The following is a 230,034-nucleotide window of genomic DNA, read 5'->3' on the forward strand; positions in this document are numbered from 1 at the left end:
GAAAACGGAAATGACAACCTTGTTGTTGCCTCAGCGATCGATTTTACTGGGGTGACACTTGTCGATGCATTGGGAGGCCAGGACACCTTATCCGTCGATGAGGCAAATCTAGAAAATGGAAAAATCAACGGGATCCAATTCGTTAATCTCAGTGACATTATCTCCAGTAGCATTGTTATTGGGGCGTCCCAAGAAGGAGATTTTTATGTATTAGGGGATGGGTTGGTTTCATCTGATACTGATTCGCAAAATCCTGGATATGAATTTAATTTCACTGGTGTAACAAGTGTTAAAACAAATGGCTATGCAAGAACTGTAACTGGTTTACTTGGCCACAACTGGATAATTAATAACGCTAACACTGCGACGAATAATGGCATTACATTTTTTGATGTCTCTTACTTAATTGCAAAGAATGCAGGTTTAGAAGGGTACTCAAATTTAGGCTGGGCTTTGACTGCTAATGATAATGAAGTAAGTCATGCAGGAATTATTATAAAAAATGCGAATTTAATTAGTGGAGGCGGTAGCACGCTGACGGGCAAAGAAGGCTTTGCTGACACCTACACCTTCCTAGACGGCGGCAGCCAAGGGCAGTTAGTGAAGGTGGACAATATGCAGTTCGCCGGTCTCAGCACAGTCGCCGCCGGTGATGGAGGTGACACCGTGATTGGCCAGGCGGGCCAAGGTTGGGCCCTGACCGACAATGAGAATGAAGTAGAGCACGGCGCGATCACCATCCAGAACGCCGAGTTTATCAGCGGCGGCATCAGCACCCTGATGGGGGGAGACTTCGCTGACACCTACACCTTCCTCGACGGCGGCAGCCAGGGTCAGTTGGTGAAGGTGGACAATATGCAGTTCGCCGGCCTCAGCACGGTCGCCGCCGCCGGTGGTGATGACACCGTGATTGGCCAGGCGGGCCAAGGTTGGGCCCTGACCGACAATGAGAATGAAGTAGAGCACGGCGCGATCACCATCCAGAACGCCGAGTTTATCAGCGGCGGCATCAGCACCCTGATGGGGGGAGACTTCGCTGACACCTACACCTTCCTCGACGGCGGCAGCCAGGGTCAGTTGGTGAAGGTGGACAATATGCAGTTCGCCGGCCTCAGCACGGTCGCCGCCGCCGGTGGTGATGACACCGTGATTGGCCAGGCGGGCCAAGGTTGGGCCCTGACCGACAATGAGAATGAAGTAGAGCACGGCACGATCACCATCCAGAACGCCGAGTTTATCAGCGGCGGCATCAGCACCCTGATGGGGGGAGACTTCGCTGACACCTACACCTTCCTCGACGGCGGCAGCCAGGGTCAGTTGGTGAAGGTGGACAATATGCAGTTCGCCGGCCTCAGCACGGTCGCCGCCGCCGGTGGTGATGACACCGTGATTGGCCAGGCGGGCCAAGGTTGGGCCCTGACCGACAATGCGAATGAAGTAGAGCACGGCGCGATCACCATCCAGAACGCCGAGTTTATCAGCGGCGGCACCAGCACGCTGGCGGGTGGAGACTTCGCAGACACCTACACCTTCCTCGACGGCGGCAGCCAGGGTCAGTTGGTGAAGGTGGACAATATGCAGTTCGCCGGCCTCAGCACGGTCGCCGCCGCCGGTGGTGATGACACCGTGATTGGCCAGGCGGGCCAAGGTTGGGCCCTGACCGACAATGCGAATGAAGTAGAGCACGGCGCGATCACCATCCAGAACGCCGAGTTTATCAGCGGCGGCATCAGCACCCTGATGGGGGGAGACTTCGCTGACACCTACACCTTCCTCGACGGCGGCAGCCAGGGTCAGTTGGTGAAGGTGGACAATATGCAGTTCGCCGGCCTCAGCACGGTCGCCGCCGCCGGTGGTGATGACACCGTGATCGGTCAGGCGGGCCAAGGTTGGGCCCTGACCGACAATGCGAATGAAGTAGAGCACGGCACGATCACCATCCAAAACGCCGAGTTTATCAGCGGCGGCATCAGCACCCTGATGGGGGGAGACTTCGCTGACACCTACACCTTCCTCGACGGCGGCAGCCAGGGTCAGTTGGTGAAGGTGGACAATATGCAGTTCGCCGGCCTCAGCACGGTCGCCGCCGCCGGTGGTGATGACACCGTGATCGGTCAGGCGGGCCAAGGTTGGGCCCTGACCGACAATGAGAATGAAGTAGAGCACGGCACGATCACCATCCAGAACGCCGAGTTTATCAGCGGCGGCATCAGCACCCTGATGGGGGGAGACTTCGTTGACACCTACACCTTCCTCGACGGCGGCAGCCAGGGTCAGTTGGTGAAGGTGGACAATATGCAGTTCGCCGGCCTCAGCACGGTCGCCGCCGCCGGTGGTGATGACACCGTGATCGGTCAGGCGGGCCAAGGTTGGGCCCTGACCGACAATGAGAATGAAGTAGAGCACGGCACGATCACCATCCAGAACGCCGAGTTTATCAGCGGCGGCATCAGCACCCTGATGGGGGGAGACTTCGCTGACACCTACACCTTCCTCGACGGCGGCAGCCAGGGTCAGTTGGTGAAGGTGGACAATATGCAGTTCGCCGGCCTCAGCACGGTCGCCGCCGCCGGTGGTGATGACACCGTGATTGGCCAGGCGGGCCAAGGTTGGGCCCTGACCGACAATGAGAATGAAGTAGAGCACGGCGCGATCACCATCCAGAACGCCGAGTTTATCAGCGGCGGCATCAGCACCCTGATGGGGGGAGACTTCGCTGACACCTACACCTTCCTCGACGGCGGCAGCCAGGGTCAGTTGGTGAAGGTGGACAATATGCAGTTCGCCGGCCTCAGCACGGTCGCCGCCGCCGGTGGTGATGACACCGTGATTGGCCAGGCGGGCCAAGGTTGGGCCCTGACCGACAATGAGAATGAAGTAGAGCACGGCACGATCACCATCCAGAACGCCGAGTTTATCAGCGGCGGCATCAGCACCCTGATGGGGGGAGACTTCGCTGACACCTACACCTTCCTCGACGGCGGCAGCCAGGGTCAGTTGGTGAAGGTGGACAATATGCAGTTCGCCGGCCTCAGCACGGTCGCCGCCGCCGGTGGTGATGACACCGTGATTGGCCAGGCGGGCCAAGGTTGGGCCCTGACCGACAATGCGAATGAAGTAGAGCACGGCGCGATCACCATCCAGAACGCCGAGTTTATCAGCGGCGGCACCAGCACGCTGGCGGGTGGAGACTTCGCAGACACCTACACCTTCCTCGACGGCGGCAGCCAGGGTCAGTTGGTGAAGGTGGACAATATGCAGTTCGCCGGCCTCAGCACGGTCGCCGCCGCCGGTGGTGATGACACCGTGATTGGCCAGGCGGGCCAAGGTTGGGCCCTGACCGACAATGCGAATGAAGTAGAGCACGGCGCGATCACCATCCAGAACGCCGAGTTTATCAGCGGCGGCATCAGCACCCTGATGGGGGGAGACTTCGCTGACACCTACACCTTCCTCGACGGCGGCAGCCAGGGTCAGTTGGTGAAGGTGGACAATATGCAGTTCGCCGGCCTCAGCACGGTCGCCGCCGCCGGTGGTGATGACACCGTGATCGGTCAGGCGGGCCAAGGTTGGGCCCTGACCGACAATGCGAATGAAGTAGAGCACGGCACGATCACCATCCAAAACGCCGAGTTTATCAGCGGCGGCATCAGCACCCTGATGGGGGGAGACTTCGCTGACACCTACACCTTCCTCGACGGCGGCAGCCAGGGTCAGTTGGTGAAGGTGGACAATATGCAGTTCGCCGGCCTCAGCACGGTCGCCGCCGCCGGTGGTGATGACACCGTGATCGGTCAGGCGGGCCAAGGTTGGGCCCTGACCGACAATGCGAATGAAGTAGAGCACGGCGCGATCACCATCCAGAATGCCGAGTTTATCAGCGGCGGCATCAGCACGCTGGCGGGTGGAGACTTCGCAGACACCTACACCTTCCTCGACGGCGGCAGCCAAGGGCAGTTGGTGAAGGTGGACGATATGCAGTTTGCCGGCCTCAGCACAGTCGCCGCCGCCGGTGGTGATGACACCGTGATTGGCCAGGCGGGCCAAGGTTGGGCCCTGACCGGCAATGCGAATGAAGTAGAGCACGGCACGATCACCATCCAGAACGCCGAGTTTATCAGCGGCGGCATCAGCACCCTGATGGGGGGAGACTTCGCTGACACCTACACCTTCCTCGACGGCGGCAGCCAGGGTCAGTTGGTGAAGGTGGACAATATGCAGTTCGCCGGCCTCAGCACGGTCGCCGCCGCCGGTGGTGATGACACCGTGATTGGCCAGGCGGGCCAAGGTTGGGCCCTGACCGACAATGAGAATGAAGTAGAGCACGGCGCGATCACCATCCAGAACGCCGAGTTTATCAGCGGCGGCATCAGCACCCTGATGGGGGGAGACTTCGCTGACACCTACACCTTCCTCGACGGCGGCAGCCAGGGTCAGTTGGTGAAGGTGGACAATATGCAGTTCGCCGGCCTCAGCACGGTCGCCGCCGCCGGTGGTGATGACACCGTGATTGGCCAGGCGGGCCAAGGTTGGGCCCTGACCGACAATGAGAATGAAGTAGAGCACGGCGCGATCACCATCCAGAACGCCGAGTTTATCAGCGGCGGCATCAGCACCCTGATGGGGGGAGACTTCGCTGACACCTACACCTTCCTCGACGGCGGCAGCCAGGGTCAGTTGGTGAAGGTGGACAATATGCAGTTCGCCGGCCTCAGCACGGTCGCCGCCGCCGGTGGTGATGACACCGTGATCGGTCAGGCGGGCCAAGGTTGGGCCCTGACCGACAATGCGAATGAAGTAGAGCACGGCGCGATCACCATCCAGAACGCCGAGTTTATCAGCGGCGGCATCAGCACCCTGATGGGGGGAGACTTCGCTGACACCTACACCTTCCTCGACGGCGGCAGCCAGGGTCAGTTGGTGAAGGTGGACAATATGCAGTTCGCCGGCCTCAGCACGGTCGCCGCCGCCGGTGGTGATGACACCGTGATCGGTCAGGCGGGCCAAGGTTGGGCCCTGACCGACAATGAGAATGAAGTAGAGCACGGCGCGATCACCATCCAGAACGCCGAGTTTATCAGCGGCGGCATCAGCACCCTGATGGGGGGAGACTTCGCTGACACCTACACCTTCCTCGACGGCGGCAGCCAGGGTCAGTTGGTGAAGGTGGACAATATGCAGTTCGCCGGCCTCAGCACGGTCGCCGCCGCCGGTGGTGATGACACCGTGATTGGCCAGGCGGGCCAAGGTTGGGCCCTGACCGACAATGAGAATGAAGTAGAGCACGGCGCGATCACCATCCAGAACGCCGAGTTTATCAGCGGCGGCATCAGCACCCTGATGGGGGGAGACTTCGCTGACACCTACACCTTCCTCGACGGCGGCAGCCAGGGTCAGTTGGTGAAGGTGGACAATATGCAGTTCGCCGGCCTCAGCACGGTCGCCGCCGCCGGTGGTGATGACACCGTGATCGGTCAGGCGGGCCAAGGTTGGGCCCTGACCGACAATGCGAATGAAGTAGAGCACGGCGCGATCACCATCCAGAACGCCGAGTTTATCAGCGGCGGCATCAGCACCCTGATGGGGGGAGACTTCGCTGACACCTACACCTTCCTCGACGGCGGCAGCCAGGGTCAGTTGGTGAAGGTGGACAATATGCAGTTCGCCGGCCTCAGCACGGTCGCCGCCGCCGGTGGTGATGACACCGTGATCGGTCAGGCGGGCCAAGGTTGGGCCCTGACCGACAATGAGAATGAAGTAGAGCACGGCGCGATCACCATCCAGAACGCCGAGTTTATCAGCGGCGGCATCAGCACCCTGATGGGGGGAGACTTCGCTGACACCTACACCTTCCTCGACGGCGGCAGCCAGGGTCAGTTGGTGAAGGTGGACAATATGCAGTTCGCCGGCCTCAGCACGGTCGCCGCCGACGGTGGTGATGACACCGTGATTGGCCAGGCGGGCCAAGGTTGGGCCCTGACCGACAATGCGAATGAAGTAGAGCACGGCGCGATCACCATCCAGAACGCCGAGTTCATCAGCGGCGGCACCAGCACGCTGGCGGGTGGAGAACATACGGACACTTTCACCTTAAGTAAGTCCGGAGCGGATGCCATAGTGCGAGTCGACAACATGACATTTATGGAACTTGATTCTGTGGATGCAGGCGAAGGCTCAGACACTATTGTGGCTACAAGTGATATAGCTGGAGAAACCTGGGTATTGGGATTAGGCCGCGGTGCTCTTGCTGTTGCAGGTGTGAGCTTTGAGGGCATTGAGCAGGTTGATGCAGACAACGTGTCGCTGGACGCATCAACAAATAATCAGGCAGACACTTTCGAACTGGCCAAAACTGGGAAATCGCTCAAAGCGCGGGGTATTGAGTTCTCGTCTGTTGCTAGCGTTTCTGCGGGAAGTGGTAACGAAGATAGCGATACGATTCAGAGCGATGCGGGAAGTTGGCAGTTAGCTGGTACTGCAAATGCCCTTGAGGTGAATGGTGTTCAATTTAGCGGTATTGATCATGTAGAAACTAATAATGCACAGTTATACGGTACTGATGCTGATGATGTCTTAGCCCTAACTGAGTCTGGAATCGCCACTGCGGGAATAGCATTTACAGGCATTACTAAAGTCAGCAGTGAGGGAGGTACTGACCATCTTGTAGGTACCTCTGGCAAGGATACATTTGTTCTGGCTTCCAATGGTGATATTACTGCTGCGGGTATTCTCTTTACCGGGCTTGAAAGTGTGGATACTGGTGAGGGTGAGGACACTGTTAATGCAGCCGGTAGTGGCGCTAGCTGGACATCTTCCAGTAATGGCAGCTCCCTAGAAAACGGAGCGGCTCAAGCCAGGGTGAATGGCCTTACTGTTCTGTTTGATAATCTTGAGATGGTCCAGGGAGTGGGTACATATATTGGCCAGGACATCGGCAGTAACTATGTCTTCGATAGCCTCAACAGCATGACAGTTGCCGGGGTCACTTTTGCGGATCTGGAGAGCCTGAGTGCGGGCAGTGGAAACGATACTATCGAGGGGGCCAATATCGATGCGGTTTGGGATATCAACGATGCGCAGAGTACCGTAAGCGGCAATAACAAAAAGCTTGTGTTTAGCGGTATTGAAACGATAAATGCGGGTAGTGGCCAGGATACTTTTAATTTAAATGGCGGTGAGCTTGCTTCAATAGATACCGGTGCAGGTAATGACACGGTCATACTCTCTGCAACCACCATCGATAGTATTTCCCTGGGAGAGGGGGATGACTACGTGGAAGTGAATGAGAATAGCTCTGACACAGTAGCACTCTCTGGTGGCAGCGGAAGTGATTCCTTCCAGTACAACCTTGCTGGTGATACTTGGCAGGTGAAATCCTCTGGTAACAAAGTAGGCAACTTTAGCTTCTCTGATTTTGAGTTCCTTGATAACACTTCCAGTAATCTCATGTTAGAAACAGACTTTGCTTTTGATTTTGAAAATGGCGGTGTTAATTCCGGCAGCTTCAACAAAAGCGGCGTAGGTTTGCGATTTGCTGGCAGTGGTATGCGTCTCGGTTACGATGGATCAGGGGATATTAATGTACTTAGCAGTGCCACGGGTACTATTGGCGGTAGCCTCAAAGCTAAGCGTGCAGATTTGGTGGTCAGCGGCGATGTCAATATTGAGTCCGATGTCGATGTCCTTGCTATCTCTACTTCCGGGCCGGATGTCGATATTACGGTGCTGGCGAAAGACAACCTACTGATTGATGAAATCAATGCGGGTCGCGGTAACGTTCAGCTGGCGAGTGAGGGCTTTGGCATGCTCACCGCTGAAACCTACGGCGATACCCATATCACAGCGGGCAATATCACTCTGGGTACCGATACTCAGCTCTGGAGTATTATCGGTAGCGAGTTGGTGCCGCTGCGTATGGATGCGCTTACCAATGTGGCAATTGTTTCTGTCTCCTACTACGAGCCTGAATTTATTGGGCAGGTACCGAACTTCACTAGTAAGGGTGACGAGCTGCAGTCTATCGCTGGTGCCCAGGCATCCCAGGGATTGCGCTCCGCAATCCAAAATGGTGTTGAGGACTTCACCCAGGTTGACCCGGCGATTTTCAGTGCGGTGAAACCTTACAGTAGTGGAGTGGATGCGGTGAATTCCCCGGAAATGCGTTTGAGATCCGGTGAGTTGTTACCTGCAGCGGGACTTTCCGGAACCGATGAGGAAGATCCGGAATTCGATGCCAGGCTGGAAGAGAGCCAGGATGTTACTGTCGACTACCGCGAGAAGGAGACCTTGGCCTCCATTAATTCAGGGGGCTGATGGTCCCTAGAAGACTTTAAAATACCGAACCGGCCCCAGTGGCCGGTTTTTTTATGGGCGTTTGTATTGGAAATATCTGGGGACTTTTCGTGGGTAAGATTTACATAAGCCGCAACGAAAAAAGGCCGACTCTTTCGAGTCAGCCTTTTTGGAATTGGTGCCCAGGAGAGGACTTAGGGCCACTTTTCCTCATAGGGGCTATGAGCGCCAGTCAGCTCCAAATTATTGATTTTATTGAATATTTACGATTTATTTTCCCTTTGTGGTTGTCAGCGGTTTGCAGCTAGTAGCAAAATACTGCACCAGATTTGCACCAGGGAGTAAGGGAGCATGGCGACGTTAGCTAAACGCGGTAAAGCATGGCGCGCTCAAATAAGGCTAAGAGGTCATTCTGTTAGTGGCACCTTTGACACTAAAAGACAGGCTCAGGAATGGGCACAGGATACAGAATTTCAGATACGACAGGGAACCTACGGGAAGCCACAGGCCGGAACTTTTGGTGACCTAATGCAGCGTTTTGCTGAAACAGTATCACCAGGCAGGGCAGGGGCTAGATGGGAGACGATCAGGCTCAATAAGCTTCTAGCCGATCCAATATCGCAAGTGCCGCTATCAGATCTTAAGACACAGCACTTTGCTGAATTTAGAGATAGACGCCTTGCCTCCGTATCTGCGGGGTCAGTAAACCGCGAAATCAATCTACTGGGCTCTGTGTGTCGCTATGCTTTGCGCGAGTGGCATCTTTTAGATCACCACCCAATCCAAGGGCTTGAACGACCGAAAGACCCACGCCCACGGGACCGCCGTATTAGTGATAATGAAAGAGATCGAATCCTAAGAGCCCTGGATTGGCGAGAGGCTGCACCTCAAACCCGAAGCCAGGAAGTGGCATGGGCGTTTCTGGTAGCGTTAGAGACAGCGCTAAGGCTGGGAGAGATACTGGCATTAACGCGCGCTGATCTGGATTTACCGGGGCGATTTGTCACTGTGCAGACCTCAAAAAACGGGGACAAAAGGCACGTTCCGCTATCCCGGCGAGCGCTGGAGCTGTTTAGTATGGTGGCGGATAGCTCGGGAAGTTTCTTGGAAGTCGGGCGGGATGTGGCTAGTGTTCTTTTTCGCCGTGCTCGAATAGATGCTGAGATTGAGGATTTGCGCTTTCACGATTCCAGGCATGAAGCTTTAACCCGGTTAGCCAGAAAACTCGATGTATTGGATTTGGCGCGTATGGTGGGGCATCGAGACCCGCGCTCTTTAATGGTTTATTACAATGCGACTGCCACAGAAATTGCATCGCGCCTAGATTGAACCTTGCTCTAGGCGCAATGAATATCCACGGTAGCTACGCTACTGCTCTTGGTCTACCGGGCCCAGATCTTCTAGAGGGCCTTTGTTTCTTGGCCCATTCTCGGACTTCCTCAGAAACCCACCTACGCCCACTCACGCCAGGTATTTTGACCGGCTCGGGGAACTGAGGTTTAGCAGACAGCCTAAATACTGTTGTCTCGCTACAGCTCAAATAGCTTGCGATATCCTCACTGGTCCAAAGCCGTGCATTGGCTCCGCGTAGTGCTTCGGTGATTGTCTCGACAATTTTTTCTAGTTCGCTCATCTTGGATGGTCTCCTTTCCTTTTAGCCTTGCACCAGGGCAAAACCCTGGCCGTTGCGTGTGAGTGCGCCTGTCTGTTGCAGGGCGTCGAAAACGGGTTTAACGGTTCTGTATCCGCCGGTGATGCTGTTGCTGATGTTGCGCAACACTGGGCGGTTGCCGAATTCACCGGCGCAGATGCGCTGCGCCAGTTGTTGCTGTTCTTTGCTCAGGTGGCTGGTGTGTTCTGGCCGTTGTTCAGCTGTTTCGGGCTGTTGAAACGGTTGTGAAACGCGTTTACCAACCGTTGCAGCGGCGTTAAACGCTAGTAACGCGACCAGTCCCACTATGTCGGTGATGATCGCCAGGGCGAGGAAGCCGATATGCTGAAGCCGCGCGGGGTCTGCGTTTAGGATGTTGGCGAGGCTGTTGAAGGCGCTGTGTGTATTGGCGGTTTGGCCGATGGTGGATAACTTCTCGATCAGCTGGGTGCGCTCAGTTTCCAGTGTGGATAACTGCGCTGCGGTATTAAGGGCGCGCTGGCGGTAGCCGTTGTTGGCATCGGTGTTGATCAGGCCGTTTAGGGTGTTGATCTGCTGTTGCAGGCTGTTGAGCTGCTGTTGCAACGCTCGGTATTCCTGGCTGTTACGGGTGCTGCGCTGTTGCTGTTCCTCGCTGTGGGTGGCGAGGAATCCGACCGTTGCAACAATGCTGATTACTACCAGCAGGGGCCAAAGGCAGAGTAGGGCATAGCCACTGGCCTGGCCCTGGCTGCGCAACCAAAGGCCCAGCGGGGCGAAGCTGAACTTGCACAGCTCCAGGGCCACCGCAGTGGCACCGGCCACCAGCTGCCCGCCCAGACCTGCGGGCATGGATATCCACAGCTGTACGGTAAACGCGAGGCTGGTGCCGCAGAAGATTAGGGCGGCGATGCCGGTGAGGGATTGCCAGAGTTTCACGCGGCGGCCTCCGCCTGCTGCTCTACTCGGCGGAACTCAATTACCCATACCCAGTGGTTTTGATCCCAGCTGCCAGCGCCGTTGATGGATTCCCACAGGTTTTTAAATGCTTCGATGGGGTTGTCATACCAGCGCCACTGCGGCAGGTTCGGCCGAGAATCGGGGTGTAATTCGACACCGCCCCACTCCCGGTAGAGGCTATGCCAGCGCAAACCTTCGGCTTTTGCATCTGCCTCGCTGATGTCCTGAATACGCTCAACGCAAACGGTAGTTATTTCTAAGGTGATACGGCTGGCCCAGCGGGGCATGTGGACTGATGGCTTCCATTTTATGGGTTGTTCCATACCATTGCAGTCATAACAGCGTACGGCATCTGGTTTAGAGGCTCGATAGACGATCTGTTCATGTGGCGTGCCTCCCAATGAGCGAACCTCATAACCAAATGTCTCACGCCCCCATAGGCGGTCACCGGGTTCACCATATGGACAAGTTATCGGGGTGGTTGGGAGTCCCGCGCAGGTGAATGGCTTCCCGTGACGGAAAGTAACTGGTTGCGGTGTTATCAGCCTGCGCATCTGGGTTTTACGGCCATCCAGAATTGCGCGCACCATGGGCCCATTAAATAGAATAGGTTTCTCTTTCATTAGGCAGCGCTCCTTTCCTGCTTGCGGTTAGGCAGTATCTCCGCCTGCCATCCGTGGTCTTTGTAGTGGTTGGGGTTGGCTTGGTTTTGGATATTGTCCAGTTCAGGGCGCACCAGTTCAGCCAAATCGTTTAGGCGGACTCCACGCGCTTCGAACTCGGTGGAGTCGGTATAGAATTCGCCCTCTGGGGTTTTGCACTCGACAAAAACCGTTACCAGCCAGTGGTGTTGCCAGTTGAGGATTTCGTGCTGCAGCTTGGCGCGGGCTATATCGCCAACGGCTCCGCCTTGGCGTCGATGGCTGATGGACAAAACCGGATCGCCATCGGTATCCAGGCCGGTACTGCTGCGGGCGGTGAGGACTAAGCCGGGCAGCCAGCGGTTTACCAGGCGGGCGTGTTGGGCCTGCTTGCTCATGGGTTTGCGGGGTTTACGCTTGGCCACTGCTTTCTTCCTCTGGTGGGTGTCCTGCGCAGCGTCCAGAGGAGTCCATGTTGTCGCAGCCGCTATAGTAGCTAAGTCCTTTATCCTGCTGTTTATGAAGAAAATGCCGTACCTCATTTGGAGACATTTCTCTCCCGGTTTTAGCATCCTGCAAAATCCCATCTAGCCACTTATCGGATTTCCTCAATGCACCTTGGATATCAATGCATATATGGCGAGTTACTCCTGATACAAAATTTGTCATGGTATCCCCCGAGTTTATTTATTAATTGCTTCTACCCACTTAGCCCGCACTGGGCGGGCTGGTGAAGCTTGGAATTGGTTGATTTAATCATCCCCGCAGAAGTGTTCTGCTCCTACGTAGCCGCTGCGCACAGCTGCATCCGCATACGAATAACCTTCTTCGATAAGGGCGCGCATTTCTCGATATTCATCTTCAATGCCTGGGTAGTGGCATTGGTCACACCATGCAGGGACGGGTCGTTCTTGAATTACATTTCCGCAGCGTTTGCATGAAATAGTGGTGTCCACCTCAAATATCCCCTTTATTCATTTATCAGGTTCTCTACCCACTTAGCCCGCACTGGGCGGGCTTGGGTCAGTATTTAATTTTCAACAGGCTTTTGGCTGGGCGGTTTCGAATAACCCTGCAGGGCAAGTCTTATCTTTCCGTTCCTTTAGCTTTCTATCCACAACGCTGTAAATCTTTACGGTGTCTTTTTTCTTGTCGAATATCTGTACCCATCTGGTGAAAATATCGTTTTTGGCAATTTGTGTTGCCGCTTCAAAGGCTTCTTTTTCTGAGTGGTATGACTGCTTAAAATCTATTACGCCACCCATCTCAAGGTTGTAGGTGCCATAAAATAGGGCGTATGGTTTCATTGGATCTTGGTCCTGTATTAGGGCCCAGTACCTGCGGCCCGGTTGGCTATTGTGGACAGTCCTAAACTACGCGGCGAAATCACCGATATAAGTTTTCATTTGGGACTGAACCAGCACTGAGCTGAGGTGTGTCTGTAGCTCTCGGCCCATGGCTTCCTGTATGGCTTCTAGTCGTTTAATGCGGGCCGTAAGGCGTGGAGCGTCTCCGCCGGTAAGGATGGATAGGCGCAGATCAAAGCTACGGGATTCCAAGCCGTTGTAGGGGGTGCACTCGAATTTGAACCCTGCCGGTAAACCCTCATCACTGCGGGCTTCGATATTTTCCAAGGCGCTTCGGCTAGATTTAAAGTCGTCAACGGCGTGATCCTCTTTGCGAGAGGATTCGATAGTGAGGCGGCGTACGGCGGCAATGGCTTTGCTGGTATTGATCGCTTCTCCCTCGGCGGTATAGCAAAGGATGTTTTCGGCGTAATCCTCCATAAATTCCGCCATGGCTTTTTGTGAGCACCTGTCGCCATTGAGTTGTAACAATGCCTTGAATTCAGCGGTTTTAATTAGGCGCAATTTTGCAGAGAAGTCGGCGTGGCCGGGTTCTTGGGTGGTTCCCAAGTTGAAAATTGTTTGCGCGGTCATGCTTTCGGGGTCAACAAAACACTTGGCACTCATATTGCCGAAGTCCATGCAATACTGTTCGAAATCTTCAAGCGATGTAGTTTCCATTTTCCCGCGATAGCGTGTGCGGCCCTGTTGATATTTTTCCAGGTTGAGAATCTGGAAGTCTTTGGGAGCTGCCATTGCTGGAGTGGAAAGCTTGGCCTGATCAATTACCTTCGCCAATTCGGCGGCTGTCTGTGATTCCTTGATTTCCTTTACTGCACTTTGGTCCATGGTCATCGATAAATCCTTATTTTCTTTTTGGGTTGCTGGGTTAGGTTGCTATGGCTTCTTGTTAGCCGTTGGTTTGAAGCTTGGCCACGTTGCCGTTGCTCTCTTTATCGAACAGCGGTGGCTGTTTTTCGGGGTAGAAGCTGAGGGCGCCTTTTGTACCAACGTACATTGGGGTTGAGGTGGCGTCGTCTTGGATAATGGAGCCGCGCATGGTCGGCTTTTTGAATTTCAAGGTGTGCTCAATCTGAACCTGATCACTGTTTTGGATTTTGGATAATTTCAGATTGATACTGACCTCACCCTTTTTCTCGTGATCAGTAACGGCGCCGGCAACATCGCTGAGGATGTGGGCTAGTTTTTCTATAAATACTCCGCCGTCCAAATCGGCAAATACCTGGGTGACGTTTGTGCTCATGGGATGCTCCAAGTTTTAATTTAAAATTGGGCTCCGTACCGGCAGCCCTAACGGTTACAGCTGACTGATGCGCCTGGGGCGCGGTTAAGTTTTAGTACTTGCTTTCTAAGGGCTTTTCGCTTGGCCCCTTTCGGCCTTCGGCAATGGGCCCATATTCAAAATTAGGGCGTTCCATAACTGATTTTTTGCTGGTTATTTCAAGGCGTGAAATATCAAACCAGATGGTTTCTTGTGGTTTACCATCCGCGCTCAAACCTGGGTGTACAATTGCTTGAACACACCCATAAAGATCAAAGCCTATATTTACTATTACGCCCTTTAACCCTGTTACCTTGTCCTGGCATTTCATGCCTAGAAGACTTAAATGCTTTTCAACTTGTGTTGTATTCATGCTCTGTAAGGACTCCTTTCTTAACTAGCTTGCGGCTTGGTTTGTTCTTCGATTAGGTCACGAATCCAGACCATGCCTTTAGGTGTAACTAATGCGGTGATGTGCTCAACTCTTACCGGTCCCCTGAAAAACTCGGTGGATTTTGGTTGGAGCAGTCTTTGCTCTACGGCCCATTTTGTTGGTGAGTTGCGCATGGATACACTGCTGTACATAAAGCCGTTATTTCGCAGAAGTTTGAGCAGGTTGTTTCTCCCCATGCAAAGCATTCGCGCAGCTTGGGTTACAGTGAACAGTTTTTCCTTTTTCACGCTGCCTCCTGATTCTGTTGTTGTTGGGCTTGGCCCTGGATGGCTTCGGAGAGTGCGGCGATTTGTTTGCGCAGTCTCTCAATTTGAATTTCTTGCAGCTTCACCTTGTTCAGCAGTTCTTCGTACAGCTCTAAGATTCGGCTGAATTCACTCATTATGCGGCTCTGGCTTTTGCGGCGGCTTCGCCGGCTAGGCCGAAATAGGCTGCGCCGTCTTCATAATCGTCTGCTACAAATAGGCCGCTGCTTGCGCGAGCCTGTTTGAGCAGCACCATAAACATCCAGCCTTCTTCCTCGGTGAGGTGGTGTCCGTAAAGCGCGTTAAAAGCATTTACGGTTTTGGCCATAGATCGCTCGCCGGTTTCGCTATCGCGCTGCTCGGCGCGGTCGCGCATGTGATGGACGCCTTTTTCCAGAAAGGCGTGGGCTCTGTAATCCGGTGGGGAAAATTCTTTGTCGTTCACGCTGCTTCCTTCCTCTGTATTTCCAGGTGATTCCATTCTCGGTAGAGGGCATTCAGTTTTTTATCGCCGTCTGCAATTACGCTTTGCGGTGCTCTGCCGTGGTAGCGCAGATTCATCACGTTGATTGCGTGTTCGTAGTTGTCGCCATCTAGCAGGGAGAGGCTGGCAACGGGGACTGCAAAATCACTGCTATTCCAGGCTGAAAGCAAAACCTGTGCGGCTATTTCACTCGCGCCGGAGTATCCGTTGGCAACACGGAGCAGGGTTTCCACGCTCTGGGTTGGGCTGAAAGTATTCATGCGGCATCACCTCCAAATGGTGGCCAGTCGTTGTGGTGCGTTGGCCGTGCAAAAGTGGGTTTTGGCTGCACTAAACGGATGTGCGCCTTGTGATGGGCGTTGGCGATATCGATGCGGTGCTTGAGGCGATCAACATCGTTTTTGCTCATGGCCGTTGGATGTACAAACACGGTGGCGGTCATGCGATACCCTCCCGGTTGTTGCGGATGCGTATGGTTCGAACTGTGGGGCGGCGCTGGAAGCGGGTGCGTAATTGGTCTTGCGCATCGGCACCGATGCCGCTGAGTACGCAGGCGAGCAGCACGAATTGAATCAATCCGTGCTTTACCGCTTTGGCCACTGCGTCTGTGCTGTTGCGGGCGTGGAGCTTGTAAAAGCACTCGGCCAGCAGGTTGCTTACGTTCGTGACTGAGCACTGCATGGCCTGGGCCGTCTCGCGATTGGAGAGCCCGCGAGCGCGATGGGTCAGCGCTTCGGCCTGGCGTGGGGCCAGTGGTCTGAGGTGCTTGGCGGTGTCCATTTGAGTGCCCTGTCCTTGGTTGATGGGCAAAATATAAGAAACGTTATAATTGCAGTCAATAAAAAAGTTTATAAAATGGCGCTTAATAAATCTTATTGATTTGAGGGGAGTAAAATTGGGGCGGAGAGGGTGTGGTGCGAGCTGGGTGTGGATCAATAGATCCTAGCGAATTTAGCGCTAGGATAACTTATTGTTTTAACTGTGGTTTTTGGGTTATTTCTTTCTAGTCATTACTTCGATGTTTTGTTTTAAAAGTTGGGCAACGTCATGATCCAGTGAACCGTCCTGGATTTTTTCTTTGATGAGTTTTACCAGTTCAATGAAATCTTTGCTTAAAGGCTTTTCAGGAGGTTCGTCACTCTCTTCAAAAAGGTCTCCAAAATGATCATCATCAAAACCTATGGCATCGGCGATTGCATCATGGGGGCAGTCAAGCCAGCCCTGGGGTTGTTGAAGTGGAGGCTCGATTCGCCGAGCCAAACGGTTAGAAATTGAAATATTGCCATCAAGCACTTGCTGGAGCCCGCCAGGAATAACGCTCTCCAGCTTTTGGCTGATCGCTTCTTCTCCGTGGATATCGATCTCCAATTGAAGGTTTCTCAAGCGAATGTCCTCGATACTCTCTCCAAGCATTTTCCCTCGCCCACTAGTGAGCCAATGGGCGTCAACTCCTAGGGCCCGTGCGATAGGGATGAGAGAGGTGCCCTTGCGGGTTCTGCCACTCTCAAGTTGGCTATAGGCAGGTTGAGTAATACCCGCGGCTTGAGCCACTTCGGCCTGACTGAGCTTTGCTGCCTTTCTAGCAATTTTTAGTCGATTTTGGATCGAATCGGTCACGGATTCCCTCAATGAATCTAGTTTTCGCCACCTCTGATTGAGCGGCTTATCAATCATATTATAAATTTTCTTATAGTCTCAGCTAATTCAATTTGTTATTGACTGAAATATAACGTTTCTTATATTCTCGCCTTAGAACCTACGGATAACTGTAAATTGTGAGCACCCATGGACAACATTAAAGAGGTATGCGGGGCAGTAAAAGACTTGGTGACTTTCTTCAAATCCCAAGCGAAGGCGGCCAAGGCTTTGGGCGTTGAGCAGCCCACTGTCAGTAATTGGCTGAGAGGAAAAACTCGGGTTCCAGCTGTGGCTGCGTTGCGTGCTGAGCAGCTGACAGGTGGGGCGATTCGCGCTGTTGCCCTCTGCCCGGAGCTTGCCGAGCTTTCACTTGCTGCTGATCAGCAAGGAACTCCAGAAGTCCAGCGGGCAAGTTAAGCCCATACGGGTTTGTGGGTGAAACCAGAATAACGATCATTTTCAAATCCCCATTTTATTGTCCTGCCATTCTACGGTGAGAGAAGGTTGGGATTAATTCATTGCGGTATATGGGGTTTTGTACAGGGCTCTATCGAATACCCACAGGATGGGCCGGTGCGAGACCTGAGCCGGCCCGCTTAGAAGACGGCGGGAAAGACCGCTGACAGCCGGGAAAGACCGGCTTTCATGTCATTGCGCCTTGAGCGCTTCTGTTTTAGGGGGAATTCTCAATGTACGAACAGTGCACTATGGATGATGTGCGCCGTGCGCTCACGTTTGTTCTCGATTATGCCGTGCGTGATACCTGGGTTGAAATGGGTATGGCGATTAAGGCGGAGTTTGGCGATTCGGCCTTTGATACCTGGGATGAATGGAGCCAGCAGGCCGATAACTATTGCCCTCGCTCGGCGAAAAGTACCTGGAAAAGTTTTAAAAGGTCTGCCGGTGGTGTTGGTATCGGCTCTCTATTCGCTAGGGCGAAAGAGGGTGGTTACAAGTTTGAAAGCCGGGAATTAACACCAGAGGAAAAGGCGGCCTGGGCTAAGGAGAAAGCAGCGAGGGAAAAGCAGCGGGCTGAGGATGTCCGCAGGGAAGAAGCCGAGATTGCAGCCTGGCATGAAGCTGTAAGACAGCAGGCACAGGCAATTTGGTCGGAACTTAAACCGACAGGACGCAGTAAATACTTGGGGAGTAAAAAAATCGGTTCTCACGGCGTTCGGTTTTTCCGCTCCGCATTATTGCTAATTGAGCGGGAAGATCATTTAGAGCGGATTGAGGGGCAGGAAAAAATATCTAAGTTCTTTGCTCAGCCAAAAGAGGGACGCCCGAAGTTCCATTATTTCAAAAGTGGCTATTTTGCGATTCCAATGACTGATATTGATGGAGTGATTTGGAATCTACAAATCATCACGCCAACCGGTAAGAAATTATTTCTACGCAACGGGAGGAAATCGGGGCTGTATGCTTTGCTGGGGCAGATGGATTCTCGCAAGCCGTTGATATTGGTTGAAGGCTTTTCTACTGGTGCCAGCGCTCATGAAGCCACAAACTGCCCGGTTTTGATCTGCTTCGATTGTGGCAATTTGATGCCGGTGGCTCTGCTAGTCCGCGAACGCTTTCCTGATCAGCACTTGGTTTTTGCTGCAGATAATGATTTGCACCTGGAGGTGAATGACGGTGTAGAAAAGGCTAATGCCGCTGCGAGAGCTGTCGGTGGTTCCTCTGTGTGGATTCCCTCTCTGCGGGAAGAAATGGAGGAAGTCGCCGCGTGAGTAAGTGTAAAACAGAGGGATTTGATTTTAATGATATTCATTGTCGTTATGGATTAGGGGAGGTGCGGCGGCAGTGGGAAGCTTTTATGGAGAATGTGGTTGTCTTCCCCCGCTCCCCATCGATTGAGGCGCCCGCTTCGGTTGTTAATGATTCCTCGGGGCCTGTTGATGTTCCACCTATTGACGATGTTCCTCCTGAATATTCTGAACCAAATGAGCTTATTGATTCTCCCGTACCCTCTTTAACGGCAGAGGCGCGCGAAATTACTCTGGAAGATGCGAAAAAGCGCTTCGCTTTGATTTCTGGCACGACCAAAGTGTGGGATGAGCATCAACACAGGGAATTTAAATCTTCAGCTTTTAAGGCTGAGGTGGGGCCAGAAGTGTTTAAGGCGTTTATGGCTGCCACGGATAAACGCAAGGTGCTTGAGAGCGATGTGCATAAGTTCCTTTCTGCGCGCCAGGCCGCCAGCAAGGGGGCCGGGGGAGTGGGCGATCTGTTGAAGCGCTTCACCTTGTTGGAGGGTACAGAAGAGGCATGGGATAGTTTGCATTGGGAAAGGATGCCATTAAAGGTGATTAAGCATATTTCGCCTGATGCTTATGATATTTGGTATCGGCACCCAGATCGGAAGATGGTGCCGCATAGGAATGTGGTATTTGATCCTACTCGCAGGGCAGACCCGAAGACGCACATCAATACATTCCAGAAACTGCCTCTGAACCCTGAAAAGAATTGGGAGAAGTGTGCAAACATACGCGCATTATTGAATCATCTTTGCAATGAAGATGAAGCTGTTTGGCGTTGGATGGTTAGCTGGCTTGCATATCCGTTGCAATACGTTGGATCTAAGATGGATACGGCTTTGCTGGTGCATTCTGATGTTCATGGTTCTGGTAAGTCACTGTTCTTTGACGGCGTGATGCGGAAAATCTATGGGGATTACAGCGCTACGTTAGGTCAGCATCAGATAGAAAGTGCCTACACAGACTGGAAGTCTTCGCTTCTGTGGGGCGTGTTCGAGGAGATCTTTTCGCGAGATAAGAAGTATTCCCAAACCGGCAATATCAAGCAGATGATCACCGGTGCCACTACCCGAATTGAGAAAAAATTTGTCTCTGGTTGGGAAGAGGCAAATTACATGAATAGCGTTTTCCTCTCGAATGAGGTCTTACCGTTTCCTGTAGAGCCTATGGATCGCCGTTTCTTGGTGGTGTGGCCTTTAAAGACCTTGCCTTTGGATCTGCAGAAAGGTGTAGGCAAAGAGTTAGAAAACGGTGGTGCCGCCGCCTTCTATCAGTTCTTACTGGAGTGGAACCTGAGCGGTTTTGATACTCGCACCAAGCCGCCTATGACTAATGCCAAGGAAAGGTTGATTAGCTTTGGTTTGCCTAGCTGGGAAGTATTTTTTAGGGCTTGGAAGGCGGGAGAGACAGCGGCCCCTTTTCATACTTGCCTGACTGCGGATCTATATTCCGTGTATAGGAAATGGTGCCGTGCGGGTGGGTTTCATCAAATGGATATGAATCGTTTTTCTGAGGCTATGGCTGCAAGAGTGCAGAAGAGAAACAGGGTAGAGTATGATAATCCTGGCGGATTCAATACCAAGCCTAAGAAAGGAGTACAAGGAACCTTTTTCCTGTTACATTCCGTGCCTGCAGGTAAAACTCAAAAGGAGTGGTTGTCTGATTGTGTTAAAGCTTTCCGTGATGAAGTTGGTGCACTTCACGAGGAGGCCGCATGATTCCCGTATACCCCCGTTGGGCTCCCGTACATGATAAATATACAGTATACGGCTCTGCAGCCCGCGTCACTTCTAGCATTCTAGCCCTTCCCGTATACCTGTATCCCTCTTACGTGCGCGCACGCACGCGCGCAATTACTGCGGCAGTATTTATTTTTAATTCGGTATTTATTTTTTCTCTGCGCGTGAGGGGTTTCTGTATTACGGGTATACGGGAAGTGTGAAAACCTTAGTAACCATGCGGTCTGTAGAGCCGTATACCTGTTTTTTTTATTGTACGGGAGATATACGGATATATACGGGAAGTTAATTTCAGGTATTTTTCCAGAGGAGGGGTGTGATGATTGATCGAGTTGAGAAACGTTTGCTTGATTGGGCGCTTCAGGTGATTGGGAGTATGGCGCGGCAATATAAGTCGCCAATGGCTGCGATTATGGAGAACGGTGTGAACTCTTCATCTTCTGGCCAGTGGACCAATGAGATACGGGTGAGCCCGATAACCTACAGGGCTCGAAGAATTACCGCCAATATGCGCGCAGGCCGCGGCCAGGGGCAGCGAGGCAAGGGGCCAGTGGTGTTAATTGATGAGGAGCCTATGGAGGTTGAGGATGCTGTGCGCAAATTGCCAGAGATTCTTAGGCAGGTAGTAAAAGTGCAGTATTTACGGGAGGGCCTATCTGCTAAGGGTAAAGCGAAGGCGGCTGGTGTTTCAGTTCCTACCTATTATCGCCACCTTGATGCTGCCCATGTTTTATTAGATGTGGAGCTATTTGGTTCGCAAGGTCCAAGAGTGGCGTAAATATTTTTAAGTTAGGGGTTTACATTCGTGATAATAAAATATTAAATGTAGGCAACCTGCCATAGGTGGATAAGAAGAAACCCGGCTCCCCCAGCCGGGTTTTTTCGTTTCTGACTTTCTATTTTTCATTGCTCCATCACCTGTACTTGGCGGCGTTCTTGTGGGCGCCGTTTTTTTATTCCTTAGCTCTGCGAGCGGAAATTCATGAACTGCAATCTGCAACGATTCGCCTATGGGCCAGATGCCACATTGGGGCGACTGAGAGTGCGCGACTGTGTGTTTTATACGGTAGAGCGCCCGTGGTTGGGGAATCGTCCGTTCGAGAGCTGTATTCCTGAAGGGGTTTATTCCTGTTATCCCTATAACTCACTCAGGTTTCCCAATGTGTGGGAGCTTCAGGAAGTCCCTGGCCGCACAAAAATATTGATCCACACCGCTAATTATTCGGCGGATGTACAGGGCTGTATTGGTATTGGTTCTGGCCTGGCTCCCGGTGGCTGGTGGGTGATGCAATCCCGCAGGGCAATGCAGCAGCTGCGAGAGCTGCTGCCGCCTGAGTTTGATCTAACAATTACGCACTATGTGCCGGAGTATCCGTGATGGGTATTTGGTCTGGAGTGAAATCGCTGTTTAGCAGTAACGCTAAACCTGTAGACGATATTCTCGATAGGGATAACGGGTTGCTGGTGCGGGCAGGTGGGTGGATTAATGGCTTGTCTTATACCGATCAAGAAAGCGCTGAAGATGCAAAGGAATTAATTCGCCATGCTTCAGAGGCCCGTAAGCAAATGATCGATACGGTGGTGGCGCATGTTGCGAGCACAGCGAGTGAGAATACTCAGCGCAGCTTAACCAGACGCTTTGCGGCCTTGGCCATTATTCGTATCGAGATGTTTTTAGTGATGGCCTCTGTGGTGGTTTGGCCGTGGGATTCTGGGTACGCGAAGTTTATCTGGTCTGTTGCTGGGTCGATGTTGATGTTCGGTGCTTTCTCGGCAGTGATCATTTTCTTCTTCGGTTCCTATGGAATCAGCCAGCACATCATGAAGCCATTGGCTGCGGTAAAAGGCGCAGTAAAGAGGGCGGTTCAATGAGTCCAACTGATGCAGCACATACAGCAATGGAGCGGCTAATGATATGGATTGCGGGAGTGGGTAGTGTGACGGCTCAGGTGGCATCAGCGTTTGAGCAATATGTAATTACCTACGGTGCATTCACCACCGGCCTGCTTTCCATTGCTGTATTTGCTTATTACCGTCATCAGGATATTAAGTTGAAGCGTGAGCAGATGAAGCGGGGTGAGGATAGCGATGCCGGTTAAGGCCAAACGTCCATGCCGCAAGTGCAAGCGGGCTCACAGTAATTCAAATGGCTATTGTGATTCCCATCAGGATCTAGTGACCAACTGGGGAGAGTATCAACGGCGCTTGGGTAAGCAGGCCAATCGTAGGTACAAGAGCAAAGAGTATTTGCGCAACCGTGAGCTGTGCAAAGTGGAGGCTAACGGCTTGTGTGAAAGCTGCACTGCCATGGGCTTAATCACTGAGGGTAATTGCTGTGACCATATTATCCCGAAGTCTCAAGGTGGAACAGATGAATTACCTAATCTGCAGTGGTTGTGCACCCGTTGCCATGCTCGAAAGACAGCGCAGGAAGGTGGCGGCGCTAGGGGGAGGGGTGGGTCGAATCTCTAAAGGGAAAAATCCCGACACCGCCGCCCTAGACACGCGTTTATTACCGGTAAATTTTTAGGGGGGGGGGTATTAAATCCCTGGGGAGTAGCTAAGTGCAAAATGACAATGTGGTTCCATTAAGGCCGCCGGAAGAAAAGCAGGATCAAAAGCCTCCAGAGGGTGGAACCCTTTTTCAGGGGATTGCCTGCGAAGCACCACCTTGTCCGGCTTGGTTGAGCAAAGAAGCTAAAAAGCATTACCGCTTCCTTTGTGCGGAACTAAAGAAGGCCGGACTGATTGCAAAGATCGACCAAGGTGCCTTGGCGATTCTCTGCACCTCTTATGCGCGAATGAAAGAGGCCGAAGAAAAGCTGCAAGAGCGCGGCACCGAATATCAGAAAACCCCTAGCGGTTACATGCAGTTGGCCCCGGAAGCTGTGCAGTGGGAAAGGCATTCAAGCAAATATGAAAAGTTGGCCAAGCAGTTTGGGGTCACAGTTCGTGCGCGACAGAATTTCAAAGTTGATAACCCGGATCAGGGAGAATTGGAGATATAACCTATGCCAGTTTCAAAGCTGGCTGACCCCTCACGAGAATGGCTAGATAGGGCGTACCGATATGCCGAGCAGGTGCGCTCTGGAGATATACCAGCGTGCAGATATGTGCGATTAGCGGTCGATCGCTGGTATCGCGACCTAGAAACGGCTGGCGAGCGCGGGCTGATCTTCGATGAGAATGCAGCCGCAAAAGTTTTTCGATTCACCTATCAGTATTGCAAGCACTATCAAGGCGAGTGGGCTGGAACTCCGATTGTCCTGAGTGATTGGCAATGCTTTATCAATGCCAATGTTTTCGGCTGGCTTAGGAAAGCAGATGGCAGGCGTCGCTTCCGCATGGTTTATGAAGAGATTGCCCGTAAGAATGGCAAGACGACCAAGTTAGCCAGTGTCGGCGGCTATATGGCTGCGGGCGATTCTGAGCCCGGCGCTAAGGTGTACTGCGCTGCAACTAAACGCGATCAAGCAAAAGAGGTATTCGACTCTATTGGCATGATGGCTGCGCAGGATCGCGTGTTGCGTAAAGCAATGACCACCTTGAGAAATGTCATTCGCTGCCATACGAGGAACTCACCTAACTCACAGGTGGAACTGCTGGCAGCTGATTACAACAGTATGGATGGCTTCAACGTTCATGCCGGCATTATTGATGAGGTCCACGCTCACCGTGATTCAGGCGTGTGGGATGTGCTCGAGTCCGGCAGGGGCGCGCGTCGGCAGCCTGTGATGTGGGGTATTACCACGGCGGGGAAAAATAAAAATAGCTTCTGCTATGAACTGCGTGGCTATGCCATCAAGGTGTTGGAAGGCACTGTTGAGGATGATGCTTTCTTTGGAATCATCTACACGCTGGATGATGATGACGACTGGAAAGATCCCTCGGTTTGGATCAAAGCAAATCCAAATCTAGGAATCTCAGTATCCCTGGAGGATATGCAGGACCAGTGCCGAAAAGCACAGGAAATGCCCACGGCAAAAATTGAGTTTCAAACCAAGCGCTTAAATATCTGGGTTTATGGTGAATCGACCTGGATGAATATGGAGCGCTGGAACAAGTGCCGGGATGAATCGCTAAATGATTTAGCTTGCTGGACTGAAGGTGAAGAATCTGAGTTTGACGGCATGGCCTGCCATGGCGGGTTAGATCTAGCCTCGGTGGAAGACTTAACAGCGCTAACTCTTGATTTCAAAGATTCAAAGGGGAAGCACACATTTATATCGAGGGCATATTTGCCCGAAGCAGCTTTCCAAAATCGAATAGATAAAGGGGGGCAGCTTCAGCAGGTCTATCAGCGTTTAAAAGACCATGGCTGCTTGGTTATTACACCTGGTGATGCTTGCGATTACAGCTATATCAAGCAGGATATATTGGCCGCGTGTGAGCGCTTTGATGTAAAAGAAATTGCCTTTGACCGCTTTAATAGTTCTCAGTTGGTAAGCGATCTTATTGAGGAAGGTGTTCCCATGGTTCAGGTTGGCCAGGGTACGGGCTCAATTTCTGCTCCGATGAAAGAACTTCTGCGCCTGGTGCTGACTGATTCAGTTCGACATAACAATCCAGCGCTTTCTTTTGCAATGTCCAATGTTGTGGCTGTAACTAACGCAGCCGGGGACATCAAATTCGATAAGTCCAAAGTATCCGAAAAAATAGATCCAGCAGTCGCTGCAATTATGGCGCTGAGTCGGCAAATGGTGCAGGAGCCTGAAACCGATCTGGATGACTTCCTTAACGATCCAATTAATGTAGGCCACTAATGAGTATATGGAGACGGTTCAGTTTCTGGGGCCGTTCGGCCACAACTCAACAGGAAGGGCAGCAATCATCATCACCAGATACGCGAAATGTTGAAAGTGTAAAGACGGTTACTGAAGACACAGCGCTTCAAATATCTGCGGTCTGGGCGTGCGTCAGGCTCCTTACTGAAACCCTCGCAAGCATACCGCTGCATATTTATAGGGTTGATGGTGATGAGCGTGAGGAAGATAGCCGGCACAACTTGGCCAGGCTATTGAAGCGCAAGCCCAATGCCAGGATGACTAAGGTTGTTTGGTTCGAAACCATGCAGCTCAATTTAGTTTTGCATGGTAACTGCTACGCGGTCATAGATCGCGATTCTAAAGGTCAGGCTATCAGCCTTTGGCCACTGCCAGCTCAGCAGGTAGATGTGGAAACACTGCCTGATGGTTCCGTGGTTTATCACTATTACGAGGGTAATGATGTCGCTGTCTTCGCAGAAGAAAATATTTTGCATGTTCGGTTGTTTGGCAATGGCACTATTGGCCTTTCACCACTCGAATATGCTCGAAACTCAATTGGTCTTGCCACAGGATCTGAAGAATTCAGCAGCAAGTTTTTCTGCAACGGCGGCAAGCCGGGCGGTGTACTGACTATTGATCAAGTGCTCAAAGATGAGCAGCGAAAAAAAGTGAGAGAAAATTTTAGTGCTCTCACTCAGGGCTCAGAAAACGCACACAGATTGATGGTGCTTGAGGCTGGCATGAAGTATCAGCAGGTCCAGCTCAAACCTGAAGATATGCAAATGTTGGAAACTCGGCGTTTTCAAATGCGTGATATCGCCCGCTTCTTTGGTGTCCCCTCAATTTTGATTAATGACCAAGAAGGTACAACTACCTGGGGCACGGGAGTTGAACAAATAATGCTGGGTTTTTATCAGCTCAATCTTCGCCCGTATCTCTCTCGCTGGGAGGAAGCGCTAATGGAGAAGCTGCTTCCCATCTCGGATCGACGTAAATACCAGATCGAATTTGCCTTTGAGGGGCTCCTCAGGGCTGACAGCAAAGGCCGTTCGGAATACTCCTCACAAATGGTTAATAACGGCTTAATGACACGGAATGAAGCCAGGAAAAAAGAAAACCTACCAGCTTTGCCGGGTGGTGACATGCTCACAGTACAAAGCGCCTTATCCCCCTTAGAACAACTTGGCCAGCAAACAGATAACTCTGGAGACTCAGATGGAACATAAAGCACTTAGTTTTGAAGAGTGTGAAATTAAGTTTGCTAACGGCAAGCCCAGCCAGTTCACTGGATACGCTAGCAAGTTTGGGAATGTTGATAGTGACGGGGATGTCGTTGTCGCGGGTGCCTTTGATCAGGTTATTGAAACCGGCGTAAAGCCAAAAATGTTTTTTAACCATAATCACTATGCAGTTCCGATAGGTAAATATTCACACCTCGAAACCGATGAAGTGGGTTTGATTGCTCATGGTGAATTCACCAGTGGAATCAGCATGGCAAAGGATGTTCAGGCCGCTATGCAGGACGGCACCGTAGATGGACTCAGCTGGGGTGGTCTCGTATCTCATGATGACACCGAGTGGCAAGGTGACGGTACGCGTCTGATCAAAGTGGTTAACACATTGCGGGAAATTTCAGTAGTGACCTATCCCGCGAATGATGAAGCACGTGTAGACCTGGGAACATTTAAAAGCGCACTTCACCAGTGCGAAACAATCAGAGATTTTGAGCGTTTCCTGCGGGAGGCAGGAAGCTTTTCAAAAAGCTTGGCAGAAGCAACTACCAAGAGAGCCAAGGTTTTGTTTGCGGGGGAGCCGCGTGGCGAAGCCGGGGTTGATGAAATCAATCAGATGTTAAACCGCATATCAGCAAAACTGGAAGGTTAATCACTATGCCTGAATCAATCGAAAAGTCTCTGCAAAATTTTGACAAGAAACTGGATGACTTTATTAAGTCCTCAAATGAGGAGGCGACAACTAATGCCAAGCTTGGCCGTGAGAATAAATCCAAGCTGGAAAGCCTGAATAGTGAGGCAGAAGAGCTTCGCGAGAAGGTATCAGAGATCGAACAGAAAATGGCTTCCCGTTCTACTGATACTCCAGAATATCAGACTATGGGGCAGGAGCTAACCAAGTCGGCAGACTATGAAGGCTTTGTTGGTGGCAAGGCCAGCAAAATGACCTATGAAGCAAAAAATACCTTGCTGGGATCTGGTGATACGGTCGCGCCAGATCGTCAAACTACCATCATTTCTGGTGCAAGTCGGAGTATGCGCGTAACTAGCACTATGCCAAATCTGCCGACCTCTAGTAATGCCGTAGAGTACACGAGAGAGAAAGTTGTAACTCTGAATGCCGCAGAGGTTGCCGAAGGTGGTGCCTTGCCGGAAACCTCTATCACCTATGAGTTGGTGAGTACACCGGTGCGCTCAGTGGGGCACTGGATCAAGCTGTCTAAAGAAGTTATTGAGGATGCTCCTGCGCTGGCGGCACATGTGGACACTCGCTTAATTTATGGGGCTCAATTGCGTTTGGATTCTCAGGTTCTGAATGGAGATGGCACAGGCAATAACTTAAGTGGGTTAGCGCTATCTGGTCACCATGTGGTTTTCACCCCAACCGCTAATGAAAAGGCTGTTGCAAGCATTCGCCGAGCTATGGGAGTAGTTGAAGCCTCTGAATATATGCCCTCAGCGGTTTATATGAATAGTTCAGATGTGGTTGCGCTCGACCTGGAAACTGGTGGTGATGAGCACTTTTTGGCTGGTAACCCGCGCTTGGTGGTATCGGCTTCTGTCTGGGGTCTTCCGGTAGTTAAAACCAATGCGGTAGCAGCGGGTAAGTTCTTTGTGGGGGCTTTTGATTTAGCAACGGCAATCAATATGCGTAAAGGTGTAGCAGTTGAAATGTCAGAGTCTGATGATGATAACTTCACCAAAAATCTGGTAACGGTAAGGGCGACTCTACGCGCAGCTCTATCTAATTACCGACCGGCAGCAGTTGCCTATGGGTCTTTGACCTCATAAGCCAAAAACTGGATTGAGTTAAAGCAATCGAAAGCGGGGCAGTTGGTCCCGCTTTTTTATTTAAGGTAGGAGAAAAGGCCATGGAAAAAATTCGTGTAAAAGTAACTAAGAGCTTCATCTCTCCTGTATATGGTGAGGTAAAAGAAGGTGAGCGGGAGTTCAGCCGAGCTTTTGCCCAGCAGCTGATTGATTTAAATGTTGCGGAAGAAATTGTCCCTGATGATGTCGAAATTGATTTTGATATGGGAGATTCAGCCCCGGAGAGCTCTCAGTGATCTTCGATCTCGCCTTGGTCAAAAAACACTTGATCGTTGAAGACACTGATGACGATGAATATATCGAATCATTGTGCCTGGCTGCAGAGACTGTATTTAATCACTATTGCAATCGCACCTTGTATGAATTCGAAGCCGATTTATCCGAAGCGCCCGAAAACGCAGTTCAGCTAGATAAATCGATTCAGCTTGGGGGCATGGTGTTAGTCAGTTCTTGGTATGAAACTCGCGACGGTGGGAAAAAACTGCCAATGCCTACCCGTCTACTTTGGGATCCGTACCGATGGATAAACGTATAAAAGTTCGTTTACGGGACCGGGTGAGGTTTGAAACGTCTGCTGAAACTGAAAACGAATATGGGGAGAAGGAAACAACCTGGAGCGAATATCTCACCTGTTCTGCTGAAGTCATGCCCTTGTCTGCCTCTGAGCGTGTTGTTTCAGGCCAGGAGTTGAGCGAGGCCCATTACACCATCCGCATTCGATCTAATTCTATGACCAGATCCATTCATGGCCAGATGCGAGTGATATTCGACGGTCATGTACTGGATATCTCGCCACCTCAAAAACTGCAGGGCCTGAATCAATATCTTGAGTTCAGGGCCGTGCAAAGGAGCAGCGAACAGTGACAGAAAGCAAATTTCAGGTTGATGGATTCGCCGATCTAAACAAAGCCCTCTTGGATCTCGGCCCGAGAACAGGAAGCAAGGTTTTGCGCAGAGCAGGGCGTCGAGCAATGGCACCGGTTGAGGATGCTATGCGCAGGGGAGCTAAGAAAGACTCTGGAGATTTGCAGGACAGTATCGGAATGGCTTCCTCCTCTTCTAAGGGTAAGAGTGCCGATCGTATTGCCCGCATCACTGTAGGACCCATCAAGAAGACCAGCGGAAAAGGTGAAGACAAGCGGTCACTGAATAACTTAAATCAAAAAGCGATTGCGCAAGAGTATGGCAATGCCAAGCAGAGCGCACAGCCATTTATTCGCCCAGCGTTGGAAAACAATCAGCAGAAAGTGATTAACAGCCTGATCGACGAATTTGCCAAAGAGTTGCTCAAAAGTGATTGAGACACACGTTGTGAAATGGCTCCGGTCGCTAAACGCCGAGACTGTGCGGCCCCTGTTGCTACCTCAAGATTCCAGCTTGCCTAGTCTTGTATATACAACCGTGGCAGACCGCAGTGATCTTGGGATAGATGGCACGATCGAATCAGATTATTTCCAAGTTCAAATCGATATCTGGGCAGAAACTTACAAGCAGGCCAAGACCCTGGAACAGGAAGCTCGAGCGCTGCACGGGTTTGCTGGTGACCTATTCGGTCTGCAGGTCGGTTTAGCCGAAATCTCTAAAAACCTCGAAGAGTATGACAACGATACAAAACGTTATCGCGTCAGTCTCGATCTAAATCTTTATTTCTAATTAGGAGAGAGTGTTATGGCTCAAGGCTATAAAACAAAGTTTTACCGCAGTAATGATGGCAGCGCTTATACACAAGTTGCAGGTTTGCTGGATATTGATCCGGGTGAAGAGTCCCGAGGATCTTCGGATGTAACGCCAATTGATGGCACCAGCGGGTATATGGAATTTGATCCGGTAGGCCTGCGCGATGCCGGTGAGGTGTCTTTAACGCTGAAGTGGGCTCCCTCTGATGCTGGCCAGACTGCGCTTCGAGCCGACTTCGATGCCGATGTTAATTTCAATTACAAAATTGAATACCCGGAAGGCACTACCGTCGAGTTTGTTGGCCACATTACCGGGTGGGGGCAGGCAGTACCGAAAGACAATCAAATTACCCGGACAGTGAAGTTTAAGATTTCAGGCAAACCCACAGTTACAGAGGCTTAATTTTGAAAGTATCTATTCCCCTCCAACTAAAAAAAGAACCCGTTACCTTTGCCGGTCAAGAATTTCAACTGTATGAGTTGAGTGCTTATCACCGCTGTGAGTATTTAGAAAAAACATCATTAGATATTCCCCTTTCTAAAGGTGATGAGCCAGAAAGCATCGAGTTTAAGACCTGCGGCGATGTGTGGGCATTTCGCCGGGGAGATGTAAAAACTCGGCTGTTATTGGTTGCTTATTCTCTTTGGATGAATCCTGACTGTAAGGATTTATTGGAGGATATTTATGGCCGCTTAATCCGTAGTGTTTCGACAGAAGAGGTCGATTCTTTATACGTGCCTGCTGCGAAATTGTCGGGGCTTTATACGGAGCCAAAAGACCCTGAAGCAGGGGAGGAAGCAGAGGAGGAATCAGGAAAAAAAGATTAGTGCCGGGCTTTACCTTTGCTCGGCAACTTGCCTTTGAATTTAATCGCCCTGATTACTTTCAAATGCTCCACTCCATGAGCTCAACCGAGCTCGACCACTGGTACGAACATTACCGCAGCCGCCCCCTTCACAAAGATGTTTTGGAGTGGCAACAGGCCCACATAGCGGCTGGAACCCATGGCGGCAAACCCAGTAACTACCTACATCAAAACAGCAAACAGAAAACTGTAGAGCAGCAGATTTCTATCTGGAAATCTATGGCCTGATTGGAGATCCCATGGCTAAAAGAGCCACCATAGCCACGCTAACGGCAAACCTGGAGATGAACTCGGCCAGTTTCCGTAAGGAAATGGACCAAGCCAGAGCCCGCACCAAAAAGTTCAAGGGCGAAATGAAGCAAGGGACTGCGGCCAATGATGCTTTCGGCCGATCGATGCGTGGTGCCGCTCAAGGGGTCGCCACTATCGATGGCCCTTTGGGGGGTGTTTCTGGTCGAGTCGGTGCGCTGAATAGCCTACTGACCAGTGGTGCCAGCAAATGGGCATTGTTTGGTGCAGGAGTCGCCGGTGTGACTGCGGTGATGTATCAGAGCATTCGCGCCGGTGAGGAAATGGAACGCCAGCAGCTTAAGATTGAGGCCCTGCTTAAAGCCACGGGAAGTGCTAGCGGCCGCACTGCACAGCAGTTAGATGATCAGGCTCGATCGGTTGCCCGCGCTACCCTGGCGAGCGTCAGTGGGATTCGTGAAGCTCAGGGCGTATTGGTCACCTTTAAGACCGTCCAAGGGCCTGTATTCGATGATGCTATCCGGCTGAGTCAGGATCTTGCCGCCGTGATGGGTGGGGATGCCAAGAGTGCAGCCCTGCAACTTGGTAAGGCTTTGGAAGATCCCACAACCGGGTTAACCGCGCTCAAACGCACGGGTGTTTCGTTTACCGAGCAAGAAAAAGAACAGATCAGGACCATGCAGGAATCGGGGCGCGTGGCAGAAGCCCAGCGCATGATTCTATTGAAGCTGCAGCAACAAGTTGGTGGTGCTGGGGCGGCTGAAGCTGGCGGCCTGACGGGTGCCACTGATTCTCTTGGGCAGGCCTGGGAAGAGTTTCTGGAAAGCCTCAGTGAAACCACCGGTTCAACCAGTATTGCTACAGCAGGCATTCAAAAGCTTACCGGGGTGGTTGAAACCCTGCGCCGAGGAATTGCCCCCACTGAGGAAGAAGAGCAGCGCAACCAGTTTGCCAAGCTCCATAGTCAGTTAGTGTCGCATCAGCACTTGATGGCCAAGGCAGAAGCCGAAGGTGTCCAAGTTCAATTCGAAATTCACAAATATAAAGCCGAGAAGATACTCGCCCAGCTTGATGAGCTACAGAATGCGCAGATAGCCGGACAGAAAAAGCGACAGGAGGAAGAGCGCAGGGCCGAGGAGATGGCCACGGCTGCCAGGGAGCAGGCGGAACAAGATCGTTTAGCCCAGCAGCGTGCCATGGCGGAAGAGGCCGGGGGAGCCCAGTTAATCCAGCTGGATCAATTCCTGGCTAACCAACAGGGAAAGATAAGACTCGACCACGAACAAAAGCTACAGCAGATAGCCGCCCTTCAGGTTGCCGAGGAGGAGCTCAGGAGACGAGGTTTTGAATCCATTGAGGCATTACGTACTGAGTATTCAGAACGCGAGACAGCCCGCTATCAAGCCGCCCTGGCTGAAGAGCAAGCACGGGCAGCCAATGACGGCGGGGAAGGCCGTGAAGTCGGTGAGGATGGTCTGACCGAAGCAGAGCGGAATCGAATCACCGCACGCTTAGAAACCCTGCAGCTTTCCTGGTTGACCGAAATGGAACAACTGCAGGTTCAGCAAGATGATGAAATGGCCCTGCTGGATCAGGCCTACGCCAAGAAGATAATCAATCATGACACCTATGAGCGCAAACTTACCCTTTTAGAAAATAAACATCGAAAGCAGCGCGAAAAGCTTGAAAAGGCATCCAACAAAACCAAATTGCAAATGTTTACTGCCGGTGCTGGGCAAATTTTGTCTGCCGCTGCTGCCTACAACCAAAAAGCGGCAAAAGCAGAAATGGCCATGGCTGTTTTCTCTACAGGGGTTTCGCTCGTAAAGAATATCGCCAAAGCATCAGAGATTGGGTATCCACAAAACATTCCAATGATTGCCGGGGCTATCACTCAAGGGGTACAGATTGCTGGCATGTTGTCATCGCTGAAAGCACCCGGCGGGGCTTCTGGTGATGCCGGCGTGAGTACTGGCGGTGCGGTAGCAAGTTCCCCATCAGAGAGCTTTGCCGCTTCTAACGATGACGGTTTTGTTGAGGGTGAACAGCAGCAACCTGGCACGCAGGTAAACGTGACGATCCAAGGCGATTTGATCGGAGATAACGCGCAAACCATCGCCGATAAATTAACAACCATGTTTGCAGAGCAGGATTTAGTGGCAATCCCCGAGGATAGTCGCCAAGCACAAATACTCAGGGGATAGAAAATGCTAATTCAATACACACCCACACGGTTACTGGTGGGTGATGGCAGTGATTATCAGATTGAATCCAAACTAAAACGTTATGACTGCAAAGACCGACCGGAGGGTAAAGAACACAAGTCACTAAGCGGTAACACGGAATACACGATCTACCGCCTCGAAGAGGAATACTCTTGTCAGACTGTACCGCTAAGACTCACTCATACAGAGTTAGCGCGTTGGAGAGAGTTCAAAAGAAGCTGTGCTTTCGGTGAGTTTTTCACTTTCGATGCTTACGGAACTGCTGACACTCCAGATTTCCCCCAACAAGTTCAACTTAAATATAAATCCTTCAAAGAGAAGCGCGAAAAAGATGGCCGTTTCATCTTTTCATTTACCACCGTCCAAGTCATCGTTTAATCATGCGCAATAACTCAGAAACTTTTGACCTGTACAACCAGGGGGCACAGCGGGAGCTGCGCCTGGTCATCGAGATCGGTTTTGATCTGCCGCTGTATATCACCAGCCATAACGATATTCCCAGTTTGCCAGCGAATGCCGTGCTTGGGGCACTTAAAAAATGCAGTGCCACCAGCCAGAGAATTATTCCTGAACAAGGGCGTGCAGAGATTGGGGCTATTTCCTTTGAAGTCGTGGATATCAATGGCCAGCTTTCTTATGTGCTCCGTGATGAGCTGGAACAAGGGAACGGCATCAAGGGTCGCACAGTACGTTTGTATCAAGGCTTTGCTGGGCTCGACTGGGATGATTTCCGTTTGGAGCAAACCCAGATTGCCGAGGAATCTATTGCCTACGCCGAGGGCGTTTACCGGGTGCGCTGCCGGGATATTCAGCGGGAGATGCGCCGCGATATTTTTGTACCCAATAGCACGCGCCTGGCTGCCAATTTCCCTAAATCGAGTAGCACCCTGTGGGTATTCGATACTAGTCCTTTTGAGCCGAACCCACATACCGCGGCCTATGGTGATGCCCCTAACCAGTCTGTCTACTACCTGAAAATTAAATATCAGGACGGCTTCGAGATTGTGAGAGCCACCGGGAAAACAGGGAATAGTTTCACCGGCTGTACGCGTGGATTGTTCGGCACCTTTGCCCGCGACCATGCGTTGCCAGAAGACAGCGGCGATGAGAGTGGCGTTGAGATAGAGGAGTTTGTTTATTTGGAGGGACCGGGCCCCCAGCTTGCCTATGCACTGCTGACCGGGAAGATTCTCGGCACCAATAACCTACTGCCCTCTAATTGGCACTTGGGAATAGATCCCGCCTTTGTGGTACAGGACGAGTTCGAAAATATCGGGGCAGATTGGTACAAGCCCAGCGACCACAGAAAAGGCAAGATCCTACGCTTCGACGGCCTGGAAAAGACCGATGGCAAAAAGTTTATCGAGACTGAGATCAATTTATTGCTCGGTGCCTTTATGCCGGTCAATGCCGCCGGCCAGCTGGGATTTCGCCGTATGGCTGGAGTGCTGGCTGAATCCGGTACCGTGACAACCATCACTCCCGATGATGTCAGAACTCTGGGCGAGCTCAAATACAATTTAGCCGGGGTAAAGAATGCCTTTTCGGTGCAGTGGAGCTGGTTCGAGCAGCCGGGCTTCGATGGCAAGTTCCTGCGCTCAAATAATTTAATTGATGCAGATTCTATTTCCATCCATGGTGAATCAAAGTCTCTCGCTCTGAAGTTTCGGGGGCTGCACAATTCCCGGCATACCTATACCACCCTTAAAAATACCTTTGATGCCCTGCGCGATCGGTTCGCCGGGCCTCCCCTTACTCTGCGCCTGGGGTTGCTACCCAGCAAGAACGATTTGGAAGTTGGGGATATAGTACGGGTTAGCCTGCCGCAAATCCGCGATCACAGTATTCGTGGAGATCGGCCGCTGCAGTGGAATTTCAGCAGTGGAAAAGAAGGATGGGCGGGAGCTGGGGGGGAATCAAGAACCAAAACCAGCGCTGGCGGCGGTGTGCTCTCCGTTACTTGCGTAGACTCTGGCCCATACATATATTTCTTTATTCCTGCTGATCAACAGTTTACCGGCGCAGATGTTCCCTATGTAAAAATTCGCCTACGCCGAACCAGTACGGAGCCAATACCTTTAGATTCCTATTTTGTTTGGAAAGATGAAGGCGGCACCTTTCACAGAGTAAATATCAACAGTAAAGCCGAAAAACTAAATGAATTGCCTCTGAACAGCTGGCATGAGGTAGTGCTTGATCTATCTAGTGAAGCTGCATGGACGGACAATAACATTAGCTTGTTGCGTCTCGATATTGGCAGCAACTGGGTCGCTGACTGGTCCTATGACGTGGACTATATCCGCCTGCTGCCAGCCCTGGGTCTGGATGAATACAGCCTGGATCGCGCCATGGAAGTACAACGCTTCAGTGTCGATCAGGTCAGCGGAGCCGTTTCTGTAGATTTATTTGGCAGCTATCAGCCTGCTTCAGCGGTGCCCGACCAGCCCAGCGGCAGCACTTCTACAGGAGAGCTTCCCGACAGCTGGTATGACTCCGAAGGCACCTCGATGGCCGACGCCGGCCTCGCTATCGATGCCAGTGGCTTCCTCACCGCTAACGGCACCCTTTACGGTGCGGATAACAGCCGGACGATCTTTTATTACCTGGGAGATCTAACAATCCCCGCAGGCCGCACACTTTTTGTCAGCGACAACGTTGAATTGCATGTGCGTGGTGTTTTGCAAATAGACGGCACTTTGCGCGGTGTCCCCAGTAATAATGGGCGTGGCTTTTTGGGCTCTTGTCGCGGTGGTGGTGGGCGCGTATCTGGAATTGGCGCCACTAACCGAGCTATGTACAACCGTATTCGCGGCAAAGTTGTAGCTGGTCGCAATGCCGTTATGCCACCACTCAATATTGAGAATAATGGCGGAGAGTTAGAGGGTATCCCCGCGGATATGCGCGGCACCGGCGGCGCCCACGGCGGAAATAGTTATTACTACCTGCGCGGCGATCAGAGCTATGACAATAGCGGTTACGGTGGTTCTGGCGGCCAGGGTGGGGCGAGTGTGGTTATCGTCGCACGGGGTATCGCCTTGGGTGTGAGTGGAACCATTAATACCTCTGGGGGCAATGGCAGTGGTGGCAGTCTGGGAACTGGTATCCAGAAGATTCCCGGCGGTAGTGGTGGCGGTGGTGCGCCTGGCGGTATTGTTTTATTAGTGGACGGTACCCAAAACCCCATGCCGGTACTGACCAATAGCCGCATAGTGGCCTGCTATGGCAGTAGCCCGAATAGTCCCGGCACTGCCGGCCAGGGGGGCACCTGCTTGGGCACAACGGCCGCGCGCGTATTATTTGTGCCCAGGTCTCGCACACCCTATCCGGATCCAGAAGATCCCGCGCTAGACCCGAATTTACAGGCTGCGCTAGAGGCTGCAGAGGAAGCCAAGGCCGATGCACAAAAGGCCCTTGAAGATCTCGGCAATATCTCTGCAGACGGTGTGCTGCATACCAATGAAAAACTGCAGTTGATCCGCGAATACAGCCAGCTAATAAACGATCAAGTGAAGCTGGATGCGCTGGCCAGTAATTTCGGCACTGCGCTCGATGCCAAACGGGCGGCGTTTACGAATGCTTTGACCGCGCTGACAAGCTATCTGCAAGGGTTAACCCCAGCCTGGGATAACCGCCAGGAAAATACCCCGGTAAGCCGCACCCTATTTGATAGCAATTGGACCTACGCCTACGACCAAAAAACAGCACTGCATAATGCCGTAGTGGAGGCGACCCGCACCAAAGCCTTTGACGCTACCCGCAATATCATTGGCTATGACGAGGCCAGCGGTACATTTACCGATGACGGTATCTTGATCGGCAATATGCAAAGCGTACGCAAGGCACAATTGCGCGCGCAGCAGGCTTCGGGTTCTGTATTTTTCGAGGCGTTTACTGATACCACGGCTGCCGATGATTGGGTGGTCTATGCCGGCTCTGCATCGGGATACCTTTACGAAGTGAGACCGGACTCAGACAAGGATGTAGCGGGCGGAAATGTCCTGCGTGTCGGCCAGGATGACAAGGCCTCCAATGCTTGGCTTGAGTACAAGGAACGATTTCCTTTCGACCCGAACAAGCTTTACCGGATTAAGTTTCGGGTGTGGGTGGGTTCCGGGGGCGACGCAGACCGGTCGCTGTATCTGGGTATTAATTGCTTTGATAAAGATGGCAAGCGGGTCAATGCCAGCGGCAGTGAGACGCATTCGGGCTCCCATTATATCGCTGCGCCTGGTGTAAAGGCGTCTGGTGCGGGTTGGAAAGAATACACCGCATACTTTCAGGGCCGAACAAGCGGCAATGCCAGCTACCAATCTACCGTGGGGCACAACACCATAGCCCAGCCGGCTCAGCTGCAGACGACCGTCAGGCAGTTTACGCCGGTGATTATTGCTAACTACGACGCTGCCAAGAAAGGGGCGACCTTTATCGATTATGTGCGGATCGATACGGTTGAGCCCACTGGCAACGGCCTTTATTTAAAGATCAATAGCAATTCGAGCCTGGCCGACAATTCCAGTCCGGGGGAAGCACGGTTGTGTGGCTTTGATGCAAATGGCAATCCCGTTGGCACTCTGCCTGGCTGGTTTTACTGGGGTGGCAAGCGGATAAAAATTCCACCGGTGGAATTAAATCCGAGTCTTGGAGGCCTGTTTTATATCGTCACCGATACGGATGGGGTTTGGATTTCAGCGGGTTCGGCCTTGTCGGTATCCATTGAGCGCGGAGCCTATAGATACCACTATTACGATAGCGCCAGCTCAGCAACCAAGCGCGGCTATTTTTCGTCAATAGAGAACAAGCTGATTATCGGAGAGATTTTGCTCTCCGGATCGGAAGTGGTTAAAAGTGGTGGTATTTACCAAAACCCACGCCCGCTCGCTGGGTTCGCTACGTTCCTCAGCGGACTCAATGAAAAAGGCGCTATCAATGAACAGCGCAGTCTGCCGCATATCCAGTCCAGCATGTCATCTATTACGAGCGGTGGGGCACCGCTTACCGCGAGAGATGACGGCTCTACTGCAAAAATCACGGTTGCCTCGCATACAGTGCAGTACGGATTTGGCGCTGTCTCCTATAACAGCGGCAGCGTTACTGGCCTGTCATTTTCCAGAAAATACTATGTGTATTGCGATGATGAAGGCTATGAAGGCGGCGCAGTAACTTATAAGGCCACCACAAGTTTCACCGTCCTGGCTGCAAATACCCATCGCCGCTATGTAGGCACAATCACGACCCCGGCGAATGGTGGCGGCGGGACCATACCGACAGACCCTTGGTGCGTAGACTATGACACCTTGCTGCCTGATGGCCGCTATGTGCGAGATCTACACCCGGGTGATTTGGTGGAATGCATCGATGTCGGCACCGGTGAACGTGGAATGTTCCCGCTACATGCAATGGGTTCCGGTAAGGAGATGTGTTACAGCCTGCGCACCCCTGAAGGTGCGGAAATCTGGCAATCAGAATCCACGCCAATGGATCTACCGGATGGTTCAATTGTTCGGACTCCCGACATGTTAGGGAAACCGGTCTACGTATTGATCCAAGGATCTTCTCAATTATCGACCGTTTCAGAAGTCCGCAAACTTGGCCAGAGGCGCGTACTCAAGCCTGATTTTGGCGATCGTATGTTTTTCGCCGGGCGCCACTCAGAACTAACTATTGCAACCCATAACGCAAAACAAAAACCTTAGGAGGCATCATGCCCAGCTTTTCCCCGAAAACTGTTCCCAACCTGGAAGCGTGGCAATTCGCCTACACCATCGACGACGGCCACAGTGCCGGCACTATTGTGCGCGCAACGGTAACCCAGACCACCGAACCGGCATCCACTGAGGCCAAAGCCGCCGCCGTTTTAAAATGCACCATCGCAGTTATTGATGACCAAAATAAAGTGCAGATTGACGGCGCTGGGGACGAAATGAGTAGCGTGTATGTAACGACCAAAACACTGCAGACCGATGCCGGGCAGGCCATCAATGTTGCCGACCATGCCGCCGATCTTGTAGCCGACTGTATTGTTGAAGTGGCAAACCGCCTGGCTGTGCATAGCTCGATTGCGGCTATGGCTATTCCGAGTGGGTAAAGAGGGGTAATGGTTGGCTATCTGCCAGCCATCCGGCCACACATCCCGCAATAACCTGGGATACCAGTAGAAACCAGGCTGAAGTGGTGGGGCAGATGTTGGGGGGGGGTGGATGGGGTGTTTTGGGATAATCAGGTGGGTTAGATTGTTTTTTATCTGGGGTAAGGCTCGGGAGGCATTGAAAATACAGCATTGGCCTCAACTCTGTCAGAGGGTACAGTTAAATTACAGAGGGAGGCATTGTGATAATTCAACAGGTGGCTAAAGATAAGATTAATGTTATTAAACACAACGGCGAAGAGTTTGGTGGCTTGAAAGCAGTTGTTGGAAGTTCAGGGATCATTCTCGAATACAGCGGGTTTCTAGTTGAGCCTAATGATTTAATTCAGAGAGAGATGTCAAACGGTGGGATTGAGAACTTTCAAGTTATTGACCCTGGGTATAATGAAGGGCATCCACCAATTAAGCCCTTCTATAATATGAAAGTTAAAAAGCTAGGGCTTCCAGAGGCGGAGAAAGTGAGGCAATCCATTACATATAATTTTAGTGGCCCCAACGCTCGAGTTAACAATGATTCAGTAGATAACTCTACCAATGTTGTGAATGTTAACTCCGATGTAGCAGAGCATATCTCAGCACTTCGGTCTGAAGTAAATCGTTTAGTTACAGATGAGCAAGAAAAGAGAGAGGCTTTAGAGCTAGTTGACGCAATTGAAGGTCAATTTTCTACTGATAGTCCTAGTAAATCAGTGGTAAAAACTCTGATTTCAGCCTTACCTTCTCTCGGAAACATCGCTTCAATAGGCTCCTTGCTACTCTCCGCAGTGTCAACATTGCCTGTTTAACTTGCTTTTGGCTCCCGCGCTTCCGGCTTATAAGTGGCCTTGGTATCCGCAGCAATACTGCCGCTATAAATACACAGCAGCCGCCACATCGCATAGGAAATATTCTTTTCCCCGCTGGTGAGCTTGCGCACCTGGCGGCTGGACGTGTAGCCGAGCAGGGCCGCCGCTTGGGCACCGGTTAATCCGGCCTGGGCAATTTCCGCTTTAATCTCGGCACCAGTGGGCGGTTCAAAACCCGCGTCGTAGCGTTTGTAAATCGCGGGGCGCGCTGGTCCCTGGTTATAGACTGGGCTCTGTACACTCATTGCTTTATCCAAGGGCGGGCACTGCCCGCCGGTTGTGTTTGGGGGAGGGCTTATAAAAGCCCCTTCTCCGCAAAACTCATATTTTCTTCGCCGCCGATAATGATGTGATCCAGCACCGTCACGTCCACCAATGCCAGCGCCTGGGTTAAGCGCTCGGTGATCCAGATATCCGCCTGGCTCGGCTCAGCGTTGCCGCTGGGGTGATTGTGGGCAAAGATCACCGCCGCTGCGTTTAGCTCCAAGGTGCGCTTGACGATTTCTCGCGGGTAAATGCTGGCCGCGTTTAGAGTGCCCTGGAACTCCTCACGGTAGGCAATCACGCGGTGCTGGGTGTTGAGGTAGATCACAGAGAAGACTTCGCGCTCCAGTGCGGCCAGGTTCAGCAGCAGGTAATCCACTACCGCACGCGGGCTGGTAAGGGCGCTGCCGGGCTTGCGCAGCTTGGAGAAAAGAATCGCCTTAGCGGCGTTGATGACGAGAGATTCGAATCGTTGAAACATGCTTTTTCCTTTCGGATATTGGGGCCGCGTTGTGCTTCCCACTGGCGACTATACTAGGCCCCATGGGGCCTATCGTCAAGCATTTTTTTAGGCCCTTTAGGGCCTATTGAGACGTTACATATTCATGTCGAAGTCCGAAAAGTCTCGCTCTTGTTCTTGTCTCTGCTGCTCTTGCTCTTGCTCTTGTCTCTGTTGCTGTTTCTTGAGCGAAAGGCTTTCAAACTTCGCAAGTGCAATATCTCTGTCCCCACTAGTGAAGATAACGCCTGCCAGTGTTTTTATTTCATAAGTGGTGGTCACAATACCTGCGCCATCGACTTCTGTGATTTCAGTAAGAGTGAAGTCATCATTGCTTAGCAGTTCATTTTCTACGTGCATTTCAATTTATCCTTTTGTTTCTATAGGTATCAGCGCCTACATATTGACCCTCTAGTGGTCCCTTAATTCAACAAGTTGTTTTCGAGGATAAATTCTTCCCCGTGTAATGGGTCTGCTCGAAAAAAAGGATCGGGAGGCATACAATCAGTGATCAACAATTGCGCGGCACCGTGCATGTATTGAGGAGGCGGGACAATGCCAGATAACAGTCAGATCTGGATCGAGTGCAAGCCCGATGTGATGGTGGGCAAGCCCTGCGTTAAAGGAACGCGGATAACGGTTGAGAGCATTTTGCAGATGCTAAGCGCCGGGATGACTTACAGCGAGATTATTGAAGACTTCCCGAGCCTGGATGAAACCAAAATACGCGCGGCAATCGGATATGCTGCCGCTCACCTGAGCAAGGGAAATGCGGCTTAATGATACTCATTGATGAGAATCTCTCTTACCGGCTAGCCGCTCGGCTCGCTGGGGATTTTGCTGGCACTGTTGCTGTGCCTAAAGTGCCAGCCTTGGGGGAAGGCACAAAAGATTCCAGGGTGTGGGAGTACGCACAAGAGCAAGGCTTGGCGCTACTCACCAAGGATAAGGATTTCGTCGACTTCTGGCGTCGCTTCGGGCCTCCCCCCAAAGTCATCCGATTGGATATTGGTAACAATATTCGGGTGCGCTCCATCGAAACCCTGATGAAAAGCAATAAGCGCCGTGTACTGGAATTTTTGGCTGAACCCAAAACCGGACTGCTGGTGCTCAATGGTGGCTAATCTTCCTCGGTGGGATCGTGCGCTTTCTTCTGCGCTTGGTAGGTGCTTTCGATAGACCTTTGAATGTGTAGCTGCCACTCCTTGGGCAGTTGCGTATAGAGGCGTGCTGTTCGTGGCGGAAAGGGTATCTGTGCAAAGTGGTGCAGGTTCTCGGCCCCGTACACTTCCGGCAGGGTGATTGAGACCGCCTCACACCAGGCCGGCAGCAGCTCCGCCGGCACCTTCTGGCGGCCTGTTTCCATTTTAGAAATCTGTGAAGGTGCTAGCCCCAGCCTCTTACCTAGCTGCGCCCCCGTCATCCTCTCTCTTATCCTTGCTTCGCGCAGGCGCTTGCCTAGTGTGCCTGGCTCTAACATCCAGCCGTTGCCGTACCCTCATGTAATAACAAGATTTCGATTATCGAAATTCAACCGCATTTTGCATTGCTAAATTGGAAATAATCCAGAATATTCATTTATAAACTGTGATTTTGTTAGTAGTGTTTCGGTGTTTGTCGCCAAAAGCCCGAATAAATCACTGAAGGGATTCACGGCGACAGGCCGCCGTCGCTCGAAGGCTCTTGCGGCGGTGAGGGTTTAGAAGTTCCTACAGGAGGTAGACCATGCCAATGACTGCTCATATTCAACAGCTTCATCATATCGATAGCCTTTGTTCCGGCCTGGAGTGGGTCACGGACTGCCCGGATCAAGGTGCGCGGGATGTGTTGATACGGTTAATCGGCGAGGAGATGGGCGCAATCGTTCGCGGTGTAATTCATACGGCGGAGGCGTTGAATGTTGGTAGATGTTGCTTGAAGGAGGAGGCAGATTAGAACCCTACGCGGACAGTTAGCTTTTCGGGCCTGCTTGCCAAGTGGGGGGCTCCAAAATAAACTGTATAAATATACAGTTTATTGGGCATTCCCTTATGGCACTTACTCCCCTGTACAGCCACGGCATCAGCTGTGGCTTCCCTTCACCTGCAGATGATTTCAAGGAAGCCGCACTCAGTCTCGATGATCATCTGATCACTAGGCCGTCAGCCACCTATTTTGTCCGAGCCGATGGGGATTCTATGGTGAATGCTGGTATCCACGATGGTGACCTGTTGATTGTCGATCGCTCCCTGACGCCTGTACATGGGGATGTAGTCGTGGTGGCCCTGGATGGGCAGCTAACCTGCAAGATTCTGGATCGGCGCCGGGGTAGGCTACTGCCGGCAAATTCAAATTATCCGGCAATCCCAATTTGGGAAGGACAGGAGTTGATTGTGGAAGGGGTGGTTAAGGCGTCAGTTAGATGCCATCGAGCTTGCTAATAAGAGGAGCGGGGCGGGCATTATATCGCGTTGAATAGCGCGATTAGTCGCACTAAGAACCTGCCAGGGTTAAGGCATGAAGTGCAGAACTCACTAGGGTTTAAAGAGAGGGGTTCGGATGTCTTTTAAGATTTTGGGGATCAACACTCTAGGAAGGGGATGCGGTGAGTGTTTTTTGAGTGCACCATCTTTACACCAAATTGACCATAACTCGTTGATTTATAAGAGAGTTATGGTGCCCAGGAGAGGACTTGAACCTCCACGACCGTTAGGTCACTAGCACCTGAAGCTAGCGCGTCTACCAATTCCGCCACCTGGGCAAATCAACGTGTGCTCCGTTGAGGACGCGAACTATAGAGATCTGCAGGGGGAGTGTCAACGGTTTCTTAGCGCTTATTTCAACATTTTACCCAAAGGTCTGGAAATGTGCTGAAATCGCTTATAATGCGTTCAACAGCGGCGAAACATTGAACAAAAACTCTCTACCTCCGCCGCCTGCCTTTGACCGGATAACCTCCGGAAGCCGCCTCAATGGGCGGTTATCTCAACAACGGATGCTGTTTTGACACACAAAAATACTTCAGGCCCCCTCAACGCTGACCCTCATGCCCAGCGAGAGGCGGAAAAATATGAAAAGCCTATCCCCAGCCGAGAATATTTGCTGCAACTTTTGGAGCAGCAGGCGGAACCGGTGCCCTGGGAATTTGTTGCCAACCTTCTTGAATTAGAGGATGAAGACCGGCGTGAAGGGGTGCGCCGACGCCTAATCGCCATGTCCCGAGATGGCCAGATTGCCAGCAATCGCTCCGGTGATTTTGGTGTGCTGGACAAAATGAGCCTGGTTCGTGGCCGCGTTATTGGCCACCGCGACGGTTTTGGTTTCGTTGTGCCCACGGATGGTGACGGCGATTTATTTTTGTCCCATCGACAAATGCGCAAAGTCTTTGACGGCGATGAGGTGCTGGTGCGGGAGACTCCCGGCGGCTTTCGCGGCAAGCGTGAAGGTGCCGTGGTTCGGGTAATCAAGCACAATACCGAACAGCTGGCTGGGCGCCTTTACCGGGAAAATGGTATCTGTTTTGTGCGGCCCGATAACCCCCGCGTGAACCTCGATGTGATGGTAGCGGCAGAAGATGCCGCCGGTGCCGAACACGGCCAATATGTCGTGGTAAAAATTGTCACACAACCTGGGCGTGACCGCGTACCCCAGGGGGAAGTGCTGGAAGTGCTCGGCGACCATTTGGCACCGGGCATGGAGATCGATGTCGCGATCCGCAACTATGGCATCCCCCATATCTGGCCCGCGGCCTTACAGGCGGAAGTGGATGCCATTGCCAATGAAGTGCTGGAAGAGGATAAAAAAGCGCGGGTTGATTTGCGCCAATTACCCCTGGTCACTATTGATGGTGAGGATGCCCGCGATTTTGATGATGCAGTTTACTGTGAGCTTTTGCCTGACAACAGTTGGAAGCTGCTGGTTGCCATTGCCGATGTGTCTCACTATGTGCGCCCCGGCTCGGTGCTCGATGAGGAGGCCCATAGCCGTGGCAACTCGGTTTATTTTCCCGACTTTGTCGTGCCTATGCTGCCGGAGAAATTGTCTAATGGGCTCTGCTCATTAAATCCGGAGGTAGACCGCTTGTGTATGGTGTGCGAGATGCACATTGATCGCAGCGGTGAAATTACCGATTACCGTTTCTTTGAAGGTTTGATGCGCAGTCATGCGCGTCTGACTTATACCCAGGTAGGGCAGGTATTAGAAGAACGGGACAATCGCGATAGTGGTCTGCGTAAGCAGTTTGCCGCACTGGTTCCACATCTGGATAATTTGCACGATTTGTACCTGGCGTTGCGCAGTGCCCGCGATCGGCGTGGGGCGATAGATTTTGAAACCACCGAAACCCGTATTCTGTTTGACAGCGAACGCAAGATTGAGCGCATAGTGCCGGTTACGCGCAACGATGCGCATAAACTGATCGAAGAGTGCATGTTGGCGGCCAATGTCTGTGCGGCGGATTTAATGGAGCTGTCGGAATTACCGGCTCTCTATCGTGTGCACGATGCCCCGAAAGAAGAAAAACTCAGCAACTTGCGCGAGTACCTCGGTGAGCTGGGATTGCGACTGCCCGGTGGCTCGGAGCCACAGCCTGCGGATTTTCAGGCGTTACTGGAGCAGGTCGAGGGCCGTGCGGATGCCCATATAATTCAAGTGATGTTACTGCGTTCCATGAATCAGGCGGTCTATCAACCGGAAAATCGCGGCCACTTTGGCTTGGATTATCGCGCCTATGCCCATTTCACCTCACCCATTCGCCGCTATCCCGATTTGCTGTTGCACCGTGCCCTGCGCTGGCTAATTCGCAATGGTAGTGCCAATGAAGCCGCAGTGGTGCAGAAGGTATACAGCGTGCCGGGTGCCAGGCCCATCGATCGACAGCAGATACTGCCCTACGATATGTCGGCGATGTTACAGCTCGGCGAACAGTGTTCCATGACTGAACGCCGTGCAGACGATGCTACCCGCGATGTGGTTAGCTGGCTCAAGTGCGAATATTTGCAGGATCATGTGGGTGAAGTTTATTCCGGCGTAATTAGTGCGGTAACGGGGTTCGGCTTATTTGTCGAGCTTAATGATCTTTTTGTTGAGGGGTTGATCCACGTGACCGCGCTGCCAAAAGATTATTACCGCTTTGAGCAGGCGCACCAGCGTTTAATCGGCGAACGCAGTGGCAAACGCTACCATCTAGGTGACTCAGTTAGCGTTCAGGTGGCGCGGGTCGATCTTGAAGAGCGCAAAGTAGACTTTATTCTCGAGGAATTGGTGCCGCGTCAAAAGGCCTCCCGTGCTAAGAAAGAAACGACTAAGGTCAGTGCCCGCGCGATGGAAATGGCTGTAGAGCATCAATTGGAGCGGGAGCGGCGCAGCAAGCAGAAAAAAGACAGCAGCCGTAAATTACATGCCAGCCCCTGGGGAAAGCGCGCAGAAACCTCAGCGGAAGTAGCGCCTATTCGCAAACGTAAGGTCGGCTCCAAAGAAGCGGTCCCTGTGGCAGAGCTGACGGAGGATAAGCCCAGTACGAGCAAGAAAAAATCAAGCGAGGATGCCGACAAGCAAAAAACTGAGGCGCCGGCAAAGCGTCGCGGAAGCAAGCGCACTCCCACACGCAAAGGCGGTAAACGCCCAGCGGTAGCTGCGCGCAAGGCTGCACAGAAAGCAGAAAAGGCCAAAACGCGTAGCGGCAAAGTTAAAAAGAAGAAGAAAGCTTCTTCTACCAGTAAAAAGAAAAAGTGATTGAGGCATAAGTTGAGCCAAGAATTGGTATATGGCCTGCACGCGGTGCAGGCTTTGTTAAAGGGTTCCCCACAAAATGTGCAGGAGCTGATGCTATTGCGTGGGCGCAAAGACCAGCGCCTGCAAAAAATTATTCAGCAGGCGGAAAAAAATGATATCGCACTGCGTTTTGTCGACCGTCGCACTCTGGATGATAAGGTGGAAGAGGGCGCTAATCACCAGGGGGTAATCGCTCTTTGTGCGAGTAAAACCCAGGTTCTGGATGAGAAATTTCTGTTTGGCATGCTCGAAAAGCTGGACCAGAAAGGTGAGGCGCCATTTCTCTTGGTCCTGGATGGCGTGACCGACCCCCATAATTTGGGTGCCTGCTTGCGCTCAGCGGAGGCTGCCGGGGTACATGCGGTGATTGCGCCCAAGGATAAATCCGCAGGTTTGACCCCGACAGCCCGCAAGGTGGCCTGTGGTGCGGCTGAGGTTTTACCCTTTGTTACGGTGACCAACCTCGCGCGTACCCTACAGCAGTTGCAGCAGGCTGGAGTGTGGATTTTTGGTGCGGCAGGAGAGGCTACTCAGGATGTCTACCAGTCTCAGTTGACGGGCCCTATGGCATTAGTGATGGGTGCCGAAGGCAGTGGCCTGCGCCGATTAACCCGGGAGCACTGTGATCATTTAATTAAAATTCCGATGGCCGGTGAAGTCAGCAGCCTGAATGTGTCTGTTGCCACCGGTGTTTGTCTATTTGAAGCGGTGCGCCAGCGCAGCGCCTGATTTATTCCTTTTTTTTGATCTGTAAGTCCTGGTGATTACTGATACCGGGACTTTCAGCATCTCGGCGTAGCGCTTCACACGCAAACCTCTTTTTCCCCTCTATTTTTACTATTCACTGCTAGATTTTTTCCACTGTCACACAGCAATTTTACTGTGCAGCTTTCTAATTCACGCCGCAGGTGAAAAATTTGCGGGTAACTTTCCTTTGATATCCGGGAGTAGCGGTTTGTACGCCTGGCCCCAAAAATTACTGCGACGACGATCGCGTAATGCTCGTTTTGCTGAGTTGATACATCCACATATTCGCCAACTTTATCGTATGGCCTTTCGCTGGACAGGGAATCGCGAGGAGGCTGAGGACCTGGTACAGGATGTTTTGGCAAGCCTGCTGACGCGATCTGTAGCACTGGAAAAAATTCAGCGCTTAGGTCCCTGGTTAATCAAGGTGCTCTATCACCGCTATGTGGATCTCTACCGCCGACGCCGAAGCTCCCCCATTGATGAAGAGGTTGATTGGGAGACGGTGGCAAGCGGCACGCCAGAGAAGGGACTTTCTTCTCAGGTGGAAATGCAGCGCATTTTACTGCAGGCGCTATCGAAACTAGAGGTCGAATGGCGCGATACGGTATTGCTGCACGATGTAGAGGGGTACTCCCTACTAGAGGTGGCAGATATTTTGGGCATAAGTGTGGGCACGGTGAAATCACGCCTAAATCGCGCTCATAAAAAATTAAAAAAATTGCTCAGTGAGGGAACTATTAGCGAGGGTCATCCGTGTTAGTAATTAGAGGAAAAGCCAATGCTGAAATATGACGCTGAAGATTTTTCCAGTGAGATGTTGTTACGTCACCAGCTCCGCGCCCTGCCGGTTGAGAACCCTGGCGATGACTTGGAAGAGCGTATCTTAAAGTCTGTCTTCACTGGGCAGGAAAGCAGTCAATCGTCTTCTTTATCAAAATTATTTTTTGACGAATATCGGCGAGTGGGACAGTTGGCTGTAGCTGCGGGTTTCTTCGTGGTCGTGACATTGGGAGTGATACTGACATTCTTAAAAGATACCCCGATGGATGTTGGGGCTGGTTATACGCAGCAAGATGTCGAAGGCACTATCAGGCGGCCAGTGCACCTTTTACTGCACAGCAGTCGCCGGATGCCGGGGGCACTAATCAGGGTCGTCTTACCGGAAAATATGCAACTTGATGGTTATGCGAGCAGTCAGGTGTTGCAATGGCAAACGGATATTGCTGCAGGAAGTAATCGCTTGTCGTTGCCGGTGAAAATCCTCGGTGAAAATAGCACGGGGGAGATATTGATCGAAGTGGAATACGGTGGGGTGAGCAAGCGACTGCGTCAACGATTAACGCACTTGTGAAGCCGGCCGCAATGTAGGGTTCGATAGCAATTTTTGTCACAACCTAGAGGTAACCAAGCGATGTGGAAACAGGGATTATTGGCGGCGGGTGTCGCTGCAGCAGTTATGTATAGCGGCCCTTTATTGGCGCAGGAGGCACCAGAAGACCTGGATGTCACTCTCACTGTGGTTGAGGAGGGGCAGGATGCGCAAGATGTGGTGAACAACATAGAGCTTCCGCCGGATATGCAGGAGGTGGCTGAGGAAACCATCGCGGCGGTAATGGAAGCAGTAGCGGCTACTGGGCAGGGCGCTGAACATAATGAGGAAATTGAAGCAAGGATGCGTGAGGCCCTCACACGCCACCAGGAGTTGATTGCCAATGCGCGTCTCTCAGCAGAAGCGGCCAGGGAGGAAGCTCTGCGCACCGCTGAAGTAGCCAGGGAAAGTATCGAAGAGGCCGTTAAGAGTGCGATGAACGGTGCAGATATACAAGGCGTTATCGAGCAAGTGATGCAGGATATTCTTTCTAGTCTACCTGCGGATATTCGCGACCAGATTTCTATGGAGCTTGATGGAATGTTTGAGCAGGCTCAGGACAATTTACCCGACGGGCCAGATGCCTAATTAATTGGCATTGCAAAATTTATGACAGGGAATGTTTAGAGGTAATCCACAGTGCGAAATGGGCGAATCGGAATAGTGCTAATTACGCTGTTGGTGTTGATATCACCAGTATCAATAGCTGCAGAGTTCTTCAGTGAGGCTACGGAGGCTTTCAAGCAGGGAAAATACCGTAGGGCGCTTAAGTACTTTGAAATTGAGCGTGAATCTGGCAATAACTCTGCAAAGCTCAGGTATAACATTGGCGTTACCTTGATGAAACTAGAGCGTTATTCGGAGGCCACGATATATTTTCTCGGCCTCCTGAATAATGCCCGCTGGAAGGATTTGGCCCGTTATAACTTGGCCATTGCCGCAGAGCGAAGTGATCGAGAATTGGTCGCACTTAAACATTACCGTATTGTGCGAGAGGGGGCGGCTACAGAAAAGCTGCGAGGCATGGCTGCGCGCCGTCTGCGCTTATTGGCAGAGGATCACCGCGGCGAACGTGAGAAACCCTGGCTGGCCACTGTCAGCCTGACGGTGGGCAATGATGACAACGCCTATGCGTTGCAAAATGAACTACTGGAAGAGGCCTCGATTGGGGATGACAATTACGCCGAGCTATTTGCCTGGGGTCAATACCGCCTCAAGGGAACTGCTGGGAGTGGCTGGCGGGTGCAAGGTTACGGATTTGGGCGCAAATACAAGGAATATGACAATCTCGATCTAGCCAGCGCCAGGGCGGGATTATTCCATGATCGCCGCCTGTTTGGTTGGACTGCAGAGATGGGATTTGCCGTCGAAATGGTGACCTTGGGGGGGGAGCCTGTCACACAGCAAGCACGGCTGTTGGGTAAAGTTTCAGGGAATTGGGGGCGCTCCAGAATTGTTTTTTCCTATAGCCCAGGTTACTACTTTGGTGGCGAGGATTATGCTTATTTGGATGGCTGGCGTCAGTACTTTGACTTGAGTTGGCAGCGTTCATTATTTTCGACCGAGGCGAAGTTGTTTTATCGATTCGATTACAACGATCGTGAAGGGCAGGAGAAAGCAGAGGGGGATTACTATAGCTACTCACCTGCTCGTCATACTCTTGGAGGCACCCTGGTTTGGATACCTTCACCAAGGTGGAATATATCCACAGGGGTGGAGTATCGCAGTAGCCTCTATAACGAAAGCAATCGTATTACCGATAGCCAAGGCGATGTGGATCTCTATTTTAGGGAGTCCGATCGAATGAGATCCTGGTTGGGAGCAAAGCTTCGTATTACCCCGAATCTCCATATCAATGGGAAGTACCAATATATCGAAAATGAGGAGAATCGGGAATTCTATACTTACGACAAAAGTGAATATAGTTTAGGGGTTGGTTACAGTTTTTGATAGCTGAACTATTAAATCGCTTGGGGGCAAGGATGGCTCCCCCAAGCGCATCTGTAAATTTATAATGAGTAATGAGAATTTTAAGTTATTCCTTTTCGAGATTATTGATCTTTTTTATTGGATATTGGCGCCCAGGTTATTTAGATAGTTATAGTCCAGACTGTGTTCAAAGATTTGTTTTGGATGTTTTCCTTGGAATAACTTATTGGCCATGTTGCTATAAAGCGCATAACTCGATTGAAATAAAGCAGGTCCCCAGCTTAGCCTACGAATTCCGGCTCTCCAGAAATGGGCGGGCTCTTCCATACCGGCTAGCAGCATTAAATTGAGTGGCATATTGATTTCTTGTGTTAGCTTTTGTGCGTCCGCCAGGGAGGTTAAACCAGGAATAAATCCTCCGCTGGAACCGGCATCCTGATAATCGGACAACCTTTGCATCACCTGTTTCAGTGAATCCTGGCTGTTCTCCGTACTGTTTAGGTAAATATCGGTTCGCGCATTAATAAAAAAGGGTCGCGCCTTTAACGTGGAGCGAATAGCCAGGATTTTTTCACGCAGCAGTTGTGGGCTTTCCTTTCCATCTTCGATATTGATACCGACTATGCCAAGATCACATAAAGTTTTTACTAGCCCGGCGACTTGCCTGGGATCAGAGCTGTAGCCATCCTCAATATCAATGGATATCGGGACACGGGAAACCCGCAAAATGCGCTTAACGGCGCTCAGGTGTTCCGATATTGGCATGCTGCTGCCGTCGGCATAACCCAGTGACCAGGCCACAGCGGCGCTACTGGTAGCTAAGGCGGGAGCGCCGGCTGCTTGGCAGAGCTGTGCGCTAGCGGCATCCCAGATATTTGGAAGGACTAAGAGTTGGCTGCCTTCATGCAAAGCGTTGAATTGTTCGAAGTAATTAATGGCCATTAAATTTCCCCATGCGACGATTTATTGATCGAGTAATTGGGGTAGAAAATTACTTCGAGCCTTTTCTAACTTCTGGCCAAAAACGGAAGTGAATAGAGTAGGCGTTACTGTGTATGGGGGTATTACTGCGGCAGAAATTAAAAGGATTAGTAGAAAACTAGGGGGTGAGCACTTGAAGATTTTTGTTGCCTTGGCGCCATACTTTGGAAGGCGCCAAGACCTGTATTTCTTTAGTAAGAGCCTGCTTGGTGTTGAGTCAACCAGCTGTCCACCTCGGCGATAATCGGGCGTGGATTTTTGATCCAGCTTAGGTGGGGGTTGCCTTTCGGATAGGTGGCGGCCATCTCACGGGTCTCGCCATCTACGATAGCAGCGAGCTTGCGCGCGGCCTGTACTGGTGCAAAGGGATCGCCGGCCAGGGCGATATGAAGAGTGGGCTGGTTGCTGGGTTTGTGTTTCCCAAGGCGTTTTTCTGGAGCGAAGCGTCCACTGAAAATAGAGCGGGCCCAGTCTTTCATCAGTTTGCGCGCTTCACGCCAGCCAAAGCCCATACGTGCGCCGGGGAAATAGCCGAGCAGACTCGAGGTGACACTCACTATTGAGGCAAAAAGTAAAATGGCGTATCTGTGCAGCCCGCTCCAGCTGCGGTGGTCTACATGGCCGGAGGCGATGGTGACAACCCTGGCATTGCCGGTCAGGCCGGCACGGGCCGCGAGGGTGCTGGTTTGGCCGCCGATACTGTGGCCGAGAATCAGGGCCGGGCCTGCGGGGAAGGACTCTTCCAGCAGTGCCAGTAGTTGCGGGATAAAGGCAAATACCAGGTCATCGTAGCCGTAGTCGGCATTGCGGTTGGGTCTCGGCAGGCTTTCGCCGGTTCCCGGCAGCTCGGTGATGGCGGTGCTGTAGCCGAGTCGCTGTAATTCCTGCAACAAAAGATGGTAGCGATTGGCGGGAACGCCCATGGCGGGAATCACCAGGACTAGTGGGCCTTCGCCGTTGCGAACGGTGGTGACGGGCACCTGGAAGGCGCCAAAACTAAGGTTGTGGGTTTCTTGGGGCATGGTACTTCTCCCTACAGAGGGAGGCACTATATGTCAGCTCGCCGCCACAAACCCATGACCAGAACGCGCAGTTCAGTGGCTGAATCTACACAAAGACAGGGTTTCGCTGGGCTAAGGCCCACGGTTGAACAGGTGGCCTCTGAGGGAGCAGTTGGAATAATTAGTTAACTTGTCCCTGGGCTGGAGAGGACACTGCCCTCAAATAATTGATCAACTTGCAAGCAATCCCGCAACTGCCTAGAATACGCCGCCCGCAATGGGCTCGGTCTGTCCGCGCCCGTTGTACTCCTTGCCTTACCGGACTGTCCGGAAGGCTGATTAACCCGTAAGGAGCTAAAATGCGTCATTACGAAATTGTATTCCTGGTTCACCCGGACCAGAGCGAGCAGGTACCCGGCATGGTGGAGCGTTATACCGCTGCCATCAAGGACACTGGCGGTGAAGTACACCGTCTGGAAGACTGGGGCCGTCGCCGTCTGGCTTACCCGATCAACAAGATCCACAAAGCCCACTACATTCTGATGAATGTTGAGTGTACCGAAGAAGCTCTGGAAGAGCTGACCACCAACTTCCGTTACAACGATGCGGTTATCCGTAATCTGGTAATCCGTGAAGACGAGGCGATCACCGACGAGAGCCCGATCATGAAAGCGGAAAAAGAAAGCCGTGAGCGCAAAGCTGCCCGTGCAGAGCGCACCGAGCGTCGCGAGCGCGCTGAAGAAGAGCAGTCCTCTTCTGACGCCGCAGAAGCTTCTTCCGATAACGCTGAAAGCGAAGAGTAAGGGGATTATCAGATGGCACGTTTTTTCCGTCGTCGCAAGTTCTGCCGTTTCACCGCCGAAGGTGTTAAGCGTATCGACTACAAAGATCTCGATACCCTGAAAGCCTACATCTCTGAGACTGGCAAGATTGTTCCAAGCCGTATCACCGGTACCAAAGCCAAGTATCAGCGTCAGCTGGCCTCTGCGGTCAAGCGCGCGCGTTACCTGGCCCTGCTGCCGTACACGGACAGCCACGAAGCCTAAGCCGCAGTTTGCTTAGACTCATTAATAGAGAAGCTATCTAACTATGCGCGCCGTAGCTGAGTTTATTATGCGCGGGCGCGTGCGGGCGGTGATCCTCACTATGGTGGGGATACCGCTGATAAGCCCGGCAATCCTCGCTCTAGTGAGTTTGCGCCGCGGTAGCAGTGAAGGCCTGATGGTTTTGGCCTGGGCGCTGCTGCCGATCGTTGTTATGGGCATGAGCGGTCATGTACCACCCCTGGTGACCGGTATTTCCGCCGGCCACTTTGCCGCAGTATTCTGCGGCGCCGTGGCACTGCGCAGTAGCCGTTCATGGGTCGCCGCATTGTTCACTGTAACAGCGGCCTCGGCGGTGGGTATTTTGCTCACCTCTGCCTTCAGCGGCGGTTTGCTCCAGGGCTTTATGCAAGCGCTCGAAAGAGCGGCAGAGCAGCCCAATACGGTTCCGATGGAAGAACTGAAGCAGGTGTTCTCAGGCGAGTTGCAGATTACTGGATATCTGAGCCTGATATCGGCGATGAGCGCCACACTGGCTTTGGTTCTGGGGCGCTACTGGCAGGCGCTGCTGTACAACCCCGGCGGTTTCCGCCAGGAGTTTCACCAGTTGCGTATGCCGGTATGGCTGGCGGCACTGAGTATGCTGCTGTGGGTGGTGAGCCTGGTGACCCCAGGTTACGCCTTCTGGGGCGCAGTGATCGCCTTCCCCATGGTGGTTGCAGGTATCGCCCTTATTCACTGGCTGGTCGCCAGTCGCGGTTGGGGGATTGGTCCCCTGGTGGCGATGTACGTGATGCTGGTGATTGGTGGCTTGCCCCTGGCTGGATTCCTGTGTGGTTTGGCTCTGGTAGATAGCTGGATAGATATTCGCGGGCGCTCCGCAAAGTAGGCGCGCTCTGCACAATACAGAAATTGAGGAAACCGAGATGGAAGTTATTCTGCTCGATAAAGTAGGCAAACTGGGCAACGTGGGTGATCGCGTTGAAGTTAAAGCCGGTTTCGGCCGCAACTTCCTGCTGCCGACTGGTAAGGCAATTCCGGCTACCGCAGCCAATGTTGCTGAGTTCGAAGCCAAGCGCGCTGAACTGGAAGCCGCTGCAGCTGCCAAAATGGCAGAAGCTGAGAGCCGCGCTACCAAGCTGGCCGACCTGGCTGTAACCATCGCTGCCAACGCTGGCGACGAAGGCAAACTGTTCGGCTCTATCGGCACTCGCGATATCGCAGACGCAATCACTGCTGGCGGTGTTGAAGTAGCCAAGGCTGAAGTGAAGCTGCCGGAAGGCGCTCTGCGCGAAGTGGGCGAGTACGAAGTAGACGTACAGCTGCACTCCGACGTGACTGCTGTAGTTAAAGTCGTTATCGAAGCCGAGTAAGGTTTTGCCGACAAGCAGTTGGTGCCACAGGCGCCAGCCGCGCTACAATCGGGCGCTGCACCCTACCGGGTCAGCGCCTGTTTTGTTTCTGGTATCCAGTAAAGTCCCATGATCGACGAATACGCTACCCCCGAAGAAGAAATCCACAGTGAAGAGAGTTCACCGCTGCCGCATTCGGTAGAGGCGGAACAATCGGTGCTGGGGGGCCTGATGTTGGATCCGGGCCGCATCGATGCGGTTGCCGAGCAGCTGAGTGAAGAGGACTTCTTTACCGCCAGCCACCGCAAGATCTTCGCGGTAATGGGCCAGCTGAGCAATGGTGAGCAGCCGCTGGATATCGTTACTCTCGCCGAAGGCCTCGCCAGTCGCGACCTCCTCGGCGAGGTGGGCGGTCCGGCCTATCTGGCGGAACTGGCCGAGAACACTCCCTCCGCGGCGAATATTGTTGCCTATGCCAAGATAGTGCGCGAGCGCTCCATGTTGCGCCAGCTGATTGCCGCCGCCGGTGAAATCAGCCGTACCAGTTTCAATCCCGGTGGCCTGGCCTCCGCCGATCTGCTGCAGATGGCTGAGCGCCGTGTGGCGGAAATTGCCGAGGGACGCGCCAAAGAGGGCGGTTTCGTCGGTGTGGATAGCCTGCTGAAGAAAACCGTCGAGCGTATCGATGAGCTGTTTAAAACTGAAGGCGATATCACCGGCCTCAGTACCGGCCTGACCGAATTGGATCAGCGCACCTCCGGCTGGCAGCCGGGCGAGCTGGTAATCCTCGCCGCGCGTCCTTCCATGGGCAAAACCGCTTTGGCACTGAATTTTATTGAGAGCGCCATGCTCAGCCAGGAGCGCCCGACCCTGGTCTTCAGTATGGAAATGCCGTCTGACAGCCTGGTAATGCGGATGTTGTCTTCAATCGGTCGTATCGACCAGGGTCGTATCCGCAACGGCAAGCTGCAGGAAGAGGATTGGCCCAAACTCTCCAGCGCCGTACAAAAAATGAAGGGCAAAGCCCTGTATATCGACGATACGCCTGCGCTCAGCCCCAGTGAGGTGCGCGCGCGCACCAAGCGCACCGTGCGCGATCACACCAATAAGTTGATGCGCGAAAATCCTCGTATGAGTCGTGAGGATGCCGAGGCCAAGAGCCTGCCGGCAATGATTATGGTGGACTACCTGCAGCTGATGCAGGTGAAGGGCTCTACTGAGGGCCGCACCCAGGAAATTTCCGAAATCTCGCGCTCTCTCAAGGCATTGGCGAAAGAGTACGACTGCCCGGTAGTCGCCCTGTCGCAGCTCAACCGCGGTGTGGAGCAGCGCCCCAATAAGCGGCCGATGAACTCGGACCTGCGGGAATCTGGGGCGATTGAGCAGGATGCCGACGTGATTTTGTTTATCTATCGCGATGAGTACTACAACGAGGACAGCCCGGACAAGGGGCTGGCAGAGCTGATTATCGGCAAACAGCGTAACGGTGAGATAGGCACCTGTCGCGCGGCATTTATCGGTAAATATACGCGCTTCGATAACCTGGCACCGGAATATTATCAGGGCGAGTAGATCGCTAGGTGCCAGTCTCTGAAACCTGACTGGTAACTGCTGCTCAGCAAATACAAGGAGGGTGACACCATGTTGTCAGAGCAACAGGTCCGCGCACTGGTGCTGGAGCGTCAGTTTATCCACAGCCCCTGGAAGAAGGGGCTCCCCGCCTTAATAGCGCATCTCGGCGCGCTGCAACTGGATGCCATCCAGCGCATTACCCGTGCGCACCACCACCAGCTGTACAACCGTCTGCCCCGTTACCGTGAGCCAGACTTAGCCGAAGCGGAACAGCGCCGCGAAATTTTTGAATACTGGTCCCACGCTGCCGCCTATATGTCGATGGAACACTACCCCTATGCTCGGGTGCGTATGGATCGTATCCGCTCTGGGCAGCGCCACTGGTATGAGAAGAATGCCAAACTGTGCCGCTATGTGCTGGATCGGGTAGGCGCTGAGGGACCATTGCGGGCCAGTGATTTCGTACGCACCAAAAGCGGTTGGTGGGAGTGGTCCGATGAAAAGAAAGCGCTGGAGCAGCTATTTCACGAGGGTGAGCTGATGGTCAGCCACCGAGTGGGTTTTCAAAAGGTCTTTGATCTCCCCGAGCGGGTATTGCCGGCAAATACGTCGATCAGCGCCGCTACCGAACTGGAATACGGCAGTCACCTGGTACGCACTTTTCTCGGCTGCCAGGGCATTGGCCGCCCTGAGGAAGTCGCCTATCTACGTCGTGAAGACAAGCCCCTGATTCAACGGGCCATCGAAAATATGCTCACCACTGGTGAGCTGACTTCTCATGGCAAAGAGTTGATGCTGACAGAGCAGCTGGAGCAGAGTCCGGCGCGGCCAGCGCGCAAGGTGCGGCTGTTATCGCCTTTCGATCCACTGATACTACAGCGCAAGCGCCTGAGCCGGCTATTTGAATTTGATTACCAGTTGGAGTGCTATGTCCCTGCAGCCAAGCGCCGCTATGGCTACTTCTGTTTGCCGATTTTATACGGAGACCGTTTTGCGGGGTTGGTGGACTTGAAGGCCGATCGGGATGCGGGAGCACTGCGTATCGAGACTCTGCATTGGTTGGAAAAGCCCGGTGTCTCGCTGGAGGCGAGCTTTCACCGGGCCTTGGGTCAGTTCGCCCGCTTTCACGGGCTGGAAAGAGCGGCGGCGCTTACAGCTTGACCACCACATAGACTTCCTGGCCATCGCGTTGAGTCGGCATAAAGTAGTTGCCGCCATAGCGATAGTACTGGATGCCATTGATCACTTCAGCCGCGTAGCCTTTGGGCAGCGTCTCTAAGACCTGACCGGGCTGGAAACCTTCTGGGCCAGGATCCGGGGTTGCGGGGACTGTCGCCGGTGCCGCGGTTGGAGCTTGAGTAGGCGCCGGAGTTGCAGCGACTGGTGCTGGAACCGTAACCACTGGTGCCGGAGCTGGAACGACCGCCACCGGTGCTGGAGGCGCTACTACCACATAAGTGCGGGTAGCCGGTACCCACTGGTAATAGGCATCGGCATACTGGTAGTAAGTGACGCCGCCCACTTGTACCGGCACGGCTCGGCTTGGCAGTGTTACCACTGAAGCGCCCAGCGGCGCATTAACGACGACGTAACCCCTTGGGCCATGACGGTAGAAGTGTCCGCCGTGGTAGTAATAGGGACGCCCGCCAACGGCAACCCGTACATGATTGGTGGGTAGTATCGGGGCGATAAAGCCAATGGAAATGCGGCTGCCGCCATGGTAGTGACCGTGGCGATGATGATGGCGGTGCTCCCCCCAGCGATCGTAGCCACGGGCATCTGCAGATGGACTAAAGGCAAAAGCCGCCAGTGCAATGAAGGCACTGGCGCCAAGAACGATATTCAGCTTATTCACGGTCTCTCCAGCGAAGTGATTACTCACATCGACATACTAACCCTTAATCTGACAGCAATGACAGGTTAATTGGTTAAGAATTGTCAAAGTGCTGGAAAGCGAGGCTGCCTCAGCGGTTGCGCTGAATAATCCCCATCAGCTTGTACATCAGCTGGGCAGCGGCAAAATCATAGGCGTGGAAGCCGTCAATCGGTGCGAATTCCAGTACGTCAAAACCGATAATCTGGCGTTGGCGCGCCACGGATTCGAACAGGTTGAGGGTCTGGTACCAGCCCAGACCGCCGGGTACTGGAGTGCCGGTAGAGGGAAACACCGAGGGGTCCATGCCATCTACATCCAGAGTAAAGAAGACTTTCTTGGGGAAGTTTTCCGGCAGCTGGAATTCCTGCACGTTGTTGGGTACCAGCTGGTGGGCGTCCAGATAGCCGACGTTGTAATCCTTGCGCGCCTGCATCTCTTCTTCGCAGTAGGCGCGAATCCCCAACTGGAACAAGGGCACACCGGCCTCAACCACCAGGCGCATCACACTGGCGTGACTGTGCTTGTGGCCTTCATAGCGGTCGCGCAGGTCGGCATGAGCGTCGATCTGAACTACACCGAAGTCGGTTTCACCGGCATCCAGCAGGCCTTTGATAATACCCCAGGTTACCGAGTGTTCGCCGCCGATGCCCACGGGCATCTTACCCAGTGCCAACACCTCTTGGGTCGCTGCGGCGATATTGTCCATTACCTGCTCTGCAGCGTCGGAAACCGGGACCGGCGGGCGGGTGTAGATACCCAGCTCGCAGGGTGAGGAGAAGTTGTCGAAAGTTTCCAGCTGCCAGGAGGCCTCGAGGATGGAGGCCGGGCCCTTGCCAGTGCCGCCACCGTAGGAAACAGTCTCCTCATAGGGGATGGGGATGATATGAAAGAAGGCGTCCTCGGGCTTGGGTTGCTCAATTTCGGAGCCCAGGAAGATCGGGTAATCGTTTTCTGGCTGCATCTACGTATCCTCTGGCGGCGGGGATTATACTGCCCGCCGCATCACTATCTTGTTGGGGCTATCAGGAGAGGCGCTCTTTGAAGTCCTCGTAACCGAAGCTTTTGATCATCTTCAGGTCGTCGGTCTCCGAATTCCACAGGGCGATGGAGGGCAGGGGAATACCGTTGAAGGTATTGGTTTTCACCATGGTGTAATAGGCCATTTCCTCGAACACTAGGCGTTCTCCCACCCTAAGCGGGTTGTGGAAGCTGTACTCGCCGATGCTGTCCCCGGCCAGGCAGCTCTGCCCGCCCAGGCGGTAGGTGTGGGGCAGCTCTCCGGGGCGCGCGGCGCCAGTGATTTCCGGACGGTAGGGCATCTCCAGAACATCCGGCATATGGCAGGTGGCGGAGGCGTCGAGAATGGCCTGGTTTTGGCCGTTCCAGGCGGTATCCACCACTTCTGTCACCAGGATACCAGCGAACAGGGAAATAGCCTCACCGGGTTCCAGGTAGACCTGCACATCGTATTTTTCGGAGAAGTCGCGCACAGCGGCAATCAGCTCATCCACCTGGTAATCGCGCCGGGTAATGTGGTGGCCGCCGCCGAAATTGATCCACTCCATTTGTGGGATCAGGTCGCCAAATTTCTCTTCCACGGCAGCGATGGTGCGCTCCAGCGGTTTAAAGTCCTGTTCGCACAAGGTGTGGAAGTGCAGGCCGCTAATGCCCTCCAGCGACTCATCGTCAAACAGTGAACGCACGATACCGAGCCGTGAGCAGGGCGCGCAGGGGTCGTAGAGGTCGGTGTGGCCTTCGGAGTGCTCTGGGTTAATACGCAGGCCAAAGCGCAGTTCCGGGCGCTGCTTCTGCATATCCAGGCACAGTTCCCGGTAGCGTTTCCACTGGGAAAAGGAGTTGAAGATCACGTGGTGGGCGAACTGCAGAATTTCGCGTAGTTCATCTTCTTTATAGCCGGCACTGAAAACATGGACTTCCTTGCCCTGGTCGCGCCCGCCGTACTCTTCAAAGCCGAGTTTCGCCTCAAACAGGCCACTGGCACAGGTGCCCGACAGATATTCAGCAACAATTGGACCGGTGCTGAACATGGAGAACGCTTTCAATGCGGCCAATACTTTGGCGCCACTGCGCTTCTGTACATCGGCCAGTAGTGCCAGGTTGTCGCGCAAGGCGATTTCATCGACCACGAAACAGGGAGAGGGTACGCGGTAGGGGTCAAAGTGTCCGAAGTAGTCTAGGCGGGGAGTGAGATCCATAGGGAGCTTCTTTATCCTGCTGCGCGGGATGGGCGCCAGGGCCCATCCCGAGGGGTATGGAAAAGTGCGGAATTACTGGAAGGGCTTATCCAGCCAGGTTTCCTGCCAGGGCAGGCCGTACTTGTTCAGGTCGTCCATAAAGGGGTCCGGGTCCATCTGCTCCATGTTCCACACGCCGGGCTTCATCCACTTACCTTCCAGCATCATCTTGGCGCCGATCATTGCCGGTACTCCAGTGGTGTAGGAGATGGCCTGGGACTGTACCTCTTTGTAGCAATCCTGGTGATCGCAGGTGTTGTAGACGTAGTAGATCTTCTCTTCGCCGTCTTTGCTGCCGCGGATAATGTTGCCGATGCAGGTCTTGCCTTTGGTCAGCGGGCCCAGGCTGGCGGGGTCCGGCAGCATCGCCTTGAGGAACTGAATGGGCACAATTTCCTGGCCTTGGAACTGTACCGGTTCGATGCCGGTCATACCGACGTTTTGCAGTACTTCGAGATGCTTCAGGTAGCTTTCACCAAAAGTCATCCAGAAGCGCGCGCGCTCGATTTCCGGGAAGTGCTTGGACAGGGATTCCAGCTCTTCGTGGTACAGCAGGTAGATGTCTTTGTCGCCGATGCCTTCGGGGAAATTGAAGACACGCTTCTCTTCCATCGGCTTGGTGGTTATCCACTGGCCATTTTCCCAATAGCGGCCGTTGGCGGTAATCTCGCGGATATTGATTTCCGGGTTGAAGTTGGTGGCGAAAGGCAGGCCGTGGTCGCCGGCGTTGCAGTCGAGAATATCCAAGGTGTGGATACGATCGAAGTGATGCTTCTTGGCGTAGGCGGTAAATACGCTGGTCACACCGGGGTCAAAACCGCTGCCGAGCAGGGCCATCAGGCCGGCTTTCTCGAACTTCTCCTGGTAGGCCCACTGCCACTTGTACTCGAACTTGGCCTCTTCTGGCGGCTCGTAGTTGGCGGTGTCCAGGTAGTGCACGCCGGTTTCCAGGCAGGCATCCATGATGTGTAGGTCCTGGTAGGGCAGGGCCACATTGATGATCATGTCCGGCTTCACTTTTTCGATCAGCTTGACCAGTTCGGGTACGTTATCCGCATCGACTTCGGCGGTATCAATTTTCCGCGGCAACATCTCCGCGATCTTGTCGCACTTGCTCTTGGTGCGGCTGGCGAGAGTGATGTTTTCAAATACTTCAGGAACTTGTGCGCACTTATGCGCAACTACCTGGCCGACGCCGCCGGCGCCGATGATCAGTACGTTGGCCATAAAGATCTCCTTAGTCTGCGACGTTGGCCGCCGCTATCTTCTTAAAGGCTTACCGCCTTATTTTTTAAACTTACTTTTCGAAGTAGGTGTAACCGCTCATGCTGGCGGTATAGGTATGCAGAATCTGCTTGCGCTGGGCAGCGGTGATCAACCCCTGTTTCACAGCGCGCTCCGCCAGGCGGCGGAAACGCTCGAACAGTTCTTTGGGTTGATATTCTACGTAACTCAGCACGTCGGAAATACTGTCGCCGTGAATCTCATGGCTGAAGTCGATACTGCCGTCCTCCTGGATACGTACACTCACCACGTTGGTATCGCCAAACAGGTTGTGCAAATCGCCCAGCGTTTCCTGGTAGGCCCCCACCAGGAAGGTGCCGAGGATATAGTCCTCGCCGTCTTTCAGTTCGTGCAGGGGCAGGGTTTTCTGCTCCTTCTCGCGACCGATAAAGCGGTCGATCTTACCGTCGCAGTCGCAAGTGATGTCGGCGATGATACCCGAGCGGGTCGGCGCCTCATCCAGGCGATGGATCGGCAGTAGCGGGAATACCTGGTCGATGGCCCACATATCCGGGATCGACTGGAAGACGCTCACATTGGCGTAGTAGATATCCGACAGCACCTCTGGCAGGGCCTGCAGGTCAGCGGGTATTACTTCGGCTTCGTCGAGGAGTGCGCGAATCTCCTGGGCACCCTGCAGGAACAGGTTCTCCGCATTGGCGCGCTCGCGTAGGCTCACCTGGCCGTGCAGGTACAAAGAGCGCACTTCGTCGCGATAATAAAGGGCGTCGTTGTAGCTCTCCTGCAGGTTTTTGGGGGTGATGCTACTCACCGCATCCTGCAGATTGAGCAACATCTGGTGATCGCCGTCGCTGATCTTGGTGTGCTCCAGCTCCACCGGTTCGAAGCGGGTGGTGTCGAGCACATCGAACAAAAGCACTGAGGAGTAGGCCACAGTGGCGCGGCCGGACTCGGTGATAATCACCGGGTGGGCAACCCCTTCACTGTCGAGAGTCCCCATAATGGCTTCCACGACATCCACGCAGTACTCGTCGAGGGAATAGTTCTTGGAGTGGGTGTAGTTGGTCTTGGTGCCGTCATAGTCCACCGCCAGGCCACCGCCCAAGTCCAGATAGCCCATGGGAGCGCCTTCTTCCACCAGATCGGCGTAGTAGCGGCAAGCTTCCAACACTCCGGTGCGAATATCGCGAATATTCGGTACCTGCGAGCCCAGGTGGTAGTGCAGCAGCTTGAGGCAGTCGAGCATATTGTGGCTGCGCAGCTGGTCGACCATGGCAATCAGGTCGTTACTGCCCAGGCCGAAAATGCTGCGGTCGCCACTGGTGGCGTTCCAGTAGCCGCCCACCTTGGAGGCGAGTTTCACCCGCGCGCCGATATTGGGGCGCACCTGCTCGCGCTCTGCGCAGCGGATGATGGTTTCCACTTCCGAGGGCGTTTCTACCACGAAGAAAATCTGTACACCCAGGCGCTGCGCCTGCAGGCCGAGGTTGATAAATTCCTCGTCCTTGTAGCCGTTACAGATGATCAGAGATTCGGTGTTGTCCAGAATGGACAGTGCAGCGATCAGCTCCGCCTTGCTGCCAGCCTCCAGGCCGTGGTTAAAACGGCGGCCTGCGCTGGCGATCTCTTCGATCACCTGGCATTGCTGGTTGACTTTGATCGGGAAGACCCCGCGAAAAACATTGCCGTAGCCGCAATCCTCAATGGCGCGGGCAAAGGATTCATTAATGCGGGCGATCTGTGCATCGAGCAGATTTTCAATGCGCAGTAGTAGGGGCATGCCCAAGCCGCGCTCGGTGGCGCCGCGGGCGATTTCCATCAGAGAGACACTTTGGGATTCCCCGTTGGGACCCTCGACCAGGACCGAAACTTCACCGTCTTCATTTAAATCGAAATAGCCGGCGCCCCAGTTGCGGATGCCGTAAAGTTCGGCAGAATCGTCGCAGGTCCAGTTTTTTACTTGTTGCTGTTTCATGGCGCCTTTCCGTTGATCTGTGGCGGGCGCGAATCTTGGGCCCAGCAGTGCTGGAAAGCAATAACTATAGATAAAAAAACGTTGATTTTTTTCCCTGTAAAAAACTAAATATTTATTCGGTTTTTTTCTGGCTTCAGCGCGCTTTACGATGAGGAATTGTTGTGGAAATTTAGCCGCGAAATAAAAAAGCGGTCCGAAGACCGCTGAAGCTTGGGGGGATGGAATAGGGCGGTTAAAATAGTCCGGGATTGGGCACAACGCGGTAGCCGCGTCGTCGGTCATCCCAGCGGTAATAGGTGTCGTAGGCTACGTAGTAGTTGTAACCACCGACAACCACTGTCAGGGCCGAGGCCGGTAGGCTATGCACGATGGCGCCGTGGGGCGGACGGGTTACCACATAGCCGTGAGAAGCCGGGCGGTAGAAAATACCTTCGCTATAGTAGAAGCCGGTGGCGCCGATGCTGATACTGACAAAATTTTGCGGTAGGTGGCGCCAGCTGTAGCCGTAGCCGTAATGTGCTGGGCGCCAGCGAGGACGATGCCCATGGTGGCCACGGCGATAATGGGGTCTGTGCACCGCGCGGTGCTCGTGCCGGTGGCCTGTGCGGTGGCCGCGGCTATAGCCATCGGAGTAACCATCTTTGTAAGCGTGGCGGACTTCTCGGCGATGTCTGCGCTCCTCCCTACGCTCTCTGCGTGCTTCCTTGCGCTGTCTGCGCTCTTCTCTACGATGTTCTCTCTCGTGCTTGCGATTATGATGTCTGTCGCGTTCCATGTGACGCTGCTCGCGATGGGCTCTTCCCTGTCCGTGGTGATCCTGGTCCATTGCCCGCTGGTGTCCCCTATGTACTTCGGATATGGCAGGGGTTGCCAGGAGCAATAGGCCCGCGGCGGCGATGGCAGTAGTGAGGTGTCTCATGGCAGCGCTCCCGAGCACGGATGGCTCTTTGATGTCGTTTAAAGTCGTTTGTGGATCTTGGCGGGCAGTTTGCCCTGGCGGGTATGAACACTTCCTGAACTCTGCTCGATAATCTGAGGCGGGGGAGGTGTGGTGGGATAATTTGTAAGTGACTTGGAATCCGGCTGATATGACCTAGACAGTGGTCTGTGAGCTATCAGAGATGTCGTGGGAAAAACCTGGGGATAGCGGCACTTTTGCTAAGTTGAGACGCCTCGTCTCAGCGAGTATGATGCCGCGCTGATACATAGTGAGCGGTAGAGAGATGCAAGTCTTCCACCACGTAGCCAGCCTGCGCGAGGCGCTGGCCAAAGCCCGAGCAGACGGCAAGACCGTGGGCTTCGTGCCCACCATGGGCAATCTGCATGACGCCCATATCGAGCTGGTCAAGTTGGCCCAGCAGCACTGCGACCTAGTAGTGGTATCGATCTTCGTCAACCGCCTGCAGTTTGGCCTGAATGAGGATTGGGACAAATATCCGCGCACTATGGAGCGGGATATGGCCCGGTTGCGCGAAGCCGAGTGCGATTTCCTGTTCCACCCGGATGAGAACGAGATTTATCCCAACGGTATGGACCAGCAGACCCGCGTGGTTTGCCCGGCCATGACCGATGTGCTTTGTGGCGCGAGTCGCCCCGGTCACTTTGAAGGGGTGACGACGGTAGTCTCCAAGCTGTTTAATATTGTGCAGCCGGACAAGGCCGTATTTGGCATCAAGGACTTCCAGCAATTGGCGGTGATTCGCCGTATGGCCGAGGACCTGTGTATTCCGGTGGAAATCATTGCTGCGCCGGTACACCGCGAGAGCGACGGTCTGGCTCTGAGCTCGCGCAATGGCTATATCACTGCCGATGAGCGCCCCAAGGTGGCGGTGCTCAACCAGTCACTGAATTGGGTTAAAGATGAAATCGTGGGTGGGCGCCGGGATTTTGCCGACCTGGAAAAAGAGGCGCGCCAGCGTATCGAAGTCACTGGCTTCCGCGTCGACTATTTCTCCATCTGCTACAGCAAGGACTTACAGCCGGCGGCTGATGACGATAAACAAATTACGATTCTGGGGGCGATGTACACCAGTGCCGCGCGCCTGATCGACAACGTATCCCTGGAACTCTGAGGGGCATCCAACCATGCAAATTGAAATGTTGAAGTGCAAACTGCATATGGCCGCGGTGACCCAGGCCGAACTCTGGTATGACGGCTCCTGCGCAATTGATGAAGATCTGGTAGAGCTGGCCGGTCTGCGCGAATTCGAAAAAATCGATATTTACAACGTGAGCAACGGTGAGCGCTTTCACACCTATGTGATTCTGGCCGAGCGCGGCTCCGGTATTATCTCCATGAATGGTGCCGCTGCCCGCCGTGTACAAGTTGGCGATCGTATTATTATCGCTTCCTATGCCCAGATGACAGAGGCAGAGGCCGATAGCCACAAGCCCAAGCTGGTCTACCTGGATGAAAGCAACAAGGTAGAGCGCAGCACTAATACCATTCCGGTTCAGCTCGCTGAAGCCTGATTCTCTCCGTTACAGGGCTTTGTGCCCTGTAGCATCCCTGCCATTTAGTGATCAGACATCAATAACACTTCCTGATTGAACCTCTTTTCCAGGTAGGACTCATCCAGGGTGTAATGCCAGAGATTTTTCTTTTGCCCTTTAGTAAGGGCGATTTCGCCGATTCTGCCAGGATTGTATTTAATCGGTTGGTCGAGTTGGTATTTGGCGATGGGATCTTGATAGGCCTCCTGCAAAGAAATTATTTCCCAGCCTTCCCGCTGCAGGCGACGAGCTAAATCGCCAATAAACAACGCCGTAATGTCCATTTCGTGTAACAGTAGGACGTGTTTGGGTGAACGCCCAAGATATTTGCTCGCCATATCGTCATAGTAATTAATACTCGCCATAAGAACGTCGACATAAAACTTTGAGAGTCTCTCCATATCAACCGGTTTTCCGACTTTCACCGCCGCTTGGAAAAGCTCTTCGATATACCAGTCGTAATTATTTAAGGTGATATAGGCATTTTGGTAATTATTTTTCTGTAATAGATTTCGCATGCCATCCCGTTTTTCGATAGTTTCTCCCTCGCGCAGGTAGGGAAAGCGGAAATAGGGTTTAAAATTGTCAAATTGTTGCAGTAGATGATGGGCTTGTAAAAAATCCGACTGATAGACGGATAGCTCTGTCTCAAGAAAGTTGGGATGGCTATGGGTGTGATTGCCAATAGTATGCCCGGCCTTGTTGTATGTACCTATTCTCTCTAGGCCTTCCTGATTCAGTGATTGTGTGGTGGCAAAGAAGGCTACTTGTCCAATTTTGTGCTTTTCCAGGTTCTCAATTAGTGTTTTTGCTCGAGTTGGTCCGTCAAAGTAGCCATCGGCTTTGCGGGGGGCATCGTCAAGCGTAATCGCCAATTGTTTGGCATTAGCTACAGGAGTTGTGAACAGGCAGATAATCAAAATCAGTATAGAGCGCAGCATGATTTATTTCTCTAATGGATTTGTTTAGGGGGCGTTCGCTTAACCTGGATTTATTTGTCTTACTTTTCCGACTTTCTATCTTAATTTACTTGCTGGGCAACCTTTATGCTCGTGTAATCTAAGTGACCTTTAAGCATTATTTTCTATTGTGTCCATTTTGACCGCAGGTGTATATGACCAAAATACTAGTGAGTTCTTGTCTCCTGGGGTGTGCCGTGCGTTATAACGGTAGTGATGTTGGGGTCCATAACAGCGATTTTGATTGGCTTATAGAAACCCAGGATGTCGTTCCTCTGTGTCCGGAAGTTGCAGCCGGATTGCCTATACCCAGGGCTCCGGCAGAGATTTTCGGCGGTAGTGGATCTGAGGTTTTAGCGGGCACGGCCAGAGTTATAGGAATTGATCATAAGGATCTGACAGATCAATTTATATGGGGAGCGGACGTAGCCCTGAGCTTGTGTCGAAATCAGGATATCAAGTTTGCGGTGCTTACAGAAAACAGCCCATCCTGTGGTTCGAATTTTATTTACGATGGCAGTTTTTCAGGAGTGAAGAAAAAAGGGATTGGAATAGTGGCTGCCCGTCTAAGTGAATCGGGGGTGTTGGTTTTTAGTCAGCATACTGTTGGAAGCCTCAGAGACTTAGTTGAGATCTCACGTTTGATATAGTTTTAATTAATAAGTGCTTTCTTGCTTAGGAGGAAAGGATTAGAAATGCGCTATAAAGTCATTAATTTTAGAGAAAAGCTAGCAAAGTTCTCGGACCATTGGTCTCCTAAGGTCATCGCGGAGATGAATGATTACCAGTTCAAGCTGGTAAAGATACAAGGAGAGTTTACCTGGCATGATCATCCCGATACGGATGAGGTTTTTATCGTTGTCTCAGGACAAATGGAAATTGAGTTTCGCGATAATACTATCTGTTTGGGTCCTGGGGAGATGGCTGTGGTGCCCAAAGGCGTGGAGCACAAGCCAAGGGCTGAGCAGGAGTGCGAGATTTTACTGGTTGAGCCCAGAGGCGTTGTGAATACTGGTGATGCCGGAGGTGAACTGACCGCGGATAATAATATCTGGATTTAATATCCGGTAAATTGCCCAGGGCTTAATCGATAATTTTCTGTTGTTAGTCAACCTTCTGGCCCCTTGTTGTTTTAGCCGTCCCCAGTGGGTGAGGAATGGACGAATTATCTTGTACCGTGTGAATGTTTCCTACTTTTCAACTCTGCCAGCGGTGGGGGGATTGTTTCACCCAGGCAATGCTATAAAGTGAGTCGAATAAGACCCCATAAATTCAGAATTCTCTAGGCCAAGGTGCCACGCTAATAATAAGGGAGAAGATGATGTCAGATGTGCATACCCGCCCCATACCTGCCAAGTTTGCCGCCAATGCTCTGATTGGCGCTGAAGACTACGAAAAAATGTATCGACAATCGGTGCAAGATCCAGAGGCATTCTGGGCTCAGCAGGCCAAGGATTTTCTGCAGTGGGAAAAATCTTTTACCCAGGTGCTGGAGGAGGATATGCACCGAGGGCATACGGCTTGGTTTGCCGATGGTCAACTCAATGTCACGGTGAATTGCATCGACAGACACTTAGCTAGCCGCAGTGAGCAAACCGCCATTTTGTGGGAGGGAGACGACCCTGCGGATAGTGTAGCGATTACCTATCGCACTCTGTATGACAATGTGTGCCGCCTGGCGAACTTGTTGAAATCTCGTGGAGTGAAGAAAGGGGATCGGGTTTGCATTTATATGCCCATGATTCCCGAGGCGGCCTATGCCATGCTCGCCTGTGCCCGTATTGGTGCGGTGCATTCGGTGGTGTTTGGCGGTTTCTCGCCGGTTTCGCTAAGGGATCGCATACTCGACTCTGATTGTCGCTTGGTGATTACCGCCGATGAAGCGATTCGAGGGGGTAAGCATATTCCCCTCAAAGCTAATGTAGATCAGGCCCTGTCTGAGTGCCCCAGCGTTCATACGGCCATTGTGGTAAAGCATATCGGCGCCCCAGTGGACTGGGATAGTAAACGGGATATCTGGTATGCGGATGCCATCGCAGAAATGGATGGCGACTGTGCACCAGAAGTCGTCAGCGCTGAAGATCCGCTGTTCATCCTCTATACCTCCGGTTCCACCGGCAAACCAAAAGGGGTGCTACATACCACCGCTGGTTATTTGCTGATGGCCACCATGACTTTCAAATATGTATTTGATTACCGGGAGGGTGAGGTTTTCTGGTGCACCGCGGATGTCGGTTGGATTACCGGCCATAGCTATATCGTCTACGGTCCCCTGGCTGCCGGAGCCACCACGTTAATGTTTGAAGGCGTGCCCACCTATCCGGATGCCTCACGTTTTTGGCAGGTTGTGGATAAACATCAGGTCAACAGCTTTTACACTGCGCCTACAGCGATCCGTGCACTAATGGGAGCGGGGGATGCGTTTGTCACCAGTACAGAACGCAGCTCCTTGCGACTATTGGGGACAGTGGGTGAGCCAATTAATCCAGAGGCCTGGGAGTGGTATTACAAGGTAGTCGGTGATGAGCGCTGCCCTATTGTGGATACCTGGTGGCAGACGGAAACCGGCGCTCATATGATCACACCGCTACCCGGTGCTATGGCGCTTAAACCGGGTTCTGCCACAAAGCCTTTCTTTGGTGTGCAGCCGGTGTTGTTGGATGGGGACGGCAAAGAAATCGAAGGAGCAGGAGAGGGTGCTCTGGCGATTAAAAAAAGCTGGCCCTCGATGATTCGCGGAGTATATGGCGATCGCCAACGTATGATCGATACCTACTTTTCCACTTATCCCGGTTATTACTTTACTGGCGATGGTGCGCGCAGGGATGCGGATGGTTACTACTGGATCACTGGGCGTATCGACGATGTGTTGAATGTTTCCGGCCACCGCCTAGGCACCGCTGAGATCGAGAGTGCTCTGGTATTGCACCCGGACACCGCAGAGGCCGCGGTGGTGGGTTATCCACATGATATTAAGGGGCAGGGTATCTATGCGTTTGTTACCCTGAAATCAGGGCGGGAACCCAGTGAAGCCTTGCGGCAGGCGTTAATTGAACTCTGCTCCAAAGAGATAGGGCCTATTGCCAAGCCGGATGTCATTCAATGGGCGCCGGGCCTGCCTAAAACCCGCTCGGGAAAAATTATGCGGCGTATTCTGCGCAAGATAGCCTGTAATGAGTTGGATAACCTTGGAGATACCTCCACCCTGGCGGACCCTGCAGTAGTTGACGATCTACTGGCACATCGCGAAAATCGCTGACCTGAATTTAGCGCAAGTACTATTCCCTGGCGGCGCGGCTGTTGGGGACTGTAGAAAAGCCGGGCACCGCCCGGCTTTTTTGCTCTTATCAGTGCCATCGCGCGGTGGTTCAAGGCCAGTAAATTGACTCAAGGAGAAAGAGTTTGGAGCAGGTAAAGTACCTTTGTGAGCACTATCGCTTTGCAGCTGACCAGCGCCTCAAGGTTTTTAATTTTTTTGTTGTACTGACCATGTTTGTGGAGGGTGGGATTTTTACTGCGGTGGAGAAAAATTTTCACCCGCTTATATTGGCCCTGCTCGGTGGTTTTGTGATGATCCTGGTAACGGTATTTTGGTTGATGGATGTACGCAGCCGCGAGCTACTTAGGTTAGCGGTACCCGCCCTGCAAAATCTCGAGCAGCAGTATCCCGAAGAGGCCAGAATTTTTTCCAATGACGCTATCCGCCGTGGAGAAATTGCGCGTTACACCTTTGCCTATCGGGTACTTTTGGTCGGCCAGCTTATCTTTGGATTTGGTGTGGCAGCATATGGGTTGTATCACTGGTATATCACTCCTTAACCCGACCCCTCAAATTTTGGCATGGCAACTTGGCGACAGAATTTGCTGGGTTGCCGTCAGCCTCGACACTGTAATGGTTCTTTTCACGCAGTAAAGCCCGTCACGATTCCATTCCGAGCAAGGTCTAACTCCCTTCCCTGGACTATCTTGCAGATTGGCGGTGAAGCCAGCCTAAGAAAGGGAAAGTAAATCCATGTTGGATCACATCAGAATACCGGTCGAAGATTTTACTCGCTCCCGTGAATTTTATCGCCAGGCCCTGGCGTGTTTGGGGTATGAACTGGTGATGGAGTTTGATAATTCAGCTGGTTTTGGTTGGGCGGATAAGCCGGAATTTTGGATTCGCGGCGAGGAAGTCAGCAGCTCTCTGCTACATATTGCCTTTCGTGCAGAGGAACGTGAGGTAGTGCGTGATTTCTATCGAGCCGCATTGGCAGCGGGTGGTACCGATAATGGTGTGCCGGATATCTATGAAGAGTATCACCCGGATTACTTCGCAGCCTATGTATTAGACCCGGATGGCAACAATCTCGAGGTGGTTTGTCATTTGCCCGGCGATTTGCAGGAATAATTCAGGTAGTTGCTTATCTAATAAATTTAGAGACTCTGTTATGGATGATGCAGTCCGCGCCAAGTACCTACCTATTGCACTGGTAGTTGTAGGCCTAATCTTTATATTTGCTATTTATCCGATGATGATGTGGGTTTGGCCATCTGGGTGGGGGTGGACCCCACGGCAGCCGGAATATGAGCAGATGATTATGGGGATCTATGCAACTTTGGGTGTTTTTCTTATTCGCGCGGCAAAAGATCCCGCAGCCAATGCCAGCCTAATTTGGTTTACCGTTTGGTCCAGCCTGGTGCATGCTACGATTATGCTGTTTCAGGCACTGTACGATCGCACTGAGCGAGCGAATTTGTTGGGAGATATTCCTGCGCTTTTTTTGGTGGCAATTGTGCTTTGGTATCTGATGCCAAAGCGTCACTTTAAAAAAAGTGATAAAACTTGAGGGGGAATTTTATAGTCAGTGCAGCTTATTAATTCCAACTATAAGAACGATAATAAGGTCTAATTTCCCACTAAATATGCTCGCTTATAAGCTCTGTCCCTGTAATAGAAACAATTTTAGGGACGGACTTCCGATGAAATATCTTCCTTTATTTGCATTAACTATCGGCCTGATAGGCGGTGCCAATGCTGAGACATTAACTCGCGATAATGGCGCACCGATAGGTGACAATCAGAACTCACAAACTGCGGGAGAAAATGGTGGGAATTTGCTGCAGGATGTGCACCTGATCCAGAAATTACAGCGCTTTGCCCGCGAGCGTATTCCAGAGCGGGTTGTACATGCGCGCGGCACAGGAGTACACGGTGAATTTGTCGCTACAAAGGATATTGGTGACCTGACCCGAGCGGTGGTATTTGAGCCCGGTAGCAAGACACCAGTTTTCGTGCGCTTCTCAACCGTAATTCATTCCAAAGGCTCGCCGGAAACTCTGCGCGATCCCCGTGGCTTCGCCACCAAGTTTTATACCGATGAGGGCAACTGGGATCTCGTAGGCAATAATCTGCCGGTATTTTTTATTCGCGATGCGATTAAATTTCCGGATATGGTGCATTCCCTGAAACCTTCTCCGGTAACTAATCAGCAGGATCCGAATCGCTTTTTCGATTTCTTTAGCCATGTACCAGAAGCCACCCATATGCTCAGCTGGGTTTATTCTGACTACGGCACCCCAGCAAACTTGCGTCAAATGGATGGTTGGGGTGTGCACGCCTATAAACTTATCAATGATAAGGGCGAAGTACATTATGTGAAATTCCACTGGAAAACCCGCCAGGGTATTAAAAACCTAAGTGCGGAGGAAGCGGCGGAAATCCAGTCGAAAGATTTCAGTCATGCGACGCGAGATATGTACGCGGCCATTGAGAAAGGCGACTACCCCCAGTGGGATTTGTATATCAAGGTACTGAAACCTTCTCAGCTTGATGGCTTTAATTTCAACCCACTCGACGCGACTAAAATGTGGCTGGATGTGGAGGAAACCAAAGTCGGCACCATGACGCTCAACCGTGTGCCCACTAATTTCTTCCAGGAAACTGAGCAAGCCGCATTTGCGCCAGCCAATATTGTGCCCGGCATTGAACCGTCTGAAGACCGTCTGCTGCAGGGCCGTGTTTTCTCCTACTCCGATACTCAAATGTATCGCTTGGGAGCGAATCACCAGCAGCTGCCGATCAATCGTCCCCGCGCAGTAGTGAATAACTGGAACCAAGATGGAGCCGCAAATTACGGGCAGCAGACTTCCGATGTGAACTATCAGCCGAGCCGTATTGATGCCCGCAGCGAAGATCCCAAAGGCCTGTACAGCAATAAGCTGCTCACTGGCAGTACCCAGCAAAAGGCGATTGAGAAGAAACTGCCATTTGCCCAGGCCGGTGTTTTCTATCGCAGCTTGAGTTTGAAAGAGCGTCAGAACCTGATCGAAAACCTAGCTGGTGATCTGGGTAAGGTGCGCGATGACAACACCAAACACATTATGCTGAGCTATTTCTACCACGCCGATAAAGACTATGGCCAGCGCCTGACCAAAGCGGTTGGTGGCAACCTGAGCCGAGTGAAAAAACTGGCCCAGTAATATTGACCCATTGGTGGGCGGCAGTTGCCGCCCACTAAAATGTTTAGGTGAACTCATGAGATCAATTCTATTTGCAATCGTCTTTCTCGCCCAGGGGCTAACTCTAATGGCTCAGGCAGTGGAGCCGGAAAAAAATGACTCTGACTTTACCGAACTCTCCCAGTATTTTTTTGCCGCTGCCAGGATTGGTGATACCGAGGTGCTGCGTGAATTCTCGCAAGCCGGATTTCCTCTAAATACCCGTAATTCAAAAGGCTATACGGCACTGATGATTGCCACCTATAACGGCCGCAGGGAAGCTGTGGATTATTTGTTGCAGAGGGGGGCGGACGCCTGTGCACAGGATCGCCGCGGCAATACTGCGTTGATGGCGGCAATTTTTCGTGGTGAGTTTGCCTTGGCAAGAACCCTGTTAAAGCAGGACTGTGATTCGCAACAGGTCAATAGGGCCGGCCATTCGGCAGAGGATTTCGCCGAGGTCTTTGGTCGTGACCAAATGGTTCAGCTATTGCAGCAACAGCGGTCAAGTGGCGGCTAGTCACTGTAATTCAGGGAGTGGTTCTGGTTAGCGCTATTGCACGCCATTTCCCTTCTGCAGTCTCTTTGGGTGTCGCTAAAGCTGCGGGGTTATTCTGTGTTTGTCCCCGCCCCCGCGAGCGCGTTAGCATAGCCAACCGATATTCAGTTGGTACCCGCTATGACCCAGAGCCACCATCCCTATGAAGCCCTTACGCCGGACGTGGTGATTGACTGTGTCGAGAGCACCGGGCTGATTTCCGATGCGCGTATTTTCCCCTTAAACAGTTATGAAAACCGGGTCTACCAAGTGGGCATTGAGGGTGCGGAGCCATTGATCGCCAAATTTTACCGCCCCGGCCGCTGGAGTGATGAGCAGATTCAGGAAGAGCATCGTTTCACCCTGGAATTGGCCGAAGCGGAGATTCCGGTGGTGGCGCCGATGCAGTTTGATGGGCATACCCTGCTGGAGTCGGCAGGCTTTCGCTTTGCCTTGTTTCCCCGCCGCGGGGGGCGCCAGCTGGAGCTGGATAACTTCGATCATCTGGAGCAGGTGGGCACTATGCTCGGGCGTATCCACGCAGTGGGTGGCGCCAAGCCCTTTATTCATCGCCCGACTCTGACTCTAAAGCACTTTGCCATTGATAGCCGAGAATTTATCCTGGATGGTGATTTTTTACCGCGGGAAAACCGTGAGGCCTACGCCTCGGTAACCGGGCATATTATTGAACAGGTCGCCCCGTTGTTTGAGCGCGATTGGGACTTACTGCGTCTGCACGGTGACTGTCACAGTGGTAACTTCCTGTGGCGCGATGAGACCCCCTGGTTTGTGGATCTGGATGACTGCCTGATGGGACCGGCCATCCAGGATATCTGGATGCTGATCTCCGGCAATCGCGCCGAGCAAACCGCCTACCTTGATGCGGTACTCGAAGGTTATGAAACCTTCTATAGTTTTGATCCTCAGCAGTTGCAGCTGGTGGAACCATTGCGCTGTTTGCGCCAGATGCACCACGCTGCCTGGCTGGCGCGCCGCTGGCAGGACCCGGCTTTTCCCCAGGCATTTCCCTGGTTTAACACGCCTCGTTATTGGGCGGAACATATACTGGCACTGCGCGAGCAGCAATCGGCACTACTGGAGCCACCTCTGACACTGGGAGCGGTTTGATATGGAAGAGTCCACTGTGAATGCCTCATGCACCGAGACAAACTCGGATTTACTATGGGAGCGAATTCGCATCGAAGTGGCACAGCAGGTCGAACGCGAACCGATCCTTGCCAGTTTTCTGCACGCCACTATTCTCAATCACAGCTCCTTGGAGGCGGCCCTCAGCTTTCACCTGGCTAACAAGTTGGACAATGTCGTGGCGCCGGCACTACTGATCCGCGAGGTGATCGATGAAGCCCTGGCGGCCGACCCGGAAATAGGTCGTGCGGCGCGCGCGGATCTGAATGCCACTTACCTACGGGACTCCGCATGCAATTCCATGCACGAGCCCTTCCTCTACTTCAAAGGGTTTCACGCCCTGCAGGTGCACCGGGTGGCGCATTGGTTGTGGCGGCAGCAGCGCCGTTCGTTGGCCATGTTTTTACAGCACCGGGTCTCGGTGGTGTTCAGTGTGGATATTCACCCCGCGGCAAAAGTGGGGGAGGGTATCCTGCTGGACCACGCTACCGGTATTGTGATTGGTGAGACTGCGGTAGTGGAGGACAATGTTTCCATCATGCAGTCGGTAACCCTGGGGGGGACCGGTAAGGAGAGTGGCGACCGCCACCCCAAGATTCGCTGTGGGGTTTTGATTGGCGCCGGCAGCAAGGTACTGGGCAATATTGAAGTGGGCGAATGCGCCCAGGTGGCCTCTGGCAGTGTGGTCTTAAAGCCGGTACCGGCAAAAACCCTGGTGGCCGGTGTGCCGGCCAAGGTGGTGGGGCCGGCGACTTGTGCCCAGCCGGCAATGTCTATGGATCAGTGCGCGCTTTCACAAGTGGAAAAGTAGTGATCGCAACCCCGCCTTGTGCGGGGTTTTTCGTTCTTTAGGGAGTTGGATAAACGGAACTATCCTTGTACCCATGAAATATAGTCTCAGCGCCAAAAACCTTGTCTGCCGCAATCTAGAGGCTCACGCCAGTTATTGTGCGGCTCTGCTCAATCCCAATCACACCAAAGAGATCACCGGTATTGTGCGCAGTGATACTGGTCTTTTATCGGGCCGTCTCAACCAGGCGGTTTCCAATACAGTGATGCAGCCACGTATACTGCAGCGCTTTGCGCTGGACTATTTTGCCGAGCGCCACAGCGCATTTACCTTGTGGCACAGCGCCTCCAAGCCGCTCGATGACGAGGCTCTGGCGCAGCTGGGATTACAGCGCAAGCAATCGCAGGTGGCGATGGCCGCAGAAATTGAACGCCTGGCAGTGCAGGGGGCCGCACAGAAAGTGGATGGGTTGGTGCTGTCCCCGGTAAAAAAAGAGGCTCTGCCCGAATATGCAGAAGTACAGGCGGCGGAGTGCGGCAGTGCCCTGGAAGCCGCGGAGCTAAAAAAATTTTACACGGCACTGGCGGAGATTCCCGAACAGCGCCGAGCGCGGCTCAGGTTCTTTTTGGCACGGTTGCAGGGTACTCCGGTGGCGGCGGGCTGCCTGTTTGCCTCCGCCGATGCGCTGGGACTCTACGATCTGGTGACTCTGCAAGACTACCGAGGGCAGGGGATTGGTCGGGCTCTGTTTCACTATCTGCTGGAGCAGGCTCAGAGCAGTCATCACCGCAGTCTAGTGGCGCTGGTACCTGCGGAACGTCAGCAGTTGCCATTGGATTGCGGCTTTTTTGCTGTGGGCGAGGTGGCGCGCTATGTTTACACGCCTTGAGGGGGCTGATCAGCTTGCTGTTCTATAGAGTCTGACGAGGGTCAAGCGCGTTCAATAGGAAAGGCGATCACCTCTTCGATGGTTTTGTAACCACCGGCCAACATCAATAAACGATCCACACCAAGTGCCACACCGGCACACTCCGGCATCCCCGCCCGCAATGCCTCCACTAATCGCTCCTCATAGGGATAGAGATTGAGGCCGCGCTTTTGGCGATAGGCATGGTCCGCTTGGAAACGGCGCAGCTGTTCCGCACTATCGGTCAATTCCCAATAACCGTTGGCTAGCTCCAATCCGCCCACATAGGCTTCGAAGCGCCTTGCCACTGGGGTGCCACTTTCGTCGGGAAGCACCTTGGCAAGCGCCGCTTGGTCTGCGGGGAAGTCGTACAGCAGCGTAATACCCTCACCCATGGTGGGCTCCAGGCGATGGCTCATCAGCAAGTCCAGACATTCGCTGCGATCAGCGGGGCTGAAGGCCAGGTCCATCTCCTTCTCGACACAGCGGTGTAAGTCACTATCGCTGGCGTTATGGGGGTCCAGCTGTAATTCGCGCTGGAACAACTCCCGATAGCTGAGTAACTGCACTTGTTGGATTTCTAGTACTTCGCTTAGTAGATCGGCCACTTCGTCCATCAGGCGTCGATCATCCCAGCCGCAGCGATACCATTCCAACATGGTGAATTCCGGGTTGTGGCGGCTGCCTGCTTCACCTTGGCGAAACGCCTTGCCCAGGTAGTAGCAGTCGCCGAAACCGGCGGCCAGCAAGCGCTTCAGCCCAAACTCTGGGCTGGTGGCCAGGTAGGCGTTGTCACCACCGCATTGGGTGGGAATGGAATCGATATGTGGGTCGCTGGTAGCGCGGCGTGAAAGCACTGGCACTTCGGTTTCCAGCACCTTGCGGACAGTAAAAAATTGGCGAATTTCAGCCAGTAACGCGGCGCGATGGCGCAGGGCTTCAATGGTGGCGCTAGGACGCCAGAGGTTAGAGGTCATGGGATTGGCTCAGGCGACGGACGGCCGGTGGCCGCCCGCGAGAGGTGGGAGATTAATCTTCTTTGGCGCGGCCCAGGTATTCACCGGTGCGGGTATCTACTTTGATGGTCTCGCCGATTTCCAGGAACAACGGCACTTTAACCACAGCGCCGGTAACCAGGGTAGCCGGCTTGGTGCCGCCCTGGGCGGTATCGCCGCGCAGGCCGGGATCGGTGTCAGTGATTTCCAGAATGACGTGGTTGGGCGGAGTGACTGCCAGCGGAGAACCGTTGTACAGGGTTACAGTGCAGATATCCTGCTCTTTCAGCCATTTGGATGCGTCGCCCACTGCGTCGGTGCTGGCCTGGTGCTGTTCGAAGGTTTCGGGCTCCATAAAGTGGAAGAACTCTCCATCGTTGTAGAGGTATTCCATCTCGCGGTCCATAACATCTGCGCCTTCCAAGCTTTCGCCGGAGCGGAAGGTGCGCTCCCAAACTCGGCCGGTTTTCAGGTTGCGCAGTTTAACGCGGTTGAATGCCTGGCCCTTGCCAGGTTTGACGAACTCGTTTTCTACAATCGAGCAGGGATCGCCGTCGAGCATTACCTTGAGGCCGCCCTTGAATTCGTTGGTAGAGTAATTAGCCATAGCAATTAGAGCCCTTATAAGTCATGTATCTCTATGATTTTTAACGAGTTTTCCCCTCACAAAAGCCCGGCCGCGGCCCGCTCCAGCCCTGGGAATCCCGTGCGCTCCCGCCAAAAATGGTAGCTGCAGGCGACTCGTTAGGCCGCGGCGCAGAGACTTTACCTGCGGCCCTGAAATGTTGGGGCGAGATTATACAGGAGGGCGGCGGCTTGAACGACTCCGTGCGGCGATTTGAAGAGTTGTTATGGCCGCTTGTACAGATCTTGGCTGGAGCTGCTTGCGAGCCCGCAGGTGTTGGGCCCGCGGACTGAAAAAAGTAGCGGTGGCTGTGTATTAGCCAAGCGGATTATCGCTGCTTTTGTCGATATCTCGCAGCAGGCGTCTGGCATAGTAAGCGAAGGTAGCCTGACTGCGTTTTTCCTGCAGGATCCAGTCGTGGGCTTCGCGGCCGAGTTCCGGTTTTATATCCTGAATGGTGCCAGAGGACTCCGCCAGCATTTGCAACTGGGCGGCGCGCTCGCACTGGAGGGCCATGGAGCAGGCTTCCTCGACGGAGCGACAGGCAATGATCAGGCCGTGATGGGCGAGCAGAATAGCGCGCTTGTCACCGATCGCTTCAGCAATCAACTCGCCCTCGCTGTTGCCCACCGGCACGCCTGGCCACTCCTTGAGGAAGGCGATGTCGTCGTACAGCATGCAGGCGTCCATGTGGGAAATTTTCAGTGGGCGCTCCAGCATGGACAGTGCAGAGATATGAATTGGATGGCTGTGCACTATGCACTTAACATCCGGACGTGCACGGTAAATCCAAGTATGGAAGCGGTTGGCAGGGTTGGCCATGCCGTCGCCGGAAAGGACTTCGAGATCTTCGTTCACTTCCAGCAAATTGGACGCGGTAATTTCATCAAAGCCCAGGCCCAGGCGCTGGGTGTAATAATTTCCTGGTGTTTCTGCTCGGGCAGTGATCTGTCCGGCCAGACCGGAGTCGTGTCCGTGGGCAAAAAGAATACGGCAGGTGAGCGCAAGTTTTTCACGCAGAGTCCAATCGGGCACGCCTAGATGCTGCTTCATGGATTCGCTGGCGCGCTCAATCAGCTCGCTTTTATTCATTGATAGTGTTTCAGCCATTTTTAACTCCAATATTTACGGCACAGAATGTTCACCGGTCGCCGTGCGCGGTGGAACTCTGGGAAAGTGCCGTTCAATCTTTTTAATTTTTTATAGCAAGCACAGTGGTTTCACTGTGGTAAATACATCCCTGTATTGTGCCCAGCCACAATAAATGGCCGGGCAAACACGGTTTAGGCGGGGATCGCTTGGGGCTGACTCTGGTTCGAGGTGCGGTAGGCAGTTTCGATAGAATCGAAGAACTGTTGGCGGGCCTGCACCAGACGGCGTCCCGCATCGAGCATGACATCAAGCTGGGAGGCATCTTTACTGCCGATATCGACCATAATATCGCGGATGGTTTCAGCATGGCCGTCGTCGCATTCGATATGCAGCAGAAAGAAAGTTAACTGTTCGTCTGCCACGCCGCGGGCGCGGAAGCCGGCTACGATATCGCTATAAAGGTCCGGTACCAGTGCCTCTGCGCCCAGGCATAGTGCGCCCAGTCCCGAGCTGGCACGCAGGTCGCGGCAGTGTTGGAACATAGTGTCGATCAGGTGCTGGGTGCCCGGCAGAATTTCTGCATTTTCCAAGCTCAGACCAAAATGCTCGAGAGTCTCGCGGTAAATCTCAGCGTGGGGCTTGGGGCTGTCGGGTTCCAAACCCAGTTCTTCCATCAGGTTTTCAGCCAGCTCATGTACTTCTTGATTACTGGGGAGGTTGGCCATCATCGCACACAGGTAACGCACGAAGTAGCTGCTGTAAATTCCCTGTTGGACCAGGAAAATTTTCAGCTCTTCCATGGTTATAGAGCCATCGCGGCAGCGCTTGAGGAATGGGTGAGCACGAGTTTGCTCAATCAGTAAATCTTTATTTGCCTCAAGTAACTCAAGCTGCATTTCCATCGAATTATTCCTTTATGTAATTCCATTTTTATTGGACGAGGAAGATGTCCGGTTTATTTTTTTATTGAAATTCGAGTGCACTGAATTCAAGAAAGACAAGGTTGTTATCGCTTTGTCTTTGGTTAAATTAACACCGTATTAACCCTGTTGTGAATGGGGGAATTGTGAAGATTTTCCTAAGGAAATTTGTATGAGTAGTAATATTTTTATGCTGGTAGTTATTTTTTTGTTAGTAACAACTTTTATTGATTCGGAGTGATTTTTTACCTTGGTGGTAGTGAAGTCGTTACTTCGCTTGCAGCGCAGGCTGTGCGCCTATGTTGAAAGGGCGATATTGAGATTTTCTAATCTAAAGATCAGTGTGGCGTTTATTTTTTTGTCGATTTTTTTTCGTTGTTTATGTGACAAAGTTGAATAATTGTGAGAAAAAAAATATTTGGCACAGGCTTGGTTTACACTCCTTGTTACTGAAATTCAGAGTGTGGGCCTGACTGAACCCGATATTAATTGGCTTTAAAGCCATTGTGACTGTGTGGTTTTATTGGTTTTGGCTCGGTAACTTTGATCGGCAGTTTTCCGCCTTTTGGGTACCGCTATCAGGCTTGGTAGGCCGAATACCTGGAGCGTCTGTGCTGGGGGCAGCTTCTGGTACAATGGCTTCTTTTAGTGTTGCTCCCTTCCGTGCGTATTCCTATGGCGAAATCCCCAGCCGTCGACAGCGAAATGATCGACATCTCCGAAGCCCGCCGCTGGCAGGATGAACTTTCAGACTTGATCACTGATCCTGAAGAGTTGATCCGGTTGCTGCAGCTCGACCCGGCGCAGATGCCTTGGGCGCAACGGGCCAATGACAAGTTTGCTTTGCGGGTACCGCGCCCGTTTCTCCGCCGTATACGCCCTGCCGACCCAAATGATCCGCTGTTGTTGCAGGTTTTGCCCGGCGCTGCAGAGTTGGAAGTAGTAGCGGGTTATAGTGCAGACCCGCTAAAAGAAGCTGAGGCGAATCCACTGCCGGGGGTGGTACATAAATATCACGGTCGCCTGCTGTTTATTGCGGCGGGACAGTGCGCGGTAAATTGTCGTTACTGCTTTCGCCGGGAATTTCCCTATGGCGATAATCATTTGAATCGCAAACAGTGGTCTGCAGCGCTTGATTATGTGCGCACACACACAGAGTTGCGCGAGGTGATTTTGAGCGGTGGTGATCCACTGGTATTGAATGATCGCCAACTCGGTTGGCTCGCCGGTGAGCTGGCACAGATCCCCCATCTAAATAAATTGCGCGTGCACAGTCGTGTACCCATTGTGGCGCCTAGCCGCATTACTGATGAGATGCTGTCCTGGTTCAGCCAGTCGCGCCTGAAGCCAGTGCTGGTTTTGCACTGCAATCACGCTAACGAAATTGATGCTGAGGTGCGTGGGGCCCTGCTCAGGTTACGCGAAGCGGGAGTGACTCTGCTAAATCAAGCGGTGTTGCTGCGCGGCGTCAATGATAGCTGCGAAGCCCTGGAAGCCCTCAGCGAAACCCTGTTTGATGCGAGTGTGTTGCCCTATTACCTGCATCAGTTGGACAGGGTCAACGGTGCGGCCCACTTCGAAGTGAGTGATAGTGTGGCAGTGGAAATCGTTGAGCAATTGCGCCGGCGCTTGCCAGGTTATTTGGTGCCGAAGCTGGTGCGAGAAGTGCCGGGTGTCGCTTCCAAGTCGCCAATAGAGGCTTGCGTCAAACCTTCTAACGTCGATTAATAAAAATCCTGAGGCGCAGAGGATAGAAAAATGGCGTCAAATTGATCTGTGCTAAATACACGGCAGAGCCTATCTATATAGTGGCTGCCGATTAATTGCGCCGCACAGCCCGCGGGCCAGAAAAGCAGCTGCCGGCCTGCTCAGTGATTACTTATTCGCAAAAAGATACTCTCGGGCGTGTTTTTGGCAGGAAGAATAGTGTGACTTGAATCACGCGTACCACCCAGATGTGCTCTTGTATGCCACCACAGGGGCCCCCTAAACTACCGCATGGGGTTGCGGTGCGCTGCCCTGAATAAATAGAGCAAATAATGAATAGCAACGACACTATCCGACTCCTTCTGATTCACGATATGCCTTCAGAGGCACAGCGCCTGGTGAGCATGTTGCACAATGCAGGCAGGCCCAATCGTGCCCAGCATGTCGCTAATGAAGCGGTTTTTACCCGCTTGCTGCAAGATAAAACCTGGGACCTAGTGATCGCCTCAGAAGGTAGTACTCAGGTTCCTCCTGCAGTAACTCTACGCACTATCAGTAAACTGCAAAAAGATATTCCGGTGATTCTGCTGAGTGAGCGCAGTGGCTCTCAGCCGGTGGTTGAAGGGCTGAAACTGGGCGCCAGGGACGTGGTGACGGTGGATGAAGATCAACACCTATTGTTGGTGATCCAGCGCGAGATGTCGGCTCTCGAAAACCGCCGCCAGGCGCGGCTACACGACCGTCGCTATCACGCCACACTCAAGCGGGCTAAAGAATTACTCGACAGCTCCAAAGATGCCATAGCCTATGTCTCCGACGGCCTACTGGTATATGCCAACGATTCCTTTGCCGAGCGTTTCGGCTATGAAACTGGTGAGGATATCGAATACCAACCGCTGATCGATATGTTGGCGGAAAATGAGCAGGAGGGCGCACGGGAATTTCTCAAGCGCTGCGCTATCGACAACAATGAAGTTGAAGCCAAGGAGTGGCAGTTTACTGCCAGAACTGTGAGCGGCGATCCACTACCCACCCGTGCAGAGGTACTCAGTACGACTTACGAGGATGAGCGCTGTTTGCAAGTGCGCATTGCCAGTCGTCGCGGCGATACCGAACAGCTGGAAGCTCAACTCAGCGATATTAAAAATCGCGACCCTCTCACTGGCCTATATAACCGCCAGCATTTTTTGCAGCTACTGGACTCCACCATCAAGGCTTCGGCGGATTCACATCGCACCGGTGGCTTAATGTTTATTCAGGTGGATCGCTTTGCTGAGGAGGTGCAAAAAGTTGTGGGTGTGGCTGGTGCCGACGCACTGCAGAAAGCCATGGCAGAATTATTACAGGGCTGCCAGCGCAGCGGTGACACCCTGGCACGTTACAGTGATGACAGTTTTTGCCTGCTGAGCTCCGATACCACGCCGGATAGTATCGAGCTGCGCGCTAAAGATATACTCAAGCGAATTGCTGACACCATTTTCGATGCCGCCGGCAAGACCCAGCAGGTGACCGCCTCGATTGGGATTTCATTACTGAGCGAGGCTTCCAGTGGCTCCCAGCAGGTGCTGGAGCAGGCACAAACGGCTCATAAACAGGCCCTCGGCGAAGACGCTCAGGGCGGTGCTTTTGCCCTTTATGAGCCGGATACCGAAAACAGCGCCGATGCCGGTACCTATCACCGCGCCCGTGTGGTGCAGGCGCTGGAAGCGGGCAACCTCAAGCTACTATACCAGCCGATCCTGAGTCTGCAGGGCACCGGCGAGCAGATGTACGAGGTTTTAGTACGTATGCTTGATGAAAAAGAGGAACTGGCGCCGCTGGCTTTTCTGCAGGAGCTGGGTGATGCGGGGCTGTCGGCAAAGATGGATCGCTGGGTGATCCTTACCGCGATCAAGGCCGCAGCCGCCGCTAGGGCCGAGGGCAAGGAGGTGTCGCTGTTGTTGCACCTCACTACCGCTTCACTACTCGATAACAGCCTGCCGGCCTGGCTGGGGGTGGCCTTCAAGGCCGCCAAGTTGATACCCGCTTCGGTGGTTTTTCAGTTGCGCCAGGAGGATATCACCAGCAATTTACACGCTGCGCGGGACTTCACTACCCAGGTACAGCAGATCGGCTGTCGTGTTTCAGTCTGTCACTTCGGTACCGGCCTGAACCCGTTTAAGGCGCTGGAGCATGTGAAGGTGGATATCGCCAAGATCGACCCGTCATTTGTGCGCGAAGTGCAGGACGAGGGCGAGAGTAGCGACACCCTTGCAGGGTTGGTACAGCGCCTGGGTGAGGCGAATACCAAGGTGATCGTGCCCCATATCGAGCAGGCCAGCATGTTGCCCACTCTTTGGCAAACCGGCACTGACTATATCCAGGGCTACTATGTGCAGGCTCCGGCAGATGAGATGAATTTCGACTTTAGCCTGGATTGATCCGGCTCTTAATTGACGAGAGAAAACCGCGCGACTCGATGGGCCGCGCGGTTTTTTATGCCGCTTAAACCTGATAGCGGCTGCGCAGGGCAGCAATGGCGTTGCGCGCCAGAGTGGCATAGCCTGGAGCCGGTGCAGGCACTTCAGCGGGAGCACTACTCTCACTCCAGGCTCTTTGTATGTGGTTGGCGCCGGCCTTTTGCTTATAGATTCGCGCCAGGTTGGTGTTGTAACTCTTACTGGTGACAGTATCCACATGGTACCAGTGGGCTTTGGTGCGAGAGTGGGATACATCCATCAGCAGGTAGCCGCGCTGGGTTACGTCAACCCACTTCAGATGAGGAATCAGTCCATCCATGGCGATGGCGGCTACATCAGTTAAATGGGACTTGTCCAGGAAGCTGGAGGTCACTCCCGGGGTGACAAACTCGCCGCCCAGGGCACCGCGGCCGGTTAGGCGGCCGTACTCGAGAATATTGAATGGATTACTGGCCAGGTCCCAGGCCCAGGAGCTGTGGATATCTCCGGTGAGCACGACAAAATTCTCGATATTGTGGTTGCTGATGTGATTGAACAGGCGCTCGCGGGAGGCGGTGTAACCATCCCATTGGTCCATATTGATCGACAGATCTTTGGCCAGAGTCAGTTGCGCCATCATCACTTGCTGCCCCAGTACCCGCCAGCGCACACCGTCCGCTTGGGATTGCGTCAGGCCGCTGTGCAACCATTGCTCCTGTTGTGCGCCGAGGATACTGCGATCGGGATTATCGGCGGTCTTCTGGTCGAACCAATTGGCCTGCTCGTCACGCGCGGCAATTCGCGTATCCAGCATCATCAAATCCATCAGGTTGCCAAAGCGGAAGCTGCGGTAAATGGCCTTGTCACCAAATAAATCGAGGATGCCGTTATCGCGGATTGGCATCCATTCAAAGTAGGCCTGGTTTGCCACAGAGCGGCGCACCGCCCAGTCGCCTTCGCCGTCTTGGGGGTTGTGGTTCTCCGCACCACCGGCCCAGGCATTGTTGGTGGTTTCGTGGTCGTCCCATACGCAAATAAACGGGTGCTGGCGGTGGACTTCCTGTAGATCGGGGTCTGAGCGATATTGTGCGTAGCGCTGGCGATAGTCCTGAATATCCACCATTTCCTTGGCGGGAATTGGCTCGCGTCCGAGGCCGCTACCGGTGCCAAAACCACCGGGACCATATTCATAGATGTAGTCTCCCAGGTGCAGTACCACATCCAGATCTGCGCGCAGGGCGATCTCGCGATACACATTGAAATAGCCCATCGGGTAATTGGAGCAGCTGGTAACGGCGAAGCGCAGGCGCTCCACATGACCGGTGGGCAGGGTGCGGGTGCGGCCGATCGGTGAATCGATACCGTTGGAGTAGAAACGGTAGTAGTAACTAGTGCCTGCCTGTAGTCCTGAGGCGTCCACCTTGATGGTGTAATCCACTGCTGGGCCGGTGAGACCACTGCCGCTGTTAACCACCATGGCCATTTCCGGGTCCAGTGCGATCTGCCAGCTATAGGGCACCATGGACTGGAAGGCGGGATCATCGGAGGGGGTGATCCTGGTCCAGAGAATAACGCGATCTGCTAGGGGATCTCCGCTGGCTACGCCGTGTTGGAATGGCTGCAGGCCAGCACCATAGGCTTTCAGCAGTGGCAGCGATGCCAGGCCGGCGCCGGAAAATTGTAGAAACCGCCTCCGGGATAGTGACATGGGACTCTCCTTTATGTGCTTGTTTTAGAGGGCCCGCAGTCTGAATAGGGAAAGTGAAGGCTTTGTTAATTGATGGGGGGATTTTTGTGTTGTAGGTGCGGATTAGTCGGCAAATTCGTCCGCCAACCGATAAGTTGAGACATATGTCTATTTTTATTGCCCCTGAGAGCACGATCGCCGCTGGCGAGACTCTGTACACCTTCATTGTGACCGGTATCCAGCAGCGGTCTTTCCCGCTGTCGTTCCGCAAGCGCTTACTCTCGGGTATCCTGTGGCGCAAATTGAAAAGCTGAACCCAGGGAGTAGACCCATGTTGCCCCGTTTACTATGCACCAGCCTGATCGTCGGCGGCCTCGCCGTAGCCTCAGGTTGTTCCAAGAATGAACCGACCAAGGTCGAAGCTGACAGCGCCGATACGTCGGTAAAAGCGGCTGCGGTGATCGAGAAGAAAAGCGTTGCAGAAAAGGCGCCGCAATCCGGTGTGGATTATCACTCCTTCGCCAATAGCAATGACTACCAGGTGCAGCACCTGGATCTGGACCTGACTGTCGACTTCTCCCGCAAGGTACTCGAGGGCGAAGCCAAGTTGGACTTCAAACGCCTCAACGATAAGAACCTGCCGATGGTGCTCGATACCCGCGAGCTGGAAGTGGTTTCTGTATCGGCTAATGGCGCGCCGGTGAAGTTCTCCATGGGTGAGAAAGACAGCCACCTGGGCACTCCGCTGAATATCGAGCTGCCGGAAGATGCCGACAGCATTACTATCCGCTACCGCACAGTGCCGGGCGCCTCTGGCGTGCAGTGGCTGGAACCGCAGCAGACCGCGGGCAAGAAGCATCCGTTCCTGTTTACCCAGGCCCAGGCGATTCACGCGCGCAGCTTTATCCCGCTGCAGGATTCCCCGAAAGTTCGTATCACCTACAACGCTACCGTTCGCACCCCGAAAGAACTGCGTGCAGTAATGAGTGCGAACAACGATCCGCAGGCGGCCAAAGATGGCGTTTACGAATTTGAAATGCCCCAGCGCATTCCCTCTTACCTGATTGCCCTGGCAGTAGGCGACCTGCAGTTTAAGCCCATGGGTGAGCGCACCGGTGTCTACGCCGAGCCTTCCATGCTGGAATCTGCAGCGGCGGAGTTTGCCGATACCGAATCCATGCTGGAAGTGACCGAAAAGGCGTATGGCCCCTACCACTGGGACCGCTACGATCTGCTGATTCTGCCGCCCAGCTTCCCCTTCGGCGGTATGGAAAACCCGCGCCTGAGCTTTATCACTCCGACGGTGATCGCCGGCGATAAGAGCCTGGTAGCCCTGATTGCCCACGAATTGGCCCACTCCTGGTCCGGCAACCTGGTGACCAATGCCAGCTGGCGCGACCTTTGGCTGAATGAAGGCTTCACCACCTACCTGACCAACCGCATCATGCAGTTCGTCTACGGCGATGAGCGCTATCAGATGGAAATGGCCCTGGGTTATGACGACCTGCAGGCGGACCTGGCCGATAAAGAGCCCCGCGATGAAATTATGGCGATCGACCTGCGCGGCCGTGATCCCGATGAAGTCTTCTCCAATATTCCTTACGAGAAAGGTTCCCTGTTCCTGTATGAGCTGGAGCAGAAAGTGGGCCGCGAAGCTTTCGACCGCTTCCTGATGGAGTACTTCAACCACTTCTCCTTCCAGAGCATTACCACCGAGGATTTCGTTAAGTACCTCGACAAGACCTTGTTGGTTGAGCACGCTGACAAGCTGGATCGCGAGCGCATTCACCAGTGGATTTTCGAGCCGGGTATTCCTGAAGGTGCGCCGCACCCGCAGTCCGATGCCTTCAGCAAGTTGGACCCAGTGCGTCAACAGTGGTTGGGCGGCAAATTGGCAGCGAAGCATATCGACACCAAGGGCTGGACCTTCCACCAGTGGAAATATTTCCTCGACGGTATGCCGGAAAAGTTGACTGAAACGCAATTGAAGGAACTGGACAGTGCCTTTGGCCTGACCCAATCCCGCAATAACGAAGTGGCCTTTAGCTGGCTGATGATTGCTGTGCGCAATGACTACGAGCCGGCATTCAATCGCCTGGAAAACTTCCTTACCAGCATCGGCCGCAACAAGTTCCTGCGCCCGCTATACCGCAATATGGTTGAAACCGGCAAACAGGATGTGGCAGCGCGTATTTTTGAACGTGCCAAGGTGGGGTATCACCCGCTGACGGTAAAAGTGAACAGCCTGGTAATCTACGGTAAAAAAGAAGGCTAGCTCGGCCTTCAACACTTGTGCGATTTTGGTGCTGTGCACCAGAATCGCCACTCTCCATACTGGTTGTTGCCAGCGCAACACTGGCCACCTACGAGCTTTCCCTCGCTTTATCTGCCCGTTTTTCCTCTTGCCAAGATTAACTTAATGAATCTGCTAAAGCTGGTTTCGGATTGGGTTTGGCTGGCGCGCAATGCTAAAAAAGGCCTGTGTAATCGGTTGTGTAGCAAAGCTGAACAAACTGGTACAAAAGAAAGAATTTTACGTCAATTTTCTGGCATAAAAATCATTAAACTGCTGTTCAAAACGGAACCCATTGCGTACCCTGCTGCTCGAATAAAAATCCATTTAGGCAAAGGGAGGTACCTATGTACAGGCGGATTTTAATATTGGCTTTTCTCAGCCTTTTGGCAGCAGGCTGCGAGTATGAACCCAGTGCCTGCTCGGATAACACTAAGCCGCGCTCATTTCCCTTCCCACACGCGGTGATATAAACCTTTTTTGGGACACCTTTAAGAAGGCTGTCCCAATTCGGCAATTTGCTGGTCGTTGAGACCGAACAGGTAAAGCGCCGCATCTAGTCCAAATAGAGTGATAGCTTGCGGCGCCTCCCTGCGGACTTTGGGTTTCGGGTGTATGGCGATACCCAGGGCACCCAGGTTCAACATGGGGATATCGTTTGCCCCATCCCCAACGGCAACCACTTTTTCCAGCGGCACGCCCATCTCCTTTGCAGTTTCCCCCAGCAATAACCGCTTGCGCATTCCGTCCACGATAGGCTCTATCACTTCACCGGTGAGCGCGCCCTCGGCGAACTCCAGTTCATTGGCGTATATCAGGTCAACAGCCAGGCGTTCCCTTTGTAGGAAATTGGCGAAGTAGGTAAAACCGCCGGACAAAATGACAGTTTTGCAGCCGAGTTTGCGTAGGCAGTGCAACAGGTTTTGCGCCCCATCTTTTAGTGGCAGTTGCGTGGCAATTTCTGCCAGGCGCTGTTCGGAAAAACCTTTTAGCAACGCCATACGTTTTTTGAAACTATCGCGAAAATCCAATTCGCCGCGCATGGCGGCCGCAGTGATGGCCGCCACCTGGTCGCCGATTCCGGTAATCTTGGCTAGCTCGTCGATCACCTCTGCATCGATCAGAGTGGAATCCATATCGAAGCCAGCCAGTGCCGGTACTCTCTGACTGGTGCCCTCCTGCAAGACCAGATCGGCTCCGATTGCTTCGGCCAGTTGTAGGCAGGCAAAACGTGCCGGGGAAAACTCCAGTTCAGCGCTGAACTGAAAGCGGATGACCGTGCACTCGTGCCGGTGGGCTAGGGTGTCGATGACATCGATATGCCAGTGTTGTTCAGCACAAAAATCCAGCAGGCGCTGCAGTTGTGACAGGGTGGCTGCTGGGCTTAGGAAGGTCAGGCACCAGGGCGATTGCACGTCTGATGGTATCGCGCTGGGTAAATTCAATTGGCAACTGGCGGCGTCCGAAAAGGGGGCTGCATTGTCGTATTCCAACCCCAGCAGTGCATGGCCGCCGCTATAGGTGAGGTAGCGCACAGAACAGTCGAAGTGTGACTGGGTAATTTGCGCCAGGGGCAGATGAAATTCTTGTGCTTTAGTCTCGACGCCCATAGCGAAGGTCCCCAATTTATTCAATAAGCGACGCATTATAGCTCTAGCGGGAATCTTCGTTAAAATCAGCGCCACAGGTTGGGCCCGCTTATTTATTACAAATTAAAAAATCCCGTGTGGAACTATTTTGTTGCGGGATCGACCAACGGCACAGGAAATTACACTGCGTATTATTTGCGCTTTGTGAGGATAAAATTGCGCCAGGGCCTTGGCCGTGGAGAGTTCCAAAAACGCAAGGTAATAAAAAACAAGGCAAGGTATTAAAGCCGTATTTATGTCTGTATCGATGATTTCCCTTCTGCGCAGGTTGCCAGAGCAGTTTGCGCGTTTATCTAAACGTACCCGCCAGCGTCTGCTGGCTGCGATGATCTGGCTGATACTGGCGCTGTTCTGCAGCGTGGCTCTCGGTCATTACTATGCGCAGCGCCATGCCGATGCGGTGGAGAGAGACCGGGCCTCTGCGCAGGTTGCGGCCAGTTTTCTCGCCGGGCAGAGCCTGGAGCGTATTGTTGCCGATGATCGTATCAGTATGCAGCTGTTGGCCAGGCAGCTGCTGGAATTGCCCGCTATCAGCGGTGTTGCTGTTGAGGATGTGGAATCCAATAGCCTGGCGGAAGTTGGTGATCTGAAGAGTGGCGAGACCATCAGTGTGCCAGTAGTGCTGCATGACAGTATCGCCGGCAATGTTACCGTAGCCCTGATTCCTGGTGCGGACGTCAGCTTTCCCTGGGCCAGCTTATTGCTGACGCTGGTATTTGCCCTGCCATTTAGTGCAGTGGCGGCACTGATGACAGGGGGTTTTTCCGCGCAGCGCAGTTTGCCAGCGGAAGAGCCTCTTTCCTCTGCGGATCTTCCCGAGCAAAAGCAAGATTCTATAGGCCTGTACCTGCGGCCATTGAATTGGGCTCAATTGACCAACCAATTGAGTCGCAGTGCGCTCGAAGGAATTCAGCGGGAATTGGATGGACGTATGCAGTTGCTACGTCGGATCTACGGTGCCCATCCTTTGAGTTGTGCAGGGCCGCAAGTTGGTTTGGGGTTTTCCGGCGCCGATTCGGCGTTTCGTGCGGTCTGCTGTGGCCTGTTGCTGCGGGAGATGCAGAGTGTCAGCCGCGCTACCGGTTTGAAGTTAGCCCTGGCGGTGGCGCCTTGTGAGCCAAGCACGCCCGATTTTTCTGCTGAACAGCTACTAAACCAATCGCGTGGTTTGTTTTTACATCCTGAGTTGCTGGAGGATAGCTCTCTGGCTGGGCGTATTGAGCACCACGGTGCTGGCTGGGCTCTGGAAATCACAGGCCTTACACCCTCCTATCAAAAGTTGCTCGACAATCAGTTGCAACAGCTGTTGGGCGTCTGATCTCTCCCTTCCGATTACTGCGATGGGTTAATGACTGAATAGCCCCTCGCAGTTATTTTTGGCGTTTGCTTTACGTTTACGTCAACGTAAACTCTTGTTAGGCTCTGTTGCGTCTCGAGGAAGTACTTATGAAAGCCAAAGCCAGCATCGTAGAGCCCCAGAGTTACAGTATTTCGGAGCTGGCGCGGGAGTTTGAGATAACCACCCGCGCCATCCGTTTCTATGAGGACAAGGGCCTGCTCAAACCGGAGCGGCATGGTCAGACCCGTGTCTATAGCCCTGAAGAACGTGTACGGCTGAAGCTGATTTTGCGCGGCAAGCGCCTGGGTTTTTCCCTCGATGAGAGCCGCGAGATTATCGATATGTACGACCCCGCTCATGGCAATGTAGAGCAGTTACAGCGCCTGCTGGAGCGTATAGCGCAGAAGCGGGCACAGTTGCAGCAGCAGCTGCGGGATATTGAGAGCCTGATGGGGGAACTCGGTGAAGCCGAAGTCCGTGCACAAGCGGCTTTGGTAAAGAGCCGCAACGAGGAAAGCCCCTAGTTCACCGGTTAAAAATTTCGACAGGCGCCTGCGAAAGCCTGTGACCCGCAGAGGTTTAGCGTGTCACCCGATGTATCGAGTGGTTGCAGGTGCCGCCAGTTTAAAAGACTTATTTAATAATTATTGGAGTCACTATGAACACCTCCTACCCAACCCTGAATTTCGGCCTCGGTGAAGACATCGATATGCTCCGTGACATGGTTTACAAGTTCTGCCAGGCGGAGCTGGCCCCGCGCGCGGCGCAGATTGATGAAGACAATCTGTTTCCTGCGGATATGTGGAAAAAGTTTGGCGAGCTGGGTCTGCTGGGTATGACCGTGGAAGAGGAGTTCGGCGGTTCCAATATGGGTTACCTGGCACACGCTGTGGCCATGGAAGAGATTTCCCGCGCCTCTGCTTCTGTAGGCTTGTCCTACGGTGCCCACTCCAACCTGTGCGTAAACCAGATCCGTAAAAATGGTACCCGCGAGCAGAAGCTCAAGTACCTGCCCAAGCTGTGTTCCGGTGAACATGTAGGCGCCTTGGCCATGAGTGAACCCAACTCCGGTTCCGACGTGGTAAGTCTGCAACTGCGCGCCGAGAAGCGCGGTGATCGCTATGTTTTGAACGGCAATAAAATGTGGATCACCAACGGTCCCGATGCTGATACCTATGTGATCTACGCGCGCACTGAGCCGGGCATCAGCTCCGGTGGTATCACTGCATTTATCGTTGAGCGCGGTTTCGCCGGCTTCTCACAGGCGCAAAAGCTCGACAAGCTGGGCATGCGCGGTTCCAACACCTGTGAGCTGGTGTTCGAAGACTGTGAAGTGCCGGAAGAAAATATCCTCGGTGAACTGAACGGCGGTGTACGCGTATTGATGAGCGGTCTCGACTACGAGCGCACGATTCTCTCTGGAGGCCCTGTCGGTATTATGCAGGCTTGCCTGGATGTGGTGGTTCCCTATATTCACGAGCGCAAGCAGTTCGGCAAGGCCATCGGTGAATTCCAGCTGATGCAGGGCAAGATCGCCGATATGTACGCTGACCTGAATGCCAGCCGCTCTTACCTGTACGCCGTGGCGCGTGCCTGTGATCGCGGTGAGGACTCGCGCAAGGACGCCGCCGCTGTAATCCTGTTTACTGCGGAGCGCGCAACACAGATGGCCCTGCAGGCTATCCAGACACTGGGCGGCAATGGCTACATCAACGAGTACGCCACTGGTCGTCTGCTGCGCGATGCCAAGCTCTACGAAATCGGCGCGGGCACTTCTGAAGTGCGCCGTATGCTGATTGGTCGCGAGCTGTTTAAAGAGACCCGCTAAGGCTGGGCATTTCTTCTCGCCGCCGGCGCCTACCGGCGGCAGCTGTCTCCAGCCGGGCACTGCGGCAATAAGCCGCGCCCTGTGGAGGTCTTTTCTCCGGGAAAGTGAATCGGACTTTATGAATCAGTTGCAGAGCAAAATAAACACGCGCGACGCCGCCTTTGGCGAAAACCGCGAGCAGATGCAGGCGCTGGTGGCAGACCTGCGCGAAAAAGTGGAAGCCATCGCCCAGGGCGGCGGCGAGCGCGCACGGGAAAAACACCTGGCGCGAGGAAAATTATTGCCACGGGACCGTATCGATGCGCTGCTCGATCCGGGTAGCCCCTTCCTGGAATTTTCCCAGTTGGCCGCTCATGAGGTTTACGGTGAAGATGTCCCAGCCGCGGGTATTATTACCGGCATCGGCACCGTCTCTGGCCAGCCTTGTGTCATCGTCGCCAACGATGCCACGGTAAAAGGTGGAACTTATTATCCCCTCACAGTAAAAAAACACCTGCGCGCGCAGACCATCGCCGAGCAGAACAATCTGCCGTGCATTTACCTGGTGGATTCCGGTGGTGCTAATTTGCCGCGCCAGGACGACGTTTTCCCAGACCGTGAGCACTTCGGTCGCATCTTCTTTAACCAAGCCAATCTCTCTGCACAGAATATTCCGCAGATCGCGGTGGTGATGGGTAGCTGCACCGCCGGTGGAGCCTATGTGCCGGCCATGGCAGACGAATCCATTATGGTGAAAGAGCAGGCCACCATCTTCCTGGCGGGCCCGCCCCTGGTGAAAGCGGCCACCGGTGAAGAAGTTTCCGCGGAGGAACTCGGCGGTGCCGAGGTGCACTGTCGCACTTCCGGAGTTTCCGATCACTACGCCAATAACGACGTACATGCGTTGCAGTTGGCGCGCCGCTCTGTAGCGCGCCTAAACCGCATCAAAAATCCCGGCCTGGATATCCAAAAGCCAGTGGAGCCGATTTATCCACCGGAAGACATTTACGGCGTGGTGCCCAAAGATTCGCGCCAGCCGTTTGACGTGCGCGAGATTATCGCGCGGGTTGTGGACGGATCCGAGTTCGATGAATTTAAAGCGTTGTACGGCACCACTCTGGTAACTGGTTTTGCCCGTATCCAGGGTTATCCGGTGGGAATTGTTGCCAACAACGGCATCCTGTTTGCGGAGAGTGCACAGAAGGGCGCGCACTTTATTGAGCTGTGTGCGCAGCGCAAGATTCCATTGGTTTTCCTGCAAAATATCACTGGTTTCATGGTGGGCAAACAGTACGAGGCGGGCGGCATCGCCAAACACGGCGCCAAGATGGTGACCGCTGTCGCTACCGCCAAGGTGCCCAAAATTACCATCCTCATCGGCGGCTCTTTCGGCGCCGGTAACTACGGTATGTGTGGCCGCGCCTACGACCCCAACTTCCTGTTTATGTGGCCCAATGCGCGCATCTCGGTTATGGGGGGTGAACAGGCTGCTGGCGTATTGGCCCAGGTGAAGCGCGACCAGATGGCCGCCCGGGGTGAATCCTGGAGCGAAGAGGAAGAGCGCCAGTTTAAGCAGCCGATTGTGGATAACTACGAACATCAGGGGCACCCCTACTACGCTTCTGCACGTTTGTGGGATGACGGCGTTATCGACCCGGCGGATACCCGCCGCGTGCTAGGCCTGTGCCTGGCGGCGGCCAGCCACAAGGAACCGCAAGAGACCAAGTTCGGCGTGTTCCGCATGTAAGGAACCGTGGTTGCGGCGCCAACGAAATGTTCCGGTGCCGCTTTTGAGAGACGCCCCAATCGAGGAATTACAATGAGCGATAAATTGCTGTGCGAAGTGGATAGCGAGGGCGTGGCCACGGTCACCCTGAATCGGCCGGAAATCCACAACGCTTTTGATGATGAACTGATCCACGAGCTGGCCACCACCTTTGACACCCTGGCGCAAAACCCCGCTGTACGTGTGTTGGTACTGGCCTCCAATGGCAAGAGCTTTTCTGCCGGAGCCGACCTCAACTGGATGAAGCGCATGGCGACTTATTCAGAAGAGGAAAACCGCCGCGACGCAGCTGCGCTTGCTGCCATGCTGTACAAGCTCGACACTTTTCCTGCGCCCACTATTGCGCGAGTACAGGGCGCCGCTTTTGGCGGGGCCGTGGGCCTGGTGAGCTGCTGCGATATGGCCGTGGCCTCTGAGCGCGCCAGCTTCTGTTTATCCGAAGTCAAAATCGGCTTGCTGCCCGCCACCATCAGTCCCTATGTCATCAATGCTATCGGCACCCGCCGCGCGCGCCGTTACTTTGTCACTGCGGAGCGCTTCTCCGCCGAGCGCGCGGAACAGATGGGCTTGGTATCCGAAGTCTGCGCCGAGGGCGATCTGGACCTGCATGTGCAGAAATTAGTGAATGCCATTGCCGATAATGGCCCCAAGGCGGTCGCCATGGCCAAGCAACTGGCCATGTCCATGTCCAACCGGGTTATCAACGATGAATTGCAGGGCCAGACCAGCGCGTTGATCGCTGCCGTGCGTGTATCGCCGGAAGGGCAGGAAGGGCTAAGTGCGTTTTTAGAGAAGCGCGCACCCAAATGGATGAATGGCGGCGAAGGATAATTTTATGATTCGCAAACTGTTAATAGCTAATCGCGGCGAAATTGCCTGCCGTATTATCAAGACCGCCCGCCGCCTGGGGGTGGCCACTGTCGCCGTCTATTCCGATGCGGATGCCGACGCCCTGCATGTGCAGATGGCGGACGAAGCGGTACACCTGGGCCCGGCCCCGGCCAGGGATTCCTACCTGGATATCGACAAGGTATTGGGTGCTGCCAAGCAGACTGGTGCCGATGCGATTCATCCGGGTTACGGCTTCCTGTCAGAAAATGCGGAGTTTTGCCGCGCTTGCGATAGCGCCGGCATTATTTTTGTCGGCCCACCCACCGGTGCGATTGAGGCGATGGGCTCCAAGTCCGCCGCCAAACGTATTATGGAAGAGGCCAATGTGCCCCTGGTGCCCGGTTACCACGGCACCAACCAAAATGAAGAGCTGTTGGAAGGCCATGCCAATCGCATCGGTTACCCGGTATTGCTGAAAGCCGCTGCCGGCGGTGGTGGTAAGGGCATGCGCCGTGTCGACAGCGCTGATGAATTCCACGAAGCATTAGCTGCAGCCAAGCGTGAGGCCATGAATGCCTTTAGCGACGACATTATGTTGCTAGAGCGCTATGTGGTGAGTCCCCGCCATGTGGAAATCCAGGTGTTCTGCGATCAGCAGGGCAACGGTGTCTACCTGTTTGAGCGGGATTGCTCGGTGCAGCGCCGCCACCAAAAAGTAGTGGAAGAAGCCCCTGCACCGGGCATGACTCCGGAGCTGCGCGCCCGCATGGGTGAAGCGGCCCTGCGCGCGGCCCACGCGATTGGTTACGTGGGTGCCGGCACGGTGGAATTCCTGCTGGATGCCAGCGGTGCCTTCTACTTTATGGAAATGAATACCCGCCTGCAGGTGGAGCACCCGGTCACGGAAATGATTACTGACCAGGACCTGGTGGCCTGGCAGTTGTCAGTTGCCGCTGGCGATACCCTGCCCATGAGCCAGGATGAGCTGCAGATCAACGGCCACGCCATGGAAGTGCGCATCTACGCCGAAGACCCGGACAATGATTTCCTGCCGGCAACAGGCGTGTTGGTACGCCACCAGCCCCCGGCGGAGGGCGAGGGTGTGCGGGTGGATACCGGTGTGCAGACTGGCGATGAAATCAGTGTGCATTACGACCCGATGATCGCCAAATTGATCTGCCACGGCCGCACCCGCAAAGAAGCCCTGGCCAAACTGGATCGCGCACTGCGTGATTATCAGATTGCCGGTGTGCGCCACAATATCGAATTCCTGCGCCGTGTGATTAATCACCAGGCGTTTGCCAGCGGTTGTATTTCGACGCACTTTATCGAGGACTACGAGGCGGAAGTGCTGCATCAGGAGCAGACACTGACGCCGCTGAAGTGCGCCGCTATTGCCGGTTATTTGCAGCAGCGTGAAGAGCGCGATCTGCGCAACAGCGCACCGCAGCGAGATCCTTTCTCCCCTTGGCATAATGGTGATAACTGGCGCAATGCTCTGACTGGCAGTCGCACCCAGACGGTGGACTACCGCGGCCAGCACGCTCAAATCCGCTTTGTTGCGGAGGGCGATAGCCTGCGCTGGACTTGCGATGCCTTGCCTGAGGAACAAAACAGCGGTGAGATTCGCCTGCTGCCGGGACGCGACTTGATGTTGGTGGACGGCCGTCGCATGAGTTTCTCCGCCGTGGATACCCGCGATGGCGGTGCGCTATTTATCGATGGTACCCAGGTGGAATTCAAGTTGCTGCCACCGGATATCGGCGAGAGCAATGACCAGGCCCACGGCCTCGATGCCCCCATGAACGGCACCATTATTTCGCTACTGGTACAGCCCGGCTCCACGGTGGAAAAAGACCAGCCACTACTGGTAATGGAAGCCATGAAAATGGAACACACCCTGCGGGCTCCAGCATCCGGCACAGTGCAGCAGTTCTTCTGTGCCGAAGGTGAGCTGGTGGATGGCGGTAGCCTACTGGTGGATTTTGCAGTGGAGGAGCAATAATGCCTTTGCCCAAGCAAGTCAAAATCGTCGAAGTGGGCCCCCGCGATGGGCTGCAAAATGAAAAGCAGCCTATCTCTGTGGAGACCCGTATTGCTCTGGTGGACAAGCTCAGTGCCAGCGGGCTGTCGGTAATTGAAGCCGGCAGTTTTGTCAGCCCCAAGTGGGTACCGCAAATGGCCGCCAGCGAGGAAGTGCTGGCGGGTATCCAGCGCAAAGATAGTGTTATCTACAGCGCGCTCACGCCAAACTTAAAAGGTTATGAGCGCGCAGTGGAAGCCAAAGCAGATGAGGTCGCCGTATTTGGCGCGGCCTCAGAAGCCTTCACCCAGAAAAATATTAATTGCAGTATTGCTGAGAGTCTTGAGCGCTTCCGTCCACTGGTAGAAAAAGCCAAGCAAGACGGCATACCCGTGCGCGGATACGTATCCTGCGTACTTGGTTGCCCCTATGAAGGCGATATTGATCCGGCTAAAGTGGCAGAAGTCAGTGCCGCTCTATTGGAAATGGGTTGCTACGAAATTTCCCTCGGCGACACCATCGGTGTCGGCACCCCGGAGGCCGCCAAGCGTATGCTGGAGCAGGTGATGGCCCGTGTACCTGTGGAAAAACTTGCGGTGCATTTCCACGATACCTACGGCCAGGCCTTGGCCAACATCTACGCGGCCTTACAAATGGGTGTCGCAGTAATAGATTCCGCCGTAGCCGGCCTGGGCGGCTGCCCCTATGCCAGTGGCGCTTCCGGTAATGTTGCCAGTGAGGATGTACTCTATATGCTCAATGGCATGGGTATTGAAACCGGCGTGGATTTACAGTTGCTGGCAGAGGCAGGGAACTTTATTTCTGAACAGCTGGGGCGGGAAACCAACTCCCGTGTGGCTAAGGCTTTGGTGCCTTGCTGAGTGAGTAGTGGGTTCTCTCCAGATAGTGTTTTTTCTGGAGAGGACCTTTTAGAGAATTTTAGAATCATTTTTGTCAGTGCTAAAATAAACAGGGTTGCCTGTTCTAAAACTTTCTGCCTCACCCCTTCTCTATTGTCTTTTACTGATACAAGATACTTACGCCTTTCTCAGTTAATTCCATAAATTTAAACCTTTAAGGGGCTGCTCAGCTTTCCGCTTAGAGAAATAATATCCCCTCTTGTTTGTTGATTTTTATTGCCAGAAATTAACGATATGCAGAGTGGTAGATTTCAAAATAAAGAGTGATAGATTGAGAGACATGTATAGAACTCTATAATTTAACATTTCATTAGATTCCTATTTCCAGTATTCAATAATCCTAGAAATCTGATCGCCCTCAAATTCAAATACTGTTAAGTGGTTAGAGGTAACGCCTTGATAGGTTTGTTGCCGCTCAAGTGAGACTGCTTTGTAACCAGCGATGATTGATATAATTTTATATCTAGCGTCAGTCATTTGATATTCTCCATCCTTTAAATATTTTACAGAGTTGTTGTATAGGTGCTCTCTGGTATAGGTGCCGCCATAAACTTCATGGATATAGATAAAGTCGTCGGTGTAGTGAGAAAATAGTTTGTCGATATCTTCGACTGTCGATCCCTTCATCAGCATTTTGTTTTGTAGCTCATTGATAAGGACAGCTTTTTTCTTCAAGTTTTCCTTTGTTAATTCCGGTATTTCAGTGGCAATTGCCCCTGCTGCCAGTGTAAAAAATAATAATATTATTAGTGTTTTCATCGTAATTACTTATTTTGTAAAGCTCAATTCAGAGTTGTTTTTGATTTTCTTGGGTGACTGTAAACATTGATGATGTTGTTTGGTTCTATTCTTATTCTTGCTATCTTATTTATTGTTCGGCTTATCGATTAGTTTCTAGGTGTTTACTTTTTATCTGAGATTAGAGGTTAATAGATTACTGGTTGTTTGTTGGCTTTGGCGCCAACACCCTAAACGGCCGCATCATATCGTAATCCTCATGGGAGAGCAGATGACAGTGCCATACATAGAGGCCTTCTCGATCAAAGCGCGCAATTACCCGTGTTACTTGGCCGGGAAGAGCGATGACCGTATCTTTGGGGCCGCTTTCTTCTGGTTGTGGTGGAAGGGGTTTCCCCTGTAGAGATTCTATTTCCAGCCGTGCACCCTGAAATATCTTATCGGTATGCATAAATTTCTGCGGCTTAGGGATAAGTTTGCCTTTAAAAGGCTGGCGATCCAGTACCTGGAATTCCACTAGATGAATATGGATTGGATGAGCCGATACTGTAGGGTTGTATATCTCCCAGATCTCTACGGCGTTGTGCTGGATAATTTCTGTGGTAGGGTCTTCAAAAAATAGGGAGCCCTCCTTTACTGGACCTAACATGAGCAGATTGCGGCCATAGGGATCATCCAACCGATAGGTGGCAAGTTGTCGTGTACGACTGGCTTGGTTAAGCCTATTAAGTGGTGCGCGCAATGGAGTATTTAGAGTGAGTTTTAAATCTCCAGTGGTATTTTTAATCTCTGATTTCTGTTTATTAGAAGGGGTGTTTATCGATGTTGAAGCAATATGGAATTGTAGGATCTGGCCTGTAGTATTTGGATCGGTAGCTGGTGTGATGCCGCCGCGCCCATCGCTTAATACGCGTTTACCATCCGGGTTATAGACAAGTGGAATTGAACTCTTTGGATCATTGGCCTCTACAAATCCTTTAAAAGGGACATCCGGTCCAAAGTTCCGCAATGTCAGCTTACGCCCTTCATAACCACTGAAATCTACTAAAACATCTGCTCGCTCTGCGGGTGCCAATATCAACTCGTTCAATTTTACAGGGTAATCGAGAAATCCGCCGTCACCGCCGACTTGTACAAAGGGGGTATTTTCGTTGATCTTGAGTATCAGTGTGCGGGTATCGGATGCGTTGAGTAATCGTAATCGATAGACGTGTGGAGTGACACTGACTTTGGGCCAGGTCATGCCGTTTACCAGAATAAAATTGCCAAAAAATTCGTCGAGATGGGATGGGTTGGGCCAATTATTCTTAACTACCTCATGGGAAACTGGTGATGGAGGCTGGTCCCTCCAGCCAGGAAAATACAGTTGCCCATCGGAGCTAAACAAGCTATCTGTAATTGCGGCTACAAAAGTGCGCTCTTGTGCGGGGAGCAGCTTCTCCTGTATCAGACGGTCTTCATTGTCATCGCCAACCAGGTAAAAACCGAATAGACCTGCGTAAACATTAAGGCGCGTCATGCCCAGGGTGTGGTCGTGATACCAGATAGTGGCGGCATCCTGGGAGTTGTCGTATTCGTAAATCTTTTTCTCAAATAATGGTCCCGTCTCACGATAATTGCGGGTGTACCAAGCGAGGGGGTTGCCGTCACTTTTCCACTCTGTATGCCCGCCGTGAAGGTGGATAACCATAGGTACAGCTTTTGGATCTTTTACGTCGGCGAGGTGAATGGATCGATCCACAGGAAATAGATGCGGACCCGGTAGCTCATTGGCCCAGTGTACAAATACCGGTTGGCCTTCTCGGGCGCGAATAGTAGGGCCAGGAGAGTGGATGCGACCTGCATATTCAAAACCCCAGGCTTTTGTCATTAAACGTTTGCCTCCCTTATCCCGTAGCCCCATCCAAACTTCAGTGGGGCGGGCGGGTAGTTTAATCGAGGCTGAGCCCTGAGGGCGGATTTCTACGGGTATTGGCAGTTCATTGACGAACTTATCCACAGTTGCTGGATCCAGCAGCCGCAGGGGAGTTGCTTTAGCTACATCTTCAGCAGCAGTCAGGGCAAGGGGAATTAACAACAGCAGGGAAAAGATTACCCGAAACATTGGCTGTTTTTAGCAGTAAGTATTTAACAGTCAAGTATAGGTAAACAAGCGGTTTCGGTGGCGTTAACTTGGGGGCAGGGAAGAGTATACAGGGCCCTTCCCTGATGCGACCCTTCATTAGATAAAGCGATTGATCGCCGTTTTGGCATTGTCTTGATAGGTAGGATTGTCCAGGTCCGGGAAAAGCTCCCGCTGTTCACCAAGAGGTCCAGTCAATCCGCGTTCGCTGCCGTAAAAAATACCTGTGCGGAAGGATCTTGTATCCAGTAGGGCATCGATATAGCGCTTGGCGCCTATTTCTACTTTGTGGACTTTGCCAAGTAGCAGCATAATCTGCATCATGCCCTTCATCATATATTGCTTGAATAACGACAGTGTATTGAAGCCCTCTGTGCCTACTGTAGCCCCGGGACTCATGGTTACGAAGCGGATATGGGGGAATTCCCGCGCCATGGAAGACATCCATAGGGCGCCCATATACTTTATCGGACCATAGGGCACCGTAGCGTCTTTGGTACTGGCATAGAGCTTTCCTTCACAGATCTGCATAAATTCCTCCACAGAGGCGCTTTTCAGGTCTGGTCGCTTCATACCCATTTCTTTTACGCCGCGAGCGGCCTCGGAGCCGGCATAGATAGCAGTCTGGGTTAATTTATTGGCTTTCAGCAACTCGTTAGTCAGTAGTGCATGCCCGAGCAGGTTGACGGCGAAAATTTGTGTGACTCCTTCAGGGGTCTTGTTGTAAAACTCTTTCCCCCCGGTACCGCCAGCATTCATAACCAGCGCATCAACTGGGGAGTCCAGGTTCTTAACTGCCTCTTTCACGGATTGTTGATCCGCGACATCGATCAGCAATACTTCGAAGATATTCCTGCCTGTTTCCGACACCAGCTCGGTCTGGGTTTCTTTGGCTTTGTGCAGATTGCGGCAGCCGAGATAGATCTTGTTGATCTGCTGGTATTCCGCCAGTTGCTTGGCGCACTCCCTGCCTAAGCCTGCATTCGCTCCGGTAATCAAAACACTCTTAATCATCTTTCTGTCTCTGTGGATATTGGGAACTGGTGCCCGGATATGGATATACCCGGCTGTTGGAGGGAAAGATAAGCGGTTAAGCGCCTCGTCTTTTGACATTTCTTGCTGTCTTAGTGGGATACCAAGACCGCAAGAAATATCAAAAATAGGGCCTTACTGGCCAATATGATTAGGTCATTCAAATACGGCAAACTAAGGTGACACTATGAATCAGGCGAGTTCTATAGAAAGAAAAATTTTCCAATTGTTAGTGATAATTCTGGCGGTGATCTGTTTTGTACCCGGGGGTATCAGTGCATTTGGAGGGCTGAATGGCAGTGCTGCCCTGAGTGGTGGTGCTATGATTTTCGGCCCGGATAGCCCCCTGAGAGGATTTGGGGATAATCAATATCGATTTGCCTTTGGTGTTTTCTTTGCCCAGGGATTGGTTCTACTGTATTTCCTGAGCAATATCGAAAAACATAAAGCATTGTTTTACTTCGTGGCTTTATCCCTCTTCATTGGCGGTCTGGGCCGCTTAAGCAATATTCTGGAATTTGGATTGGTGGATGATCAGGTCTTACCGCCTACGATTATTGAGCTTGCGATAGTTCCACTTCTGGTTTTTTGGCATAGGCGAGTAGCCTCTCAAAGTTAGTCATTAGAAGCTCTTAGTTAAGCAACTAAAATTTATTTACACTTAAGAGGTTATTACTTTGTTACCAGTATTTTTACATATAGAGTCTTCACCAAACTTACAGGAATTGCAGGCTCTTCAGCAGTATATAGGTCTGGCACCGCAATTAATGCAACAGTATGGGGGGGTGCCTATTGCTTCTTATGATGTGGAAGAGGCCCTGGACGGGGGTCGGTCACCAAGGGCATTTGTTGTGGTATCTTTTCCGGATCGGGAGGCGATCTATGCATTCTTTAATGATCCAGCCTACCAGGCGATTATTCCTTTGAGGGACAAAGCATTTGCCCATTTACGCTTTTTTATCACTAGTGAGCGAATTTAATTTAAAGGCATACTAAACCGGGAAGGTATTGTTCGAAAATTTCACCGTCCCAACGTAGACTGGCAGTAAAGGAGCCTCATATGCAGCGATTTTTTAAAAGTATCAACTTCGTAGAGCAGCATCTATATGACAAAATTTCTGTTCACGAAATTGCTGCTGCCTCTCATTACTCCACCTACCACTTCAGCCGTATTTTTAAGGCATTAGTGGGAGACTCACCGAAAGAGTATTTGCGTAAGCGCCGATTGACCGTCGCCGCAAAGAGGTTGTTGAGTGAAGATATTGGTATTCTTGAGCTTGCCATGGAGTGCCAATTTGATTCCCAAGAAGCGTTTACTCGCGCGTTTAAAGCTTTATTTAAAGTAACCCCGGCACAGTATCGAAAGCAGCAGGATCCTTTTCGGTTGTTGTATAAGGATCAATTTAGCCCTCATATGCTGCACTTCTTGCAAAATGAGTTGTCCATGGAGCCACAAATTATTTCGCGGCCAGCGATGCAATTGGTGGGGGTAGCGCAGGAATACGACCATGAAAATCTCAGCTTGCCAAAGCTCTGGTCTGCATTTCGGCCCTATAGAGATAAAATCCCCAATCGAATCAGCGATGAATCTTTTGGTATCTATGAATGTTATGAGGAAGCGGGCGATGAAATTCAGTTTAAGTATGTCTGCTGTGCGCCGGTTGCCGACCTGACTCAGGTACCCGAGGGAATGGTGGCGCGGGAACTACCGGAGCAGCTATATGCAAAATTTGTTCACCGCGGATCTATTACCACCCTGGAACAGACATTGAAGTATATTTGGGGAAGCTGGTTGCCAAAGTCCAATTACGACTATATTGAGAGGCCAGACTTTGAGCTGTACCCACCCAGATATCAGGTTACCAGCCCGACAGCGGAAATGTTTCTCCATATCCCGGTCAAAGAAAGGCCGTAATCGCTTGGCAATAGCGTAGTTTTTTCGCTACTCAATCTTTTCGGTTGCCTGACCTGCGTTGTATCGGTAATGCCCGGTAATTTTAAAGGAAAACAGCATGTCTTCCAGCACGGGTCCAGCCCCGATATTGTGTGCGACCAAGTACCGGTTGGTCTTTAGAGAGCGTTTCGCAGTCACAATACCGATATGTGGTAAATTACCGGGCAGCATCCAGGTAACGATGTCCCCTGGTAGATAATCCTCTGCCTTGTCACTTATTGAGAGCGATTGCCCTTTGCGAGTAAAAAAAGCCTGTAGATTGGGTACTCGCCGGTGATCAATATTTTTATCTGGCCTGGAAAGTCCCCAAATGCGTTTAGACGGGTAGGCTTGAAAATGACCCGATATATCCTCGTGAACTTCTTTTTGCAAATCGATCCCCAGCTTCCTATATGATCGAATCACTACATCGGTACAAACACCGGTATCAGCCGGCACATCTCCATTTGGGTAGGGGATAGACACATAAGCAGGATCGTAGCGCACCTTATGATAGGTTCGCTCCAGAGCAGCTTCGGCCAAAGTCATATTTTGTGCATAGCTACTGGATGAAATAATACCAATAAAGAAGATCAACCTTTTCACCTTACTATCCTTCTATTTTTTGCTTGTTCTGTGGATTCACTTTGCTAAAAAGAATATAGATAAAAATCTCTTCCATACTATCTATTGTGCATTGGTCAGAGGATGTGCATTCAATGATGTATAGATTGAGTTCTTTATTGGTCTAAATCGACCAGTTCGTTTAGTTGCTCCCAGATATACCAATAAGTTGGTACTTTACTTCCATCGGGAGCATGCCAAATACTTTCCTGTACTTGTCTCCCGCCCAGTTTTTGGTAGAAGGATTGCGCTTTAATATTATCCTGATTGACTAAAAGACACATGCCTCTATGTGGAGCCTGTTGATAAGCCCTGCGCGCGCCCTCTATAAAGAGCGCTTTGCCAACTCCCATTGAGTGGTAGCCTTTGCGTACATGTAAGTTGTCCAGGTGTGTACCCCAGTCAGGGTGATTATCCATGTATAGACAGATAAAGCCGGCGATATTGCCCTCTATTTCAGCTAAAAACACCTGCTGATTGGATTTAGGGTGCTCAAAGCGATCCTTCCAGAGTCGCATCCTTTCCATTGGAACCTTATCTTCAAGGTACTGTTTGCTAAGCACGCTACGATAATTTTCCTGCCAGCTGACACTATGTATGTTAGCGATGGTGGGTACATCATGCTTTGAGGCTTTACGTATTTTCATAGTGTTTATCTACTTCCTGATAAATAAGGATAGTAATGGCGATTAATTGATGAAATTTTTCAGTTATTTTGGAACGGTTTTCTCATGGGTTTTTATGTAATAAATTCCACGTTTGTATCAAATTCTTTCTGCAGATGTGCACGAAAAGAGGTGATTTTGCTGGAGGGAAAGGTAAATTCTGGAATTTCTCCCGGAGATATCTGATTGTAAGGGAGAGAAAAGTAGCCGCGATCCTTAACCGAGTCGACAGCAACTTTCCTTATCTCTGATCTCTTAATTGAATGATCACCAATCAAGATAAACTCTCCATCAAACCTTACATAGGAAACTGGATCTTCTATTATTGGTTGCTGAAACTTTTCACGATTTGTGGCTAGATAGATCAGAGCTGTGGTGATAAGAATTGTTTTCCAGAAAGGTTCTGATTCAGGAAGGTATAAAGTGACCACGTAGGTTAAAAGTAGGATGCTCCAGAAAACCAACGTCTTTAAATAAGGTTGCCTAGTACTCATTCCCTGTGCTCTATATTTTTCTTTATTTACTCATTTCTTGGCTATGATGCCAAAATAACTTATCTCAAGCTAACGCTGTATTTATCCCGGTACCATTTAAAGAACGGTAATTCAATTAGTAAAAAGCTGATTAGAGAAAATCCAAACCAGTTAGCAGTAAATAGCAGCATTTTAAAATTGTATCCAGACTCCCAAAAGAGAGCGCCGGCGATCAGTAGTGCGATACCGGTTGCTAAGAGGTCATTAATTATGATCTTGTTAAGGTCAGCGCCTGCATGCCTTGGGTAGATATAGAGATAGGCGGCGCAGATGATTATAGCGTTAACGGTTAGTAACGTTACCTCGGGTTTCAAAATTAGATCTCTCTGATTGGTACAACTTTGAATACCATTATACGGCAGGACTGCGCCAAAGTACTCTAGATATTGGGGTTATAGAGGGTTAGTTAGCTATTGGAATCTGTGGGAGTTATTGCACTTATAAAAGGGGAAAATATTTTTAGCTTTTAATTTTTTATAGCGAACACTCGTGCCGTATTATCATTAACTCACAGGCTCAGGGGTTATTTTATATCAAGCCTGGCAATTCGTTATGTCTGGTTGTTTAACGTGGCCCCTGCTAAAGGGAATCGCCCATTGGGGCTATGGAATAGGCAAAGAGGTTCAGCCCTGTTACTGCTGTCGCACTAATAACTCCATAATCTGCTACCATCAGCGCAAATCCTGCTGTTAGATCGACTCTTATGAAACTCTTGCGTTGGCTTCTGTTAATCCTACTGGCTCTACTGGTAATTTCAGCCCTGGCGGCGCCAGGTTTCATTGGTCCCAAGGTGGAGGAGGTCTGGAAGCAGCAGCTGAGCAGGATGCAGGGGGGAAGCACTACCGGTTATCAACGCGGTTGGTTTGGAGCTGAAACCAATACTGAGGTGGCGCTACAGAATGGCACCACTGAGCTGCATACTGAAATTCATCATGGCCCATTGCTGTTAACTTCTGGTGGGCCCCGTCTGGGGGTTATCTATAGCGAGACACGCCTAGATCTAGAGCAATTAAACCCGCAGCTACGCGCTCAGCTTGAGGGAATCTATGGCCGCTTGCAGAACAGCCCCCTGGTTTTGGAAACCCTGGTTTTAGCGGATAACCGGGTACTCAATACCCTGCGCCTGGAACCCTTTAAAAGTTCAGGTGATTTTGGCCAGCTGGCATTTACAGGTGGTGAGATTGCAGTGTCGACAGATTACAGCGGCGCGGTGTTGGATGGGGTAATCGATCTGGGTAGCCTGACCCAGATGCGCGATGGCGTGGAAGTATTATTTACCGAACCGCTTAAAGGAGAGTTTCAGTTAGAGCCCCGCCGTGGCGGTAAGGCACAGCTATATCTGTCACTGTTGCGCGCCGAGCGTGATTCGGGGCCGGCGGAACTGCGGGATATTAGCCTGGAACTGGATATAGAAATGCTCGCTGCGCAGACCCTCAAAGTGGTGAGTGATCTGCAGCTACCCAGTGTGCAGTCTGCCACCCCTATTACTTCTGTGCGCCAACAGATGACCCTGCCTAAGATCAAGGCTGCCGATCTGGGCCACTATTTACGTGTACTACTGCCGGTGGCGGAGCGCAATTGGGCGAGTGATATGCGTCCACCCCTGCGCCTGCAACAACAGCTGGTAGTGGAATCTCGCAATGGTCCGGTTCTGGTGGATGCGGATATTGACTGGAAAGGAATGAAGCGCCCTCCGCGCCATCGCAACGGCAGCGCTTTAAATCAATGGCTGAATCCTCTGGTGGGCAGCATGACCCTGAGCGCGGCTGAATCGGCGTTGCTGCAGTCGCCGCTGGTAGGCCAGGCAATGATGTTGCGACAATACGGTTTGCTGATTGAGCAAAACGATGAACTGCAGATGCACCTGGAGGTGAATCGCGGGCGCCTGGAAGTGAATGGCCAGCAGTTGCCACCAGATTTGTTCCTAATGGCACTGACCGGACAATTTTAAAATCTGATTGGCTTAACGGTTAGATTGGAGAAAGGAGTGATGTGATCGTTCCTTTCTCTTTCCGGTAAATCCATTTTTTAACAAGTCGGTATCTTGGGGACTCATTGCGTCCTAATTTATATCGAACGGACAATGCAAAAATCCTCTTGCTGTTAGATTAAAGGGGCACTGAGCCAGCTAATATCATAGTGAGGTGGCAGTACATCGTCCGGCAGGTTTTTTCTTTCCTGTGGGGGCAACCTTAGAAACTCTCCTTGTATTCCTAAAGCTTCACACCCCACCTCCCAGTTAGCGCACCAGATGCCAGTAGCCACTGCGGCATAGTATCTAGAAGATGTTGTCGCATAAAAATCAAGGCGCACTTGAGAGCCTTTCTTGTGGGCAATACAGCGTGTGGTTTGACCGTTATAGGAAGACGGTGCCCACCGGCAACTTTCAAAACATCGATTAAACGCCTCCCAGGGCGATTTATCTATTTTTAATGCTTCTTTCATGGCGTTATCTACGAAAAACAGGTCGGACAGCGGCAGACGCTTATGAAACTGATTGTTAAAAAAACGGATAAACAATGGTGCGTACCAGCTTTCGTAACCCACAGCGCAGAGACAAATAATAGAATCCTTTTTCTTATCAAAGCGCTCGCGGAGGTGGGTTTTGACACTGCGGTGATCTGCTCCGGGACCAATCCAGCAAGTCCCTAAACCCATTCGCGTAGCGTCTAAAACAATCTTTTGCAGGGTTCTGCCGATATCAAGAATGGCCGTTCGATTGTATTCCGCTGGGGCTATTGCAACGAGGAAATATCTGGCATTGACCACCGGCCAAACAGTGATGGGTGCTTTGACCCACTCCAGACGTATCGGTGCATTGCCGAGACGTGGTTGCTGTAGGTGAATTGCAATACGAGCTTTTAGTGCTTGCTCATGGATGGGGATTAAGGGACGGGTTTGATAGGCGCGGCACGATCTACGGTCACGTATCAGCGCGAAAATATCTTCTCGGCTGCGGGCTTTGGGTAGCGGTTCCGGCAAACGGATACAAAAACGGCAAGTCACAATATCAAAAAGAATAATGGCCGTTAGTATCAAGGGTAGCCAGATCAACACATTGGCCAGTCCAGTTAAACCTACTAGATATATGAGTCCCACCAACAGGAAGAGGCCCAGAGTGATTGGGACAGGCATTAGGTACTGCAGCCAACCAGTAAATTGAAGTTGCAACTTTATACCCAAAAGACGAATAAACAGGCGGCGAAGCCAAAGGGGATGCACTTTGTCGACCATGGCCCGCTCGTTGGGTCCAAAGCTGGCGTAAATGACTTTTGACTTGCGGGTTCTAGCCGTGGTTTCAGGGTCGCTCATCGGCATCTCCTGTAATGCAAATGACCACTTGCATTATGCGCCTGTTTATATCGAAAAGGAGATTCTATGCAGTGCACCATCGATGAAGCCAAGCTGTTTAAAGTAGTTATCAGCGAATGGATGGCTCATGGTTATGGGTGCTGTACAACTAGGGACATGGCCAGTATCGCAGGTGTTAATAAGGCGATGCTGTTCCGGCGGCTTTGGCGGTAAAACTGGTTTATTCACACGGACGATAGATCATCAGCTGGCTGATACCCCGTTGGAGTTATTCTGTATTTCGGGAGATCTGAATAACGATCTACGGGTTCTAGCAGAAGAGTATATGGACACTTATCGATTGTATGGGGGCGTGGTGTATCGTGCAGTGTAGGAGTTGCCCTGGTATCCGTTGATTTGATTGGCCATATATCAGGCGTTTTATAGGGACGAGGGTGTAGGCGAGCAGAGTGGGGGACTCTGCCCGCCAACGGTTATCCGGTATTGCGCATGCCTGCGGCGATACCGGCGATCGTTACCATTAGGGCACTCTCCAACACAGCGTCATTCTCCCGCTCGCGCAGACGCGCCATTAATTCGGCCTGAAGCAAATGCAGTGGATCGGTATAGGGATCGCGCACGCGGATGGACCAACGCATCACTGGGTTATTGTCCAACAGACTTTCGCGACCGGTGAGTTGCTGCAAAGCACTCACTGTATGAGCCAGGCGTTCGCGCAGGCTTTCCCCCAGCTCTATCAGCTCCTTGTTGTCTGTGAGGCGTTCCTCATACCAGGAGGCGACACGGGTATCGGATTTCGCCAAAACCATCTCCAGCATATCCACCACGCCCTGGAAGAAGGGCCACTCACGACTCATTTCTCCCAGGGTGTCGGCTTCGTCTGCCTGTTTTAGGGCTTGTTCGAGTGCGGTGCCGGTGCCGAGCCAGGCGGGTAGCATCAGGCGCATCTGGGTCCAGGCGAACACCCAGGGAATGGCGCGTAGTGTCTCTACGCCGCCACCGGGCTTGCGCTTCGCCGGTCGACTACCGAGAGCCAGACGGCGGAGTTCCGTCTCCGGGGTGACGGTGCGCAGGTAGGCCACCAGAGCCGGGTCGTCACGCACCACTTCGCGGTAACTCTGCACCGAGACTTCCGTGAGGCGTTCCATCTGATTGCGCCACTCGGGGCGAGGCTGGGCCGGTGGCATCAGGGTAGCCTCCAGTGTGGCGGCCACATACTGCTCCAAATTGTAGGCAGCAACGGAGGGGCGGCCGTATTTGAAGCGGATCATCTCTCCCTGCTCGGTAACGCGGATACGCCCAGCCACCGAGCCTGGTGGCTGCGACAACAGTGCCATGCGCGTTGGAGAGCCGCCGCGGGAAATAGAGCCGCCACGGCCGTGGAACAGGGTTAGGGGAATGCCGTGATTGCGGAAAATTTGGGTGAGCGCCTCCTGAGTACTGAACTGTGCCCAGGCCGCCCCGAGGAAGCCGGCATCCTTGGCCGAGTCTGAGTAACCGATCATTACTTCCTGGCCCTCCAGCACGCGCTGTTTGTACTGGGGAATATTGAGCAGGGTACTCATGGTGTCGGCAGCATTATTGAGGTCGTCCAAGGTTTCAAACAATGGCACCACGCGCATAGGTTGGTTTACCCCGGCAATTTTCTGCAGCAACATGACCGCCAACACATCGGAGGGCTTTTTCGCCATGGAAATCACATAGGCACCAAACCCCTCGTGGCCCTGCTCAGCAACCACCTTGCAGGTTTCTAATACCTCGCGCACATCCCCATCGCAGAAATCCGTATGGTAGAAATCCTCATCGATTAATGGCCGGCGGTTATCCAGCTCCGCCAGGAGGAAGTCCAGTTTGCTCTGCTCATCCCAGGTGGCGTAATTCCCCAGCCCCAGATAGCGTGTGATAGCGTCGATGGCATCCATATGGCGGGTGGATTCCTGACGAATATCCAGGCGCAACAGGGTGATACCGAAGCAATTGAGCCGGCGCAGGGTGTCTTTGAGCTGGCCATCGGCGATAGCCGAGAGCCCCACCGCGCGTAGAGAGCGGTCGATCAGGTTCAGCTCAGTGAGCAGTTGTTGACCGCTGTGAAATACTGCACCTGCTGGTTCCTGCTGTTCGTTAATGCGGGCCTCCAGTTGCGCGCGAGTATTGCGCAAGCGGTAGCGCACCCGGCGGAGTATGAGCCGGTAGGGCTCATGGCTTGGGCCTGTTTGTGCCAGTAATTCCTCGCTGGCCTTGTGCATGGATAGATCGGCCAGGAGATTTTCCACATCGCGCAAGAGAAGGTCGGCAGCCATCCAGCGCGCCAGCAGTAATACCTTGCGGGTTACCGCTGCGGTGACATTGGGGTTGCCGTCGCGGTCGCCACCCATCCAGGAGGCGAAGCGTATGGGTACCCAGTTATCCGGCAGTGGCGGTAATCCCGCTAGGGTTAGTTCCTCCTCGATGGCGCGCATAGTCTGGGGTACTGCCTGCCATAGGGACTGTTCAATGGTGGCGAAGCCCCACTTGGCTTCGTCTACCGGCGTGGGCCTCTCACGGCGAATTTCATCGGTGCTCCAGGCAGAGAGAATTTGCTCGTGCAGATGACGTCGCAGCTCGCGGCTCTCTTCCTGGGTAAGGTCTGGTCGGTCCAGTGCGGCGAGGAGATCGGCGACGTGGTCGTACTTGCGGATCAGGGTGCGACGTGTGACCTCGGTGGGATGGGCGGTAAGGACCAGCTCCACGGAGAGATCCCTGAGTGCGGTGTGTATATCGTCGGTTGAGCGATTGGTGTTCTTTAGCTCCGCCAATACCTGGCGCAGGCCGCGGTCTGTATCTGGGTCGCCAGAAAAACGCTGGTGCTGCCGGTGCAGGCGTTCTCGATGGCGTTGCTCGGCGATATTGGCGAGATTCAAAAACTGGCTAAAGGCGCGCGCCACTTCCAACAATGTGTCGTCGTCGAGAGGGTCCAGCAGCTGGTGTAAGCGATCCACCTGCATCTCTCCGCTACTGCGGCTCTCCACTGCGGCCTGGCGGATGGTTTCCACAGTATTAAATAGCGAATCACCGGCTTGCTCGCGCAAAACCGAACCGAGCTCCTCGCCGAGTAGGCGGACGTCCTCCCGCAACGGGGTGTTTTGATCCTGACTCACAAGCCTTTTTCTCCCTAACGATATCCGGTGAAAGTACCGGGCTTTATCTTCGCATAATTTTTTCGCAAGGAGGCTGTGCTGCCAAAATAAAAGATTTTTTCAGTAATAAATTTACTTAAATAATGATAAATAAAGGAAAGGTCTTACGATAAAGGTTGGTTTTTAGAAAATTTATAATCCAGCAGGTATAAATATCATGCCAGGTATTTTATCGACTATTAGAGAGAGCTCTCGACCAGATTTTTTTAGGCGGGAGGTCATCAGGAGGGGAATTAAATTGGAAAAAGCGAAGAGTAACTTGGTAAGGAAGGCGTGAAATTTATAGGGGATTTTTAAATATCCCCTATTTGCGTAGGGCAGAAGCGCCCGCGCGAGATTTTCACGCGGGCTGGGTTTTTAGTAATAGTCATAGGCGGGGCGGCGATCGACTAGGCGCAGCCAGCCGCGAATAACCCGGTAGATAACCCAAATCCAGTTTACGGCGAGAATCACATAGCCGAGACCGAAAACCCAAAAGGTCAAAGAACCAACCACAGTCCACAGCAACCAGAACCAGAAAGTGCGGATCTGCCAGCGGAAATGGGACTCCGCCAGGGTGCCGCGTACATCGCTGCGCTTGAAATAGTTAATCAGTACGCCAACAAAAAACGGAACCGCGGTAAATAGGCTGATGGCCTGGATCAGGTAGACCATGATGGCCAGATCTCGACCACTCTGTTCGCGGGCCTCTTGGGAGCGTGTGGGGTACTGCTCTGACATAACTTTATTCTCTTGTGGACTCTGAAAAATATAGTGTGGTCCCCAATGCGCAATTCAACTTGACTGCGTTGGAATGGTATTTTTACACGACAGTCGGTGAAGAGCCCAGGGTGTCGTAACGTCCCATGTTATTTTAGTGCCCACTCGGTGTGCACATTGCGCTCGCGCCATGCCTTCAGCTGTCGCACCGATTCCCGCATCAGTTGCAGTAACTCTGTACGCTGCTGACGGCAGTGTTCGCGTTCGCTGTCGATGGAGAGGTTGGCGGCGAGACTGCGCAGACGACTGGCTACGCTATCGAGCCCCACCTCTGCCGCTGCCCGGGCGACATCCTGCGCCTGTTTTTCTGCATCCAACCAGTGGCGGCCGGTTAGGGCGCTGGTGAGCGCAGTGATTCGTTTGGGTAGGGTGGCGCTGCGGTCACTGAGTAGCTCGGCGAAGGTCAGGTGATCGAGAGTGTCCTGCTGGCGTAAAAGAGCACTGGTGTTGAGCAGCTGGGTGGGGCGGTTTTTTTGTTGTGGTGACGTCCCCTGGGTGCGCCGTGAAGCCCATTGCATCAGTTGCATTAGCTGGCGATCGGCAATTGGGTGGGTAAGTACGCCGGTAAAGCCTCGGGCTTGATAGCGCTCTTTATCGCCGGTTTTGGCAGATTGCAGCAGGGCGAAAATGGGTAAATCGTTGCCCCGTTCGCGGCGAATTTCTCGTACTGCCTCCACGCCATCCATCAACGGTAGATGGGTGTCGCTCAGGATTAAGTCAAAGTTTTTTTGAAGGGCGGCGCTGCTGCCGTCGATACCGTTACACTCCCTTTGCACATGGTGGCCCATGGCTTCCAGCGGCGCTTGCAGGGATTCGTGTTTATTATTTTCCACCAACAGGATGGCGAGGCCGCTGCCAGTATTGCCGAGCACTTCCTTGGGAAGTTTCAGCTCTACGGTTTCCACCTTGCCGATCTGACGTAAATCGTCCAGAGATTTGAGCGCGGCGTTTAACTGTCGCTTGCCGATTTCAACCAGGGCTTTGATATTGTTGTCCTCACTGCGTCCAATCAGGTTGAGGGTGCCCATCAATGTATCCAGGGGGTGATGCAACTGGTGGCGCACTATTGTGAGCAGATCGGATTTTTCCTGGCGCAGTAATTCGAGGCTTTCACGAGTTTCTTCGAGTTGCTTCTCTAGGGCGAGAAATTCACTGTTGCGGCTATGCACCTGCTGAAACAAATTACTGTTTTCGGCGCTGATATTATCGACACGCTCTGCACTCTCTTTACGCAATTTGCGCAGACTCAGTTGTCTATTGAGTGTAAAAGCACAAATTAGCACAGTAAAAATCAGCGCCGCGATCAACCAGTAAATAGGAATTTGTTGCTGCAGAGCATTTAATTCAATGGCTTGTGCGGTGGTGGAGATAAATACTGAGCCGCACAGTAGTGTTCCGGCTAGCAGAGCGTGAAAAAAAACACGACGAGAGGGCAATCCCCCAGAAGAAATGGCTTTTATCATCCTTATAACCACTTGTGTTAGGGCGGACTAAATCCTGCAGTCCGCAGTGTGATTTTCGCGGTAGGTTTTGATCGATACTCCCGAAAAGATCAGAGCGTTTGATACTGCAATATGGCACGGCGTACAAGAGATATTTTTATAGGACTGGCAGGCTAACGGGTAGATAATCCGGTCAGAGGCATGAACGCTATCGCCATTAGCCAAGAGTTATTGCGCCAAAAACAGAGGATAGTTTTTTTGGGGGGGCTTGACGCTGAAGAATTGCACGCTATTACATAGGCTTATATAGCGGGAGGTTTTGCACGAGGTTGGCGTATTTTACCGAGATCGGTGGCACAGCGTTCCTCGATAAAATACGCAAAAAATTAAAAATATCAGGGTTGATTCAAGCGGCCTGAGGTAGGCGCTCCTGCAATAACTGCAACATGCGCTCAGAAGGTAGAAACAGGCGAATTCCATCGCAATGGGCGAGCAATTCCTGATAAAAATAATCGAAATGTGTGCAGCCCAGAATCAGTATCTGTACGCCGCTTTTCACCAGAGCCGCGACCAGATCATCCAAAGCGTGCTGACGCACGATCATCTCGGCGGCGAGGCCATCCTCAATATCTTCGACGATCTGCAGATTGCCGATACCGATCACCTTGGCGGTTGTGTTGCGCTCGAGAATTTCACGCTCAATATTGGCGCAACTTTGGCAGTTGGCGGCGAGCAGGCCAAAGTTGCGGTAGCGCTGGGTGAGTTCGGCGTATACCTCAAGGGGAGAAACCACCTCAATTGGCGAGGTGGCTTTGACCGCTTCCATATCCACCGCACCGGAAAGGGAATTGCAGTAGATCATGGCGGCTTCGGCGCCGGCCTGATGCAGCTGTTCAATCGCTTCGATCAGCTGCTGGGTGAGAGCGCCGCGTTCTAGCGCTTGCAGTTGCGTCTGTGCCTGGGGCGATGTTGACAGAGACATACCGACGCCACGCAGCTGACGCGCGGCGAGGAAATCCAGGCCAAAGCGGGTGTCTGTGGGGGTGCCGGCGACCACGCCAATGGTCATAGAACTTTTTTCAATGGCGTTATCGGTCAACACAGTCATGCTCCTCTCTCGTAATGCTCAATCGAGTATTGGTGCCCCTTAGATGGCGCGTCTGCCCAGCAGGGGAACCAGCGTATTAATCCACACTCGGCGCACCCAGTCGAGATAAATTCCATAAGGCCGCCCCAAGGCGCCTGCGATCAGCATAAAAGTGATACTGGCTGTGGCAATTTCGTCCCAGCTGGCACCGCCTAGGCGCATATTGGCCATATATAGGGGAAACTGGAAGCTGAGGAAGACAAAGGTGTCTACCAGGTAAGCATTTACAAAACCGCCGCCACCAAAGCGGTTCACAATCCAGCTGCGGTACATGCTGAAAGGGCGAGCGATCAGTGTATTGAACACCAGCGCCATCAGACGCACTTTCAGGTGCTCACTCCAGCTCATACCTGCCAACACCAGCTCGATGGGGATCGCCACGGCCCAGGAAAAACTGTTCATGGCGAAGATATCGAGCAGGAAATCCCAGCGCCGCGAGTTGGGTGCGGCTGGTTCGGCTTCGGGGCCGGATGGTGTTAATGCGGGCGCGGACATGGAGCAGACAACCTCTTGAACCTCGAGCCGCCATATCAAGATGGCGGCAGGCCGGCGATTATATCTCCAAATTGCGTAAATGCTAGCCTTGCATCTCGACTGGTGAGGTCTGCCGAGATAAACGTCCTACTAATTATTAGAAAATTAATCTAATTATCTTATTGGCCTAACGCGCCTCCTGGTCACGATGGCGCCGCAGAGGTTAATATGCAACTCTTTGCATAAGACGAATCGGAGCCGCCATGTCCCTGCGCTATGCCGTACTCACCCTGCTGGATATAGAGCCCGGCAGTGGCTACGACCTAAAGCGCCGCTTCGAGCGCAGTGTTTCCCATTTCTGGAGCGCCAGCCACCAGCAGATGTATCGGGAGCTGCACAAGTTGCACGACGAAGGATTGCTGGACTGCGAGGAGCAACCGCAGGAGGGCAAACCGGACAAAAAGGTCTACAGCCTCACCGACAAGGGGCGTGCGGAGCTGCGCGATTGGGTAATTCAGCCAGCGGCACCACAGAAGATTCGCGAACCCTTTTTAGTGCGTATGTTTGCCGGCCACCATTTGAGCCAAGAGGAGTTGCGTTCGGCTCTCAATGATCAGCTGCACAGGCACCGGGGGCTGTTGGAGATTTATCAGGAACAAAATGAGCGGGTGCTTAAGAGTGACCCCGCCCTGCAGGAGCGCTATTGGCTGGCCCACCAGACACTGCTGTTAGGCATAGAGGCGGAGAAGACCTGGGTCAATTGGGCGGAAAATATGCTGCAGCAACTGGAACAAAAATGTGAAGAGAGCAGTTAAAAAAACCGGGCGATGCCCGGTTTTTTGTGTCTATGGTGCGGAAATGAGTCGAGCGTTAGTTTATAAAGCGACTTTCTCCACTACCAGGCTGCCGATAGAGTAGCCTGCGCCAAAGGAACAGATAATTCCGCGCTCACCTACTTGCAGGTCATCGCTGTGCAGATTGAAGGCGATGACAGAACCGGCGCTAGCGGTATTCGCGTAGCGGTCCAGCACCACCGGGGCGCGTTCTGCGCTGGCTTCATCACCCATCAGTTTCTTGGCGATCAGATTATTCATGTTGATGTTGGCCTGGTGTAGCCAGTAACGGCTCACTTCGCGGGGGTCGGTGCCGCTCTCCCCTAGGTGCTCCTCAATATGGGCGGCGGCCATGGGGCAGACTTCCTTGAAAACCTTGCGGCCGTTCTGGCGGAACAACTTTCCGGGGCCGAAAGGGTCCACATCGGCAGCGCGTGCGGCATAGCCGAAGTTGGAGCGGATATTGTTGGAGTAGACGGTTTTGGCCTTGGTGCCGAGGATTTCCCAGGCGGTGTCTACGCTGCAGGTTTCGCGGCGCTCGATCACACTGGCGACCGCCACATCTCCGAAGATAAAATGACTGTCGCGATCGGTAAAGTCCACTTGCGGTGAGGCCAATTCAGAATTGATCACCAGTACGGTGCGTGCGGCGCCGGAACAGATGGCATCTACCGCGCGCTGTAGAGAAAATGTTGCCGAGGAGCAGGCGACTTCCATATCGAAAGCGAATCCATCGATGCCGAGGGCGCCCTGAATTTCGATGGCAATGGCGGGATAGGCGCGTTGCATATAGGAGGCGCCAACAATCACCATGTCGACATCGGAGGCCTGTTTATTGGCTTTCTCAAGCGCCAGTTTGGCGGCTTTTAGCCCCATCTCCGCCTGAACACACAGGTCGTCGTCGTTGCGCTCGGGAATAAAGGGGCGCATGCGCGCGGGATCGAGAATTCCTTCACGGGTCACCACATAGCGGCTCTTTATACCGGAGGCCTTTTCGATAAATTCCGCAGAGGACTGTGGTTTGGGCTGCAGTTCGCCGGATTCAATTGCTTGAGCGTGCTCCAGGTTGTACTGCTTGGCGTAGCTATTGTAGGCGTCTACCAGCTCTTCGTTGCTGATCGCTTCCGGTGGGGTCCACAGGCCGGTGCCGCTGATGACAATGCCCCGTGGCAACTTGTATTCACTCATCGCTGAATCCCTGGCTCGCAGCAAAACACCTGCGAGCAATTAGTCACTGATTAAAACCTTAGCCTTTAGCGGTGCCGGCTTGTTTGGGATTTATCTGCCAGAACGGCAAGGCAAGTTATTGTGACGTCTCTGTGACTGTCGGTCTATCTGCGGTCGCGCCGAAGAGTCATGGCGTTCTGGCCAAAACGAACGCACTGACCTTGTGTGCACCAGCTTTCAGGAGTATCTGTGCCGCCGCCTCCAGGGTGGCTCCGGTAGTCAGGACATCGTCCACCAGCCCGATATGCATTCCTTCAACGGATTCACGCAGGGCAAAACTTTGCAGTAGGTTGCGTAGGCGTTGTTGCCGGCGCAGCTGCGACTGGGTGCGGGTGGCGCCAGTTTTGCGCAACAGCCGCGCTTGCACCGGCAAATGCCATTGCTTTCCCAACTCGCTCGCGATCAGTTGCGCTTGGTTGTATCCACGTTGCCAGTAGCGCTGCCAGTGGAGAGGAATGGGGGCGAGTAGGTCGGGGGGCTCGTTGTGTGGGGCTATTGAGGTGGCGGCAAGTTGCGCCAGGCTATGGCCGGCGGCCAGGTCGCGTTGGTACTTGAAGCGCTGGATTAGCTGGTTCACCGGAAAGGCATACTGCCAGGCGGCCTGAACCCTCTGGCAGTGCGGCGGCTGGCGCAAACAACTGGGGCACAGGCGTGCGCTGGAGGCCAACGGCAGCGCACAGCTTTCACAAGCCTGGCCCAGATAGGGCAGGTCTCGGATACAGCTGGCACAGATACCAAAGTCACCGGCTCTATCGCCGCACAGCAGGCACTGCGTCAGGTAGCGAGAGAGTCGAGCTGAAATCAGGCTGTAAACCATAAGAGAGCTTCTGAGTTGACAGCAGGTGGGGCCTGGCTAAACTGGCCAGTCTGTTTGGTCGAGTTTGCCACTGCTGTCTTCTGCAGTCACCCCGCCCGAATACATAAAAACAGCACCCCAACTCCAGTAACAGAGAGAGTAAGCTTGTGACTGCAGCCCAGACTATGCCCGCCGCCGATATCCGCCACGACTGGACCCGTCAGCAGGTTCTGGATCTCTTCGCTATGCCATTTAGCGATCTGATGTTTACCGCGCAGCAGGTTCACCGGACACACTTCGATCCCAATCGGGTCCAGGTCAGCACCCTCTGTTCCATTAAGACCGGCGCCTGCCCGGAAGATTGCGCCTACTGCCCGCAGAGCGCCCGTTACGATACTGGGCTGGAGCGGGAAAAATTGATGAAAGTGGAGAAGGTGTTGGAAGAAGCTCGCGCGGCCAAGGCTGGCGGCGCCACTCGCTTCTGTATGGGAGCTGCCTGGCGCTCACCCAAGAAAAAAGATATGCCTTACGTTACCCAGATGGTGCGCGAAGTGAAGGCACTGGGTATGGAAACCTGTATGACCTTGGGGATGTTGAATGATGACCAGGCGAAGGAATTAGCTGATGCCGGGCTCGATTACTACAACCACAATCTGGATACCTCACCGGAGTATTACGGCGAGATTATTACCACCCGCACCTACCAGGATAGGTTGCAGACACTGGGGCGCGTGCGTGCCGCCGGTATGAAAGTCTGCGCCGGCGGTATTGTCGGCATGGGCGAGGGCGACAAAGATCGCGCCGGCCTGCTGATGCAACTGGCCAACCTGCCTGAACACCCCGAGTCGGTGCCCATTAATATGTTGGTAAAAGTAGCTGGTACGCCGCTGGAGCAGGAGAAGGACCTAGACCCCTTCGAATTTATCCGCTGCATCGCCGTAGCGCGCATTATGATGCCCAAGTCCCATGTGCGCCTGTCCGCCGGGCGCGAACAGATGAGTGATGAGATGCAGTCTATGGCTTTCCTCGCCGGTGCCAACTCCATCTTCTATGGCGAGAAGCTGCTGACCACCGCCAATCCCGAGGCCAACAAGGATATGCAATTGTTCTCCCGCCTGGGTATCCAGCCGGAGGAGTATCAACAATACGCCGATGAGAGCGCAGTGGAAGCGGAGTTGAATGCACAGATTACCGAGCAGCAAAACGACGCTTTCTTTTACGATGCGGCCAAATGACCCTGGATAAAACCCTGCGCCAGCGTCTCGATGAGCGGCATCGGGACAATCTTTATCGCCAGATTAAAACTCTGGAAGCGGCGCCCAGTCCCATCGCTGTAGTGGATGGGCGAAAGCTGCTGACCTTTAGTAGTAACGATTACCTGGGACTGGCAAGCCACTCAGAAGTTATCCGTGCCCAGCAGGCCGGTGCTGAGCTGGGCGCCGGTGCCACCGCTTCCCATTTGGTAAACGGCCACCTTCAAGTCCATCAACAATTGCAACAGAGCCTTGCCGAAGTCACCGGACGCGAGGCCGCACTGGTTTTTTCCAGTGGTTATATGGCCAATGTGGGGACACTCTGCGCGTTGCTGGGCCGCGCGGACAATGTTATTTCCGACAAGCTCAACCACGCCTCCCTGATAGACGGCGCACGCTTGTGTGGCGCCAACAGTTTGCGTTTTGCCCACAACGATCCAGTAGCCCTGCGCCGTCAGCTGCAAAGGGCGGCCGCACGCGGTGGCAATACTCTGGTGGCGGTAGATGGGGTCTACAGTATGGACGGCGACAGGGCTCAATTGGCGGAGATTGCTGCCCTGTGTTGGGAATTTGATGCCTGGCTGATGGTGGATGAAGCCCACGGCTTTGGAGTGATGGGGAGTGAACAGCTGCCCCTTGCCGGCAGCTGCGCGGCCGCCGGTCTCGGCCAGGATGAAGTGCCGGTACTGATGGGTACGCTGGGAAAGGCCGCCGGCAATGCAGGTGCCTTTGTGGCCGGCTCGCGTATGTTGATCGATTTTTTGGTGCAGTTTGCACGGCCTTATATTTATACCACTGGTATGCCGCCGGCAGTGGCGGCAGGTTGCATTGCCGCAATTGAACTGATGCGCAATGCCCCCGAGTTGAACCAGCGCCTGCAGGCGAATATCACTTACTTCCGCCGGCGTGCGGCGCAAGCGAATTTACCTCTGACGGATTCATCCAGTGCGATTCAACCACTCCTGTTGGGCTGTGAAGAAACTGTGATGACTGTGTCCAAAAAGTTGGAGCAACGTGGCTTTCTAGTGGGCGCTATTCGCCCACCTACCGTGCCCAGAGGTACCGCTCGCCTGAGAATCACCCTGAGTGCCTCCCATAACCACAGCCAAATTGATGCTTTGGTAGATGCCCTCGTAGCTGTGCTTCAGGAAAAAATAGCGGTGCCTTTGTGATTGAGATAGAGAACCTGGTATTCCTGCACGGTTGGGGGGGAGATAAAGGGCCCTGGCTACCCCTACTCGAAGCGGTGCGTGAACAACTGGCACAACCTTTGACTTGTATCGAATTACCGGGGTGTGGGGAGCGTAGTGGCGAGCCCTGGCCACAATTAGAGTCACTTTTACAGCGGCTGTATAACGAACTGCCTAATAACTGTGTTTTGGTTGGGCACTCTCTCGGAGGCATGTTGGCCCTGCAGTTGGCGGCCAGACCGGGACAGAAAAAAATCCTCGGTGTTGTCACCATCTCTGCCAATGCCTGTTTTGTGGAGCGGGACAACTGGCCGGGTATGCAGCGGCGTGTTTTTGAGAGATTTCGCAGGGCCTTTGTGCAGGACCCCTACGCAATCTGGGAGCGCTTTTGTGCCCTGCAGTCCCATGGTGACAGTGCCATGCGCGACCTGCTCAAACAGCTGAAAGAGCGCCGGCCCAATATCAATGCCGAAGCCTGGAAGCGGGCCCTGGACTGCCTGGCGGGTTTGGACAATCGCTATTTACTGCAGACACTCAAAGTCCCCTCTCTGCACCTGTTTGGCAAGCGGGATGCCCTGGTGCCCCAAGCTGCCGTAGAGGAGATCCAGGGCTATGGTGCAGCGGTAGAGGTGATTGAGGGGTGTGGTCATAAACCGCATTTATCTCAGCCGCGTCAAGTGGCAGAGCGATTGCGGCATTTTGTCGAGAGCCTGTCTCCCTCTGATAGCGGTACTTCCGAGCCCTTCGATAAATCTGCGGTGGCGCGTTCTTTTGGTCGCGCCGCCGCCAGTTATGACGACTGCGCCCATATACAGAGAGCGGTGTGCCTGCAGTTGATGAAAATGGCGGATCGCCAATGGAGGCCACGCACGATAGTCGACCTTGGTAGCGGAACTGGCTTTGGTAGTGAGTTACTGCGCCAACATTTTCCCGAGGCGAGAATTATCGCCTTGGATCTGGCGGAAGATATGTTGCGCTACGCCCGCATAGAGCGCCCCCAGGCTGATGATTATATTGTTGCGGATGCGGAACAGTTGCCCCTAGCAGATGACAGTGTGGATCTGGTGTTTTCCAGTATGGCGCTGCAGTGGTGCTATCGCTTGCCACAGCTGTTTACCGAGTTACGTCGGGTACTCTCTCCAGAGGGGTTCTGCCTGGTGGCGACACTGGGGCCGGGCACGCTGGCAGAGTTGCGTAATAGCTGGGCCCAGGTGGATGGCGATATACACGTCAATCGTTTCCTTCCCCTGGCAAAGTGGCGTGAAGCGGCGGTGCAATCGCAATTAAATGGCGAGGTGCTCGATGAGCAGCGCCTGTTGTATTTCGATAGCCTGCGCCAGCTGATGAAGGAATTAAAAGGTGTGGGGGCACACAATATTAATCGCGCCGCCAAGCGGGGGATGACCGGACGTGCCAGGTTACAGCAATTGGCAGAGGCCTATGAAAACCTAAGACAGCCCGAAGGGCTGCCTGTGAGTTATGAAGTCATCTATATGAAGCTGGCCTGTGGACCAGATCAGGGGTAGATATCGATAGGGATTGGGGTTTTCACCAGCGCCCAGATCTCGTCCATCTCCCGGTTGGAGGCCACCGCGATACAGCCATCGGTCCAGTTGTTGCGGCGCAGGTGTCTCTCCATATAGGACCACTCGGGTTTGATGCCGTGGATCATGATATCGCCGCCGGGGCTGACCCCCATTTTGGCTGCCCGCGCACGGTCCTGTTTATTTGGATAGGACACATGAATAGAGCGGTAGAAACGGCTGTTGGGGTTTTTCCAGTCGAGGGTGTAGCGCCCTTCGGGGGTGCGTTCATCCCCTTCGCGGACCTTGTGTCCTCTAGGGTTGTCGCCGAAGGAGACGGTGTAGCTTTTCACCACCCGGCCGTCGCGAATCAGCTGCATCAGCTTCTTCGACTTGTACACAACTACATGATCGACAGGAGTTACTTTTGCTGAGGCGAACAGAGGCATCGCCAGCAACAGGGCAAGAGTCAGGTATCGCATGGTCTCTAAGCTGCTTGAATGTTTTCAGTTATTTCGAGATTTCCCGCGTCCCTGCAGAGCAGTTTCCCCTTTTGAGGGAATTATTTTGTAAGCGCGGCCCCGTGCCTTTGTTATCAGTGCTTGGCTTGATTTGTTCAAAATCTACGCTACTCGACTAAATTATCATCAAGTGGCTGGCGTGAAAAGTCACCACAAGAAAAAATTTGAACTTTTTGAATAGGGGAGGCCTTGGTCTTGGGCAGAAGTTATTTTGTAGCCGGTACCGATACCGAAGTGGGCAAGACCTTTGTCAGTGCGGCCCTACTCACAGCGGCCGCGAATGTGGGAATGCAAACCGCAGCGGTAAAACCGGTGGCCTCCGGTTGTGAGCAAACTGAATATGGACTGCGCAATGAGGATGCCTTGCTGTTACAGGAGGCCATGACTTTGCATCTGCCTTACCAGCAGGTGAACCCTTTTGCATTGGAACCGGCAATTGCCCCCCATATCGCCGCCATAGAGGCGGGTAAGCAGCTCAACGTATCGCGCATGGCTGGAGTCTGCCGCGGTGTGATGTGTGCCGGCGCTGATCTGGTGTTAATCGAGGGGGCCGGCGGCTGGCGCACACCCCTGGGTCCCAGAGCCTTTCTTTCGCAACTGCCGCGGGAGTTGAATACCCCGGTGATTTTGGTGGTGGGTATGCAGCTCGGCTGTATCAACCACGCACTGCTGACCGCCGAGGCGATCCGCCACGATGGGCTGCCTCTGGCGGGTTGGGTGGCCAACTTCGTCCGTCCGGGCATGGCGCGGGCCGAGGAAAACCTGGCCACCCTTGAGGCCCTGCTGCCGGCCCCGTTGCTCGGTGTGCTGCCCCATAGCGAGACGCGGGATTACCGCGAAGCGGCTCAACACCTGGATATCCGCCCGCTGATACCCAGCTAAAGCACCTCATCAAAGCATTCTCAGTCGGGCCCGAGAGGGCCCAAATTGGTTGACTTTGTACGCCTTCGGCCCTAGATTCAAACAAGCGTTTGAAACACCTGAATGAGGACCGGGAGCATGGCCGACTACAAGGCGCCACTGCGGGAGATGAACTTCCTGCTGCACGAAGTATTTGCTGCGGAAAAACTCTGGGCGGAACTGCCCGGGTTGGCCGGAGCTGTGGATCGCGAGACCGCTGATGCGATTCTCGAAGAGATGGCCAAGTTGGCTTCCAACACCCTGGATCCGATCAACCGCAGCGGTGACGAAGAGGGCTGTGATTGGAACGATGGTGTTGTGACCACCCCTGCGGGCTTCAAAGAAGCCTACGCCACTTTCTGTGAGGGTGGCTGGGGCGCGCTGTTGGGCAACCCAGAGTACGGCGGCATGGGTATGCCGAAGATGCTGGGCGCTCAGGTCGAGGAAATGATCAACGCTTCCAATATCTCCTTCGCTCTCTACCCGGTACTGACCAACGGTGCCTGTCTGGCGATCGATGCTCATGCCAGTGAAGTGCTGAAACAGAAATTCCTGCCCAAGATGTACGAGGGCACCTGGGCCGGTGCCATGGACCTGACCGAGCCCCACGCCGGCACCGACCTGGGTATTATCCGCACCAAGGCCGAGCCCCGCGAAGACGGCAGTTACAGTATTAGCGGCAGCAAGATCTTTATCACCGGCGGTGACCAGGACTTGTCCGAAAATATAATTCACCTGGTACTGGCCAAGTTGCCGGACGCACCCAAAGGCCCTAAAGGCATTTCCCTGTTCCTGGTGCCGAAGTACAAGGTGAACGAAGACGGCAGCGTCGGCGAGAGCAATAACGTTAATTGTGGTTCCATTGAACACAAGATGGGCATTAAAGCCTCCGCTACTTGTGCGATGAATTTCGACGGTGCTCAGGGTTGGCTGGTGGGTGAGGAGAACAAGGGCCTCGCCGCTATGTTTACCATGATGAACTACGAGCGTCTGGGTGTGGGTATCCAGGGCCTTGGCGCCTCTGATCGCTCCTACCAAAACGCCCTGGAATACGCTCGCGATCGTATCCAGAGCCGCTCTCCTGCCGGTGCCCAGCAGCCGGAAAAAGCTGCCGACCCGATTATCGTGCACCCTGATGTGCGCCGTATGCTACTCACCCAGAAAGCACTGGTGGGCGGTGGCCGTGCCCTGTCCACTTACGTGGCTCAATGGCTGGACATCTCCAAGTTCGGCGAGGGTGAAGAGAAAAAGAACGCCGAGGCTATGGTGGCCTTGCTGACCCCTGTGGCCAAGGCCTTCACCACCGATATGGGCCTCGATTGCACCGTAATCGGCCAGCAGGTTTTCGGCGGTCATGGTTATATTCGTGAATGGGGCCAGGAGCAGCTGGTGCGCGATGTGCGTATTACCCAGATTTACGAGGGCACCAACGGTATTCAGGCATTGGACTTGGTGGGTCGCAAGACCGTCGCCAGCGGTGGCGCCCTGTTCGAGCTATTTGCTGCGGATGTACAGCGTTTTATCGATAGCCAGGTTGATCGCGAGGCGATGGCTGAGTTTGTACAGCCGCTGGCAGCTGAGTTGCAGCGCCTGCGCGAAGCCACAGAGAAAATGATCGCCGCAACCAAGGAAGACCCCCACGCGCCGGGTGCAGCTTCGGTGGAATACCTGCATCTGTTTGGCTATGTGGCTTACGCCTTTATGTGGGCCAAGGTGGTTGCAGTTGCGCTGGACAAGCAGGAGGCGGACAGTTTCTACAAGGGCCAAGTGAAAACTGCACGCTTCTACTTCGCGCGTTTACTGCCGCGCACCCAGGCACTCGCCAGCAGCGTCAATGCCGGTAGCGCCACCCTGATGGATCTGGAAGAGGAACTGTTCTAACAGCCCTCTCGGCAGATTCTAAAAAAGCCTCGCCTTGCGGGGCTTTTTTTATGGAGTCGCTTTTCGCTTTCTCCTACACTCGGGAGAAAACAATAAAGAGCGAAACAGCCAATGACCAATATCTCCCAGAAGAGACTCTCCGAGGAAGACCAGGCCCGGGTCGATCAGTATCTGCAAAGCGCGGTCAACCAAGTGGAGCGCAAGCCCTTCCGCCCCTGGCTGTTGTTTGTCATGCTCCTGGTGGTGCTGACCCTGCTGTCGTTGATCAGCGTGTTGATCGCGCAGACCAAAGGCGTGGTGTGAGGGGCTTGCTATGGAGCCCGATAAAAACTTTCAGCCACTGAATTTTACCTGCCTTGACGATGACGAGATGTGCCGTCGCGCAGGGGACTTTTTCCGTTTGATGCGCCGGCGCCGCTCGGTGCGGGATTTCTCAGTTAAACCTGTGCCCCGCGAGGTTATCGAAGACGCCGTGCGCGCTGCCGGTAGTGCTCCCAGCGGGGCCAATATGCAGCCGTGGCATTTTGTCGTCGTTGAAAATGCCGAGGTAAAACGCCGTATTCGCCTGGCGGCGGAAGAGGAGGAGCGCGAGTTTTACCAGCGCCGTGCCTCAGAGGAATGGCTCAACGCATTGGAACCCCTGGGCACAGATGCGCATAAGCCTTTTCTTGAAACGGCGCCCTACCTGATTGCAATTTTTCTGAAGAAGTTTTCCAGTGCGGAAAATGGTGAGCGATTAAAAAACTATTACACCGCGGAATCGGTAGGTATCGCCACAGGCATATTGATTGCCGCCCTGCATAATGCCGGTGTGGCGACCCTGACCCACACCCCCAGTCCGATGAAATTTCTCAATGAAATTCTTGGCCGCCCTATGCAGGAAAAACCCTATATGATTCTGGTGGCTGGGCTGCCCGCTGAAGGTGCTCAGGTGCCAGCTATCGGCAGAAAACCCTTGGATGAAATTGCTGATTTTATTTGAGTTACCGCTTTCCGCGCGGCAAAAATAGATACACTGGTGGAATTTGAGCTTAGGGTTCCATGCCAAGAATATTGATCGTCGAGGACGAAGGCGCAATAGCCGATACCCTGATTTACGCGCTGCAGGCCGAGGGTTTTACCACTCACTGGCTGGCGCTTGCCGGCGAGGCTTTAGCACTGCTGAAGAGTGAGTCTTTCGACTTGGTGATTCTTGATGTGGGACTGCCGGATATCAGTGGCTTCGAAGCCTGTAAACAATTGCGACGCTTCTCCGAAGTGCCGGTGATTTTTCTCACTGCGCGCAACGGGGAAATAGACCGGGTTGTAGGGCTTGAAATTGGCGCTGACGATTATGTAGTGAAACCTTTCAGCCCGCGCGAGGTGGCAGCGAGGGTCAAGGCCATCCTCAAAAGGGTGGCGCCACGCTCAGAGAGTGTAAAGCTATCTGAGGCTAAAGGCCCTTTCCGTATCGATTCGGCGAGTTACCAAATCCTCTTCCACGAACAGTTATTGCCCCTGACCCGCCACGAGTACCGCCTATTGGAAACCCTGCTGGCCCAGCCCGGAAGGGTGTTTTCCCGTGCACAATTGCTTGATGCTTTGGGGGTGGCTTTGGAAGTGGGGTATGAGCGCAATGTCGACAGCCATATCAAAGGGCTGCGGGCAAAAATTCGCGAGATAGCACCAGACTCCAAGCCAATCCAAACCCATCGCGGCCTCGGATATAGTTGTTGCCCGGAGCAATAATATGCCGCTCGGGATACGCATTTTTGCCGTCTATTTCCTGTTTGTAGGGTTGGCCGGCTGGTTTGTATTGGGCACGGTGATGGATGAGATTCGCCCCGGCGTGCGCCAGTCCACTGAGGAAACTCTGGTGGATACCGCTAATCTATTGGCGGAAATCCTGCGCGACCCGGTGATCGCCGGTAACTTGGCTCAAAGTCATTTACCCGAAGTGCTTAAAGCCTACGGTCGCCGCCGCCCGGAGGCGAGTATCTGGGGGTATACCAAGAGCCAGGTCAATCATCGCATCTATGTCACCGATGCCAGCGGCACAGTACTACTCGACTCCAGTGGCCTTGCGGTGGGGCGGGATTACTCCCGCTGGAACGATGTTTATCTGACCCTGCGTGGCGATTACGGTGCCCGATCTACCCGCGAAGACCCCAATAATCCAGATTCTTCCGTCATGTATGTGGCGGCGCCAATCCGCGATGGCGAACGGATTATCGGTGTGGTTTCGGTGGCCAAGCCTAATCAAACCTTGCAGCCCTATATCGAGCGTTCGCAGCGTCGCCTGATATGGCAGGGGGCGGGGCTGGTTGTACTCGGCTTGTTGGTAGGCGCCCTTCTGTCCTGGTGGCTCAGTCGTGCACTGGGGAAACTCACCGATTATGCCCAGGCTGCCAGTGCGGGCCACAGGGTAAAACCACCGCAGTTACCCAATGGAGAGTTGGGGCAGTTGGCTGTGGCGGTAGAGCAGATGCGCAGTGAACTAGAGGGCAGGGACTATGTGGAGCGCTATGTACACACCCTGACTCATGAACTGAAGAGCCCATTGGCGGCCATTCGCGGTGCCGCCGAACTGCTCGATAGTGATATGCCGACCGAACAGCACCAGCGTTTTGTGGGCAACATCCAGCGGGAGGCCGAGCGATTGCAGCAGTTAAGCGAACGGTTACTGCATCTGGCCCAGGTGGAGCAGCGTCAGGGGCTGGAGGAGCGAGTGGCGATACCGCTGGCGCCGCTCGTTGAGGAGCTAATCGAGGCTCAGCGAGTTCGTATCAGTGCCGCCCAACTGCATGTGGAGCAAGAGCTGGCACCGGCACTGCAGCTGTACGGTGAGCGCTTTCTGCTGCGGCAGGCCCTGGCCAACCTACTGGACAACGCGCTGGATTTTACCCCGGATGGCGGCCTGATTCGCGTCAAAGCCGAATGCTGTGGAGAATGGGTCAAGGTGTGCTTGTTCAATCGGGGCGAGGCAATCCCGGAATATGCCCTAGGGCGCCTTACTGAGCGCTTCTATTCGCTGCCGCGTCCTGGGGGCGGTCGTAAGAGTACTGGACTGGGACTCAATTTTGTTGAGGAGGTGGCGGAGTTACACGGCGGTACTTTGTCGATCCGCAATGTGCCTGGTGGTGTTGAGGTCAGTCTAAATTTGCCCGCTGCCTGATGGGTAAGGTTACTTTCCACTGGCCCCCACACAATCTCCCCAGACTCTCCATATTGCCTCCATCGGCAATCCATACTCGCAGCTCAGACTGAGGTTATCGAAATTGGATACCGAGGTCTGAACCATGAACCGAGCCCTGGCTTTTAAATTGGGCGCTATTGCTGTTTTGATTTTGTTGCTTCTTATTCCTCTGACCATGATCGATGGCCTGATAAGTGAGCGAAAGCGTTACCAGAGTGATGTGTTAAAGGATATTGCCCGCAGTTCCAGCTTTAACCAGCAAATTACCGGCCCTATTTTAGTGGTGCCCTACGTCAAGAAATACTGGAAGTGGATAACCAATGAAAAAACCGGTGAGAGGCACAAGGAGCAGCGGGAAGAGCGCGGCCACTTGTATTTCCTTCCCGAGCGCTTTGTCTTCGATGCCGACCTGACAACCGAGCGGCGTGCTCGGGGTATCTATGAGGCGCTTCTGTACCACAGCGATAGCAAGGTCAGTGGTTTGTTCCGAGTGCCGGAGAAACTGGGCTTGGGAGTGAATTTGGATCAGTACCGCTTTAGCACACCTTACTTATCGGTAGGCATCAACGACATTCGCGGTATCCGCAATGATCTGAAATTACGCTTGAACAACCAGACATTGGAATTTGCACCGGGCAGTCGCGCACCGATACTAGGTGATGGTGTGCACGCTATGCTGCCAATGGTGGATTCGGAAGGCGGCCAAACCCTGGCGTTTTCATTCGATCTCAAACTGCAGGGTACCGAGCACTTCAGCCTGGTACCGGTGGGTCGTGACAGTCGTGTAATGATGAGGGCCGATTGGCCGCATCCGAGCTTCTTTGGCAACTTCCTGCCCAGTAGTAGAGATTTAAACGATCAAGGATTTACTGCGGAATGGCAGACCAGCTTTTTCGCCACCAACTTGGAGGAGATACTGCGGCGCTGTCATGGGGAGGATCAATGTAACAACCTGACTAATCGCCGCTTTGGTGTGAGCTTCCTCGATCCGGTGGATCAGTACCTGAAAACTGATCGCGCGATTAAATATGCATTGCTGTTTATCACCCTGACCTTCGCCACCTTCTTTCTGTTTGAAATACTCAAGCGCTTGGCGGTGCACCCGGTACAGTATGCCCTGGTAGGTTTGGCGCTGGCGTTGTTCTACCTGCTGCTGTTGTCACTGTCAGAGCATATCGCCTTCGTCAAAGCCTACATAATTTCCGCCGCGGCTTGCGTTGGGTTGATCGGTTTTTATACCAGTGCGGTGTTGCGCAGCTGGCAGCGGGGGCTGGGATTCGCGGGACTGTTGGCTGCCCTATATGCACTCTTGTATGGTCTGCTCAGAGCTGAGGACTACGCCCTGTTGATGGGCTCGCTGTTAGTGTTCGGGGTGCTTGGCTGCACTATGGTACTGACTCGTCAACTGGACTGGTACAACGTCGGGCACAGCCCTACCCAGAGGGGCGACGAGCCCGGTAAAGATGAACAACCGTAAGCTGGGATAAATCACTTCGGGGTGGTATGTAACCGCCCCGTTCTAGTTTTCGCTTCCGGTTTTATTGCCCGCCCAATTTCACGATGTAATCCCACTCTTCCTGGCGCACCGGCTGTATCGACAACCGCCCCTGCCTCACGAGTACCATTTCCGCCAGCTGTGGATCCTTCTTGATTTCTGCCAGGGGTATCGGGCGTTTGAATTCGCTGCGCCATGCCAGGTCCACACAGAACCAGCGCGGACTATCTACGCTGGCCTTGGGGTCGAAGTACTTGCTCTCGGGGTCGAATTGCGCCGGGTCCGCATAGGCGGCGCGCACTACCTCGGCGGTGCCCACCACCGCCGGCAGCTTACAGGCGCTGTGATAGAACAGCACCCCATCGCCCACGGCGACCTGATCGCGCAAGAAGTTGCGCGCCTGGTAATTTCGAATACCATCCCAGCGGCCGCTGCCATTGGCTTCGGCGGCGAGGTCTTGCAGGCTGTACTCATCGGGTTCGGATTTGAATAACCAGTGTGTCATGCGGCAGTTTGTCCCTGTGCTGCGCCGGTTGGTGTTTCGCCGGCGATCGGTGCCATTTAGTATGAAGCCATACAAAAGTGTCAAATCGGCGTTATCTTTTTACGCCTCTAGCGGGAGATTATGGGAAACAAAGCATTTCAGTGGCTTTCAGAGCGCCTGTCGAGCCACAGGTCCCAGTACTGGGCCCTGCAACTCAGTGGTTGGGCCGGCTACACGCTGCTGACTTTTATCGGCAGCTTTTTCTGGGTGAAGGACCATTGGATCCACTCGGGTTATATTGCGGTGGCCACCGTCGCCGGGATATTTCTTAGTGAAGTCATGCGTTTCGGCTTTCAGCGCCTATGGAACAAGCCTCCGGTGACTCGATTCTTTGGTTCACAGCTACTGGTGATTGGCGCAGCCGCTGTGTGGGCGGCAATCAAGTTTGGTGGCTCCCTGTGGTTGTACGGTAAGGCGAGCGATGAGCACCCGGTATGGCAGGCTACGTATTGGTTCTCCTATTCGTTTATGATCCTTACCACCTGGGCGGCGCTGTATTACGGCATCAAGTATTATCGGTCTTCACAGACTCAGCGGGCCAAGGCTCTGCGTGCGGAATCCATGGCGCATCAGGCCCAGTTAAAGATGCTGCGCTACCAGCTGAATCCCCACTTTCTCTTCAATACGCTAAACGCTATCTCCACTCTGATCTTGGATAACGATGGGCGCACCGCCAACAATATGGTCACACGCTTGTCTCAGTTTTTGCGTCATTCTCTCGATAATGACCCCATGCAAAAGGTTACCCTGGCCAAGGAAGTGGAGGCCCTGATGTTGTATTTGGATATCGAGAAAGTACGCTTTGCCGATCGCCTTGGGGTACGGCTGGATCTGCAGGGCGATTCGCCCCAGGCATTGGTGCCCAGCCTACTACTGCAACCTCTGGTGGAAAATGCAATTAAATACGGTATCTCTCAACTGGAGAGCGGTGGCGAGATCAATATCAAGGCGCGAGTGTTCGCAGGGGAGTTACTGCTCGAAGTGAGCGACAATGGTCCGGGTATGCCGGAAGAGGAGTTGCGCCTGATAGGCAAAGGTTACGGTGTTGGTATTCGCAATACCTGTGAGCGCTTGCGTGCTCTGTATGGCGATGATCAGAGAGTGCGTTTCCACAACCGTCCACAGGGTGGGCTGTCGGTGAATATCCGCATTCCCTATGAACAGGAATAACGAGATGAGTGCAGTTGAAAACCTGACCGCAGTAATTGTCGATGATGAACCCCTGGCACGTCGCGGCCTGCGCCTGCGCCTGGAGCATATGTCCGGTGTCGATGTAGTCGCTGAGTGCGGCAACGGCCGCGAGGCTCTGGAAATTATTCTGCAGCTAAACCCGGATGTGGCGTTTGTGGATATTCAGATGCCTGGCGTCAATGGTCTGCAGCTGGTGCAGCAAATACCCCTGGAAAAACTGCCCCAGGTGGTGTTCGTAACGGCTTATGATCAGTATGCGGTGGAGGCCTTCGAGGTCAACGCGGTAGATTACGTATTGAAACCCATCGAAGAGGAGCGACTGCAACTGGCTCTGACTCGCGCACGGGAAAAAATGGCCACGGCAGATATCGCTATACAGCGCGAGCAGCTGTTGGAGGCGGTTGCGGATTTGACCAAGGAATCTCCGGAGGCACTGGAGCAGAAACTGGTCAGCGGCCAGTTTGCCGGCAGCGCCTACCCGGACAAAATCGCCGTGAAGGACTCTGGTAAGATCACCCTCGTACCGGCACGGGAAATCGATTGGATTGACGCTGCCGGGGACTATATGTGTGTACACGCCCAGGGCGAAACCCATGTGATGCGCATTACCATGAAGGAATTGGAGCAACAGCTGGATCCAAAATTATTCCAGCGTATTCACCGCTCCACTATCGTAAATTTAAGCCGTGTACGGGAAATTCGCGCGCATATTAATGGTGAATATCACCTGGTGTTGGACAGTGGCGAGTGCCTGAAAATGAGCCGCAGCTATAAGAGTAAAGTGCAGCATTTTCTTTGAGGTATTTTTGCGCCTAGTGGAAATAAAAATTCACTCAGTAACCTGATCGAATATTCCCGACACTTTGTCGCAACGGCCTTGTTTGCAACTCCTATTGCATTAATCTTCCTTTCCCTAGCCCGCTGTTCTCCAGCCGCGGGCATATCGCACGGCACAGGAAGTGCGGTTATTGGCCCAGAGCTAGAGTGTCTGGAATAATGCCTATGACTCCCAGAAAAATGGTATTTTTTCCAAGAAAATAAACCGGGTGCGAACCAACATACTAACTGCAGGTTTACGATCTCTGCACCAGTGTTTTTTCAGAGACAGTGAAATAGATCAGGACTTGTCTGGGTCACTGCCACACTAACCGTAAATATATAATTAAGGGCCTATGGAATGGCACTGACAAAAGCCGCACTGAAAAATCCTGCTGCTGCCGGCGTGGTAGTGGTGTTCGCCGTCTTGCTGGGGGCTTTTCTTGCCAGCCGCTTACCAGTACAGCTTTTCCCCGATATCGAAAGCCCGCGTATTGTTATCCAGGCGGGCTGGCGTGCTGCCGCACCGAAAGAGGTGGAGGCAGAAATTGTTGAGCCGATTGAATCGGTTCTGCAGGGCCTCACCGGCCTGGAAACCATGGAGGTCAATGCTGGCCGTGGCGGTGCTTGGGTAAATCTCGAATTCAGTATGGGCACCGACATGGACAAGGTGCTGATCGATGTGATCAGCCGTATGAGCAGCTTGCCGCCTCTGCCGCGAGATGCGGAACCGCCGCGGGTAATGCTAGGTGGTTGGGGCGGTGGTACCAATGCACTTACTTATTTCTTTTTGCAGAAGCTGCCTGAAAATCCCAACCACCTCGACGACTTTACCGGCCTGATTGAGGATGTTTTGCGGCCGGAGCTGGAGTCTGTGCCGGGTGTGGCAAGTGTGGAGGCCCAATCCGGTCGTGCCGCGCAAGAGGAACTGCAGGTTATTTTCGACCCTTGGAAAGCGGCCGATTTAGGTATTCAGTTGCCGGCGATCAGCCGTCAGTTGGCCTCGGCAAGAGATGTTTCTGGTGGTTTTACCGATGTCGGGCGTCGCCGTTACACACTGCGTTTTGTCGGTGAGTACAAGCCGACGGATTTATCCGAGCTGGTGCTAGAGTGGCGCGATGGCCAGCCGGTGCGCCTCGGTGATATTGCCGAGGTGCGTGTAGGGCCCTCTGAGCCCCGCGGAGTGGCTACACAAAATGGCAATCCGGCTGTCTCTATGCGCATCAACCGCGCAAACGATGCCAATATGCTTGCCACTCTGGAGCTGGTAAAACAGAAGGTTGAGGAACTGAATGAGACCAAGCTGAAAAACGAACAGCTGGTACTGGTGCAGTCCTTCGATGCCTCGGTATTCGTTTACCGCGCCCTCAATTTACTTGGCGGTAATATGATTTTGGGCATATTGCTGGCGGTGGGGGTGCTCTGGTGGTTTATGCGGCGTATGCGCGCTACTTTGATTGTGGCAGCCGCTATTCCCATTTCCCTTTTATCCACCTTCGTTGTCATGTCCGCCGCTGGGCGCAGTGTCAATGTGATTTCCCTTGCTGGCCTTGCTTTCGCTACCGGTATGGTGCTCGATGCGGCAATTGTGGTGTTGGAGAATATTGTGCGTCTGCGGGAAAAAGGCAGCAATCCAGAGGAGGCCTCGGAACAGGGCGCCGGTCAGGTTTGGGGTGCATTGCTGGCGAGTACTGCCACTACCGTAGCGATCTTCCTGCCGGTATTTTTCCTCAACAGTGTCGAGGGACAGGTCTTTGGTGATCTGGCTCTGACGATTGCAGTGGCAGTGGTATTTTCCCTGTTGGCGGCTATTGCCATAGTGCCACTGGCGGCAAAACTGTGGCTGCCCTCGATTTCCAGTGAGGATCGCCTGGCTCATGTGTGGGAGAAAATCGCCACTCGGGTTATGGCACTGACCGGTACCCGTGCGCGTCGCTGGCAGGTGATCGGTGGCTTTCTGCTGGTGCCTATTGCCGCAACTTATTTCCTATTACCCAATCTCGATTATTTACCGCCGGTAAAAAGGGATGCGGTGGATGTATGGATGAATTTCCCCGCGGCTACAAATACCAAAACTATCGAAAAGGATATCGTCAACGAACTTGACCGGCGCATGGCACCCTTTATGAGTGGTGAGCGCGAGCCGGCTCTCAAAAACTACTACATCATTACCTGGCCCAGCGGCGGCAATATGGGCGTGCGTGTTAAGGATATGGATCAGGCCAAGGAGATGGAGACGCTGTTGCGTGAGGAGATCCTGGTAGATATTCCCGACTTTCAAGGCTTCGCCGCAAGGGGCAACCTGTTTAGCCGCTTTGGTGGAGATCGCAATATCGCCCTGCACCTGCAATCCCGCGATGCTGATGGATTAATGCGCGCGGCTGCCCGCGGTGTTGAAGTGGTGGAAGAGGTGATGCCTGGCACCCCAGTGCAGACTAACCCGGGTCTGTCTCTGTCTGAACCAGAGCTGACGGTGCGCCCTAACGACCGCGCCATGCTGGAGCAGGGTTGGAACCGCCAGGATATGGGGGGGCTGATTCGCACCCTCGGCAATGGTCTCTATGTGGGCGAATACTTCGACGGGGAAAAACGCCTGGATATGATTTTCAAGGCCAAGCCTTGGAGTACACCGGAACAGTTGCAGAATACGCCGTTGGTCACTCCCCGTGGAGAGGTGGTATCGCTGAGCCAGTTGGCGAGTGTGGAGCGCACCGTGGGCCCGGGCAATCTGCGTAGAGTAGATGGCCGTCGCACTATTACCCTGAATATTGTGCCACCGGATGACATCTCTCTAGAGGAAGTACGTGCCCAGCTTGAGGAAGAGGTGCTGCCGAAAATTCGCGAGGCTCTGCCCGAGGATGGCAGTATCCTGGTAGGGGGGAACGCTAGTGATTTGGATAAAGCTCTGATATCTCTTTCACAGAACTTCCTGTTGGCGCTGTTGATTCTGTTCCTGCTGATGAGTGCTTTGTTTCGCTCACTGCGCGATGCTGGGCTGGTGCTGTTAACCGTACCGCTGGCTACTGTCGGCGGGGTCTTGGCACTGCAGTTGCTGAATCTGATCAGCTTCCAGCCCCTCGATCTTCTCACCATGATTGGTTTCGTTATTCTTCTGGGGTTGGTAGTGAATAACGCCATCTTGTTAGTACACCAGACCCGCTCAGCGGAAGGCGCGGGCGCCAGTCGGGTAGAGGCGGTGGAGCAGGCGTTGCGCCTGCGCCTGCGGCCGATCTTTATGAGTACCTTGACCAGCGTATTCGGCATGTTGCCCCTGTTGGTAGCTCCGGGCGAAGGAAGTGTGATCTACCGCGGTCTGGCTGCCGTGATTGTCGGTGGAATGGCGGTCAGTACTCTGTTTACCTTGATTTTATTACCGGCGCTGTTACAGACCGGTCGCCTGCCTGTGCCGCAATTTACCGGCTTGCGTCAAAGACTGGCCCTGAGGAGTTCCCAATGAAAAAGTTACTTGCCGGAGTTGTCCTGTCCCTCACCTCTGTGGGACAGGTTTTGGCCCAGAGTGGCGCCGTGGCGGTCACTGTGGATCGGGCTGAGACCCGCCAGATGGCAGCTAGCCAGTGGTCCGCCGGGGAGGTGGTGAGCCGTCGCGATATACGTATTTCCTCTGAACTGGATGGCGTGTTGGAGTTTGTTGCTGAGCCCGGTAGCTTGGTAAAAAAAGGTGAGCGCCTGGCGCAGTTGGATGGAACCCATTGGCGCCTGCAGTTGCGCAATAGTGAAAGTCGTATTGCCCAGCTGAAGGCGCGTCTCACCTACCTGGACGCGCAGCTGCATCGACTGAGTAAACTGGCGGAAACCAACAGCACCTCCCGTGCAGCGCTGGAGGAACAGCAGGCCGAGCGCGAGGCGATGGCCCAGGATCTGTTAGCCGCACAGATTGAGCGGGACAGGCGCGCCTATGAACTTGGTAAGACCAACATTGACGCCCCCTTCGATACCCTGGTGGTGAGTCGCGAGTTGCAGGCGGGGGAATATGTCCGCACCGGCTCCGAGCTGTTACGCGCGCTGGATATGTCCCAGCTGGAGGTGGAGGCAGATATTCCGTTGGCTGCTCTGCCCCTGATTGGTGCCGGCGACAGTATTTCGGTGCGAAGCGATGCCTTGTCCCTCTCCGAGAGTGAGCGCGCCAAAGCACGGATTATCAGCGGTCATGTGCGCCAGTATGTACCTGTGGCCAGCGAAAACTCTCGCAGAGTTAAGCTGATGGTGCAGCTGCCCGGCAAGGCTTCACAGCAGTGGGACTGGGTAGTGGGCATGCCGGTACAGGTGGCAGTCCCCCTGTCTGAGGCCCGCGACACCATGGCAGTTCCGCGTGACGCCTTGGTGTTACGCAATGGCGAAACCTTTGTTTACCGTGTGGATAAAGAGGATAAAGCGGAGCGTTTGTCGGTTCGTGTTGGCAGCGGTGATGGAGAGTGGATAGCCGTTTACGGTGAACTCGCTGATGGCGATCGGGTTATCGTGCGCGGTGCCGAGCGCCTGCAGCCGGGGCAGGAGGTGAAGATATTATCAGAGGTGGTGCGCGATAAAGATGACAGCAGTGTTCTGGCGGTGGCTGACTGAAATATTGATACCAGTCTCTTTCAATTAAATTGGGGAACAGAGTTCCATGACAATACACTTCTGCGACATTTACTTGCTCGTAGAGGTGTCTTATGCGTTTCCTGCTTGCGCTGCTGTTACTGACGATTGCCTCAGCACCTCTCGCGGAGACGCAGGTGGTGCCCCTTCTGGACGGGGCGCGCCTTATCGAAGCCAACAATGAAATTTATTTCTATGCAGATGGATATTTCTACCGGCAGGGACCGGATGGTTACACCCGTGTGGAGCCACCACTCGGGGCTAGAGTGCCGGAAGTACCAACAGGCACATCCTTTTACCTCGGTGGCAAGGATTACCGGCGAGCGGGGAATGGCACTTTCTTCGAGTTTGACCCTAAAGACAACCAATTTGTGGTGGTTACCCCTCCGGCCAATTGGCGCAATTACAATCGCAATCCCCTAGCACCCGAAGTAAGAATTTACCGGCGTGCCTATCCGCCCAATTACGAATCTACCCGAGCCTATCCTCCTAAATACGAATCCTCCCGCAATGTCAGCCAGCTACGTCATTCGAGAAATGTCCGCCGCCCTGACCGAAATCTCGGCCGTAGGGAAGTGTTTTGCAAGGCCAGAGCAGCCAACCTGGTGAGAAGTGTGCATAGACCCGGAAGGGTATCTGTGGTTAGTACTCGCGCCTATCGCAGACAATACCTCAATTGTATGCGCAGCTATGGGCGCAGACGCTACTGAGCCCCTTTAAGTTGAAGAGCCGAGAGCCTGGCCGCTCTCGGCTACACTCAAGAAATAAGCCCCTAGGGGCAAGGTCTTCCCCTTGCTGATACTGCTTCACGGACAGATGTGTATTTTATGCTGGGTGTTGGTGGTTACTTCTTTACTGATAAGCCTAAGACTCGCACCGGGCAACGACTTTCCCACTTTTTTCCGATCGCCTTCTGCCTGATTTTTTTCGCCCTTTGCTCTCTGGCCGCTAGTGCCCAGTTACCCGGTTCCAAGCCCAAGGAATTCAAGGCGGTGGTGCCTGAGTTTGCCGATCCTTCTGCAGATTGGTGGACCGGCTGGAGCAATGCATCACCGGAGCAGCGACGAGAGTGGCTACAGGCGATTAAAAAGGGTTGGCAAGAGTGGCAGCAAGAATTACCTGAAGAGGATGAGGCGCTGCAAAAAGGGGCGAAAAAAATTACCCAGAGCCTGGAGGGGGTGGAGGTCACCTGGAAGAAGCGTCAGGAATATTTAAAAGTTGAGTTGATGCCGGAGGTGAAGTTTCCGGAAAACCCTAGCGTACTCGACTGGGCCCGCGCTGATGCGGCCATTAGCCGCGGTCAACGCCGCCTGAGTGGTGTGCAGCTAGAGGCGCGGCAGCTGCGCGCTAGCCGGTCGCAATCCTTGGCGCAGTTGCGAAAACAAGTAATTGTGCTGCGTGATGCCAAAGGTGAGGAAGAAGACCAAGCGGCACAAGCGCTGTTATTGGCGCAGATCAATCACCTGAATATTATTGAGCAGCTGGATACGGTGAATGAGTTTCTCGGCACCTGGCAGGAAAAAATCGAACTGTCGGAAACCAAGCTGCGCGGTATGCTCGACGACCTGCAGTTCAGTGAGAAGGATGCCGAGAAGCTGGAGAAATCCATCACCGACAGCGATAAGAAAATTGAGCGTATCGCCGCTACTCGCACCAGTATCCAGAGCACTACCGAGCCCTCCACTGATCCCGACGTCAATATGAAAAAGGACCTCACCCTGATGCAACTGGAGGTGGACCTTTTAGAGGAACACCTGGGTAAGCGCAAGAGCGAGTTACTGCAATCCATCAACCGCGTATTGAATCCAGAAACTGGCGAGGAGACATTGGTTGTCAGTCGCGAGCTGCTGGAGAATGCCAATGCGGTGATCGATAGCACTTCGCGGGAGCTGGCGATCCGACAGAGGCAGGTGGTGGCTTGGCGCGATGAGGAGGAAAGTGCCGATCTGAGTCGTTGGTGGGCTTACTTTGAACGGATCGGCAGTGGTCTGGCGCGGGCCAACGATTTGGAGCAGGATATCCAGCGTTATGAGAAGGCCCAACTTGAAGTTTACCGCGAGCGCCAGGGCTGGTGGGCCACGGTTCGCGAACGTTTGGCGCTGACCGGCCGCCAGGTATACAAACGCTGGCGCACTCTGGCGGATTACCAGCTGTTTACTATCGCGCAAAACCCAATCACGTTGCGCCTGATTGCCAGGATGGCATTTGTGTTGGTCTGCGCCTGGTTGCTGTCGGTACTGACTCGCGCCTTCCTGCGCCGGCTAGTACGCAGGGAACACGCCAGCGAATCCTCCATGTATAACCTGAGCCGCGTATTGCACTACACCTATATCGGCGTCGCCCTGATTGTGGTGTTGAGTATGCTCGGCCTGGATACCTCCAAGCTGGCACTGGTGGCTGGAGCCCTATCTGTAGGTATTGGTTTTGGCTTGCAGGCTATTTTTTCCAATTTCATTTCCGGGCTTATTTTACTGTTCGAAAGGCCCTTGAAGGTTGGGGACTTGGTAGAGCTGGAGTCCGGTGTTTTTGGCCGAATCCGCGATATCAATGTGCGATCAACCCGTATCACCACCCGCGACAATGTGGATATCCTGGTACCAAATACCGAGTTTGTCGCTGGGCGGGTGATTAACCATACCCTTGATGACCCGGTGCGTCGTATTCATGTGTCCTTTGGTGTTTCCTATGCCTCCGATCCAGACTTGGTGCGGGAAGCTGCACTGGAGGCCGCCTCGCGGGTCAATATCACTCATACCGACTGGAAGCGTAAAACTGAAGTCTGGCTGATGGAATTTGGCGATAGCGCGCTGAATTTTAAGCTGGTGGTATGGGTGAACAGTAACATGGTCACATCTCTGGGTGACTCCTATGCGCTTTACAATTTAGAACTGTTGCGGGAATTTCGTGAAAAGGGTATTGAGGTGCCTTTCCCACAGCGGGATCTGCACCTGCGCAGTTGGGATGCACCGGCAATGATTACTCGCGCAGGGAGAAAGTAGTAGCTCAGGGAGAGCATCGGGCTTGAGTTGCGGTGGATAGGCGTAGTATTTTCCAAGCGACCGACGGTGATGTCGGCCCCATCCCTGTTATTTTTATTGCAGCGTTTTGCTATTGGGCGTTCGTGCAATATCTACAAGGAACTGCCCGTGCTGATAATCCCGATCCAGAATAAACCAGACTGGCGTCGACCTCCTCTGATGTGCTTTGTGCTAATCCTCGCCAACTTACTGGTATTTATGTTCTACCAAGGCGGTGACGATGCCCGCTGGCAGCAGGCTGAGGAATATTACTTCGACAGTGACTTACCGGATCTGGAGGAGCAGCGCTTCCTGATTTATGTCAATGAGGAGCATCCCGAGTGGCGCCTGCAGATGGATGTAGAGGGCGAGGAATTTGTCTATCGGGAACTACTGTGGAATACGGAATTTCACCAGTGGCTACTGCCCAGGCTGGAACAGGAGGGGCAAACCCAGTGGTTACAGCAGCGCCAGCATTTTGCCGGGCTGCGCGACAAGATTAGCAGCATGGCCCTGGGTCTGACGCCGGCGGAACCCAGTGCGGCTGGACTTTTAGGTCATATGTTTTTACACGGCAGCTGGGATCACCTGATTGGTAATATGGTGTTTTTGCTGCTGTTTGGCTTATCGGTTGAGCTGGCACTGGGGGGGCTTTGGTTTATCGCCCTTTATCTTCTCGGTGGCTTGGCTGCGGCTAGCCTGCATATGTTGGTTGAATCGGGTAGTTATGTACCTATGGTCGGTGCTTCTGGCGCTGTATCGGCGATTATGGGGATGTTCGTTGCTATATACGGAGTGCGGCGCTTGCGCTTTTTTTACACCGTCGGATTTATGTTTGGCGAGTTCAGTGCGCCGGCTCTGATGGTGTTGCCCCTGTGGCTGGGTAAGGAAGTGTTTGGCTACCTATATGGTGATGCCGGGATCGCCTATTGGGCCCATACCGGCGGCTTGCTGGCTGGATTTGTTCTGGCCTTACTGTTGATTTATTGGCGACCACCGTTAAAGGCGATGCCGCAGGAAGAAGAGGAACTACCATCCCCGCAAAAGAGCGCGCTGGCGCGCATTGATCGATTCCAGGAAGAGGGTAAGCTGCTCGAAGCCGCAGAGGCTGCGGCCTCCGCAGTACGTCAGTATCCCGACCACCTACCGCTGATACAGCGCTTTATCGAGTTGACCGCGATTAATCCCGATAGTGAGGCGTATCACCGAGCCAATTTGGCGCTATTTACCCAGGCGGCCAACCCAACAGTTGATGCTCGTATTATTTCCTCCGGTTATTACAGTTACCTGCAAACTACGCAGAAGCCTCGAGCCCTAACTGCCAAAACTTGCCTGCTGATGGCGCGCCGCGCTGCTGAAGCCAAAAACTGGCCCTGGCTCGATGAACTCTTGAACAAGCTTATTGCGCAAAAAGTACAGCACCCGTTGATACCCAAATTAGGTATGACTCTGGTGAATTATTACCGACGTCTGGGCGAAGAGGGGCGCGCACGGGAAATGAAGGCGTTAACCCAGGGGATGGAAATATCTGGACAGCCCTAGAGGATAAAAACCTGTTTATTAAAATACATTGGCAGTTAGACAGATCCCAGTAAGCATCCATAAGATCAAATTGGCAGGGGAGCCTTATGAATAAATATATTCTTAAAAAAGAACAAATCCTGGATATGGAGGGGGAGCACAAGGTGCACTTCCTCAACCCGAATGCAGTGCGCCGCAATAAATCCTTGGGAGACATGACCGGGATAAGTGGCTTTGGCTTTCACATTATTGAAATAGAGCCTGGGTACGAATCCACAGAGTATCACTGCCACAAATTTGAAGATGAATGTGTCTATATCCTGCAGGGGCAGGCTTCAGTATTCATCGGCGAAGAAAACTATATAGTGGGTGAAGGGGACTTTATCGGATATCCGGCTAATGGCCTTCCCCATGTGATGAAAAATACCGGAAACGATATTCTGCGCTGTATCGTAGTGGGCCAGCGCCTGGATCATGATGTGGCAGACTACCCCAATAAGAATAAGAGGATTTACCGTAATAAGGGGTTGCCGTGGGAACTAGTGGATCATAAAGATATCGAGCACCCTCGTTAACTCCACAGACAGAGATTCTGTATGGCCACAAAAGTACGTGTTTTCTACAATTCTGCCTGTCCGGTATGCGATGCGGGTATCCGTGCTCAGAAGAAGAAAAACACCACTTGCGGTGTGGAGTGGGAAGATGTTCACCTTGATAATGCCAAAGCACAGCAGCTCGACGTGGACCTGGAATTTGTGCGAGAGCGCTTGCACGTGATTGATACACAGGGGCACCTGCGAGTGGGTTACGAAGCATTTATAGCGATTTGGGAGAACTCTCCCAGTGAACAGTGGAAAGCAAGGTTGTCAAAAACACCGGGTCTGCGATGGTGTCTTAACAAAATCTATAATGGCTTTGCCCGCTGCCTCTATCTATGGAATAGGGCTTTAAAGCACTGGTGAGATTGCTTCTGATTTTCTGCCGGGTGGAATAAACGGATAGAGAAAGCACGCAACCCTCTCCTGGAAACGTGCTATCGGTACAGGCTACTGACTCGTTGACCCTATGAATTTATTGGTGTGTGTTCTCTGAACTATTTAGTACTTTCCACAGAGTATCGATTTGATTGCGTAGAGTGCTGTTAGGGAATTTCTGTCTAATGAATTGCAGTAATTTCCTGGCCAGGTCTTCGCGGTTCAGCCCATCCATATATACCTGCGCCAGCAGCAGGTAAGCCGCATCCAGCTGTGGATAACTTTCTTTGTGTAGATTGTTCAATAATTGCGCCGCCAGCTGGTATTTGTGCTGTTGGTAGAGCACCTTGGCTAGGGTGTGGCGAAGCTCGGGTTTTACAATAGGGGGGGCCGGCTCGGTGGCCAGGTAAAGTTCCGCCGCTTTGTGTGGCCGGTTGAGTTGTATGAACTTATCCAGTAAATGGGGGCCGAGTTCCCGCAGGGCTTTTTGGTCCTGGGTTGCCAGTAGCAAGCGGTAGTAGCGTTCGTTGAGGGCTTCATCATTGGGGTAGCGGCGCAAGCCATCTACCAGCGCCTGACGTGCGGCTGGTAGATTCGATTCGCGCATTAAAATCTGTGCATCGGCCAAAGCGCGTGCGCGGTTGAATTCGTCCTCTTCCAGAAAGGTACTTTCATCATCCAGTTCGGCCTGAATACCCAGTTTTTGCTGTCGTGACAGGCAGATGTAACCCATCATGGCGCTAGTTACGATATAGAAATAGGTAGTCGTGGCTGCAATCACCGGGCTCAGGGACCAGGGGGGTAGCTTTTCAATGGCAATGGCCATCAGCAGGTTGGGTGCGGCGGAAACCGCAGTGGTGGTAATCCACAACAGCCAGTAGGGCCAGCCGATAATCAAAGTGAATTGTAGTAACTTAAGTGGATTGATCGCCGCACGCAGGCTGTGTTCAAGGGCCAGTACAATCATCGCTGCCGGCGCAAATAGGAAGAGGGCAAAAGCATAAAGCTGCACGGCACCCATACCGAAAGAGAAGAGTTTGTAACCAACAAAACCGGCAATCAAGGTCATAGCGATGACTTTCAAGAACAGCGGTGCACTATTACCGTCCAGGGCATCGCCAATTCCGGGAGCTTCCAACTGGCCACTGGCAAGCCGCTCGATAACCAGCAAGTTGTAGCGGCTCACCAGGGCAACGATGCCCACCAGGGCAACGATTGCTAAAAGACCCAGGCCTGAGATTAGTAAACTGGCTGCAGCTGCCAGTGCTATGATCGCCAGGGGGCCTGGTTTTAAGGCGTAGAGAAAATAAAAAATTCCCACCTGCCAAAAGGGCTTAGCACTGTTGCTGGCACCGATATACTCCACTGGATCGCGACACAACGGACACTCGGGTCCAAGGCCCTGATAGTTGGCACTGGAGCCTGGGATACATTCGCTACAGTATTTGCGCTGACAGGGTTGGCACTGCCAGGATGCATCGGCACTGGAATGGTAGCGGCAGGATTCAGCCATGAATTTTCCCTAAAAACTTTTCTTCCTGAAGGTTTATTGTGTTTCTTTCTAACAGTTTATCCGCCGTCATCGTGGCGGCGCAATCGTCGAGTATTTTTGATGTACTGTTAGAATGCAGCGTGAATCCCAATAAAATTGGCACACAAGTTTCAAAAAAGGTGTTGTATGACAAAAGCTATGCGCGTTCATTTGGTGGAAGGCACTGCAGGAGAACCCTGGGGCGAGGCGGCGTTACTCAGTTTTAATGGCAGCGAAGCGCATATCCATATTGGTGCGGCCAAAGGTGCTGCACTGGTGGCGGCGCAACGCGCGGCTCGGCGCCTCGATGGCATGGGAATCAATGAGGTGATACTCAGCGGTGAGGGTTGGGATATCGAAAGTCGCTGGGCTTTCTGGGGCGGTTATTTTAATCCACGTATCAATAATAAAATCCACTGGGGCAGCGAGGATGCTGGCGAGCTAAAAGAACTGGCAGCACGTGAAAATGCTGCGTGTTGGGTCCGCGAGATTACCAATGGCACGCCGGATGATGTTTCTCCCAGGGTGCTGGCGGAGAGCGCGGCGGAAATGCTACAGAAGCTTGCCCCGAGCGCAGTTAACTATCGCATTGTGGCCGGGGATGACTTGCTGCGCGATGGCTTTGTTGGTATCCACAATGTGGGCCGTGGTAGCGTGCGCGAGCCTGTCATGTTACAGCTCGACTACAACCCTACAGGCAATGCGGATGCTGAGGTGGATATCTGTCTGGTGGGCAAAGGGATCACATTCGATTCCGGTGGCTACAGCATTAAGCCCTCAAGCAACATGGCCACCATGAAATCTGATATGGGCGGTGCCGCTATGGTGACTGGAGGCCTCGCGCTGGCCATTGCGCGTGGTCTGGAAAAAAGAGTGAAGCTGTACCTTTGCTGTGCGGAGAACCTGGTTTCCGGCCACGCATTTAAGTTGGGCGATATTATTGAATACAAGAATGGTGTCACCGTTGAAGTGCTGAATACCGATGCGGAAGGGCGTCTGGTATTAGCGGATGGCCTACTCGCCGCAGGGGAAGATAAGCCTCGCTTTGTTTTGGATGCCGCTACCCTGACGGGTGCTGCCAAAATGGCTGTAGGCCGCGACTTTAATTCAGTCTTCAGTTTTGAAGATGAAATGGCACAGAAGGTACTGAATGCCGCAGCACAGGAGAATGAGAAGGCCTGGCGCTTACCACTGGAGCCCTTCCATCTGGAGCAGACCCCCTCTAACTTTGCCGATATTTCTAATATAGGCGCTGACGGTAGCCCTGGGGCTTCAACTGCGGCGGCCTTCCTTGCTCGTTTTGTATCGGAGGAGGGCCGCAACTGGGTGCATATAGATCTCTCTGGCTCTTACCAGCCAAGTGCCAATGACCTTTGGGCCGCTGGTGCCAAGGGACATGGCTTGAGAACTATTGCTCGTTTCCTACTGGATAATTAATACCCAGCAATTACTGCCAAAAGCCTTGCAAAACGCGCCTAAAATTGGCGCGTTTCTATTTTTTCCTGACCTGCGCCTGTAAATTTTCACGAAATTATATTCCTTTTGAAAGCTTTAATCAGTGAACTTTCACTAGTTGAGGTTTTTTTAATTTAGCTCGTTAATTGGGACTTGGGCTCATAAATACGTTTTGTGTAATTCGGAAATTTATTTTAAATGTCGAGGGGTAATAGGTAATGAGTACTACGGCATCCGCAAATCATTCTACCCAAAAATCAAATCGTTGTGCTAACTGCGAAACTGAACTTTTGGGACCTCACTGTTACAAGTGTGGTCAGCCGGTCAAGGGGATGGTGCGTCATTTCTCTTCCATAATTGGAGACTTTTTTGACACTCTACTGGCATTTGACTCGCGTACATGGAAAACAGTGCCGTCTTTATTCTTTCGACCTGGATTTTTAACTACTGAATATTTTTCAGGTCGTAGAGTCCGCTATGTGAGTCCTGTAAGGTTGTTTATTTTTCTTTGTATCACCAGTTTTTTTGTTACTCAGATTAATAGTGACTGGGCTATTAACTTTGGTGGCAATAAATCTGTAGTTGTGGATACGGAGTCTGCCGAAAGAGGTCTTGATCAGGCTGTTGAGAATTTAAAAGACCTCCAAAAAAAACATGCGGAAGACAATTTGGTGGTCATCAATTTAGAGGAGGTAGAATCTGACCTTGTTGAAGAGCGCATTGAAATTAAGACGGGTTTAGACGAACTGAATACGGAACTAGATAAAGTTAATGTCAATCTGAACGGTGTTACAGGGGCATCAAAGCAATCCGAATATTTCACTAAGGATGCTATTGCTTCGGGGTTAAATGAAACTATTGCCGAAATAGATGAAGAGTTTTTTCAAGTTGGCTGGCTTCCTGATTCTTTGGAAGATTGGGTTAATAAAAAAGTAGACAGTGCCCATAAAAATGTAGAACGAGTCACTGAAGATCCAAATCGACTTAAGAAAGCATTTCTGGGAGCCTTACCTTCTACTTTAATAATCATGTTGCCAATTTTCGCCATGATGTTGTGGGTAGCTTATATCTTCAAACGTCGACTTTATATGGAGCATTTGATTGTTGCCCTGCACAGTCATGCTTTTATTTGTTTAAGTATTTTAACTGCCAATCTGTTTTACAGCGCAAGCGAAAAGTTTTCTGACTACAATGTAATCTCTTCACTTTTTGATAATCTGTTTTTTCTACTAATTATTTGGGTCCCCGTTTATCTATTTTGGATGCAAAAGCGTATATATCAGCAGGGGTGGCTTATTACCTTATGTAAATACTCGTTTCTGGGAGGGGCTTATTTGATTTTGCTGGCCTTGGGTGCGGCTTTGACTGTTCTCTGGAGCTTGGCAGAGCTTTAATGCTGGTTTTTAGCTATTCTTGAAATAAAACAAATTGATCAGTGGTTAGTATTTTTTGGACGTTCTTCACATAATAAGATGCAAAGAAATAGAACGTTTTTATGGTTGATACCTAGAAGTAGAAAAAAGGATAGAGGTAATGAGTTGTTCAGAAACAGTGGAACATATAAAAGGAAGTGTTGCTGAATGTGCAAACTGCAAGACCGAACTTTTGGGGCCACACTGTTATTCTTGTGGTCAGCCTGTAAAAGGAATGGTGCGCCAATTTTCTAACATAATCGGGGATTTTTTTGACACATTACTAGCGCTTGATTCGCGTATAGTACGCACTCTGGCGCCTTTGCTGTTTCGTCCTGGTTTTCTAACAGTCGAGTATTTTGCTGGACGGCGGGTACGTTATGTAAGCCCAGTACGTTTGTTTATTTTCTTATGTATAACAACCTTTTTTACAATTCAGCTTAGCACTGATTGGAATGATTATTCATCTGAGAATGATGAGACTGTGGTTGAGGAAGTATCTGATATAAAGCAGCCCCTTGATGAAGTGAGAAATACTATATCAGACACATCAAATCAGGATGTCGAGACTGAGTTTTTGCCGAATGAGGCTCCAAAGAAAAAAGTTGGTGAAATAATCGATGAATTTCAGAGGGCTGAGCCCAAATTGGTAGTTGATATTTTTGATAGTGAAGAGGATGATCATTGCAATGTAAAGGTTGGTGGAGCTTGCTGGGATAACAAAGCTGAACGCCCAAGATTTTCAGGTGTACCACAATCCCTGGTTGATAGCGTGGCTGAATTCTTGCTAAAGATCGAAAAAAATAGTGATCTAGTTGAAGCTGATCCCAATCGTTTCAAGAAGATTTTTCTTGGTTCTTTACCTTCCACACTATTTATTATGCTGCCCTTTTTTGCATTCATGTTATGGGTGCTTTATCTGTTCAAGCGAAGGTTATATATGGAACACTTAATTGTTGCATTACATAGCCATGCATTTATTAGTTTGGCACTATTACTGACAACTCTTCTGCTTAATGTTCAGGGTTGGTTTGGCGGTTATCCATGGGTTGAGCAGATCACGTGGGGTTTAATATCTATCCTTGTCTTTTGGATACCTGTATATCTGTTAATCATGCAAAAGCGTTTATATAGGCAAGGGTGGATTATGACTTTGATTAAGTATTCTTTTTTAGCTGTTGTGTATCCGCTAATGCTGTCAATTGGAGCCACATTGGCAGTTTTATACAGCGTCGCGGAATTTTAGTATTTTCTGTTGATTTTCAGATGTTCTCACTCAGTAGTAATTAGGGTGCTAGGGTATTAAAAATACACGTTTAATACCCTTGATTATAAGAGAATAAGTTAATGTGGATGGATGAGGATATATGTTTTGCATCTTGGTTATATTTGAAATTTCTCTAGCGCTGAAGTGTCTTAATTATAAAACTGAATTTAAAATTAAAAAATCATGATAAATAGGAGATCTACAGCTTTTTAAGATTAATTCCCGCCAATATTTTCCAGCTACATACAGATATTCCATAAGGTCGCTTTACAATCTCTCCAGCCAATAGAATGTAGTTTTTATTTGATATATGGCTGAAGGGTAAAATAGTTAGTAAAAGAATATTTTATGGAGGGTAACATGTTGAGACTAATAATCAGTTTTTTAGCTAGTTTGCTGACTTTGATTTTGGCGATAACCAGTTATGCAGATCCGATTCAGGATATAAGTATGCAGAACTATAATGCTGGTTGGTACCCTAACTTCTATCAAGGTCAAGGTCCATTGACCTGCCGTAGAACTTGTGCAATTTGGGTCGGTGCTACACCAGAATCTGAACTGACAAAGGAGATGACAGAGGAGTTTGAACGAACCAATGTTTGTAAAATCACTCGCAATCCAGAGATTATTGAAAAGCCATATGATGATCCATTGGCCCATTGGTTATATGGTAATCAATTTGACGACAAAGCTAATTGTTATGCGGGTACACCCTTTGGAGTAATTGAAGATGATCACTACATGTGCTTATGTGTATGTGACAAACCAGACCTGATCGTGAGCAAAATTCATGATCCAATCTGGGACTCTGGTTCAGGGCAATCCCTAATTGCTGTAGATATCACCAATATCGGGCAAATGGTAGCTGCCGCAAGTTTTGCTCGCCTGATCGATCCCGATACTTTGGCCAATGATGTTCAAGCAATCCCAGCCTTAGCCGTTAGTGCGACGATAACCCTCATCTTTACCTTGAATTATTGGGTATTTGATCCTGATGCGGTGCTGGAAGTGACCGCAGACTATAAAAACATCGTGGAGGAATGCGATGAAACTAACAATACGCAGGTTTATAAAAAGCAAGGTTAAAGTACATCTTATTAGTGTTCGACAATAAATTAACGAGCTAGGTGAACATTAATTACCTCACAGTTCTCCTTACCTACTGTAGCCGTTGGCATACCACCACCCTTGATATTGATATCGGACTTTTTGGGGATAATGATGTACATACGATGATAGTTACGTAATACGTAGTCTTTCTTGTTTGCGCTCAACCAAGGGTATTCGTTTGCAATGGCGGCTACCCCCCTTGCCAGGGCAATACCATCGGTACAATTATTTGGTGTGGTGGTGGCCATAACCATGGCTAGTAGGGCAGATGAAAAGAGCATAAATCTTGTTCTTTGGCCGAAGTCGGGGTAATCGAGGCACTAAGCCGTCACTCGGGAAGTATAACTAAGTCGGCTACATAGCTGTAGTGATCTATACCAGAGTTTTGTCCATCTATACTCTCTCACAGCAGAGTGACAGGTCTATACCGGTCACTCTGCTAAACCTATTTTCCCTCATGAATTCTCAACTATCCCCATACTGATTTCTTTGCTTTGCAATATCTCCATTTGATTATCCGCTTCGACGGTTCTCTGTTGAAACTATAAAAGGAGAAATTTGAAGGAATGAGTACTTCTGAATATCGAATATCTGTGGCTTGCGACACGAGTACATAAGATGGCATGGAAAGAGAAGCTGTTACCCCCAGCGTATTTTGCGTTGCAATTGGCATGTCTGTTTTTGTCGTAATTGCGTCTTTTGTGACATTTCTAGAGGAGTAGAATAGGTACAAGGAGGAATTACTATGAGCAGAAAGATTGGTTTTTTCATTGCCGATGGTTTTCAGGCCCTGGACTTATTTGGCCCCCTGGATGCATTTATGGAGACTAACAGTTTTATCAGTGAGGCCTATTCTTGCTATTTATTAGGTTTGTCTTCAGGGGTTGTTGAAACAGCATATGGACAATCCCTTTCTGTAGACTGCGATATCTTTGAATTACCACAAGTCGATTACTTGGTCATTTGTGGCGGTGTTGGAATGCGGCAATTGGAACTGAGCTCGAAGCAACTCAATGCTTTGAGGCTGATAGCTGAAAATGCCCGTAGGGTAATGAGTATCTGTACCGGTGCTTTTATTCTGGCAAAGATTTTTCCTGAACAGAGTCATAGAGTTACTACACATTGGCGACATTGCCGACAATTGGCACAACAGGCAGTTAATTATCAAGTAGAAGAAGACCCGCTGTTTATTGAAAGTGAAGGAATCTGGTCTTCCGCCGGTGTTTTATCCGGCGTCGACCTAGCCTTAGAGATCATCCGCAGAGACCACGGCAATACTATTGCTGCGAGTGTTGCCAAAGAACTGGTGGTCTACCTACAGCGCCGTGGTGGTCAGGCGCAGTACTCAGACTTATTACAGGTACAATCTGGCGATAGCATGCGTCTCAACCCATTGCTGGAGTGGTTAGCTCAAGATTATCAAAAACCTATCAGTGTTTCCGATATGGCCGAGAGAATATCTATCAGTGAGCGCCAGTTAACACGCTTGTTCAAGCGTCATTTACACAGCACGCCTAGCCAGTATTTAAATCAAATTCGTCTCAACCGGGCGCGGGACCTGATTACCTGCGAGTCCTTGAGTTTGGAGCAAGTGGCTCTAAGAGTGGGCTTTTCCAGTTACGATAGTTTTCGCCGGGCCTTTCACCTTCAGTTTGGAGTCTCCCCCTCATATTTCAGTCGGAATCAAGCATGAAACAAAGATTATTTTTAATTATCTACTTGGTATTTTTCTCATATAAAGCCTACACGCTTGAAACTGAGGAGGTTATTTTGTGGAAGGAAGATATACAGCAATTACAGAAATTAATTGAGACACATCATATAGATCCGTTTGTTAATATTGATAAATATGAATTCTATGAGCAAATCCATAATCTACTTAAATCTCTGCCAGATATGAATGAAGCAGAAGTAGAGGTGGGAATAATGCGTTTAATGCGTAGTATTGGAGATGGTCACACATTCTACAATATGATGTCTGGGCCCCATAGGCATTACCCATTTCGATTTAAATACTTCGATGATAAACTTAAGGTTGTAGATTCAATAGCAAAATACAGTTTCTTGCAGGGAGCGGAGCTTACAGCTGTTAATGGTTATAGCATACCTAAATTAGAGCAGCAGCTTGCTCCTTTTGTAAATTATGTTGAGAACCCCTATAGCTTTAGGTTTTCCTTCAGTCTTCATATCACTTTGGCAAAATTTCTTTATGGCACTGGCATTAGTGAAGGACAAGATGAGGTGACTTACCAGTTTTTAAAAGATGGTAGATCTATCTCAATGAAAGTGCACTCTGTGCCTATGGAAAAATTTGGTGGGTTGAGCACACAGTATCCGGTTTTGGTTCCTGATATTAATTATTTTAATATCGACTTGTCTGGTATCCGCCTGGCTTTACTAAGAAAGTACGACGCAGTTTACGTGGACTTTGATAGTTATCCAGATTTACGTGATCTTCAAGAACAGTGTGAGAATATTGTTGATATCATACGTGGTAGTAGAGTTCAGAATCTTGTTATCGATTTTCGAGATAATCATGGTGGGGATTTTTATGTAGGCTTGGCTCTCTCCTCCTGTATTCAAAATTTGGATCAATTCGATTGGCGCAATGGTATATATGTAATGATTGATGAGGGTACTCAATCAGCAGCGATGAGTAATGCGGCCCAGTATCAGCAAATTCTCAATGCCAACTTGGTGGGTACTCCGACAGGTGCCGATCCTAATATAGCCTCTGAAACTAACCGTTTTAAGCTTAAAAACTCGAAGAGAGAGATAAGTATTGCCAAGCGCTATTATCGCTTTATTCAATCTCCTACCGATGCGCTCTACCCTGATTTTCCGATGACGACAAGCTGGCGTGACTATAAGCAGGGTAGGGACGGAGCACTATTACAGTTACTAAATCATATTCAAGAAAAGGATCGCGAAAATCAGGTAAAGTCATAGTAAATATTGACTTTCATTGTACTGAAAAAATAATACACTGCACTCGAAATCTTATTAGGTTTCAATACCCATTGAGCGCATCCATGAGTTTATTCATAATAAATGCTGATAGCAGTGTATTAATCGTTTTCTAGAGAATAGCTCTTTAAAATAAACGATTACCACTCCACACAAATCTTACCGAAATGTGAACCGCTGGTTTGGTACTCAAAAGCTTCCTCAAGATTGGCAAATGGAAATGTCTTATCGATAACTGGATGTACTGTATTGCTTTCCAATGCCGCAACATAATTTTGCTGTTCACGGCGATTTCCCACAACCAGCCCTTGTAGGCGTGCTTGTTTTCCCATCAGTAATGCTGTTGGGACTTCTCCCTCTCTGCCAGTTAGCACCCCAATGAGGGAAATGTGCCCCCCCACCCTAACCGACTGAATGGATTGTTCCAAAGTGGCGGGCCCACCCACCTCGATAATATGATCGGCCCCTTTGCCATGGGTTAACTCCAGTACTTTTTCTGACCACTGTGTATGGGTCTTGTAATTAATCCCGTGAGTTGCCCCCAGCTTCTTGGCGCGTTCTAGTTTCTCATCGGAGGATGAGGTCACAATTACTTGGGCGCCCAACATATTGGCAATTTGAATTACGGCAATAGATACGCCGCCAGTACCAAGGGTTAAAATTATATCTCCTGGTTTAACCTTGCCATCGCTGACCAAGGCCCTCCAGGCCGTGAGTCCCGCTGTGGTAATAGTGGCAGATTCAGTATGACTCCAGCCCTTGGGTGCCAGGGTAAATGCAGTGGCATCACGTACTACATGCTGGGCTGCCATTCCATCAATGCCATCTCCGGGTGTATTGGCGAAGCCCCAAACATTGTGACATGCCGGCCCTGCCTGCCATTGGGGGAAAAAGCAGGAAACCACGGAATCACCGATCTTAAATTCGGTGACACCCTCACCAACGGCCTCAACTGTTCCTGCACCATCAGACATTAAAATACGTCCATCTTCGGTAGATATACTGCCGTCGGCAACCAGCAAATCATGGAAGTTGAGCGAGGATGCGCCAATGGCAACACGAATCTGCCCAGGCCCTGGCTTGCCGGGGTCATTAATTTCACTCAGAGAGATATTTTCAAGACCGCCAGGCGCCTTAAGCGTCAATGCTTTCATGATCCTCACCTTTTGTTGAATAGCGTGCTCTTTTATTTGTATCAGTCAATCAATACTGGTCTTTGATCATGGGGTTACAACTGGCATTTCTCAAGTGTATAAAAAATTATTGCTCCAACTTTTAAGTCAGCCAAAAATCATTTATAGGTAACTTCTATGTCGCCGATTTCATCGATTGATTAAATTTTAATTAAAATGATTAAGCTAAAAAATAGCTAATTCAATTTTCCTTGAGCCACTTTTCATTCAGTGATAACTTCTATTGAAGATTGATCTTGCTTAAATTTAATTTATCCGTTTTGGTTGTGGATTAATAGTGACGGATAAAATGAAGAGCTTTTTGAAGTGGTATGTTTCCTCTATGAATAATGGACAGTTTATCAAACACCTATTTCCTCTTTAATTGTGATCGCTTTTAAATTGTGCAAAAATATTTTTATATGAATAAATAACTTCTATCGCTGTAGAATAGAATCAGATAGTTAGAATGCTAGTCGTCTTCCAAGAAAAAATAGCCACTTTGTGGTGCTATTTTAATTCGATAAGGGTTCTCCTTTATTTTTCCGACTTTTAATCCTGGGCATACTCGGATATCTTAATGCTGTGAATTTTAGGTATTCTTTCCTTGCCCTGTTTACTTAGGCAATAGAGTACCTCTGACTTAAATGTACTTTTATCTACAGATTCATGCCCCTGCCGTCCATTAATAAAATTATCTCTAATGATCTTTATATCTTCATTAGAAAAGTCTAACTTTATATCCATCAAAGCTTTTTCAAATTTCATCAAATGTATCACGTGAAGTTTATCAGACATAGATACTGAAATAACGCCTTTAGGCAGAAAGCCAAAGTACTGAATTGCTGCATCAATATTTTCGTAATGCTCATATTTAACTTTATTTTTGAAGTGATAAAGGAGGGATTTTCTTGATCCTCTATGCTTGGTTAAATACAGTTGTGGACAGTCGGCATAACAAAAATAGCGCACTTTAGAAAGCATGGATAACCATATAGCAGCATATCCCCCCATAGATGACCCAGCAAAACAAACTCTACGTTTTGCTACAGGTACATCAGATAGCATTTCTTCTACAAAGCTAAAAACTTCAGGCAAAAAACTTCCATTTTTGCTGTTTAGAAACCAGCCGCCATGAAGGTTGGGGTTGTTTTCATTCAAAGACGGATCTGCAATTGCTATAATACAATGTTTTGGAAATAAGTTGGCCCATCGAAATCGGGTAAATTGAGGTAAGTGTTTTCTACCTGCACTAGGCAAAAGAACTATAAGTCCATTTTCAATTTTATCAGGACGAATTATTCTTGCATATTTATCCATAAAAATTCTAATTACAATTGTTATTTATAAATGATTCTATTTATATAAGCTTGCATGCGAATTAGCAAGAATCGTAGTTGAGATAGATAATATAAGTTGTTGTTAGGAGGGGGCAATAAATAGTTTTAACCGAATTGAACTAGATGGCGCCTAGATTGATGTTAAGCATACAGCTTGTATTCTGGATTTTGAGGTCTGTGGTAAGACACCTTTATATATGCCATTGAGAGTAGTAGGAAATATATTCTTTTAATATCAAATTTCCACCAAGGTTGGTTAGGTTTTGAGTTAGAGAAAATTTCACCTTTATGGCCACTTCATGGTGATTCCATATATTGTTGTATACTTTAATGTCCATGTAGGTTTTGGCGCAAAAATATCCTTGGAGCAAGGTTGTTGAGTAATCCTGAGAGAAGCTCTGAACCAGATTATTTTACTCATTGTGGTCTTGGTAATGTTGATGACGGTCAATCACTTTTCTCTGCAGAGTTGCCAATATATTCTTTAAGCTCACGACTCTTCTGTATGGCGTTGAAGGAGTCATAGGGCTATATACTTCAAATTTTTATTCATTATTCTCTATGAGAAAATCTTATATCTAACTGAAGATTTAAGTACTTGCAATATATTTATTTGGGTGCTTAAAAGGTCTAGAAATTAAAAATTATTTGAATGGAAAGAAACTGGCGTTATTTTCTGCTGCTATAAGTATTTAGTGGTATACGTCTCTGGGAAACTGGTATAGCTCATGACAAAGACTTTTAATGGGAATAAGTTGTTGATAACTCTGATTGTATCTTTATCTGTAGAAAATTTTGCGTATTCTGAGAATTACGATACGGGCGATGAGCGTGATTGGTTGTTGAATGCAGAAAATGATAAAGATCGCTTAATTTTACTGCAAAACTATCTTGGTGGTTTTTCTGTTTCCATGTGGGAAGTAGGGGATCGTTACAAAACCATATATTCGGCACTTCAGAATGAGAATTTTGACCTAGCTATATATCATTGGAAAAAAATTAAAGCTGTCATTGAGAATGGTTACCTAAAACGTCCTGCCCGCAGGGCAAATTCGGATGCAATTTTTATAAACTCAACATATGAAGCTGTACTTAGTGCATTTGAGACCAGGGATATAAAAAAAGCTTGGCAAGGGTTTTCCAATGCCCGTTCTGCATGTATGACATGTCATGTTGCTGAAAAAATACCTTGGATGAATGATCAAAATTTATTTAGAGATACTGCTGTTTCAAATAATTGAACACTATTTTTAATGATTTACTGATAGGATTGAGCACCCTATTTGAAATTACAACACTTCGACTAGTTGTTAGGGATAGTTTTGATATAGATCTATTCATAATAGTTCAGGCTTCTAATCACTCTCTGCCAGTGGTGAGTATCATCCGCTGTAAAAGTTTTTATGACCTTCTATGTTTCTTGGAGATTTTGGTGGTGATGGCGGATTAATAGTTTGATGTTTGAATTTAGTGGCTCTAGAAAAGGTGTGATATATCGTTAGCTACTTCAACGTTGGGAGTACGTGCTTTTCCTAGGCGCCTAGAAACCCAGTGAGTCACATGAGAAGGGATTAATTGGGGATTAAAATGGTGGGCCCTCCGGGACTTGAACCCAGGACCTGCCGATTATGAGTCGGATGCTCTAACCAACTGAGCTAAGGGCCCACACTTTGCTTGCGGGTATCGTTGCAAGCGGTTGGGCAAAGTACAAGATTTTTCCTTTCAAATCAATGCCTTTGTGGCAGAAATTTCTTCTTGTCGTGTTTGCACAACAACGTCAATCTCAGTAGCTATTGTTTGAGCGGTCTTTAAATTTTAACTTCCCAGCCTAGAAAGTAAGGGATGGATATCCCATGTTGAGCTTGTTGGTACGCCTGTTCAGTTTGCTGGTGTTAGTTAGTACCATTGTTCAGGTTATAGAAGGGGAGGCGTAGCCTCCTTTTTTTATAACTAACGATTTTCAAGTAGTGCGGTTAAATCGGCAACTTGGGAATCACAATACAACCCCAGACGATAAACCACATTAGCAGGGCCACCGCTACTGCGGCAGAGCCGGTGTCTTTGGCGATCTTGGCCAGTGGGTGCTTCTCAGCTCCTATGCGGTCCACAGTGGCTTCAATAGCGCTATTGATAAGCTCCAAAGGCAATACCACCAGGCTAACAGCTATCAATACGGCGCGTTCTGCCGGGGTGTCTCCCACCCATAGGGCAAAAGGGACAAAGAAGATAGCGAGGATAACTTCAATACGAAAGGCTTCCTCATTACGCCAGGCGGCGCTGAGACCTTCGCTTGAATATTTGGAGGCGGCAATCAGGCGGGCAATGCCTTTTTTGCCTGGCTTGTTGGCGACTTCTTCAGACTCTTCCGGTTTATTGGCGACTTCTTTTTGCATGCTGCTCTCCTGCCATCCGTAGACCCTTGCGGGCGGTCATGATTGTGTCACATAAAAAAGCCCGGTCGAACCGGGCTTTTTTGTGGGGGCTTACTCGTCGAGGAAGCTCCGCAGGTGCTCTGATCGGGATGGGTGCCTCAGCTTACGCAGGGCCTTAGCCTCGATCTGGCGGATACGTTCCCGGGTTACATCGAACTGCTTACCCACCTCTTCCAGGGTGTGGTCGGTGTTCATGTCGATACCGAAGCGCATACGCAGTACCTTGGCTTCACGCGCGGTTAGGCCGGAGAGCACGGAGCGGGTGGCGTCGTGCAGGCCGGTCTGGGTGGCGGTGTCCACCGGGGAGGACTGGTTCTGGTCTTCGATAAAGTCACCCAGGTGCGAGTCTTCATCGTCACCGATAGGAGTTTCCATGGAAATGGGCTCCTTGGCGATTTTGAGAACCTTGCGCACCTTGTCTTCCGGCATATCCATGCGCTCGCCCAGCTCCTCCGGCGTGGGTTCGCGCCCCATTTCCTGTAGCATTTGGCGGCTGATACGGTTGAGCTTGTTGATAGTCTCAATCATATGCACCGGGATACGAATGGTGCGCGCCTGGTCTGCGATGGAGCGGGTAATAGCCTGGCGAATCCACCAGGTAGCGTAGGTGGAGAACTTGTAGCCGCGGCGGTATTCGAATTTATCTACTGCCTTCATCAGGCCGATATTGCCCTCCTGGATCAGGTCCAGGAACTGCAGGCCGCGATTGGTGTACTTCTTGGCGATAGAGATAACCAGGCGTAGGTTGGCTTCAACCATTTCCTTTTTAGCGCGGCGGGAGCGGGCCTCGCCAATGGACATACGGCGGTTGATCTCTTTGATCTGGCCTACGTCTAGACCGGAACGCTCTTGGCACTGGGCCAGCTTGCGTTGCGCGCGAACGATATCGTCTACGACATGACGCAGGGCGTCAGAGTAGTCGCGCTTCTTTTTGATGATCGCGGGGATCCACTCTTCGTTGGTTTCGTTACCGGGAAATTCCTTGATAAAGGTCTTGCGCGGCATACGTGCACGCTTGATGCACAAATTCATAGTGATGCGTTCTTGCCTGCGCACACTATCGAGAATATCGCGAACTTCGCCGTAGAGAGGATCGAACTGGCGTGGTGCCAATTTGAAGTAGCGGAATACCTCGGCGACGGCTTCCAAAGCAGTACCAGCTTCCTTGGAGTCACGACCGTGGGCGGCGATGGCCTCATCGGCGGCTTTCTGCGCAGCGATCAGCGCATTCATGCGCTCGGCCAGCTCCTCTGGGTCGAGACCGCCGGCGTTTTCCTCTTCTTCCTCGCTGGAGGAATCGTCGGCGTCGTCCGAGTCATCGTCCTCTTCGCCTTCACTCTCAGAGGACTCGCTGCTGCTGTCGCTTGCTACAGCGGCTTGGCCAGCCTGGGCTCCGGGGGGCACATCTTCTGCTGGGTCGAGCCAGCCGGCGATGACATCGGGGATGCGGCGCTCTTCTTTCTCGATGAGCGCGTATTCATCGATGATTTGCTGTACTGCGCCAGGCCAGTAGGCGAGGGCGGCCATCAGCTCGCGTAGGCCCTCTTCGATACGCTTGGCAATGGCGATTTCGCCCTCGCGCGTGAGCAGCTCTACAGTGCCCATTTCGCGCATATACATGCGTACCGGATCGGTGGTGCGGCCTACATCAGACTCAACTGCGGCCAGTGCGGCGGCGGCTTCGGCTGCGGCGATTTCGTCGGCGGAGCTGTCACCCTCGGCCATCAACAACTCTTCGGCATCTGGTGCGCTTTCGAACACCTTGATACCCATGTCGTTGATCATGCCAATAATGTCTTCCACCTGATCGGGATCGGAAATATCTTCCGGGAGGTGGTCATTTACCTCGGCATAGGTGAGATAGCCCTGCTCTTTACCGCGGGCGATCAACTCCTTGATACGGGAGGTTTGTTGCTGGGTTTTGTCGGTCATGCACAACCCTGAATTCTGGGGATGAAAATACGGGACAAAGACGCGGGATTATAGCGTATATGCACTAGCAATAACCACTCTAGCTGTCAAGCAACGGCTCTGGTGTGAATTTTAGGGTGCTGAGGTTCCCGTTCCCGCCCGGCGGGGTGAGTGAATATAGTGTTGAGGTCGCAGTTTTCAAGGGGTTATTGCAGATTAATTGTCTTTTCTGCGCCAGTTGGCCAATAAAGCCAGTTGTTCTTCCTGACTGAGCTGGGCACCGGCTTTTAACTGGGCCAAGAGATCGCGATTGCGCTGCTTGGCATCGGATTTTTCTAGGTGACGTAGACAGTCGTTAAATTCAGCCTGGGGATCGTATTCCAGGTTGCTATCGCCTTGGGCTAGGTGACGAACCCCGGAAACTAGGGGAGATATCGCCAGCTTAGCCAGAATATCGCTGGATTCGGCGCCGTGATGGGCGCGCCAGTGGCCGATCAATTGGCGAAAGTTAAGTTGTGGGCGGCTCTTGAAAAGCTCCACCAGCTGGGCAAATAGCAGCAGGTCTGGGTTGTCGGCGCCGAGGAACTGTTGCAAGTCCTCAATCTGCGTGGCCAGCTCGGGGTGGTGGAGGATCAGCGCTACCAGCATACGTTCAGGAGGTAGGCGATACTGGCCGGTGCGGCGTGGGCTGTCCCCAAGTGTGGGGGAATATTCAGATTCGTCTTCGCGGGGCCAGGGTTCCGGCGGAGTGCGGTGTTGGAGTTCCTCATCCTGCTCGGTAGAGAGGGGTGCGCCGGTGACAGTTGGCTGTGCCTGTGCTTGCTGTAACTGGGTGTTGCGAGCTTTCTCCGCGTGAATCACTTCCTGCAGAGTGTCTTTGTCGAGTCCGGTACGCGAGGCCAGCTGCTGGAACATCAGTTGGCGATATACGCCTCCTGGCAGCAAATCCAGCAGTGGGGCGGCCAGCTTGGACAGGCGCGCACGGCCGTCCATGGTCTGGAGGTTGATGTCTTCGCTGAGCAGGTCGAAGAGAAAGTCCTCCAGGGGGCGGGCCTGCTCTTCTATCAGTTGCTGGAAACGTTCTCCACCCAGTTGTCGCACCAGAGTGTCCGGGTCTTCTCCTTCCGGCAGCAACAAAAAGCGTAGGCTGCGGCCGTCCTGCATATGGGGCAGGGCAGATTCCAGTGCGCGGCGGGCGGCGGCGCGGCCGGCGCGGTCACCATCAAAACAGAATAGCAATTCACTAGTATGGCGAAAGGCCAGCTGAATGTGCTCTTCGCCGCAGGCGGTGCCAAGGGTGGCGACGGCGTAGCGGATATCGAACTGCGCCAGGGCCACTACATCCATATAGCCCTCCACCACGATCAAGCGCTCTAAGTTGCGATTGGCCTGGCGCGCCTCCCACAAGCCGTAGAGTTCACGGCTCTTGTGGAAAATCGGGGTTTCCGGGGAGTTGAGGTACTTGGGCTTTTCGTCCCCCAAGACCCGGCCGCCAAAGGCGATGGTGCGGCCGCGCTGGTCGCGAATGGGGAAGATGATGCGGTTACGGAAGCGGTCGTAGTGGTGACGCCCGCCTGGTTTGCTGTTGCCGTCACTGTCCTGGCGGCGAATGGCGAGTCCTGCCAGTTCAAGCTGGTCGGCTTTTTCGGGAGTGTCGGCCAGGGCGTTGAGCAGGTTGTCCCAGCCCGGTGGTGCCAAGCCGATGTCGAAATCTCGGGCGATCTCCCCGGATAATCCACGATTGCGCAAGTAGGCCACTGCGTTACCTGCCGCCGGGTGGTTGCGTAGCTGTTCTCGGTAGAATTCTGCAGCTTTTTCCGCCAGTTGGTAGAGGGATTGGCTTTCCCTATGGCGCTTTTCCTGTCCGGGAGCCAATGCCTCTCTGGGTACTTCCAAGCCGCGGGTGGCTGCCAGTTTTTCCACGGCTTCGGGAAATGGCAGGCGATCGTATTCCATCAGGAAGCCGATGGCATTGCCGTTGGCGCCACAGCCGAAGCAGTAGTAGAACTGCTTGTCTGGGCTCACGGTAAAGGATGGGGTTTTTTCGTCGTGGAAGGGGCAGCAGGCGGAGTAGTTTTTTCCAGTCTTGCGCAGTTTTACCCTACTGTCCACCAGCTCGACGATATCTGCGCGGGCGAGCAGGTCGTCGATAAAGTGCTGGGGGATCTTGCTGGGCATACTGTTCTGTAATCCGGTTGGGCGTTAGGCCAGACGGGCCTTAACCAATTTGCTGACTGCGCCCATATCTGCACGGCCTTGAACCTGGGGCTTCACCTGGGCAATCACTTTACCCATGTCGGCCATGCCGCTGGCCCCGGTGCTCTGCACGGCGGAAGCGACAATTTCGCTAATCTCCGCTTCGGTCAACTGCTTGGGCAGGAACTCTTGGATGACTTCAATCTCCGCTTGTTCCACTGCTGCCAGCTCGGCGCGGCCGGCCTTTTCATACTGGGTGATGGAGTCGCGGCGCTGTTTGGTCATCTTGTCCAGCAGAGCGAGGATGCGCGCGTCATCCAGATCGATGCGTTCATCCACTTCAACCCGTTTGATCTCAGCATTGATTAAACGCAGGGTGGCAAGACGCTCTTTGTCGCGCGCTTTCATTGCGTCTTTGGTCGCTTGAGTCAGGGTGTCCTTGAGAGTGCTCATAGTGAGTGTTCCGGGATTGGCAGTGATTGTGGTTTATTGGGTTGAGCGCTAAGGATAGCGCGTCCGCCGAGCATGGAGAATGCGGGTGGCAGAACGAAAAACGGCGCGCGAGTAGGGCTCGCACGCCGTTCTTTATAGCTCCGCTACGGGCTAAGCCCGTCCGGCCGCCTCGCTGCGACAGGCTTATTCAGCCTGCGGCTCTTAGTAGAGACGCTGGAACTTGCGGTTTTCGCGCTGAAGCTTTTTAGCGTGACGCTTAACAGCGGCAGCAGCTTTGCGCTTACGAACAGCGGTGGGCTTCTCGTAGAACTCGCGACGACGTACTTCAGACAGTACGCCTGCTTTTTCACAGGAGCGCTTGAAGCGGCGCAGAGCGATATCGAAAGGTTCGTTGTCTTTGATTCGTACAGAGGGCATTAGGATACCTGTTAAAATTCGTTTCTCTCGGCCATTCCGGCAATGCTCTCGCAGTTGCATCCGGTGGCCGGTTCACAGCGAGGGCGCAAATTCTAAACACTCCTATACGGGATCGCAACCCCATTTTCCAGTATGATAACCGCCCCTCGAAGTAGTCACGAGAATGAAATCAAGTGCGCGTCCTCGGTATAGAAACTTCCTGCGATGAAACTGGCGTCGCTATCTACGATTCTGAGTCCGGTCTTCTCGGCCATGCTCTATTTAGTCAGGTTGACCTGCACGCCGATTACGGCGGTGTAGTCCCTGAACTGGCAAGCCGCGACCATGTGCGCAAGCTGTTGCCGTTGGTACGGCAGGTAATGGCGAAGACCAATACCAAGCCTTCCGATTTGGGGGGGGTAGCTTATACCGCCGGTCCAGGCTTGGTTGGCGCCCTGATGGTGGGCGCCTGTGCCGGCCGCGCCCTGGCGTATGGCTGGGGGGTGCCCGCTGTGGCGGTGCATCATATGGAGGGGCATTTATTAGCTCCGATGCTGGAGGACAATCCACCGGCTTTTCCTTTTGTGGCCTTGCTGGTCTCTGGTGGTCATACCCAATTAGTAGAAGTGCGCGGTCTTGGCGACTACGAACTGATGGGGGAATCCTTGGACGATGCCGCTGGTGAAGCTTTTGACAAGGCCGCCAAGATGCTCGATCTGGACTACCCCGGTGGTCCGCGTTTGGCAGCCTTGGCTGAGGAAGGTGATCCCAAGCGCTTTACCTTCCCTCGCCCTATGACTGATCGACCGGGGCTGGATTTCAGCTTTTCGGGCTTAAAAACCTTCACCCTGACCACTGTGCGTCAGCACGCCCTCGAAGATGGCCTGCCGGATGAACAGACCTGTGCGGATATTGCGGCAGCCTTCCAAGAGGCGGTCGTGGATACTCTAGTGATTAAATGTCGTCGTGCAATTAAAGCCTCTGGTTATAAAACTCTGGTCATTGCCGGTGGGGTTTCCGCGAATAAATTGTTGCGTGAACGTTTGGAAACGAGCCTGCGCAAGGATAGTGCCAGCGTCTACTACCCCCGTCATGAGTTTTGCACCGATAACGGCGCTATGATCGCCTATGCCGGTAGTCTGCGTTTGCAAGCCGGAGAACAGACGAGCCTTGCAGTTGATGTGCGTCCACGTTGGCCAATGACAGAATTGCCCAAGACCGAACTTTAAGAAATCCCAGGGGCATCCTGGCAGTAAAAAGAAAAGAGCCGATAAATGGATATTGTTTATATACGGGATTTAAAGGTGAATACCATTATCGGTATTTACGAGTGGGAGCGGGAAGTACGCCAGACTGTCAGCCTTGATATAGAAATGGCTTTCGATATCAGCGAGGCGGCGCGTTCAGACAATATCGAGCACACACTTAACTATAAGGCGGTGGCCAAGCGCTTGATCGCTTTTATTGAAAGCAGCGAGTTCCTGCTGGTGGAAACTATGGCGGAACAGGCTGCGGCAATTGTCAGGGAAGAGTTTTCCGTAAGCTGGCTGCGACTGCGTTTGTCCAAGCCGGGTGCGGTCCGAGGGTCCAGGGATGTGGGTGTCATTATTGAGCGTGGCGAAAGGCCAGCAAAAGGTGCAGCAGCGATGTCTGCGGGAGTGTAAACGTGGCTCAGGTGTATCTCAGCCTCGGCAGTAATATCAATCGCGCGCAATATATCCGCGCAGCGCTGGATGCCCTTGCAGGACAGTTTGGCGACTTGGAGGTGTCTCAGGTTTTCGAGAGCGAAGCGGTAGGATTCCCAGGGGATAATTTTTACAACCTGGTGGTGGGACTACAAACTGACCTGCCGGTAGGACAGCTGGCCCTGTGTCTGCGTGGTATCGAAGATGCCAACGGCCGCCTGCGCTCTGGACCTAAATTCAGTGCGCGCACCCTAGATATTGATATTCTTATCTATGATCAACTTACGGGGACTATCGATGGAGTGAAATTGCCTCGAGGTGAGATTGTAAAAAATGCCTTTGTTTTACAGCCTCTGGCAGAGATAGCTCCGGAAGTACTGCACCCAATTGAGCAGAAAACTTACCGTCAGCTGTGGAATGAGTACGACCAGGCTTCACAAAAATTGTGGCCGGTAGAATTTATTTGGCCGTGATTCCAATATTTTTTAAAAAATATAGATAGAAAAGCAGCCCTTTAAGGCTGCTTTTTTGTCAGTAAAAATTAACTCAGGCTCATTAGCGCCTCTTTGGTAAACGGCGTGATTTCCTCCGCGCGATCTTCACGTACCTTGGCGAACCAGTGTGGGTCTTGTAATAGTGCGCGGCCAACGGCAATTAGGTCGAACTCCTGGTTGTCCATACGGCGAGTTAGTTCGCCTAAATCGGTAGGGTTGGCAGTACCGCCCATGCCCTGGTTATTGCCGCCGATAAAATCATCGTCAAGGCCGACACTGCCGACAGAAATTACTGGTTTTCCAGTCAGCTCCTTGGTCCAGCCTGCCAGGTTGAGATCAGAACCTTCAAATTCTGGCACCCAGAAGCGTCTTGTCGAGGCGTGGAAAATATCAACGCCGGCTTCAACTAGCGGAGTCAGGAAGCGTTTCAGTTCTTCCGGGTTTTGCGCCAACTTGGCTTCGTAATCCTGCTGCTTCCATTGGGAGTAGCGCAGCACTATGGCGAAATCTTCGCCTACGGCCTCACGTACCGCTTTGATAATTTCCACTGCAAAGCGGGTGCGATTTTTGATGGAGCCACCGTACTCGTCATCGCGTTGGTTGGTACCTTCCCAGAAAAACTGGTCGATCAGGTAGCCGTGGGCGCCGTGAATCTCTACACCGTCAAACCCAATTTCCTTGGCTGCTTTCGCCGCGTCTGCAAAAGCTTGTACAACTTCCCGAATATCCTCTTTGCTCATCGCCTGGCCATTGGGCCTGCCGAGTTTGAACAGGCCTGAGGGAGAATAGCCGGGCACTGATTTATCCGGGCCTATGCCCTCTTTGCGCACGGAGCCTACGTGCCATAACTGCGGGATAATCTGGCCACCGGCAGCGTGTACTTCGTCTACCACCTTTTTCCAGCCGGCGAGAGCGGCTTCACCGTAGATTGCCGGTACATTCTCGTAGCCGTTTGCGGCTTTATGATTAACGAAGGTGCCTTCGGTAATAATTAGTCCCACTTCACCCTCGGCGCGGCGGCGGTAATAGCCGGCCACTTGGTCATTGGCTGAATAGCCCGGCGACATAGTGCGGGTCATGGGGGCCATTGCGACCCGGTTGCGCAGCTTTAGGGATTTATGCTCGAAAGGACGCAGTAGGTTGTCCAGGGAACCACTCATATTTCTCTCCTGAATGTCTCGATTCAACACTGGGACTCACTGGTCCCACTAGGTCACAATTAAAACGGTTGCGTTATAAGACCTTATTTTAGGGTTGAGTTCAATATCTGGTTTCGTATTGCAACTCTTTTGCCGGTATACTGGTCTAGGGAGCCTCTGAATAACTCCGTAATGCCTCTGCGGGTCTTGAAGGCTGCAGATGTTAGGCGCAGCTCGCCGCGAATGGCTCAGTCCTTTGCAAGAGCTGCAACGCAGCAGCTGTGGCCTTCAAGGCCCGCCCTTCGGGGCTTGCAGAGCGATTCACACTCCGCGTTGCGACTTCTTGAAAGGTCTAGATATTCCTGCGAAGCCGCGCCTTGATTGTGAACCGCTCTGCATGCCAGAGGTATCACGGAGTTATTTAGAGGCTCCCTATATGTCACGTAAACGCTTTGATGATTTTGATTGCTCCCTGGCTTGCGCCCTGAATGAGGTAGGGGACTGGTGGTCCCTGCTGATAATTAAGCAGGCGATGCTGGGTACCCGCCGTTTTGTGGATTTCCAAAGAAACCTGGGAATTGCCAAAAATATCCTTGTGGATCGGTTATCCCGTCTGGTGGAAAACGAGGTTCTGGTGCGCTTTGATGCGGGTGAACACGGCACTCGCTACGAGTACCGCTTAACGGAAAAAGGTCGGGACCTGTTTACGGTGGTAATCGCCCTACGCCAGTGGAATCTGCGCTGGAACGGCAATAAAGATGGGATGCATTTGGTCGATAAAAACAGTGGTGAGCCTATCTCCGAAGTGGCTGTACAGAATGCCCAGGGACAAAAACTCAGTATTCGCGATGTATTATTTGTGGATGAAAATGGCCAGCCCCTAGAGCAGGCTGGCTAGCTGGCTTTTTGAGGGGCTCAATCAGTCCTGGCTCTTGTACAGCAGTCTGATTATGTCCAGAGCCCTGCCCGGCTCCCAGCGCATAACAGAGACAACTCCGTGCATGGCCAGTAGGCGCTGGTCTATTTTCCCCTTCTCCTGAAGCTTTTGTAATTTCTCTGTGGCCTCGGTAAAGCCACTCTGCTCATAAGTGAGTAGTAATTTGACGGTCTGCTCCGCCGGAGTGATTTGGCGTGGAACAGGGGCGTACCCCATCGCGCTTACCATACTCTCAGCCGCCAGCCAGGTGGACCAGGGGTTTTGCCCGGTAATAAGCTGGCCATCCACGCTGACTTGTTCCAGGTAAGTGGGCCCAGCCTGAAAAAACGCGCCTTGCTCACGTAAGCGATCCTCAAGCAGGAATGGAAATCGTTGCTCGGCGTCAGGGATAAGAAAAAGCTCCTCTTCGTTAGTAAAAGCACTGATCTGCCGATCGGCGATTAAGAGCTTGCCATTATCCAGGGTGACATTGGCAAGGGCTGCTGGCCCGTGGCATACCGCTCCGATAATTTTGCCGCTGTTATAGATTTCCCGCACCAGGGACTGGATATGGGGATTGTCGGGGAAATCGAACATGGTGCCTTTACCGCCGACAAAAAATACTGCCTGATAATTCTCTGCTGATACCTGATCGATAGGAATACTGTGATTGACCTTTTGTTGTGCCTCCGGGTCATTGAGAAAGGCATAGTCGAAAGGCCCCAGATCATCTTTATCGATTACCGCAGGCGGTTTGCCGCCTTTGGGACTGGCAATATCGACAATAAATCCGTTGGCTGAAAAGATGTAATAGGGGCGTGCCAGTTCAGTTAATTCATAACCAGTCGTCTTGCCACTATCTCCCATCGTTTCAGTACTGGTGACAACAGCTAAGATTTTTCCTCGGCTTTCAATGGGTAATTGTTGTAAATACGGCAGGTCACTTACTGTCGTAGTGGAAAAGTCCTGCTCTTGGGGTGGAATTAGGCCCTTAATCCAAATAATGAAACCAAAAAATACGGACAAAGTCAGTGCCAGGGAAATAACAATTTTCTTCAACATATTAATCTCCAAAATTACAGTAGCAGACGGAAAATCTTCTAGTGAGTTCGCAGGAGAATAAGGGATGGAAGGTGAAATTCAGGTGAGATTGTAATTGCTATTTAGGAAGAAAGAAAAAGCTGCGCTCGAGATCGTATAAGGTATGGATGCCGATTCACTGTGCATATCGAGCGCATACGGTAAAAATTTGAATCTTAGAACGCTACTGTGTAAAAGACAGAGCGCACTGATAAGTATTGTTTCGACATTGGATTGAGATGGTCCAATTTAAGGCTTCACAGATTCTCTTAGCCAGGAAAAGGCCTTGACCAATACCGTCACTGCCTTCCCTTTTTTGGCCGGGTAAGAGGGAGGTTTCTAGATCTAATTGGTTGTCTGTGGCGTTCTCAAAAAAGAGTGTGTCCCCCTTATAGGTAATAACCAACTCAGGGCTGGTAGCGTGCTGTAATGCATTGCTGATCAAGTTGTCGAATAGCAGACTTACCAAGTGTCGATTAGCCAGGGCTCTGGCTTTGTGCCCTAACTTTAAATCAACATTAAAATTCTTTTGTACAATTAGCTGGTGTTGAGCTAAAAGACGCTCCTCTAGTAAAGCACGCAATGGGATATCTTCCGACTGTAGAGACTCAGAGCGGGCGAGGGCTAATAGTGTCTTAACGGTTTTTTCCATACCGGTAACAGTTTCTAATAGCTCATTTTTCTCAGTTAAAGTCATTTCCCGATTTTGACTGAGAGCCAGTGTGCTTTTCAGAATGGTTAGCCCGGTGCGCAACTCATGGCTTGTATCCCGGGTAAACTCAGTTTCCCTGCGCAATGTTAGCTTGAGCTGGTTAAGTGTATCTTGCAACATACTTGCGAGATAACCGATTTCATCTTGTTCATTGTTATAGGGCAGGGAAATTTGAGAATCGCAGTTTCTCTGCTGCTGAACTGCTTTAGCGAGGGTTACTACAGGCGCGATGGTTTTACGGGAAATACGAAAAGCACAATAGAGGGCTAAGAGTAGGGTCAAGATACAGGCGCTGGCAAAGAGCCAGAGAAGCTTTGAAGATTGTCGGGTAACAGTGAGCAATTCACTGACTTCAGCTACGAGAACGGCGGAATGGTTGTCCGGAAAATGTACTCTGCGTAAATGGAAGTGATGTTCAGTATCACTAAACCACTCAGCCTTTTCTGCATAGATTGGTAAGGCAGCGCGCAGTTCGGCCGGTATTATTTTGCTTTCAGTGTATAGCGTTAAATAGGGTAGGCGTGGCTCTGGGGTCTCATTAGTCAGTCTTGCCTGCTGTTCGAGGTAGCGGACTTCTCCGGCCAATAAGTTATCGAGTAAATGGTCTTCAACTACATAGGCAACCATCATACAGATGGCAAAAAACACCAAGCATAGCAGCAGGGTAAAACTGCCAAAAATAGCGAAGACCTTTCTCTGTAAATTACTGGTTTCGCGCATTGGGAGTTTCCAACTGATAACCGAGATTGGTGATGGTTTTCAACATAGGGGCCTGGAAAGGCTTATCCAGTGTTTGGCGAAGACTATAAATGTGGGATTTTAAGGCGTCTGTTTCTGGGGGTTCATCACCCCAAATATGGTGGATTATTGCCGAGCGGCTTACTGGTGCTGGCGACGCCTGGGCGAGCATAGTGAGAATGCGAAAACCGATAGTTGTCAGGGGCAGAGGTTGTTTATCCCGGTAGGCCGTTTGCTGGCGCTGGTTTATCTGTAAATCACCGACCTTAATTTCTTCACTGGTATGCAGCTGGTGTCTACGTGCCAGGGCGCGGCATCTCAGTATCAGTTCCCTTGGTTCGAAGGGCTTACATAAGTAGTCATCGGCACCGATACCAAATCCGCGTTCTTTATCTGCGAGAGCATCTCGGGCAGTTAACATCAGAATTGGCATGTTAACTGGCGCTTGTGCCTTGATTTTCTCGCAGACCTCTAAGCCGTCCATATCCGGCAGACCCAGGTCGAGAATAATCAGGTCGAAGATTTGTTCCAGGGCCAGCTGTAAGCCCTGGCGACCCCGGTGGGCATAATCTATCTGCCAGCCCTCAGCATGTAGGAATTCGGCAAGCTGGCGGGCGATAGTGGGGTTATCTTCAATCAACAATATCTTCAGTGAGCGCACCGGCAAATCTCTTTTGGCAGAGGAAGTTACAAAACATTCTGACAGAGTGCCGGTGAAATTGAAGTGAAGCCCCGTTGTTGGACTGTTTTAGATATTGGTTGGACCGCTCTAGATATTGAGGTTGCGGCCGCCGTCAACGGCAATAACCTGACCGTTGATATAGGGGGCATCACAGGCAAGGAAGCGCACGGTCTTGGCGATATCGCTGGGGTCACCGGTTCGAGCCAAAGGAATGCACTGGGTGATTTTTGCTTTCTTGGCTTCGTTAGTTGCCTCTTGTTCTGGCCAAAGAATGGCACCGGGGGCGACTGCATTGACCCGCACCTGGGGCGATAGCTCCAGAGCGAGGCTTTTTGTCAGCATTACCAGCCCAGCCTTGGCGGCGCAGTAAATAGTGTGCTCGGGCATCGGGCGCTCGGCGTGAATATCCGCCATATTAACAACGCAACCCTGTTGTTGGCTGAGTGTTTCTTTCAGGGCCTGAGTGAGAAAGAAAGGGGCTTTGAGGTTGCTGCCTACCAGCCGATCCCAGTCCTCCTCGGTTGCACTTCCCACAGGTGTGGGGTGAAATGCTGAGGCATTGTTGACCAGAACATCAATACCGCCCCAGGCCTCTTGTGCACGTTGGGCCAGATTGGAACAGGCTTCGGCGCTATTCAACTCACTGTGCAACGCTATGGCAGAGTTGGGGCGACGTTGGTTCAGCTCGTTTGCCAGGGCCTTGGCAGCATCAGCCGAGTTGCGATAGTGAATAACAACTCTGTGATCTCTATGCAGCTCTTCAGCAATAGCGCGGCCCAGGCGTGCGGCGGCACCGGTAATCAACACATTACGCAATGTAGTTATCCTTTACTCTGGCGATTGCCTTGATGCGCTCCCGGTCCAGTGCTTGCCCGAGTTTCGCACCCTGGTAGCCCTGTTTAATCAACTCCTCAGCAGTTACTGCCGCTGCCCCATCTCGAGCGGCGCGCAAAAAGTCCACCTGTGGATAATCTCGATTCTCCAGTCCCTCACGACCTCGGGCATCAGCCTCACAGGCGCGAAGAAAGTTTTCAAATCGCTCGGGACGTCGCAAGGCATCCAGACTGCGGATCATCTTCATAATGGTCTGTGGGCGCAATTCGAAGGCTCTGTGGCAATGCAGATGATATTCGCAGACCCCGACAGCTAATGCAGTCAGGTCCTTTGGGGTACGCCAGCGCTCACAGACGGCTTTTACCAGGGGCACGCCGGCGGCCTCGTGGCCGTGGTGGCTGGGAAGAATTTCCTCGGGAGTCAGTCCTTTGCCCAGGTCGTGTAGCAGTACTGCAAAACGCAAGGGGAGCTCTGCCGGTGCGGCGCGCAGGGCTAGTAGTACGTGTTCTCCAGTGTCCACTTCGGGGTGGTGTTTGGGCGGCTGGGGAACACCAAACAAATTCTCTAACTCTGGTAACAGTACCGAGAGGGCGCCGCAGTCTCGCAGTACCCGAATAAAAATATCGGGGTCTGGCTCGGTAAGTGCCCGGCTTACCTCTTTCCAGACCCTCTCGGCCACCAGATATTCCACTTCACCTGCTTCTACCATCTGGCGCATGAGTATCATGGTCTCAGGGGCAACGCTAAAGCCAAGGTGATGGTAGCGGGCGGCAAAGCGGGCCACTCGCAGAACTCTTAGCGGGTCTTCGGCAAAAGCAGGGGAAACATGGCGCAAAAGCCGTGCCTCCAGATCTTTCTGCCCGCCGTAGGGGTCAATTAGCTTGCCGTCGGTGTCTTCTGCAATGGCATTAATAGTGAGATCTCGCCGCAGGAGATCCTCTTCCAGGGTGATATTGGCATCGGCGTTAACGGTAAAACCGCCATAGCCGTGTCCGCTCTTTCTTTCGGTGCGAGCGAGCGCGTATTCTTCACCTGTCTCAGGGTGTAGGAATACTGGAAAATCTTTGCCGACTGGGCTGTATCCGAGGTCCTGCATTCTATCTACACCTGCCCCAACCACTACCCAGTCACGCTCGGTGACTGGACGATTCAAAAGTCTGTCGCGCACTGCGCCGCCAACAAGGTAGATCTTCAAAAATTGTTCTCCAGAGCTGGAGATATCATTAATTCGGTAGGTGATTGTACTGCCATAAGTCCATTTATTCCGGCAATGTCCGCAGGGGTGCTGCTGGATAAGAATGCAGGGAAGGAGAGTCAGAGGTTTTGGCAAGATAAAAAAAAGGCCCCGAAAAAACAAGGGGGCCCAGGGTCTTAGGGTATTCGCTTAGCAAACATCTAATTGCCAATAGCGGGATCGCTGACTTACCGGCCATGCCCGCTGGAGAGGATCTGGCGACACACTGGTACCGCTAAATCTGAAGTCATTCTATGTGACCTGTCATACCTGTCAACTATATCTTTTAGTATTTTTTGAGGGGGTTGTATCTCTGTTCGTTAACTAAATACATGGACCGAATTTCGGGCTGGTTTTGCAGCATTGAACAGCATAATTTATAGGGGCGATCCTGTTGGGCAGGATAATTTCGCGCCTGGCTTCGGGGGATGGAGTTGGGGCTTTTGAAATTGACTTGTTCGTCAAGGATTGCAGTTGTTGGGGAGAATAAATATGAGCGAACTACATGTGCTAACCACCGGGGAAGCGGCTCGGTATTGTGGGGTCAACTTCCGAACGGTGATTCGCTGGATTGAGCGGGGGCAGCTCAAGGCTTACAAGCTTCCTGGGCGTGGCGACCATCGGATTTGTGTAGAGGACTTCGTGGGTTTCCTGCGGGATAACTCTATGCCAGTGCCGAATGACCTGGCGGTACCCAGTCGCAAAGTTCTGTTGCTGACAACAGATCCGGAACTGACTTCTTCAGGCCTCCAGGCCTTGAAAAATATCGGCTGTGAAATTGAAGTGGCTGGTGACAGTTTCTCTGCGGGTGTTTTATTAGCTAATGCCAAGCCGGCGTTGTTGGTTGTTGATGCCGCATTGGTTGGTGACGGGGGCTTTCAGGTGCTGGATTACTTGAGGTCGCGCAGCGAGTATAGCAGCCTACGTATCCTGGTTGTGGCTGCTGAGGAAGATCTGGATAAAGCCCGCTGGCTGGATGCGGGGGCCGATGCCCTTCTGGCACATCGTGAAGAACGCGGTGAACTGGCTGCTAAAGCCAGGTTGCTGCTAGAGGCTGATCACTAAGCCAAGTTTTCTGCCTGGATTTATTCCTGGTCATTCGCCCCGTTTGCACGGGAGTTTAACAAAAAGCTCCCGTGTAAAGATTCAGATTGGTTTCGGAATCAGCATTGACTCCTCTTCTCCTTCCTGCCGATCACGGCCCTGTTCAGGGCAGTGGAAGCTAGCCGTAATTTCATCGCCGTTGAGGCTGTTTAGATGTATATCAAAACCCCAGAGTCTGTGTAGATGCCTTAAAACTTCCGGAGTATCTTTGCCAAGTGGACGGCGGCGATGCTGGGTGTGATTTAAGGTAAGTGAACGATCTCCTCGTGTATCTACAGAGTAAACCTGTATATTGGGTTCTCGATTACCCAAGTTGTACTGGCCGGCGAGATTCTCCCGAAGTTGTCGATAACCACTTTCGTCATGGATTGCACTGACAACAATTTCATTTTCCTGATCGTTGTCGCTGACACAAAAGAGTTTCATATCGCGCATCACTTTTGGTGAGAGAAACTGTAGGATAAAACTCTCATCCTTGAAGTCGCGCATGGCAAACTGGAGTGTTTCTCGCCAATTGCTCCCAGCGATATCTGGGAACCAGCGGCGATCTTCATCAGTCGGTTCTTCACAGATACGCCTGAGATCACTGAATATACTGAAGCCCAAGGTGTATGGATTGATGCCATTGTAATAAGGACTGTCAAAACTGGGCTGATAGATCACGTTCGTATGACTTTGCAAGAACTCCATCATAAAGCCTTCAGTCACTCGTCCTCGCCGGTAGAGTTCTGTTAGCAGTGTGTAGTGCCAAAAAGTGGCCCAGCCCTCGTTCATGACTTGAGTTTGGCGCTGTGGATAAAAATACTGTGCGAGCTTGCGTACGATACGTACTAATTCTCTTTGCCAACCTTCAAGTAAGGGGGCATTTTTTTCGATAAAGTAAAGGAGGTTCTCCTGGGGTTCCTCCGGAAAACGTTTTTCATTGGTTTCCTCGGTGCCTTCTCCAAGTTTTGGGATCGTTCGCCATAGATCGTTGAGTTGACGTTGCCGATATTCTTCACGCTCCTGTTGCTGGCGCTCTTCTTCAATAGCGGAGATGGGGTAAGGGCGTTTATAGCGATCCACGCCGTAGTTCATTAAGGCATGGCAGGAGTCGAGAATGGCCTCGACTTCATCAAGCCCGTGGCGTTCTTCACAGCGGGAAATATAATTTTTGGCAAAGATTAGGTAGTCGATAATACTACTGGCATCCGTCCAGGAGCGGAAAAGGTAATTGCCCTTGAAAAAAGAATTGTGCCCGTAGGAGGCATGAGCGATCACCAAGGCCTGCATTGTCATGGTGTTTTCTTCCATGAGGTAAGCGATGCAGGGGTTGGAGTTGATAACAATTTCGTAGGCGAGCCCCATTAAACCGCGCTGGTAATTATTTTCCACGCTGATAAATTGCTTGCCAAACGACCAATGGTTGTAGCCCACTGGCATACCCACCGAAGAGTAGGCATCCATCATTTGTTCTGAACTGATAACCTCAATTTGATTGGGGTAGGTATCCAGGCCAAATTCGTCTGCCAACGCGCCAATGGCGAGGTCATATTCCTGGATCAGCTCAAATGTCCACTCTGAGGTGGTAGAGATAGGGTTTGCTGATTCTGGTTTTTGCGAATCGCTGCCGCTGGCAAATGTATCTAGCATCGAGCGGTCACCTTCTGGCTGAACAGTTGACGGAACACAGGGTAAATATCCTGCACATCCACAATTTGCTCCATGGCGAAGTGATTTGGGAATAGGGTACGCACACTTTCGTATTCTTCCCACAAGGCTTGGTGGTCTCTGGGAGTTATTTCCACGTAGGAGTAGTACTGTACATGGGGCATGATGTCGTCAATTAGGATACGATGGCAGGTGCTGGAGTCATCATTCCAGTTGTCGCCATCTGAAGCTTGGGCGCCGTAAATATTCCATTCACTCTCCGGGTATCGATCGCGCATAATCCGTCTCATTAACTTCAGAGCGCTGGATACGATGGTTCCCCCTGTCTCACGAGAGTAGAAAAATTCCTCTTCATCCACTTCCTTGGCGCTAGTGTGGTGGCGGATAAAAACGACTTCTGTGTATTCATAACTGCGTTGCAGGAATAGATAAAGCAGGAGGAAAAAGCGCTTAGCCATGTCTTTAGTGGCTTGATTCATAGAGCCGGATACGTCCATAAGGCAGAACATAACCGCACGCGAACGAGGTTTTGGTTGTTTGATTAATAGATTGTATTTCAGATCAAAATCATCCAAAAATGGCACCCGCCCAACACGGCGGCGCAACTCAGCAATTTCACCTTTCAGAGCCTCTATCTTGCGCTGATCGCGCAGAGCAGTATCTTTTTGTTCCTCTAACTCTAGGGATTTCTCCAGTTCACGGATATTTCGCCTTTTACTACTAGTGAGTGCGATACGACGAGCGTGAGCTGCTCTTAAGGAGCGAATGACATTTAGCCGACCAGGGGTGCCTTCGTTACTTATTCCAGCGCGGACAACTTGAAAGGACTCATTACCAGCGAGCCGCTGTTTAACCATGTTGGGTAGCTGTAGCCCTTCAAACATAAAGTCGAGAAATTCTTCCTGTGAAATTTGAAAGACAAAGTCATCCACTCCCTCGCCACTATCACTGGCTCCTCCGCCATTTCCATCACCACCTTTAGGTTGCTGGCGTGGAATACGATCCCCTGTGGTAAATTCTTTGTTGCCGGGTAAAACACGCTCGACATGACCCCCTGAGCCATGTGAAAAAAGGGGTTCACTGATATCTCGGGTAGGAATGCTGATACGTTCGCCCTTGTCCATATCCATTATGGATCGGCTGTTCATAGCGTCACCCACGGCTTTCTTTATATGGGCTTTATAGCGCCTTAAAAAGCGTTGCCGATTTACAGTACTTTTCTTTTTTCCATTTAGGCGGCGGTCGATGATATAGCTCATAGTTCTGCCTGTAGTCTGAATAAAACCATCTGGCAAGGCCACCATACAATCTATTCAGAAATGCTTTTGTCGTCTATTTGGCCCCCTATAGGGGGCCAAATAGACGAAATTTTTCAGATCTAGGAAAATAGGAATAGATACTTGAAAGTTTCTATCCGTCATTGCAATTAATCCAGCTACTGAGATTTACGTACTCGTAGATACCATTCTGATAACAGACGAACCTGTTTTTCTGTATAGCCGCGTTCTACCATGCGGGCAACAAAGTCTGCATGCTTGCGCTTGTCATCCGCAGAAGCTTTGGTATTAAAGGAAATAACTGGCAGGAGATCCTCGGTGTTTGAGAACATCTTTTTCTCAATAACAGCGCGCAATTTCTCATAGGATCGCCAATCTGGATTTTTCCCCTGATTGTTGGCGCGAGCACGTAAAACAAAGTTGACAATTTCATTGCGAAAGTCTTTTGGATTAGAGATACCTGCAGGTTTTTCTGTTTTCTCTAATTCTTCATTTAGTGCGCCACGGTCTAGGATTTCCCCAGTCTCTGGATCTCGATATTCCTGATCCTGGATCCAGAAGTCTGCATAAGTGACGTATCTATCAAATAAATTTTGTCCATACTCGGCATACGACTCGAGATATGCGGTTTGGATTTCCTTGCCAATAAATTCTACATATCTTGGGGCGAGATATTCCTTGATGAATCCAAGATAGTTTTCTTGTATTTCTGGAGGGAATTGTTCTTGTTCTATTTGTTGTTCCAGGACATAGAGTAAATGCACAGGATTGGCTGCTACTTCTGTAGCATCAAAATTAAAAACTTTGGAGAGTATTTTGAAGGCAAAGCGAGTGGACAGCCCATTCATTCCTTCATCGACGCCGGCATTATCTCTATACTCTTGTATAGTTTTGGCTTTGGGATCTGTGTCTTTCAGATTTTCTCCATCATAAATGCGCATTTTCGAGTAGAGGCTTGAATTTTCCGGGTTTTTAATGCGTGAGAGCACCGAAAATTGAGCCAGCATACGTAAGGTGTCAGGTGCGCATGGAGCTTTTGAAAGGGAGCTATTTTCCAGTAGCTTCTGATAGATTCGAATCTCTTCCTGTACCCGAACACAATAGGGGACTTTGACAATATAAATTCTGTCAAGGAAGGCCTCGTTGTTACGATTATTTCGGAAGGATTGCCATTCAGATTCATTAGAATGTGCCAGAATGGTCCCATTAAATGGTATAGACCCGAGTCCTTCGGTGCTATTGTAGTTGCCCTCTTGGGTTGCGGTAAGTAGGGGGTGAAGTACCTTGATCGGGGCCTTAAACATCTCAACAAATTCCATCAGCCCTTGGTTGGCACGACAGAGACTGCCTGAAAAGCTGTAGGCATCTGGATCATTCTGAGGAAAATCCTCTAGTTTTCTGATATCAATTTTGCCAACCAGGGAGGAGATGTCCTGATTGTTTTCGTCGCCGGGTTCAGTTTTGGAGATGGCAACCTGATCAAGAATCGATGGGCGGATCTTAACTACCCGAAACTTACTGATATCACCTTTGAATTCATGAAGGCGCTTAACAGCCCAGGGGGACATGATAGTATTTACATAGCGTCTAGCAATACCGTAGTCTTCTTCAAGGATACGCCCATCTTCATTGGGAGAGAACAAACTCAAAGGGGATTCAAAAACCGGAGACCCTTTTATTGCGTAAATGGGCACTTGCTCCATAAGTGCTTTAAGACGTTCTGCCAGTGAGGATTTACCGCCCCCTACAGGCCCTAATAAATAGAGTATTTGTTTTTTCTCTTCCAGCCCTTGAGCGGCATGTCGGAAGAAGGAGACGATTTGCTCAATTGCCTCCTCCATACCATAGAATTCGCCGAAAGCCTTATAGCGCTTGATAACCTTATTACAGAAAATACGTGATAAGCGAGGATCGCGAGAGGTATCTATCAGCTCTGCCTCTCCAATGGCCATCAGCATTCTCTCCGCGGGTGACGCATAGGCACTGCGGTCTGTCTTACAGAGTTCCAGGTATTCTTGAATACTGAGCTCTTCATCCTGGATTGACTCGTATCGTTCCAGGTAGTGATTAAAAATTGTCATGGAATTTACCTCCCTGTAGCCTGGTGGGCAGAGTCCAGCGTCCTGCTTATCATTTTGAATCAGAGCACTGACTAGTTGTTTCGAAGACTGTATTTACTGTGGCTCCCGCAAAGTGTTTGATTGGCGGTTATCCAGTCATTACCTTGTTTGAGTGTTGCCCGGCATAAAGCGCTATTCATTATCGCCGTTGCTAACCTTGTCCTTCCCCGGATTCGATGAAACGGTTCCGGCTTTTCCAGCATAGCTTTTTGGTTCACTACGGCACTGGATTGTCATTCAGAGAGGTTGAATTTAATGGCAGTTTTGGTCTTTACTTACGACCCAGAAGAAGTAAGTGGGTTAATAAGGAACTGAAATGGCGATTTTAGTGACTGGCGGCGCCGGTTATATTGGTAGTCACACCTGTGTTGAGATGCTTTTGGCTGGATTACAGCCAGTAGTGGTGGATAATCTCTCCAATAGTAGTCGTGAGGCCTTAAACAGGGTAAATCTGATCACAGGTACAGGTGAGGGTATACCTTTTTTTGATCTGGATATTGCTGATAAGCCTAGGCTTCGCCAAGTATTTACTGACCACAAGATAGAGGCAGTACTTCATTTTGCAGGCCTTAAAGCAGTGGGTGAATCCGTGGCTCAACCTCTGCGTTATTACCAAAATAATGTGGCAGGTACCTTGGCTCTTATGGAGGTGATGGAGGAGTTTGACACTAAACAAATTATCTTCAGTTCCTCAGCCACGGTCTATGGAGATCCAGAAACGGTACCTATACATGAAAGCTTTCCCACTGGCGCTACAAACCCATATGGTGCTAGTAAGCTGATGGTCGAGAATATAATGAGGGATATTTGCTCAGCACCAGGTAACGGTTGGAAGGTAAGTCTTTTAAGGTACTTTAATCCAATTGGTGCTCATAAGAGTGGCTTAATTGGTGAGGATCCTCGTGGTACACCTAATAATTTATTGCCTTATGTTGCTCAGGTTGCTGTTGGTCGGCGCCCATTCCTACAGGTTTTTGGGGATGACTACGCTACGGTAGATGGTACTGGTGTCAGAGATTATATCCACGTGGTGGACTTGGCTCGAGGTCATCTTGCAGCTTTAAATATGTTGAGTAAACCCTCAACCCCCGTAGGTTGCTATACCCATAATCTTGGTACAGGCAAGGGAAACTCAGTATTAGAGGTAGTAAGGGCTTTTGAGGCGGCTAGTGGCAAGTCTATACCCTATAAAATTGTACCCCGTCGAGCGGGAGATATTGCTGAATGTTATGCAGATCCAACTCTGGCGGAGAGTGAGCTTGGCTGGAAGGCTGAGCATGGCCTGGAACGGATGGTAGAGGATACTTGGCGTTGGCAGTCTCAAAACCCAAATGGTTACGAAGCTTAAGTAACTATCTTCTCTGATTGTAATGCTGTGTAGTGGGAGGGATTCCACTACTTACTGCCAACTCTCTAAGAACTCTGGAACTATTAACTTCACAAGGAGTCACTACTCTTTGTTATTTAGGATAGCTTATTCTTTATGGAGTGAAGAAATTTTGAATCAATTGGTTGTTGATGCTCTATATGTTCATAGAGGAATAAACAGTGTTATTGAAAATCTGTCCTTCTCTGCCTCTGCCAGAATAATAAAAATATTGGGAAAGAATGGCTCGGGAAAGACAAGTCTTTTACTCGGGATATCAGGTCTAATTTCTATCTCCTCAGGTACTATTAATTTACTTGGGGAAATAAAAAGGTCAATACGAAGAGAAAGGTGTGGAGTGTTTTCTGATGCGATCACCCTTCCAAGTTATTTATCTGTTGAGGAAGTCCTATCTGTTTGCCATATACAAAAATCTGACCGTTTAAAAAAATTTAAAGAAGAGTTTTTGTGCGATATTCATTCTTGTACAAAAGTTTCCGACTTATCGGAAGGGCAGCGAAGAAAAGTAGCTATAGTTTGTGCCTTATTTAAAGAAAATGGAGTTCTTTTATTGGATGAGCCCTTCAATGCTTTGGATGAGAACTCTAGCAGAGCTTTGATCGAGCATTTATCAGATTATTCTGGAATGCTTATTTACGCGAGTCATAATTCCGTTTCTTTTTCAGAAAAAGAAACGGAGGTAATGTTGTGAGCCTTTCTTTGAATAACTTGTTGTTTGCAGGGGTTGCCTTTAGGCTGAGAATTTGGGTTGAGGCAAATCAATGGATTTTAATTGGGCTGGCCTCAATAATAACCCCTGTATTGATGATGATTCATCTTCCTGTAAGCTTGCTCTTGACAGGAGAGGGTGGAGATATAAGGGCTTCTCTCTCTATTCTTCTAGTGGCGCATATTGCTTTTGCGATTTGTGGAATTCTGTTGTCTCCTGAACCTGCGGAGTTAAAGTGGTATCTGAGCTGCTTCCACCCTCTAGACTTGATTAAATCTCTATGTATAGTTCAGCTTAAATACAATCCACTTTTTTGGGCGTTATGGTTGCTTCCGCTCTTAGTGTTGGTGTACTTGGGAGAGCCGTTTAGTATCTTAGGGTACCTGACTTGGTTTTTCTTATTCTGTAGCATCCAATTGCTTTCTTTTTTGTCTTTAACGGGGCTCAAATATAGACAAATTCTGTTTTCACAATCAAGGACAGTTTTATTAAAAAAATCGCGTATAGTCATCAGATCACTAATCGCGTTTGCAATTACTATTTGCTGTTATGTGTTTGCGGCTAGTGAGGTTTTGATTGCCTTGCGTATTTTATTGGTACTTGGCTCTTCAATAATTTTTACCTACGCAATAAATTCCATTTTGGAGGATGAGGCTGAAGTCAATTTTTGGATGATGATGAAATCTTGTGGAAAGGGTGAAATTGTTATTCAGGAGTACTTCAAAGGTATCCTAATATCCATGCCTGGGATTATGGTAGTTCTCTTTATAAATAGGCTGGAGTCAGCGGCCCATTTTTTGATTTATGTGCTTGCTATAACGGGGTTCTCTTTACTTTCACTTTATAAGTGGGGGCGAGTTATTTTAGCTCCTTTATTAGCTGTCTCCGGGGTGATATTGTTGAGCGTATAAACCCTCAAGTCAGGTATACAGCGCTAAGGACAAAACTAAATTTCTAGTAGCCTCCATTGACCCCTGAGATTTTTTATAGTTTTGTGGAGGCTCAGAGGCTGCAGTCCGTACAAAAAAACTCTTCGTCTCCCAGGCGCATAGCTGTTAGATATCCCCCCCATACACAGCCGGTATCCAAAGCATAGATATTTTCGGTATCGGCTCTTCCTTCAAGGGCAGCCCAGTGGCCAAAAATTATTTTGTCATTTTTAGTCTTTCTATTAGAAAAACTAAACCAGGGCTTGTAATCACCATGGGATGCCTGAGGCCCACGCTTGGTAACAAGGTCGAGGGTGCCATCCTCCTTGCAGAGGCGCATGCGCGTGAAATAATTGGTAATTGAACGAAGCCGCTCAATTCCGATTAGGTGATCATCCCAGCAGTGAGGTTCATTACCATACATGCCGTAAAAAAAGGCCTTTGCCATGGCTTCATTCGAGAGAGCATGCTCTACCTCACGAGATAGCTTTTGGGCTTTGGTAATACTCCAGATAGGGGGGATACCGGCGTGGACCATAGTGTATCCCTTTTTATGTACCATTAAGGGAAGGGTCTGTAGCCAGCTTAACAGACGATCTGAATCTTTTGCCCTTAGAATCTTTGCGAGATCTTGCTCTTTCTCTGCAAGATGCTTGGCCCCATGTGCCAAGGCCAAGAGATGCAGATCGTGATTGCCGAGAACAGCGGTAACTTGATAACGGTGTTCATAAAGAAAGCGTAAAGTACCCAGACTGTCTTCGCCACGGTGTACTAAATCTCCGGCGATCCATAGTTTGTCACTGTCAAAACTAAAATGGATTTTCTTTAATAGGCGCTTTAAAGATTCGAAACAACCCTGGATGTCGCCAATAGCATAGGTAGCCAAACTCTTATCTCCCGAGGCTTAGCTTGCTCAGTGTTGTCCAAGTTTTGTGCAGTAATTTGATAGCTGTACAAACTCTTGCACACTCAGAGTTTCTGGGCGACGGCTGGCATCCACTGGCAGTTGATCTGGATCGAGGTCTGGGAAAAGGGGCTTTAGTGCATTGCGCAGTGTTTTACGGCGTTGCTGAAAAGCGACATTGACGATTCTTTCCAATAGTTTTTCATCTTCGGCAATGTAGGGAATTTTGCTATGGGGTATTAGGCGGACAATAGCAGATTCCACTTTGGGGGCTGGCCTGAAGGACTGGGGTGGTACTGGAAATAGCCCTTGCACACGGCAGTAATACTGTACCATTACTGTGAGACGGCCATAGGACTTGGTACCAGGGCTGGCTCCGAGGCGATCGACTACCTCCTTTTGCAGCATAAAGTGCATGTCCTGCACTTTGCTTTTGAAACTGAGCAAATGAAATAAAAGAGGCGTGGAAATATTGTAGGGGAGATTGCCAACAATACGCAGAGGGTTCTCACCGGCAAATTCTCCAAAATCGAATTTCAATGCGTCTCGCTCAATAATCTTGAAATCAGGGTAGTCCCTGAATTTAAATTCCAACAGAGGAATCAGGTCCCGGTCCAGTTCCACGGCTGTGAGTGAGGGACAACGTTGTATTAGCAATTCGGTAATAGCCCCTTGGCCAGGGCCTATCTCGACCAATTTATCGGTTTCTTTAGGGGCTATTGAACGAACTATACGCTCGATGATATTCCCGTCGACCAAAAAGTTCTGGCCAAAACGCTTGCGTGCCTTATGTTGGAAAAAATTGTCCATTAATTAATCTGCAATTCAAATAGTGGTATTAGGCAAACAGGATGTTATATCACCTGCTGTTTCCGAAGTTGTGCCAGTTCTATTGCCTGAGTGAGGGCAGCTTCGAGACTGCCACAACTGGCTTTGCCAGTGCCCGCCAAGTCCAGGGCAGTGCCATGATCGACCGAGGTGCGAATATAAGGTAAACCCAGGGTGATATTAACCGCCTTGCCGAAGCCATGAAATTTTAACACTGGCAGGCCCTGATCGTGATACATAGCAAGTACTGCATCGAAATGCTCTAACTGGGGTGGGGTAAACAGTGTGTCTGCCGGTAGTGGCCCGGTCAGATGAAGGCCACGTTGACGCAGCCTTGCCAGTGCTGGCTGAATCACTTCGATTTCTTCCCGGCCCAAGTGGCCCCCCTCTCCAGCATGAGGGTTCAATCCACAAACCCCAATGTGAGGTGAATGGATACGGAACTGATCGCGCAGACCGCCGTGTAGAATCTCGGTGATGAGCTCCAGACGTTTGCCAGTTATTGCTGTGCTCACATCTTTAAGTGGAAGATGTGTAGTGACAAGGGCTACTCGAAGCTCCTGCGCAGCCAGCATCATGACTACTTGTGCTACGCCTGCTCGCTCCGCAAAAAACTCGGTATGGCCACTGAAGGGAAATCCAGCTTCATTGATTACCCCCTTATGTACAGGGCCCGTCACTAGCGCATCAAATTGACCATTTTGACATCCATCTGCGGCTATCTCCAATGTCCTCAATACATAGAAGGCGTTGGCGGTGTTAAGCTTTCCAGGTAGGGATGGCTGCTTTAAAGGACTTTCTAAAATATAGAGGCTACCTGGTGCTGTTTCCGATAGCGGGGTATCTTCAGAGAATGATATAAGCTGAAGGGGAAGTTCTAGCTTTTTAGCAGCCCGCTCCAGCAGGCTTGGGTCCGCAATGGTAATCAGTTGTGCAGGGCTGCCATGCTGAGACAATTTTACACATATCTCTGGGCCAATACCGGCGGGTTCTCCGGGGGTCAGCGCGATTCTGGGTATCATAGAGGAGCCACACTTTTTACGAATAAAAAACCGGGCGCTTTGGCCCGGTCTTCGAGGTCTTAAAAAGCGCTTTTATTGCGCTTCCTGTTCAGAGCCTTCTTGCTTTTCATCTTTTAATTTAATTTCTACATAAGCCTGGTCGCGGATTTCCCTGCGCCAATTTTGCAGTTCTTCTTCATAGCGGCGATTGCGTAAGAGGTTGGCAGCCTGGTTGCGAATATATTGATCTGTCATATCTTGTTTGCGTCGCCCCTCGACCATCAGGATATGCCAGCCGAATTGGCTGCGAAATGGCAGGCTGATTTCGCCGATGCCGGTGGTGTTCATGGCCTGGGTAAATTCAGGCACAAATTGTCCTGGCATAGACCAGCCGAGATCACCGCCGGACAGCATGGAGCCAATATCTTCGGAATTCTCGCGAGCGAGCTCGGTAAAGTTATCGCTAGCCATCGCCTCTTCTCGCATGGCTACCAGCTTGTTGTAGGCTTCATCATCCGTGAGGATGGCTGAGGGTTTGAGCAGGATATGACGAACTTTAGTCTGCTCCACTAGTTGCTCGCTGGCACCTTTTTGTGCATGAATCTTGAGCAGGTGGAAGCCGGCATCACTGCGGAAGGGCTCAGTGATATCACCTACCTTGAGGCCGCTTAGCGCATCAGCAAATAGGGTGGGGAGTTCCACTGTTTTGCGCCAACCCAGGTCGCCACCGGCGAGGGCATTTTGCCCTGCAGAGTTGGCGATCGCCAGGCGACGAAAGTCAGTGCCGCCGCGCACCTGCTGAACCAGCTCCTCGGCTTTCTCGCGAGCCTGGGTAACTTCGCTGGCTGGAGCACTGGAGCTGATGGGGATCAAGATATGTCCCAGCTCATACTGAGGGGACTTCCAGAACTCTCCCTCTTTAGAGCGCAGGAAGTTGTCGATGTCTTGGTCGGTGATCTGGATTCGGCGGTTGACGCTGCCTTGTTCTACCCGGCGGATCATCAGTTCCTGACGGATCTGCTGGCGGAAGCTTTTCATGGTCATGCCATCGGAACGCAGACGCTGACGAAATTCTTCCGGGCTGACACTCGCGTTTTGTTGAACGCGAGCAATGGCTTGATCGAGTTCGGATTCAGATATTGTAACGCCCGCCCGGGAGGCCATCTGCAGCTGTAATCGCTCGATGATCAGTTGTTCTAATACCTGGCGGCGCAAAACATCCACAGGCGGTGCTTGAACTTGTTGGGCTTGAATCTGGCTGGCAATCGTGTTCATGCGCTGGGCTAGTTCACTGGCCATAACCACATCTTCATCAACAACGGCGACTACCCGGTCCAGGGTTTGTACTTGCGCTGTGACCGTGCCGGCGATCAGGACGCAAGCAGCCAGAACGGATGACAAGCCTAATTTCGGCATCAATTTCTGCATTATTTTCATCACGGTTTCAGCTTTTCTCTCTGATCAAAATTGGCAATTCCTTGGCTTAGCATTTGAGTGACCGTTGCGCCAAATCCAGCTAGGCCCTTCAATTGTATTTCGAGGTAGATACCCTCATCGTATTGGAGGTCCTCTGCTGCTACAACTCCGGCTAAATCATTGTCTAGGGTGCGGCGCCACAATAGGCGCGCACGATAGCAGCAATCGTCATATTCGATACCCGCCAGGTATTCCAGTTCCCTATCCAGCGTCAGATCATAGGCTGCTCCAGCCATTACAGAAGTATGTGTGCTGATAGGAAGTACGGCTGAACTATTTAGCTGCCGTACAGAAGAGTCATCATCGTTGTTTATTTCATCGGGAAAAAGCGGATTGTCATTCCGCTCATAGTAATAGCTGAGGTTAAAAATACGGGCATCATTATCAAAGTAGCGCAGACTGAAGTTACCCCGGTTGACATTATGCTCTGTGTCATCGTAGACCAGTTCACTGCCAATGTGCAGAGATTGAATTGGGCGGCTTTCTAGCTTTGCGGCTAGCTCCGAACGCGGAGTTTCTTCAACTAATTCCAGAAGGCCAATCTGGGTATCGCTAGAATAGAAGGCCTGGCCGATGCTGGCCGAGAATAAGTCACGCCCGCTGACCGGCTCGATGAAACGGGTGGTTAGCCCCAGAGCAACCCTACTTGCATCGTCAATACGATCATTGCCGGTAAAACGGCTATGGCGAAATAGCTGATCGTAGCTGAAGGTGAATAGCGAGGTGTCATAGAGTAAGTTATTACTTTGGGGGTCGATGGGGCCTATATCGTTTATGTCATCCCCAGTAATATCGAAGAAACCTTCCTGGTTGGCGTTACTACTGAGTAGTCCGTATAGGCGTGGCTCCAGAGTCTGGATATACTCGCGATTAAAGGCAAAGCCATCACGTTCGAAGTAGAGGCCGGTGTCCAGGGTAAGCTGGGCGGCGGAGGCGCTTGGAGTGTCGTTGGCGTCTTCCGGCAGGAAAGTGTCGCTGACTTGGTAACCCAGATAGCGGCCCGCCAATCCCGGCTTAAAGTAGCCCCACAGCCACTCTTTATCCCAAAAAAGCTCATAGTCCAGACGCAGGCGGTCCGCAGTTACAAAGTTTTTTGTTTCTGTGACGACACTATTTGGGTCGTTGGTATCCCTGATATATCTAATCGTCTGAGTGTCCTGGTGCCGCCATACAGTGGCTTCATTTTGTAAGGCGAGCTGCCAGTCACCCCAGCGGTAATTGCCATCCACATCTAGCCGAGGCAGCTGGGCGAAAGTATCGAAACGATCATTTTCCAACACTTGGTAATCCTGGGCACGAAGGCTGATTGCCCAGTTTTCAAAAGTGAGTCTACCCTGGGCTTTTTGGCTAACCTGGGTTTCCGCGTTGATATCAAGGTTGGCGGTACTTAAATCGCGAAAATAGTCGGGATCGCTCACCTTGGTGTAGTCGATGTCGGTACGCCAGATACTGCCGCTATAACCACCCTGTTGTTCCAGGTTCACTAACCAGCGATCGTCCCCTTTGTAGGGCAGGACCAGGTCTTCAGGGAAGCCCCGGTCAATCAATTCCTGGGCGAGATCACTATTGCCGCCCTTATCATTAGGGAGATCGGCTAGGCGTATTTCGGTGTTGAACACGGGGCTTAGGTGGCGGAATTCTACTTCCAGACCAGTGCCGCGATACTGGATATAGCGTGGAGTGATGGTCGCATCCATCTCCGGGGCGATATTCCAGTAATACGGAACAGATAGGTCCCAGCCATTCTTATCGCTGTTGCTTAGAGAAGGAAAAAGGAAGCCCGACATGCGCGCATCGCCCACCGGGAAGCGAAAATAAGGGAAGTAGAGTACGGGAACATCCAGTATCTCCAGGCGTACATCCCTTGCGGTTCCCTGGCTCTCCACTTGATCGATATTGATTTCTCCGCCACTCAAGCGCCAGAAAGCCCGGCCCGGCTCACAGCGGGTGTAGGTGCCATCGGTAAGGGTCAATTCACCACTGGTCTGACGTGCGACTTGGGCGGCGTCGCCATGAATAAATTCGTCGTGTACAACGTATGTTGCGTCCTCAATGGAGGCCGCTTCGGTATCGGTGTGAACCTCTGCCGAGTCCCCTCGAACGAGTAAATTGGGTTCGCGCAGTTCGATAGCGCCACTTAGGAAAGCGGTGTTGGTCTGGCGGTTGAGGGTCACTTCATCGGCAAATAATTGGCGATAGCCTTGGGTGATATGGACGTTGCCAATTAGTTCAGCAGATCCGTCATCGAGGATGCGAGACTGCTCGGCTGTGGCACGTAGTGGCGCGTCTTCAGGGGGCAAGTTGGCATCGGGGTAATCCCTAGGCGGTTCGATAAAGGCTCCGGAGCAAATCGCCGGTACTCTGGCGCTTTCCTCAGGGGTCAATTCAGAACGTGGTAACCAGTCTAAGTACAGGTAGGGGTTGTATTCGGGATCTACGGCGGTTTGGTCCGCATGAGTCCATATAGGGTGCGCGGCCAACAAACCGAGGGCTAGAGAGTGGGCTCGTGGATTCTGAGCTATTGCTAGAGCGAGGCGACGCCACCGGGAGACTTCAAGCATCAATCGATAGGTTCCGGCTATTCTTTGGTGTTTCTTGTATCGGCAGATGCGTGCGACAGCTATCCAGCCGGGGCGCGCAAAAAATTATCGCCCGATTCTACTTGAATGTAGAAGTGGTTAATAGCCGCACAGATGGTACGGATGTAAGAGGCGAGAGTGTTATAGTCGCTTCAAGCTCCCTGGGGCAGGGTTTCAATACGAGCTGCTTAATGGGAAACTGCCGCGATAGAAAGAATCATTGATGGGCCGAACAATAAATGAAGGGTGTACTGTGAGTGATGACCTGCGACAAGAGGCTTTGGCTCTTTGGGTGGGTAAGGCTTTGGAAATTGAATTTCCAGCAGACTTGGCCAACCTTGCCGGGGATGCGGGCTTTCGGCGCTATTTCCGCACTTCTACCGAGCCGAGGTTAATCGCTGTTGATTCTCCACCTGAGTGTACTAACCCGGCCCGATTTGTAGCAGTTGCCGATTATCTGCGGCGCAATGGTGTGCACACACCCATGGTAATAGCAGCTGATACAGCCAATGGGTACCTGCTATTGGAAGACTTGGGTGATACCCAATTATTCGATGCGCTGAGTAATGACAGTGTCGAGGGACTCTATGCGGAGGTAATGAGTGAGCTGCTGAGTCTCCAGCAGATACCTCGTACAGAGGATTTGTTTCCAGATTACAACCGGGAACTATTGCTGACAGAGATGCGTATTATGCCCGAGTGGCTGGTAGGCAATTTACTCGGTTACTCTCTGAGTGAAGTGGAAAACCGCCTGCTGCAAGAAACCTTTCAGCGGTTGCTGGAGAGTGCTGCAGGCCAACCGCAAGCTCTAGTGCACAGAGACTACCACAGCCGTAATTTAATGATCCGTGGAGGTGAGCGCCCTGGAATCGTGGACTTCCAGGATGCCGTGTGGGGACCGATTACCTACGATTTGGTCTCTCTGTTGCGAGACTGCTATATCCGCTGGCCACGCCAGCGGGTCGAGCGCTGGGCTTTAGCCTATGCCGCTACTGCAGAAGCTGCTGGGGTGCTGGAACCTGTCGAGCCTAAAGAGTTCTTAACTTGGTTCGACTGGATGGGGCTCCAGCGTCATATTAAAGTGCTGGGCCTTTTTCCACGTCTATCATTGCGCGATGGCAAGCAGAACTACCTGGGGGATTTGCCGCTGGTGATACGCTATGTACTGGAAACTGCTGGGCGCTATGAGGAGCTTCAGCCGTTTGCGCAGTGGTTTGAGCAACAGCTACTTCCGCTTATAGAGCAGCAGCCTTGGTACAGTGATTATCGCTATGCCGGTGAATAGCACTAATAAGCTGTATAAAAACTGATAGATGAATTGAATGACTCAGCTCACTGAGATAGCCCCAACAACCGCTATGGTCTTGGCTGCGGGCTTTGGGCGTAGAATGCGCCCCCTTACTGACCAAACCCCCAAGCCTTTGTTGTCTGTGGCGGGCAAGCCGCTCATTGAGCATGTGCTTGAGCGACTACAGGCTGTGGGAGTTCAACGGGTAGTGATCAACCTGGGCCATTTGGGCCATAAGATTCGTGATTACCTGGGGAGTGGTGATCGCTGGGGACTCGATATCCAGTATTCTGTGGAGCAAGAAGACCGACCCCTTGAGACCGCTGGGGGTATTCTCAACGCGATGCCGCTGCTGGGAGAGGGCCCATTCTTTGTGGTTAATGGGGATGTTTGGTGTGACTTTGACCTTTCGCAGTGGGTGAATCGCCCCTTACCTGAGGGCTGCCCCGGCCGACTTTTGATGGTGCCAAATCCTCCACATAACCCCGAGGGAGACTTCGGAATTGATAATGGCCTACTGTCTGGAACTGCCAAGCCCCGCTATACCTTTGCCGGTATCAGTTGGCTGCGCCCCGAGGTGTTAACCCGCTACCCCAAAGTGCGTGAATGCTTCGGCCTTGGCGAGGTCTTTACTTTCAATGAGGACAAACTACAGGCGGACTTATACCCTGGGGACTGGTGTGATGTGGGCACCCCCGAGCGCCTGGAAAACCTGCATTGCCGCCTGAGCGCGGAAAATTGAGTTACTGAAGGAAATAATGATGTCAGATTACAAGATTGCCCCCTCGATTCTTTCCGCCGACTTTGCCCGCCTTGGTGAAGAGGTGGACAATGTGTTAGCCGCTGGTGCTGACTGGGTGCACTTCGATGTGATGGACAACCACTATGTGCCCAACCTAACCATCGGCCCAATGGTGTGCCAGGCGTTGCGCAAGCATGGTGTCGAGGCGCCCATTGATGTGCACCTGATGGTGGAGCCGGTAGACGATATGATTCGCATGTTTGCTGATGCGGGCGCAAGTTATATTACTTTCCACCCCGAGGCTTCGCGACACCCGGACCGCTCCCTACAGTTGATCCGCAGTCTTGGCTGTAAGGCCGGTTTGGTCTTTAACCCAGCCACAGGACTGGATGCGGCCAAGTATGTGATGGACAAGCTGGATATGATTTTGTTGATGTCAGTCAACCCTGGCTTTGGTGGGCAAAAGTTTATTCCGGGCACTCTGGAAAAACTGCGCGAGGCGCGCCAGTTGATCGACGCTTCTGGTTACGATATTCGCCTTGAGATCGATGGCGGGGTCAACCGTGACAATATTGCGGAGATTGCCGCAGCCGGCGCGGATACTTTTGTTGCAGGCTCTGCAATCTTCAATGCCCCCGACTACGCTGAAGTGATCGGTGCTATGCGCGAAAGCCTGTCCTGAGAAAAACTTGGCGGGCAGCCCCTTGCCCGCCGCATACGGGATTTGTAAACTTGTGCGCCTGCACAGAGGGAATTTCCGTGAATCACACTATCCCCACATCCAGCAGTTGGCGATGGCGCCACTGATCCGCTGAGGCCAACTGGTCAACAATACCGTTCGGCCACCTCTCCCGTGGGCGCCGCCTATACTTTGGCGCCAACAAGAAAAATACCCAATAGATCGGAGTCTCTATGACCCCTAGTGAATACGCCCAACTTGTGTCTGAGGGCTATAACCGTATACCGCTAGTGCGCCGTGTGCTGGCGGATATTGAAACCCCCCTGTCCACTTATCTGAAGCTTGCCGAAGGCCGCTACAGTTACCTACTGGAGTCGGTACAGGGCGGGGAGAAATGGGGGCGCTACTCCATTATTGGATTGCCCGCCAGAACTCTGCTTCGGGTGCGTGGCAACGAGGTTACGGTGGAGTGTGACGGGGCGGTGATAGAAAGCTATACCGAGCGCGATCCGCTGGCATTTGTTGAGCAGTTCCAGCAGCGCTATCGGGTACCGGAACTTGCCAATTTGCCGCGTTTCAATGGTGGCTTGGTTGGGTATTTTGGCTATGACTGTGTGCGTTATATTGAACCGCGTTTAGCGCACAGTATGCCGCAGGATAGCCTGGGTAATCCGGATATCCTGCTGATGGTCAGTGATGAGCTGGTGGTGTTCGACAACCTCGCCGGTGCAGTTATCTTTATTGTGCATGCGGACCCTTCCCAGGCCGATGCCTATGAGCGGGCCCAGCAGCGTCTGGATCAACTGGTGGAAAGGTTGGCTCGGCCTTTACCGGATACAGTGCCTCTGGACCTGGATGGAAAGGGAATCGAAGAGGGTGCTTTTCACTCCCACTTTGGTGAGAAAAATTTCAAGAAGGCCGTTGATAGGGTAAAGGAATATGTTCTCGCCGGTGATGTTATGCAGGTGGTGCCATCTCAGCGCTTGTCGGCTCCTTTCGATGCCCCGCCACTGAATTTTTATCGCGCCCTGCGCAGTCTGAACCCCTCGCCCTATATGTATTTCCTCGACCTAGGGGATCACCAGGTTGTGGGCTCCAGTCCAGAGATTCTGGTACGCCTGGAAGAGGGTGAGATGACTGTGCGTCCGCTAGCAGGCACCCGCCGTCGCGGTACTTCCGAGGAGGAAGATAAAGCCCTGGAGCAGGAGCTATTGGCAGACCCCAAAGAGTGTGCCGAGCACCTGATGTTGATCGATCTGGGGCGCAATGATGTGGGCCGTGTAGCGGCGACTGGCAGCGTGCGGGTCACTGAGCAGATGGTGGTGGAACGCTACTCCCATGTGATGCATATCACCTCCAATGTCACCGGTCAGTTGCGGGAGGGACTCACCGGTATGGATGCCCTGCGCGCGGCGCTGCCGGCCGGCACTTTATCCGGGGCACCAAAGATCCGCGCTATGGAAATTATCGATGAATTGGAACCTGAGAAGCGTGGTATCTATGGTGGTGCGGTGGGTTACTTGGCCTGGAATGGCAATATGGATACAGCCATCGCAATTCGCACCGCAGTTATTAAGGACGGACAGTTATTTATCCAGGCCGGTGCCGGCCTGGTGGCCGATTCAGATCCCCAATCCGAGTGGGATGAGACCATGAATAAGGCTAGGGCGTTGTTCCGTGCAGCGGGCATGGCTCTGGCGAGTAGTTGTAAAGAAGTAGAAGTAAAGATCGAACAAAATGAGCGAAGCTAGTATTTCTCAAAAAGTATCTCTTGCCGCCCGTTGTCAACAGATAGTCGAAGCTCCCATGTTTAATCAGGTGATCATTGGCATGATCCTGGTTAATGCACTGGCGGTAGGGCTGGAGACTTCAATATGGGTGATGGAGCGTTTTGGTACTGCATTGGGCGTTGTTAACCAATTGGTGCTGACTGCTTTTATTTTAGAGGCAGCGATAAAAATAACTTCGCACGGATCGCGTCCTTGGCGTTATTTTGCCAGCGGCTGGAACTGCTTCGATTTTACCATCATCGCCTTAAGTTTGATTCCCGCCACAGGGCCCCTGGCAACACTCGCGCGCCTGGTACGGATCCTGCGGGTGTTGCGCCTGGTTTCTGCTTTCCCTGAACTGCGTACTCTGGTGGATACACTGTTGCGCAGCTTGCCGAGCATGATGCACATCGCAATCTTGATGGGAATTATCTTTTATATCTATGGTGTGGCGGGCTACTTTCTCTTTCATGAGATAGACCCAACCCATTGGCGCAACCTGCCGATAGCTCTGTTGAGTCTGTTCCGTATAGTGACCTTCGAGGATTGGACCGACATTATGTATACCGCTATGGATGCAATGCCCTGGGCCTGGCTCTACTTTGTCAGTTTCGTGGTTATGGGCGCCTTTGTCATGATTAACCTGTTTATTGGCGTGGTGCTCAATAACCTGGAGGAAGCCAAGTTGCGTCGAATGGATGAAATGTGTCTGCCGCCCAGTCAAACCGAAATTCTGCGCGAATTGCGCTCAACCCAGGCGGCGCTCGCACGACTGCAAAAGCGCATGGAAGCAACTACCGATACTGCACAGGCTATGGGGGCCAAGTAATGATTTTGATGATCGATAACTACGATTCCTTTACGTGGAATGTGGTGCAGTACCTTGAGGAGCTGGGCGCTGAGGTTGTGGTCAAGCGTAATGACGAAATTACCCTTGAGGACATAGAGCAGTTGGCCCCGGCGAAAATTGTGATTTCACCAGGGCCCTGCACACCCAATGAGGCAGGAATTTCCCTGGAGGCGATTCGTCATTTCGCCGGGCGTATCCCCATTTTGGGTATTTGCCTTGGTCACCAGAGTATCGGCCAGGTTTTTGGTGGTCGCGTGGTACGTGCCGGCCAGGTTATGCACGGTAAAACATCGCCTATAGTGCACAACAACCTGGGAGTGTTTCACGGCCTATCCAACCCTTTCGAGGCCACCCGTTATCACTCCCTGGTGGTGGAAAAGGGCAGCTTGCCTGAATGTCTGGAAATTACCGCCTGGACGGAGACGCCTGACGGTGAGATTGATGAAATTATGGGGCTGCGCCACCGGGAATTACCGATAGAGGGCGTACAATTTCATCCAGAGTCCATTCTCACCATGCATGGCCACGATATGTTGAAGAATTTTCTCGAGTCCTGATGCGAAGGGCAAAACGCGGGGCAGTTAATTACGCTTCGCACCAATCAATATTGAGCGGGACAAGGGGGGCACAATGAATATACAAAATGCTATCGCCAAGCTGGTGGATGGAGAGCATTTGAGTCGTGAGGAGATGCGTGAGACTGTAGGCCAAATCATGCGCGGTGAAGCCCTGGAAGCGCAGATAGGGGCCTTGCTGATCGCGTTGCGCATTCGCGGTGAAACTGTCGACGAGATCGTCGGTGCGGTGGAAACCATGCGGGCACTGGCCACTAAGGTTGAACTCGACCTTGAGAATACCGTAGACATCGTCGGCACCGGCGGAGATGGCGCAAATCTATTTAATGTATCCAGTGCCAGTAGTTTTGTTGCAGCTGCAGCTGGGGCCAGAGTGGCCAAACACGGCAACCGCTCGGTGTCTTCCAGTAGTGGCTCCGCCGATTTGCTCGAACGCGCCGGGGTTTATCTGGATTTAAGCGCGGAGCAAATGGCCCGCTGTGTGGAAACGCTCGGTATCGGCTTTATGTTTGCGCCCAGTTTTCATAGCGCCGTTCGTCATGTAGGCCCAGCGCGCAAAGCGCTGGGGCTGCGCACTATTTTTAATCTGCTCGGCCCCATGACCAACCCCGCCGGAGTTAAGCGCAAGGTTATTGGTGTTTATGAGAAACGCTACTGTCGTTTGTTGGCTGAAGTCCTGCAACGACTTGGTTCTGAGCACGTGCTGGTCCTGCACAGCGATGACGGCCTCGACGAAGCCAGTATCGCCGCGGATACTTTTGCGGTGGAATTGAAAGATGGTGTTATTAGTGAGTTTACTCTCTGCCCAGAAGCCTTTGGTCTGTCCCGCCAAAGCCTGGATGGCTTGATCGTTGCGGGTGCCGCAGAGTCTCTATCCTTGATTCGCGATGCATTGGGTAAACGTGAAACTGAGGCAGGGAAAAAAGCTGCAGATATTATCGCCCTGAATGCCGGCCTGGCGATTTATGTCAGCGGCACCGCAAATACGGCAGAGCAGGGTGTCGCCATGGCGCAGGACGCCATCGATAGCGGTTTGGCCGCAGAAAAAATCAATGACCTGGCCGCCTTTACCAGCGCCTTTCGCCCCGAGGAAGTGAAATCGTGAGCACACCGACCATTTTGAAAACTATTATCGAGCGCAAGTGGCAGGAAGTGGCGGAGCGCAAATCCCAATGCAGTCTGGAAGAAATACGTCTGAGCGCGCAGGACCAACCACCGGCGCGGGGATTTGTCGCGGCATTGGAATACAAAATCGCCGAGGGTGAAGCCGCAGTGATTGCGGAAATCAAAAAGGCCTCCCCCAGTAAGGGGGTGATTCGCGAGGACTTTCTTCCCGCAGAAATTGCGACCAGTTATGAGAGAGGTGGCGCGGCATGCTTGTCGGTACTCACCGATAGGGATTTTTTCCAGGGCGATGACAGTTATTTGCAGCAGGCGCGCAACGCGGTTCGTCTACCGGTTTTGCGTAAGGACTTTACCGTGGACCCTTACCAGGTGTTTGAGGCGCGCGCTATTGGAGCTGACTGCATCCTGCTCATTGCCGCCTGCCTGGAAGATCAGCAAATGCAGGAACTCAATGGTTTGGCCCTGGAACTGGGATTGGATGTGCTGGTGGAAGTGCACAATCGCGCAGAGCTGGAGAGGGCGTTGGCTCTCCCCAACCGTCTAATTGGAATTAACAATCGCAATCTGCACACCTTTGAGGTGCAGCTGGAGAACACTTTTAAACTGCTCAATCTGATTCCCAAGGACCGCATTGTTGTAACAGAAAGCGGTATCCACACGACGGATGATGTCGCGGCCATGCGCGGACACAGCGTTGATGCATTTTTGGTTGGCGAGGCTTTTATGCGCGAGGAAGAACCGGGACGAAAATTGATGGAGATGTTTAACTGAGTGCTAGTGGGGTTTTAGAAAGTTAGCTAGATAAAATCACAGACACAAAAAAGGGCGATTGATTATATCGCCCTTTTTTGTGTCTGTGGTATTTGACTCTGGGACAGGTATTTAACGGGTGCCGTAAACCACCATGGTTTTACCTTTGACCGACACCAAGCCCTGCTCTTCCAGGGTTTTCAACACGCGCCCAACCATCTCACGGGAACATCCAACAATACGGCCAATTTCCTGGCGAGTGATCTTGATTTGCATGCCTTCTGGGTGGGTCATCGCATCGGGCTCATTACACAGGTCTAAAAGGGTGCGCGCCACACGACCGGTAACATCAAGAAAGGCTAGATCGCCAACTTTTCGAGTGGTATTGCGCAGGCGCCCGGCCATTTGTGTGGCTAGAGCGAACAGGAATTCTGGGTGCTGACGAGTCAGTTCCTGGAATTTGGTGTAGGAGATTTCCGCAACCTCACACTCGGTTTTGGTGCGCACCCAGGCGCTGCGGGTGTCCTGATCAAACAGCCCCATTTCACCGAAAAAGTCCCCGTCGTTTAGATAGGCTACGATCATTTCGCGGCCCTCGTCATCTTCGATTAAGACGGTGACTGAACCGCGCATAATGAAATAGAGGGACTCACAGCGGTCGCCGGCATAGATAATCGTGCTCTTGGCCGGATAGCGTCGCCGGTGGCAGTGGGCCAGAAAGTCTTCAATATTGCCGATAGTCATGGGGTCTTCGATAGCAACCGTCACGGATTTATTCCTCATTTTTTGTCTCGTGCTCTATCCCGGCTTTAGCAGCTGAGCACTATTGAATTATCGCGCGAAAAAACAGTCCCCAACAGAGGTTGGTCGCGGCAAAGTTCCGCAGTGTGACCTGTGACACTCTGGCGCGGGTGCGATTGGACTGCAAGCGGGCTATTGCGTTCACTGACGAAGGGGGAAACTTCAGTAGCGAACATTTCGCGCGGAGGTGTTGTGGACACTATACCGGAAATACTCTGCCTGTCAGGATAATCTTGTACTCTGTGCTAAGCTTCGTGGCTTGAATTTCAGCGGGAGCATGGCAATGCAGGGCAAGGTAACCTGGGTTAATGATTTGACCTTCGTCGGCGAAGCCGGCAGTGGTAATTCGGTCGTGATGGAAGGGGGGCGCACTAATAACGGTGTGCGCCCGATGGAGATGATCCTTCTCGGAGTTGGCGGCTGTGCAGCCTATGATGTGGTTTCCATTTTACAGAAGGCGCGCCAGGATATTATTTCCTGTCATTGCGAATTGAATGGCGTTCGCCCGGATACCACCCCATCACCTTTTGAGCGAATTGAAATGGAATTTGTTGTGCGAGGCCGGGGAATAAAAGAATCCCATGTAGCCCGCGCTGTGGAGCTATCTGCAGAGAAATATTGCTCTGCTTCAATTATGTTGCGCAATGCGGGAGTGGAGATCGTGCATCGCTATCGAGTAGAAGAAGTCTAAGCAATACTCAGATAAAGAAAAGGCCTGCTCAAAAGCGGTTGCTTTTAGCGGGCCAGTCAATTTTTACGAACCGGTTATTAATATTTTAAATTTTGTAACTGGCTGAGGTCATCACCTTGGCTACCAGAGACATAGCGCCTTTCACCGGTGCTGGGAAACGTTTGCCTCCGGCGGCTAGCGCGGCATGAGCGTGTTCGCTCTCATCGACCAGCATTTGCTCCACTACGGCGCGACTGCGTTTGTCCTGGGCTGGAAGCTTCTGCAGGTGACTCTCCAGGTGTTCGCAGACCCTTTCTTCTGTCGCTGCGACAAATCCCAGACTGATGCGATCGCTGATTTTGCCGGCGGCGGCACCCAGTCCAAATGACAATCCATACCAGAGTGGATTGAGCAGGCTTGGGCGGCTGTCCAGTTCTTTGAGGCGCTGCTCACACCAAGCCAGGTGGTCGATCTCCTCATCTGCAGCACGCTCCATTTCACCGCGCACCTCGGGCAGTTTTGCTGTGAGTGCCTGGCCTTGGTAGAGGGCCTGAGCACAGACTTCGCCGCTGTGGTTGACCCGCATCAGACCGGCGGCGTGCTTGCGTTCGGTATCGCTGAGCTCGGCCTCCGCTTCGCCTTTGGCCGGAGATGGGCGCCCATGACAGGGCTCGCCGGGACTCAGAGTGCGCAGGGCGCGGTCAGCCTGAATCAGCAGGTGATCGAGGCCACTCAAATTGCGTTCACTCATGTTTATGACTTCCTCTGTATGGCGGTAGTCAGCCCTACCGCCATGCTGGGTAAAACTACTTATCGCTACTAGTCTGTTCTCTTTCGACCGCGCGATAACCGATATCTTTCCGGTAAAAGACACCTTCCCAATAGATGGCGCGGGCAGCTTCATAGGCATTGGCCTGAGCTTCGGCGACAGTGCCGCCCAATGCGGTGGCGCAGAGTACGCGGCCGCCGTTGGTGACCACACGCTCGCCGTCCAGGGCAGTACCAGCGTGGAAGACTTTGGCATTATCGCCGTCAGCTTTCTCAAGCCCACTAATGGCATCGCCCTTGCGGTAACTGCCGGGATAGCCATGTGCGGCCAGTACCACTCCAAGTGATGGGCGTGGGTCCCATTCAGCCGTCACGCTATCGAGCTTTTTGTCCAGTGCGGCCAGGCAAAGATCTACCAGGTCGGATTTCAGACGCATCATAATAGGCTGGGTTTCGGGGTCGCCGAAGCGGCAGTTGTACTCGATCACTCTGGGAGAACCCTGCGGATCGATCATCAGGCCGGCGTAGAGAAACCCGGTATAAGGCGTACCCTCAGCGGCGAGACCTTTTACTGTGGGTTCAATCACTTCTTGCATAATGCGCTGATAAACACTGTCGGTCACTACCGGTGCGGGAGAGTAGGCACCCATGCCGCCGGTATTGGGGCCAGTATCGCCGTCACCGACGCGTTTGTGGTCCTGGCTGGTGGCCATGGGCAGGATATTCTCCCCATCTACCATAACGATAAAACTCGCCTCTTCACCCTGCAGGAATTCCTCGATCACTACTCGGCAGCCAGCGTCGCCAAAGGCATTGCCGGAGAGCATATCGCGCACAGCCAGCTCGGCCTGCTGCTCGGTTTCGGCGACGATGACGCCTTTACCAGCGGCGAGGCCATCGGCTTTGACTACGATGGGTGCTCCGCGTTCACGAATATATTCGATGGCTGGTTCAACTTCGGTGAAATTGCGATAAGCGGCGGTGGGGATCTTGTGGCGCTCAAGGAAATCCTTGGTGAAGGTCTTGGAGCCTTCCAGCTGTGCAGCGCCTTTGCTGGGGCCAAAGATGGCGAGGCCACGCCCGTTAAAGAAATCTACAATGCCGTCAACTAGTGGCGCCTCGGGGCCGACGATAGTGAGTTCCACGCCGTTTTCCTCGGCGAAGTCCGCCAAAGCAGGGAAGTTGTCGACACCGATGGCCAGATTCTGCACTTTGCCTTCGCGGGCGGTGCCGGCATTGCCTGGTGCTACAAACACAGTACCCACTTTGGGGTTTTGCGCGGCTTTCCACGCTAGGGCGTGCTCGCGGCCACCTGAGCCGATGATTAATACATTCATTCTTAAATCCCCCTAAGTCGACCACTTGGGTCCATTGGACAGGTATCAGGTGCGCTAGTTTAGCGCGGAATCGTTGCAGGTGGTGTTACACGCCTGCAATAGGCGCCTCTTTGATAGTGGGCGCTGGGAACTACTCGATAACAGTGACGCAGAGGATGCGTCACTGTCACGAGTCTCCTTGAAGCGAGAGAGTGCTTCGTGGAGAGTGCCGGTTTAGTGGCGGAAGTGGCGCATGCCGGTAAAGACCATGGCCATATTGTGCTCATCGGCTGCGGCGATCACTTCCTCATCGCGCATGGAGCCACCAGGCTGGATAACCGCCTGGATGCCGACAGCGGCGGCGTTATCAATACCATCGCGGAAGGGGAAGAAAGCGTCGGAGGCCATCACGGACCCTGCAATGGCGAGGCCGGCATGCTCGGCCTTGATGGCGGCGATACGCGCGGAGTTTACACGGCTCATCTGGCCTGCGCCTACACCGACAGTGCGACCGTCTTTGCCGTATACGATGGCATTGGATTTTACAAACTTGGCTACTTTCCAGGTAAACAACAGATCGCGGATTTCTTCTTCAGTGGGCTGGCGCTTGGAGACTACTTTCAGGTTGGCAGCGGTGATCAGGCCGTCGTCGCGGTCCTGAACCAGCAGGCCGCCATTAACGCGCTTGTAGTCCAGTGCCGGGGTGCGCTCGTTGCTCCACTGGCCGCATACCAGCAAGCGCAGATTCTTCTTCTCAGCAACGGCCTGTTTGGCCTCTTCGGAGACTGACGGTGCGATGATGACTTCAACAAACTGTCGCTCGACGATCGCGCGGGCAGTGGCGCCATCCAGTTCGCGGTTGAAGGCGATGATACCGCCAAAGGCGGATTCGCTGTCGGTGGCGAAAGCCAGGTCGTAGGCCTTGTGAATATCTTCAGCAATTGCCACACCACAGGGATTGGCATGTTTAACGATCACGCAAGCGGGTTGCTCGAAGGACTTAACACACTCCAATGCGGCATCGGTATCGGCGATATTGTTGTAGGACAGCTCTTTACCCTGCAGCTGGGTGGCAGTGGAAATGCTGGCCTCAGCCGGGTTGGCTTCGGTGTAGAAAGCGGATTTCTGGTGCGGGTTCTCACCGTAGCGCAGATCCAGTTTCTTGATAAATTGGCTGTTGTAGGTGCGCGGGAACAGCTGCTTTTCCTCGCCTTTAATGGCACCCAGGTAGTTGGCGATAGCGCCGTCATAGCCCGCCGTGTGCTCGAAGGCTTTTACCGCCAGGTCAAAGCGGCTGGCGTGGCTCAGTGCACCGTCGTTAGCTTTCATTTCCTCGATGATGCTGCCGTAATCGCTGGCATTGACCACGATAGTGACATCTTTGTGGTTCTTCGCCGCTGCGCGAACCATGGTGGGGCCGCCAATATCGATATTCTCGATAGCGTCCTCAAGGGAACAGTTAGGCTTGGCTACGGTTTGAGCGAAAGGGTAGAGGTTGACCACAACCATATCGATGGGGGTGATACCGTGCTCGCCCATGATGGCGTCATCGGTGCCTCGGCGCCCCAGAATACCGCCGTGTACCTTCGGATGCAGGGTCTTGACGCGACCGTCCATCATCTCGGGGAAGCCGGTATAGTCGGAAACTTCTACGACTGGAATTCCGGCTTCTTTGAGCTGGCGGTGGGTGCCACCGGTGGAGAGGATTTCTACGCCCATTGCGGAGAGCTGTTGGGCGAACTCTACGATGCCACTCTTGTCAGAGACACTAATTAAAGCGCGGCGGATGGAAACCTTGTCTGTCATTGCACTAGATCCAACTGGTTTTCGGAAAGATGTTTAAAGGGTTTATGCGGGTTGTTCTCTGTGGCAACGAATAAAATTGCTGCCGGGAAAATAGCGAAGGGGGATGAGTTACCTCATCCCCCTTCAGAATTTCTCTCGGTGGGAAGCTTACAGCAGGCCGTAGCGCTTCAGCTTCTTGCGCAGAGTACCACGGTTGAGACCCAGTAATTGCGCGGCGCGGGTCTGGTTGTGGCGAGTATATTTCATCACCACTTCGAGCATGGGCGCTTCGATCTCCGACAGCACCATGTCATAGACATCGGTAACCATCTGGCCATCCAGGTGGCGGAAATAGTTCTCCATCGCGTGCTCAACGGCATCGCGCAGGGACTGTTGTTGCGGCTGTGCCAGCTGCGTCTGCCCCCTGGAGGATACTTCTTCGCTGCCAGTATCCGGAATCAATACTTCATTATTCATGCCGCTTGTGCCCCTCTCGTTATTCGGCGTTCAAACCACTCGTGAACGCTGGCATGTTGTACTTCTGCGCTCTCTATTTGGAAAAAGGTCTTGCGGAAGGACTCGCTGTCCGCGAGTGTCTTCAAGTACCAGCCCACGTGTTTGCGGGCGATACGGACCCCCATCACCTCACCGTAGAATCGGTGCAGTTCACCCAAGTGGGTGAGCAGTATTTTTCTTACTTCGTCCAATGTTGGTTCGGGCAGCCGCTCGCCGGTGGCGAGGTAGTGGGCTATCTCCCGAAAAATCCAAGGTCGTCCCTGTGCGGCACGGCCAATCATGACCGCCGCTGCACCAGTGTAATTGAGCACCTCGCGGGCTCTATCGGCACTGGTTATGTCGCCGTTGGCAAAAACTGGGATTCTTACCCTGGATACAATATCGGCAATGGTATCGAATTCAGCCTGTCCGTGGTAGCCGCAGGCACGAGTGCGACCGTGAACCGCCAAAGCAGCGATACCAGCATCCTCGGCCATTTGAGCAACGGTGACGCCATTACGGGAATCCGTACACCAGCCGGTGCGGATCTTAAGCGTCACCGGGACGGAGACAGACTGGACCACGGCCTGTAATATATCCGCAACCAGCTTTTCATCCCGCAGCAGAGCGGAGCCCGCCGCTTTCTTACACACTTTTTTTGCCGGGCAGCCCATATTTATATCAATGATTTGCGCGCCGCGACGCACGTTCTCCCGAGCGGCCTGAGCCATCATCTCGGGATCACCACCGGCAATTTGTACCGATATGGGAGCTGCCTCACCACCGTGGTCCAGACGCAGTCGTGACTTGCGGCTATTCCACAGACGCGTGTCTGAGGTCACCATCTCCGATACCACCAAGCCGGCGCCGAGTTGGCGACACAGTTGACGGAAGGGGCGATCAGTAACTCCGGCCATTGGCGCCAAGATTACCGGGTTGTCGATAATGTAGGGGCCTATAGCAATAGACACGATAGCTCCGTTTGGGCTTTGGAAGGGCGTTCTGGGCCCAGGCAAAAAGGCCGCCTATGATAACGACTGCCCCGGCGTTGGCAAAGCGAAAAAGCGGGCAAATTGATCGATCCCTGTGCGTTTAGCTTGCAGAGTGGTCAATTTTAGTGGCTTTGCACGCCAGGGTGACCAATGTCTTGGCGCTCAAACCTTCCTCAAGGAGCGATTTTCATCTCGTAGTTCACCGCCTCGGCCCCTGGATCGACCACCTCAATGGCAATGTGAATAGGGCTGCCCTGGGGCATTAGCTTGCGCCCAGCCAACTCCCCTTGTAAATACTCTTGGGGACTAAAGCGGCGACTCGCTACCGCTTTATTTTTCAGGTCGCTGAAATTTAACAGCAAATTGGGAAACGCCTGGGGGTAGGGCGCTGTATTTAGCAGCACAGCGTCCACAATCAGAGCGCCCTCCAACTGGGGATGGCTGCGCACCATTAGGTTGGAGGCCTGGATCGCTCTGGCATCGCGTAATGGGGGGAGAGCACAGCCGAATAGTGGGCAGGCTACAGCGTAAATTTTGCGCCATGGTTGCTGCTTGCTGAGACGGTCGAACTGAAAGTAGCCCACTTGAACCAACAGTAAAATTACCAAAGCTGGCAGGAGAAGTCGCCACAGCCAGGGGCTCACCGCTTTCTTCGATGGTGTCGCACCCCAGCTCATTTCCAGCGGGGCAGGTTGAATGGCGGAGATCAGCTGTTCGCGAGCGGGCTCGGCTTGCGGCTCAGGAGTGTCCTCAGCTTCTGTGGCAAAGTAAGGCTCCCTGCGTTGACCACTTGCCTCAGGCTGGGATATAGGGAATATCTCTTCGGAGCTAGGGGGCGTCTCGGATGTTGATTTTAGATCGCTGGGCTCTGTGGCAGTTGTTTGCGCCTCCAGGGGCTGTTCCCAGGGATCCAGGTCATTGAGGCTATCGTTTTTATGGGTGGTGTCCCGATTGTCATAATCGGTGTCAACCCTATTGCCTGTAGTACTGTTATCGAAGTCGGGTACATCGTCCCAATCCGGTTTGAGTACCGACTCTAGGTCTTCCTCCTGGGCTTCCTCGTGGTGGTTTTCTTCTTGTAGCTCCTGCCACTCGTTATCGCCAAATGCGTCACCAATGAGGCTCTCGGAATTCGCGGGTGGTGCTTCGGGCTGGGTGTCTTCTGCGGGTTCCCCGGCTTCAAAATCGATGGGAGGCTGCTTTGCATTGGCGCTGTTGGGGGCTGCCTTATCCGCATCCGCCGGATCGTCGTCTTCCAGCTCGATATCGTCATGAATCAGGAAGTCATCGTCTTCCAGAAGAGTTTCCAGATCACTGCGTGTGTCGGGGCCATTGTCATTAAAGACAATGTTCTCATCTGCACGGAAAACTTGCAGGCAGGAACCACAGCGCACAGCGCCACGGGCAGCGCGCAGCTGCTGGTCATTAACGTGAAATGAGGTGCTGCAATGGGGGCAGCGGGTTACCAGTTGAGACATTCGACTATGGCGCAGTTTATTTTGCGCTCAAGTTTATCAGTCTGCCCGGTCCCCGCGTAGTACTGGCTAGCGTATTTAGCGAATACGGGTACCACTCAGGCGTACCCAACCCTCGTGCTCCGCATCCTCATCGAAATCGATCTGGTCTGAGTAGGCAGTTTTTACTTGTTCGGCCTGGGAGGCGAGGATACCGGACAGGCAGATACGCCCGCCGATTTTGGTCAGCGCAATCAGCTGCTTGGAGAGCTCTACCAATGGGCCGGCAAGGATATTGGCTAGCATGAGATCGGCGGCTTCCTGAGGCATCTGTTCTGGCAAATAGACTGGGAAGCGCTGCGGGTCTATGCCGTTGCGCACCGCGTTGTCGCGACTGGCAATCAGAGCCTGTGGATCGATATCGGTCCCCATGGCGCATTTGGCTCCGAGTAGCAAGGCGCCGATGCCAAGGATGCCGGAACCACAGCCAAAGTCGATGGCGCTCTTATCCTGCAAGGGCTCTTGTGCCAGCCAACGCAAGCACAGGTAGGTCGTGGGGTGGGTGCCGGTGCCGAAGGCGAGTCCAGGGTCCAGTAGCAGGTTGACCGCCTCCGGTTGAGGCGGCTCGCACCAGCTGGGGCAGATCCACAAGTTGTCGCCGCACTGAATGGGTTTATAGTGAGACATCCACTCGCGTTCCCAGTCTTTATCCTCAAGTTGGTCCCAGCGGGCATTGGGTAGGAGTTCGCAAAGGAAGGAAGCTGCTTTGGCCTCGGTGACAGCAGTGTCGACCTCGGCATCGAACAGACCGGTAACCCGTGTTTGATCCCACAGGGGTACTTCGCCGAGTCCGGGTTCGAGAATGGGTTGGTCTGCGTTGTCTTGCAGGGTAACAGATACGGCACCGGCAAAAAGCAGTGCATTTTCAATTTTGTCCGCTTGGGCACGATCGGTGTCGACGCGGAGTTGTAGCCAGGGCATAGGGATTCCGTGGTGAGTAACTGCTATTGGGTGGAGTGGCCACCCTACTTTTGCGATGTCCGCCGCCATCCCTGGCGTTCGGCATCATCGTATTGTGGCCGCAATTCTCTCCAACTTTGCCCTGGCTGGCGAGGGTTAGAGTCCCAACTTCTTCTCCAGGTAGTGAATATTGACGCCACCCTTGGCAAAGGCCTCATCGCGTACCAGATCCTCCTGCAGGGGGATATTGGTCTTGATGCCATCAATAACCAGCTCAGATAGGGCTACGCGCATGCGTGCCAGTGCGGTTTCGCGGTCCTCGGCGTAGGTGATCAACTTGGCGATCATCGAGTCGTAGTTGGGGGGAACCGTATAACCCGAGTAGAGGTGCGAATCGACCCGCACACCCAGGCCGCCGGGCATATGAAAGTTGTTGACCTTGCCGGGACTGGGGAAGAAAGTCTGGGGATCTTCCGCATTGATACGGCACTCAAAGGCGTGCCCGCGAACGACAATATCCTCCTGCTTGAGAGAGAGCTTCTCTCCAGCACAGACACGAATCTGTTCCTTGATCAGGTCTACGCCAGTCACCATTTCAGTAACAGGGTGCTCAACCTGAATACGTGTGTTCATCTCGATAAAGTAGAAGCGTTCATTCTCGTAGAGGAACTCGAAAGTGCCGGCGCCGCGGTAGCCGATATCGATACAAGCTTGCACGCAGGATTCGTGTACCTGTTCACGCACGGCATCGGGGATTCCGGGAGCTGGAGCTTCTTCTAGTACCTTTTGGTGACGGCGCTGCAGGGAGCAGTCGCGATCCCCTAGGTGAATGGCATTACCCTGTCCGTCGGACATTACCTGGACTTCGACGTGGCGTGGGTTCTGCAGAAATTTCTCGAGGTATACGGTGCCATCACCGAAGGCAGCTTGAGCCTCAGACTTGGTAACAGCGATAGCGTTGATCAGGTCTTCGGCGCGCTCCACGACACGCATACCGCGACCACCGCCACCGGCGGCGGCCTTGATAATGACTGGATAGCCGACTTTTTCGCCTATTTCTAGGCAGCGCTCGCTATTTTCGGGTAGGGGACCATCGGAGCCGGGTACGGTGGGGACGCCTGCCTTTTTCATGGCGGCGATGGCGGATACCTTGTCACCCATCAGGCGAATGACATCCGGGTCTGGGCCGATAAAAGTGAAGCCGCTTTTTTGTACTTGCTCGGCGAAGTCCGCGTTTTCTGCGAGGAAGCCGTAGCCTGGGTGCACGGCTACTGCATCGGTGATCTCCATAGCGGAAATCAGGGCAGGAATATTCAGGTAGCTCTGCGGCGAGGGGTTGGGACCAATACAGACAGATTCATCGGCCAGGCGTACATGCTTGAGATTGCGGTCCACCAAAGAGTGAACCGCAACTGTGGCGATGCCCATTTCTTTGCAGGCGCGCAAAATCCGCAGGGCGATTTCACCGCGGTTGGCGATCAGGATTTTGTCGAACATAGTGACTTACCCCACTCAGACGATGGTCACGAGCGGCTGATCGAACTCTACCGGCTGGCCATCTTCGAGCAGAACGGAATCGATGGTACCGGCCTTGTCGGCTTCGATCTGGTTCATCATTTTCATGGCTTCAACGATGCACACGACGTCGCCGACTTTAACCTGCTGGCCAACTTTGACGAAGGGCTCGGCGCCGGGGCTGGGAGCTGCGTAAAAAGTGCCCACCATCGGGGATTTCACCGCATGGCCGCTGATCGTTGGCTTGGATTCTTTTTCTACCGCCGCCGGGGTTGGTGCAGCTTGGGCTGGTGCAACAGGAGCAGGTGCCGGGGCCATTGGAGCCGTGTAAATTGGAGCAACCGGTTGATTTGCACCGCTGACCCCGCGGCTGATACGCACCGATTCCTCGCCCTCTTTAATTTCCAGCTCGCCGATATCCGATTCTTCGAGCAGCTCAATTAGTTTTTTAATTTTGCGGATATCCATAGTTCTTTCACTCGCAGGTTTGATTCATTGATTTTGAGACGCCATACCCAGTTGGTGTATGGCCGCCTGAAGTGCCAGGGTGTAGCTGTGTGGTCCGAAGCCACACACCACACCTCGGGCTAAATCGGATAGATAGGAATGGTGCCTAAATGCCTCGCGGGCATGAGGATTGGAAAGGTGTAACTCGATAAACGGTATGGCAACGCCCGCTAAAGCATCTCGTAAAGCCACGCTGGTGTGGGTGTAGGCGGCGGGATTGATTACGATGAAATCCACGCTGGTATTGGCGGCTAAGTGGATGCGTTCCACCAAGGCAGACTCGCTATTGCTCTGGAGGGTTTCCAGCTGGTGGCCTGCAGCATCACATTGGCGCTCGGCGGCCTGATTGATTTCCGCAAGGGTGGCGGCGCCGTAGATATGCGGCTCGCGACTGCCGAGGAGGTTGAGGTTGGGGCCGTGCAGGAGAAGAATTTTAGCCATAGTATGCCCTGGGGAAAGTTGCCGAAAAACCCAAAAAAATGGTCTAAAGTTGGCTATCTTGCGGGCAAACTCGAATTTTTGGCCTATTTGCCCGAGTGCTTTAGGCGAGTGTGCCGCAAAAGTGACTCCCTGTCCATGCCTGCTGGGCAGTTTATCGAAGTTAGCGGCAGTTCGGCGATATTTGCCTAAAAATTAGCGCAAAATATCCGCAATGTGGCCTTTTTACCCTTGGGATTGGCTACAAAGGCGGCAGTTTCCTTTAAGGGGCAGAGGATCTACTGAGTTCGCTCCCGGCAGCGGCTTCCAGCTCCATCAATAGCTCCTCGCGGGAGAGGATTTGCGGCAGGATTTTGGCCTCGCCACCACTGGCGGGGTAAAGCAAGTAAAGCGGCACGCTGGTACGGCCGTATTTCGCCAGGAGCTCGCTGATATGTGGGTCCTGATTGGTCCAGTCCCCTTTAAGAGCTACTACCCCTAGTCTCTCAATGGCGTCGCTCACAGCATCACTCGACAGCACCACTTTCTCATTGGCCAAGCAAGTAATACACCAAGCCGCGGTCATATTGGTTAGCACTGGACGCCCCTCCCTCCGCGCTGTCTCGAGCCGTTCGGCGGAGTAGGGCTGCCAGTAGTCACTGGTCTGTTGAAGTGCTTGGGGGGCAGTACTGAGGCGTGGCAGTAGCATTAGCGCAAAGCTCAGGGCCACAACCGCCAGCGAGCCCCGCAGCCAGTGCCACTGAGGGCTGGGCCAAAGCCATAGCGCAAAGGCGATTGCCACAGCGCCGCTGAGAACCAGAGCGATACCATCGCCACCAGTCTGACGTCCCAATACCCACAGCAGCCACACTGCGGTCAAGTACATGGGGAAGGCCAGTAGTTGCTTTAAGCGATCCATCCAGGGGCCGGGGCGTGGTAGCTTGTCCACTAAAGCGGGAATATAGGTGAGCAGCAGGAAGGGGGCGGCCATACCGGCGCCAAGGGCGGCAAAAACACTGAGCGCCACGGCTGGAGATTGTGTGACTGCAAAGCCCAGCGCCGAGCCCATCAGGGGCGCGGTGCACGGGCTGGCCACGAGTGTGGCCAGGGCGCCGGAGGTAAAGGAGCCGCGCAACCCCTGACTGTTACTTAAATTGTTACCAACGCCCATCAGGCTGCTGCCGATTTCTGTGACACCGGACAAGCTGAGCCCCATGATAAAGAACAGGTAGGCCAATGCGGCTACCAACCAGGGAGACTGTAGCTGGAACCCCCAACCTATCGCCTCACCGCCGGCGCGCAATGCCAGCATGGTGGCGGCTATGGCGACAAAGCTGAGTACAACACCGGCGGAGTAGGCCCAGCCGTGATGGTGACGTTGATTGGCATTCTGTGCTGTCTGGCTAACTGCCAGCAGTTTGATTGAAAGCACTGGAAAAACACAGGGCATTAGATTGAGTAGCAGGCCGCCGGCAAAGGCGAAAAGTAGTGCCAGGGGGAGGGTGATGGCGCTGGCGTTACTCCCCTGAGGTAAGGAGCTGCCACCTGTATTTTGGGGAGAAGAATTTTGCGGGCCTCCCTCAATAGACTGGATGCTTCCCGAGCCAATATCCACGCGATAGTGGCGTACCTCTGGTGGGTAGCAGAGCCCCGCATCGGCGCAGCCCTGATAGTGCAGTTCTAATTGTAAGTTATTGGCGCTGTCGTTGAGGGGAATGGGGAATTCCAGCTGGCCGCGATAGACCTCGGTTTCCTTCTCAAAATACTCATCCCAGATAACTTCACCGCTGGGGAGATTCAGTGGAACTGCGGTCTTTTGTCCGTTTTCTACAAGGTAAAGGGCAAGTTTGTCGCGATAGAGATAGTACTCTGGAGCTATTTCAAACAGCGCACTGAGCTGGTTGCCACTCAGCAGTAGGTCCTGCCGGTAGGCTTCGTCTACTGGCAGGAAGGTATTTTGCTGCTGGCCGATAGAAGACGCAAAAGGATTACTTTCTGCCTGCGCAAAAGCGTTGGTTGTGGATAGGCATAGCAATATTGCCAGCAGTGCGAGGAAATTATTTCTGAAACTTTTGGTCATCACAGCCATAGATGAAAAAATTCATTATAGTCGGGCGCATGGTTCTGACTGCTGCGCCGGACGGGGGTTCAGTCGCGTCAGCAGTATAGCGATGCTAGTGGTACAAAAAAACAACAGCGGAGAATTGCTTTGCCGTCACTTGAACGCCTTCACAGCTTTGCTATCTGCCTCTTGATGGCGGCGTTACTTGGTGCCTGTGCTTCGCAACAACCGCCTCCCCCGGCGCCCAGTCCACCTCCGCTGAAAGCTAAACCATCCGTTAATGAGGTGCGGCGTAACAATGTGGCTTACTTCTTAAAGCGTGCTGAACAGGCGCTACGCAAAGGCCATCTTACCAAGCCTGCCGGCGCCAGTGCCTATGACTACTACCTAAACGTGCAGAAGTTGGACCCTGGAAATCGTAAGGCTCAGACCGGAATTCAAACAATTGTGGTCACCTACGTTGAGCGTGCCCGGGAAGCGCTGCGCAGGCGTGCTTTTACTGAAGTGGGCGGCCTACTACAGCGCGCAGAAATGCTGGCTCCGGGGAATCCTTTGGTGGCTGAGGTGCGTACACAGCTAGTCCATGAGCGCGGCCGCGCACAGCTGGATCTACCACAGGGAGAGGCTATTGGCCTGCCTGCGGCTGGGCTGCGGGCGAGATCGGAAAATTTGGTCACACAGCTGCGCCAAGTGGCCCAGCGTATTCGCAGAGAACAACTACGCGTCATAATTGTCACCGGTAATGACGCGGAAGGTCGCTGGGTTTACCAGCAGCTGCGTGAAGCGGTGCCCGGTTATCGGGTGCGGGGGGATATAAAGATTGGCAGTCCCGCGCGTTTACTTCTTATTAAACCCAGTGGAGGGGTCCAGTGAAAAAGCCAAATGTATTTGTGTGGATTCTGCTTTCCAGCAGCCTTTTGTACACCTTGGGGGCTTTGGCCCTCACCCAGTCTCTTATGATTGAGGGTTATGCCAGAGAGACTCCGCCGGGAGCACCTATGAGCGCGGCGTACCTCTCCCTGCACAACACTGGCAAACAACCGCTGCAGTTGACTGCGGTGGAGTTGCCCGGAGGGGGGGACGGGGCTGTCAATTTGCATACCACTGAGCGTGAGCGGGGCGTCAACCGTATGCGTCCACTGGAGAAACTGTCGATTGCCGCTGGAGAGAAACTACAGATGATGCCAGGTGGTATCCACTTGATGATTCACGGGGTGCGCCTTCAGGCTGGAGATACACTGCCCCTACGCCTGCTTTTTGACGACGGAAGTAGTTTGGAGGTCGTGGTTCCGATCATGGGGCGTGATGGACTTGAAAAAGATCACCACCATCATCATGGCGGTGCTGGATAAAAAAATCCTGTTGAAGTAAAGGTAAGAAAAATGAAGAAGTTATTGTTATGGGTGGGGGCTCTGGTCGTGGCTGGGTGTGCTCACAGCCCGCTGCAAATCCAATTGTATCCACAGGTTCAGGTGGCTCCCGAATCCATTGGTTCGGGCTATAGCCTCAATGTTCGCGGTGTTAATGAACTATCCGGTGGGGGGCTCGGTTCTCTAGGCGGGGTCTATGCAGACACATCTCAGGTGAGTATTGCCAACGATGCAGGTAGTGCTATCGCCGCAGGGTTGAGCCAGGGTTTTGCCAATTGGTCATTCCGTATCACCGACTCAGCACCTGAGGTGCAGGTGACGGCGAAGTTGGTGAAGCTAACGTATAACAGCCCCAATCAGGTTTACACCACCCAGGTGGATACCTCTGCTGAGATTCACTTGGAGGTTAAAGTGGGCCATGCCACCTATTTTGGAACTTACAGTTCCTCTGGCAAAGACCGCAATCTGATTAAGCCCAGCCGCGAAGAGGTGGAAAGCCGGGTAAATGGCCTGCTGAGTGCGACTATGCAGCGGGTATTCGAAGATGAGAAACTGAAAAAATTCTTGCGCGCAAATCTTTGAATGTGCAATTTAGGGATCTACTGAAGTGAGCCGGCTGGAGGCTGGATAATTGAATACAATCGGCGATTTTGGGCGATGATAAGGCTATTTTTAGCCATTTCTTGCGGTGACATCCCTACAAGGGCTACGCCAGTCACCCTTTTCCAGGGATATTTCGGTTTCCACTGGGAGTGTGGCTGTGGCCTTATTTGACACTCAATCCGCCGAATACCTCGGTTTGTTGGGGGAGCTGGAGGCTCAACTCAAACCCTGTGAGCAGATCAGCCTACAGGCTGCTGAGGCGGCGCTGGGGGAGATTGCCGATGGAGTGATCGTCACCGATCCCCGCGGTATTGTGCAATATGCCAATCCGTTGGTCAGTGAGATGAGTGGTGACCTGGTTGGACTCCTGCCTGGTCAGCCTGTGAACGAGGGCCTGCGGCTTCGCGATAATCAGGGCACCCTATTGCCTGCGTTGATACCAGATTCCCCTTCTCACGAAGTACCCAGCGTGCGGGAGGTTCGCGCCTTTATTTGGAGACTCGGGGAAAATCGTCCACCGCTGGAAGTCTCTGTGCAGGTGATGGCTTTGTGGGATGCCGGCACATTAAAAAATTATGTGTTGGTCTTGCGGGATACCTCTGCTGCCCGACGAGTGTCTACTCGCCTGAGCTGGCAGACCAGCCACGATGCGTTAACCCGCTTACCCAATCGGCAGTATTTCGAGAGCGAATTGCAAAAGCTCCTGTCACAGTGCGTCGATAAGCGTCAGCATCATGTACTCCTTTACTTGGATGTTTATCAATTCAAAGTAATCAACGACACGCTGGGTTTTGTCGCCGGTGACCAGTTGTTGGTGCAACTGGTTGCATTGCTACAGAAGGGTTTATCTGGGGCCGATTTGTTCGCGCGTGTGGGCAGTGATGAGTTCGCTATTTTGCTACGGGATTGTACGCTCGAAGAGGGCGGGCGGGTGGTTGCGCGTCTGCGCGAATCTGTTCAAGAATTCAGCTTCCACTGGCAGGGTAATGATAGCCGTGTAGCGATATCAATTGGGGTGGTGGGTGTGGACCGATTCACTCCCAGTGCCAGCCAGCTGCTGGCAACCGCCAATGATGCCTGCTGCTCAGCCAGGGATCAGGGGCGCAACCGGATAAAGTTGTTTGGAGATTCGCGCAAGGCGTTGGAAAAGCGTCGTGAGTCCACTTGGGTTGCAGAAATTCACGCTGCCCTGCGAGAGGATCGCTTGATCCTCTATCGGCAGCCGGTGGTCTCCCTGAAAGGGGAGCGCCAGATTCATCACTATGAAATTCTGGTACGCATGCGCGGGCGGGATGGAGGTGTGATCTCGCCGGGCTTGTTCCTACCCGCGGCGGAGCGCTATGGCCTAATTGAGGAGGTAGATCGTTGGGTTATTCAGCGCGTGTTCCGTTATATGGCCCAGGAGCAACTGATCGGTATTGCTAAGGCCAGCTATGCCATCAATATTTCCGGTATCAGTTTGGGCGATGATACGTTTGCGGACTTTGTACTCGCATCAATGAGTGAGGAGGGTGTAACGCCTTCAAGGGTACAGTTTGAGATTACCGAGACCAGTGCCATCAACAACCTTGAAAGGGCTCTGATTTTTATCCACAAGCTGCGCGCTGCGGGTTGTAGTTTTGCCCTGGACGACTTTGGCCGCGGAGTTTCTTCGCTGGCTTACCTGCGTCAGTTACCGGTGGACTTCCTCAAAATCGACGGGAGCTTTGTACGCAATATGCTTGAGGATGAGATCGACAGCGCGATGGTCAGTACCATTGATCACCTGGCAAAGCGTATGGGGATCAGCACTATCGCCGAGTATGTCGAGAGCCCCGAACTGATGGATAAACTCTGTCGTATGGGGGTGGATTACGCCCAGGGCTTCGGTATTGCTGCCGCTTCGGGATTGCCCGATATTGGTGAGCCCTAAGGGTTTATAGCTGAGCGGCCGGTAAAGGCCGCTCCCAATCTCTACCGCTGACTTCAGATAACCGCTGCCAATAATTCTGGATGTTGCTCTGCTTGTAGTCGTGGACCGTATTGGCTGACCACCTGGGCGGCGGCGCGGCAGGCGAGTTCGCCGGCCTCGGCAAAGCCCATCTCCCGGTTGAGTGCATACAGAAATGCGCCTGCGAACATATCGCCGGCACCGTTGGTGTCTATTGCGCGCACCTGCGGGCTGGCAACTCGGTATTGCTTGGTGCCATCCCACAGTAGCGCACCATCGGCGCCCAGAGTGATGGCAAAGCTGCGGCAGTAATCGCTCATTGCTTCTGCCGCAGCATCCAGTGAGTCGGTGCCGGTGAAGCCCAGGGCCTCATCGCGATTGCAGAACAGCATATCTACGCCGCCGCCGATCATTTCTCGCAAGCCCTCGCCAAAGAATTGCACCATTGCCGGGTCTGAAAGGCTCAGCGCGGTTTTCACACCTGCTTGCTGGGCCTGTTCACGCAGAGTGATAGCGGCGCGGCGCCCAGTTTCGGAGGAGACCAGATAACCTTCGATATAGGCCCACTTGGAGGCTTTCAGGGCTTCGCTATCCAGTTCGGCTACCGAGAGTTGCTCGCTGATACCCAGGTAGGTATTCATACTGCGCTCGGCATCGGGGGTAATCATTACCAGGCACTTACCGGTAGTGCCGCCATCTGCTTGCTGCAAAGTGGTTGGATAGTCAACGCCAGCGGCGCTGAGGTTGCTGCGATAGAAATCTCCGTTATCGTCGGCGGCAACTTTGCAGGAATAGAAAGTGTTCAGGCCAAAATAGCTGGCGGCGATAACTGTATTGGCACCAGAGCCACCACAGGCGCGTTTGGCGGTGATCATGTGGTCCCGAAGGTCGTCTACCAGCTGTTTCTGCCGGGCATCGTCGACTAGGGTCATAATTCCCTTTTCAACACCGAGCTCCGCAAGATCCTTGTCGGATACCTCAATTTCCGTGTCCAAGAGGGCGGCGCCGATGCCGTAGAGATCATATTGCTGCATATCCATCCTTTTCGGGCGATTTGTATAGATTTCCGCCGCATTATGGCTGTGATTATGGCAAGTGCAAGGTGGTTGGTTTGACTTAAAGCGGTCAGCGTTTATAAAGGCGTCATATGCCTCAATATGAACTTATAGGAGGCAATTGCGGTCAATCCTCGAACAGGTACTTTGTGTGCTTGTGGTATGACTACCGGGATACTCAGCCCGGATTCTGGCGGTTCACGGATGTTCCCCAAGGCGCCGGTTCAGGCGTCTACGGCAAGATACCAGCGGAGCTGCCACCTGCTGGTGTCCTGCCTGTGATAGTGATGAGGCTCCTGAAGATCCCCACTGTCTAGAGATGTACCGAGATGGCAGCTGGAAAACTCTTATATGGCCTCGACGAAACGCCGGCGCAGTAAAGCGTCAAAACCGAAAAGACGCTACCGCTGGTTAAAGTTCTTATTCCTGCTGGCCCTGGTGGGGGCAATGGCCCTTGCCGGCTATATGGCATACCTCGACGTACAGCTGCGGGAGCGTCTCGATAGCCGCCAGTACCAGTTGCCGGCGCGGGTTTTTGCGCGCCCTCTGGTACTGCGGGAAGGCATGGCAATGCACCCGGATGAGCTGGAAAGCGAGTTTGCCGCCCTCAACTACCGCAAACAAAAGACTCTGACGGAACCTGGCGCCTGGACACACGAGGGGATGAATTACCGGGTCTGGCGCCGGGACTTTATTCATGCCGATGGCCGTGAGCCGGCGGCTATGGTTACTTTCCGCCTGCGTAACGATGAAATTGACAACCTGCGCGATGAAGATGGGCAGCGTATCGCCGAGTTCCGCCTGGATGCCGCTAATATCGGTTCATTGCTGGGGGGCGGAGACGATCGCAACCCGGTGCGTTTCAAGGATATCCCGCCGTTGGTGGCGAATACCCTGATAGCGGTGGAAGACCAAGACTTCCTCAACCACTTCGGCATCTCTCCGCGAGGTATTGCCCGCGCAATGGTGGCGAATATCAAGGCAGGGCGCCTGGTGCAGGGCGGCTCAACCATTACTCAGCAGCTGGTTAAGAATATCTTTTTCGACCATAAGCCGAGCCTGCAGCGCAAGATCAATGAAGCCTTGATGGCGGTATTGATGGAGATTCACTACGACAAGGGTTATATCCTGCAGGAGTACATCAATGAGGTGTGGTTAGGCCAGCAGGGAGCCAGAGGTATTTATGGCTTTGGCCTGGCATCGGAGTTCTATTTCCAACAGCCGCTGGATACTCTAGAGCCCCATCAGGTCGCCCTGCTAGTGGGGCTGGCCAAGGGTGCCTCCTACTACAACCCTTGGCGCCATCCCCAGCGCGCATTGAAGCGTCGCAACACCGTTCTGGAACTGATGCGCGAGCAGGGCCTGATTACCCAGGCAGAGTTCGAGCACTACTCCGCCAAACCACTGGGTGTGGTGAAAGGCGGTGTAACCGCACAGAATCCCTACCCGGCCTTTACCGAGCGCCTGCTCTCAGAGCTGCGTCCTTATTACTCCTACGAGGAGCTGCGCACCACCGGTTTGCGGGTTTATACAACCCTTGCGCCGTCGGTGCAGAAACTCGCGGAAGAGTCCATCAGTCAAGGCGTACAGAAATTGGAGAAAGATCGCAAAATTAAGGCGAATACTCTTCAGGCTGCCACGGTATTGCTAGATAACAACACGGGTAATGTGTTGGCCATGGTGGGAGACCGCGATCCGGATTATCCCGGCTTCAATCGAGCCCTGGAGGCGCGCCGCCAGGTGGGTTCTCTGATCAAACCGGCAGTCTTCTTAACTGCCTTGGAGCGTCCCGAAGAGTACAACCTGGCAACCTTGATCGACGATGCGCCAGTGCGAATTGAGGAAGCCGATGGCGATGTATGGATGCCGCAGAACTTCGATAAGCTCGCCCACGGTCAGGTACCTCTCTATGTCGCCTTGGCCAAGTCTTACAATCTGGCTACTGCCCATCTGGGGCTCAATCTGGGACTGCAGAATGTGCGTCAGACAATTCGACGTCTGGGTGTAGATACCAGTCTGCCGCATGTGCCTGCAATGTTGTTAGGCGCAGTGGAGATGACGCCATTTGAGGTAGCAGGCATGTATCAGACCATCGCCAATAATGGCGAGACGGTGCAACCGCGCACTTTGATGGCAGTATCCGATGCACAGGGAGGGCGGGTACAGCACTTCCGTCCGCGCACTAATCGCGGTGTCGATCCGGTGCCCGCCTACCTATTGCGCTGGGGGCTGGAGCAGGCGATGCGCGAAGGCACCGGGCGCAGGTCGGCCAAGCGTCTGCCCAGTAGTGTGCCCTTTGCCGGTAAGACGGGTACTACCAACAATAACCGTGACAGCTGGTTTGCAGGGTTTTCCCCTGAGGTTACCGCCGTGGTGTGGCTCGGGCGCGATGACAACGTACGCACCCGTCTAACCGGTTCTACCGGAGCTCTGCCGATCTGGACTGAAATCATGCGCAAGTTGCCCCATCAGCATGGTCCTGTCGAGGCACCGCGGGGTGTTGAGTTCAAAGAGGTGAATGCGCGCGGGCAGTTTATGGACCCGGATTACTGTCGGGGCGGCTATGAGATTCCCTTCTCCGACGAAACCCACTTGCAACCTGCGCCTGAATGTCGCGGGCGCGACCGCTGGCGCTGGTTCCGCAACCTGTTTGGCAATGAGCGCTCCGAGGCGGCTCCAAGGGAACAGATGACACCGGGTTGGGGCAATGATACAGAGCGGCGCCAATATGAAAGTGAGCGCCGCCATCAAATGCGAGAGCAGTTGCGCCGTGATGATGCGGAGACATTGGGTGGGGATTCCAGCCTGGAGCCTTTGGAGCTCCCTCGCGGACAGTCCACAGAGGTGGACTACCGGGGTGTCCCCGTTGAGGAGGCCCAGCCGGTGGGCCCCGCGCTGGAAGACCAATGGCCCTGAACCGGTGGCGCGGCGCAGGCCGCGCAAAATTTACAAGGGTTCAGTCCTGCACTAGCTGTGCGGCCTCCTCGGCAAAATAGGTGAGGATTCCGTCCGCGCCCGCGCGCTTAAACGCCAATAGGGACTCGAGAATTACTGCCTCGCGCTGCAGCCAGCCATTTTCAAACGCGGCGCAGTGCATGGCGTACTCGCCGCTTACCTGGTAGGCAAAAGTGGGTACTCGCAGCTCTTCTTTTACCCGGCGCACGATATCCAAATAGGGCATACCGGGCTTCACCATCACCATATCCGCACCCTCTTGCAGGTCTAGGGCGCACTCGTGTAAGGCTTCATCGGAATTGGCGGGGTCCATCTGGTAACTGGCTTTGCTGCCCCCCTTGAGGTTACTCGCGGAGCCGACAGCATCGCGGAAGGGGCCGTAGTAGGCGGAGGCGTATTTGGCAGCATAGGACATGATCAGGGTATTGCTGTGCCCGGCGCCTTCAAGTGCTGTACGAATAGCGCCGACACGGCCGTCCATCATGTCTGACGGCGCTACCATATCCGCCCCAGCTGCGGCGTGGGACAGTGCCTGCTGTACCAGTACCTCAACCGTCTCATCATTAACGATATAGCCGCTGTGATCCATCAAGCCATCCTGACCGTGGCTGGTGAACGGGTCCAGGGCCACATCGGTAATAACCCCTAACTCCGGCACGGCATTCTTCAATTCCCGCACGGCACGTTGGGCCAGACCATTGGCATCGTGGGCAGCGCTGGCGCAGTCGGATTTTACCGAGGGGTCCACTACGGGAAACAGCGCGACGGCGGGAATACCGAGCTGTTGAAGAGACTTGGCCTTATTGGCCAACAGGTCCACACTGAGGCGCTCGACACCGGGCATCGAAGCCACCCTCTGAGTTTCGCTGCGCCCCTCGATGACAAACAGGGGCAGGATCAGGTCGTCGCAGCTGAGCTGATTCTCCCTCACCAGTCGACGGGAAAAATCCTGCGCGCGCAGGCGGCGCAAGCGGGTGTTGGGGTAGGCTCCGCGGCCGAGATTTTGACTCATAGGGAATTACTCCGGCTATCGATAAGGCCGCAGCAATCCCGCGACCGCAATTGGCGGCCATCATATCAAATTGCCGCCACCGATGATTTCCCTCAACTTGCTTTAGAGGCTGTTTGGCGTGGTGTGAAGAAAGGACACCAATTGCTTGCCGGCGGTTTCGATATGCGTGGCTAGCAGGGCTGCCGCTTCCTGTTCCTTCTTTTGTTGTAGGGCCTCGAGAATTGCGTAATGCTCTTTCTGGCTGGTGTTTTGGTAGTCCAGGCTGCGGGATTGGTAACCAATATAGCGCTCACATTGTCTGTGCAGCTGCTCCACAGTAGCGAAAAGGGTGGGGCGCTCTGCGGCGAGGTAGATAGTGGCGTGAAATTGCCAGTTAAGACTGCCGATCTGCTCGGCTGAGAGGTCGGGGTTCCCCTCCATGGTATCGAGAATGTCTCGTGCCCGACCAAGAATTTCCCCGGTGAGTTTTTTTTGCGCAAGGGTCTGTATTAGAGGTTCCAGGCGCATACGCATCAGGTACAGATCTTCTACTTCCAACGGATCGAACTCGGGTACAGCGACACCCCGCTTGCCGTGGGGCGATAGCCAGCCTTCATTTTTCAACCGCTGCAAGGCGTCCCTTATGGGGATACGACTGACCTCGTAGAACTCGGCCAATTCAGCCTGCTTTAATGCCTGGCCTGCGGGAAAACGTCCCCGCTGTAAATCGGCTTTGATTTTCTCGTAAAGGTTCATTGGCCCTTTATTTATTATCCTGTTTGAAAAACCAATAACAGCCGAGTCCACCGACTAGGCCCCAAAAAGCAGCGCCAGGCCAGTCAGGCTATGAGTACCTAGGGGAAATTACTGAATAATGACACTACGGTGGCGCCGGATAATCCTACCAGAATATAGAAGAAGCCCTCGGCAATCCCGGCCGTATAGCATTTGTCTGAGTTGGCTTTGTGTCTGGTACAAATTGTCTTGGTAATTTACGGCAGGTGTATGAGGAGTGGGTATTGATCAATTAATCTATGGGTAAATCACCACCTCTGGGGGTGAAACATAGCAGAAATCTGCAGTTCCGGGGTGAAAATTAAAAATATGGCCTCCGTGAACCGGCAATTTCTATAAATAGGTCACATATCAGGTTGGCAGTAACAAGCTTACGTGAAGCATTGTAGATAATTAGAGAGTATATCAAGAGTCTCGAGGTTGAAGGGTACCGTCAGGAGCAGATGCAGTTGGCGGGATTGTAACTAGCTCTTCACCATACAGTCTGTTATCCGGGTGGGTGCTGATTCGGTTATCGGCTGAAGCGGAGGGGATTGCTGAATTGCAACACTAGAAGAGTAACCTAAAGATGGATACCACTGGTTACCAGTACTCTCGACGCTTTGCGTTGCCTATGATCTAATCGGTCGTCTATAGCTTATAGGATCAATCAGGTACTGGCATGAAAATCCTCTATGTCCACATTGGTACTCATAAAACTGGCTCCAGTTCAATCCAGAGGTTCTTTTCGGCCAACGATTCCACCTTTTTGCGGGTATTTGGGCTACTTTACCCAAAGACTGGCCGCAGCACGGGCGGTTCTCATCATCACTTGGCGTGGGAGGCTGCCGGTGATTCAAGATACTCAGCTAGACATGGCAGTTGGAAGGCTCTGAAGAATGAGCTAAGCACAACAAGCTGGGAAACCGCCATGCTTTCGTGTGAAGCTTTCTCCGCCTACTCAGACGACTCCATCATGACAACGCACATTACTGAGATAGCCAATAGTCTGCGTTGTGATGTGCAACCGATCCTATTTGTGCGGCCTCAAGAGACTTATTTTGAGTCCCAGTATTGTGAAGGTGCGAAGGGAGGAGGGCTGGTTGACTCATTCTCCCATTTTGTTATGAAAGAGCTAGAGAATCCGAGGTACGATTATTGTAAAGTTGCGGATGCTTGGGGTAAAGCCTTCCAATCGCCGATTGTTATTACCTACGAAAAGGGCGTGGACTCCGTTCGTGAGATTTGCAATGCCATGCACCTTGACCAAGAAGCGCTTACTCAGCATACAAACCCAGCCGAGCGCGCCAATGACAGGGTCGGCGCCACAGCACTCTCTATCATTCTCGCTTGCACACGGGCCGGGCGAACCCTAGGAATGACAAAGCAGGATACCCGCTCTGTTGCGGCTAATTTGCTGAAGTCTTTGTCCGGCCACGATACGCCTGCCCGCTCCTTGGATGAAATAACAGCGGCAATGATCCGAGATCAATTCGCCGAGTCCAATCATCACTTAGCCCGGAAGTATTTCGGGCGGGACGCCTTATTTCAGGACCACTACCGCACAAATGAAAACAAGTTCGGTGGTTCCACACTGATGGATGAGGCCACGATAGCGCACTTAGAGGCAGCATTCCGGTGTATAATGAAACGAAAGGATCAGACCACTCAACCTGGCTCATAAGTATAGTCACATGCCATTTACTGTATTATTTGGCTCTAAATTAACTAGACGCTTTTTATTGCATCAATAAAGTTAATGTTGATGTATCAGTCACCAAAACTTGCGGAAAAATACGGACTGCATTCAAAAAATGGGTCTACTAGCTCTTTCTGGTTCCTTGTGTCCTTAGAATAAAACCTAAACAGGACGGAAAATGTGCCAACTGACAGCAGTGGATATGCAATATGTAACTTTTGGAGTTCAGTCCCCACCTTGGCCTCTCTAGATCAACAAGGCGAGTTCAGTGGTCACCCTATCGTGATGAATCGTCCTTAGCATAGTAATCGATTTGGCGCTTGCCGTGCGGATACCTTATTCGATGGTTTTCGAAAGTGTGGTGATCGTTGAGCTAAATTTCGTACGGTGTGAAGCAGCTCATGGATGTCCTGGGTCCAGTTTTTTCCCTGCCACTGGCGCGGGTAGTCTCTAGTTAAATGAACTCGTTATCAAAGTAGAATCGGAGATAATTGAGTGGCCCATATGCATGGGCAGCCGAGTTTTGTGTCGGCCATCACCACAAGTTTGCCCCACGTCTCGCTCATTGATGTGCTGAGTACCTCGTTCTTCTGTCTACGTTTTAGATGTGGAAACCTCCTTGCTAATTGGATGGCCTTGCTGTGATTTCGGCCACATCAACATTGTGAGAATTAGCATCATCTCCATTTTTATTAGGCTAACGAGGAAATACCCCGATGCTTATCCGCTAAGGTTCCATCGTATAATTTCCTTTAGCCTTTATTTATTATCCTGTTTGAAAAACCAATAACAGCCCAGTCCGCCGACCAGGCCCCAAAAAGCAGCGCCTATGCCCAAGAAGCTGATGCCTGAAGCGCTGACAAGAAAGGTGATTAGCGCCGCCTCACGGTTTTCTGTATCTGCGGTAGCACTCGCTAGGCAGTTGCCTAGTGTCCCAAGCAGCGCCAGGCCAGCCAGGCCGGCTATGAGTGCCTTGGGGAAATTACTGAATAATGCCACTACGGTGGCGCCGGATAATCCTACCAGAAGATAGAAGAAGCCCGCGGCAATCCCGGCCGTATAGCGTTTGTCTGGGTTGGGGTGTGCTTCGGGTCCGGTACAAATTGCCCCGGTAATCGACGCCAGGGTCAGGGTGAAGCCGCCGAAAGGAGTGAGAAGCAGGTTGGTTAATCCTGTTCCGCTGATCAGTGGAGAAACTGGCACTCGTTGGTAACCACTGGCGGCCAGGGTTGCAGCCCCTGGGAGATATTGAGAAGTCATTGTGACGATAAACAACGGGATGCCGACGCTGATTAGGGTTGAGAGTTTGAATTCCGGTGTAACCCAAATGGGCTTCGCAGCCTGCCAGTGAATCTGGTCAGGGGCGAACAATTGCAGTTTCCAGCAGACAGCCACCCCACAAGCGAGTACCAAAATAATGGCGTAACGGGGTATCCAGCGCCGCCCGATGAAATAGGCCAACAACATGGCACCCACTAGTACAGGCTGGGATTGCAATGAGGTGAAAGTAGCGAGGCCGAACTGGAGCAATATGCCCGCTAGCATGGCGCCGGCAATTGGGCCGGGTACTAGCCTGGCTACTCGTTCGAAGGCTCCGGAGAGGCCTACGACAAGGGTCAGCATAGCGCTGAAAAAAAATGCACCGATGGCCTCGGCAATTGGGATACCGCTGAGACTGGTTGCTAGTAATGCTGCGCCCGGGGTCGACCAGGCGGTAACAATCGGTGCGCGGTAATACCAGGAGAAGAAGATACCGGAGAGCCCCATCCCCAACCCCAAAGCGCCGATCCAGGAAGCAATCATCGCTTCGTCTGCGCCGGCTGTACGGGCTGCTTCAAACACAATGGCTGCGGAGCTAGTTACGGCGACTAGGACGGCGATAAAGCCAGCGCTGATCGTGGACAGGCTAGTATCGGAAAGCAAGCTTCTCAAAATGTATACCTTTTTAATTTTGTATACATTTTTGATCACTAATAACAAAAGAACAACGTTTCTGCGACAAAGCGTTGATCTAGAGTGCTTGGGGGCCGTTGTGATACTGGGAGAGCGTACAGGCACCCACCCTGCGATGGATGCCTGAGAGAGAAGGGCTAGTCGAGCCGGGCGAAGACGCGTTCTGCGGCAGCGATAGTCTCTTCGATATCCTCGTCGCTATGGGCGGCGGACATAAACCCGGCTTCATAGGAAGCGGGTGCCAGGTATACGCCTTCCTCAAGCATTCCGTGGAAGAATTGATTAAAGCGCTCGTTATTACAGGCCATTACCTGCTGGTAATTGGTGACTTGGGGTTCTTCGGTAAAGAAGAATCCGAACATACTGCCGGCTTTATTGGCGGTGATGGGAATACCGGCCTTTTTACCTGCGGCCAAGATACCTTCTACCAGACGATCTGTTCTGGCTACTAAAGGCTCATAGAAGCCGGCTTCCTCCACTAAACGTAAAGTTTCTAGGCCCGCAACCATGGCCACGGGATTGCCGGATAAAGTGCCGGCCTGATAAACCGGTCCCAGGGGGGCGATTTGCTCCATAATTTCGCGTTTTCCACCGAAGGCGCCTACCGGCATGCCTCCGCCGATAACCTTACCTAGGGTGGTCAGGTCCGCCTCGATACCGAAGTGGCCCTGGGCTCCGGTAAGGCTTACACGGAAGCCCGTCATTACTTCGTCGAGAATCAGCAGGGCACCGTGCTGGTCGCAGACTTCGCGCAATGTCTCGAGGAAACCGGGGACTGGAGGAATACAGTTCATATTGCCGGCAACGGGTTCCACGATAATACAGGAAATTTGGTCGCCAATTTCATCGAAGCAGGCGCGCACGCCGTCAGCATCGTTATAGCTCAGGGTAATCGTGTGGTCGGCCAGGGCGGCAGGAACACCGGGAGAGGAGGGCACGCCCATGGTTAGGGCTCCGGAGCCGGCTTTGACCAGTAGTGAGTCGGAATGACCGTGGTAGCAGCCCTCAAACTTCACAATTTTATCTCGCCCGGTGAAGCCGCGAGCGAGGCGGATAGCGCTCATGGTGGCTTCGGTACCGGAGTTGACGAAGCGCACCAGGTCCATATTAGGCCACAGGCGGCAGAGCTCTTCGGCAAGCTCGGTTTCCAGCTCGGTGGGGGCACCGAAGCTGAGGCCTGACTGGGCCTGCTCCACAACCGATTCAATCACTTCCGGGTGTGCATGACCCAGCACCATCGGGCCCCAGGACTGTACATAGTCGATATAACGCTTATCGTCCGCATCGAAGAGGTAGGCGCCTTCGGCGCGACGGATAAACAGAGGGGTGCCGCCCACAGCGCGGAAAGCGCGCACCGGTGAGTTAACGCCGCCGGGGATAAATTGCTGGGCTTCAGCAAAGAGCTGCTCGGATTTACTCATAGAATTCATTCAGAAATTGCGAAAAAGGCCAAGAGTCAGCGGCCATTATCAGGGTGTGAAGCTCTAAGGACAATGCGTGAAGAGTCAGGGTGCAGTAGGGGAGGCTGGCTGGTAAGTCGCACCGACCTTAGTGTCGGTGCGGATCCTATTGTGCAATGAGGAGGGAAGTGCCCTAGCGTTCACACCAGAATAAGCGGTTGGGAATCGGCCGTCCCATCCCCAGACGACGGCTGTCGCGGATGGCGCTCCAGGCGTATTGCTGGCTGCGGCTCACTGTCTCGGTGATGGTCAGGCCGTGGGCGATATGACAGGCGATGGCGGTGGCGAGGGTGCCGCAGACCCCATAGGCTGCAGGTGGCAACCGCTCCCAGTGGAATTCACGGATCAGGCCGCGTTCATCGTAGAGGCGATTCTGCAGTTGTTGCTCATGCGGTACTCCGGTGAGTAGCAGGTAGCGACAACCGCTTTCCAACAATTCCTGGGCCATAGCATCATGGGTGTCGGCCTCTACTGCCATGGCGCGCGCCTCACGGCGGTTGGGGCAGACCATGGTGGCATATGGCAATAACAGAGAGGTCATGGCCTCCCAAAGAGGCGGGGCCAGTACACTCTCTTTATCGGCCAGGGTGGCATCTGGATCGATAATGACTGGAACGTCCGGGTAGTCGCGCAGCACGCTGTGCAATGCCCGCACATTTTCCACCGAACCGAGATAGCCAACCTTGATAGCGGCTATCGGCATATCCTCAAGGACCGTGCGGGCCTGCTCAATTAAAAGGCTGTCATCCACTGGCGCCACGCCGAGCAGTTCCCCGGTATTGCAGACGCTAATGGCGGAGACGACGGAGGCTGCGTGGCATCCTAAACTGACGGCCGTTTCTGTATCTGCGCCTATTCCTGCGCTGCCACTGGGGTCGTGGTGGGTGACGGTCAAAATAATGGGCTGCGGTGTATCCATAAAAGATCTACATGACTGCCAATTGCTGTGCGCCTAATTTTAGTTCCTGTAAGCCCCACACAAAGAATGATTTTGCGCCAAATTAAAATGGCTTCACGACGGCCAAAATTACAATGGCGAATAGAGCCACTGTTGGAACCTCATTAAAGATACGGAAGTAACGCCCGCTGCGGGTATTGGTGCCCTGGGCGAACTTACGAACGTAGGCGCCACACATATGATGATAGGCCAGGAGCAATACAACGAAGGTGAGTTTCGCGTGCATCCAGCCGGCTGAGGTGTAGTAGCTGGGATTCAAGCTGTACAGCCAAATACCCAGGCCGACGGTGGCGAGCATGGCCGGAATGGCGATCCCCCGATACAGTCGCCGTTCCATGATGCAGAAACGATCGCGGCTAAGGGCGTCGGTGGCATCTACGTGGTAGACGAAAAGACGCGGTAAATAAAACAGCGCGGCAAACCAACATACCATGGCAATAATGTGAAAAGCCTTGATCCACAACATGGAATATCCCCTCAAAAATAAAAACGGAAACGATTATTTCCGGTAAAAGTTATCGATCTGTAGCGGCAGAATAATGCCCGCGATGCGATTGTCCAGAGAACCGCTCTGATGGCGGCTGATGTAGAGAGCGTCGGCACCGGTTTTTTTCAGTTCCTGCTGGGCCTCCAACATAGTTGCTCGCCAATTTAATTCCGCCATTTGTTTGCGCTCACCGGGAATTTTTAACAAATCAATAGTTGCTGCTTTTTCCCCGATTTTTTGTTCGTGCTCAACAAGAGACTCTTCACTTCCCTCCTCTCCACTGCCCTGGAGGAATGTAGCCAAGTCAGCGGCGCGTAAGAGTTCAGGCGGTTTTTCATTAGATAGGTCGATCAATATCCATTGGGGGTGTTGTGCGATGTAACTCTGTGCCTGCTCTAAAGTAATTTCCTGTTGAGCAACAATAAAACGCCGATCCATTTGACTTGCAACACCCACACCACTGAGCATCTGCTGACGCCAGGTTGGGGTACCGGCCTTGTCTAATGCACGCAGTGTCTCCAGGTAAATTCCCTGGGTGCCGAAAAATTGTCGACTGATCAAGGTGGCCACCACGATCATCATCATGCCGGGGAACAGCACATTGGGGTTGTAGGTCAATTCGAGAATAGCGAGTAGGGCGGCGAGGGGTGCGTTGAGCATGGCAGCCATCATTGCTGCCATACCCACCATGGCGTAAAAGCCAGGGCTCGCGGTGTGCTCACCCAGCCACATATTGGCAAGGCCGCCGGCGATACCACCGAGACAGGCACCGAGGATCAGGCTGGGTCCAATGACGCCTCCGGGAATACCCAACCCGGACCCTAGGGCGGTGGCAACCAGCTTGGCCGCAACAATAACCACCAAAGTGTTTACGCCCAACTCTCCCAGCATGGCCATTTGCAATGTGTCGTAGCCCCCACCGAGAATTTCTGGGACCCAGATTCCGATGGTGCCTGTCACCAGTCCGACCACTAAAAAACGCAATAGTGGGGATCGATTATTCTGCTTGGTGAGTTTGCGGTGGGCCAGTATGAAAAGTGCAGCCAGAAAGCCGATAGCCAGTGCACACAAAAATAAAATTGGCAATTCGGCCAGGGAGTTGAGATGGATTGCCGGCACATTAAAGTCTGGTTCGCGCCCAAAAGTGAGCTGGGTGATTGCGCTCCCAGTTACCGCCGCCAACATAACCGGTAAAAAACCGGCCACGGAATATTCCAGCATTACCACTTCCATAGCGAATACCACACCGGCCAGGGGGGTGTTGAAAGAAGCGGCAATCGCGGCGGCAACACCACAACCGAGCAGGTTGCGCGCAGAATTATTGGGTAGTCGCAGTGTACGGGCTAACCAGCTACCACTGGCGGCACCCAGATGTACAGCTGGGCCTTCTCGCCCGACCGAATGCCCGCTAATTAGGGCGATGGCACCGGCGAAAAATTGCAGTATTGCGTTGGATATCGGCATATTGCCCTGGTGGTTATAGAGACGGTCGAGCACATGCACTACACCGACGTCGTAGCGCTTGGGACTGAGCGCCAGGTAAATAACCCCGATGAGTAGAGAGCCGATTATCGGTAGGGCAAACCGCCACTGTGGGGGCAACGACTCATAATTTTGGGGGACTGAAAGAAAAAAAGTTGTCGGCCACTCCATAGCAAAACGGAATAACACTGTGACTCCACCGGCGAGTGCTCCGGTAATCAAAGCCATGCCAAGCAGTGGCGCCAGGGCTTCCCGGGCAGAGAGTTGCAGGCGGATCTGTTCCAGGCCGTTTGTCTTTGGTAAGTAACGGCTCAGGGTGCTTTTAAGTGAAATCCTGGGGCGCTGTGACACCGCACATCCTTCAAGGTCCGGGGCTTGTGTTAGAGTGCTTGGCTGATTTTATGATTATCGTCTCAATTGACGAATTTATCGGGAGAGTTTTGCAAGGTGATTAAGGTAGCAATTGTCGGAGGCACCGGCTACACGGGAGTGGAACTGCTGAGGATTTTGGCGACACATCCTCAGGTAAAGGTAACCGCAATCACCTCACGATCCCTGAAGGGAACATCTGTCGCTGAATTATTTCCCAGTCTGCGTGGTCATTATGACCTGGCTTTTTGTGAACCGAATGTTGAGCAGCTGGCTAGCTGTGATCTTGTATTTTTTGCGACTCCC

The 230,034-nt window shown here is 52.4% G+C and carries 221 protein-coding genes and 2 tRNA genes (2 of these 223 cut by a window edge); 125 read left to right on the top strand and 98 right to left on the bottom strand.

What is annotated here, in order from left to right:
* Positions 1–8,313, top strand: the 3' portion of a protein-coding gene (locus ACJJI0_RS16865; protein ID WP_444883490.1) for a filamentous hemagglutinin N-terminal domain-containing protein. It extends 13,497 nt beyond the left edge of the window; 8,313 of the gene's 21,810 nt are visible here — the last part of the coding sequence; its start codon lies off the left edge, out of view; its stop codon occupies positions 8,311–8,313.
* A 330-nt stretch (positions 8,314–8,643) separates the two neighbouring features.
* Positions 8,644–9,621 (top strand): tyrosine-type recombinase/integrase, encoded by a 978-nt coding sequence (locus ACJJI0_RS16870; RefSeq protein ID WP_444883491.1) that lies wholly within the window; start codon positions 8,644–8,646, stop codon positions 9,619–9,621.
* A gap of 34 nt (positions 9,622–9,655) precedes the next feature.
* Here ACJJI0_RS16870 and ACJJI0_RS21955 read toward each other — a convergent pair whose 3' ends face one another.
* The 17 genes from ACJJI0_RS21955 to ACJJI0_RS16950 all read right to left on the bottom strand — a co-directional run bounded on the left by ACJJI0_RS21955 (position 9,656) and on the right by ACJJI0_RS16950 (position 17,008).
* A complete protein-coding gene (locus ACJJI0_RS21955; RefSeq protein WP_507021903.1) occupies positions 9,656–9,925 on the bottom strand; it encodes a helix-turn-helix transcriptional regulator in 270 nt (89 codons plus the stop codon).
* A 21-nt stretch (positions 9,926–9,946) separates the two neighbouring features.
* Positions 9,947–10,861 (bottom strand): hypothetical protein, encoded by a 915-nt coding sequence (locus ACJJI0_RS16875; RefSeq protein WP_444883492.1) that lies wholly within the window; start codon positions 10,859–10,861, stop codon positions 9,947–9,949.
* On the bottom strand, positions 10,858–11,505 hold the full coding sequence (locus tag ACJJI0_RS16880; protein WP_444883493.1) for a hypothetical protein: 648 nt from the start codon (positions 11,503–11,505) through the stop codon (positions 10,858–10,860). The genes ACJJI0_RS16875 and ACJJI0_RS16880 overlap by 4 nt, the downstream gene beginning before the upstream one ends.
* A complete protein-coding gene (locus tag ACJJI0_RS16885) occupies positions 11,505–11,948 on the bottom strand; it encodes a hypothetical protein (RefSeq protein WP_444883494.1) in 444 nt (147 codons plus the stop codon). The genes ACJJI0_RS16880 and ACJJI0_RS16885 overlap by 1 nt, the downstream gene beginning before the upstream one ends.
* Complete coding sequence (locus ACJJI0_RS16890) at positions 11,935–12,192, bottom strand: hypothetical protein (protein ID WP_444883495.1); 258 nt, start codon at positions 12,190–12,192, stop codon at positions 11,935–11,937. The genes ACJJI0_RS16885 and ACJJI0_RS16890 overlap by 14 nt, the downstream gene beginning before the upstream one ends.
* A gap of 83 nt (positions 12,193–12,275) precedes the next feature.
* On the bottom strand, positions 12,276–12,479 hold the full coding sequence (locus ACJJI0_RS16895; protein ID WP_444883496.1) for a hypothetical protein: 204 nt from the start codon (positions 12,477–12,479) through the stop codon (positions 12,276–12,278).
* A gap of 81 nt (positions 12,480–12,560) precedes the next feature.
* On the bottom strand, positions 12,561–12,830 hold the full coding sequence (locus ACJJI0_RS16900; RefSeq protein ID WP_444883497.1) for a hypothetical protein: 270 nt from the start codon (positions 12,828–12,830) through the stop codon (positions 12,561–12,563).
* Positions 12,831–12,896: 66 nt separating this feature from the next.
* Positions 12,897–13,724, bottom strand: coding sequence for a DUF2303 family protein (locus tag ACJJI0_RS16905; RefSeq protein ID WP_444883498.1), 828 nt, complete (start codon positions 13,722–13,724; stop codon positions 12,897–12,899).
* 55 nt (positions 13,725–13,779) lie between these two features.
* A complete protein-coding gene (locus tag ACJJI0_RS16910) occupies positions 13,780–14,133 on the bottom strand; it encodes a YfdP family phage-associated protein (protein WP_444883499.1) in 354 nt (117 codons plus the stop codon).
* A 91-nt stretch (positions 14,134–14,224) separates the two neighbouring features.
* A complete protein-coding gene (locus tag ACJJI0_RS16915) occupies positions 14,225–14,524 on the bottom strand; it encodes a hypothetical protein (RefSeq protein WP_444883500.1) in 300 nt (99 codons plus the stop codon).
* Positions 14,525–14,544: 20 nt separating this feature from the next.
* Positions 14,545–14,832 (bottom strand): phage antirepressor KilAC domain-containing protein, encoded by a 288-nt coding sequence (locus ACJJI0_RS16920; RefSeq protein WP_444883501.1) that lies wholly within the window; start codon positions 14,830–14,832, stop codon positions 14,545–14,547.
* A complete protein-coding gene (locus ACJJI0_RS16925; RefSeq protein WP_444883502.1) occupies positions 14,829–14,987 on the bottom strand; it encodes a hypothetical protein in 159 nt (52 codons plus the stop codon). Before ACJJI0_RS16925 ends, ACJJI0_RS16920 begins: the two co-directional genes overlap by 4 nt.
* Positions 14,987–15,295, bottom strand: coding sequence for a DUF6378 domain-containing protein (locus ACJJI0_RS16930; protein WP_444883503.1), 309 nt, complete (start codon positions 15,293–15,295; stop codon positions 14,987–14,989). The genes ACJJI0_RS16925 and ACJJI0_RS16930 overlap by 1 nt, the downstream gene beginning before the upstream one ends.
* On the bottom strand, positions 15,292–15,594 hold the full coding sequence (locus ACJJI0_RS16935; RefSeq protein ID WP_444883504.1) for a DUF7673 family protein: 303 nt from the start codon (positions 15,592–15,594) through the stop codon (positions 15,292–15,294). The genes ACJJI0_RS16930 and ACJJI0_RS16935 overlap by 4 nt, the downstream gene beginning before the upstream one ends.
* Complete coding sequence (locus ACJJI0_RS16940) at positions 15,591–15,776, bottom strand: hypothetical protein (RefSeq protein WP_444883505.1); 186 nt, start codon at positions 15,774–15,776, stop codon at positions 15,591–15,593. The genes ACJJI0_RS16935 and ACJJI0_RS16940 overlap by 4 nt, the downstream gene beginning before the upstream one ends.
* The gene (locus ACJJI0_RS16945; RefSeq protein ID WP_444883506.1) at positions 15,773–16,270 is read right to left on the bottom strand and encodes a response regulator transcription factor; all 498 of its coding nucleotides are present in this window, start codon (positions 16,268–16,270) and stop codon (positions 15,773–15,775) included. The genes ACJJI0_RS16940 and ACJJI0_RS16945 overlap by 4 nt, the downstream gene beginning before the upstream one ends.
* A gap of 57 nt (positions 16,271–16,327) precedes the next feature.
* Entirely contained in the window at positions 16,328–17,008 is a 681-nt protein-coding gene (locus tag ACJJI0_RS16950) for a type II toxin-antitoxin system RelB family anti-toxin (protein WP_444883507.1), read from the bottom strand.
* A gap of 111 nt (positions 17,009–17,119) precedes the next feature.
* Here ACJJI0_RS16950 and ACJJI0_RS16955 point away from each other — a divergent pair, with 111 nt between their 5' ends.
* The 26 genes from ACJJI0_RS16955 (at position 17,120) to ACJJI0_RS17080 (ending at position 40,242) form a co-directional block, all read left to right on the top strand.
* Positions 17,120–17,389, top strand: coding sequence for a transcriptional regulator (locus ACJJI0_RS16955; RefSeq protein ID WP_444883508.1), 270 nt, complete (start codon positions 17,120–17,122; stop codon positions 17,387–17,389).
* A 272-nt stretch (positions 17,390–17,661) separates the two neighbouring features.
* Positions 17,662–18,702, top strand: coding sequence for a PriCT-2 domain-containing protein (locus tag ACJJI0_RS16960; RefSeq protein ID WP_444883509.1), 1,041 nt, complete (start codon positions 17,662–17,664; stop codon positions 18,700–18,702).
* The gene (locus ACJJI0_RS16965; RefSeq protein ID WP_444883510.1) at positions 18,699–20,447 is read left to right on the top strand and encodes a DUF5906 domain-containing protein; all 1,749 of its coding nucleotides are present in this window, start codon (positions 18,699–18,701) and stop codon (positions 20,445–20,447) included. Before ACJJI0_RS16960 ends, ACJJI0_RS16965 begins: the two co-directional genes overlap by 4 nt.
* 340 nt (positions 20,448–20,787) lie before the next feature.
* Positions 20,788–21,246, top strand: a complete 459-nt coding sequence (locus ACJJI0_RS16970) for a hypothetical protein (protein ID WP_444883511.1) — start codon at positions 20,788–20,790, stop codon at positions 21,244–21,246.
* 204 nt (positions 21,247–21,450) lie between these two features.
* Complete coding sequence (locus ACJJI0_RS16975; protein ID WP_444883512.1) at positions 21,451–21,846, top strand: DUF5675 family protein; 396 nt, start codon at positions 21,451–21,453, stop codon at positions 21,844–21,846.
* Entirely contained in the window at positions 21,846–22,340 is a 495-nt protein-coding gene (locus tag ACJJI0_RS16980; protein ID WP_444883513.1) for a hypothetical protein, read from the top strand. The genes ACJJI0_RS16975 and ACJJI0_RS16980 overlap by 1 nt, the downstream gene beginning before the upstream one ends.
* Complete coding sequence (locus ACJJI0_RS16985) at positions 22,337–22,567, top strand: hypothetical protein (protein WP_444883514.1); 231 nt, start codon at positions 22,337–22,339, stop codon at positions 22,565–22,567. Before ACJJI0_RS16980 ends, ACJJI0_RS16985 begins: the two co-directional genes overlap by 4 nt.
* 208 nt (positions 22,568–22,775) lie before the next feature.
* Entirely contained in the window at positions 22,776–22,940 is a 165-nt protein-coding gene (locus ACJJI0_RS16990; protein ID WP_444885944.1) for an HNH endonuclease, read from the top strand.
* A gap of 92 nt (positions 22,941–23,032) precedes the next feature.
* Positions 23,033–23,476 (top strand): phage terminase small subunit P27 family, encoded by a 444-nt coding sequence (locus tag ACJJI0_RS16995; RefSeq protein ID WP_444883515.1) that lies wholly within the window; start codon positions 23,033–23,035, stop codon positions 23,474–23,476.
* 3 nt (positions 23,477–23,479) lie between these two features.
* Entirely contained in the window at positions 23,480–25,231 is a 1,752-nt protein-coding gene (locus ACJJI0_RS17000) for a terminase large subunit (protein ID WP_444883516.1), read from the top strand.
* Positions 25,231–26,460, top strand: coding sequence for a phage portal protein (locus ACJJI0_RS17005; RefSeq protein WP_444883517.1), 1,230 nt, complete (start codon positions 25,231–25,233; stop codon positions 26,458–26,460). The genes ACJJI0_RS17000 and ACJJI0_RS17005 overlap by 1 nt, the downstream gene beginning before the upstream one ends.
* Positions 26,450–27,118 (top strand): HK97 family phage prohead protease, encoded by a 669-nt coding sequence (locus ACJJI0_RS17010; RefSeq protein ID WP_444883518.1) that lies wholly within the window; start codon positions 26,450–26,452, stop codon positions 27,116–27,118. Before ACJJI0_RS17005 ends, ACJJI0_RS17010 begins: the two co-directional genes overlap by 11 nt.
* Positions 27,119–27,123: 5 nt before the next feature.
* Positions 27,124–28,257, top strand: coding sequence for a phage major capsid protein (locus ACJJI0_RS17015; protein WP_444883519.1), 1,134 nt, complete (start codon positions 27,124–27,126; stop codon positions 28,255–28,257).
* Between the two features lie 80 nt (positions 28,258–28,337).
* The gene (locus tag ACJJI0_RS17020) at positions 28,338–28,532 is read left to right on the top strand and encodes a hypothetical protein (RefSeq protein WP_444883520.1); all 195 of its coding nucleotides are present in this window, start codon (positions 28,338–28,340) and stop codon (positions 28,530–28,532) included.
* Entirely contained in the window at positions 28,529–28,831 is a 303-nt protein-coding gene (locus ACJJI0_RS17025) for a head-tail connector protein (RefSeq protein WP_444883521.1), read from the top strand. The genes ACJJI0_RS17020 and ACJJI0_RS17025 overlap by 4 nt, the downstream gene beginning before the upstream one ends.
* A complete protein-coding gene (locus ACJJI0_RS17030; protein ID WP_444883522.1) occupies positions 28,816–29,160 on the top strand; it encodes a phage head closure protein in 345 nt (114 codons plus the stop codon). The genes ACJJI0_RS17025 and ACJJI0_RS17030 overlap by 16 nt, the downstream gene beginning before the upstream one ends.
* Positions 29,157–29,597 (top strand): HK97-gp10 family putative phage morphogenesis protein, encoded by a 441-nt coding sequence (locus tag ACJJI0_RS17035; RefSeq protein WP_444883523.1) that lies wholly within the window; start codon positions 29,157–29,159, stop codon positions 29,595–29,597. The genes ACJJI0_RS17030 and ACJJI0_RS17035 overlap by 4 nt, the downstream gene beginning before the upstream one ends.
* A 43-nt stretch (positions 29,598–29,640) precedes the next feature.
* A complete protein-coding gene (gene gp17 / locus ACJJI0_RS17040) occupies positions 29,641–29,949 on the top strand; it encodes a tail completion protein gp17 (protein WP_444885945.1) in 309 nt (102 codons plus the stop codon).
* A gap of 15 nt (positions 29,950–29,964) precedes the next feature.
* Positions 29,965–30,375: a phage tail tube protein gene (locus ACJJI0_RS17045; RefSeq protein ID WP_444883524.1), complete on the top strand. Its 411-nt coding sequence runs from the start codon at positions 29,965–29,967 to the stop codon at positions 30,373–30,375.
* Between the two features lie 2 nt (positions 30,376–30,377).
* Positions 30,378–30,800: a phage minor tail protein domain-containing protein gene (locus ACJJI0_RS17050; RefSeq protein WP_444883525.1), complete on the top strand. Its 423-nt coding sequence runs from the start codon at positions 30,378–30,380 to the stop codon at positions 30,798–30,800.
* Positions 30,800–31,066, top strand: coding sequence for a hypothetical protein (locus tag ACJJI0_RS17055; RefSeq protein ID WP_444883526.1), 267 nt, complete (start codon positions 30,800–30,802; stop codon positions 31,064–31,066). The genes ACJJI0_RS17050 and ACJJI0_RS17055 overlap by 1 nt, the downstream gene beginning before the upstream one ends.
* 11 nt (positions 31,067–31,077) lie before the next feature.
* Complete coding sequence (locus tag ACJJI0_RS17060) at positions 31,078–33,291, top strand: phage tail length tape measure family protein (RefSeq protein ID WP_444883527.1); 2,214 nt, start codon at positions 31,078–31,080, stop codon at positions 33,289–33,291.
* Between the two features lie 3 nt (positions 33,292–33,294).
* Positions 33,295–33,690: a hypothetical protein gene (locus tag ACJJI0_RS17065; protein WP_444883528.1), complete on the top strand. Its 396-nt coding sequence runs from the start codon at positions 33,295–33,297 to the stop codon at positions 33,688–33,690.
* A gap of 2 nt (positions 33,691–33,692) precedes the next feature.
* The gene (locus tag ACJJI0_RS17070) at positions 33,693–39,005 is read left to right on the top strand and encodes a Hint domain-containing protein (RefSeq protein ID WP_444883529.1); all 5,313 of its coding nucleotides are present in this window, start codon (positions 33,693–33,695) and stop codon (positions 39,003–39,005) included.
* Between the two features lie 8 nt (positions 39,006–39,013).
* Entirely contained in the window at positions 39,014–39,397 is a 384-nt protein-coding gene (locus ACJJI0_RS17075; RefSeq protein WP_444883530.1) for a hypothetical protein, read from the top strand.
* Between the two features lie 242 nt (positions 39,398–39,639).
* On the top strand, positions 39,640–40,242 hold the full coding sequence (locus ACJJI0_RS17080) for a hypothetical protein (RefSeq protein WP_444883531.1): 603 nt from the start codon (positions 39,640–39,642) through the stop codon (positions 40,240–40,242).
* Here the strand turns inward: ACJJI0_RS17080 and ACJJI0_RS17085 are convergent.
* The 3 genes from ACJJI0_RS17085 to ACJJI0_RS17095 form a co-directional block, all read right to left on the bottom strand.
* Complete coding sequence (locus ACJJI0_RS17085) at positions 40,239–40,547, bottom strand: helix-turn-helix domain-containing protein (protein WP_444883532.1); 309 nt, start codon at positions 40,545–40,547, stop codon at positions 40,239–40,241. The two genes, ACJJI0_RS17080 and ACJJI0_RS17085, sit on opposite strands and share 4 nt — an antisense overlap.
* Before the next feature lie 50 nt (positions 40,548–40,597).
* Positions 40,598–41,047 carry a RadC family protein gene (gene radC / locus ACJJI0_RS17090; RefSeq protein WP_444883533.1) on the bottom strand — a complete coding sequence of 150 codons (450 nt, stop codon included), beginning with the start codon at positions 41,045–41,047 and terminating at the stop codon, positions 40,598–40,600.
* A gap of 114 nt (positions 41,048–41,161) precedes the next feature.
* A complete protein-coding gene (locus ACJJI0_RS17095) occupies positions 41,162–41,425 on the bottom strand; it encodes a hypothetical protein (RefSeq protein WP_444883534.1) in 264 nt (87 codons plus the stop codon).
* 195 nt (positions 41,426–41,620) lie between these two features.
* On the opposite strand from ACJJI0_RS17095, the gene ACJJI0_RS17100 reads away from it, so the two are divergent.
* Both ACJJI0_RS17100 and ACJJI0_RS17105 read left to right on the top strand, forming a co-directional pair.
* On the top strand, positions 41,621–41,845 hold the full coding sequence (locus tag ACJJI0_RS17100; RefSeq protein WP_444883535.1) for a DUF433 domain-containing protein: 225 nt from the start codon (positions 41,621–41,623) through the stop codon (positions 41,843–41,845).
* Positions 41,845–42,189 (top strand): DUF5615 family PIN-like protein, encoded by a 345-nt coding sequence (locus tag ACJJI0_RS17105; protein WP_444883536.1) that lies wholly within the window; start codon positions 41,845–41,847, stop codon positions 42,187–42,189. The genes ACJJI0_RS17100 and ACJJI0_RS17105 overlap by 1 nt, the downstream gene beginning before the upstream one ends.
* On the opposite strand, the gene ACJJI0_RS17110 is transcribed toward ACJJI0_RS17105, so the two are convergent.
* A complete protein-coding gene (locus ACJJI0_RS17110) occupies positions 42,186–42,545 on the bottom strand; it encodes a helix-turn-helix domain-containing protein (RefSeq protein WP_444883537.1) in 360 nt (119 codons plus the stop codon). The genes ACJJI0_RS17105 and ACJJI0_RS17110 overlap by 4 nt on opposite strands.
* 245 nt (positions 42,546–42,790) lie before the next feature.
* Here ACJJI0_RS17110 and ACJJI0_RS17115 point away from each other — a divergent pair, with 245 nt between their 5' ends.
* Both ACJJI0_RS17115 and ACJJI0_RS17120 read left to right on the top strand, forming a co-directional pair.
* The gene (locus ACJJI0_RS17115) at positions 42,791–43,000 is read left to right on the top strand and encodes a hypothetical protein (RefSeq protein ID WP_444883538.1); all 210 of its coding nucleotides are present in this window, start codon (positions 42,791–42,793) and stop codon (positions 42,998–43,000) included.
* Positions 43,001–43,095: 95 nt separating this feature from the next.
* Complete coding sequence (locus tag ACJJI0_RS17120; protein ID WP_444883539.1) at positions 43,096–43,485, top strand: LexA family protein; 390 nt, start codon at positions 43,096–43,098, stop codon at positions 43,483–43,485.
* 233 nt (positions 43,486–43,718) lie between these two features.
* Here ACJJI0_RS17120 and ACJJI0_RS17125 read toward each other — a convergent pair.
* A tRNA-Leu gene (locus ACJJI0_RS17125) sits at positions 43,719–43,805 on the bottom strand.
* Between the two features lie 242 nt (positions 43,806–44,047).
* On the opposite strand from ACJJI0_RS17125, the gene rnr reads away from it, so the two are divergent.
* From rnr to ACJJI0_RS17155, 6 genes are all read left to right on the top strand, one after another.
* Entirely contained in the window at positions 44,048–46,777 is a 2,730-nt protein-coding gene (rnr, locus tag ACJJI0_RS17130) for a ribonuclease R (RefSeq protein WP_444883540.1), read from the top strand.
* 12 nt (positions 46,778–46,789) lie between these two features.
* Complete coding sequence (gene rlmB / locus ACJJI0_RS17135) at positions 46,790–47,545, top strand: 23S rRNA (guanosine(2251)-2'-O)-methyltransferase RlmB (RefSeq protein WP_252084243.1); 756 nt, start codon at positions 46,790–46,792, stop codon at positions 47,543–47,545.
* Between the two features lie 226 nt (positions 47,546–47,771).
* A complete protein-coding gene (locus ACJJI0_RS17140) occupies positions 47,772–48,326 on the top strand; it encodes an RNA polymerase sigma factor (RefSeq protein ID WP_444883541.1) in 555 nt (184 codons plus the stop codon).
* An 18-nt stretch (positions 48,327–48,344) separates the two neighbouring features.
* Entirely contained in the window at positions 48,345–48,917 is a 573-nt protein-coding gene (locus tag ACJJI0_RS17145) for a hypothetical protein (RefSeq protein ID WP_444883542.1), read from the top strand.
* Between the two features lie 60 nt (positions 48,918–48,977).
* A complete protein-coding gene (locus ACJJI0_RS17150) occupies positions 48,978–49,523 on the top strand; it encodes a hypothetical protein (protein ID WP_444883543.1) in 546 nt (181 codons plus the stop codon).
* 51 nt (positions 49,524–49,574) lie between these two features.
* A complete protein-coding gene (locus tag ACJJI0_RS17155; RefSeq protein WP_444883544.1) occupies positions 49,575–50,885 on the top strand; it encodes a tetratricopeptide repeat protein in 1,311 nt (436 codons plus the stop codon).
* 114 nt (positions 50,886–50,999) lie between these two features.
* Here ACJJI0_RS17155 and ACJJI0_RS17160 read toward each other — a convergent pair whose 3' ends face one another.
* Both ACJJI0_RS17160 and ACJJI0_RS17165 read right to left on the bottom strand, forming a co-directional pair.
* Positions 51,000–51,806, bottom strand: coding sequence for an isocitrate lyase/PEP mutase family protein (locus ACJJI0_RS17160; RefSeq protein WP_444883545.1), 807 nt, complete (start codon positions 51,804–51,806; stop codon positions 51,000–51,002).
* Between the two features lie 230 nt (positions 51,807–52,036).
* The gene (locus tag ACJJI0_RS17165; RefSeq protein WP_444883546.1) at positions 52,037–52,867 is read right to left on the bottom strand and encodes an alpha/beta fold hydrolase; all 831 of its coding nucleotides are present in this window, start codon (positions 52,865–52,867) and stop codon (positions 52,037–52,039) included.
* 338 nt (positions 52,868–53,205) lie between these two features.
* On the opposite strand from ACJJI0_RS17165, the gene rpsF reads away from it, so the two are divergent.
* From rpsF to ACJJI0_RS17195, 6 genes are all read left to right on the top strand, one after another.
* Complete coding sequence (gene rpsF, locus ACJJI0_RS17170; protein ID WP_252084250.1) at positions 53,206–53,649, top strand: 30S ribosomal protein S6; 444 nt, start codon at positions 53,206–53,208, stop codon at positions 53,647–53,649.
* A gap of 12 nt (positions 53,650–53,661) precedes the next feature.
* The gene (gene rpsR / locus ACJJI0_RS17175) at positions 53,662–53,892 is read left to right on the top strand and encodes a 30S ribosomal protein S18 (RefSeq protein ID WP_108731487.1); all 231 of its coding nucleotides are present in this window, start codon (positions 53,662–53,664) and stop codon (positions 53,890–53,892) included.
* A gap of 43 nt (positions 53,893–53,935) precedes the next feature.
* Positions 53,936–54,778, top strand: a complete 843-nt coding sequence (locus ACJJI0_RS17180; protein WP_252084251.1) for a hypothetical protein — start codon at positions 53,936–53,938, stop codon at positions 54,776–54,778.
* Positions 54,779–54,815: 37 nt separating this feature from the next.
* On the top strand, positions 54,816–55,262 hold the full coding sequence (gene rplI, locus ACJJI0_RS17185) for a 50S ribosomal protein L9 (RefSeq protein WP_444883547.1): 447 nt from the start codon (positions 54,816–54,818) through the stop codon (positions 55,260–55,262).
* Between the two features lie 108 nt (positions 55,263–55,370).
* Positions 55,371–56,813 (top strand): replicative DNA helicase, encoded by a 1,443-nt coding sequence (gene dnaB, locus ACJJI0_RS17190; RefSeq protein ID WP_444883548.1) that lies wholly within the window; start codon positions 55,371–55,373, stop codon positions 56,811–56,813.
* 69 nt (positions 56,814–56,882) lie between these two features.
* On the top strand, positions 56,883–57,974 hold the full coding sequence (locus tag ACJJI0_RS17195; protein WP_444883549.1) for a winged helix-turn-helix domain-containing protein: 1,092 nt from the start codon (positions 56,883–56,885) through the stop codon (positions 57,972–57,974).
* On the opposite strand, the gene ACJJI0_RS17200 is transcribed toward ACJJI0_RS17195, so the two are convergent.
* The 6 genes from ACJJI0_RS17200 to ACJJI0_RS17225 all read right to left on the bottom strand — a co-directional run bounded on the left by ACJJI0_RS17200 (position 57,964) and on the right by ACJJI0_RS17225 (position 65,083).
* Positions 57,964–58,668, bottom strand: a complete 705-nt coding sequence (locus ACJJI0_RS17200; RefSeq protein WP_444883550.1) for a DUF6515 family protein — start codon at positions 58,666–58,668, stop codon at positions 57,964–57,966. The genes ACJJI0_RS17195 and ACJJI0_RS17200 overlap by 11 nt on opposite strands.
* Before the next feature lie 109 nt (positions 58,669–58,777).
* A complete protein-coding gene (gene speB / locus ACJJI0_RS17205; RefSeq protein WP_444883551.1) occupies positions 58,778–59,650 on the bottom strand; it encodes an agmatinase in 873 nt (290 codons plus the stop codon).
* Between the two features lie 61 nt (positions 59,651–59,711).
* The gene (gene nspC / locus ACJJI0_RS17210; protein WP_444883552.1) at positions 59,712–60,905 is read right to left on the bottom strand and encodes a carboxynorspermidine decarboxylase; all 1,194 of its coding nucleotides are present in this window, start codon (positions 60,903–60,905) and stop codon (positions 59,712–59,714) included.
* 72 nt (positions 60,906–60,977) lie between these two features.
* Positions 60,978–62,171 (bottom strand): saccharopine dehydrogenase family protein, encoded by a 1,194-nt coding sequence (locus ACJJI0_RS17215; RefSeq protein WP_444883553.1) that lies wholly within the window; start codon positions 62,169–62,171, stop codon positions 60,978–60,980.
* 70 nt (positions 62,172–62,241) lie between these two features.
* Positions 62,242–64,164 (bottom strand): biosynthetic arginine decarboxylase, encoded by a 1,923-nt coding sequence (gene speA / locus ACJJI0_RS17220; RefSeq protein ID WP_444885946.1) that lies wholly within the window; start codon positions 64,162–64,164, stop codon positions 62,242–62,244.
* A gap of 232 nt (positions 64,165–64,396) precedes the next feature.
* Positions 64,397–65,083 (bottom strand): DUF6515 family protein, encoded by a 687-nt coding sequence (locus ACJJI0_RS17225; RefSeq protein ID WP_444883554.1) that lies wholly within the window; start codon positions 65,081–65,083, stop codon positions 64,397–64,399.
* A 304-nt stretch (positions 65,084–65,387) separates the two neighbouring features.
* Here ACJJI0_RS17225 and panC point away from each other — a divergent pair, with 304 nt between their 5' ends.
* On the top strand, positions 65,388–66,236 hold the full coding sequence (panC, locus tag ACJJI0_RS17230; protein ID WP_444885947.1) for a pantoate--beta-alanine ligase: 849 nt from the start codon (positions 65,388–65,390) through the stop codon (positions 66,234–66,236).
* Positions 66,237–66,249: 13 nt separating this feature from the next.
* The gene (panD, locus tag ACJJI0_RS17235; RefSeq protein WP_252084259.1) at positions 66,250–66,636 is read left to right on the top strand and encodes an aspartate 1-decarboxylase; all 387 of its coding nucleotides are present in this window, start codon (positions 66,250–66,252) and stop codon (positions 66,634–66,636) included.
* 44 nt (positions 66,637–66,680) lie between these two features.
* On the opposite strand, the gene ACJJI0_RS17240 is transcribed toward panD, so the two are convergent.
* The gene (locus ACJJI0_RS17240; RefSeq protein WP_444883555.1) at positions 66,681–67,598 is read right to left on the bottom strand and encodes a polysaccharide deacetylase family protein; all 918 of its coding nucleotides are present in this window, start codon (positions 67,596–67,598) and stop codon (positions 66,681–66,683) included.
* 173 nt (positions 67,599–67,771) lie between these two features.
* Between ACJJI0_RS17240 and ACJJI0_RS17245 the strand changes: the two genes are divergently transcribed.
* The 11 genes from ACJJI0_RS17245 to ACJJI0_RS17295 all read left to right on the top strand — a co-directional run bounded on the left by ACJJI0_RS17245 (position 67,772) and on the right by ACJJI0_RS17295 (position 77,459).
* The gene (locus ACJJI0_RS17245; RefSeq protein ID WP_444883556.1) at positions 67,772–68,266 is read left to right on the top strand and encodes a 2-thiouracil desulfurase family protein; all 495 of its coding nucleotides are present in this window, start codon (positions 67,772–67,774) and stop codon (positions 68,264–68,266) included.
* A gap of 45 nt (positions 68,267–68,311) precedes the next feature.
* Complete coding sequence (locus ACJJI0_RS17250; RefSeq protein ID WP_252084261.1) at positions 68,312–68,677, top strand: cupin domain-containing protein; 366 nt, start codon at positions 68,312–68,314, stop codon at positions 68,675–68,677.
* Positions 68,678–68,937: 260 nt separating this feature from the next.
* The gene (acs, locus tag ACJJI0_RS17255; RefSeq protein WP_444883557.1) at positions 68,938–70,875 is read left to right on the top strand and encodes an acetate--CoA ligase; all 1,938 of its coding nucleotides are present in this window, start codon (positions 68,938–68,940) and stop codon (positions 70,873–70,875) included.
* A 143-nt stretch (positions 70,876–71,018) separates the two neighbouring features.
* Positions 71,019–71,435, top strand: a complete 417-nt coding sequence (locus tag ACJJI0_RS17260; RefSeq protein ID WP_252084263.1) for a RipA family octameric membrane protein — start codon at positions 71,019–71,021, stop codon at positions 71,433–71,435.
* A 193-nt stretch (positions 71,436–71,628) separates the two neighbouring features.
* Positions 71,629–72,006 carry a VOC family protein gene (locus ACJJI0_RS17265; RefSeq protein ID WP_444883558.1) on the top strand — a complete coding sequence of 126 codons (378 nt, stop codon included), beginning with the start codon at positions 71,629–71,631 and terminating at the stop codon, positions 72,004–72,006.
* Between the two features lie 40 nt (positions 72,007–72,046).
* Positions 72,047–72,445: a DUF6632 domain-containing protein gene (locus ACJJI0_RS17270; protein WP_252084265.1), complete on the top strand. Its 399-nt coding sequence runs from the start codon at positions 72,047–72,049 to the stop codon at positions 72,443–72,445.
* A gap of 133 nt (positions 72,446–72,578) precedes the next feature.
* Positions 72,579–74,078 (top strand): catalase, encoded by a 1,500-nt coding sequence (locus tag ACJJI0_RS17275; protein ID WP_444883559.1) that lies wholly within the window; start codon positions 72,579–72,581, stop codon positions 74,076–74,078.
* Positions 74,079–74,133: 55 nt separating this feature from the next.
* Positions 74,134–74,616, top strand: a complete 483-nt coding sequence (locus ACJJI0_RS17280) for an ankyrin repeat domain-containing protein (RefSeq protein WP_444883560.1) — start codon at positions 74,134–74,136, stop codon at positions 74,614–74,616.
* Between the two features lie 159 nt (positions 74,617–74,775).
* Positions 74,776–75,762, top strand: a complete 987-nt coding sequence (locus ACJJI0_RS17285) for an SrkA family protein kinase (protein ID WP_252084268.1) — start codon at positions 74,776–74,778, stop codon at positions 75,760–75,762.
* Between the two features lies 1 nt (position 75,763).
* Positions 75,764–76,591 (top strand): serine O-acetyltransferase, encoded by an 828-nt coding sequence (cysE, locus tag ACJJI0_RS17290; RefSeq protein ID WP_444883561.1) that lies wholly within the window; start codon positions 75,764–75,766, stop codon positions 76,589–76,591.
* 73 nt (positions 76,592–76,664) lie between these two features.
* Positions 76,665–77,459 carry a GNAT family N-acetyltransferase gene (locus ACJJI0_RS17295; RefSeq protein ID WP_444883562.1) on the top strand — a complete coding sequence of 265 codons (795 nt, stop codon included), beginning with the start codon at positions 76,665–76,667 and terminating at the stop codon, positions 77,457–77,459.
* A 41-nt stretch (positions 77,460–77,500) separates the two neighbouring features.
* On the opposite strand, the gene epmA is transcribed toward ACJJI0_RS17295, so the two are convergent.
* The 4 genes from epmA to ACJJI0_RS17315 form a co-directional block, all read right to left on the bottom strand.
* A complete protein-coding gene (gene epmA / locus ACJJI0_RS17300) occupies positions 77,501–78,454 on the bottom strand; it encodes an EF-P lysine aminoacylase EpmA (protein ID WP_444883563.1) in 954 nt (317 codons plus the stop codon).
* Positions 78,455–78,506: 52 nt separating this feature from the next.
* Positions 78,507–79,079: an elongation factor P gene (efp, locus tag ACJJI0_RS17305; protein WP_444883564.1), complete on the bottom strand. Its 573-nt coding sequence runs from the start codon at positions 79,077–79,079 to the stop codon at positions 78,507–78,509.
* A gap of 333 nt (positions 79,080–79,412) precedes the next feature.
* Entirely contained in the window at positions 79,413–80,207 is a 795-nt protein-coding gene (locus ACJJI0_RS17310; protein ID WP_444883565.1) for an aldolase, read from the bottom strand.
* Between the two features lie 173 nt (positions 80,208–80,380).
* A complete protein-coding gene (locus ACJJI0_RS17315; protein ID WP_444883566.1) occupies positions 80,381–81,091 on the bottom strand; it encodes an iron-containing redox enzyme family protein in 711 nt (236 codons plus the stop codon).
* Between the two features lie 693 nt (positions 81,092–81,784).
* On the opposite strand from ACJJI0_RS17315, the gene epmB reads away from it, so the two are divergent.
* Both epmB and ACJJI0_RS17325 read left to right on the top strand, forming a co-directional pair.
* Positions 81,785–82,837 carry an EF-P beta-lysylation protein EpmB gene (gene epmB / locus ACJJI0_RS17320; RefSeq protein WP_444883567.1) on the top strand — a complete coding sequence of 351 codons (1,053 nt, stop codon included), beginning with the start codon at positions 81,785–81,787 and terminating at the stop codon, positions 82,835–82,837.
* A 311-nt stretch (positions 82,838–83,148) separates the two neighbouring features.
* Positions 83,149–85,236, top strand: a complete 2,088-nt coding sequence (locus ACJJI0_RS17325) for an EAL domain-containing protein (protein ID WP_444883568.1) — start codon at positions 83,149–83,151, stop codon at positions 85,234–85,236.
* Positions 85,237–85,300: 64 nt separating this feature from the next.
* Here ACJJI0_RS17325 and ACJJI0_RS17330 read toward each other — a convergent pair whose 3' ends face one another.
* Positions 85,301–86,962 (bottom strand): alkaline phosphatase D family protein, encoded by a 1,662-nt coding sequence (locus tag ACJJI0_RS17330; RefSeq protein WP_444883569.1) that lies wholly within the window; start codon positions 86,960–86,962, stop codon positions 85,301–85,303.
* Between the two features lie 143 nt (positions 86,963–87,105).
* Here ACJJI0_RS17330 and ACJJI0_RS17335 point away from each other — a divergent pair, with 143 nt between their 5' ends.
* The 3 genes from ACJJI0_RS17335 to ACJJI0_RS17345 all read left to right on the top strand — a co-directional run bounded on the left by ACJJI0_RS17335 (position 87,106) and on the right by ACJJI0_RS17345 (position 89,600).
* Complete coding sequence (locus ACJJI0_RS17335; protein WP_444883570.1) at positions 87,106–87,255, top strand: hypothetical protein; 150 nt, start codon at positions 87,106–87,108, stop codon at positions 87,253–87,255.
* A gap of 17 nt (positions 87,256–87,272) precedes the next feature.
* On the top strand, positions 87,273–89,216 hold the full coding sequence (locus ACJJI0_RS17340; RefSeq protein ID WP_444883571.1) for a M1 family metallopeptidase: 1,944 nt from the start codon (positions 87,273–87,275) through the stop codon (positions 89,214–89,216).
* Between the two features lie 144 nt (positions 89,217–89,360).
* On the top strand, positions 89,361–89,600 hold the full coding sequence (locus ACJJI0_RS17345; RefSeq protein ID WP_444883572.1) for a hypothetical protein: 240 nt from the start codon (positions 89,361–89,363) through the stop codon (positions 89,598–89,600).
* A gap of 125 nt (positions 89,601–89,725) precedes the next feature.
* Here the strand turns inward: ACJJI0_RS17345 and serB are convergent, their stop codons facing one another.
* Positions 89,726–90,880 (bottom strand): phosphoserine phosphatase SerB, encoded by a 1,155-nt coding sequence (gene serB / locus ACJJI0_RS17350; protein WP_444883573.1) that lies wholly within the window; start codon positions 90,878–90,880, stop codon positions 89,726–89,728.
* Positions 90,881–91,118: 238 nt separating this feature from the next.
* Between serB and ACJJI0_RS17355 the strand changes: the two genes are divergently transcribed.
* The 7 genes from ACJJI0_RS17355 to ACJJI0_RS17385 all read left to right on the top strand — a co-directional run bounded on the left by ACJJI0_RS17355 (position 91,119) and on the right by ACJJI0_RS17385 (position 99,550).
* Positions 91,119–92,201 carry a hypothetical protein gene (locus tag ACJJI0_RS17355; protein ID WP_444883574.1) on the top strand — a complete coding sequence of 361 codons (1,083 nt, stop codon included), beginning with the start codon at positions 91,119–91,121 and terminating at the stop codon, positions 92,199–92,201.
* A gap of 128 nt (positions 92,202–92,329) precedes the next feature.
* Positions 92,330–92,746 carry a MerR family transcriptional regulator gene (locus ACJJI0_RS17360; RefSeq protein ID WP_444883575.1) on the top strand — a complete coding sequence of 139 codons (417 nt, stop codon included), beginning with the start codon at positions 92,330–92,332 and terminating at the stop codon, positions 92,744–92,746.
* A gap of 134 nt (positions 92,747–92,880) precedes the next feature.
* The gene (locus ACJJI0_RS17365; protein WP_444883576.1) at positions 92,881–94,050 is read left to right on the top strand and encodes an isovaleryl-CoA dehydrogenase; all 1,170 of its coding nucleotides are present in this window, start codon (positions 92,881–92,883) and stop codon (positions 94,048–94,050) included.
* A gap of 118 nt (positions 94,051–94,168) precedes the next feature.
* Positions 94,169–95,776, top strand: coding sequence for a carboxyl transferase domain-containing protein (locus ACJJI0_RS17370; RefSeq protein ID WP_444883577.1), 1,608 nt, complete (start codon positions 94,169–94,171; stop codon positions 95,774–95,776).
* A gap of 72 nt (positions 95,777–95,848) precedes the next feature.
* Positions 95,849–96,646 carry an enoyl-CoA hydratase/isomerase family protein gene (locus tag ACJJI0_RS17375; RefSeq protein ID WP_444883578.1) on the top strand — a complete coding sequence of 266 codons (798 nt, stop codon included), beginning with the start codon at positions 95,849–95,851 and terminating at the stop codon, positions 96,644–96,646.
* Positions 96,647–96,650: 4 nt separating this feature from the next.
* Positions 96,651–98,651, top strand: coding sequence for an acetyl/propionyl/methylcrotonyl-CoA carboxylase subunit alpha (locus ACJJI0_RS17380; RefSeq protein WP_444883579.1), 2,001 nt, complete (start codon positions 96,651–96,653; stop codon positions 98,649–98,651).
* On the top strand, positions 98,651–99,550 hold the full coding sequence (locus tag ACJJI0_RS17385) for a hydroxymethylglutaryl-CoA lyase (RefSeq protein ID WP_444883580.1): 900 nt from the start codon (positions 98,651–98,653) through the stop codon (positions 99,548–99,550). The genes ACJJI0_RS17380 and ACJJI0_RS17385 overlap by 1 nt, the downstream gene beginning before the upstream one ends.
* 357 nt (positions 99,551–99,907) lie before the next feature.
* Here the strand turns inward: ACJJI0_RS17385 and ACJJI0_RS17390 are convergent, their stop codons facing one another.
* The 3 genes from ACJJI0_RS17390 to ACJJI0_RS17400 form a co-directional block, all read right to left on the bottom strand.
* On the bottom strand, positions 99,908–100,348 hold the full coding sequence (locus ACJJI0_RS17390) for a nuclear transport factor 2-like protein (RefSeq protein WP_444883581.1): 441 nt from the start codon (positions 100,346–100,348) through the stop codon (positions 99,908–99,910).
* A gap of 175 nt (positions 100,349–100,523) precedes the next feature.
* Positions 100,524–102,431 carry a multicopper oxidase family protein gene (locus ACJJI0_RS17395; protein ID WP_444883582.1) on the bottom strand — a complete coding sequence of 636 codons (1,908 nt, stop codon included), beginning with the start codon at positions 102,429–102,431 and terminating at the stop codon, positions 100,524–100,526.
* Between the two features lie 117 nt (positions 102,432–102,548).
* The gene (locus ACJJI0_RS17400) at positions 102,549–103,463 is read right to left on the bottom strand and encodes an SDR family NAD(P)-dependent oxidoreductase (protein ID WP_444883583.1); all 915 of its coding nucleotides are present in this window, start codon (positions 103,461–103,463) and stop codon (positions 102,549–102,551) included.
* A 205-nt stretch (positions 103,464–103,668) separates the two neighbouring features.
* On the opposite strand from ACJJI0_RS17400, the gene ACJJI0_RS17405 reads away from it, so the two are divergent.
* From ACJJI0_RS17405 to ACJJI0_RS17415, 3 genes are all read left to right on the top strand, one after another.
* The gene (locus ACJJI0_RS17405; RefSeq protein WP_444883584.1) at positions 103,669–104,100 is read left to right on the top strand and encodes a DUF4345 domain-containing protein; all 432 of its coding nucleotides are present in this window, start codon (positions 103,669–103,671) and stop codon (positions 104,098–104,100) included.
* Positions 104,101–104,158: 58 nt separating this feature from the next.
* Positions 104,159–104,461, top strand: coding sequence for a DUF1330 domain-containing protein (locus ACJJI0_RS17410; protein ID WP_282934534.1), 303 nt, complete (start codon positions 104,159–104,161; stop codon positions 104,459–104,461).
* An 80-nt stretch (positions 104,462–104,541) separates the two neighbouring features.
* Entirely contained in the window at positions 104,542–105,396 is an 855-nt protein-coding gene (locus tag ACJJI0_RS17415) for an AraC family transcriptional regulator (protein ID WP_444883585.1), read from the top strand.
* Positions 105,397–105,423: 27 nt separating this feature from the next.
* Here ACJJI0_RS17415 and ACJJI0_RS17420 read toward each other — a convergent pair whose 3' ends face one another.
* The 3 genes from ACJJI0_RS17420 to ACJJI0_RS17430 form a co-directional block, all read right to left on the bottom strand.
* Positions 105,424–106,020: a DUF1287 domain-containing protein gene (locus ACJJI0_RS17420; protein ID WP_444883586.1), complete on the bottom strand. Its 597-nt coding sequence runs from the start codon at positions 106,018–106,020 to the stop codon at positions 105,424–105,426.
* A gap of 134 nt (positions 106,021–106,154) precedes the next feature.
* A complete protein-coding gene (locus ACJJI0_RS17425; protein ID WP_444883587.1) occupies positions 106,155–106,685 on the bottom strand; it encodes a GNAT family N-acetyltransferase in 531 nt (176 codons plus the stop codon).
* 92 nt (positions 106,686–106,777) lie between these two features.
* The gene (locus ACJJI0_RS17430) at positions 106,778–107,197 is read right to left on the bottom strand and encodes a hypothetical protein (protein WP_444883588.1); all 420 of its coding nucleotides are present in this window, start codon (positions 107,195–107,197) and stop codon (positions 106,778–106,780) included.
* A gap of 742 nt (positions 107,198–107,939) precedes the next feature.
* Here ACJJI0_RS17430 and ACJJI0_RS17435 point away from each other — a divergent pair.
* The gene (locus ACJJI0_RS17435) at positions 107,940–109,187 is read left to right on the top strand and encodes a DUF945 family protein (protein WP_444883589.1); all 1,248 of its coding nucleotides are present in this window, start codon (positions 107,940–107,942) and stop codon (positions 109,185–109,187) included.
* A gap of 152 nt (positions 109,188–109,339) precedes the next feature.
* Here ACJJI0_RS17435 and ACJJI0_RS17440 read toward each other — a convergent pair whose 3' ends face one another.
* Positions 109,340–110,548: a nitroreductase family protein gene (locus ACJJI0_RS17440; protein WP_444883590.1), complete on the bottom strand. Its 1,209-nt coding sequence runs from the start codon at positions 110,546–110,548 to the stop codon at positions 109,340–109,342.
* A gap of 66 nt (positions 110,549–110,614) precedes the next feature.
* Between ACJJI0_RS17440 and ACJJI0_RS17445 the strand changes: the two genes are divergently transcribed.
* A complete protein-coding gene (locus tag ACJJI0_RS17445) occupies positions 110,615–110,761 on the top strand; it encodes a hypothetical protein (protein WP_444883591.1) in 147 nt (48 codons plus the stop codon).
* Between the two features lie 260 nt (positions 110,762–111,021).
* Here ACJJI0_RS17445 and ppc read toward each other — a convergent pair whose 3' ends face one another.
* The 5 genes from ppc to alaE form a co-directional block, all read right to left on the bottom strand.
* Positions 111,022–113,685, bottom strand: coding sequence for a phosphoenolpyruvate carboxylase (gene ppc, locus ACJJI0_RS17450; RefSeq protein ID WP_444883592.1), 2,664 nt, complete (start codon positions 113,683–113,685; stop codon positions 111,022–111,024).
* Between the two features lie 396 nt (positions 113,686–114,081).
* Positions 114,082–114,444 carry a DUF4870 family protein gene (locus ACJJI0_RS17455; RefSeq protein WP_252084301.1) on the bottom strand — a complete coding sequence of 121 codons (363 nt, stop codon included), beginning with the start codon at positions 114,442–114,444 and terminating at the stop codon, positions 114,082–114,084.
* Positions 114,445–114,572: 128 nt separating this feature from the next.
* Positions 114,573–115,946 carry an ATP-binding response regulator gene (locus ACJJI0_RS17460; protein ID WP_444883593.1) on the bottom strand — a complete coding sequence of 458 codons (1,374 nt, stop codon included), beginning with the start codon at positions 115,944–115,946 and terminating at the stop codon, positions 114,573–114,575.
* 385 nt (positions 115,947–116,331) lie between these two features.
* Positions 116,332–117,033, bottom strand: coding sequence for an aspartate/glutamate racemase family protein (locus ACJJI0_RS17465; protein ID WP_444883594.1), 702 nt, complete (start codon positions 117,031–117,033; stop codon positions 116,332–116,334).
* A 39-nt stretch (positions 117,034–117,072) separates the two neighbouring features.
* Positions 117,073–117,567, bottom strand: a complete 495-nt coding sequence (alaE, locus tag ACJJI0_RS17470) for an L-alanine exporter AlaE (protein ID WP_444883595.1) — start codon at positions 117,565–117,567, stop codon at positions 117,073–117,075.
* Between the two features lie 242 nt (positions 117,568–117,809).
* Between alaE and ACJJI0_RS17475 the strand changes: the two genes are divergently transcribed.
* The gene (locus tag ACJJI0_RS17475) at positions 117,810–118,361 is read left to right on the top strand and encodes a PadR family transcriptional regulator (protein ID WP_252084305.1); all 552 of its coding nucleotides are present in this window, start codon (positions 117,810–117,812) and stop codon (positions 118,359–118,361) included.
* Between the two features lie 60 nt (positions 118,362–118,421).
* On the opposite strand, the gene ACJJI0_RS17480 is transcribed toward ACJJI0_RS17475, so the two are convergent.
* The gene (locus ACJJI0_RS17480; protein WP_252084306.1) at positions 118,422–119,567 is read right to left on the bottom strand and encodes a beta-ketoacyl-ACP synthase III; all 1,146 of its coding nucleotides are present in this window, start codon (positions 119,565–119,567) and stop codon (positions 118,422–118,424) included.
* 166 nt (positions 119,568–119,733) lie between these two features.
* On the bottom strand, positions 119,734–120,423 hold the full coding sequence (locus ACJJI0_RS17485; RefSeq protein WP_444883596.1) for a ComF family protein: 690 nt from the start codon (positions 120,421–120,423) through the stop codon (positions 119,734–119,736).
* A gap of 164 nt (positions 120,424–120,587) precedes the next feature.
* On the opposite strand from ACJJI0_RS17485, the gene bioB reads away from it, so the two are divergent.
* The 3 genes from bioB to bioC are packed head-to-tail and all read left to right on the top strand — an operon-like array spanning position 120,588 to position 124,371.
* Positions 120,588–121,637, top strand: a complete 1,050-nt coding sequence (bioB, locus tag ACJJI0_RS17490; protein ID WP_252085949.1) for a biotin synthase BioB — start codon at positions 120,588–120,590, stop codon at positions 121,635–121,637.
* Positions 121,634–122,827, top strand: a complete 1,194-nt coding sequence (gene bioF / locus ACJJI0_RS17495) for an 8-amino-7-oxononanoate synthase (RefSeq protein ID WP_252084308.1) — start codon at positions 121,634–121,636, stop codon at positions 122,825–122,827. The genes bioB and bioF overlap by 4 nt, the downstream gene beginning before the upstream one ends.
* Entirely contained in the window at positions 122,824–124,371 is a 1,548-nt protein-coding gene (gene bioC / locus ACJJI0_RS17500) for a malonyl-ACP O-methyltransferase BioC (protein WP_444883597.1), read from the top strand. Before bioF ends, bioC begins: the two co-directional genes overlap by 4 nt.
* On the opposite strand, the gene ACJJI0_RS17505 is transcribed toward bioC, so the two are convergent.
* On the bottom strand, positions 124,362–124,850 hold the full coding sequence (locus ACJJI0_RS17505) for a L,D-transpeptidase family protein (RefSeq protein WP_152450920.1): 489 nt from the start codon (positions 124,848–124,850) through the stop codon (positions 124,362–124,364). The two genes, bioC and ACJJI0_RS17505, sit on opposite strands and share 10 nt — an antisense overlap.
* Before the next feature lie 228 nt (positions 124,851–125,078).
* Here ACJJI0_RS17505 and bioD point away from each other — a divergent pair, with 228 nt between their 5' ends.
* The 7 genes from bioD to creD all read left to right on the top strand — a co-directional run bounded on the left by bioD (position 125,079) and on the right by creD (position 132,322).
* Positions 125,079–125,771 carry a dethiobiotin synthase gene (bioD, locus tag ACJJI0_RS17510; protein WP_444883598.1) on the top strand — a complete coding sequence of 231 codons (693 nt, stop codon included), beginning with the start codon at positions 125,079–125,081 and terminating at the stop codon, positions 125,769–125,771.
* 117 nt (positions 125,772–125,888) lie between these two features.
* On the top strand, positions 125,889–127,670 hold the full coding sequence (locus ACJJI0_RS17515; protein WP_444883599.1) for an acyl-CoA dehydrogenase C-terminal domain-containing protein: 1,782 nt from the start codon (positions 125,889–125,891) through the stop codon (positions 127,668–127,670).
* Between the two features lie 111 nt (positions 127,671–127,781).
* Positions 127,782–127,973, top strand: coding sequence for a DUF3094 family protein (locus ACJJI0_RS17520; protein ID WP_252084312.1), 192 nt, complete (start codon positions 127,782–127,784; stop codon positions 127,971–127,973).
* Between the two features lie 10 nt (positions 127,974–127,983).
* Positions 127,984–128,652: a nitroreductase family protein gene (locus tag ACJJI0_RS17525; RefSeq protein ID WP_252084313.1), complete on the top strand. Its 669-nt coding sequence runs from the start codon at positions 127,984–127,986 to the stop codon at positions 128,650–128,652.
* 59 nt (positions 128,653–128,711) lie between these two features.
* On the top strand, positions 128,712–129,398 hold the full coding sequence (creB, locus tag ACJJI0_RS17530) for a two-component system response regulator CreB (protein WP_444883600.1): 687 nt from the start codon (positions 128,712–128,714) through the stop codon (positions 129,396–129,398).
* Position 129,399: 1 nt separating this feature from the next.
* Positions 129,400–130,824 (top strand): two-component system sensor histidine kinase CreC, encoded by a 1,425-nt coding sequence (gene creC, locus ACJJI0_RS17535; protein WP_444883601.1) that lies wholly within the window; start codon positions 129,400–129,402, stop codon positions 130,822–130,824.
* Positions 130,825–130,948: 124 nt separating this feature from the next.
* Positions 130,949–132,322, top strand: a complete 1,374-nt coding sequence (gene creD, locus ACJJI0_RS17540; RefSeq protein WP_444883602.1) for a cell envelope integrity protein CreD — start codon at positions 130,949–130,951, stop codon at positions 132,320–132,322.
* Positions 132,323–132,383: 61 nt separating this feature from the next.
* Here the strand turns inward: creD and ACJJI0_RS17545 are convergent, their stop codons facing one another.
* Positions 132,384–132,845, bottom strand: a complete 462-nt coding sequence (locus tag ACJJI0_RS17545) for an EVE domain-containing protein (protein ID WP_444883603.1) — start codon at positions 132,843–132,845, stop codon at positions 132,384–132,386.
* 120 nt (positions 132,846–132,965) lie between these two features.
* Here ACJJI0_RS17545 and ACJJI0_RS17550 point away from each other — a divergent pair, with 120 nt between their 5' ends.
* From ACJJI0_RS17550 to ACJJI0_RS17590, 9 genes are all read left to right on the top strand, one after another.
* On the top strand, positions 132,966–134,054 hold the full coding sequence (locus tag ACJJI0_RS17550) for a sensor histidine kinase (protein WP_252084318.1): 1,089 nt from the start codon (positions 132,966–132,968) through the stop codon (positions 134,052–134,054).
* 4 nt (positions 134,055–134,058) lie between these two features.
* Complete coding sequence (locus ACJJI0_RS17555; RefSeq protein WP_252084319.1) at positions 134,059–134,874, top strand: LytR/AlgR family response regulator transcription factor; 816 nt, start codon at positions 134,059–134,061, stop codon at positions 134,872–134,874.
* A gap of 378 nt (positions 134,875–135,252) precedes the next feature.
* Complete coding sequence (locus tag ACJJI0_RS17560) at positions 135,253–138,348, top strand: efflux RND transporter permease subunit (RefSeq protein ID WP_444883604.1); 3,096 nt, start codon at positions 135,253–135,255, stop codon at positions 138,346–138,348.
* On the top strand, positions 138,345–139,472 hold the full coding sequence (locus tag ACJJI0_RS17565) for an efflux RND transporter periplasmic adaptor subunit (protein ID WP_444883605.1): 1,128 nt from the start codon (positions 138,345–138,347) through the stop codon (positions 139,470–139,472). The genes ACJJI0_RS17560 and ACJJI0_RS17565 overlap by 4 nt, the downstream gene beginning before the upstream one ends.
* A 92-nt stretch (positions 139,473–139,564) precedes the next feature.
* Positions 139,565–140,200 carry a DUF6515 family protein gene (locus ACJJI0_RS17570; RefSeq protein ID WP_444883606.1) on the top strand — a complete coding sequence of 212 codons (636 nt, stop codon included), beginning with the start codon at positions 139,565–139,567 and terminating at the stop codon, positions 140,198–140,200.
* A gap of 117 nt (positions 140,201–140,317) precedes the next feature.
* Positions 140,318–142,489 (top strand): mechanosensitive ion channel family protein, encoded by a 2,172-nt coding sequence (locus tag ACJJI0_RS17575; RefSeq protein ID WP_444885948.1) that lies wholly within the window; start codon positions 140,318–140,320, stop codon positions 142,487–142,489.
* A gap of 69 nt (positions 142,490–142,558) precedes the next feature.
* Positions 142,559–144,049: a rhomboid family intramembrane serine protease gene (locus ACJJI0_RS17580; RefSeq protein WP_444883607.1), complete on the top strand. Its 1,491-nt coding sequence runs from the start codon at positions 142,559–142,561 to the stop codon at positions 144,047–144,049.
* An 86-nt stretch (positions 144,050–144,135) separates the two neighbouring features.
* Positions 144,136–144,603: a cupin domain-containing protein gene (locus ACJJI0_RS17585; protein ID WP_444883608.1), complete on the top strand. Its 468-nt coding sequence runs from the start codon at positions 144,136–144,138 to the stop codon at positions 144,601–144,603.
* A gap of 21 nt (positions 144,604–144,624) precedes the next feature.
* Entirely contained in the window at positions 144,625–144,990 is a 366-nt protein-coding gene (locus ACJJI0_RS17590; RefSeq protein WP_444883609.1) for a thiol-disulfide oxidoreductase DCC family protein, read from the top strand.
* A gap of 109 nt (positions 144,991–145,099) precedes the next feature.
* On the opposite strand, the gene ACJJI0_RS17595 is transcribed toward ACJJI0_RS17590, so the two are convergent.
* Entirely contained in the window at positions 145,100–146,515 is a 1,416-nt protein-coding gene (locus ACJJI0_RS17595; RefSeq protein WP_444883610.1) for a hypothetical protein, read from the bottom strand.
* Between the two features lie 165 nt (positions 146,516–146,680).
* Here ACJJI0_RS17595 and pepB point away from each other — a divergent pair, with 165 nt between their 5' ends.
* From pepB to ACJJI0_RS17615, 4 genes are all read left to right on the top strand, one after another.
* Complete coding sequence (pepB, locus tag ACJJI0_RS17600; RefSeq protein ID WP_444883611.1) at positions 146,681–147,970, top strand: aminopeptidase PepB; 1,290 nt, start codon at positions 146,681–146,683, stop codon at positions 147,968–147,970.
* A 236-nt stretch (positions 147,971–148,206) separates the two neighbouring features.
* Positions 148,207–149,382: a DUF3667 domain-containing protein gene (locus tag ACJJI0_RS17605; RefSeq protein ID WP_444883612.1), complete on the top strand. Its 1,176-nt coding sequence runs from the start codon at positions 148,207–148,209 to the stop codon at positions 149,380–149,382.
* A 139-nt stretch (positions 149,383–149,521) separates the two neighbouring features.
* On the top strand, positions 149,522–150,646 hold the full coding sequence (locus tag ACJJI0_RS17610) for a DUF3667 domain-containing protein (RefSeq protein ID WP_444883613.1): 1,125 nt from the start codon (positions 149,522–149,524) through the stop codon (positions 150,644–150,646).
* A 381-nt stretch (positions 150,647–151,027) separates the two neighbouring features.
* Positions 151,028–151,753: a CARDB domain-containing protein gene (locus tag ACJJI0_RS17615; RefSeq protein ID WP_444883614.1), complete on the top strand. Its 726-nt coding sequence runs from the start codon at positions 151,028–151,030 to the stop codon at positions 151,751–151,753.
* Positions 151,754–151,782: 29 nt separating this feature from the next.
* On the opposite strand, the gene ACJJI0_RS17620 is transcribed toward ACJJI0_RS17615, so the two are convergent.
* Positions 151,783–152,058 carry a hypothetical protein gene (locus ACJJI0_RS17620; protein ID WP_444883615.1) on the bottom strand — a complete coding sequence of 92 codons (276 nt, stop codon included), beginning with the start codon at positions 152,056–152,058 and terminating at the stop codon, positions 151,783–151,785.
* Positions 152,059–152,522: 464 nt separating this feature from the next.
* Between ACJJI0_RS17620 and ACJJI0_RS17625 the strand changes: the two genes are divergently transcribed.
* Positions 152,523–153,470 carry a GlxA family transcriptional regulator gene (locus ACJJI0_RS17625; protein WP_444883616.1) on the top strand — a complete coding sequence of 316 codons (948 nt, stop codon included), beginning with the start codon at positions 152,523–152,525 and terminating at the stop codon, positions 153,468–153,470.
* Positions 153,467–154,726 (top strand): hypothetical protein, encoded by a 1,260-nt coding sequence (locus tag ACJJI0_RS17630; RefSeq protein WP_444883617.1) that lies wholly within the window; start codon positions 153,467–153,469, stop codon positions 154,724–154,726. Before ACJJI0_RS17625 ends, ACJJI0_RS17630 begins: the two co-directional genes overlap by 4 nt.
* A 158-nt stretch (positions 154,727–154,884) precedes the next feature.
* Here ACJJI0_RS17630 and ACJJI0_RS17635 read toward each other — a convergent pair whose 3' ends face one another.
* Both ACJJI0_RS17635 and ACJJI0_RS17640 read right to left on the bottom strand, forming a co-directional pair.
* Entirely contained in the window at positions 154,885–155,898 is a 1,014-nt protein-coding gene (locus ACJJI0_RS17635; RefSeq protein WP_444883618.1) for a zinc-dependent alcohol dehydrogenase family protein, read from the bottom strand.
* A 570-nt stretch (positions 155,899–156,468) separates the two neighbouring features.
* Entirely contained in the window at positions 156,469–157,236 is a 768-nt protein-coding gene (locus tag ACJJI0_RS17640; protein ID WP_444883619.1) for a hypothetical protein, read from the bottom strand.
* Positions 157,237–157,984: 748 nt separating this feature from the next.
* Between ACJJI0_RS17640 and ACJJI0_RS17645 the strand changes: the two genes are divergently transcribed.
* Entirely contained in the window at positions 157,985–158,497 is a 513-nt protein-coding gene (locus ACJJI0_RS17645) for a hypothetical protein (RefSeq protein WP_444883620.1), read from the top strand.
* 347 nt (positions 158,498–158,844) lie between these two features.
* Here the strand turns inward: ACJJI0_RS17645 and ACJJI0_RS17650 are convergent.
* The 6 genes from ACJJI0_RS17650 to rpsU form a co-directional block, all read right to left on the bottom strand.
* Positions 158,845–158,921: transfer RNA gene (locus ACJJI0_RS17650), tRNA-Ile, on the bottom strand.
* Between the two features lie 308 nt (positions 158,922–159,229).
* Positions 159,230–159,649, bottom strand: a complete 420-nt coding sequence (locus ACJJI0_RS17655; RefSeq protein ID WP_444883621.1) for a diacylglycerol kinase — start codon at positions 159,647–159,649, stop codon at positions 159,230–159,232.
* A gap of 90 nt (positions 159,650–159,739) precedes the next feature.
* Positions 159,740–161,620: an RNA polymerase sigma factor RpoD gene (gene rpoD / locus ACJJI0_RS17660; protein ID WP_444883622.1), complete on the bottom strand. Its 1,881-nt coding sequence runs from the start codon at positions 161,618–161,620 to the stop codon at positions 159,740–159,742.
* Positions 161,621–161,815: 195 nt separating this feature from the next.
* Positions 161,816–163,777, bottom strand: a complete 1,962-nt coding sequence (dnaG, locus tag ACJJI0_RS17665) for a DNA primase (RefSeq protein WP_444883623.1) — start codon at positions 163,775–163,777, stop codon at positions 161,816–161,818.
* A gap of 24 nt (positions 163,778–163,801) precedes the next feature.
* The gene (locus ACJJI0_RS17670) at positions 163,802–164,248 is read right to left on the bottom strand and encodes a GatB/YqeY domain-containing protein (protein WP_444883624.1); all 447 of its coding nucleotides are present in this window, start codon (positions 164,246–164,248) and stop codon (positions 163,802–163,804) included.
* Positions 164,249–164,449: 201 nt separating this feature from the next.
* Complete coding sequence (gene rpsU, locus ACJJI0_RS17675; RefSeq protein ID WP_020411530.1) at positions 164,450–164,665, bottom strand: 30S ribosomal protein S21; 216 nt, start codon at positions 164,663–164,665, stop codon at positions 164,450–164,452.
* Between the two features lie 173 nt (positions 164,666–164,838).
* Here rpsU and tsaD point away from each other — a divergent pair, with 173 nt between their 5' ends.
* The 3 genes from tsaD to folK are packed head-to-tail and all read left to right on the top strand — an operon-like array spanning position 164,839 to position 166,802.
* Positions 164,839–165,873, top strand: a complete 1,035-nt coding sequence (gene tsaD / locus ACJJI0_RS17680) for a tRNA (adenosine(37)-N6)-threonylcarbamoyltransferase complex transferase subunit TsaD (RefSeq protein ID WP_444883625.1) — start codon at positions 164,839–164,841, stop codon at positions 165,871–165,873.
* A 45-nt stretch (positions 165,874–165,918) separates the two neighbouring features.
* Positions 165,919–166,308: a dihydroneopterin aldolase gene (gene folB, locus ACJJI0_RS17685; RefSeq protein WP_444883626.1), complete on the top strand. Its 390-nt coding sequence runs from the start codon at positions 165,919–165,921 to the stop codon at positions 166,306–166,308.
* A gap of 2 nt (positions 166,309–166,310) precedes the next feature.
* Positions 166,311–166,802, top strand: coding sequence for a 2-amino-4-hydroxy-6-hydroxymethyldihydropteridine diphosphokinase (folK, locus tag ACJJI0_RS17690; RefSeq protein ID WP_444883627.1), 492 nt, complete (start codon positions 166,311–166,313; stop codon positions 166,800–166,802).
* Positions 166,803–166,870: 68 nt separating this feature from the next.
* Here the strand turns inward: folK and ACJJI0_RS17695 are convergent, their stop codons facing one another.
* A complete protein-coding gene (locus ACJJI0_RS17695) occupies positions 166,871–167,983 on the bottom strand; it encodes an NADH:flavin oxidoreductase (protein WP_444883628.1) in 1,113 nt (370 codons plus the stop codon).
* Between the two features lie 415 nt (positions 167,984–168,398).
* On the opposite strand from ACJJI0_RS17695, the gene ACJJI0_RS17700 reads away from it, so the two are divergent.
* The gene (locus ACJJI0_RS17700; RefSeq protein ID WP_444883629.1) at positions 168,399–168,860 is read left to right on the top strand and encodes a winged helix-turn-helix transcriptional regulator; all 462 of its coding nucleotides are present in this window, start codon (positions 168,399–168,401) and stop codon (positions 168,858–168,860) included.
* A 21-nt stretch (positions 168,861–168,881) separates the two neighbouring features.
* Here the strand turns inward: ACJJI0_RS17700 and ACJJI0_RS17705 are convergent, their stop codons facing one another.
* From ACJJI0_RS17705 to ACJJI0_RS17725, 5 genes are all read right to left on the bottom strand, one after another.
* Positions 168,882–169,940: a type 1 glutamine amidotransferase domain-containing protein gene (locus tag ACJJI0_RS17705; RefSeq protein WP_444883630.1), complete on the bottom strand. Its 1,059-nt coding sequence runs from the start codon at positions 169,938–169,940 to the stop codon at positions 168,882–168,884.
* 202 nt (positions 169,941–170,142) lie between these two features.
* A complete protein-coding gene (locus ACJJI0_RS17710) occupies positions 170,143–171,390 on the bottom strand; it encodes a sensor histidine kinase (protein WP_444883631.1) in 1,248 nt (415 codons plus the stop codon).
* Positions 171,374–172,069: a response regulator transcription factor gene (locus tag ACJJI0_RS17715; RefSeq protein WP_282934461.1), complete on the bottom strand. Its 696-nt coding sequence runs from the start codon at positions 172,067–172,069 to the stop codon at positions 171,374–171,376. The genes ACJJI0_RS17710 and ACJJI0_RS17715 overlap by 17 nt, the downstream gene beginning before the upstream one ends.
* A gap of 108 nt (positions 172,070–172,177) precedes the next feature.
* A complete protein-coding gene (locus ACJJI0_RS17720; protein WP_444885949.1) occupies positions 172,178–172,897 on the bottom strand; it encodes a pteridine reductase in 720 nt (239 codons plus the stop codon).
* Between the two features lies 1 nt (position 172,898).
* Positions 172,899–174,119, bottom strand: a complete 1,221-nt coding sequence (locus ACJJI0_RS17725; protein ID WP_444883632.1) for a multifunctional CCA addition/repair protein — start codon at positions 174,117–174,119, stop codon at positions 172,899–172,901.
* A 531-nt stretch (positions 174,120–174,650) separates the two neighbouring features.
* On the opposite strand from ACJJI0_RS17725, the gene ACJJI0_RS17730 reads away from it, so the two are divergent.
* On the top strand, positions 174,651–175,223 hold the full coding sequence (locus ACJJI0_RS17730) for a helix-turn-helix domain-containing protein (RefSeq protein WP_444883633.1): 573 nt from the start codon (positions 174,651–174,653) through the stop codon (positions 175,221–175,223).
* An 81-nt stretch (positions 175,224–175,304) separates the two neighbouring features.
* Here ACJJI0_RS17730 and ACJJI0_RS17735 read toward each other — a convergent pair whose 3' ends face one another.
* From ACJJI0_RS17735 to ACJJI0_RS17745, 3 genes are all read right to left on the bottom strand, one after another.
* Positions 175,305–176,894 (bottom strand): SpoVR family protein, encoded by a 1,590-nt coding sequence (locus ACJJI0_RS17735; protein ID WP_252084350.1) that lies wholly within the window; start codon positions 176,892–176,894, stop codon positions 175,305–175,307.
* Positions 176,888–178,171, bottom strand: a complete 1,284-nt coding sequence (locus ACJJI0_RS17740) for a YeaH/YhbH family protein (protein WP_444883634.1) — start codon at positions 178,169–178,171, stop codon at positions 176,888–176,890. Before ACJJI0_RS17740 ends, ACJJI0_RS17735 begins: the two co-directional genes overlap by 7 nt.
* Positions 178,172–178,347: 176 nt before the next feature.
* Positions 178,348–180,270, bottom strand: a complete 1,923-nt coding sequence (locus ACJJI0_RS17745) for a PrkA family serine protein kinase (protein WP_252084352.1) — start codon at positions 180,268–180,270, stop codon at positions 178,348–178,350.
* Between the two features lie 355 nt (positions 180,271–180,625).
* Here ACJJI0_RS17745 and galE point away from each other — a divergent pair, with 355 nt between their 5' ends.
* The 3 genes from galE (at position 180,626) to ACJJI0_RS17760 (ending at position 183,316) form a co-directional block, all read left to right on the top strand.
* Entirely contained in the window at positions 180,626–181,657 is a 1,032-nt protein-coding gene (gene galE, locus ACJJI0_RS17750; RefSeq protein WP_444883635.1) for a UDP-glucose 4-epimerase GalE, read from the top strand.
* A 109-nt stretch (positions 181,658–181,766) separates the two neighbouring features.
* Positions 181,767–182,387, top strand: coding sequence for an ABC transporter ATP-binding protein (locus tag ACJJI0_RS17755; RefSeq protein WP_444883636.1), 621 nt, complete (start codon positions 181,767–181,769; stop codon positions 182,385–182,387).
* A complete protein-coding gene (locus ACJJI0_RS17760) occupies positions 182,384–183,316 on the top strand; it encodes a hypothetical protein (RefSeq protein ID WP_444883637.1) in 933 nt (310 codons plus the stop codon). The genes ACJJI0_RS17755 and ACJJI0_RS17760 overlap by 4 nt, the downstream gene beginning before the upstream one ends.
* Positions 183,317–183,407: 91 nt before the next feature.
* Here the strand turns inward: ACJJI0_RS17760 and ACJJI0_RS17765 are convergent, their stop codons facing one another.
* From ACJJI0_RS17765 to ACJJI0_RS17785, 5 genes are all read right to left on the bottom strand, one after another.
* Positions 183,408–184,220 carry a symmetrical bis(5'-nucleosyl)-tetraphosphatase gene (locus tag ACJJI0_RS17765; RefSeq protein WP_444883638.1) on the bottom strand — a complete coding sequence of 271 codons (813 nt, stop codon included), beginning with the start codon at positions 184,218–184,220 and terminating at the stop codon, positions 183,408–183,410.
* 27 nt (positions 184,221–184,247) lie between these two features.
* A complete protein-coding gene (gene rsmA, locus ACJJI0_RS17770) occupies positions 184,248–185,048 on the bottom strand; it encodes a 16S rRNA (adenine(1518)-N(6)/adenine(1519)-N(6))-dimethyltransferase RsmA (protein ID WP_444883639.1) in 801 nt (266 codons plus the stop codon).
* 44 nt (positions 185,049–185,092) lie between these two features.
* Positions 185,093–186,088, bottom strand: coding sequence for a 4-hydroxythreonine-4-phosphate dehydrogenase PdxA (gene pdxA, locus ACJJI0_RS17775; protein WP_444883640.1), 996 nt, complete (start codon positions 186,086–186,088; stop codon positions 185,093–185,095).
* A 72-nt stretch (positions 186,089–186,160) separates the two neighbouring features.
* Positions 186,161–187,483, bottom strand: a complete 1,323-nt coding sequence (locus tag ACJJI0_RS17780; protein ID WP_444883641.1) for a peptidylprolyl isomerase — start codon at positions 187,481–187,483, stop codon at positions 186,161–186,163.
* 20 nt (positions 187,484–187,503) lie between these two features.
* Entirely contained in the window at positions 187,504–190,104 is a 2,601-nt protein-coding gene (locus ACJJI0_RS17785) for an LPS-assembly protein LptD (protein ID WP_444883642.1), read from the bottom strand.
* 241 nt (positions 190,105–190,345) lie between these two features.
* On the opposite strand from ACJJI0_RS17785, the gene ACJJI0_RS17790 reads away from it, so the two are divergent.
* The 8 genes from ACJJI0_RS17790 to trpC all read left to right on the top strand — a co-directional run bounded on the left by ACJJI0_RS17790 (position 190,346) and on the right by trpC (position 197,921).
* A complete protein-coding gene (locus tag ACJJI0_RS17790; RefSeq protein WP_444883643.1) occupies positions 190,346–191,407 on the top strand; it encodes an aminoglycoside phosphotransferase family protein in 1,062 nt (353 codons plus the stop codon).
* A 37-nt stretch (positions 191,408–191,444) separates the two neighbouring features.
* Entirely contained in the window at positions 191,445–192,152 is a 708-nt protein-coding gene (locus ACJJI0_RS17795; RefSeq protein ID WP_444883644.1) for a nucleotidyltransferase family protein, read from the top strand.
* 19 nt (positions 192,153–192,171) lie between these two features.
* Entirely contained in the window at positions 192,172–192,834 is a 663-nt protein-coding gene (rpe, locus tag ACJJI0_RS17800; RefSeq protein WP_252084363.1) for a ribulose-phosphate 3-epimerase, read from the top strand.
* 230 nt (positions 192,835–193,064) lie between these two features.
* Complete coding sequence (gene trpE, locus ACJJI0_RS17805; protein ID WP_444883645.1) at positions 193,065–194,582, top strand: anthranilate synthase component I; 1,518 nt, start codon at positions 193,065–193,067, stop codon at positions 194,580–194,582.
* Entirely contained in the window at positions 194,569–195,429 is an 861-nt protein-coding gene (locus ACJJI0_RS17810) for an ion transporter (RefSeq protein WP_444883646.1), read from the top strand. Before trpE ends, ACJJI0_RS17810 begins: the two co-directional genes overlap by 14 nt.
* The gene (locus tag ACJJI0_RS17815; RefSeq protein WP_444883647.1) at positions 195,429–196,007 is read left to right on the top strand and encodes an anthranilate synthase component II; all 579 of its coding nucleotides are present in this window, start codon (positions 195,429–195,431) and stop codon (positions 196,005–196,007) included. Before ACJJI0_RS17810 ends, ACJJI0_RS17815 begins: the two co-directional genes overlap by 1 nt.
* Before the next feature lie 73 nt (positions 196,008–196,080).
* Positions 196,081–197,130, top strand: a complete 1,050-nt coding sequence (trpD, locus tag ACJJI0_RS17820) for an anthranilate phosphoribosyltransferase (RefSeq protein ID WP_444883648.1) — start codon at positions 196,081–196,083, stop codon at positions 197,128–197,130.
* Complete coding sequence (gene trpC, locus ACJJI0_RS17825) at positions 197,124–197,921, top strand: indole-3-glycerol phosphate synthase TrpC (protein WP_444885950.1); 798 nt, start codon at positions 197,124–197,126, stop codon at positions 197,919–197,921. The genes trpD and trpC overlap by 7 nt, the downstream gene beginning before the upstream one ends.
* Before the next feature lie 111 nt (positions 197,922–198,032).
* Here the strand turns inward: trpC and crp are convergent, their stop codons facing one another.
* Positions 198,033–198,683 carry a cAMP-activated global transcriptional regulator CRP gene (crp, locus tag ACJJI0_RS17830; protein WP_051089460.1) on the bottom strand — a complete coding sequence of 217 codons (651 nt, stop codon included), beginning with the start codon at positions 198,681–198,683 and terminating at the stop codon, positions 198,033–198,035.
* Between the two features lie 301 nt (positions 198,684–198,984).
* Here crp and ACJJI0_RS17835 point away from each other — a divergent pair, with 301 nt between their 5' ends.
* A complete protein-coding gene (locus ACJJI0_RS17835) occupies positions 198,985–199,392 on the top strand; it encodes an OsmC family protein (protein WP_252084368.1) in 408 nt (135 codons plus the stop codon).
* 85 nt (positions 199,393–199,477) lie between these two features.
* Here ACJJI0_RS17835 and coq7 read toward each other — a convergent pair whose 3' ends face one another.
* The 11 genes from coq7 to ACJJI0_RS17890 all read right to left on the bottom strand — a co-directional run bounded on the left by coq7 (position 199,478) and on the right by ACJJI0_RS17890 (position 211,660).
* On the bottom strand, positions 199,478–200,122 hold the full coding sequence (gene coq7, locus ACJJI0_RS17840; protein WP_444883649.1) for a 2-polyprenyl-3-methyl-6-methoxy-1,4-benzoquinone monooxygenase: 645 nt from the start codon (positions 200,120–200,122) through the stop codon (positions 199,478–199,480).
* 55 nt (positions 200,123–200,177) lie between these two features.
* Positions 200,178–201,476 carry a phosphoribosylamine--glycine ligase gene (gene purD / locus ACJJI0_RS17845; RefSeq protein ID WP_444883650.1) on the bottom strand — a complete coding sequence of 433 codons (1,299 nt, stop codon included), beginning with the start codon at positions 201,474–201,476 and terminating at the stop codon, positions 200,178–200,180.
* 213 nt (positions 201,477–201,689) lie between these two features.
* Positions 201,690–203,261 (bottom strand): bifunctional phosphoribosylaminoimidazolecarboxamide formyltransferase/IMP cyclohydrolase, encoded by a 1,572-nt coding sequence (gene purH / locus ACJJI0_RS17850; protein ID WP_444883651.1) that lies wholly within the window; start codon positions 203,259–203,261, stop codon positions 201,690–201,692.
* Between the two features lie 147 nt (positions 203,262–203,408).
* The gene (gene fis, locus ACJJI0_RS17855) at positions 203,409–203,717 is read right to left on the bottom strand and encodes a DNA-binding transcriptional regulator Fis (protein ID WP_152451046.1); all 309 of its coding nucleotides are present in this window, start codon (positions 203,715–203,717) and stop codon (positions 203,409–203,411) included.
* Positions 203,714–204,652 carry a tRNA dihydrouridine synthase DusB gene (gene dusB, locus ACJJI0_RS17860; RefSeq protein ID WP_444885951.1) on the bottom strand — a complete coding sequence of 313 codons (939 nt, stop codon included), beginning with the start codon at positions 204,650–204,652 and terminating at the stop codon, positions 203,714–203,716. The genes fis and dusB overlap by 4 nt, the downstream gene beginning before the upstream one ends.
* 248 nt (positions 204,653–204,900) lie before the next feature.
* Entirely contained in the window at positions 204,901–206,205 is a 1,305-nt protein-coding gene (locus ACJJI0_RS17865; RefSeq protein ID WP_444883652.1) for a DUF3426 domain-containing protein, read from the bottom strand.
* A gap of 75 nt (positions 206,206–206,280) precedes the next feature.
* The gene (gene prmA, locus ACJJI0_RS17870; RefSeq protein WP_444883653.1) at positions 206,281–207,162 is read right to left on the bottom strand and encodes a 50S ribosomal protein L11 methyltransferase; all 882 of its coding nucleotides are present in this window, start codon (positions 207,160–207,162) and stop codon (positions 206,281–206,283) included.
* Positions 207,163–207,297: 135 nt separating this feature from the next.
* A complete protein-coding gene (accC, locus tag ACJJI0_RS17875; protein WP_444883654.1) occupies positions 207,298–208,638 on the bottom strand; it encodes an acetyl-CoA carboxylase biotin carboxylase subunit in 1,341 nt (446 codons plus the stop codon).
* A gap of 15 nt (positions 208,639–208,653) precedes the next feature.
* On the bottom strand, positions 208,654–209,124 hold the full coding sequence (gene accB, locus ACJJI0_RS17880) for an acetyl-CoA carboxylase biotin carboxyl carrier protein (RefSeq protein WP_444883655.1): 471 nt from the start codon (positions 209,122–209,124) through the stop codon (positions 208,654–208,656).
* Between the two features lie 24 nt (positions 209,125–209,148).
* Complete coding sequence (gene aroQ, locus ACJJI0_RS17885) at positions 209,149–209,604, bottom strand: type II 3-dehydroquinate dehydratase (RefSeq protein ID WP_444883656.1); 456 nt, start codon at positions 209,602–209,604, stop codon at positions 209,149–209,151.
* A gap of 259 nt (positions 209,605–209,863) precedes the next feature.
* The gene (locus ACJJI0_RS17890) at positions 209,864–211,660 is read right to left on the bottom strand and encodes a protein-disulfide reductase DsbD family protein (RefSeq protein WP_444883657.1); all 1,797 of its coding nucleotides are present in this window, start codon (positions 211,658–211,660) and stop codon (positions 209,864–209,866) included.
* A gap of 129 nt (positions 211,661–211,789) precedes the next feature.
* Here ACJJI0_RS17890 and ACJJI0_RS17895 point away from each other — a divergent pair, with 129 nt between their 5' ends.
* From ACJJI0_RS17895 to ACJJI0_RS17910, 4 genes are all read left to right on the top strand, one after another.
* Positions 211,790–212,515: an N-acetylglucosaminyltransferase gene (locus ACJJI0_RS17895; protein ID WP_444883658.1), complete on the top strand. Its 726-nt coding sequence runs from the start codon at positions 211,790–211,792 to the stop codon at positions 212,513–212,515.
* Positions 212,512–212,994, top strand: coding sequence for a copper chaperone PCu(A)C (locus tag ACJJI0_RS17900; protein ID WP_444883659.1), 483 nt, complete (start codon positions 212,512–212,514; stop codon positions 212,992–212,994). The genes ACJJI0_RS17895 and ACJJI0_RS17900 overlap by 4 nt, the downstream gene beginning before the upstream one ends.
* 30 nt (positions 212,995–213,024) lie before the next feature.
* Positions 213,025–213,594 carry a YajG family lipoprotein gene (locus tag ACJJI0_RS17905; RefSeq protein ID WP_444883660.1) on the top strand — a complete coding sequence of 190 codons (570 nt, stop codon included), beginning with the start codon at positions 213,025–213,027 and terminating at the stop codon, positions 213,592–213,594.
* A 178-nt stretch (positions 213,595–213,772) separates the two neighbouring features.
* Entirely contained in the window at positions 213,773–215,527 is a 1,755-nt protein-coding gene (locus ACJJI0_RS17910; RefSeq protein WP_444883661.1) for an EAL domain-containing protein, read from the top strand.
* Between the two features lie 53 nt (positions 215,528–215,580).
* Here the strand turns inward: ACJJI0_RS17910 and ACJJI0_RS17915 are convergent, their stop codons facing one another.
* The gene (locus ACJJI0_RS17915) at positions 215,581–216,579 is read right to left on the bottom strand and encodes an adenosine kinase (RefSeq protein ID WP_252084382.1); all 999 of its coding nucleotides are present in this window, start codon (positions 216,577–216,579) and stop codon (positions 215,581–215,583) included.
* A 372-nt stretch (positions 216,580–216,951) separates the two neighbouring features.
* Here ACJJI0_RS17915 and mrcB point away from each other — a divergent pair, with 372 nt between their 5' ends.
* On the top strand, positions 216,952–219,516 hold the full coding sequence (gene mrcB, locus ACJJI0_RS17920; RefSeq protein WP_444883662.1) for a penicillin-binding protein 1B: 2,565 nt from the start codon (positions 216,952–216,954) through the stop codon (positions 219,514–219,516).
* A gap of 40 nt (positions 219,517–219,556) precedes the next feature.
* On the opposite strand, the gene hemB is transcribed toward mrcB, so the two are convergent.
* The 3 genes from hemB to ACJJI0_RS17935 form a co-directional block, all read right to left on the bottom strand.
* Positions 219,557–220,567, bottom strand: coding sequence for a porphobilinogen synthase (hemB, locus tag ACJJI0_RS17925; RefSeq protein ID WP_444883663.1), 1,011 nt, complete (start codon positions 220,565–220,567; stop codon positions 219,557–219,559).
* Positions 220,568–220,669: 102 nt separating this feature from the next.
* Positions 220,670–221,302, bottom strand: a complete 633-nt coding sequence (locus tag ACJJI0_RS17930) for a GntR family transcriptional regulator (protein WP_444883664.1) — start codon at positions 221,300–221,302, stop codon at positions 220,670–220,672.
* Positions 221,303–221,400: 98 nt separating this feature from the next.
* On the bottom strand, positions 221,401–221,538 hold the full coding sequence (locus tag ACJJI0_RS17935) for a benzoate/H(+) symporter BenE family transporter (RefSeq protein WP_444885952.1): 138 nt from the start codon (positions 221,536–221,538) through the stop codon (positions 221,401–221,403).
* A gap of 464 nt (positions 221,539–222,002) precedes the next feature.
* Here ACJJI0_RS17935 and ACJJI0_RS17940 point away from each other — a divergent pair, with 464 nt between their 5' ends.
* Positions 222,003–223,004, top strand: a complete 1,002-nt coding sequence (locus tag ACJJI0_RS17940; RefSeq protein WP_444883665.1) for a hypothetical protein — start codon at positions 222,003–222,005, stop codon at positions 223,002–223,004.
* A gap of 774 nt (positions 223,005–223,778) precedes the next feature.
* Here the strand turns inward: ACJJI0_RS17940 and ACJJI0_RS17945 are convergent.
* The 5 genes from ACJJI0_RS17945 to ACJJI0_RS17965 all read right to left on the bottom strand — a co-directional run bounded on the left by ACJJI0_RS17945 (position 223,779) and on the right by ACJJI0_RS17965 (position 229,710).
* Complete coding sequence (locus tag ACJJI0_RS17945; RefSeq protein ID WP_444883666.1) at positions 223,779–224,951, bottom strand: benzoate/H(+) symporter BenE family transporter; 1,173 nt, start codon at positions 224,949–224,951, stop codon at positions 223,779–223,781.
* Between the two features lie 158 nt (positions 224,952–225,109).
* Entirely contained in the window at positions 225,110–226,393 is a 1,284-nt protein-coding gene (gene hemL / locus ACJJI0_RS17950; RefSeq protein ID WP_444883667.1) for a glutamate-1-semialdehyde 2,1-aminomutase, read from the bottom strand.
* A 172-nt stretch (positions 226,394–226,565) separates the two neighbouring features.
* A complete protein-coding gene (thiD, locus tag ACJJI0_RS17955; RefSeq protein WP_252084388.1) occupies positions 226,566–227,351 on the bottom strand; it encodes a bifunctional hydroxymethylpyrimidine kinase/phosphomethylpyrimidine kinase in 786 nt (261 codons plus the stop codon).
* 82 nt (positions 227,352–227,433) lie between these two features.
* Positions 227,434–227,856: a protoporphyrinogen oxidase HemJ gene (gene hemJ, locus ACJJI0_RS17960; RefSeq protein ID WP_252084389.1), complete on the bottom strand. Its 423-nt coding sequence runs from the start codon at positions 227,854–227,856 to the stop codon at positions 227,434–227,436.
* Positions 227,857–227,889: 33 nt separating this feature from the next.
* Positions 227,890–229,710, bottom strand: coding sequence for a chloride channel protein (locus ACJJI0_RS17965; RefSeq protein ID WP_444883668.1), 1,821 nt, complete (start codon positions 229,708–229,710; stop codon positions 227,890–227,892).
* Positions 229,711–229,806: 96 nt separating this feature from the next.
* Between ACJJI0_RS17965 and argC the strand changes: the two genes are divergently transcribed.
* A protein-coding gene (argC, locus tag ACJJI0_RS17970) for an N-acetyl-gamma-glutamyl-phosphate reductase (RefSeq protein ID WP_444883669.1) crosses the window boundary here: on the top strand, positions 229,807–230,034 show its start. It continues 825 nt past the right edge of the window; the window shows 228 of its 1,053 coding nt (coding positions 1–228); the start codon lies at positions 229,807–229,809; its stop codon lies off the right edge, out of view.

The sequence above is a fragment of the Microbulbifer mixtoriginis (SeqCode) genome (assembly GCF_052466695.1).

Excerpts from the sequence above, each read along its gene's own strand:
- prmA (WP_444883653.1), bottom strand. The coding sequence starts at position 207,162 with ATGCCCTGGCTACAACTCCGCGTCGACACCGATCGTGCCCAAGCGGAC.
- ACJJI0_RS17250 (WP_252084261.1), top strand. The coding sequence starts at position 68,312 with ATGCGCTATAAAGTCATTAATTTTAGAGAAAAGCTAGCAAAGTTCTCG.
- ACJJI0_RS16985 (WP_444883514.1), top strand. The coding sequence starts at position 22,337 with ATGAGTCCAACTGATGCAGCACATACAGCAATGGAGCGGCTAATGATA.
- ACJJI0_RS17390 (WP_444883581.1), bottom strand. The coding sequence starts at position 100,348 with ATGAAAACACTAATAATATTATTATTTTTTACACTGGCAGCAGGGGCA.
- ACJJI0_RS17405 (WP_444883584.1), top strand. The coding sequence starts at position 103,669 with ATGAATCAGGCGAGTTCTATAGAAAGAAAAATTTTCCAATTGTTAGTG.
- ACJJI0_RS16990 (WP_444885944.1), top strand. The coding sequence starts at position 22,776 with ATGGGCTTAATCACTGAGGGTAATTGCTGTGACCATATTATCCCGAAG.
- ACJJI0_RS16935 (WP_444883504.1), bottom strand. The coding sequence starts at position 15,594 with ATGAATACTTTCAGCCCAACCCAGAGCGTGGAAACCCTGCTCCGTGTT.
- ACJJI0_RS17810 (WP_444883646.1), top strand. The coding sequence starts at position 194,569 with ATGAGCGAAGCTAGTATTTCTCAAAAAGTATCTCTTGCCGCCCGTTGT.
- ACJJI0_RS17620 (WP_444883615.1), bottom strand. The coding sequence starts at position 152,058 with ATGCTCTTTTCATCTGCCCTACTAGCCATGGTTATGGCCACCACCACA.
- pepB (WP_444883611.1), top strand. The coding sequence starts at position 146,681 with ATGACAAAAGCTATGCGCGTTCATTTGGTGGAAGGCACTGCAGGAGAA.
- ACJJI0_RS17695 (WP_444883628.1), bottom strand. The coding sequence starts at position 167,983 with ATGAGTGGTTCCCTGGACAACCTACTGCGTCCTTTCGAGCATAAATCC.
- ACJJI0_RS17645 (WP_444883620.1), top strand. The coding sequence starts at position 157,985 with ATGACAAAGACTTTTAATGGGAATAAGTTGTTGATAACTCTGATTGTA.
- ACJJI0_RS17295 (WP_444883562.1), top strand. The coding sequence starts at position 76,665 with ATGAAATATAGTCTCAGCGCCAAAAACCTTGTCTGCCGCAATCTAGAG.
- ACJJI0_RS17430 (WP_444883588.1), bottom strand. The coding sequence starts at position 107,197 with ATGAGTACTAGGCAACCTTATTTAAAGACGTTGGTTTTCTGGAGCATC.
- rsmA (WP_444883639.1), bottom strand. The coding sequence starts at position 185,048 with ATGGACAATTTTTTCCAACATAAGGCACGCAAGCGTTTTGGCCAGAAC.
- ACJJI0_RS17700 (WP_444883629.1), top strand. The coding sequence starts at position 168,399 with ATGTCACGTAAACGCTTTGATGATTTTGATTGCTCCCTGGCTTGCGCC.
- ACJJI0_RS16950 (WP_444883507.1), bottom strand. The coding sequence starts at position 17,008 with ATGATTGATAAGCCGCTCAATCAGAGGTGGCGAAAACTAGATTCATTG.
- cysE (WP_444883561.1), top strand. The coding sequence starts at position 75,764 with ATGGAAGAGTCCACTGTGAATGCCTCATGCACCGAGACAAACTCGGAT.
- ACJJI0_RS17160 (WP_444883545.1), bottom strand. The coding sequence starts at position 51,806 with ATGGCCATTAATTACTTCGAACAATTCAACGCTTTGCATGAAGGCAGC.
- dnaB (WP_444883548.1), top strand. The coding sequence starts at position 55,371 with ATGATCGACGAATACGCTACCCCCGAAGAAGAAATCCACAGTGAAGAG.
- rplI (WP_444883547.1), top strand. The coding sequence starts at position 54,816 with ATGGAAGTTATTCTGCTCGATAAAGTAGGCAAACTGGGCAACGTGGGT.
- ACJJI0_RS17075 (WP_444883530.1), top strand. The coding sequence starts at position 39,014 with ATGCCCAGCTTTTCCCCGAAAACTGTTCCCAACCTGGAAGCGTGGCAA.
- creD (WP_444883602.1), top strand. The coding sequence starts at position 130,949 with ATGAACCGAGCCCTGGCTTTTAAATTGGGCGCTATTGCTGTTTTGATT.
- ACJJI0_RS17095 (WP_444883534.1), bottom strand. The coding sequence starts at position 41,425 with ATGCACGTAGAAAATGAACTGCTAAGCAATGATGACTTCACTCTTACT.
- ACJJI0_RS17625 (WP_444883616.1), top strand. The coding sequence starts at position 152,523 with ATGAGCAGAAAGATTGGTTTTTTCATTGCCGATGGTTTTCAGGCCCTG.
- ACJJI0_RS17165 (WP_444883546.1), bottom strand. The coding sequence starts at position 52,867 with ATGCCCCAAGAAACCCACAACCTTAGTTTTGGCGCCTTCCAGGTGCCC.
- ACJJI0_RS17385 (WP_444883580.1), top strand. The coding sequence starts at position 98,651 with ATGCCTTTGCCCAAGCAAGTCAAAATCGTCGAAGTGGGCCCCCGCGAT.
- epmB (WP_444883567.1), top strand. The coding sequence starts at position 81,785 with ATGGCGAAATCCCCAGCCGTCGACAGCGAAATGATCGACATCTCCGAA.
- ACJJI0_RS17400 (WP_444883583.1), bottom strand. The coding sequence starts at position 103,463 with ATGATTAAGAGTGTTTTGATTACCGGAGCGAATGCAGGCTTAGGCAGG.
- ACJJI0_RS17110 (WP_444883537.1), bottom strand. The coding sequence starts at position 42,545 with ATGTTAGAGCCAGGCACACTAGGCAAGCGCCTGCGCGAAGCAAGGATA.
- ACJJI0_RS17590 (WP_444883609.1), top strand. The coding sequence starts at position 144,625 with ATGGCCACAAAAGTACGTGTTTTCTACAATTCTGCCTGTCCGGTATGC.
- ACJJI0_RS17445 (WP_444883591.1), top strand. The coding sequence starts at position 110,615 with ATGCAGTGCACCATCGATGAAGCCAAGCTGTTTAAAGTAGTTATCAGC.
- ACJJI0_RS17585 (WP_444883608.1), top strand. The coding sequence starts at position 144,136 with ATGAATAAATATATTCTTAAAAAAGAACAAATCCTGGATATGGAGGGG.
- ACJJI0_RS17375 (WP_444883578.1), top strand. The coding sequence starts at position 95,849 with ATGAGCGATAAATTGCTGTGCGAAGTGGATAGCGAGGGCGTGGCCACG.
- ACJJI0_RS17605 (WP_444883612.1), top strand. The coding sequence starts at position 148,207 with ATGAGTACTACGGCATCCGCAAATCATTCTACCCAAAAATCAAATCGT.
- creC (WP_444883601.1), top strand. The coding sequence starts at position 129,400 with ATGCCGCTCGGGATACGCATTTTTGCCGTCTATTTCCTGTTTGTAGGG.
- serB (WP_444883573.1), bottom strand. The coding sequence starts at position 90,880 with ATGCGTCGCTTATTGAATAAATTGGGGACCTTCGCTATGGGCGTCGAG.
- ACJJI0_RS17425 (WP_444883587.1), bottom strand. The coding sequence starts at position 106,685 with ATGAAAATACGTAAAGCCTCAAAGCATGATGTACCCACCATCGCTAAC.
- trpE (WP_444883645.1), top strand. The coding sequence starts at position 193,065 with ATGACCCCTAGTGAATACGCCCAACTTGTGTCTGAGGGCTATAACCGT.
- aroQ (WP_444883656.1), bottom strand. The coding sequence starts at position 209,604 with ATGGCTAAAATTCTTCTCCTGCACGGCCCCAACCTCAACCTCCTCGGC.
- ACJJI0_RS17360 (WP_444883575.1), top strand. The coding sequence starts at position 92,330 with ATGAAAGCCAAAGCCAGCATCGTAGAGCCCCAGAGTTACAGTATTTCG.
- ACJJI0_RS16910 (WP_444883499.1), bottom strand. The coding sequence starts at position 14,133 with ATGAGCACAAACGTCACCCAGGTATTTGCCGATTTGGACGGCGGAGTA.
- hemB (WP_444883663.1), bottom strand. The coding sequence starts at position 220,567 with ATGAGTCAAAATCTCGGCCGCGGAGCCTACCCCAACACCCGCTTGCGC.
- trpD (WP_444883648.1), top strand. The coding sequence starts at position 196,081 with ATGAATATACAAAATGCTATCGCCAAGCTGGTGGATGGAGAGCATTTG.
- ACJJI0_RS17345 (WP_444883572.1), top strand. The coding sequence starts at position 89,361 with ATGAATCTGCTAAAGCTGGTTTCGGATTGGGTTTGGCTGGCGCGCAAT.
- ACJJI0_RS17285 (WP_252084268.1), top strand. The coding sequence starts at position 74,776 with ATGACCCAGAGCCACCATCCCTATGAAGCCCTTACGCCGGACGTGGTG.
- alaE (WP_444883595.1), bottom strand. The coding sequence starts at position 117,567 with ATGTCCGCGCCCGCATTAACACCATCCGGCCCCGAAGCCGAACCAGCC.
- ACJJI0_RS17560 (WP_444883604.1), top strand. The coding sequence starts at position 135,253 with ATGGCACTGACAAAAGCCGCACTGAAAAATCCTGCTGCTGCCGGCGTG.
- ACJJI0_RS17705 (WP_444883630.1), bottom strand. The coding sequence starts at position 169,940 with ATGTTGAAGAAAATTGTTATTTCCCTGGCACTGACTTTGTCCGTATTT.
- hemJ (WP_252084389.1), bottom strand. The coding sequence starts at position 227,856 with ATGTTGTGGATCAAGGCTTTTCACATTATTGCCATGGTATGTTGGTTT.
- ACJJI0_RS17635 (WP_444883618.1), bottom strand. The coding sequence starts at position 155,898 with ATGAAAGCATTGACGCTTAAGGCGCCTGGCGGTCTTGAAAATATCTCT.
- rpsF (WP_252084250.1), top strand. The coding sequence starts at position 53,206 with ATGCGTCATTACGAAATTGTATTCCTGGTTCACCCGGACCAGAGCGAG.
- ACJJI0_RS17595 (WP_444883610.1), bottom strand. The coding sequence starts at position 146,515 with ATGGCTGAATCCTGCCGCTACCATTCCAGTGCCGATGCATCCTGGCAG.
- nspC (WP_444883552.1), bottom strand. The coding sequence starts at position 60,905 with ATGGATCTCACTCCCCGCCTAGACTACTTCGGACACTTTGACCCCTAC.
- rpsU (WP_020411530.1), bottom strand. The coding sequence starts at position 164,665 with ATGCCCTCTGTACGAATCAAAGACAACGAACCTTTCGATATCGCTCTG.
- ACJJI0_RS17435 (WP_444883589.1), top strand. The coding sequence starts at position 107,940 with ATGAAACTCTTGCGTTGGCTTCTGTTAATCCTACTGGCTCTACTGGTA.
- ACJJI0_RS16980 (WP_444883513.1), top strand. The coding sequence starts at position 21,846 with ATGGGTATTTGGTCTGGAGTGAAATCGCTGTTTAGCAGTAACGCTAAA.
- ACJJI0_RS17005 (WP_444883517.1), top strand. The coding sequence starts at position 25,231 with ATGAGTATATGGAGACGGTTCAGTTTCTGGGGCCGTTCGGCCACAACT.
- ACJJI0_RS17730 (WP_444883633.1), top strand. The coding sequence starts at position 174,651 with ATGAGCGAACTACATGTGCTAACCACCGGGGAAGCGGCTCGGTATTGT.
- ACJJI0_RS16960 (WP_444883509.1), top strand. The coding sequence starts at position 17,662 with ATGTACGAACAGTGCACTATGGATGATGTGCGCCGTGCGCTCACGTTT.
- ACJJI0_RS17640 (WP_444883619.1), bottom strand. The coding sequence starts at position 157,236 with ATGGATAAATATGCAAGAATAATTCGTCCTGATAAAATTGAAAATGGA.
- ACJJI0_RS17710 (WP_444883631.1), bottom strand. The coding sequence starts at position 171,390 with ATGCGCGAAACCAGTAATTTACAGAGAAAGGTCTTCGCTATTTTTGGC.
- ACJJI0_RS17070 (WP_444883529.1), top strand. The coding sequence starts at position 33,693 with ATGCGCAATAACTCAGAAACTTTTGACCTGTACAACCAGGGGGCACAG.
- ACJJI0_RS17355 (WP_444883574.1), top strand. The coding sequence starts at position 91,119 with ATGTCTGTATCGATGATTTCCCTTCTGCGCAGGTTGCCAGAGCAGTTT.
- ACJJI0_RS17315 (WP_444883566.1), bottom strand. The coding sequence starts at position 81,091 with ATGGAAATGCAGCTTGAGTTACTTGAGGCAAATAAAGATTTACTGATT.
- ACJJI0_RS17225 (WP_444883554.1), bottom strand. The coding sequence starts at position 65,083 with ATGAGACACCTCACTACTGCCATCGCCGCCGCGGGCCTATTGCTCCTG.
- ACJJI0_RS17630 (WP_444883617.1), top strand. The coding sequence starts at position 153,467 with ATGAAACAAAGATTATTTTTAATTATCTACTTGGTATTTTTCTCATAT.
- ACJJI0_RS17785 (WP_444883642.1), bottom strand. The coding sequence starts at position 190,104 with ATGCTTGAAGTCTCCCGGTGGCGTCGCCTCGCTCTAGCAATAGCTCAG.
- ACJJI0_RS17505 (WP_152450920.1), bottom strand. The coding sequence starts at position 124,850 with ATGCGATACCTGACTCTTGCCCTGTTGCTGGCGATGCCTCTGTTCGCC.
- ACJJI0_RS17370 (WP_444883577.1), top strand. The coding sequence starts at position 94,169 with ATGAATCAGTTGCAGAGCAAAATAAACACGCGCGACGCCGCCTTTGGC.
- ACJJI0_RS17270 (WP_252084265.1), top strand. The coding sequence starts at position 72,047 with ATGGATGATGCAGTCCGCGCCAAGTACCTACCTATTGCACTGGTAGTT.
- ACJJI0_RS17610 (WP_444883613.1), top strand. The coding sequence starts at position 149,522 with ATGAGTTGTTCAGAAACAGTGGAACATATAAAAGGAAGTGTTGCTGAA.
- speB (WP_444883551.1), bottom strand. The coding sequence starts at position 59,650 with ATGCAGCCAGAAAACGATTACCCGATCTTCCTGGGCTCCGAAATTGAG.
- ACJJI0_RS17330 (WP_444883569.1), bottom strand. The coding sequence starts at position 86,962 with ATGTCACTATCCCGGAGGCGGTTTCTACAATTTTCCGGCGCCGGCCTG.
- ACJJI0_RS17515 (WP_444883599.1), top strand. The coding sequence starts at position 125,889 with ATGGCCGACTACAAGGCGCCACTGCGGGAGATGAACTTCCTGCTGCAC.
- ACJJI0_RS17890 (WP_444883657.1), bottom strand. The coding sequence starts at position 211,660 with ATGACCAAAAGTTTCAGAAATAATTTCCTCGCACTGCTGGCAATATTG.
- ACJJI0_RS17465 (WP_444883594.1), bottom strand. The coding sequence starts at position 117,033 with ATGACTGTGTTGACCGATAACGCCATTGAAAAAAGTTCTATGACCATT.
- folB (WP_444883626.1), top strand. The coding sequence starts at position 165,919 with ATGGATATTGTTTATATACGGGATTTAAAGGTGAATACCATTATCGGT.
- ACJJI0_RS16900 (WP_444883497.1), bottom strand. The coding sequence starts at position 12,830 with ATGAAACCATACGCCCTATTTTATGGCACCTACAACCTTGAGATGGGT.
- ACJJI0_RS17670 (WP_444883624.1), bottom strand. The coding sequence starts at position 164,248 with ATGAGCACTCTCAAGGACACCCTGACTCAAGCGACCAAAGACGCAATG.
- creB (WP_444883600.1), top strand. The coding sequence starts at position 128,712 with ATGCCAAGAATATTGATCGTCGAGGACGAAGGCGCAATAGCCGATACC.
- ACJJI0_RS17380 (WP_444883579.1), top strand. The coding sequence starts at position 96,651 with ATGATTCGCAAACTGTTAATAGCTAATCGCGGCGAAATTGCCTGCCGT.
- ACJJI0_RS17740 (WP_444883634.1), bottom strand. The coding sequence starts at position 178,171 with ATGAGCTATATCATCGACCGCCGCCTAAATGGAAAAAAGAAAAGTACT.
- ACJJI0_RS17120 (WP_444883539.1), top strand. The coding sequence starts at position 43,096 with ATGGCACTTACTCCCCTGTACAGCCACGGCATCAGCTGTGGCTTCCCT.
- thiD (WP_252084388.1), bottom strand. The coding sequence starts at position 227,351 with ATGGATACACCGCAGCCCATTATTTTGACCGTCACCCACCACGACCCC.
- dnaG (WP_444883623.1), bottom strand. The coding sequence starts at position 163,777 with ATGCCCAGCAAGATCCCCCAGCACTTTATCGACGACCTGCTCGCCCGC.
- ACJJI0_RS17265 (WP_444883558.1), top strand. The coding sequence starts at position 71,629 with ATGTTGGATCACATCAGAATACCGGTCGAAGATTTTACTCGCTCCCGT.
- ACJJI0_RS17555 (WP_252084319.1), top strand. The coding sequence starts at position 134,059 with ATGAGTGCAGTTGAAAACCTGACCGCAGTAATTGTCGATGATGAACCC.
- ACJJI0_RS16915 (WP_444883500.1), bottom strand. The coding sequence starts at position 14,524 with ATGAATACAACACAAGTTGAAAAGCATTTAAGTCTTCTAGGCATGAAA.
- ACJJI0_RS17395 (WP_444883582.1), bottom strand. The coding sequence starts at position 102,431 with ATGTTTCGGGTAATCTTTTCCCTGCTGTTGTTAATTCCCCTTGCCCTG.
- ACJJI0_RS17105 (WP_444883536.1), top strand. The coding sequence starts at position 41,845 with ATGATACTCATTGATGAGAATCTCTCTTACCGGCTAGCCGCTCGGCTC.
- ACJJI0_RS17550 (WP_252084318.1), top strand. The coding sequence starts at position 132,966 with ATGGGAAACAAAGCATTTCAGTGGCTTTCAGAGCGCCTGTCGAGCCAC.
- ACJJI0_RS17455 (WP_252084301.1), bottom strand. The coding sequence starts at position 114,444 with ATGTCAGAGCAGTACCCCACACGCTCCCAAGAGGCCCGCGAACAGAGT.
- ACJJI0_RS17215 (WP_444883553.1), bottom strand. The coding sequence starts at position 62,171 with ATGGCCAACGTACTGATCATCGGCGCCGGCGGCGTCGGCCAGGTAGTT.
- ACJJI0_RS17180 (WP_252084251.1), top strand. The coding sequence starts at position 53,936 with ATGCGCGCCGTAGCTGAGTTTATTATGCGCGGGCGCGTGCGGGCGGTG.
- ACJJI0_RS17045 (WP_444883524.1), top strand. The coding sequence starts at position 29,965 with ATGGCTCAAGGCTATAAAACAAAGTTTTACCGCAGTAATGATGGCAGC.
- ACJJI0_RS17525 (WP_252084313.1), top strand. The coding sequence starts at position 127,984 with ATGGAGCCCGATAAAAACTTTCAGCCACTGAATTTTACCTGCCTTGAC.
- ACJJI0_RS17815 (WP_444883647.1), top strand. The coding sequence starts at position 195,429 with ATGATTTTGATGATCGATAACTACGATTCCTTTACGTGGAATGTGGTG.
- ACJJI0_RS17835 (WP_252084368.1), top strand. The coding sequence starts at position 198,985 with ATGCAGGGCAAGGTAACCTGGGTTAATGATTTGACCTTCGTCGGCGAA.
- ACJJI0_RS17790 (WP_444883643.1), top strand. The coding sequence starts at position 190,346 with ATGGGCCGAACAATAAATGAAGGGTGTACTGTGAGTGATGACCTGCGA.
- rpe (WP_252084363.1), top strand. The coding sequence starts at position 192,172 with ATGTCAGATTACAAGATTGCCCCCTCGATTCTTTCCGCCGACTTTGCC.
- ACJJI0_RS17565 (WP_444883605.1), top strand. The coding sequence starts at position 138,345 with ATGAAAAAGTTACTTGCCGGAGTTGTCCTGTCCCTCACCTCTGTGGGA.
- ACJJI0_RS17865 (WP_444883652.1), bottom strand. The coding sequence starts at position 206,205 with ATGTCTCAACTGGTAACCCGCTGCCCCCATTGCAGCACCTCATTTCAC.
- ACJJI0_RS17060 (WP_444883527.1), top strand. The coding sequence starts at position 31,078 with ATGGCTAAAAGAGCCACCATAGCCACGCTAACGGCAAACCTGGAGATG.
- ACJJI0_RS17905 (WP_444883660.1), top strand. The coding sequence starts at position 213,025 with ATGAAGAAGTTATTGTTATGGGTGGGGGCTCTGGTCGTGGCTGGGTGT.
- ACJJI0_RS16890 (WP_444883495.1), bottom strand. The coding sequence starts at position 12,192 with ATGACAAATTTTGTATCAGGAGTAACTCGCCATATATGCATTGATATC.
- mrcB (WP_444883662.1), top strand. The coding sequence starts at position 216,952 with ATGGCCTCGACGAAACGCCGGCGCAGTAAAGCGTCAAAACCGAAAAGA.
- crp (WP_051089460.1), bottom strand. The coding sequence starts at position 198,683 with ATGAGGAATAAATCCGTGACGGTTGCTATCGAAGACCCCATGACTATC.
- ACJJI0_RS17365 (WP_444883576.1), top strand. The coding sequence starts at position 92,881 with ATGAACACCTCCTACCCAACCCTGAATTTCGGCCTCGGTGAAGACATC.
- ACJJI0_RS16925 (WP_444883502.1), bottom strand. The coding sequence starts at position 14,987 with ATGAGTGAATTCAGCCGAATCTTAGAGCTGTACGAAGAACTGCTGAAC.
- ACJJI0_RS17275 (WP_444883559.1), top strand. The coding sequence starts at position 72,579 with ATGAAATATCTTCCTTTATTTGCATTAACTATCGGCCTGATAGGCGGT.
- ACJJI0_RS17010 (WP_444883518.1), top strand. The coding sequence starts at position 26,450 with ATGGAACATAAAGCACTTAGTTTTGAAGAGTGTGAAATTAAGTTTGCT.
- ACJJI0_RS17195 (WP_444883549.1), top strand. The coding sequence starts at position 56,883 with ATGTTGTCAGAGCAACAGGTCCGCGCACTGGTGCTGGAGCGTCAGTTT.
- purH (WP_444883651.1), bottom strand. The coding sequence starts at position 203,261 with ATGACAGACAAGGTTTCCATCCGCCGCGCTTTAATTAGTGTCTCTGAC.
- ACJJI0_RS17655 (WP_444883621.1), bottom strand. The coding sequence starts at position 159,649 with ATGCAAAAAGAAGTCGCCAATAAACCGGAAGAGTCTGAAGAAGTCGCC.
- ACJJI0_RS17115 (WP_444883538.1), top strand. The coding sequence starts at position 42,791 with ATGCCAATGACTGCTCATATTCAACAGCTTCATCATATCGATAGCCTT.
- ACJJI0_RS17475 (WP_252084305.1), top strand. The coding sequence starts at position 117,810 with ATGTCCCTGCGCTATGCCGTACTCACCCTGCTGGATATAGAGCCCGGC.
- ACJJI0_RS17930 (WP_444883664.1), bottom strand. The coding sequence starts at position 221,302 with ATGAACCTTTACGAGAAAATCAAAGCCGATTTACAGCGGGGACGTTTT.
- radC (WP_444883533.1), bottom strand. The coding sequence starts at position 41,047 with ATGTTTCAACGATTCGAATCTCTCGTCATCAACGCCGCTAAGGCGATT.
- ACJJI0_RS21955 (WP_507021903.1), bottom strand. The coding sequence starts at position 9,925 with ATGAGCGAACTAGAAAAAATTGTCGAGACAATCACCGAAGCACTACGC.
- ACJJI0_RS16955 (WP_444883508.1), top strand. The coding sequence starts at position 17,120 with ATGGACAACATTAAAGAGGTATGCGGGGCAGTAAAAGACTTGGTGACT.
- ACJJI0_RS17020 (WP_444883520.1), top strand. The coding sequence starts at position 28,338 with ATGGAAAAAATTCGTGTAAAAGTAACTAAGAGCTTCATCTCTCCTGTA.
- ACJJI0_RS17795 (WP_444883644.1), top strand. The coding sequence starts at position 191,445 with ATGACTCAGCTCACTGAGATAGCCCCAACAACCGCTATGGTCTTGGCT.
- ACJJI0_RS17085 (WP_444883532.1), bottom strand. The coding sequence starts at position 40,547 with ATGAGTGTACAGAGCCCAGTCTATAACCAGGGACCAGCGCGCCCCGCG.
- ACJJI0_RS17745 (WP_252084352.1), bottom strand. The coding sequence starts at position 180,270 with ATGACAATTTTTAATCACTACCTGGAACGATACGAGTCAATCCAGGAT.
- ACJJI0_RS17245 (WP_444883556.1), top strand. The coding sequence starts at position 67,772 with ATGACCAAAATACTAGTGAGTTCTTGTCTCCTGGGGTGTGCCGTGCGT.
- ACJJI0_RS17340 (WP_444883571.1), top strand. The coding sequence starts at position 87,273 with ATGTTGCCCCGTTTACTATGCACCAGCCTGATCGTCGGCGGCCTCGCC.
- acs (WP_444883557.1), top strand. The coding sequence starts at position 68,938 with ATGTCAGATGTGCATACCCGCCCCATACCTGCCAAGTTTGCCGCCAAT.
- ACJJI0_RS17485 (WP_444883596.1), bottom strand. The coding sequence starts at position 120,423 with ATGGTTTACAGCCTGATTTCAGCTCGACTCTCTCGCTACCTGACGCAG.
- ACJJI0_RS17280 (WP_444883560.1), top strand. The coding sequence starts at position 74,134 with ATGAGATCAATTCTATTTGCAATCGTCTTTCTCGCCCAGGGGCTAACT.
- ACJJI0_RS16905 (WP_444883498.1), bottom strand. The coding sequence starts at position 13,724 with ATGACCATGGACCAAAGTGCAGTAAAGGAAATCAAGGAATCACAGACA.
- dusB (WP_444885951.1), bottom strand. The coding sequence starts at position 204,652 with ATGGCCGGAGTTACTGATCGCCCCTTCCGTCAACTGTGTCGCCAACTC.
- rpsR (WP_108731487.1), top strand. The coding sequence starts at position 53,662 with ATGGCACGTTTTTTCCGTCGTCGCAAGTTCTGCCGTTTCACCGCCGAA.
- galE (WP_444883635.1), top strand. The coding sequence starts at position 180,626 with ATGGCGATTTTAGTGACTGGCGGCGCCGGTTATATTGGTAGTCACACC.
- ACJJI0_RS17335 (WP_444883570.1), top strand. The coding sequence starts at position 87,106 with ATGTCTATTTTTATTGCCCCTGAGAGCACGATCGCCGCTGGCGAGACT.
- ACJJI0_RS17415 (WP_444883585.1), top strand. The coding sequence starts at position 104,542 with ATGCAGCGATTTTTTAAAAGTATCAACTTCGTAGAGCAGCATCTATAT.
- ACJJI0_RS17240 (WP_444883555.1), bottom strand. The coding sequence starts at position 67,598 with ATGCTGCGCTCTATACTGATTTTGATTATCTGCCTGTTCACAACTCCT.
- ACJJI0_RS17030 (WP_444883522.1), top strand. The coding sequence starts at position 28,816 with ATGGATAAACGTATAAAAGTTCGTTTACGGGACCGGGTGAGGTTTGAA.
- ACJJI0_RS17780 (WP_444883641.1), bottom strand. The coding sequence starts at position 187,483 with ATGCCGAAATTAGGCTTGTCATCCGTTCTGGCTGCTTGCGTCCTGATC.
- ACJJI0_RS17545 (WP_444883603.1), bottom strand. The coding sequence starts at position 132,845 with ATGACACACTGGTTATTCAAATCCGAACCCGATGAGTACAGCCTGCAA.
- ACJJI0_RS17310 (WP_444883565.1), bottom strand. The coding sequence starts at position 80,207 with ATGGCTGAAACACTATCAATGAATAAAAGCGAGCTGATTGAGCGCGCC.
- bioF (WP_252084308.1), top strand. The coding sequence starts at position 121,634 with ATGACCCTGGATAAAACCCTGCGCCAGCGTCTCGATGAGCGGCATCGG.
- ACJJI0_RS17460 (WP_444883593.1), bottom strand. The coding sequence starts at position 115,946 with ATGATAAAAGCCATTTCTTCTGGGGGATTGCCCTCTCGTCGTGTTTTT.
- ACJJI0_RS17015 (WP_444883519.1), top strand. The coding sequence starts at position 27,124 with ATGCCTGAATCAATCGAAAAGTCTCTGCAAAATTTTGACAAGAAACTG.
- ACJJI0_RS17735 (WP_252084350.1), bottom strand. The coding sequence starts at position 176,894 with ATGCTAGATACATTTGCCAGCGGCAGCGATTCGCAAAAACCAGAATCA.
- rpoD (WP_444883622.1), bottom strand. The coding sequence starts at position 161,620 with ATGACCGACAAAACCCAGCAACAAACCTCCCGTATCAAGGAGTTGATC.
- efp (WP_444883564.1), bottom strand. The coding sequence starts at position 79,079 with ATGGCTAATTACTCTACCAACGAATTCAAGGGCGGCCTCAAGGTAATG.
- accB (WP_444883655.1), bottom strand. The coding sequence starts at position 209,124 with ATGGATATCCGCAAAATTAAAAAACTAATTGAGCTGCTCGAAGAATCG.
- ACJJI0_RS17480 (WP_252084306.1), bottom strand. The coding sequence starts at position 119,567 with ATGAGTGAATACAAGTTGCCACGGGGCATTGTCATCAGCGGCACCGGC.
- bioB (WP_252085949.1), top strand. The coding sequence starts at position 120,588 with ATGCCCGCCGCCGATATCCGCCACGACTGGACCCGTCAGCAGGTTCTG.
- purD (WP_444883650.1), bottom strand. The coding sequence starts at position 201,476 with ATGAATGTATTAATCATCGGCTCAGGTGGCCGCGAGCACGCCCTAGCG.
- ACJJI0_RS17575 (WP_444885948.1), top strand. The coding sequence starts at position 140,318 with ATGCTGGGTGTTGGTGGTTACTTCTTTACTGATAAGCCTAAGACTCGC.
- hemL (WP_444883667.1), bottom strand. The coding sequence starts at position 226,393 with ATGAGTAAATCCGAGCAGCTCTTTGCTGAAGCCCAGCAATTTATCCCC.
- epmA (WP_444883563.1), bottom strand. The coding sequence starts at position 78,454 with ATGACCTCTAACCTCTGGCGTCCTAGCGCCACCATTGAAGCCCTGCGC.
- ACJJI0_RS17580 (WP_444883607.1), top strand. The coding sequence starts at position 142,559 with ATGTCGGCCCCATCCCTGTTATTTTTATTGCAGCGTTTTGCTATTGGG.
- ACJJI0_RS17940 (WP_444883665.1), top strand. The coding sequence starts at position 222,003 with ATGAAAATCCTCTATGTCCACATTGGTACTCATAAAACTGGCTCCAGT.
- ACJJI0_RS16880 (WP_444883493.1), bottom strand. The coding sequence starts at position 11,505 with ATGAAAGAGAAACCTATTCTATTTAATGGGCCCATGGTGCGCGCAATT.
- panD (WP_252084259.1), top strand. The coding sequence starts at position 66,250 with ATGCAAATTGAAATGTTGAAGTGCAAACTGCATATGGCCGCGGTGACC.
- ACJJI0_RS17615 (WP_444883614.1), top strand. The coding sequence starts at position 151,028 with ATGTTGAGACTAATAATCAGTTTTTTAGCTAGTTTGCTGACTTTGATT.
- coq7 (WP_444883649.1), bottom strand. The coding sequence starts at position 200,122 with ATGAGTGAACGCAATTTGAGTGGCCTCGATCACCTGCTGATTCAGGCT.
- ACJJI0_RS17000 (WP_444883516.1), top strand. The coding sequence starts at position 23,480 with ATGCCAGTTTCAAAGCTGGCTGACCCCTCACGAGAATGGCTAGATAGG.
- ACJJI0_RS17440 (WP_444883590.1), bottom strand. The coding sequence starts at position 110,548 with ATGAGCGACCCTGAAACCACGGCTAGAACCCGCAAGTCAAAAGTCATT.
- pdxA (WP_444883640.1), bottom strand. The coding sequence starts at position 186,088 with ATGATACCCAGAATCGCGCTGACCCCCGGAGAACCCGCCGGTATTGGC.
- ACJJI0_RS17570 (WP_444883606.1), top strand. The coding sequence starts at position 139,565 with ATGCGTTTCCTGCTTGCGCTGCTGTTACTGACGATTGCCTCAGCACCT.
- ACJJI0_RS17100 (WP_444883535.1), top strand. The coding sequence starts at position 41,621 with ATGCCAGATAACAGTCAGATCTGGATCGAGTGCAAGCCCGATGTGATG.
- ACJJI0_RS16970 (WP_444883511.1), top strand. The coding sequence starts at position 20,788 with ATGATTGATCGAGTTGAGAAACGTTTGCTTGATTGGGCGCTTCAGGTG.
- ACJJI0_RS17325 (WP_444883568.1), top strand. The coding sequence starts at position 83,149 with ATGAATAGCAACGACACTATCCGACTCCTTCTGATTCACGATATGCCT.
- ACJJI0_RS17145 (WP_444883542.1), top strand. The coding sequence starts at position 48,345 with ATGCTGAAATATGACGCTGAAGATTTTTCCAGTGAGATGTTGTTACGT.
- fis (WP_152451046.1), bottom strand. The coding sequence starts at position 203,717 with ATGAATAATGAAGTATTGATTCCGGATACTGGCAGCGAAGAAGTATCC.
- panC (WP_444885947.1), top strand. The coding sequence starts at position 65,388 with ATGCAAGTCTTCCACCACGTAGCCAGCCTGCGCGAGGCGCTGGCCAAA.
- ACJJI0_RS16975 (WP_444883512.1), top strand. The coding sequence starts at position 21,451 with ATGAACTGCAATCTGCAACGATTCGCCTATGGGCCAGATGCCACATTG.
- speA (WP_444885946.1), bottom strand. The coding sequence starts at position 64,164 with ATGAAACAGCAACAAGTAAAAAACTGGACCTGCGACGATTCTGCCGAA.
- ACJJI0_RS16870 (WP_444883491.1), top strand. The coding sequence starts at position 8,644 with ATGGCGACGTTAGCTAAACGCGGTAAAGCATGGCGCGCTCAAATAAGG.
- ACJJI0_RS17520 (WP_252084312.1), top strand. The coding sequence starts at position 127,782 with ATGACCAATATCTCCCAGAAGAGACTCTCCGAGGAAGACCAGGCCCGG.
- ACJJI0_RS16940 (WP_444883505.1), bottom strand. The coding sequence starts at position 15,776 with ATGACCGCCACCGTGTTTGTACATCCAACGGCCATGAGCAAAAACGAT.
- ACJJI0_RS17150 (WP_444883543.1), top strand. The coding sequence starts at position 48,978 with ATGTGGAAACAGGGATTATTGGCGGCGGGTGTCGCTGCAGCAGTTATG.
- ACJJI0_RS17065 (WP_444883528.1), top strand. The coding sequence starts at position 33,295 with ATGCTAATTCAATACACACCCACACGGTTACTGGTGGGTGATGGCAGT.
- ACJJI0_RS17915 (WP_252084382.1), bottom strand. The coding sequence starts at position 216,579 with ATGCAGCAATATGATCTCTACGGCATCGGCGCCGCCCTCTTGGACACG.
- accC (WP_444883654.1), bottom strand. The coding sequence starts at position 208,638 with ATGTTCGACAAAATCCTGATCGCCAACCGCGGTGAAATCGCCCTGCGG.